We start from the raw sequence: 226,266 nt of genomic DNA on the forward strand, positions 1-226,266 counted from the left end.
ATTCCGGCTCGAATGTCGCAGACGACGTCACCTATTCCGGAACGATCGCCGGGGCGATCGAGGGGACGCTGCAGGGTGTGCGTTCTTTCGCCCTCAGCCAAGCCTATGTCCATCAGAACGGTGCGCGCGTCGTGCCTTGGGAAGTAGCCGAGACGCATGCTCCGGCCTTGCTCGGCAAGCTCATCGATATCGATCTGCCCGACGGCACCTTCCTGAATCTGAATTTCCCGAATTGCCGCCCCGACGAGATCGCAGGGACGGAAGTGACGGCGCAGGGCAATCTCGCCTTCAACATACAGGTGGAGGAGCGCGCCGATGGCCGCGGCTTCCCGTATTATTGGCTGAGATTCGGCGAACGCAGCGGTGTCTTCCGTCCGGGTACCGATATTCAGGCGTTGAAACAAAATCGTATTTCGGTAACTCCTTTGAAACTCGATTTGACGGATTATTCGGCGCAGGACCGCGTGGCGCGGGCGCTCGGTATGGAGTAGCGGATTGACACCTCGTTTGGTCGAGAAGGAAGGCTTTGCAGCCGTTGTTCTGCGGCTGCGGGCGGAAGGTATATTGGATATCGATCTGATGACGGCGGTCGAGCAGACGCCACGCCTGCCTTTCGTGCCGCCGCAATTTGTCGATGATGCCTATTCCAGCCGGACGATCCCGATCGAATGCGGGGCCTTCATGGAAGGCATGGATCTTGTCGTACGGATTCTTCACGGCCTCAAGATCAAGCCTGGTCACCGCGTTCTCGAGATCGGAACCGGCAGCGGATTTACCGCCGCCGTCATGGGGCGAATCGTGGAGCGGGTCCTCACGGTCGATCGTTACAAGACGCTGACAACGGCTGCGCAACAGCGTGTGGATACGCTCGGGCTACGCAATGTCATCATTCGGCAGGCCGACGGCAGCGCCGGGCTGCAGGGCGAGGGCACCTTCGACCGCATCCTTGTGACCGCCGCGTTCACGACCATGCCGCGCTTCTATGCCGAGCAACTGGTGTCTGGCGGATCCATGATCGCGCCGCTGATCGTGTCCGATGATGTCTGCCGTCTGGTACGCCTGACCAAAACCGGCAGCCGCTTCGAGCGCGAGGAACTCTTCGACGTTCCCTATCAGCCCATCGTGCCGATGCTCGCCTCCTATCTTTGAGGCCCAATTTTGATCGATGAGGATGGAGAGCGGGCCGCTGGCCCGCTGTTTCATTTTCTATGGTTAGCAATTCCTCAAAAAAACACATGCCGCACCAGTGCTTTAACCGCATGGTAAGATTAACGCGCTTTAATCGACCCATAATCGGTTGCGTCTTAAGTGGGTTGAGTCATGGGTTTCAGTCTTTCTTCAAACTTCGGTAAATCGGCAGGGAAAGTCCTGGTGGCAATCCTCCTGGCGAGCACTGCAACGGCTTGTAGTTCAGACACGACCCGCTTCAGCGGGCTCTTCTCCAAGAACACGGATAACGTGACGACCGGTTCTATCAACCGGCGCAGTCTGAACGGTCCGGATGGCGATCCGGTGCCGCGAGCCGATGTCGCCCAGGCGGTTGGCTATGGCCAACAGGATTATTCGCAGTCGAGCACACCGGTAACGCAACCCTACCCGAATTCGCCGGCTCGCTATAACCCATCCTATTCCAGTGCTCGCGTGTCCACGGCACCCGTCGCGATCCAGCGTTCCGATCTGGCGCCTCCCGGTGCATCTGCCGACATGACGCGCCCGCATGCGGCACCCAGAGCGGAAAACGAAGCGCTCGCCCAGCCGTTCCCGTCATCGCGCAGGAATGATGGCTCTCGCGCCGGGCCGGCTCTCGCTCCGGACACATTGTCGACAGGCACGATCAAGACCGCTTCGGCTCCTCAGCCGTCCTCGGGTTGGACTGCTGTCAATGCTCCGAGCGTGACGTTGCATCCGGGTGAGAACATTGCGCTGCTGTCCCGCCGCTATGGCGTCCCGGAAAAGGAAATCCTGCGCGCCAATGGCTTGCGTAATGGCGCCGGCGCTCAGCCCGGCCAGCAGATCATCATACCGACCATGAATGGCGCCGGCGCCTCGAGCCCCGCCAAGATGGCCTCGGAGGCGACCGATCTTTCCAAGGGTGGCAAGATGCCGGGTCCGGCGAAGGCGCCGCAGCAGGAGGCCCTTGCGCTGCCGTCCAACGGCCAGATGCGCGGCAAGTCTCAGGCAGGCCTTGCCGATCCCAACAAGCTCGCTGCCGGCAACGGCAAGGGACCGACGCCGAAGGGCACCTATGTCGTCAAGCCGGGTGATTCGCTGGCCAGGATTGCGAAGGAGAGCGGCGTTACCGTCGCCGAGCTCAAGCGGGCAAATGGCATGCAGGCCGGCGATGGTATTCGCATCGGCCAGGCATTGACGCTGCCGCATGGAGCGCTTGCTGCCGACCCCGTTAAGACTGCGTCGATCGAGCCGCAGAAGGTTTCGGCAAAGCCGACCGCGATCCCGACGGCCGAGCCGAAGCAGGCCGCAGCGGAGCCGGTGGCAAAGCAGGCGCCGAAGGCCGTCGCCCACGCCGATGCGGCACCCGATGCCGCCAAGCCGCAGGTGGTTGCTTCCGCGCCTCCGAGCCAGGCAATCAACGACGCCGCCAAGTCCGATGCACAGGCCGACGCGCCGGAAGCAAGCGGCATCGGCAAATATCGCTGGCCGGTTCGCGGTGCGGTCATTGCCGGCTACGGCGCCAACGTCAACGGCAGCCGTAACGACGGTATCGACATCTCCGTTCCTGAGGGAACGCCGATCAAAGCGGCCGAGAATGGCGTCGTCATCTATGCCGGCAACGGCCTGAAGGAGCTCGGCAATACGGTTCTCATCCGCCACGACGACGGTACGGTGACTGTCTATGGCCACGCCGACGCGCTCAGCGTCACGCGCGGGCAGAAGGTCCAGCGCGGCCAGACGCTCGCAACGTCGGGCATGAGCGGCAACGTCACCCAGCCGCAAATGCACTTCGAAGTTCGCAAGAATTCGGCTCCGGTCAACCCAATGACGTTCCTTGAGTAGGTAGTGCGTCTCAAGGAGTCTGCAAAAAGCCCGGCTATCACCGGGCTTTTTGTCGTTCGAGGGCCTTAATATCTCGGATCAGTCCCGCTTGAGCACGATGCGCAACCGTCCGGCCAGATCCTGGATATATTGCCAGGCGACGCGACCGGACCGCGCGCCGCGCGTCGTCGCCCATTCCAAAGCCTCGTGGTGCATCTGGGAACGATCCAGGTCGAACTTGAAGTGATCGGCATAGGCGTCGATCATCTGCAGATAATCTTCCTGGCTGCACTTGTGGAAGCCGAGCCAGAGACCGAAGCGATCGGAAAGCGAAACCTTTTCCTCCACGGCTTCGGATGGATTGATCGCCGTCGACTGTTCGTTCTCCATCATGTGACGCGGCAGCAGATGGCGTCGGTTTGATGTGGCATAGAACAGCACATTGTCGGGCCGCCCTTCAACACCGCCGTCAAGTGCGGCCTTCAGCGACTTGTAGGCAGTATCGTCATGATCGAAGGACAGGTCGTCGCAGAAGAGGATGATGCGATGCGGCGTCGCCTTCAGAATGTCCAGCAGCACCGGTAGCGACGAAATATCCTCACGATGCACTTCGATCAGCTTCAGCGAGATGCCGGTGGCGCGGCGCACATCCTCGTGCACTGCCTTGACGAGCGAGGACTTGCCCATGCCGCGCGCGCCCCAGAGCAGGACGTTGTTGGCAGCAAAGCCGTCCGCGAAGCGCAATGTGTTCTCGTGAAGAATATCGCGCACGTGATCGACGCCGCGAATGAGGCTAAGCGCCACGCGGTTCGGCCGCGCAACGGGTTGCAGATGCAGCCGGGCAGGAGCCCAGACGAAGCAGTCGGCAGCATTCCAGTCGTTGATTGCCGGAGCCGGCCCGGCCAGACGTTCGAGCGCGTCGGCAAGGCGGCGGACTTCCGCAAGGATCAGGGCGTTTTGGTCTTCACTCACCGTTTTCCTCCTGAATATTGGTCAAGAAAGTCGTAAAATGCGCGCGCTGTATTGCCGGGTATCATGCTCCTTCCGGGGCTGAAAGGCTAAGAGACCGGGAAAACGGTACGGTTCGTGGCTGTTTTTGTTGCAATCGCCATGCGCCTAACTATATTCCGGCCACCTGACGCGGGCCCCGTCCCCGCAAGGAGTTCAAGGGAGTTTTTGATGTTTATCACCAACGCATATGCGCAGAGCGCGACAGATTCGGTCGCGAGTGCCTTCGGCGGTTCCGGCTTTGAAATGATCATCCTGTTTGTACCACTGATGGTCGTTTGGTATTTCCTTCTCATTCGTCCGCAGCGTGCCCAGGCAAAGAAGCGCGACGAGATCCTGAAGAACATTCGCCGCGGCGATCAGATCGTCACCAGCGGCATTGTCGGCAAGGTTACCAAGGTCATCGACGACAAGGAACTCGAAGTCGAGATTGCCGAAGGCGTGCGCATCCGCGTCGTCCGCAGCGCCATTTCGGAAGTTCGCGTCAAGGGTGAGCCCGTCAAGGCCGACGCGGCGTAAGCTTCTCGTGTGCAGGCAGCTCGCCTGGCCGGTGCGCGTCCTCGAAAATCGGGATCGACTTTCTTGAAGGACTGTGCACAAATTCAAGGTGTTACTGCGCCCTTAGCAATCCCTATGGAAAGCGGGGCGCAGTAGAGAAGCCCAAACTCGAGAGAGCGATGCTGCACGTCTCCTGGTGGAAGACCACCCTGATCTGGTTCGCCGTCCTCGCGAGCGTTCTTCTTGCCGCGCCGAACCTGCTCGGTGAGCGTGCGCTTTCCTCTCTTCCGGCCTGGCTGGCGCATAGAAAGATCGAGCTGGGGCTCGATCTTCGCGGCGGTTCCCATCTCCTGCTGAAGATCGAGCGGGACGATGTCGAAAGGGATCGCCTGGAAACGATCGTCGGCGACATTGCCACCCGGCTCCGCACGATGAACATTGCCTATTCCGGCCTCACCGGAACCGGCCGCAAGATTCAGCTCCGCATCAACGATCCCGCGCAGATTCAGCCCGCGGTCAATGCATTGAAACCGCTCACCTCTGGTTCGGACAGGCCGGCTGTCGTGCTTTCCCAGGGCGACAACGGAGCGATGACGCTTAATATTACCGATGCCGATATCGATAATCATGTGTCTTCGGCAGTCGCGCGGGCGCTCAGGATCATTCGCAGCCGCATCGCGCAGCTCGGTGTGGGCGAACCCCTGATCCGCAGGCAGGGTGCCGATCGCATTCTCGTGCAGGTGCCTGATCTTGCTGATCCGCAACGGTTGAAGAACCTTCTGAGCCAGCCTGCCAAGCTCAGTTTCCGCCTTATCGATCAATCGATGTCGGTTCAGGACGCCATGAATGGTCGCCCGCCCGCCGGGTCGGACGTGCTGTTTTCCGAAGACGATCCGCCGGTCGGCTATCTCGTGCAAAGGCAGCCTTTGCTCTCGAATGTCGACTTCGCCGACGCCTTATCCGCCGTCAACAGCCAGAACAATGACGGTACGATCTCGGTCAAGCTGACGCAGGAGGCGACCAGCCGCTTCGCGCAATCGACCGCAAGCAATCTCGGCAAGATCATCGTCGTCGTGTTCGACGATCAGGTCATCTCCGCTGCCACCTTGAAGACGGTGATCGCCACCGGGGAAATCGATATCCCCGGGGATTTTACCGCTCAAGGGGCGCAGGATCTGGCCGTCATGCTCAAGAGCGGACCGCTGCCGGCAACAATGACGCCGGTCGAGGAGCGGACGATCCAGCCCGGCCTCGGCAACGACACGACGCGCTACGGCATCCTGGCCTGCATCGCCGCCGCAATCTTCGTCGCCGTGCTCATGATCGGCTTCTATCGTATCCTCGGTATTGTGGCGACGATCGCGCTTGTCATCAACATCATCATGGTGGTGGCGATCATGGGATTGTTCGGCATCACGCTGACATTGCCGGGCGTTGCCGCCATCGTGCTTACCATCGGTATCGGATTGGATGCGGTGGTGCTGATCTATGAGCGCGTGCGCGAGGAGGAAAAGAAAACGCATCTTCTCGTCGATGCGCTGCGCCACGGCTTCAATAGGGCCGCCGCCACCGTGGCCGACGCCAACCTGACCGTGCTCATCGTTGCGGCCATTCTTTTCTATGCGAGCAGCGGCGCCGTACGCGGCTTTGCCGCGACCCTGATTGTCGGCGTTTTCACCACCTTCTTCACGTCCTGCTTCGTAACGCGTTCCCTCATCACCATGTGGATATCGCGCCGCAAGCCGCGCACCTTGCTGGTCGGCGTGCGAAGCGGCATTTTCGATAACGCCAATATCCGTTTCATGGGCATTCGCCGCTACACGTTCACGGTATCGGCGGCCCTGTCGGTGGTCACGCTTCTGGCTTTTGCGACGGTCGGCATGCATCTCGGCGTCGATTTTGCCGGCGGCTCGATCGTCGAGGTTCGCGCCAAGCAGGGTGTCGCCGATCTGGCGAATATTCAATCGCGCCTGCAGGACGCGATTCCGGGCGACGTGCGGGTCGAGCGGCTTGACGATCGGCTGAGTGCGTTGATCCGCGTGCACGCGCAGGAGGGCGGCGAAAATGCGGAGCAGTCCGCCGTGACACTTGTCCGGGATGAACTGGGCAAGGATTACGACTTCTCCCGCGTCGAAGTGGTCGGCCCTGCCGTGTCCGGTGAAATCACCATGACGGCCTCGCTTGCCGTACTGGCGGCGCTGATTGCCATTCTCGTCTATATATGGCTGCGCTTCGAGTGGCAGTTTGCAGTCGGCGCGATCATCGCGACGTTGCATGACGTCATCCTGACGCTCGGCCTGTTCGTCCTCACCGGCATGGAATTCAACATGACGGGGATCGCCGCGATTTTGACCATTGTCGGCTATTCGCTGAACGATACCGTGGTCGTCTATGACCGCATGCGCGAGAATCTCAGGCGCTATCCGCAAATGCCCTTGCCGATCCTGATCGATGCCTCCATCAATCAGACATTATCGCGGACCATTCTGACATCGGCGACGACGCTTGTGGCGCTGCTCGCGCTTTATATATTCGGCGGGGAGGTGATCCGTGCCTTCACCTTCGTGCTGCTTTTCGGCGTCGCGGTCGGAACTTTCTCGTCGATTTATATTGCGGCGCCCGTGCTGATCCTGTTCAAGCTGCGTCCGGACAAGTTCCAGACCGGCAGCGAAAGCAATGGGCCTGCGGCCGGCGACATCCAGTCAGGCAAACCAGCGGTGTGATACATTGGCAAAAGGTATAGAAATCCGTAGCGCGCATTTTCCGGGGCGCGCACCGATCGACGCATACGGCAACGGCGGCTTCCGCTTTGCCGACATGTCGCATCGCGGCTCGCTGCTTTGCCTGCCCTCGGGCATCTATGGCTGGGACATGCTGCTGGGGGACGCGCTGACGCCGGACCGTTTCCAGAAGGTGCTGGACGAGGCCGCGCAGATCGAAGTGCTGCTTGTCGGCACCGGCATGGAATTGCGGCCGTTGCCGGCCGATCTGAAGGCAGCCCTGCGCGCCAGGCAGATTTCTTCCGACCCGATGAGCACGGGGGCGGCGGTTCGCACCTTCAATATCATGCTGTCCGAGTCGCGTGCGGTGGCCGCGGCGCTGATCGCCGTTTGACGTCCGGATCGTGAGCATGACGACATCAGCTGCGCCCCGTGGCAATCGGGATATCTGCCTCGCGACGCTTCGCGATACCGATCGCGATCGCTACCTTGCCTGCCTGCTGGCACCGGAAGAGAAACGCCCAGCACTTGCCGCGCTCTATGCCTTCAATGCCGAGCTGGCGCGGGTGCGCGATCTCGTGCACGAGCCGCTGCCCGGCGAAGTGCGCATGCAGTATTGGCGCGATCTTCTCGAAGGGCAGGCTCACGGATCGAGCGAGGCCAATCCGATCGCCTCGGAGCTTTTGATTGCGATCGAGCAGCACCGCCTGCCGCGCCAGACGCTGATCGACATGGTCGATGCGCGCATCTTCGACCTTTATGACGATCCGATGGAGACGCGCGCCACTTTGGAGGGCTATGCCGGCGAGACCGCCTCGGCCCTCATCCAGCTCGCAAGCCTGGTCTTGTCGCCCGAGGAGGCGAAGCGTTCGGCCGATGCGGCCGGTCATGCCGGCGTCGCGCAGGCGATTGCCGGGCTGCTGTTGTTGATGCCGCTGCACTGCCATCGCGGTCAGCTTTACCTGCCGCTCGAAATCCTGACCGCGACGGGCCTTGATCGCAACACTTTCCTCGCAGGCGAGGACAAAGCGCGTATTTCAGCCGCGATCGAAGCATTTGCCGGCCTTGGTCGCGAGCATCTGGCCAAGGCGAGGGCGGCGGGCGCCATACCGCCAGCAGTGTTTCCGGCCTTTCTGCCGGCAACCCTCGCGGAGCCGGTCTTGAAGAAGGCACAGAGGTTCGGATCCGGCCTGTTTGATCGCTCCCTGGTGCTGCCGCAATGGCGCCGGCAGATGCGCATGGCGCTGGCATCAATCACAAAGAAAATCTAAAATACATCACGCTCGCGCAAGTCTCGGCGTTTATGGAGATGGGCGGGCACTTGATTTATATTTCAGGGGGAGCTGCCGTGGGCATTGTCGTCTGGTGCATACTTTTCGCGATCGTCGTCTTTTTTGCCTACTTCGCCACGCGTATGGCATCGCAGAACAAGGAAGACGGTCTGCACGATACCGGCCTTGCCATCCTCGAATTCGGTCGTGCCTTTCCGACCGAGGCAATCCGACAATTGCAGACCACAGCGAATGGCCAGGCGATGTTCGTTCGCCTGCATGACGACAAGGCCGGCTTCATGCGCAGCCTGCACAATCATTTCAGCGTCCACCTGATCGAGCCCGGTCGCGCGCGTGCCAAGGATTCGGGCACCGGTCGCGGCCTGACGGTCGATTTCCTCGATGCTCCCCATCACAACGGCACGTTCGAGTTTGCAACGCCAGCCGAAGCGGCGGAAGTCTCTCTCTGGCTGCTCGGCAACTATGTCGCCGGCGACGAGGCTAGGCCGGCCCAATTGAAACCGCCGGCAAGGGCCTGAGACATCTCAGGCACTTTCGGCGAGCATCGGCGCCTGCACGCCCAGCCATCCCGCGCAATCGGCAAGCGCGCGTCTGGCGATAAGCTGGCGCTTCATGATGGTCTTGTCCTTGCCGCGAAAGCGCTTGATGCCCTCCGGCTTGACGATCGAACCCGGCTCCAGTTCCGGGAAGAGCCCGAAATTGATGTTCATCGGCTGGAATGACCGCTTGCCCGGCTCCTCGTCGGACACGATGTGCCCGCCCGTGATGTGGCTGAGCAGCGATCCGAGAGCCGTCGTAGCCGGCGGCAGGGACGGTGCTTCCCCCTTGCGTTCCGCGGCAGCGAAACGGCCGGCGAGCAGCCCGATGCTGGCGCTTTCGACATAGCCTTCGCAGCCGGTAATCTGGCCGGCGAAGCGCAGGCCTGGCCGAGACTTCAGCGTCAATGAGCGGTCGAGCAGGGTCGGCGAATTGATATAGGTGTTGCGGTGCAGGCCGCCGAGCCTTGCAAATTCAGCATTCTCCAGGCCCGGGATCAGGCGGAAGATCTCCGCCTGTGCGCCGTATTTCAGCTTCGTCTGGAAGCCGACCATATTGTAGAGCGTGCCGAGCGCATTGTCCTGGCGCAGCTGCACCACCGCATAGGCCTTAACGGTCGGGTTATGGGCGTTGGTCAGCCCCATCGGCTTCATCGGCCCGTGACGCAGCGTTTCACGTCCGCGCTCGGCCATCACCTCGATCGGCAGGCAGCCGTCGAAATAAGGGGTGCCTTCCCATTCCTTGAAGCCGACGGCGTCGCCGGCGATCAGCGCATCAAGGAAGGCATTGTACTGGGCTAGGTCCATCGGGCAGTTGATATAGTCCTTGCCCGTGCCGCCCGGCCCGACCTTGTCGTAGCGCGACTGGTACCAGCAAATATCCATGTCGATGCTGTCGCGATAGACGATCGGGGCGATGGCGTCGAAAAAGGCCAGCGCATCTGCCCCGGTTTCGGCCTGGATGGCGCTGGCAAGCCCGGGGGCGGTCAGCGGGCCGGTGGCGATGATCGCCTGACCCCATTCCTTCGGCGGCAAGCCCCGGATTTCCTCGCGGACGACCGTAATCAACGGATGGCTTTGGACCGCCTGTGTGACTGCTGCCGAAAATCCGTCGCGGTCCACCGCCAGCGCGCCGCCGGCTGGAACCTGATGCTTGTCGGCACAGGCCATGATCAACGAACCGGCCAGGCGCATTTCCGCATGGATGACGCCGACAGCATTGCTGGTCGCGTCATCGGAGCGGAAGGAGTTGGAACAGACGAGTTCCGCCAGATCATCGGTCTTGTGCGCTTCGGTGCCGCGCACGCCGCGCATCTCATGCAGGATGACGGGCACGCCGGCATTGGCGATCTGCCATGCGGCTTCCGAGCCGGCCAGGCCGCCGCCGATGACGTGGATGGGGGAGTGGGAATTGGTCTGTGTCATGCGCGTCATTATCACGGGGCGGGCGGCGATCCAATTGCTTTGCGCAAATGCCGAAATCAAAAACAGTGCGGGAATCAAAAACGGCGCCGAAGGCGCCGTCTTGAAGCAGTCTACTCGGTCCGTATCGATTAACGGAAGGAGCGGGAAGCGATGTCGCGGATCTCGTAGCGGCTGACGCCGATGTCCGACAGGGTCTGGCTGGAAAGGTTGCCGAGTTCGTTCAGAGTGCGGCGGTAGCTGATCCAGTTCTTGGCAATGCGAAGCGGGTTCATGATCTTGTCCTCAGTGTCTTGGTTGCGAGCGGTACGATTACCGCCTCAGCGCTTGCACTCTATATAGGCGCGACGACGTGCTTTGTGCAGTGCAAATAAAAGGCGTCTGCCATGCATTTGTGCAATGTGACGCCCAAAAAGCCATCAATGCCTAAATTTTATATGCTGTGCACAGGGCGAATAGCTTCAGACGGGCGGGTCGATGCTGCAATGCGAAGCGGGCACAAAAAGAACGCCCGTCGCGGTGTCCGCAACGGGCGTTGAGAAGGCTCTCGCTATTGGGCGAAGCCTATCCGGCGATTAGCGGCCGGTGGCTTCGCGGGCAACGCGATGAATGTCGGCGCGGTCGATGCCGAGGTCGTGCAGTTCACGCGAGCTCATGCGGCCGAGTTCGGTAACGGTCTGACGATACTTGCGCCAGTTGTTGAAAGAGCGGGTCAGGTTCATTTTAAGTCCCTTTCGAGGATTTGAAGATCTCGCGGCCCCGTAATTGGTTCCGTCCTTGATCTGATGCTTCCCAATATATGCTGCACCGCAAGAACTAAAAGAGCGAATGCTTCATGCCACCTATGCGGTTTATGCAAGTCTTGCAGGCGATCTGCCTAGGATGATGGCTGCTTTATGTGCATATCGCGGCAAAGTGGAGAATGGCTTGGGAGGTCGGATTTCGAATAAAGCCGAGGTTTCCGTGGGGAATTCCGCCGACTGCCCGCATTCGGCCATGTTTCCGCCAGCCCTGCTCTTTTGGAGGGGATCAAGAGGGATCAAGAGGGATCAAGAGGGATCAAGAGGGATCTTGCGGGATGGCGAAGAGCGATCTTCATATCGGCGATTGCCGTGTTTCCGGCACTCCGCGATTTGGCGGTCGATAACTCGCCCAGGGCCGCGAACGCCGTTTTAGCAGTGACTAAACGATTTAATCGGGGAGAAAAAATAACGCCCACCGCGGGAGGAGGTGCGGTGGGCGTCATTTGTGATGATTGACGACTGGGAGGAGGAGTGTCGTCAATCTATCGGAGCGCACTGGGAGGAGGAGTGTGCGGCTCCGAATTCCGTGTCAGGATCTAGATCCTCAGGCTGTTCCGATTTGCATCGGCCCGGCACGCCATTGCCGTGTTTGTTGACTTATAAATAGTATGATTTTTCGATTTTGTGCAGCGCAATAATTTCATGGGAGGTATGTATTCTGCGCATGCCTTTCATTGGTACCAAGATACCGCTCCACATAATACTAAAGGATCGCTTAATGCTGTATTAACGAGAGACATATTCGCGTGGAGAGTGTCGATCGCAAATGCATACGCGCCGGCATCGATTGCATGCCGATTTGTGGTAACTCTTCTTTTTGCGGGGAGTCGCAGTTGGGGAGCAGGGATGTACAGAGGCAGGCTGGAGCGGGATCTGAAGATCTGGGTCGACAAAGGTCTTGTCGATGTGGCGGCGGCACAGGCTGTGCTGCGCGAATATGATGGCCGCCAGACGAGTTTCAGCGCGGGGCGGGTGCTGACCATCATAGCAGCCGTGCTTCTTGGCTCGGCCATACTGCTTTTCGTTTCGGCGAATTGGGAAGCGATTCCGAGGATCGTGCGTCTCGCGGCGCTCGTGGCAATGATATGGGGCTTCTATCTCGGTGCCGCCTATCTGCTGGCCCAGAAGCGTTCGATACTGGCCTCGGGGTTGCTGATCCTCGGTACGCTGAGTTTCGGCGGCGCCATGGCGCTCGTCGGCCAGATGTACAATATGTCCGGCGATGAACTGACGATGATGATCGTCTGGTTCGCCGCGGCCTGCATCGCGGCGGCGTTGTTTCGATCGAGCGCACAGGTCGCGCTTGCCGGCTTCCTCGCCTGGGCATTTTGCGGCGTCTATCTATGGGACAATTTCGATCAGTGGCACGGCGTCATGCCATGGGTGCCGCCTCTGATGGCCGCTGTTCTGATTGCGCTCGTCAGGTATGTTGATGCGCCGAGCGCGCGGCATTTCGCCTATCTCATGCTTGTTGGGTGGCTGACCTGGCTTTTTGGCCTGCATGAGAGCCTGAATGCCGCAATCCTTTTCGCCGCCCTCGGAATGGCGGCCTTTCTTGTCGTCAGCATCTCGGCCTCACCGTTCATGCCTCTTGCGCGGACGGCCGGTGCCGCACCGGCCTTCTACGCCTTTCTTGTCGCCGCGATCGGCTTCTTTCTGGTCCATGCGGAAATCAGCAACGGATCCTTCGACAATAATGTCTGGGTGGAAGACAAGCTTCCGCTCATCATTGTGGCTGCCGCGACGCTGGCGAGCTCGGTGATCGCGATCGCCCTTGGCGGCCGGGATAATGGCGCGGTGCGCTATCTCGCCTATTTCGTCTTCGCCTGCGAGATTCTCTATCTTGCCAGCGAGACCATCGGCTCGATCATCGGTACCGCGGGCTTCTTCCTGGTCGCCGGTTTGCTGGTGGCATTTGCCGCCTGGCTGGTCATCCGGCTGGAACGACGATTTTCCGATGATGGCGGGCAGGGGACGCGGGCATGACTTATCTGGCTGACAAGGGCCTCGTTGCAAACGGGAATGCCCGCCGAGTGTGGATCGCTGCTATCGTCGTCGCAGCCCTGCAGACGGCCGTTCTGGGTTACATGGTCGGCGAGCGGGCCTGGGGACTGCGAAGCGGCGTCGAGGTTACCCTGAAGACAGCGCCGGTCGATCCGCGCGATCTTCTGCGCGGCGACTATGTCATCCTGAACTATGACATTTCGCGGGTTCCAGTCTCGACGCTGGTCGGCGGCCCGCCGAAGGAGAGCCTGAACAACCAGGTCCTGTCCGTTCGCCTGAAGAAGCAGGACGACGGCTACTGGGGCATTGTCGAATCGTCTTTCGCAACGCTGGACGCCAAGCCCGATACGGTCGTGCTGAAAAGCCTCCCCTTCGATTATGTGTCCTATGGCGATTTGGCCGACACATCTCAGGCGACGATCGCAGTTACATACGGCATCGAGCGCTATTACGTGCCCGAAGGCGAGGGGCACGACATCGAGAAGGCGCGCAACGACAGTCGCGTCGCCATCGCGGCCCGCGTCTCGTACGATGGCGCCGCCCATATCAGAAGCCTGCTTCTCGACGGCAAATCCGCCTACGAAGAGCCGCTTTATTGATGATGTTTATCTGTGGAAGTCGGATAAGCTCGCGCATGGTCGTGGAACCGTCATTTTTCCTTTGCGTGGTTTGAAACGGGTGATATAGAGACGCCGCGCTCCGGAAGGCCCCATGGGCAGGCATCGCCATGCGGTTTTGGGAACGCGGGTATGGTGAAATTGGTAGACACGCCAGATTTAGGTTCTGGTGCCGCAAGGCGTGGGAGTTCAAGTCTCTCTACCCGCACCAGGACTGTCTTGTGGACAGGGGGAGGCTGAACAGCTCTGTCTTCCGATATGCCGCAGGACGCGCCATTTTGCCCAGAGCATCCCGCTTTCGGATAGGGAGTGGATAAGATGCTTTGGCTCGTAACGAGATAGGGCGGCCTTTTGCGCGTTCATTCGAAGGCGCGGCGCTCTTGGCAAAGTGATAGGGAATTGCATCCAAGCCACGCTCGGGATTTTCCGGCGTCGTGCTCATCGAAACGAACGGCTGTCTGGGCACGGCCGCCATGAATGAAGGTAGGACAATGCAGGTTATCGAAACGCTCGCTGAAGGGCTGAAGCGCGAAATCAAAGTAGTCATCCCGGCCAAGGACATGGAAGTGCGCATGAATGAGCGCCTGGCCGAGGTCAAGGACAAGGTCCGCATCAACGGCTTCCGTCCGGGCAAGGTGCCGGTCGCGCATCTGAAGAAGGTCTACGGCAAGTCGATCATGGCCGATCTCGTCAACGAGATCGTTCGCGACCAGCCGCCGGCGATCCTGACCGAGCGCGGCGAAAAGTCGGCAACCCAGCCGGAAGTCGCCATGACCGAGGACAAGGATGAAGCCGAGAAGATCCTCGCTGCCGAGGCTGATTTCGAATTCACGCTGTCCTACGAAGTCATCCCGGCAATCGAACTGAAGTCCGTCAAGGGCATCAAGATCACGCGCGAAGTTGCTGAGATCGGCGAAGACGAAGTCACCGAGCAGATCCTCAAGATCGCCGAAAGCGCTCGCAGCTACGAAGCCAAGAAGGGCAAGGCCGCCGACGGCGACCGCGTCACCATCGATTACCTCGGCAAGGTTGACGGCGTAGCCTTCGACGGCGGCAAGGACGAAGACGCACAGCTCGTTCTCGGTTCCAACCGCTTCATCCCGGGCTTCGAAGAGCAGCTCGTCGGCGTCAAGGCTGGCGACGAGAAGACCATCAACGTGACCTTCCCGGCTGACTACCCGGCCAAGAACCTCGCGGGCAAGGAAGCAACCTTCGACATCAACGTCAAGGAAGTCGCAGCTGCCGGCGAAATCGAGATCAACGACGAACTCGCCTCCAAGCTCGGCCTCGAATCGGCCGATCGTCTGAAGGAAATCGTTCGCGGCCAGATCGAAAGCCAGTACGGCTCGGTTACCCGTCAGAAGGTCAAGCGTCAGATCCTTGACCAGCTTGACGAAATGTACCAGTTCGACACGCCGCAGAAGCTGGTCGAAGCTGAATTCGCCAGCATCTGGCGCCAGATCCAGACCGACCTCAGTGAATCGGGCAAGACCTTCGAAGACGAAGACACGACCGAGGAGAAGGCTCGCGAAGAATATCGCAAGCTTGCCGAGCGTCGCGTCCGTCTCGGCCTCGTTCTCTCCGAAATCGGCGAGAAGGCCGGCGTCGAAGTCAGCGAAGACGAGCTGCAGCGTGCACTTTACTCGCAGCTCCAGCAGTTCCCGGGCCAGGAAAAGGAAATCCTGGAATTCTTCCGCAACACGCCCGGCGCCTCCGCCAACCTGCGCGCGCCGATCTTCGAAGAGAAGGTCATCGATCACCTGCTGACCGAAGTCGACGTCACGGACAAGACCGTTTCCAAGGAAGCGCTGCTGGCCGACGACGAAGCCGAAGACAAGCCGGCCGCCAAGAAGGCTGCTCCGAAGAAGAAGGCTGCCGCCAAGGCTGAAGCGACCGAAGCTGCCGCCGAAGGCGAAGAAGCTGCCGCTCCGAAGAAGAAGGCCGCTCCGAAGAAGAAGGCTGCTGAAGACAGCGCCGAATAATTGGATTTTCTTCCTGAATGAAATTGAGCCCTGCCGTTCGCGGCGGGGCTTTTTTGTTGCTGAGAGTGTGGGGCGGCCATCGCCCTTCGAGGCTCCAGCCCCTTCGACAAGCTCCGGAGCCTTCCGCTCCTCAGGGTGAGGACGGAGTGCACGTCGTGGCACAAAGCCGGTTCAAGGTGCAGTCTTGCACAGGAGCTTAGCCCTCATGGTGAGGTGCGTAGGCCGGTGAGGCCGAAGCCTCGAACCACGAGGGCGGATGTGAATTGCCACATACCACTTCAATCTCCGACTTGATATCGGCCATGCGGTTCCAGACTTCACGCCGCAGCACCGGGCAGCTATCGATTGCGATGGCTATTTCTTAGCTGCGTCATACACTTTATCTAAAAACGCGGTGCGATGAGGTGACGAAGGATGCCGGACTTGATTGAAGCGGCGATGTTTGACCTTGATGAAACCCTCATCGACCGGCGTGCGGCGCTAAAGGCGTTCCTGCCGGATCAATTCAAGCGGTTCGGGGATCAACTGCAGGACGTAACGTTTCAGACTTTCGAGGCAACGTTCTTTGCGTTGGAGAAAGAAGGTCTCGTCGACAAACACAGACTCTACCCGAGATTGGCGGCAACGCTCGGTGCGGGCAGTCGTTGCGGGGCTCGTTTGCTTTCCGATTTTCAAACGCGATATCCTCATTTCGCAAGGCTGTCGGTTGGTGCCCTTGAAATGCTCATTGTGCTACGGGCACGTGGTTTGAAGACAGCCATCATCAGCAACGGTCACGCCGGGGTCCAATCAGCAAAAATTGAGATCACCGGGCTCAAAGATGCCGTCGATCTTGTTGTCATTTCGGAGGATGTCGGGCTGCGGAAGCCAGATCCGCGAATTTTTCAGCACGCCGCTGAACGGCTGGGCGTAACCCCGGCGCACTGTATCTTCGTCGGTGACAACCCACAGGCGGATGTCCTGGGTGCGGAAGCATCCGGAATGACAGGCATATTTTACAGTGCGGGGAGTTCTTGGCCGGACACATTGCCATTCCCGAAATACAGCATCGAAACTCTCGTCGAAGTCCTACCCGTTATCGAAGCTCTTGCATGAACTCCGGCGCCTGCACCTGACGCCAGCCTATAGCAATTCAAATCTCCGACTTGATATCGCCCATGCGGTTCCAGGCATCGAGGCCAGCGATCTTGTAGGCTTCTGCGAGCGTCGGATAGTTGAAGGTGTTCTCGACGAAATATTCGACGGTACCCTTGAGGTTCAACACCGCCTGGCCGATATGGACGAGCTCGGTAGCCCCTTCGCCGACGATATGAACACCGAGAAGACGGCGTGTCTTCAGCGAGAAGATCATCTTCAGAAGACCGGTGTCGAGGCCCATGATGTGGCCGCGCGACGTCTCGCGGAAGCGTGCGATGCCGCATTCGTAGGGAATGTGCCGCTCCTTGACCTCTTCCTCGGTGAGGCCGCAGGTGGAGATCTCAGGCACGGCATAGATGCCGTAGGGGAAATACTTCGGCGGCTCCTTGGCGATCGCGCCTACGGCGACGCGGGCGGCGATGCGGCCTTGTTCCATGGAGGTGGAGGCAAGGCTCGGGAAGCCGACGACGTCGCCAGCGGCAAAAATATGCGGAACTTTCGTGGCAAAGGTTTCCGGATTGACGCTCAGGCGGCCGCGGGCGTCGGCTTCGAGCCCTGCGGCAGGAAGATTAAGGGTGTCTGTCGCCCCCATGCGACCGGCGGCGAACAAGACCATATCGGTGAGGAGGCGGCGGCCGTTGTCGAGCGTCAGCTCGACTTTGCCGTTCTGCCGGATGACCTTTTCGGCTTTCTGGCCGAGGAACAGCTTCATGTTGCGATCCCGAAGCTGGTAGATGAAATCCTCGACGATCTCCTTGTCGATGAAGTCGAGCATGGTGGACTTCGGATCGATCAGCGTCACCTGCGTATCGAGAGCGCTGAAGATGGTCGCATATTCGATGCCGATGACGCCTGCGCCGATGACGACCATCGAACGCGGCAGCTCCTCGATCTCCAGCAGCTCGTCGCTATCGAGAACTGTCTTGCCGTCGAAGGGCATGTAATCGGGACGAAACGGCTTGGTGCCGACCGCCAGCAGGATACTGGTTGCGCATACGGTGACGACCTCGCCGTCGTCCTTGGCGACCTGCATGGTCTGCGGATCGACGAAGCTCGCCTTGCCGCGCATGTGCTGCACGCGATTGCGCGCAAACTGATGTTCCAGCACCTCGACTTCATGATCGAGGGTGATCAGCAGGCGGCGGCGCAGGTCCTCCGCGCTGATTTCCTGCTTGACGCGATAGGCGCGTCCGTAGAAGCCGCGCTCGCGCCAGCCGGAGAGATTGAGCGCGGTCTCGCGCAATGTCTTGGAGGGGATGGTGCCGGTGTGGACCGAAACGCCACCGACGCGTTTGCCCTGTTCGATCACCAGCACCTTCTTGCCGAGTTTGGCGGCCTGAATGGCGCCTCTGCGGCCGGCAGGGCCGCTACCCACGACTAGGAGATCGAATTGGTCCATTGGGAAGCCTCGGATGATTGGATCGGGAATCAATGTCGCAACGCAACATGCTGTCCGTCAACCGGTAGCTGCTCAATGTTACAGATTATCTAACAGGAAACACCGGTCCTCAGGAGGATGCGAGGCCAAGCCAGGGTTCCAGCTTTTCGAACGTCCGGTCCATGGCATAGGCACGCGTGAAGGACAGCGACAAATGCCCGTAGATGATCGACATCTGGCCCACCGCCGTTGCCTCGTTGGTCTTGGCAATGGCGGCGAGGTAAAGTGCTGACGCAAGCCCGGTGCGATCTGCTCCGGCCTGACAGTGAATGAGAAGCGGTTTCGGCGCGTCGCGCATGATCTCGACGAGCTGCGCGGCTTGCGCCTGCGTCAATTCCCGGTTTGAGGACATGCGGAAATCGATATGGTTGATATTGAGCTGCTTTGCCTCGGCGACTTCTCGGTCGTACCAATGACGGCCGCTGTTTTTGCCGCGCAGGTTGATGATGGTCTTGATGCCGTATTGCTTCTGAAGTTCCGCGATCGTTGCGGCCGTCGGCTGGGAGGAGCGATAGAGTTCGCCTGCGATGACTGGATGGAAGTTCGTCGTCCAGAGCATATGGGCATAGAAACCGATTGCGACTGCTCCGAAAGCGCCCAAAGCGACGAGCGCGCCGCGACCGACACGGAGGAGGCGTTGGGCAAGCATCGACGGCATCTTCTGCATATGATCTCCGCACAGGCCGAACGCTCAAGCGGATCGGCCAAATCAAAACACCAGCTTCCGACGGCAGACTCGCCGATTTGGATGCGGCGATTCTTCTGCCAGATCATCCTGATGCAGAGCTGAAAACGGAAATCGAGGTTGCAAAGACGCAACGGAGCGATTGTGGAGAGGCCGGCAATGAGGCAAGGTCAAAATATATATTTGAAATTAAGTTGATATGCTTTTTTTCTAAACTAATACTTCATCGCGCGCGCAACAGTTTTAGATCAAGCGCAACGCTCTGAAGCTGACATGGCCGTTCTTGCCGATGATAACATGATCGTGAACGGTGATGCCGAGAGGCTTGGCCGTGTCCATAATCGTCTTGGTCATGTCGATATCGGCGCGGGAAGGCGTCGGATCTCCTGACGGATGGTTGTGGACGAGAATCACCGCCGTGGCGGAAAGTTCCAGCGCACGCTTGACGACTTCGCGCGGATAGACCGGGGTGTGATCGACCGTGCCAAGGCCCTGCACTTCGTCCGCGATCAAGGCATTGCGCTTGTCGAGAAACAGCAGGCGAAACTGTTCCCGCGCCTCGTGCGCCATGGCGGTATGACAATAGTCGATCAGCGATTTCCAGGAGGAAAGCACCGGCTTGCCCGTCAGCTCGCTTTTCAGCATGCGCTGTGCAACGCTTGCGACGAGCTTCAGCTCGAGAGCCACTGCGTCGCCGACGCCCTTGACCTCTTTCAGTAGGCTAACCGGCGCGCCGAAGACGCCGCCGAGTGTCCCGAAACGGGCGAGAAGGGCTTTGGCGATCGGTTTCGTGTCGCGACGCGGGATTAGCCGGAAGAGCAGCAGCTCGAGCATTTCATAGTCGGCCAGCGCTGCATCGCCACCATCCCGGTAGCGGTCGCGCAGCCGTTCGCGGTGGCCGTGATAATCGGCTTCGGCGTTGGCTGGGGCTGATTTGGCCGCAGTTGGCGCTGATTTGGCGGCTTGCGTCGGGAAAAACAGTCGCTCGTCGAAAAGCGGCGCCTCCTCCAAAGCATCCGCCGTCCCGCCGCCATCGAGGGGCATGTCACCATGTCCGGTGGAGGAAGCGGGACGTTTCGCCATGATTTACCCCTGCAGCGGCGGCAGGCCCGGGCGGTCGAGACCGCCGGGGGACAGGGTGAATATCTCGCAGCCCGTCGCGGTAACGCCAACGGTGTGCTCGTATTGCGCCGACAGCGAACGGTCGCGGGTGACCGCCGTCCAGCCGTCGCCAAGCACTTTCACATGCGGCTTGCCGAGATTGATCATCGGCTCGATGGTGAAGATCATGCCCTCGCGCAATTCCGGCCCGTCGCTGGCGCGGCCATAGTGCAGAATATTGGGCGAGTCATGGAAGAGGCTGCCGACGCCATGGCCGCAGAAGTCGCGCACGACAGAGCAGCGTTCTGCCTCGGCATAGGTCTGGATCGCTTCGCCGATGGCGCCTGTCCGGGAGCCGGGGCGCACGGCGGCGATGCCGCGCATCAGGGATTCGTAAGTGACTTCCAGAAGCCGCTCGGCCGAGCGCTTGATTTCACCGACCGGATACATGCGGCTGGAATCGCCATGCCAGCCGCCAAGCACGTAGGTCACGTCGATATTGACGATATCGCCTTCGCGCAGCGGCTTGTCGTTGGGAATGCCGTGGCAGACGACATGGTTGATCGACGTGCAGGAGGATTTCATGTAGCCGCGATAGTTCAGCGTCGCCGGAAAGGCGCCGTGATCCATGCCGAATTCGAAAACGAAACGGTCGATGACATCGGTCGGCACGCCTGGCTCGACGATCGCGGCCAGCTCATCGAGGCAACGTGCGGTCAGCTGGCATGCCTTGCGCATTCCAGCAAAGGCATCCTGCCCATAGAGGCGGATCGCGCCTGTATTCTTCGCCGGCGCCGTTGCCGCTTCGATGTAGTTCACCATGGTTAGCCTTCAGCAGAAATCTTTATACTGGTATCTAATGCAGCTATGCCGGGTTCGTCTATCGGGATCAACCCGGCAGCCGTTATTTCCGTCGCCGAAACCCTGCATTTGAGAGCGTATACTTCAACGCCGCGTCCCAACGCCCGCTTGAAAGCCTTGAGGTAGACGGGATCGAGATCGCCGCAAATCCGGAAGCGGTGGCAATCATGCCGCTGGATCACGAAAAGCATGACCGCGCGGTAGCCCGCTTGCGCCATGTCACCCAATTCTTCCAGATGCTTGGCGCCGCGCGCTGTTGCCGTATCGGGAAACTCCGCAAGGCCCGGCTGCCGCATGAAATGGACGTTCTTCACCTCGACATAGGTTGATATCCTCAAAGGGTCGGTCAAGAGCAGGTCGATGCGGGAATTACGGCCGTAATTCTGCTCGCGCCTTACCGTCGTGTAGTCGCCGAGATCGGCGATCTGGCCGAGAGCGATCGCCTCCGCGGCGATGCGGTTGGGCATGGCAGTATTGACGCCGACCGTTGTGCCATCGGCCTCGATCAGCTCGAAGACATGGCGATATTTTCGCTTGGCGCCCTCATGCTCGGAGAGCCAGATGCGCGAACCGGGTGTCGTCAGCCCCAGCATCGAGCCGGTATTCGGGCAGGAGCCGGTGATGAATGTGCCGTCTTCTAACTCGGCATCGAAAAGGAAGCGTTTATAGCGGGCGATCAGCCGGGCAGGGACGAGAGGCGGATTGAAGAGCATGAGTGATTGATCGCCTAGGCACGTTCCATGACGAAGCTGCCCGGTGCCTCCTCAAGCGCGTTCAGGGCTTTGCCGCCGGGTTGGCGGGCGGCTGTCATGCGATGGTCCTGGGATAGGATCCACGCATGCCAGTGCGTCCACCAGGAGCCGGGCGTCTCATTTGCTTCCTCCAGCCAATGCTCGTAATCGCCCTTCACCGTGCCGCCGGTCCAGAACTGGTATTTGTGCTTGTCCGGCGGGTTGACGACGCCGGCGATATGGCCGGACCCTGTCAGGACGAATTCCACCGGTCCGCCAAAGCATTGGCTGCCGGTGAAGACGGACTTGGCGGGGGCAATATGATCTTCGCGCGTCGCCAGATTGTAGACCGGGATGCGCACGTCCTTCAGCGACAATGTCTTGCCGTCGAGCACCATCTTGCCCTGGCTCAGCGTATTGTTGAGATAGCAATTGCGCAGATAGAACGAGTGATTGGCGGCCGCCATTCGCGTGGAATCGGCGTTCCAGAACAGAAGATCGAAGGGCATGGGTTCCTGGCCCTTCAGGTAGCTGTTGACGAAGTAGGGCCAGATGAGCTCGGAGGCGCGAAGCATGTTGAAGGCCGCGGCCATCTTCGAGCCTTCCAGATAGCCTACTGCTTTCATCTGCTGTTCGAGCGATGCGATCTGCTCCTCGTCGACGAAAACCTTGAGATCGCCGGCAAAGGTGAAATCGACCTGCGTCGTCAGGAAGGTCACGGTGCGGATGCGCTTGTTCTTTTCCTTGGCGTGGAGGGCGAGCGTCGCGGCCAGCAGCGTGCCGCCAACGCAATAGCCAACGGCATTGACCTCCTGCTCGCCGGTCGCCTTCTCGATCGTATCAACCGCAAAATCGATGCCCTCGCGCGCATAGGAGGTCCAGTCCTTTGCCGCATGGCGCTGATCGGGGTTCACCCAGGAGATGACGAAGACGGTGTGCCCCTGTTCCACGCACCATTTTATGAAGGATTTCTGCGGGTTGAGATCGAGAATGTAGAATTTGTTGATCCAGGGCGGGCAGATCAGCAAAGGCCGTTTCAGCACTTTTTCCGTTGCCGGTTCGTATTGGATGACCTGGCAGACATCGCTTTGCGCGATCACCTTGCCGGGTGTCAGCGCCATGTCCCGGCCGACGGCGAACTTCGTCATGTCAGTCTGTCGCAGCCGCAGTTCACCGTGGCCGAGGCTGATATCCTCGGCGAGCATCTTCATGCCGCGCACCAGGTTCTCGGCATTGGAGGCAACTGTTTCGCGATAGAGCTGCGGATTGGTCGCGATGAAATTGCTCGGCGAAAAGGCGGCTGTGATCTGCTTCGTATAGAATACCGCCTTGTGGCGCGTGTGCTCGTCCAATCCTTCGGCCTCGCCGACCAGCTTCTCGGCCCAGCCGGCTGTCAGAAGATAGGTCTGCTTCAGAAAGTCGAAGAAGGGGTTCCTCTGCCAGTCTTCATCGGCGAAGCGCTTGTCCTTGACCGGCTCGGGTGCAGTGGGTGAATCGCCGCCGCCGAGGCGCTGCAGGGTTTGCGTCCACAGGCCGAAATAGCCCGTCAGCAGATGGGTCTGCGCCTCCAGCGTCCGGCGCGGATCGGAAAGCCAATATTCGCCGACCTTGGATAGCGTCTTGACCATGTCGGTCATCGGATCGGCGCCAGTGTCTACCTTCTCGCCGCGTTCGCGCGGCGCAAGCCAGGCCGATGCCGCCTTGCCGAGATTTTCCAGCGCGCGGGCGAAGTTGACGGCCATCGCCTCGGGATCCCTGACAATGTAAGGCTCGACCGACTTCGGATCGAAGCCGGGAAAGCCGCCATTTCCTTCATTTTTATCCCGCTTGCTGTCGGTCACGCATCATCCTCCCGGCGGCAGCTCTGTTCTGTTTTCCATTTGTACATCTTGCGGGAAAAGGAATACAAGTCGAATGAAACGCAACCCTGCTCTTGCTTTGCTGCTGCGACAAATTTAACAGTCGCAACCCAAGGCAAGGAATTGGGCAGGAAGACAATTATGGGCGGCGGCATGGTGGCAAGACTGAACCGGTATTCCGTACTCTGCGGCGTGATGTGCGGCATTTTCGCATTGACGCTCGCGGGCTGCTCGACCCCAGAGGAAAAAGCGGCCTTCGCCAAGCGCAAGCAGCCGCCGCAGGCGGTCATCGTCAAGTCCGCCAGCGGCAGCCCGGTCGATGAAGGCAGCACGCAGCAGCATTACAAGGATGGCTATCCATCCTTCAACGCGCCGCCGACAGCCGCGAATGTGCAGATCAACGACCAGCAGGCGGGTGATTTGGTCAAGCAGCTAACCGCTCTCGGATCACAGCGCAAGGCCGGCACGATTTCCGAGGCCGAATATCAGAAGCGCGTGGCCGACATGCGCAAGCTTGCCGCCGAACACGGCCAGGATACGCTCTCGGAAATTCAGCAGCAGAGCGCTCAGCCCAGCCAGACGCCGGCGCAGACACAGAATTAGCCTTGCGTTTCAGGCGATTTGGACGCAAAGCGTTCGGATGGGCCGAATTTGGATGTGTCTTTATCGGTTAAGTGTGCTTTGCGCGCGCGACCGCCCAAGATTCACCTTATCTTTCGAGTCAGCATAGTTGCGGCGCCGCGATTCCGGAGTTCGTATCGCGGCTCACCGGGAGATAGACGAACTTCATTGCGGTTTTGAGGGCCGCATGTCCCATGGGGAAAGAAATGGAAGAGTTTCATAAAGTCCGGCGTTTGCCGCCCTACGTTTTCGAACAGGTCAACCGTTTGAAGGCAAGCGCGCGAGCGGGCGGGGCGGACATTATCGACCTCGGCATGGGCAATCCCGACCTTCCGACCCCGAAGGCGATCGTCGACAAGCTGTGCGAAGTGGTGCAGGACCCGCGCACGCATCGCTATTCCTCCTCCAAGGGCATCCCCGGCCTGCGCCGGGCGCAGGCGGCCTATTATGCCCGTCGTTTCGGCGTCAAGCTCAACCCGGATACGCAGGTGGTCGCCACCCTCGGCTCCAAGGAAGGCTTCGCCAACATGGCGCAGGCGATCACGGCGCCGGGCGACGTCATCCTCTGCCCGAACCCGACCTATCCGATCCATGCCTTCGGCTTCCTGATGGCCGGCGGCGTCATCCGTTCGATGTCGGTCGAGCCGGACGACAGTTTCTTTCCGCCGCTGGAACGGGCCGTGCGTCATTCGATCCCGAAGCCGCTGGCCCTGATCCTGAACTATCCGTCGAACCCGACGGCCTATGTCGCGACGCTGGATTTCTACAAGGAAGTCATCGCCTTTGCGAAGAAGCACGACATCATCGTGCTGTCGGACCTCGCTTATTCGGAAATCTACTTCAACGATGCACCGCCGCCGTCGGTGCTCGAAGTTCCCGGTGCGATGGATGTGACCGTCGAGTTCACCTCGATGTCGAAGACCTTCTCCATGCCCGGCTGGCGCATGGGTTTTGCCGTCGGCAACGAGCGGCTGATCGCGGCATTGACGCGCGTGAAGTCCTATCTAGACTACGGTGCCTTCACGCCGATCCAGGTGGCAGCGACGCATGCGCTCAACGGCGACGGTTCCGACATCGCCGAAGTGCGCAGCATCTACAAGCGCCGCCGCGACGTCCTGGTCGACAGCTTCGGCAAGGCCGGCTTCGAGATACCGCCGCCGGAAGCGACCATGTTTGCCTGGGCGAAGATCCCGGAGAAGTTCCGTCATCTCGGCTCGCTGGAGTTTTCCAAGCTTCTGGTCGAGAAGGCCGACATCGCAGTCGCCCCCGGCATCGGCTTCGGTGAGCAGGGCGACGATTATGTCCGCATCGCGCTCGTCGAAAACGAGCATCGCATCCGACAGGCAGCGCGCAATCTGAAGCGCTTCCTCTCCACGGCGGATGAGACGATGCACAATGTGATTTCGCTGAACGCCCATCGTTAGTAATGTTACACGACAGCCGTTCCCGCGGCTGCCGTCCCAAGATACTGATCAGGAATTTTCCATGGCAGATGCCCTCAAAATCGGCATTGCGGGCTTGGGCACCGTTGGTGCCTCGCTCGTCCGCATCATCCAGAGCCGCGCCAACGAGCTTGCCGTCACCTGCGGCCGTCCCGTCAAGATCGTCGCCGTCACCGCGCGCGATCGCACGAAGGATCGCGGCATCGACCTGACCGATATCGAATGGTTCGGCGGTCCGGTCGATCTGGCTCAGAAGGCCGATATCGATGTGTTCGTCGAGCTGATCGGCGGCTCCGAGGGTGCCGCCAATGCGGCCGTGCGGGCCGCTCTTGCTCGCGGCCTGCATGTCGTTACCGCCAACAAGGCGCTCCTTGCCTATCACGGCGTCGAACTGGCTGAGATCGCCGAGGAGAAGGGCGCCCTGCTCAACTTCGAAGCGGCCGTCGCCGGTGGCATTCCAGTCATCAAGGCCCTGCGTGAATCCCTGACGGGCAATACGATCTCGCGCGTCTACGGGATCATGAACGGCACCTGCAATTACATCCTGACCCGGATGGAAAAGGAAGGCCTGTCCTTTGCAGATTGCCTCAAGGAAGCACAGCGTCTCGGTTATGCCGAAGCCGATCCGGCCTTCGATATCGAAGGCAATGATACGGCGCACAAGCTCGCCATCCTGACGACGCTCGCCTTCGGCAACCGCATCGCGGCCGATGATATCTATCTCGAGGGGATCACCAATGTCTCCATCGAGGACATCCGTGCCGCCGCCGATCTCGGCTATCGCATCAAGCTGCTCGGTGTTGCCCAGCGCACCGACAGCGGTATCGAACAGCGCGTGCATCCGACCATGGTGCCGCTCGATTCGGTCATCGCCCAGGTCGATGGCGTCACCAATGCCGTGGCGATCGAATCCGATATTCTCGGCGAATTGCTGATGGTCGGCCCGGGCGCCGGCGGCAACGCCACGGCCTCGTCCGTGCTGGGCGACATCGCCGATATCGCCAAGAGCCGGCCGGGCGAACAGCGCGTGCCAGTGCTCGGTCACCCGGCCAAGGCGCTCGAGCCCTATCGCAAGGCGCAGATGCGAAGCCACGAAGGCGGCTATTTCATCCGGCTGACGGTTCTCGACCGCACCGGCGTCTTCGCAAGCGTCGCGACCCGCATGGCGGAGAACCACATTTCGCTCGAATCGATCGTGCAGCGGTCGACGCAGCACCTGTCTCCCTCGGCACACCAGACGATCATTCTCGTCACCCATGCGACCACTGAGGATTCGGTGCGCAAGGCGGTTGCGGCGATCAAGACCGAAGGCTACCTCGTCGGCGAACCGCAGGTCATCCGTATCGAACGGCCGAAAGAATAGGCTGACGCGACGGCGCGTCTCGAAGGAGCGTTGCCGCCTGCAAATTTTGGGAGAGATGGTGGAGCAACCGGTTGATCCAGTTCAACGGGCCTTTCTGGGCGTGGAGCGCTCGGTTTCCGGCAATCGCTGGGTTTCCCGGCTCGACCAGGCCGGTCAGAACAGGGCGCTGGCCATCGCGCAGGTGCATGGCCTGCCGGAGCTGATCGCCCGCGTGCTTGCCGGCCGTGGCGTCGGTATCGACGAGGCCATGGCCTTCCTCGACCCGACGATCCGTACCCTGATGCCGGATCCGTATCTGCTGACCGACTGCGAAAAAGCGGCTCAGCGCCTCCTGCATGCGATCAAGGCGGGCGAGACCGTCGCGATCTTCGGAGACTATGATGTCGATGGCGCCGCCTCGTCAGCGCTGCTCTATCGCTTTCTGACCCATTTCGGCGTGCCTGCCAGCATCTACATCCCCGATCGCATCTTCGAAGGCTACGGCCCCAATCCCAACGCCATCAATCAACTCATCGACAACGGCGCGACGCTGATCGCGACAGTCGATTGCGGCTCCACCAGTTTTGATGCGCTGGAGGCGGCAAGCGCGCGCAATATCGATGTCGTCGTCATCGATCACCACCAGGTCGCGCACGAATTGCCGCCATGCCATGCGCTGGTCAATCCGAACCGTGAGGATGATCTGTCCGGGCAGGGGCACCTCTGCGCTGCCGGCGTCGTCTTCCTGGTTCTGGTTGCTGCCTTGCGTCAGCTGCGTGAAGCAGGCGATTCCCGGGTTCGTTCCGTGGATCTGCTCGCCTGGCTCGATATCGTCGCGCTGGCGACGGTCTGCGATGTCGTGCCGCTGAAGGGCCTCAACCGCGCCTATGTCGTCAAGGGCCTGATCGCTGCCCGTCATCAGGGCAATCCCGGGCTTGCCGCTCTGTTTCGCAAGGCAGGGCTTGGTGGCCCGGTGACGCCCTATCATTTCGGCTTCCTGATCGGCCCGCGCATCAATGCCGGCGGCCGCATCGGTGACGCAGCACTCGGCGCACGTTTGCTGACGCTTGACGATACCGCAGAAGCCGAGACGATCGCCGCCAAGCTCGACGAGCTCAACCGCGAACGGCAGGCCATGGAGGCCGCCATGCTGCAGGAGGCGGAGGGCGAAACCCTGGCGGAATACGGCAATGGTGACGGCGCTTCCGTCATCATCACGGCGCGGGAGAACTGGCACCCGGGAATCGTCGGTCTAATCGCGTCGCGCCTGAAGGACAAGTTTCGCCGGCCTGCCTTCGCGATTGCCTTTGATTCGTCCGGCAAGGGCACCGGTTCCGGCCGGTCGATCAACGGCTTCGACATGGGTCGCATGGTCCGCGCCGCCGTCGACGCCGGCCTGCTGGTCAAGGGCGGTGGCCATGCGATGGCAGCCGGCTTGACGGTGGAGCGTAGCAATCTGGGAAAACTGCGCGCCTTCTTCACCGAGAAGGCGGAAAAGCAGGTTGCCGGGCTGGTGGCCAACGAAACGCTGAAGATCGACGGCGCGCTCGGCGCAAGCGGTGCGACCGTGGACCTGATAGACAGGCTCGAAACCGCCGGTCCTTACGGCTCTGGCCATCCGCAGCCCGTCTTTGCCCTGCCGAGCCACCGGCTGCGCGATTCGCGCCTTGTCGGCCAATCGCATATCAAGGTCACGCTGGAAGCGCAGGATGGCGGCCGGGTGGAGGGCATAGCCTTTCGCGCGGCAGAGACGCCTCTAGGCGAGTTGCTGCTGTCTTCCCGTGGCGCGCAGATCCATGTTGCCGGCACGCTCGGCGCCGATCATTGGCAAGGGAGCCGGCGCGTGCAGCTTCGCGTCACAGACGCGGCCAAGGCACCCTGATCAATGGAAGAGATCGCGTTGGCGGGGAACGCCAGCGAAAATAGCGACATAAATTCAAAGATTTCGGGGGAGAGACAGTGGCACGCCCTAGGGGAGTCGAACCCCTCTTTACAGAATGAAAATCTGTCGTCCTAACCGATAGACGAAGGGCGCGTGCTGTGGCGCCCTTATAGTCAGCACCTTTTGTTCCCGCAAGCGGAAAATCGAGAAAAATCCACGACTAGACGCAGATTTTTCGAGGCGATTGTGGAAAACGTCGGGACATCGCGATCTGGTACGCCCTAGGGGAGTCGAACCCCTCTTTACAGAATGAGAATCTGTCGTCCTAACCGATAGACGAAGGGCGCAGGCCATGTGAGCTACATAGGAATAGCGCATTGCGTCCGCAAGCGGAAGCTCGATTAACTCATTGCTGGTCGGGAGAACAACAGTGGCACGCCCTAGGGGAGTCGAACCCCTCTTTACAGAATGAAAATCTGTCGTCCTAACCGATAGACGAAGGGCGCGTGCTGTTGTGTGGCGCGCTTATAGCGGGGTGATTTCATTCCCGCAAGCGGCAATTTTGCTTTTTTGTGGAAAAAATGACAGATGAGTGAAACCGCCGCCGTGCTCGAATAAGCGAGATTTAACAGGATGTTACCGGCGGTAGCCGAGGTTGCCTGGAAACGGCCGCCTTTACTGGCCGCTTCCGTTTTGTATCGGCTGCACCATCAGTTTGCCGTCCTTGCCCTGGTTCTTCGATGCAATGAAGTTCGCCAGCATCGCTGCTTCCTTGCTGTCCAGCTTGCGAATGTTGGAGCCGGGTAGGGGCATGATTTTCGAAGGCGTCGCATCGGCCGTCGGCTTCATGGGGTTCGGAGAAGTGGAGGCGGCGGCATTGCGGATGACGGGCGGAGGCAGAATGGCCTCCGAGGTCCTGTCGGTCGGCGCGCCCATGTTGCCCGCTTGCGGCGCAATGGTCTGCACAGCGCTCGGCGGCATGCTGTAGACGCTGCGCATCATCGGCGTGATTCCTTGGCCGCCTGCGCCAGGCTGGGTCGTTGCCAAGGTCCCGTCTGGATTGACGGCGATCGGCGGCGGGGTCGAATAGATGCTGCTCCTGTTCGCATTGACGGCGGTCGGTTGCGTGACCAGGCCGGCAATGCTTGCGGGCGCATCCGAAGGCGTGGGCGTTGGTGCAGCGGGGTAGAGGGCCTGGTTCTGTTCGGCGATCACCTGCTGCCGCGTGCCGCTGACGCTGTGGACCAGCGGGTCGCGATAGGCGACATCGCCCTTCTGCCGTCGCGCTTCAGCCTTGCTGTTCAAGGTGGCTGCGAGCTGTTCAGCCGTTGTCGGCGGCTGCGGAGCGGCCTCCGATGTCTCTTTCGGCTTCGTATCGGTGGTCGCGCAGCCGGCAATCATCACAAATGACATGACGACCGCAATAGTGCTTGCTAGCTTCTTCCCGCCGTATAAAATCTGTTGATCGCACAAAGGACGTTCCCCGCAAAAAAGGTTTGCATCGGAACGGCCTCCTGCGAGGGACGACGATATCGCACGCGCTGACTGAGAACGATGGCGGCGCGATATCCGATGCATGATGCTTCGAGTCGTCCAAGCATGCCGGAGGATGGGCATGGGCGGCAAGCGCGAAACGGATGGCTCCGCGCGTGCCGTAAGCCTCGCGAAAGCTTGCGCCTTACCAGGAGCCGGTGTTGGGCAACGAAGCCCATGGCTCGGACGAGGGAAGATTGGCGCCCTTCTGCAGGATCTCGATGGATATGCCGTCCGGAGAACGCACGAACGCCATGTGGCCGTCACGCGGTGGCCGGTTGATCGTGATGCCGCTGTCCATGAGCTTCTGGCAGGTCGCGTAGATATCGTCGACCTCATAGGCAAGGTGGCCGAAGTTGCGTCCTCCGGTATATTCCTCCGGATCCCAGTTGTAGGTCAGTTCCAGGCTGGGGGCGCCGTTGCTCCGGGATGATTCGGCATCCTCGCCGGCAGCAAGGAATACGAGTGTGTAGCGACCCTTCTCGTTCTCATAACGGCGGGTTTCGGTGAGGCCGAACAGGGTGCTATAAAAATGCAGCGAGGCGTCCAGATCGGTCACGCGGACCATTGTGTGGAGATAACGCATTCTATTTCCTCTCTTAATGTTGGGCTGGGCCGATCTTGGATCGCGACACCAGCTTCGCGCAAGTCTTTGCGGGATAATCTAAGGGTGGGAATAAAGAAAACTAGGACTTGCGCTTTTCCGTTACCAAGATGTTAATCTTGATATCAGGGAATCAGTTAACCGTAACAGTGTGACGCGTAATCGAGGGCTGGCTAGGATGGGTGACAGAATTTCATCGAAGGGAGTTGACGACTTCGAGGAGATGTCGGGCGATACCGTCGAGCTCATCGAGATCTCGGGCGTTGTCAAGTGGTTCGATGTCGCCAAAGGGTTCGGTTTTATCGTGCCTGACAACGGCATGCAGGATGTGCTGCTGCACGTGACGTGCCTGCGGCGGGACGGTTATCAGACGATTCTCGAAGGAACCCGCATCGTGGCGCTGATCCAGCGCAGGGAGCGGGGCTATCAGGCCTTCAAGATCCTCTCCATGGATCAATCGACTGCCGTGCATCCGTCGCAGATGCCGCCGGTGCGCACGCATGTGCAGGTAACGGCAACCAGTGGCCTGGAACGTGCCCTGGTCAAGTGGTTCAACCGCACCAAGGGCTTCGGCTTCCTGACGCGGGGCGAGGGCACGGAGGATATCTTCGTGCATATGGAAACGCTGCGTCGGTTCGGCCTGGCGGAGCTGCGGCCGGGGCAGGTGGTGCTTGTCCGCTTCGGACCCGGCGAGAAGGGTCTGATGGCAGCGGAAATTCACCCGGATGCACCGAGCCCGGCAACACGGCCGCACTAATATGACCGGAGATTTGTTTCTCAGAGTTTTGAAAAGCGCCGTCGTGGCGCTTTTTCTCGTTGGAGCTACCGCTCCGTATTCCTTCGCGGCGCAGACGGCAAGCCAGCAGTCGATGGCATTCGATTCGGAACCGCTGACGATCGCATCGGCCAGTGGCGCGACGCATAAACTCACCGTGGAACTGGCCCTGACGCCGCCGCAGCTGGAATTCGGCCTCATGTATCGTGACAGGATGCCCGCCGATCACGGCATGCTGTTCGATTTCGGCACGTCGCGGCCCGTCATGATGTGGATGAAGAACACCAAGCTGGCGCTCGACATGCTCTTCCTGGACAAGACCGGCGTGGTTACCCACATTCAGGAGAACGCCGTGCCCTATTCCGAAGCGATCATCAATTCCAATGGGCCGGTTGCCTACGTCATCGAGCTGAATGGTGGAATTGTCAAAAAGCTCGGCCTTGCCGTCGGCGATAAGGCAACGAGCGCCACCATTTCGGCAAAACTGAACAAATAGGTTTTCACCAGGAAGAACTGCCCGGCACGATTTTAGCTGTTGCAGCGTGCAGATGAACCGTGTATCTCCGCACTCGTTCCGCTAGACGAGTGTCAGGCGGTGCAACGTGATCCCCGCGGAAATGCAATGTTCCACGGGATCATGCTTGAGGTACGGAGTGTAGCGCAGTCTGGTAGCGCATCTGGTTTGGGACCAGAGGGTCGGGAGTTCGAATCTCTCCACTCCGACCACTTTAAAATCCCCCATCAATATCGATGAATTCGCGCTGATACCGGCCGCGTTTTCGCTTGAAAACAAAGGGATTCGCGGCTAAGCAAAGGTCGTGTTCGCTCGATCTTCAAGGATCGAGCCAAGGCAAGAGAAGCAAAGAAGCGGGTTGCTCCCGCTTTATTCGGAGGCGCTGCAGCAATGCCTGCCAAGATTTATCGTCCCGCAAAGACCGCCATGCAGTCCGGCAAGGCCAAGACCAATGTTTGGGTTCTCGAATTCGATCAGGAGATCCCGCGCAAGATCGATCCGATCATGGGCTACACGTCTTCGGCCGACACGCGCCAGCAGCTCAAGCTGACTTTCGATACGCAGGAGCTGGCCGAGGCCTATGCTCAGCGCGAAGGCATAGAATACCGCGTCATCGCCCCCAAGGATCCCACGCGCCAGACGGTTTCCTATTCCGATAATTTCCGTTACTCGCGCATCCAGCCCTGGACACACTGAAACAGGCGCTTATTGAAACCGCTGCCCATTGAGTTTGACGGCGGTTTCAGGCATGTGTTGTCCGCCGCAAACAACTTGCGGCTCGGCTCAAGGCCCCTTAGCTCAGCTGGATAGAGCACCTGCCTTCTAAGCAGGTGGTCGCAGGTTCGAATCCTGCAGGGGTCGCCAATCCTCTCCGATTTTTTTCTGGACGCCGTTTGCGCTGCGCTACCCTCATTTCGTGGCCGCCAGCCAGCCGCCGGCATCTTTCGGCCTCGTCGCGTCGACTGCCATCTGGAAGAGATCGTAGCCGGTCATTACCCCGGCCAGTTTTATGACGACGATGGCCGCGCTTAACAGCGCGAGCGCACCGATGATCCTGTCGCTTTTCTTCACGGCCCGCTTCCCTGACGCCTCGTGAATGCCGCGTGTTTTTCGCGGTGGTCAACAGTATATCGCGTTCTGCGTGAAGCGCTACGTGGCTTGTTTACGTCGCCAGTCGCCCGGCGGCGATCAGCAGAAGGCCGCCGGCGATGCCTTCGGTCCATCTTCGACCGCGATCGGTGAGGCTTCTCCGAGAACCGACTGCCGCGATGGCGATGCTAAGGAGCGCATAGAAGAGCCCGCACAGCCCAATGAAGAGTGCGGATAGGATGCTCGCCTGCAGGGCGACGCTCCCATCGTGTTTTATGAACTGCGGCAGGATGGCGAAATAGATCATCATGCCCTTGGGATTGAGAACGGCCGTCAGGAAGGCGCGCCGAAACGTGTGCGTTGCCGAAGCCGACGGCCGCGCGGCTTTCCCGGCTTTGAGCGAGGATGCGATCAGTCGAGACGCGAGGTAGGCGAGATATGCGATACCCAGCCAACGCAGGAGCATGAAGAGGGCGGGAGAGGCGGCGATGATGGCCGCCAGGCCGAGGGCCGTGAGCGTCGAATGGACGACATAGCCGATGCAGATGCCCGCCGTCGAGCGCAGCCCGGCCGCCACGCCGCCGGACATGGTTTGCGATGCCACGAACAGCATGTCCGGCCTCGGCGTGCAGATGAGGGGCAGGACAGTGCCCGCAAAGAGAAGAAGCTCGATGTTTTCCATGAATGGCAGCCTAAAGGCCTGGCGAGGCAATCGGCTTGCGAAGATGTCAATTCTGATTGATTAATTGGCATTCAAATCCACAATTGCGCCCCTGTTGATAGAGAGTGCCAATGCGACTGGACGAGATCGATAGACGTATTTTGCGCGCGCTGCAGCGCGACGGGCGAATTCAGAATGTGGAATTGGCAAAGGAGGTGGGGCTGTCTCCATCGCCCTGCCTGCGGCGCGTGAAGCTTCTCGAGGATGCCGGCATGATCGACCGCTATGTGGCCGTTCTCAATCCGGCCAAGGTCGGGCTGCCGCTATCCATGTTTGCCCGCGTCTGGCTGACGGCCCAGGATGCAGAAACGATCGATCGCTTCATAGCGGCAATGAAGAAGCTGCCTGAGGTGATGGAATGCTACATCATGCTTGGCGAAAGCGACGCGCTGCTGCGTGTCGCCGTGTCCGATCTCGACGATTACAGACAGTTTCAATCCACGCATCTGACGAAGGTCAACGGCATCCAGAACGTCAAGACCGATGTGCCAAGCCAAATCGTCAAGCAGACCTACGCCTTGCCTTTGCGCTGACAGGCTCGGTCTTGCCGCAATTTTCTCTAGGTGCAGATATTTATGAAAAACCCGCCGGCTGGGATACAGCCGACGGGTTTTCGTTTTGAACAACAATGTCAGCTTAGTGCAGGATCTGGCTGAGGAAGAGCTTGGTGCGCTCATGCTGCGGATTGTCGAAGAACTCCTTCGGCGAGTTCTGTTCGACGATCTGGCCCTGGTCCATGAAGATGACGCGGTTGGCGACCTGGCGTGCAAAGCCCATTTCATGGGTGACGCAAAGCATGGTCATGCCTTCCTCGGCAAGACCCACCATGGTGTCGAGCACTTCCTTGATCATTTCCGGATCGAGCGCCGAGGTCGGTTCATCGAACAACATGATCTTCGGGTTCATGCAGAGCGAGCGGGCGATGGCCACGCGCTGTTGCTGGCCGCCCGAAAGCTGGCCCGGATATTTCTTCGCCTGCTCCGGGATCTTGACGCGCTTCAGGAAGTGCATTGCGACTTCTTCCGCCTGCTTCTTCGGCATCTTGCGCACCCAGATCGGCGCCAGCGTGCAGTTTTCCAGGATCGTCAGGTGCGGGAAGAGGTTGAAGTGCTGGAACACCATGCCGACTTCGCGGCGCACTTCGTCGATCTTCTTCAGATCGTTGGTGAGCTCTGTGCCGTCGACGAAGATATTACCCTTCTGGTGTTCTTCCAGCCGGTTGATACAGCGGATCATCGTCGATTTGCCCGAGCCCGACGGGCCGGCGATGACGATGCGCTCGCCGCGCATGACCTTGAGGTTGATATCGCGCAGTACGTGGAAATCGCCGTACCACTTGTTCATGTTGATCATTTCAACCGCGACTTCCGTATCGGAAATGGTCAGTTTTTTAGGTTGGGCGTCAGCCATAGTATTTTCCCTCAGTTTTTATCGTTTGTGGCCAGTGTCGAGATGGCGTTCCATGAAGCCTGAATAGCGCGACATGCCGAAGCAGAACAGCCAGAAAAGGAAACCGGCGAAGACCAGGCCCGTGATCGGTGTCACGGGGCTCGCCCAGTTCGCGTCGGAGAAATTCTGGCGGACGATGCCGAGCAGATCGAACATGCTGATGATCGACACCAGCGACGTGTCCTTGAACATGCCGATGAAGGTGTTGACGATGCCGGGGATGACCAGCTTGATCGCCTGCGGCAACACGATCAGCCGCATCTTCTGCCAATAGCCGAGGCCGAGCGAATCGGCGCCTTCGAACTGGCCTTTCGGCACTGCCTGCAGGCCGCCGCGGAAGACTTCAGCCATATAGGCCGAGGTGAAGATCGAAACGCCGATCACGGCGCGTAGCAGCTTGTCCACCGTCCAGCCGTGCGGCAGGAAGAGCGGCAGCATGACGCTGGCCATGAACAGCACTGTGATCAGCGGAATGCCGCGGATGACTTCGATGAAGAGGACGCACAGCATGCGGATGACCGGCATTTTCGAACGCCGACCGAGCGCAAGCAGGATGCCCAAAGGAAACGACACCACGATCGCGACAAAGCAAAGCACCAGATTCACCATCAGGCCGCCCCACTTCTGCGTTTCCACCACCTCGAGGCCGAAGCCGCCATAAAGCAGGAAAAACGATACGATGGGGAGCACGATGAAGGCCAGGATGGCATTCAGTCCCTTCCTCGGAAAGGACGGTATCATCATCGGCGCGATGGTGAGAATGGCGAGAACGGCGACGAGCGCCGGTCGCCAACGTTCCTCCGGCGTGTAGAGGCCGACCATGAAGATCGTGAATTTCGAGTAGACGAATGCCCAGCAAGCGCCGCTCCAGCCGTCCGGCTGCGTTCCGCCCTGCACGGTCGTCGCGCAGACGGTGCGACCGGTTCCGGTCCAGGCAGCCTGAATGAACAGCCAGTTGACGATATGCGGAATGGCCCAGGCAAGGAGGGCAATGGCAAGGATGGTCAGGACCACATCCTTCGGTGTCGCCATTAGATTTTTCCGGATCCAGTGAGCGGCGCCCTTTTCGCCCGCCGGAGCCGGCTGCGGCGGAAGAATGGTTTTGCTGACAAAGTTTTGGCTTGCGTTGGACATCTTATCTCTCCACCAAAGCCATCTTGGCATTGAACCAGTTCATAAACAGCGAGGTCGCGATGCTCAGCGTAAGGTAGACAACCATCCAGATGATGAACGTTTCGATCGCGCGGCCGGACTGATTGAGAATAACGCCGCCAACGGCGACCAGATCGGCATAGCCGATGGCAATCGCGAGCGAAGAGTTTTTCGTCAGGTTCAGATACTGGCTGCTCAACGGCGGGATGATGATGCGCATTGCCTGTGGGATGACGACAAGTCGGGTGATGGCGGAAGGGCGAAGACCAAGCGCGCCAGCGGCTTCCGATTGGCCCTTGGCTACGGCGCGAATACCGCCGCGGACGATCTCGGCGATGTAGGAAGCCGTGTAGAAGGAAAGCGCCAGGAACAGGGACATGAATTCCGGCCCGACGACGAAACCGCCCGTCAGGTTGAATTTGCCGGCGATGGGATAGTCAAAGGTAAGCGGCATGCCGGACGCAAGGAAGGTCAGAAGCGGCAAGCCAACGAGCAGAGCGATCGACACCCAGATGGTGTGAAATTGCTGGCCGGTGGCTTCCTGGCGCTTGTGCGCCCAGCGCGCCAGGAAAAATACGGCGACGATGGCAATGATGAACGCCAAGCCGACCGCCCACATGCCGGCGCCGAAAATCGGGCTCGGAAAGGCGAGGCCGCGATTGCTGAGATAGCTGGAAAACGGCAGGTGCAGGGCATCACGAGCCTGCGGCAGCAGCACCAGCACGCCGCTATACCAGAAGAAGATGACGAGCAGCGGCGGAATATTGCGGAAGATCTCGACATAGGCCTGGCAGAGCTTCGCGATCAGCCAATTCCGCGAAAGCCGGCCTATACCGATGATGAAGCCGATGATCGTCGCCGCGATGATGCCCGTTATCGCGATGAGAAGCGTATTGAGCAGGCCGACAATGAGCGCGGTGGTATTGGTGGAGTCGCCCGAAAAAGGAATCAGGGCCTGTCCGAGATTGAAACCGGCGCGTCCTTGGAGGAAGCTGAACCCAAAGGGTTGGTTTGTCGCGCGCAGATTATCGACGGTGTTGTAGAGGATGAACGCACCGCCGGCCAACAAAATCAGGATGGTAATGACCTGATAAAACAGACCCCGGACCTTGGGATTGTATATCGCAGATGCGAATGAGCGTTCGCCTTCAGGCGAATTTGTAGCAATTGCCATGCGGAATTTTTTCCCCAGTACGCCCGTTTCGGGCTTGTTTTCTTAAAAGAGAAAGGCGGAGGCCGCCTTTCTCATAAAGCATGCGGTGCGCGGCTTAGCGGACCGGCGGTGCGTACTGGATGCCGCCCTTGTTCCACAGCGCGTTCAGGCCGCGAGCGATCTTCAGCGGGCTGCCTGCGCCGATGTTGCGGTCGAAGACTTCGCCGTAGTTGCCGACGCCCTTGATGACGTTGTAGGCCCAGTCGTTGGCTAGGCCGATGTCGGTGCCGATCGTCGAACCCTGCTCAGCGCCGAGGAAGCGCTTGATATCCGGGTTTGCCGAACCCTTCATCTCGTCGACGTTCTTCTGCGTGATGCCGAATTCTTCGGCGTTGATCAGCGCGTAAGCGGTCCAGCTGATGATGTCGAACCACTGCTCATCGCCCTGGCGAACGGCCGGTCCGAGCGGCTCCTTCGAGATGATCTCCGGCAGAACAACGTTGTCGTCGGGGTTCTTCAGCGTCAGACGCAGCGAATAGAGGCCGGACTGGTCGGTGGTGTAGACGTCGCAACGACCGGAATCATAGGCAGCGTTGACTTCTTCGAGTTTGTCGAAGACCACCGGATTGTACTGAAGGTTATTGGCCTTGAAGTAGTCGGCGAGGTTGAGTTCCGTCGTCGTGCCGGACTGGACGCAGACAGCGGCGCCGGAGAGTTCCAGAGCCGACTTGACGTTCAGTTCCTTGCGGACCATGAAGCCTTGGCCGTCATAGTAGGTGATCGGGCGGAAGTTAAGACCGAGCGCCGTATCACGGTTGATGGTCCAGGTCGTGTTGCGCGACAGCAGATCGACTTCGCCGGACTGCAGCGCGGTGAAGCGATCCTTGGAGCTGAGGGGGGTGTACTTGACCTTGGTCGCGTCTCCGAAGACAGCCGAAGCGACAGCCTTGCAGAAGTCGACGTCGAAACCGGCCCAGTTACCGGATGCGTCTGGCTGTGCGAAGCCAAGAAGACCCGTATTCACGCCGCATTGAATGAAGCCCTTCGCCTTCACGTCGCTCAGCGTCGATGCCGACGCGCCGGAAGCGGTGTATGCCAATGCCGCGGCTCCGAGGAGTACGGACAGCGCAAACTTTTTCATCTTTCCCTACCTTTGACTATTGTTTTATAGTTAAAATGTATCGCTCCCGAAGCAGGTTCCCGGAGAACCACGTTCCCTCACTCTCCCGGTGCGAGTGGTCCTATCACAGTCGTAAATGGTTTTGCGGTCAAGACATTGCCCCGATTATTGCGGATTTATTCGGCATTTTCGCCCGGGGCGGTCGAAAAATGAGCGTTTGGCGTCAAAATAGGCGGCATTTTGCCAAAAAACTGCGCGAAAATGGAGGTTGTCGGCTGTTTTCGTTACTTTAGCCTTCTAATAATATGAGGGACTTAAACGGATCGGGGTTGACCCAACTGGACTTGCTCGCCACAAATCGAGGCTCCTACAGCGCCAAGGGCATATCCGGACATGAAAGACAAAGACACATTCCTGCAGAACGCCGGCATCAACACGCGTTTATCCCACATCGGTAATTCGCCGTCCGATTTCCACGGATTCGTCAATCCGCCGGTGGTTCATGCGTCCACGGTGTTGTTTCCGAATGCGCGGACCATGGAAACGCACGACCAGAAATATACCTACGGCACGCGCGGCACGCCGACGACGGATGCGCTTTGCGAGGCGATCGACGCACTGGAGGGATCGGCAGGAACGGTCATCGTGCCGTCGGGGCTTGCGGCTGTCACCATACCTTTTCTTGCGTTTTTATCCGCCGGTGACCATGCGCTGGTCGTTGATTCGGTCTACGGTCCCACGCGCTTCTTCTGCGATACCATGCTGAAGCGCCTCGGCGTCGAGATTGAATACTACGAACCGCTGATCGGCCCCGGCATCGAGCAGCTGATCAGGCCGAACACTAAACTGGTGCATACCGAGGCGCCGGGTTCCAACACCTTCGAAATGCAGGATATTTCTGCAATTTCCACTGCGGCTCACAGGCACGGCTGCGTCGTCACAATGGACAATACCTGGGCGACGCCGCTCTATTTCAGGCCGCTTGATCATGGCGTCGACATCTCGATCCATGCGGTGACCAAATATCCGGCCGGCCACTCCGATATTCTGATGGGAACCGTTTCCGCCAATGCGGCGCATTGGAAGCGGCTGCTGGACGCTCACGGTCAACTCGGCATCTGCGGCGCACCGGATGATGCTTACCAGGTGCTGAAGGGCTTGCGCACCATGGGTGTGCGGCTCCAGCGCCATCAGGAGAGCGCGCTTGCGATCGCCCGATGGCTGGAGGGACGGGAGGAGGTTGCACGCGTATTGCATCCTGCGCTGCCGAGCTTTCCAGGTCATGCAATTTGGAAGCGCGACTTCAAGGGTGCGAGCGGTATCTTCTCTTTCGTCCTGGCTGTCGACAACCCCGAGAAGTTCAAGGCCAAGGCGCATGCCTTCCTCGATGCGCTGCGGATTTTCGGTCTCGGCTATTCCTGGGGCGGCTTCGAAAGCTTGGCATTGCACGTCAACCTCAACGACCGCCGCGTCGCCAGGGCGCCGACGGAGGGGCCGGTATTGCGCCTGCAGATCGGTCTGGAAGATGTCGCCGATCTCAAGGCGGATATCGAAAAGGGCCTGGCGGCAGCCAAGGAGGCTTGATCAGCCGATGGCGCGATAGCCGTAGATCCAGTCCATGTCCGCCGCAAGGCTTTGCGGCGGGCGCAGGGAGAGAACGAGGTCGCGTGCCATCCGTATAGGCCCGCGGGCATGGTAGGCGAATTGATTGAAGGCGGCGCGCTGGCGCAGGCGGGCGATGCGCGGCGCACGATGCTTCTCATAAAGATCGAGTGCTTCAGAGACAGGGCGTGTCGCGAGCATGCCGGCAAGCTCGAACGCATCCTCGATGGCCATGGCCGCGCCTTGGGCGGCGAATGGCATCATCGCATGAGCCGCATCGCCGATCAGGATCGTGTCGCTGCCGTTGTGCCAACGGCCAGGCCCCATCTCATAAAGGGGCCAGAAGCTTGCCTGCTCCTGCGTTTCCAGCATCCGCAGAATTGCGTTGTTCCAGCCGGAAAAGCCGCGCAGCATATTGTCTCTTTGAGCCTTGCTGCCGGTGGCGCTCCAGTCATGGCTCGCACCATTCCCGGAGACGATGGCGACGATGTTGAAGGCGGCGTTTTCCCGGATCGGATAGCAAACGAGGTGGCTGGACGGACCGAGAAACGCCGTGACGCTCGTCTTGTTCAGGATGGCTGGTGCGGAAGCTTCCGGAAGAGTGAAACGCCATGCGATGTTGCCGGAAAAGAGCGGCGAGGGGGCGCCGGGCACCAAGGCTCGCATCTTTGACCAGACGCCGTCGGCGCCGATGACGAGATCGATGTCCCGACCGGCGATCCCATCCAATTCTTGTCTGTCCTTGATATCGATGTGTCGGCCGAGATGCAGCGTGCAAAGCGCGTTGGCCGTCACGGCATCGAGAAGCGCCCTTTGCAGGGTAGCGCGATGCGCCGTGCCGTAGGGAGACCCCCATCGCTGCTTGGCAAAATCGCCGCATGGAACGGATGCGACCGGCCGCAGCGAAGAGCCGGACACCAGCTGCACGTCTTGCGGTTCGAGCCAGATGGGCAGAAGCGCGTCGAGCACGCCGAGCGTATCGAGGATGCGGGAGGCGTTCGGGGAAATCTGCAGGCCGGCGCCAACTTCGGTCAATACGTCCGCTTGTTCGAAAATCTCCGAGCGGATGCCATGCCTTGCCAGCGCCAGCGCCGCCGTCAACCCGGCTATTCCGGCGCCGATGATGGCGGCTGTTTTGATCGGCATTCGGCTATGTCCGATCGCGATCCAGGAGGGTCACGCGGCCTTGAAGTGGAAGACGCAGCCGGGCGGGTTGGTCTGGTCGGCCTTCAGCGACGGATTGTAGCGGTACAGCGTCGAACAGTAGGAGCAGACCTTCTCGCTCTCGTCGCCCAGATCGATGAAGATATGCGGATGATCGTAGGGGACCGAGGCGCCGGTGCACATGAATTCCTTCACGCCGATTTCGATAACGCGGTGTCCGCCATCGTTCTGGAAATGGGGAATATTGTGGCCGGCCATGATGATCTCCAAATGCGTCTTGCCTTGAGCGGCATGAATGTTGCGCCAGACTTGGTAGCCCCTCTTTATAATCCTTCTTGCCGATTGTGTAGTGCGAAAGTCCGGCTCAGCGCAGAGATTTTCGCGAAAGCGGGGTTCACCTGATATCGCCGATAAAATATGGTCCGGCGCCAATAAGACCCCTGTTTGCGAAGATACAGCCATGAATTTGAATGTTCCTCCGATTTCCTATTTTGTCAGAGACGGGTTGAAGCTCGCCTATTTCGACGAGGGCAATCCGAATGGCGAGCCGGTCTTGCTGATTCACGGATTTGCCTCGACCGCGGTTGCCAATTGGGTCAATCCGGGCTGGCTCAAGGTGCTTGATGAGGCAGGTTACCGTGTGATTGCCATCGACAATCGCGGCCACGGCATGAGCGACAAGCCCTATGATGCCGATGTCTATCATCCCTGGATCATGGCCGAAGACGCCGTCGCTCTGCTCGATCACCTCGGCATCCCCGAGGCGCATGTCATGGGCTATTCGATGGGCGCGCGCGTTTCGACATTCATGGCGATAGCGCATCCTGACCGTGTTCGTTCGCTGGTGCTCGGCGGCCTCGGCATCGGCATGGTCGAGGGAGTCGGCGATTGGGATCCGATTGCGGACGCCCTGCTTGCGCCGTCGCTGGACGATGTCACGCATCTGCGCGGCCGCATGTTCCGCGTTTTTGCCGAGCAGACCAGGAGCGACCGGCAGGCGCTTGCCGCCTGCATCCAGGGGTCGCGCGATCTGGCCGCAAAGGAGGATGTGGCGAGGATCGAGGCGCCGACCCTGATCGCCGTCGGCACCAAGGACGATATTGCCGGCTCGGCGCAGGAGCTCGCTGATCTGATGCCGCATGCCGAGGTCGTCGACATCCCCAACCGCGATCACATGCTGGCTGTCGGCGACAAAGTCTTCAAGACAGCGGTTCTGGCGTTCTACAAGCGGCTGGAGAACTGACAGGCTGGATCGATCAAGTCACTTGCCGGTGAATAGTGGCTTCCGTCGCGCGGCAAAGGCGGCGCGCCCTTCGGCGTAGTCGGCGCTGTCGAAAGTCTCGGCGCCGATCACTTCAGCCTCGCGCAGCAGATCGCCATCCTGTTCGATGACGGCGCGGATTGCGAGTTTCGAGGCATGCAGCGCGATCGGCGCATTGGCGGCGATCGCATGGGCGAGGGCGGACACCTCAGCGTCGAACGCGTCGGCCTCTATCTCTTCCAGCAGAAATCCGGCAGCAGCCATCTTCTCGCTCGACATCGGCGCGCCAGTAAACAACGCGACCTTGGCCATCTGCGATCCTAGCGCGTTGATGATGTCCTGCACGGCGTCGGCGGGATAGGCGATGCCGAGGCGGACGGCGGGTATCGAGAAACGCGCGCCTTGCTCCGCGATTCGCAGGTCGCAAGCGGCTGCCAGCCCAAAGCCGCCGCCGTAACAGATGCCGCGGATCGCCGCGATCGTCGGCACGCGGCAATGACGAATGGCCGTGAAGGCCTGGCTGTTCAAAGCCTCGTAGGCGACGGCCGTTTCGGCATCTTTACGCACGCTATCGAATTCGCGGATGTCGGCGCCTGCGGAAAAATCCGCGCCGGCGCCACGAAGAATGATCACATGGGCGTGCGCCTCGTCGGTCAAAATGCGCACGGCCTGGGGAAGTGCCCGCCACATGGCCGCCGTCACGGCATTCTTGCTGCCGGGGTTGTTGATGGTGATCGTGCCTATGGCATCGCTGCTGGTTGCACGAAGGAGACCGCCGGCAAAATCATGCTCGAAATTCATGCGCGCCTGACCCATTTGTCTTGTGTGGCATTTATTCTATATAATGCACCTCTGGCAGCAAATCGGGAGACCGCCAATGGTCGCAGTAACGGACATTCGCCCTCTGGAGGGCCTAGGCGCGGTTAAGGTCGTGGATCCCATCTGGGATAGCATGCGTGAGGAAGCTCGCGCCGCCGCAGAGCGGGACCCGCTTCTGGCCGCCTTCCTTTATTCGACGATCATCAATCACCGTTCGCTGGAGGAATGCGTCATCTATCGCATTTGCGAGCGCCTCGACCATCCGGATATGCAGGCCGTTCTCCTGCGGCAGACTTTCGAGGAAATGCTGAGCGATTGGCCGGAATGGGGATCGATCCTGCGTGTCGATATTCAGGCCGTCTACGATCGCGATCCCGCCTGTCTCCGTTTCCTCGAGCCGGTTCTCTATTTCAAGGGCTTTCATGCCTTGCAGACCCATCGTCTCGCGCACTGGCTGTACAATCGCGGCCGCCGTGATTTTGCTCTTTATCTGCAAAGCCGATCCTCGAGCGTCTTCCAGACCGACATCAACCCGGCTGCGCGTATCGGCAAGGGTATCTTCCTCGATCACGCGACCGGGCTGGTCGTGGGCGAAACGGCCGTTATAGGCGACAACGTGTCGATCCTGCATGGCGTCACCCTTGGCGGCACCGGCAAGGAAGGCAGCGACCGCCATCCGAAAATCGCCCATGGCGTGTTGATCGGCGCCGGAGCGAAGATCCTTGGCAATATCCAGATCGGCCATTGCTCGCGTATCGCCGCCGGCTCGGTCGTTCTGAAGGAAGTGCCGCCGAAGACGACGGTAGCCGGCGTTCCAGCCAAGGTTGTCGGCGAGGCAGGCTGCTCGGAGCCATCCCGCTCCATGGATCAGCTGCTGGCCGAACGCATGGTTGTCGACCAGATCATGGGCGCCGGAATCTAGGCAAAGTCCAACCTGAATTTCGGGATTTAGCGCCATTGCCTAGGGTATTTGGCGCGGTTCCGGTCTTTACACCGCCGCTTTTCCCATGCAAGAAGCGGCCAAACAGAGATCCTCACGGAGAATGCATTGTGAAGCCTGACGAAATCAAGAAACTCGACGCCTACTTCAAACGCATGTTCAATCCGCAGATGGTGGTGAAGGCCCGGCCGCGCAAGAATGATTCGGCGGAAGTCTATCTCGGCGAAGAGTTCCTGGGTGTTGTCTATATCGATGATGAAGACGGCGACCGTTCCTACAATTTCTCGATGGCTATCCTGGACGTCGATCTCTAAGTCGCTGTAAGTGTCCAATATTTCAGTGCGATTTCGGAGCCGCATTTCATCGAAATGCGGCTCTTTTCTTGGATGCCGACTGAAAATGGTCTGATTCGTCGTTCTGAACAGGTGATTGAACTTTCCATCTGCCCAGATACGATTTTCCGCCAAGTCGCAATATTTCTGCCAAAGCCTGTAGTTGCAGGGACATTGATATATATTAGAGAAAACAAACGGATGCGTCTGCGCTCTTGTCGATGACATTGTGCCGTCATCGGAAATGCAATCTCCGGGTGATATTGCGACGCACAAGACTACTTGACTAATTGTGCATCGCATTTAAGTCTTGTCTGCGTAAACCGGCCGCGGGCCGGCCAACAAGGGACGGAGAAACATGTTCAATTTCGATGAAGCGAACAAGAAGGGCAAGGAAGCCATGGACACGGCGCTGAAGAGCTACTCCGATGTCAGCAAGGGTTTCCAGGCTATTGCCGCCGAAACTGCTGAATATTCAAAGAAGTCGTTCCAGGATGGTGTTACGCACTTTGAAACGCTCGCCGGCGTCAAGAGCTTCGAAGCTGTTTTCGAACTCCAGAGCAGCTACGTGAAGTCGGCCTACGAAAACTTCGTCGCCGAAGCCACCAAGCTCGGTGAAATGTATGCCGATCTCGCCAAGAACGCTTACAAGCCTTACGAAGCGCCTGTCGCCGCAGCGACGAAGGCTGCTAGCAAGGCGGCAGCGACAGCCACGGCCGCTTAAGAACTCGCCCCAAGGCGACAATTTCCGGAAGGGCCGACTGCGCGACGCGCAGTCGGCCCTTTGCGTTTTCGATAGTCGCGCCTGGCGCGGCAATATGCTGCGACTTTTTTGGCCACAGCCCGCTTTGTCAGCGAATTGTGATTGCAGTGTCCAGCAAGGGGCTTAAAATCACGCCAATATGAACTAAGTTATAGGTTCGGATATTCGGCCCGACCGAGTCAATAAACCAACCCAGTTGCCAAGTCGGAATGCGATAGCTTCTGCCGGATGATTTGAGGAAAGAACGAAATGATCGCTGAGCCGATCCGGATGCAAAACAATGGCGAAAGGAACGGGGACAACGGAAATCGCGGGACCTCGGTGATTACACGCACCAAGCCCAAAACCAAGAAGCCCAATCTATACCGCGTGCTGCTTCTGAATGACGACTATACGCCCATGGATTTTGTGATCCACATCCTGGAGCGTTTCTTTCAAAAGGATCTTGAGAGTGCCACTCGCATCATGCTCCATGTCCATAACCACGGCGTGGGCGAATGCGGGATATATACATATGAAGTAGCCGAAACGAAGGTGAGCCAGGTGATGGATTTTGCCCGGCAGCACCAGCATCCGCTGCAATGTGTTATGGAAAAGAAGTGAGGATCTGAACGTGCCAACATTTTCGCCTAGTCTTGAGAAGGCGCTGCACCAGGCACTGACTTACGCGAACGAGCGGCATCACGAGTATGCCACGCTGGAACATCTGCTTTTGGCGTTGGTTGACGACGCCGACGCCGCAGCTGTCATGGGCGCGTGCAATGTTGATCTCGACGCGCTCCGTAAGACTCTGACTGAATACGTCGATAATGAACTTTCAAACCTGATCACGGGCTATGATGAGGACTCGAAGCCGACTTCCGGTTTCCAGCGTGTCATCCAGCGCGCCGTGATCCATGTACAGTCGTCCGGTCGCGAGGAAGTGACGGGCGCCAACGTTCTCGTCGCTATTTTCGCGGAACGGGAAAGCCATGCTGCATTCTTCCTGCAGGAGCAGGAAATGACCCGCTACGACGCGGTCAACTATATATCTCATGGCATCGGCAAGCGTCCGGGCTCCTCCCAGGCCCGCACGCCGCGCGGCGCCGAGGAAAGCGAATCCGAGAGCAAGCCGACCTCCCGCGGCGAGCAGGAGGAGGGTAATGGCAAGAAGCAGCAGGATGCGCTGAAGGCCTATTGCGTCAACCTCAACGAGAAGGCCAAGAACGGTAAGATCGATCCGTTGATCGGCCGTCATTCTGAGGTCAACCGCACGATCCAGGTGCTTTGCCGCCGGTCGAAGAACAACCCGCTTTATGTCGGCGACCCAGGCGTCGGCAAGACGGCGATTGCCGAAGGTCTTGCCAAGCGCATCGTCGAAGGCAAGGTTCCCGAGGCGCTCGCAGATGCCACGATCTTTTCGCTCGATATGGGTACGCTGCTTGCCGGCACTCGCTATCGCGGCGATTTCGAAGAGCGGCTGAAGCAGGTCGTCAAGGAACTCGAGGAATATCCGGGCGCCGTGCTGTTCATCGATGAGATCCACACCGTCATCGGTGCTGGCGCCACCTCAGGCGGTGCGATGGATGCATCGAACCTGCTGAAGCCGGCTCTGTCCTCGGGTGCCATCCGTTGCATCGGTTCGACCACCTACAAGGAATACCGTCAGTTCTTCGAGAAGGACCGGGCGCTTGTCCGCCGCTTCCAGAAGATCGACGTCAACGAGCCGAGCATCGAGGATGCCATCGAAATCATGAAGGGCCTGAAGCCCTATTTCGAAGAGTATCATCATCTGCGCTACTCGAACGACGCCATCAAGTCGGCGGTCGAGTTGTCGGCCCGCTACATCTCCGACCGCAAGCTGCCGGACAAGGCGATCGACGTCATCGACGAAACCGGTGCGGCACAGATGCTGCTGCCGCCGTCCAAGCGTCGCAAGCTGATCACCGAGAAGGAGATCGAGATCACGATCGCCACCATGGCCCGTATTCCGCCGAAGACGGTTTCCAAGGATGACGAGATGGTTCTCGCCAACCTCGAACAGGAGCTGCGTTCGGTCGTCTACGGCCAGGATACGGCGATCGAGGCTCTGTCGACGGCGATCAAGCTTGCTCGTGCCGGCCTGCGCGAACCGAACAAGCCGATCGGCTGCTACATCTTCTCCGGCCCCACGGGCGTCGGCAAGACGGAAGTCGCCAAGCAGCTTGCTTCGTCGCTCGGCGTCGAACTGCTGCGCTTCGACATGTCGGAATATATGGAGCGTCACACGGTTTCCCGTCTGCTCGGCGCACCTCCCGGCTATGTCGGCTTCGATCAGGGCGGCCTGCTGACCGACGGTGTCGACCAGCATCCGCACAGCGTTGTCCTGCTCGACGAAATCGAGAAGGCGCATCCGGATATCTTCAATATCCTGCTGCAGGTCATGGACCATGGCGCACTGACCGACCATAACGGCAAGAAGATCGACTTCCGCAACGTCATCCTGATCATGACGACCAATGCGGGCGCATCGGAAATGGCCAAGGCCGCCATCGGCTTCGGCTCGGCCAAGCGTACGGGCGAGGATGAAGAGGCTCTCAACCGGCTCTTCACCCCGGAATTCCGCAACCGTCTGGATGCGACCATTCCGTTCGCGCCCCTGCCGACTACGGTCATCCACAAGGTCGTGCAGAAGTTCATCATGCAGTTGGAGGCACAGCTTTCCGAACGGAATGTTACCTTCGATCTGCACGAGGACGCCATCGCCTGGCTGTCCGAGAAGGGCTACGACGAAAAGATGGGCGCCCGTCCGCTGGCGCGCGTCATCCAGGAAAACATCAAGAAGCCGCTGGCGAACGAAATCCTCTTCGGCAAGCTGAAGAAGGGTGGCGTCGTCATCGTCACGGTCGGCACGAAGGAAGACGGCACCACCGGCATCGTGCTCGAAGCAACCGCCGATACGGCACCGATCCGGCCGAAGCCGGAAGCCGAGGTCGGCGATGCGCCGGTCGAGGTGGAAGAGGATGACGGTGACACCACCGTTAAGGCCAGAAGCCGCGTCGGCAAGGCCGGTGCGGCCGCGGATGCCCGCCGTTCGGCCAAGGCCGCAGCGGCCAGCGAGAACGATGAGCCGGAAGGCAAGTCGCCGCGCAAGGGCGGCACGGTGCCGAAGGTTCCGCGCAAGTAACAGCCGAATCTTCGCTTGAAAAAGAAAGGCTGCATTGGCAACAATGCAGCCTTTTCATATTTTTATATAAAATAGCTAATGTAAGGAACTAAGAGGCTGCGCCGCGTCCCGTTCAGCGCAAGGCTTCGATGATCTTCTTGGCATTGTCAGCCAGCACCGCGCCGTCTTCCATCTTGCCCGAATGCGGCTTCAGCGCCACGCCTTCGTGACGCGGAATGACGTGGAAATGGAGATGGAACACGGTCTGTCCCGCGGCAGGCTCGTTGAACTGGGCGATGTAGACACCGTCGGCATCGAAGGCTTCCTGGACGGCGATGGCGACCTTCTGGACGATTGTGATCGTGTGCTGGAGTGCGGCTGGATCGGCATCGAAGATGTTGCGGGACGGAGATTTCGGCAAAACTAGCGTATGGCCAGGCGATTGCGGCATGACGTCCATGAAGGCGACCGTGTGCTCATCCTCGTAGATACGGTAGGAAGGGATCTCGCCCTTCAGGATCTTCGCGAAGATATTGTTGGTGTCGTAGGCCGAGCTGGTCATCCGGGTCTCCTCGTCTTCCGTTTATGATTGTCCAGAGCGGCTAGATATCTTGCCGTTCGCCTTTGCGGAAGGGGCTGTGTTCAGTGAGGACTTCGCTCATTTCCTCCACCTGCTCCCTCTCGTGCTGCAGATAGTCGGCAACGGCGCGTCGCAAGCCCTGGTGGCCGATATAATGCGCCGAATGCGTGATGACAGGAAGATAGCCGCGCGCCAGCTTATGCTCGCCCTGCGCGCCAGCTTCTACCCGCTTCAATCCCTTGCTGAGCGCGAAATCGATCGCCTGATGATAGCAGACCTCGAAATGCAGGAAGGGATGATCCTCGATGCAGCCCCAATGCCGGCCGTAGAGCGTTTCTCCGCCGATGAAATTGATGGCGCCGGCGATATAGCGTCCCTCGCGTTTCGCCATGACGAGCAGGACATCCTCAGGCATGCGCTCGCCGATCAGCGAATAGAATTTTCGCGTCAGGTAGGGCCGGCCCCATTTGCGGCTGCCCGTATCCATGTAGAAGGCGAAGAACTGATCCCATATGCCTTCGGTGAGATCGCTGCCGGTCAGCCAATCGATGCTAATGCCGTGCTCGAGTGCGGCGCGGCGTTCCTTCTTCAGTGCCTTGCGCTTGCGCGACGCGAGGGTTTCGAGGAATGCATCGTGGTCGGCATAGCCTTCGTTGATGAAATGGAACTGCTGGTCGGTCCGATGCAGATAGCCATCTGTTTCGAAGACCGAGACCTCGTCTTTAGGCAGGAAGGTGATGTGCGCGGAGGAGACGCCAAGCTGTCGTGTCACTTCCTTCAGGCTCTCGGCAAGCGCCGGCTGGATCACCGTCCGGTCTTGGCCTTCGGCGACGAGCAACCGCGGCCCTGTGGCCGGCGTGAAGGGCACGGAGCATTGCAGCTTGGGATAATAACGGCCACCGGCACGCTCGAAGGCGTCGGCCCAGCCATGATCGAAGACATATTCGCCCTGGCTGTGGCTCTTCAGATAGCCCGCGACGGCGCCGATCAAGTCGCCGCCATCGGTTTCGAGCAGCAAATGGTTGCCAAGCCATCCCGTCTTGTCGTTCGCGGAGCCCGACTCCTCAAGCGAGGACAGGAAGGCATGCGAGACAAACGGGTTATATGGCAGCAGCTTGCTTGTCTTGGACGCTCCGGCGAGCTTGGACCAGCTTTCCGGGGCGATGTTCTTGAAGGATCGTTCGACTCGAATGGATAATTCGTCTGTCATCAAATTCTTGCGCTAGGAAGGAAGGATGGATGGGACTCTCAACCGCTGCGCCACGCGTCCAATCGAATATGCAAAGGACGCAGCGGAATTTCAAGTTTGCGCATAAGTCCCTCCTTCAATCGATCCCGATTTATGAGGCTATGCGCGGGTCAAAACCTTCGAAGGTCATCTGGTCTGCATTGGCAAATGTATGTTTGCGGGCCGCTTCGTCGCGCACGGTCCAGGTGATGACCGGAATGCCGCGCTGGCGCTGCGCCGTGATGAAGGGGTTCGGCAGATGGCCGTAGAAGTACGAGATGAAGTCTAGCCCAAGCTGCATGGCTTCGTCATGCTTAAAAAACGTCTCGGGCTCATTTCCGTCGGCCGTGAGACCGACCGGGTAGGGTGTTTCCAGCGCCTTGAGGTCCTTGAGCAGCCAATGGTCGAAGCTCATCAGGGCCACATGTCCCTTGTAGCCCTCCAGCACCTCGAGCACGGATTCCGCAAAGCCCTCGTCGTCGCCTTCTCGGCCCTTGAGCTCCAGCACCAGCGGCACCTTGCCGTCGCAAAGCCGCAGGAGCTGCTTCAATGTCGGGATCTTGTCCTTGGTGCCGCCGACCGAAAGCAGGCCGAGTTCGGCCGAGGTGCGATCGCGCAGCTGAGCGGGCAGATTGCAGACGCGCTGCAGATCGTCATCGTGGAAGACGACGGGGACGGCGTCCGAGGCATAATGCAGGTCGCATTCGATGGCAAAACCTGCCTCGATGGCGCGGCTGAAAGCCGAGAGCGTATTCTCCCAGACTTCCTTATTCATGTCATGATAGCCGCGATGGGCGACGGGACGTTCGGTCAACCAGGCATGCTTGCTCATCAGGCGATTTCCAGAATGGCATCGATTTCAACGGCGGCGTTCAGCGGCAGGGCCGCCATGCCGACGGCGGCGCGGGCATGCTTGCCGGCGTCTCCCAACACATTTGCCAGAAGATTGGAAGCGCCGTTGATCACAAGGTGTTGTTCGACGAAATCCGGTGTCGAGGCGACGAAGCCATTCAGCTTGATGAGGCGCTTGATGCGGCCGAGATCGCCGCCGAGCGCTGCCTTTGCCTGCGCAAGAATATTGATGGCGCAAAGTTCGGCGGCGCGCTGGCCGCCGGCAACGTCGACATCAGCGCCGAGATGGCCTGTCACGCCGACCTTGCCGTTTTCCATCGGCAGCTGCCCGGACAGATAGAGAAGATTGCCGCTGATGACATAGGGAACGTAATTCGCGGCCGGTGCGGCGGCCTGCGGTAGAACGATGCCAAGTTCCTTCAGACGACCCTCTATAGCGTCGGACATTTTCATCTCCCGTTTTGTTGTAAAAACTTCAAAAATCCGGCATCAAGACTAAATTCCGTCAATTAGGACCGGCAGCCTCGTTTTAGCCGAAAGCGTTCTTATAACATCGCGTGCGAGTCCAACAGGAGATAATGAATGATCCGCTCGAGTCTTGCTGCCGCTGTCGTTTCGGGTCTGGGCGTTCTATCTCTGGGAACTCCGGCAGCCCATGCGGCCGTTCCGAGTGGCCTCATTGCACATCGCGCCGTCTATGATCTCGAACTGAAGGACGCTTCCGATCGTTCCGGCATCGCCGGCATGTTCGGTCGCATGGTCTATGAATTCGAAGGCTCCGATTGCACCGGGTTCACCACCAATTTCCGCTTCGTCACGCAGATCGACACGGGCGATTCCACGCGCGTCAGCGACCAGCAGACGACGACGTTCGAGGATCTGGCCAAGCGGGTGTTCCGCTTCGAAACCAAGTCCTATACCGACAGCCAGCTCGACAAGGACGTGCGCGGTGCCGCGGCCGACGACCAGAAGGGCATCAAGGTCGATCTGACCCAGCCGCACAGCAAGCAGGTAGAGCTCATCCAGAGCCGTTTTCCGACGGAGCATATGCTCGACATCATCCACAACGCCAAGCTCGGCAAGAATTTCTTCGAGGCTCAAGTCTTCGACGGCTCCGATGATGGCGACAAGCCATTGATCGCGACCACCGTCGTCGGCAAGCAGGAGACGCCCGCCACGGATGATCCCGACGCCGACAAGGCCGGCGCCTTTGCCAAGACTGCCTTCTGGCCGGTGACCGTCGCCTATTTCAATGAGAAATCCACGGGCGACGCCATACCGGTCTACCGCATGTCGTTCAAGCTTTACGAGAACGGCATAACGCGCGATCTCACCATGGATTACGGCGACTTCGTCCTCACCGGCAAGCTCACCAAGCTCGAGGTTCTCGATACGAAGGCCTGCCAATAGCTCTCGCCGGACCGCGGCGCAAAGGGCAAAATTTTCGTCATAAAACTGTGATCCAAGTTTCACTATTGTGTGAAACGATCGGCACGCTTGGGTGAGTCTCACTTTTGCCCGTGCTGATCTGGAATTGTATTGGGCCGCGCGGGGGGATTGATCGTCTTGGGGCGATCGACAATGTTTTGCGGTCGGCTCTGTGTTTTATGGACGAGAAAGCACAATCTATGAGCAATACCGATATCTCCGCCGGTTCCAACGAGACTCTGCCTGTGGTCGCCGCTGATCCGGGTGAGATCGCCCGCATCGGCGATAGCATCGACATCACCGACCGCGCCGGGATTTCCGTCTACGGCGACCGCGCCCAGCAGTCGGTCTCCGATTATTCCGACCGGATTCTTCGGGAGGTCCGCAATCGGGACCTCGGTGAAGTGGGCAAGCTGCTGACCGATATCATCATCAAGTCGAAGAAGCTCGATCCGGCTTCCTTGAAGGACGAGACCTTCCTGTCACGGATGTTTTCCTCGTTCAGGGCGAGGGTGGAGCGCTTTAAGGAAGAGTTCGAGGATGTGGCGGGCCAGATCGACCGCATCGGGCTCGAGCTTGATCGTCACAAGGATATCCTGCGCCGGGACATCGCCCTTCTCGATGACCTGCACGAGGAGACGAAGCAGTCCATCCTGCAGCTCGATGCCTATGTGCAGGCCGGCAAGAATTTCGCCGCGCGCTTTCGCGCAACCGAACTTCCGCGGCTGAAGAGTGCCGCCGATGCTGCCTCCGCCAATCCCGGCGACGGCATGCTGGAGGCGCAGATCTATCAGGACAGCCTGCAGGCCGTCGATCGTCTCGAGAAGCGGGTTTTCTACCTGCAGCAGGCGCGCCAGCTCGGCATTCAGCAATTGCCGCAGATCCGCATCGTCCAGTCGGGCGACGAAACGCTGATCGAGAACCTGCAGGCAACCTCGGCGCTGACGGTGTCGGCCTGGAAGCAGAAGATGGTCATCCTGCTCGGCTTGACCCAGCAGAAATCGGCGCTCGAGCTGCAGAAGACGGTGACGGACGCCACCAACGACATGATCCGCGAGGCATCGAAAATGATGAAGGATCAGGCGATTGCCATCGAACAGCAATCGCAGCACGGTATCGTCGATATCGATACGCTGGCGGCCGCCAATCGCGACCTGATCGATACGATCAGCGGCGTGCTGAAGGTGCAGGAGGATGGCCGCGCCAAGCGGGCCGAGGCCGAGCAGCGGATGCAGAAGATGACCATTGAGCTCAAGAAGGCGATGATCGAGGCGCGGTGAACTGCATGAAGATCCGCACATTCGTTACCGGCCTGACGCTCGCCGCAGCTCTTGCGCTGAGCGGCTGCAATGTCGGCGGTGATGGCCCGAAGTTCTCGATCGTTTCCGGCTCGGAAAACACGGTCATTCAGCCGATCGTTGAGGAATTCTGCAAGGAGAAGAAAGCGACTTGCAGCTTCACCTATGAGGGAACGCTGGATATCGGGCTTGCCTTGCAGAGCGAACAAGGCGTCGAACAGGATGCCGTCTGGCCGGCATCGAGCGTTTGGGTCGATATGTTCGACGTCAAGCGCCGGGTAAAGTCGCTGACGTCGGTGGCGCAGATGCCGGTCATTCTCGGCGTGCGCAAATCCAAGGCCGAGGCGCTCGGCTGGATCGGCAAGCCCGTCTACATGAAGGACATATTGGCGGCGGTGAAGAACGGCTCGCTGAAGTTTCTCATGACGTCTGCCACGCAGTCCAACTCGGGCGCGAGTGCCTATATCGGCATGCTGTCGAGTGCGCTCGGCAACAAGCCCGTCATCGAGCCGGGCGATCTCGACAAGCCGGATGTCCAGGGTGCCGTCCGGTCCCTGCTTGCCGGTGTGGAGCGTTCGTCGGGCTCCTCTGGCTGGCTTGCGGATCTCTATACCGGCTCGGCTGCGAAAGGCGTGCTTTATGACGCCATGTGGAATTACGAAGCCGTGCTGAAGGAGACCAACGACAAGCTGGCCGGCATGGGCAAGGAGCCGCTTTATGCCCTCTATCCGGCCGATGGCGTCGTGGTTGCCGATTCGCCGATCGGTTTTGTCGATCATGGGCGCGGGCAGGAGGTAGAGACCTTCTTCAACCAACTCCTTGATTACTTGCGTTCCGCACCGGTGCAGAAGCGCATCGCCGATACCGGCCGTCGCATTCCGCTCGCGGATGTCACCGCCAAGGCGGACCCGTCATGGAATTTCGATCCGACGCGCCTCGTGACGGCAATTCGCATGCCCGAGCCCGCCGTGATCCGCCAGGCGCTCGATCTCTATCAGGTCGCCTTGCGCAAGCCATCGCTGACGGCTCTCTGCCTCGATTTCTCGGGTTCGATGGAAGGCAAGGGCGAGAACCAGTTGCAGGCGGCCATGCAGTTCCTGTTCAATCCTGATGAGACCGGTAAGGTATTGGCGCAGTGGACGCTGGCGGACCGCATCATGGTCATCCCCTTCGACGCCGATGTGCGCACGACCTTTGAGGCGACAGGAAATCCTGCGCAACAGAAGAGCCTGGTCGATAAGGTCTCCCAGCAGCATGCTGGCGGCGGCACGGATATGTATGCCTGCGCGAGCAGGGCGCTTGACTGGATGAAAGCGACGCGGGATCTATCCTCCTATCTGCCGGCGATCGTCATCATGACCGACGGAAAGTCCGATGATGCCAACGGCGATTTCATGAGCCGGTGGAGATCGCTCAACCCGCATGTGCCGGTGTTCGGCATCACCTTCGGCGATGCGGACAAGCGGCAGCTGGATGCCTTGGCGCAGGAGACCTCGGCGCGGGTGTTCGATGGCCGCGGCGATCTCGTCAGCGCATTCCGGGCGGTGCGCGGCTATAACTAGGACGATAATGCGCAATTGGTTCGGCAATGACTGGAATTGGATCGTGGCGGGGCTTGCCGCCGCGATCGTCGTTCCTGTGCTGAGCTTCTTTGCCGGCATGCCGATATGGATCGCGGCCGTCATCGGCCTGCTCGTTTTCGTCGGCCTTATCTTTGTGCTGGCGCCACGCGGTCTTTTCGAGGGGCTGGACGCCAAGGCCATCGGCAGGGGGCGGATCGAATTTGCCCGTGACCTGCTGAATTCGGCGGCACCCGCTGCGCGAAGGCTGGAGGCTTCGGCTGCCCAGATTGCCAGCAAGGAGACGGCAAGGCGGGTGCGGCACCTGGCTGAGATCGCCGGCGATGTCTTCGCCAAAGTGGAGGCCAATCCGGAAAGCGCCGGCACGGTCAGGCGGTTCCTCAGCTACTACCTGCCGCGCGCGGCCGAAGTGGCGGAGGGTTTCGCCGTGATCGAGGCGAAGCGCCAGCCGGATGCGACACGTCTTCAGGAGGTCGATCTGGTCCTGACCAAACTGGAGGATGCCTTCGTCCATTATTCGGACAGCCTGGTCGACGACAGGCTCGATACGCTTGATACGGAGCTGCGCCTGATACAGGCCTCGCTCAAAGAGGACATAGGACGCTGATGGCCATTTCCCGCCGCGCTTTTGGAGTAGGGCTGCTCGCCGCCGGGGTTGCCGGCAGCGGTGGTTATTTTGCCGTCAAGGACAGGCCGGAGCTACAGGGGCTGCTCGGCAACCGCACCAAGCTCTTCGGCTTCATCGGTGGCGAAAAAGAGGCATTTCTGGCCGACAGCGATGTGATCGGCGCACTCCACAGCCACGGGCTGGAAATCAACAGCCGTGTCGCGGGCTCCGTCGAGATGGTGCGCGAGCAGGCGCTCCTGTCGCAGAACCCCGCGTTCCTCTGGCCTTCTTCCTCGATCATGGTCGACATAGCCCGGCAGAGCGGCATCAAGATCCGCAACGATCGCGTCATCCTCAACACACCCGTCGTCATCTATTCCTGGCAGCCTGTCGTCGATGGATTGACCAAGGCCGGGCTTGTCACCACGACATCGGAAGGACAGCATCAGCTCGATCTGAAAGCGCTGCTGGATGCAGTGCTTTCCGGAACGACCTGGTCGAAGCTCGGCGTCAACGCGCTTTACGGACAGGCGCGGATCGTCTCCACGGATCCCAATCGCTCCAATTCCGGCTTCATGTTCTCCGGCCTCGTGCTCAGCCTCTTGAGCGGTAATGTCGCAAGCGCGGACAACCTCGCGCAGTTTGGCGACAAGACGCAGTCCATCTTCCGCAACATGGGCTTCAAGTCGTCGTCATCAGGCAAGCTTTTCGAACAATATCTCGCGGGCGGCATTGGTGGCGAGCCGATGATCGTCGGCTATGAGAATCAGTTGGTGGAATGGATTCTCGCCGATCCGCAGCGGTGGCACCGGGTCCAGGCCAGCAATGGAGCAAAGCCCGTGGTGCTCTATCCGCATCCGACCGTCTATTCCGCCCATCCGCTCATCGCCATCGACGAACAGGTCGACCGCATGATCGAGGCGCTGATCAGCCCGCGATTGCAGGAGCTTGCCTGGACCAAGCATGGTTTCCGCGGGCCGCTCGGAACGGCGACCGGAGATGCCGACAGCGCCATTGCCGGCTTGCTGCCGGCGGAAATCGACGCCGTCTTGCCGATGCCGGACGCTAATGTCATGCTGGCGCTGCTCGATAAACTGGCGGCTTGAGGGCAGGGCGCGCAGCTATTTTTCGTTCCAAGCCTTGCATTCCCGGCAAATCGAATGTATGGCCAGCCGCATTCCACACGTAAGGCATGGGATTGTCCGGGAGAAATCCGGATCGTTCCGCCCGGTGGCATTCTCGAAGAGGATGCTGTTCGCCTTGCGGAGGTTCAACCGGAAAAGGATACAAAGGCATGGCATTGCCCGATTTTTCTATGCGCCAGCTTCTCGAAGCAGGTGTTCACTTCGGCCACCAGACACATCGCTGGAACCCGAAGATGAAGCCGTACATTTTCGGCGATCGTAACAACATCCACATCATCGACCTCGCCCAGACGGTTCCGATGCTGAGCCGCGCTTTGCAGGTCGTCAGCGACACCGTTGCCCGTGGCGGCCGCGTTCTGTTCGTCGGCACCAAGCGTCAGGCGTCCGAACTGATCGCCGACAGCGCCAAGCGTTCGGCCCAGTACTACGTCAACGCCCGCTGGCTCGGCGGCATGATGACCAACTGGAAGACGATCTCCAACTCGATCCAGCGTCTGCGCAAGCTCGACGAAATCCTCTCCGGCGATGCCCAGGGCTTCACCAAGAAGGAACGTCTGAACCTTGAGCGCGAGCGCGAAAAGCTCGACAAGGCCCTCGGTGGTATCAAGGACATGGGCGGCACGCCGGACCTGATGTTCATCATCGACACCAACAAGGAAAAGATCGCGATCGACGAAGCCAAGCGCCTCGGCATCCCGGTCGTCGCCATCATCGACTCGAACTGCGATCCGGACCTGATCGACTATCCGATCCCGGGCAACGACGACGCTTCGCGCGCCATCGCTCTTTACTGCGACCTGATCGCGCGTGCTGCCATCGACGGCATCGCTCGCCAGCAGAGCGCATCGGGCCGTGACCTCGGCGCTGCCGAGGAAACTCCGGTTGAGCCGACCCTGGCGGACGGCGCCGAAGCCTGATCGCGCCTCGAGGCGGGCAGGAGACTGTCCGCCCAAGCGCATTGACATCCGGGATAGGGCCGTTTGCGACTTCAAGAAGTTCGAGCGGCCTTATCGCGTTTTGGGTAACGCTTTGCCTGGGCGGTAAATCCAGGCATGTTCCAATCAAGAATTCCAGAGTGTGACGCGGCTTCATAACGCTGTCATACTTACGGGTACATTTCGTCCCTCAAATCGGTGCCGCCTCGGTTCAAAGCCGCTTGCCGCACCGTATGAACCGACAAAGAGGAAGCTTATGACCGAGATTACGGCTGCACTGGTGAAGGAACTGCGCGAAAAGTCTGGCGCAGGCATGATGGACTGCAAGAAGGCGCTGATCGAAACCAACGGCGATATCGAAGCTGCGATCGACTGGCTGCGCGCCAAGGGCATCTCCAAGGCCGACAAGAAGTCCGGCCGTACCGCCGCTGAAGGCTTGGTCGCCATTGCCGGCGCCGGTCACAAGGCCGTTGTCGTCGAGCTCAATTCCGAAACCGACTTCGTTGCCCGTAACGATGCCTTCCAGGACCTCGCTCGCGGCATCGCCGAAGTTGCGCTGTCCACCGACGGCACGGTCGAAGCCATTTCGGCTGCGACCTATCCCGCATCCGGCAAGCCGGTCGCGGACACTATCAAGGACGCAATCGCGACCATCGGCGAGAACATGACGCTTCGTCGTGCGGCCAAGCTGGAAGTCGAGCACGGCGTCGTGGCGACCTACATCCACAACGCTGCTGGCGACGGTATCGGCAAGCTCGGCGTTCTGGTCGCCCTGAAGTCGCTCGGTGACAAGGCCGTTCTGACGTCGATCGGCCGCCAGGTTGCCATGCACATTGCTGCTACCAACCCGCTGGCTATCCGCGCCGAAGAAGTCGATGCCGCAGTCGCCGAGCGCGAACGCAACGTCTTCATCGAGCAGTCCCGCGAATCCGGTAAGCCGGAAGCCATCATTGAAAAGATGGTGGAAGGCCGCATGCGCAAGTTCTTCGAGGAAGTCGCTCTTCTCTCGCAGGCCTTCGTCATCAACCCGGACCTGACGGTCGCTGCTGCCATCAAGGAAGCTGAAAAGACCGCCGGCGCCGCGATCGAAGTTGTCGGCATGGCCCGTCTGCTCCTTGGCGAAGGCGTCGAGAAGGAAGAAACCGACTTCGCCGCCGAAGTCGCTGCTGTCGCCAAGGGCTGATCAGCGAAAAGAAATCATATCCCGGATTGGTGAAACCATATCAGGGAAAACGTCAGGGCATCGCGTGACAACGCGGTGCCCTTCGTGTATCCGGCTTTCACAATCATCCCCCGCGATCACTTCAAGGAGCCACGATGTCTCAGCCGATCTACAAGCGCGTACTGCTCAAGGCCTCCGGCGAAGCCCTCATGGGTAGCCAGGGGTTCGGTATCGACGTTACCGTCTCCGACCGGATTGCATCCGACATCGCCGAAGCGCGCGCAATGGGCGTTGAAGTCGGCGTGGTCGTCGGCGGCGGCAATATATTCCGCGGTGTCGCCGTGGCCTCCAAGGGCGGCGACCGCGTGACCGGCGACCATATGGGCATGCTCGGAACCGTCATCAATGCGCTGGCGCTGGCAACCTCGCTGCGCAAGCTCGACATCGAGACCGTCGTGCTCTCGGCCATTTCCATGCCGGAGATCTGCGAGAGCTTCTCGCAGCGCGCCACGCTTTATCATCTCTCGCTAGGCCGTGTGGTGATCTTTGCGGGTGGCACCGGAAATCCGTTCTTCACCACTGATTCTGCAGCCGCATTGCGCGCCGCCGAAATGGGCGCGCAGGCCATCTTCAAGGGCACGCAGGTCGACGGCATCTATTCCGCCGATCCGAAGAAGTTTCCGGATGCCGAGCGTTTCGATCATCTGACCCACAGCCAGGTGCTGGAAAAGGGGCTGGCGGTCATGGATGTGGCCGCTGTGGCGCTTGCGCGGGAAAATTCAATTCCGATCATCGTTTTCTCTATTCACGAGAAGGGCGGCTTCGCGGAAATCTTGACCGGCGGCGGCCGCAAGACCATCGTATCAGACAACTGACGTTCCTGTGGCGCTAGGCCCGCCCGGCGTCGCCTTATTACAGGGGAGTATAGACATGAGTGAAGGCACTGACCTAAAGGAACTGAAGCGCCGCATGGACGGCGCAATCGCGGCATTCAAGAGCGACATCGCCTCGCTGCGTACCGGCCGCGCATCCGCAAACATTCTGGATCCGGTCACGATCGAAGCCTATGGTTCGCGCATGCCGCTGAACCAGGTGTCCAACATCACCGTGCCGGAAGCGCGCATGTTGACCGTATCGGTATGGGACAAGGCGATGGTCGGTGCCGTCGAGCGCGCGATCCGCGAATCCAATCTCGGCCTCAATCCCATCATCGACGGCCAGAATCTGCGCATTCCGTTGCCGGAGCTCAACGAGGAGCGCCGCCGCTCGCTGGTCAAGGTCGCACACGAATATGCCGAGAAGGCCAAGGTAGCGATTCGCCACGTCCGCCGTGACGGCATGGATGGCCTCAAAAAGGCCGAAAAGGATGGTGTAATCGGTCAAGATGAGAGCCGCTCCCTCTCCGAGCGTGTGCAGAAGATGACGGATGAGACGATTTCGGATGTCGACCGCTTGCTAGCCGACAAAGAAAAGGAAATCATGCAGGTCTGATCGTGCGCTGGGGTGTCGTGCTTTCGATTTGGAAACATTGAAAGCGGTGACGGCGCCCTAGATTACGAGATCAGAGCATTCTTCCCGCCGAACGAAACCGGACCCATATGTCAGATCCTACGTTCTCTGCCGTACCCGAACACGTTGCCATCATCATGGACGGTAACGGGCGATGGGCCAACGCGCGCGGCCTGCCGCGCACCATGGGTCACCGCAAGGGCGTGGAGGCAGTTCGGGAAACGGTTCGAGCAGCGGGTGATATCGGTGTGAAATATCTCACGCTTTTCGCCTTTTCCTCCGAAAACTGGCGCCGCCCCGAGACCGAGGTGAGCGACCTGCTGGGGCTCCTCAAGGCGTTCATCCGGCGGGATCTCGCCGAGCTTCATCGTCAGAATGTGCGGATCCGCGTCATCGGCGACCGCAGCAATCTGCGCGGCGACATTCTGCCGCTGCTGATCGAGGCCGAGGAGACCACCCGGGACAATACGGCCCTGACGCTGGTCATCGCCTTCAACTACGGCTCTCGCGACGAGATTGCCCGCGCCGTCGTGAGCCTCGCGAAGGATGTCGAGGCAGGGCGGCTGCGTCCGCAGGACATCAGCCCGGAGCTTGTGGACGCCCGCCTGGATACCGCCGGAATTCCCGATCCCGACCTCATTATCCGCACGAGCGGCGAGGAGCGGCTATCGAACTTCCTTTTGTGGCAGGCCGCCTATTCGGAATTCATGTTCGTGCCGGAATACTGGCCCGATTTCAGCCGTGACCTGTTCTTCGCCGCGCTGGAGAAATATGCCGCGCGCGACCGGCGCTTTGGCGGCCTCTCCGGCAAGCAGGCGGCGGCCGTGGGGTCTTGATGAGCCGTGAACTCAGGCTGCGCATCATCTCCGGCATCGTCCTTGCCGTCATTGTTCTTGCGGCTACCTGGTATGGCGGCCTGAGTTTTCGCCTTCTGGCGGCGGCAATCGGCCTGCTCGTCTACTATGAATGGTCGACGATAACTGACTTGCACGGACGCGATCCCCAGGGAAATGCGCTTGGCTGGCTCGGTCTCGTGCTGATCGCCGGCGCAACGCTGAGGAGCGAATCGGTCTATTCCATCGAGGTTCTGGTTGCTTTTGTCGCGGCGACCGCGATCATGGTTGCCGTTCGGCGGACAACCTGGTGGCTGCCGGGCGGCATATTCTATTCCGGATTGACGGCGATCGCCCTTGCCGAGATTCGCGACGACGATCTGCGCGGTTTCGTGTTAATGCTGTTCATCTTCGCGACGGTATGGGCTACCGATATATTTGCCTATTTCGTCGGCCGGGCGATCGGCGGTCCGAAACTTGCGCCGCGCATATCGCCGGGCAAGACCTGGTCGGGCGCAATCGGCGGTGCCGTTGCTGCCATCATCGCGGGAACCGCTGTTGTCTGGAGCTTCTTTTCCGCCGATGATTTGAGGATCCCGATGCTTGCGCTGGTGCTGTCTGTTTGCAGCCAGATCGGCGATTTATTCGAGTCTTTCATCAAGCGCCGTTTCGGTGTGAAGGATTCCAGCCATCTGATTCCAGGCCATGGCGGCGTCATGGATCGAGTCGATGGACTAATTTTTGCTTGTTTTGCAGCGTTTTTGTTGGCTATCGTAATATCGCTGACAATGAGCGGCGAGACCTTGTCATTGGGCGGCGTTCTGCTCGGGGTCTAAAATTAACGCGAACAGGATCGTTGCATGGGTGGCGCGGCTAGCTTCATTGGTTTCTTGACGAACAACGTCATCACGTTTGTTTTCGTCTTGTCGCTGCTCGTTTTTGTGCACGAGATGGGTCACTATCTGGTCGGGCGCTGGTCCGGTATCCGGATCATGGCATTTTCGATCGGTTTCGGCCCCGAAATCCTGGGATATACCGATCGGCACGGCACGCGCTGGAAGCTTTCAATCATACCGCTCGGCGGCTATGTGCGCTTCTTTGGCGACGAGGATGCCTCGAGCAAGACCGATACGGATCAACTGGCGGCCATGACGGAGGAAGAGCGCGCGCAATCCTTCGCCGGCGCCAAGCTCTGGAAGCGGGCGGCAACCGTTGCCGCCGGTCCGATCGCAAACTTCATTCTCGCCATTGCAATCTTTGCCGTTCTTTTCAGTGTCTACGGTCGTACCGTCGCCGATCCGGTCGTCGCCATGGTGACGCGTGATGGCGCCGCTGCAGAAGCCGGTATCGAGCCCGGCGATCGGCTGATGGCCATCGACGGTGTCAAGGTGAAGACCTTTGACGAAGTGCAGCGCTATGTCGGTCTGCGTCCGGGCCGCACGATCGTTCTGTCGGTCGAGCGTGACGGCCAGATGCGCGATTTCCGCATTATGCCGAAGCTGGTGGAGGACACCGATCAGTTCGGCAACAAGATGGAGATGGGCCGCATAGGCATTGCGCTCGTCGATCCACTGGTCACAGGCGTAGAGCCGAATGGACCGGCGGCAAAGGCCGGCGTGGTGGCCGGAGATCGCCTGATCGCCGTGGATGGCAACACTGTAGCGACCTATTACGATATCGGCCGCTATATCGGTGATCGACCCGGCAAGAGCCTCGTACTGACGATACAGCGCAACGGCGAGATACGCGATTTTCCGATTGTAGCGGAAACGCTGGCGGAAACGGATGCCTCCGGCAACAAGAAGGATGTCGGCAGCATCGGCATTGCGCCGATCGATCCGTTGGTGGCGTCGATCGCGCCGGATAGCCCCGCTGAAGCTGCCGGTCTCGAACTCGGCGACCGCATCCTTTCCGTGGATGGACAGGCCGTAGGCTCCATCAGCGAAGTGCAGCGTTACGCCGCCTCTCACGCGGACAAGCCCGTGGCACTGTCCGTCGAGCGCGGCGGCCAGACACGCGATGTGACGGTTACGCCGAAGAAATCCGAGGAGACCGATATTTTCGGCGCACAGATCGAAATAGCCACCATCGGCATTACCGACGGTCAGAAGCCGATCAGGCTGCGCTACGAAACGTATGGACCGTTCCAGGCGCTTGGCGAAGGGGTCAAGCAAACGGGCAGCATCGTCTCCGGCACATTCGAATATATCGCCAATGTCATTGGCGGCTACATGAAGGCCGACCAGCTCGGCGGGCCTATTCGGGTTGCGCAACTGTCTGGACAAATGGCAACCTTAGGTTTCTCCGCGGTGCTCCAGTTCGCCGCCATACTTTCTGTTTCAATAGGGTTATTAAATTTGATGCCGGTGCCGGTACTTGATGGCGGCCATCTGATGTTCTATGCGATTGAAGCCGTAAGGGGAAAACCCTTGGGTGCACGGGCGCAGGATATCGCTTTCCGGATCGGATTTGCGATGGTGCTGTCACTCATGGTGTTTGCGACATGGAACGATATTAGTTCCAGAATAGGCTGATGGGGCAAGCGAGAGGAAAATTACGATTTATTTACGATGTTTCAAAGCTGTAGTGGCGAATGGGTCACGCTTTGAAATGAAGTAAACGGAAATTAACTTGCTCCCTTGCTTGTATGTCAAAAGCGGGTAAAACGACACACGTGGCCGGAATCGGGTTCGCCCGGGGCTGGGGACGACTGAAAAAAAGGTAAGAAGTGAAAATGAAGGCTGGTTCAAGATTATTGAACGCAGTGTCGGCGGTAGCGCTGTCTGCTGGTGTTGTTGCGTCGGGCGCTGGTGTTATCACCCTTGCCTCTACCTCAGTCGCGGAAGCCGCTGTTATCCAGCGGATTGATGTTCAGGGAGCTGGGCGCGTCGGCGCGCAAGCTGTTCGAGACAACATCACGATCAAGCCTGGCAAAAGTTTCTCGCCAAGCGACATCGACGCATCGGTGAAGCAGCTTTACTCCACCGGGTATTTCTCCGATGTCCATATGACCGTTTCGGGCAGTGCCCTGGTCATATCGGTCAAGGAGAATCAGCTCATCAACGCTGTGGTCTTCAACGGCAACCGTAAGATCAAGGACGACAAGCTGCAGGGGATCGTTCAGACCCACGCGGCCGGCCCCTACAACGAGGCCACCGTCCAGGCTGACGTCAAGACCATCAAGGATGCCTATGCCGCCATCGGCCGCAACGATGTGCAGGTAACGACGCAGACCGCCGAGGTCGCTCAGGGCCGTCTCAACGTCGCCTTCGTCATCAACGAAGGTGATCGTACGAAGATCGACAAGATCAATTTCTCGGGCAATCAGGCTTACAACAGCGGCCGTCTCGCTTCGGTGATCAGCACCAAGAAGAGCAACTTCCTGTCGTTCCTGACCCGCAAGGACGTTTACAGCCCGGATCGCCAGCAGGCCGACCAGGATGCGCTGCGTCAGTTCTACTACAACCATGGTTATGCCGACTTCCGCGTCGTCAGCGCCGATGCGACGCTGAACGAGCAGAACAACGAATACACGCTGAACTTCAATGTCGATGAAGGTCCGCGTTACACCTACGGCGACATCAATGTCATCTCGACGGTCGACGGCATCAATGCCGAGGATCTGAAGAGCCTGGTCATCACCCACAAGGGCGATGTCTACAGCGCCAAGGACATCCAGACCTCGATCGAGAACATTTCCAAGCGGGTGGCTTCTGCCGGCTATCCGTTCGCCCGCATCACGCCGCGCGGCAACCGCGATCTGACCGGTCATACGATCGGCATCGAATATCTGGTCGATCAGGGCGAGCGCGCCTATGTCGAGCGTATCGAAATCCGCGGCAACACCCGTACACGCGACTATGTTATCCGCCGCGAGTTCGACCTGAACGAAGGCGATGCCTTCAACCAGGAAATGATCACGCGCGCCAAGCGCCGCCTCGACGCACTCGGCTATTTCACCAAGGTTGACATCACCACGGCACAGGGCAGTGCCCCGGATCGTGTGGTTGTCATCGTCAACGTCGAAGATCAGCCGACCGGTTCGTTCGGTATCGGTGCCGGTTACGCCGTCGGCAACAACGGTGGTCTGCTGCTGGAAGCTTCGGTTGAAGAAAAGAACTTCCTTGGCCGCGGCCAGTACATCCGCATCGCAGCGGGTGCCGGCACGGAAGGCAATCGTACCTATAACATCTCGTTCACCGAGCCCTACTTCCTCGGTTATCGTCTCGCTGCAGGTTTCGATATCTTTAAGAACCAGACGTCGAGCGACGACTTCTACGACTATTCGGAGGAAGGCTTCTCGCTGCGCGTGACCGCGCCGATCACCGAGAACTTCGCGACGACCCTGCGCTACAACTACAAGCGCCTGACCTACGACGGCACGAACGATTGGCAGGACAACCTCTCGGCTCCGTATCTCAATCTCGTCGAGAACGGCCCTTGGGTGCAGTCGACGGTTTCGCAGACCTTTACCTACAACACGCTGGATGACCAGAATCTGCCGCGTGAAGGTATCATTGCCAAGTTCACGCATGAATATGCGGGTCTGGGCGGCGACTCCGACTTCTACAAGCTGAGCGGCAAGGCCCGTTACTACAAGATGATCAGCGACGAAGCCGATATCATCGGCTCGCTGACCGTCGGTGCCGGTTATGTCCTGCCGACTGACAAGACCCTCAACGTCTTCGATCAGTTCACGCTCGGTGGCCGTGAAATCCGTGGCTTCGAAAATGCTGGTATCGGTCCGCGTTCGTCGAATGGCGATCCGTTGGGCGGCACGACCTACTTCACGGCTTCGGCTGAAGCCAGCATGCCGATGCCGGGCGTTCCCCAGGATATCGGTCTGCGCGTCGCAGCCTTTGCCGATGCGGGTACGCTCTACGGCAACAAGGCCAATCTGTTTGGTGACATCCTGCACAACGACAACTCGATCCGAGCTTCGCTTGGTGCAGGTCTGATCTGGTCTTCGCCGTTCGGCGTCATCCGTGTTGACTATGCCGTGCCGGTTCTCAAGGAAGATTACGACAAGACTGAGAATTTCCGGTTTGGCATCGCCAACCAGTTCTGATATCGGCAGCCTAGAACAACGGGCTTGAACACCGTTCTGGAGCTGGTGCTTATGGAACATATTGGTTTCTTCCCGCCCCATGGTGGCGTCAGCTTACGAGAGTTGGCTGAACATCTTGGGGCGGACCTTATTGATGCGACCTTCGCGGAGGTCGTCATCAAGTCGATTGCTCCTGTCTATAGGGCAGGCGAAGGCGACATTTGTTATATCCTTTCCCGGAAGAATCGCGCCGAGCTTGAGACGTGCAAGGCTTCGGCGATCATTTGCCTGCCGGCGCTGAAATCTTTCGTCCCCGCGCACATTCCGGTTCTTCTCTCCAAGAAGCCGCATACGGACTTTGCGCTTGCCGGAGCGTTGTTGCATCCTGAAGCCATGCGTCCGATCGCGTTCACGTCGAACCCCGGCGTGATCTCTCCCGGCGCCGTCATTGACGCGACAGCCAAGCTCGAAGCCAATATCGGTGTGGAGCCGGGCGCGGTCATTGGACCTGGCGCCGAGATCGGCGAGGGCACGTGGATCGGTGCCAATGCGCTTATTGGACCGGGTGTGAGGATCGGACGAAATTGCACTATTGGCGGTGGCGCAAGCGTACTCTGCTCGTACCTCGGTAATGGCGTCATCATTCACAATGGAGCGCGTATCGGCCAGGATGGTTTCGGTTATGCGCCAGGGCCTCGCGGCATGGTGAAGATCGTGCAGATCGGCCGCGTCATCATCCAGGATAATGTCGAGATCGGCGCCAATACCACGATCGATCGCGGCACAATGGATGATACCGTGATCGGCGAGGGCACCAAGATCGACAATCAGGTCCAGATCGGACATAACGTTCGCATTGGCCGCCATTGCGCCGTCGTCAGCCAGGTCGGCATAGCCGGCAGCACGCTGATTGGTGACGGTGTGCAAATCGGCGGTCAGGCGGGGCTGAACGGCCATATTCATATTGGCGACGGTGTACAGATCGGCGCCAAGAGCGGTGTTATGAACAGCATTCCGGCGGGCGAGCGTTATGCCGGTCATCCGGCGCGGCCCCTGTGGGATTTTCTGAGGGAATCGGCGGAGATCGCGAAGCGGTCCGGAGCCAGAGAAAAGAAGGACGGGAGTGCGGAGCATGACTGAGGAAGCCAAGACATCGTTGTCGTCGGCTGACGTTCTGGAAATTATGAAGCTTTTGCCGCATCGCTACCCCTTCCTGATGGTCGATAAGATCATCGAGATCGATAGCGATAATTCCGCAATCGGCATCAAGAACGTGACGGCCAACGAGCCGCAATTCACCGGGCATTTTCCAGGTTCCCCGATCATGCCGGGCGTACTGCTCATCGAAGGCATGGCTCAGACGGCAGGTGCGATCTGCGCCCGCAAGGATGGCATCGGCGGCAATCTCGTCTACTTCATGACGATCGACAATGCCCGTTTCCGCAAGCCGGTAGTTCCCGGTGACCGCGTCGAATTCCATGTCGTCAAGCAGAAACAGCGCGGTACGATCTGGAAGTTCCATTGTGATGCCAAGGTCGATGGCATCCTGGTTGCCGAAGCCGATATCGGCGCGATGATTGTGAGGAAGGATCAGGACGAGGCATGAGCAGCATCGCAAAAAGCGCGAACATTCATAAGTTCGCGGTCGTTGAGGATGGTGCCATCGTCGGCGAAAACGTCGAGATCGGGCCTTTCTGCCACGTGGGCCCCAAGGTCGTGCTGCATGATAATGTCCATCTGCTGACGCATGCTGTCGTTACCGGTCGCACGACGATCGGCAAGGGAACGAAGATCTTTCCGATGGCCGTTGTCGGTGGCGACCCGCAGAGCGTTCATCACGGCGGCGAAGAGACGACGCTGGATGTTGGTGAGAACTGCACGATCCGTGAAGGTGTGACGATCAATACCGGCACGGCTGACTACGGCGGCAAGACGATTGTCGGCAACAACAATCTGTTCCTCGCCAATTCCCATGTCGCGCATGATTGTCGCGTCGGCAACAATGTCATCATGTCCAACAATGTCATGCTGGCGGGGCATGTGACCATCGAAGATCGCGCTATCCTGGGCGGTGGCTGCGCCGTGCACCAGTTCACCCGCATCGGTCGGCAGGCTTTCGTCGGGGGACTTTCCGCTGCAAGCTACGATGTCATTCCCTACGGCATGCTGAACGGAAATCCGGGCGTGCTGTCCGGCCTCAACATCGTCGGTATGACGCGCGCAGGCATAGACCGCGCGATTATTCACAGGGTTCGACGCGCCTACAAGAGCATCTTCGAAGGCGAAGGTTCGATCCGCGACAATGCCGCGGCGATCCGTGACGAATATGCCGATTGCAAGGAAGCGATTGAGATCCTCGATTTCATCGCAGCCGATAGCGATCGCGCGCTATCGTCGCCCAATCGCGGCAAGAGCTGACGGTGGTCTCGGCCGGCCAAAACGGCAAGGGCAGGTTGGCGATCATCGCAGGCAGTGGTTTTTTGCCCGTTTATGTCGCTGAAGCTGCCCGTCAGGCCGGCGAAAATCCTGTCGTCATTGCGCTGACGAACGAGGCGGATCGGGATTGGTCCGCTTTCGATCACGCCAATCTCGGTGTCGGCAATTTCGCCGGCCTTGAAGTCACGTTCCGCCGCTATGGCGTTGACCGGGTCGTCATGTCCGGCGGCGTCGCGCGTCGTCCGCCTTGGCGGGAGGTGCATCCGACGTGGCGCGTGATCAAAGAATTACCCTCGACTATCCGCACGCTTCTTTCCGGCGGCGACAATGCCGTGCTGCAGATGGTCATCCGCCTGATCGAGGCCGGCGGCGTCCGCGTCGTCGGTGCGCATGAGATTGCGCCCGACCTGCTGGCGACCACCGGGCCGCTCGGCCAGCACTCGCCATCGCAAGAGGATTTGCGCGATATCGCCCAGGGTGCGAAGGCTGCCGATGCGCTGGGGTTGCTGGATGTCGGCCAGGGTGCCGTCAGCGTCGGTGGCCGCGTCGTGGCGCTGGAGGGTGCCGAGGGCACGGACAAGATGATCGAGCGTGTTGCCGGCTTGCGCGCCGAGGGCCGTATATCGGCGCGCCGTCGCGGCGTGCTGGTCAAGCTCTGCAAACCGCAACAGGATGTGCGAGCCGATCTGCCGTCGATCGGCGTCTCGACCGTGCTGAACGCCAAGAAGGCCGGCCTTGCCGGCGTTGCGGTGGAAGCGGGCAGGGCGCTGGTTCTCGACCGTGAGGCGGTGATTGCCGCGGCCGATGAAGCCGGCATCTTCGTCTGCGGTATTGATCGTGGTCTCAGCGCGGAGGGCTTCATGTGAGCGGCGCTCCCTTGAAGCTCGCTGTCGTTGCGGGAGAGGTTTCCGGCGATCTGCTGGGTGGTGATCTCGTCGCGGCGTTGAAGCGGCGCCATGGCGGTCCCGTGGAGCTGATCGGTGTCGGCGGCGAGGCGCTGGAAGCGCAAGGCCTGCGCTCGCTTTTCGACTATTCCGAACTGTCGATCATGGGCTACATCCAGGTGATCAAGAGATTGCCGAAGCTGCTTGCCCGCATTCGGCAGACGGCCGAAGCCATTATTTCAGCCAAGCCCGATGTGCTTCTGATCATTGATAGCCCGGATTTCACCCACCGCGTGGCGAGAAGGGTGCGCAAGGCATTGCCCGGCCTTCCGATCGTCAACTATGTCTGCCCCAGCGTCTGGGCGTGGAAGGAATACCGCGCGCGGGAGATGCTCGCTTATGTCGATCATGTGCTGGCCGTGCTGCCGTTCGAGCCGAAAGCCATGCAGCGCCTGGGCGGGCCGGCCACGACCTATGTCGGCCATCGCCTGACGGTGGATGCCGATCTGCTGGAGACGCGCCAACAGCGCGCTGTGCGCGGCACGAGTGCCGCCGACGCCCCAATGACGGTCCTTCTTCTTCCGGGGTCGCGCGCTTCGGAAATTCGCCAGCTCCTGCCGGTTTTTGAGCGGGCTACCGATGAACTTAGCCGGCGAAACGATGGCGTCCGGTATCTGCTGCCGACGGTGCCGAGGCAGGAGGCTTTGGTGCGGTCGCTTCTCGAAAATTGGAGCGTCAAGCCGGATATCCTCGTTGGTCAGGATGCGAAGTGGAAGGCCTTTGCGCAGGCGGATGCCGCCATGGCAGCGTCTGGCACCGTGATTCTGGAGTTGGGGCTTGCCGGCGTTCCCGTAGTCTCGACCTACAAGACGGAATGGCTGGCCAGATTCGTGATGTCGCGCATCAAGGTATGGACGGCGGCCTTGCCGAACCTGATTGCCGACTACGCCGTCGTGCCCGAGCTCATCAACGACATTTTGCGGCCCGTCCTGCTGGCCCGCTACATGGAGCGTCTGTCGAACGACACGCCTGAGCTATCGGCAATGCTCGCAGGTTATGATCTCGTCTGGCAGCGCATGCAGACGGAGGAGCCGCCTGGTGACAAGGCGGCCGCCGTGCTCCTGGAGGTCTTGTCCAATAAAAAAACCGGTCATTTCTGACCGGTTTTTTTGTTTTAGGTCCGGAGCTTAGCGCTTGGAGACCGGAACGTATTCACGCGGCGGTTCGCCCGTATAGAGCTGGCGTGGACGGCCGATGCGCTGATGCGGATCCTCGATCATCTCGTTCCACTGAGCGATCCAGCCGACGGTGCGGGCAAGCGCGAACAGCACGGTGAACATGGTGGTGGGGAAGCCGAGGGCCTTCAGCGTGATGCCTGAGTAGAAGTCAACGTTCGGATAGAGCTTCTTCTCGATGAAGTATTCATCGGTCAGCGCGATGCGTTCCAGCTCGATCGCGATGTCGAGCAGCGGATCGTCCTTGATGCCGAGTTCGCCGAGAACCTCGTGCGCCGTCTTCTGCATGATCTTGGCGCGCGGATCGTAGTTCTTGTAAACGCGGTGGCCGAAGCCCATCAGGCGGAACGGATCGTTCTTGTCCTTGGCGCGGGCGATGTATTCCGGAATGTGGTCGACAGAGCCGATTTCCGTCAGCATGTTCAGCGCGGCTTCGTTGGCGCCGCCATGAGCGGGGCCCCAGAGGCAGGCGATGCCTGCAGCGATACAGGCAAACGGATTGGCGCCCGAGGAGCCTGCAAGGCGAACCGTCGAGGTCGAAGCGTTCTGCTCGTGGTCGGCATGCAGGATGAAGATACGGTCCATGGCGCGTGCCAGCACCGGATTGACGACATACTCTTCGCAGGGAACGGCAAAGCACATACGCAGGAAGTTCGATGCGTAGTCGAGATCGTTTTTCGGATAAACGAAGGGCTGGCCGATATGGTACTTGTAGGCCATGGCGGCAAGCGTCGGCATCTTGGCGATCATGCGCAGGCTCGCGACCATGCGCTGATGCGGATCGGTGATGTCGGTCGAGTCGTGGTAGAAGGCCGACAGAGCGCCGACGCAGCCGCACATGACGGCCATCGGATGCGCATCGCGGCGGAAACCGGTGAAGAAGCGCGACATCTGCTCATGCACCATGGTGTGGTGCACGACGCGATAGTCGAAGTCCTTCTTCTGCGCAGCCGTCGGCAGTTCGCCGTAGAGCAGCAGGTAGCATACTTCGAGGAAATCGCCGTGTTCGGCCAGCTGTTCGATCGGATAGCCGCGATGCAGCAGAACGCCTTCGTCGCCATCAATATAGGTGATGCTGGACTCGCACGACGCGGTCGAGGTGAAGCCAGGATCGTAGGTGAAAGTGGAGGTGTTCTTATAAAGGGCACCAATATCAATGACACTCGGGCCGATGGTTCCGGTTTTGACCGGCAGGTCCACCGTCTTCTCACCCCAAGTTAGTTTCGCGCTTTGTTCCGTCATGCTGATCCTCCAAGATTTGGCGGGATTGACGCCATAAAAAGCGCCAAAAGGTTAAGCGACTACCGACTAGCTATATGATCCAGAGCCTAATGCCAAGTTATCCTAATGCCGAATTGTGCATTGCGGTATCAACTTTTGGGCACTGCAGTAGGGCATTTGGTCCCTCCGTTCCGGTAAATAGCGCAATTTGGCAATGGGTGTGCTGATTTTGGTTGAATTCACCGAATGGTGACGGCAAAAATCGCGTCATAGCTGTAGTTTTGCGTGGGGCAGGCAGTGAATGCCTAATTTAAAGGCACCGGAGCAGCAGGAGGATGGCAGGAATCTTCCTGGGCCTGCCGAGCTTCACTATGCCGCCACGCCTCTTGTTTCACGTGCCAAAGCGGGGCAGCGCGAGCGAACGCAGGATCAGGCGTCTCGGGTAGCGCGCTTCTACCTTGCTGTCGTCCGTATTCGCTCGGTTGTTTGGCGCTTGATCGAAGAGGAGGCCGCGCATGGTCGTGCCATCCTGTTTGCGCCGATCTATATGGGCCTCGGCGCGATCTTCTGGTTCAGAGCCGATATAGATCCACCTCCGCAGGCGGTGCTCGCTGCGCTCCTGATCCTGGCCGGCAGCTTTCTTTTCAGGCGCGAAGCGGGGCGCGTCTTCCGGCATGTCCTCTTCGCCGGCATGCTGATTTGTCTGGGCATGGCTCTGGCGCAATGGGAAAGCTGGCGGGCATCAACCATCATGCTCGACTCGGCTGTGACCACGACCGTCACAGGTCGGGTCGAAAGGCGCGAATCCTACGATAACGGAGGTTGGCGCTACGTCGTCAAAGTCGACAAGACAGAAAAACCTGCCATTCGCAGACCGCCGGAACGCGTCACCATTTTCGTGCGCAAGCAGGCAGAACCATTCAACCTCGGCGACCGCATCCAGGGCAAGGCGCGACTGACGCCCCCGGCCGGACCTGCTCTGCCGGGCCTCAACGATTTCGCGTTCAGCTCCTATTTCAACGGCATCGGTGCAAACGGCTTTGCCTTTGGAACGCCGAGTCTGTTGTCTCCGGCCAGTGATGTCTCGGCGGATTCGGTGCTGGCTAAAGCGGACATCTGGCTTGCCGGCCTGCGCAACAGCATAGGCGACAGGATTAGAAGAACCTTGCCCGGTGACACCGGCGCTTTCGCGGCTTCACTTGTCACCGATGAGAGACGCGCGCTTTCGGACGAGACGACCGAAGCGCTGCGAATGGCCGGGCTCACGCATATCATCGCCATTTCCGGCCTGAACATGGCGCTTTCGGCCGGCATCTTCTATATCGGCTTACGCTATCTGTTCAGCCTGTTTCCCGGCATGGCGCAGGCGTGGCCGACCAAGAAGATAGCCGCTTTCGGTGCGCTGGTAACCGTGACGGCTTACTATCTCATTTCCGGCTTTGGCGTGTCGGCCGAACGCGCCTTCATCATGATGGCGATCATGCTGGTTGCCGTACTCTTCGACCGGCCGTCGATCAGTCTGCGCAACGTCGCGCTCTCGGCAATCGTCATTCTCAGCCTGTCGCCGTCGCAGGTGCTCGGGCCGAGCTTCCAGATGTCCTATGCCGCGACACTGGCGCTGGTATCCGGCTACACGCTTTGGAAACGGCGCCAGCATCGGGAAAATATCCTGTCGCGCTCCAGGCTCCTGAGCCCGCTGCTGTTCGTTACGCGCTTCTTCGGCGGCATATTGTCGACCTCCTTCATTGGCGGTGCATCGACGGCGATCTTCTCGATCGAGCATTTTCACCGGTTGGCGACATACGGCCTTGCAGCCAATCTCGCTGCCATGCCGATCGTCTCCTTCATCGTCATGCCGTTCGGTATGGTGGCCATGCTGCTTATGCCATTCGGCCTCGACGGGCCCTTTTGGCAAATCACCGGCGAGGGGCTGGAGCTGGTCATCGTTATAGCCAAAACGGTGGCGGGATGGGGCGGCGATATTACCTTCGGCCGCCAGCCCGCCTGGCTTATGCCGACATTCATCACGGGCTTTCTGCTCATGACGATGTTGCGGACGAGGGTGCGCCATGTGGGCCTGCTGTTGCTACTCTCTTCCCTCGGCGTGGCAGCATTCGGCTCCGGCGTGCCCAGACCGGATCTCATGATTTCCGAGGACGGTGTTCTGGTTGCCTTGCGACAGGACGACATACTGGCAACAAATCGCGAAAGACCGCAGGCTTTCATTTTCGAACAGTGGCAGAGGGCGCTGGTTGCGACCGAGCATCAACCTCCGACTATCCTTCCTGTCGACAGCCGCCTTTCTCAGATCAGCAAGACGGATCATCGCCGGCGATTGAGCGTCGAAGAGCAGGGCGCTGTTCGCAAGGCAATGGATGAAGCACTCGACCAGACAATGCAGGGCAGCTTTGCCTGCCAAAAGGGCGCATGGTGCGTCGCGATGCTTGAAAATGGCGCGATGCTGGTCACCATCGAGGACGCCGCTTACCTGTCGCCGGCCTGCGATACGGCCAACATCGTCGTCACGCCTGTACGACTGCGCCTGGATCGCTGCCGCTCCGGCGCCATGCTTTTTACTGGCGCAACATTGCGGCGGACAGGGTCCATTGAGATGGACTTCAGCACCGACAAGCCAAATGTGGCGACTGCATTCGAAAATCCGCAGCGTCCATGGGCTCGGCACAGAACCTACGATTGGCGCACAGGCACATTCGGCGCGCCGATCGTCCCGGTATCACCGGTCAGTGATAACGGCGAATGAGGCCAACGAGCTTGCCTTGCACCTTGACGCGATCCGGTCCGAAGATGCGGGTTTCATAGGCAGGATTGGCTGCCTCGAGCGCGATGGAGGCCCCCTTGCGGCGGAAGCGCTTCAGCGTCGCTTCCTCGTCGTCGACGAGAGCGACGACGATATCGCCCGGATTGGCAGTCGTTGCATTGCGAATGATGACCGTATCGCCGTCAAAAATGCCGGCATCGATCATCGAGTCGCCTCTTACTTCCAGCGCATAATGCTCGCCTGAGCCGAGCATGTCGGCGGGAACAGTTATGTCGTGGGTATTGTTCTGGATGGCCGAGATCGGAACGCCTGCTGCGATGCGGCCCATGACCGGCACCGAAACAGAACCGTTCTGGTCGTCGTTCGCCACCTTTGGCGGGGCGGGCGGCGCAACCAGCTGAGGTTTGCCGAGGCTGCCTTCGATGACGCTCGGCGAAAAGCCGCGGCGCGGCTGCAGGCTTGGATTATAGGCCTCCGGCAGCTTGATGACCTCAAGCGCTCTGGCTCTGTTCGGGAGACGGCGGATGAACCCTCGTTCCTCCAAAGCCGTAATCAGACGGTGAATACCGGATTTGGATGCGAGATCCAGCGCGTCCTTCATCTCGTCGAAAGATGGTGGCACGCCGGACTCCTTCATCCGTTCGTGAATGAAGAGAAGCAGTTCCTGCTGCTTGCGCGTCAACATCGTCTTGGAACCCCAGAATCGAGAAAAGCGTGAAACAAATCCAGAACGGACACTATATGTTCCATATGTGTTCCGCAAGTACTTAAATTTCGGTAAAGCTTTGCGCGGACAGTTAAATATTCGACATCACTGGATGGACCCAATAAAAGTCTCACGCGGTCATATCCGCGCTAACCTAGCGGAAAACATGAGGAAATGCTGTCTGGTCCCTCATGGAGGCGGGTGCAGTCTACCTTGAGTAGCTGATGCGTGGATGAAAGCCATTTTCACGACATGCGAATCCGGTACGGGTCAAGGAATCAGCCGCTAGCTCCGGCGCCTTACGACAGGCTACGCGGTCGCCCTGCGCGTCTATCGTCTTGCTTTCGTCTTGAATTGGACGATGGATGGGCGCAAACCTGCGAGCGCAGGAAAACAGGAGACATCATGACCTTGTCGCCGCATCCGCTGGATCATCTCGTCTTGCCGACCGTCAATCTCGCTTCGGCGCGCGAGCGGCTCGGCAAGCTCGGTTTTACCGTCGCTCCCGACGCCCGTCATCCGTTCGGCACCGAGAATGCCTGCGTCTTCTTTGCGGACAAGACCTATCTTGAACCGTTGGCAGTCGCTTCTCACGAGCAATGTGAGGAGAGCGTCGGCGAGGGGAATGTCTTCGTTGCGCGCGATCAGGCCTATCGCTTCCGGCTCGGTGAAGACGGCTTTTCAGCCGTGGTGTTCGGCACGGAGGACGCTGTCGCCGATGACGAGCGCTTTCAGGCAAGCGCCATCTCGGCGGGACGCATGCTCGATTTCTCGCGTCCCATGAAAATGCCGGATGGAACAGAAACCGTCGCCGGTTTTCGTCTCGCTTTCGCCGCCGATCTGCGTGCGCCGGATTTTCTGGCCTTCTGCTGCCAGCGCATCAATCCTCTGCCGGCCGACCGCAGCGTGCTGGAGCACCATGAAAACGGCGTCACCGGCATTGCGCGGGTGGCGATATCGACACCCGCACCTGCCACATTCCGCACCTTTTTCGAAGAGATCGTCGGTGAACCTTGGATATCGGAGCATTCTTTCGGCCTGACGATCAGGGCGGCCAATGCCGATCTTGAGCTCCTGACGCCGGCTGGAATGGAAGCGTTTTACGATTTGCAGGTCCACACGGACGATCCCGGCCTGCGGGCGCGCGCAATCCTTTTCAAAACACGCGATCTTTCCGTGACATCGTCGCATTTCGCTGCTAACGGCGTCACCTACACGCGTAAGAACAATCGTATATTGACAAGGCTGGCCCCCGGACCGGGCGCCCTGTTCGCCTTCGAGGAGATAGCATGAGCACGAATTCTGAAGTGATCGTCGGCGAGGGAGCCTCCAAGGTTCTGTTTTCCAACACCGCCAAGCTGTCGCTTATTGCCGGTCCCTGTCAGATGGAAAGCCGCGAGCACGCCTTCATGGTTGCCGGTGTCCTGAAGGAACTCTGCGGCAAGCTCGGCATCGGTCTTGTCTACAAGTCCTCGTATGACAAGGCGAACCGTACCTCGCTCTCCGGCAAGCGTGGCATTGGCCTGGAGAAGGCCATGGAAGTCTTTGCCGATCTGAAAAAAGAATATGGCTTTCCGGTCCTGTCCGACATCCATACGGAAGAACAATGCGCTGTCGTCGCCAAGACGGTAGACATCTTGCAGATCCCGGCCTTTCTCTCGCGCCAGACTGACCTGCTGGTCGCTGCTGCCAAGACCGGCCGCGTCGTCAACGTCAAGAAGGGACAGTTTCTGGCTCCCTGGGACATGAAGAACGTGCTTGCCAAGCTGAACGACAGCGGTAACCCGAACATTCTTCTGTGCGAGCGCGGCGCCTCCTTCGGCTACAATACGCTGGTCTCCGACATGCGCTCGCTGCCGATCATGGCGGCGATGGGCGCGCCGGTGATTTTCGATGCGACCCATTCCGTGCAGCAGCCCGGCGGGCAAGGTGGTTCGACGGGCGGCGATCGCCGATTCGTCGAGACGCTGGCGCGCGCCGCCGTCGCCGTTGGTGTTGCCGGCGTTTTCGTCGAGACGCATGAGGATCCGGACAATGCGCCGTCGGACGGCCCGAACATGGTCTATCTGAAGGATATGCCGCGGCTTCTGGAGAAGCTGCTTGCCTTCGACGCCATCGCCAAGGCCTGAGAAATATCAGGCATTCAACAGGCTGACATGAATTTGCGTTACGGGCCTAGAGGAGTGTCAAATCGGGGTGCGGAGCGGCATTGTAATTTCCGCGTCTTCGATTAAGACCATTTCAATCGATTTATAAACCAGCGAGCAGGAAGCTATCATGACCGCAATCACCGACATTATCGCCCGCGAAATTCTCGACAGCCGTGGCAATCCGACCGTCGAAGTCGATGTCTACCTCGAAGATGGCAGCATGGGCCGCGCGGCGGTTCCGTCGGGTGCGTCGACCGGCGCGCATGAAGCCGTCGAGCTTCGCGACGGCGGCACGCGTTATCATGGCAAGGGCGTCGAGAAGGCTGTCGAAGCCGTCAACTCGGAAATCTTCGACGCGATCGGCGGCATGGACGCTGAAAACCAGATCCAGCTCGACGACATCATGATCGAGCTTGACGGCACGCCGAACAAGTCCCGCATCGGCGCCAACGCCATCCTCGGCGTGTCGCTGGCCGTCGCCAAGGCTGCCGCCCAGAGCGCCAACCTGCCGCTTTACCGTTATGTCGGCGGCGCTCACGCTCGCCTGCTGCCGGTTCCGATGATGAACATCATCAACGGCGGTGCACATGCAGACAATCCGATCGATTTCCAGGAATTCATGATCCTGCCGATCGGCGCTGACACCTTCCGCGACGCGGTGCGCATGGGCTCGGAAGTTTTCCACGTCCTTAAGAAGGAGCTGGCTTCCCAGGGTCACAACACCAATGTCGGTGACGAAGGCGGCTTTGCGCCGGGCCTCTCCAGCGCCCCTGCTGCCCTCGACTTCATCATGAAGTCGATCGAAAAGGCCGGTTACAAGCCGGGCGAAGAGATCGCTCTTGGCCTCGATTGCGCTTCGACCGAGTTCTTCAAGGACGGCAAGTACGTGCTTGAAGGCGAAGGCCGCACGCTGGAATCCGGCGCCATGGCTGAATACCTTGCCGAACTTGCCGCCAACTACCCGATCGTTTCGATCGAAGACGGCATGGCCGAGGACGACTGGGAAGGCTGGAAGACGCTCACCGACCTGATCGGCAAGAAGACGCAGCTCGTTGGCGACGACCTCTTCGTCACCAACTCTGCTCGTCTGCGCGACGGCATCCGCATGGGCGTCGCCAACTCGATCCTCGTCAAGGTCAACCAAATCGGCACGCTGACGGAAACGCTCGACGCCGTCGAAACCGCGCACAAGGCCAACTACACGGCCGTCATGTCGCACCGCTCGGGCGAAACCGAAGACTCGACCATCGCCGATCTCGCAGTTGCCACCAACTGCGGCCAGATCAAGACCGGCTCGCTGTCGCGTTCCGATCGTCTTGCCAAGTACAACCAGCTGATCCGTATCGAAGAAGGTCTCGGCCCGCAGGCAAAATTTGCCGGCCGCTCCATTCTTCGCGGCTGATGCCTGAGCCGCAGGATCCGTCGGATTTGCGGCTTGCACGCTTCTCTGAGATTGAACCGCGCTTTCGGGCGCGGTTTTTTATTAGCTGCGTAGTTAGAGTCAACGGACGGTTAATCTCTCACGGCTAGAGTCGCTCTAGGTGTTTGATTTGACGTGATCTTATCCGCAGCCGCAATGCTTCCGTCGCATCGTCTGAGGTTTGGGATTGCCTACGGCAGAGCGTTTCGAGCGAGTATGTGGACAAAGTATCATAAGAAGAGAAGGTTCGGCCGTTTCGTCCTTCCCGCCGTCACTGTCGCCTTTGTGAGCTACTTCGGCTATCATTGCGTGCACGGCGACTACGGGCTGAAGGCGACCGAGGTTTTCGAGCAGCGTCGCATCGACCGCAGCAAGGAGCTTGCCGATCTCGTCGCGAAGCGCGAGCACCTCGAAAAGGAGGTCGCCCTGCTCAGCGATGGCTCTCTGGACAGGGATATGCTCGACCAATATGCGCGTTATCAGCTGACCTATTCCAAGGCGAACGAGATCGTCATTTTCAACAAATAACCACAATTAACCAGATTTCGGTTAATCATTCTTTTCGTAGTTATAACAACAACTTACGAAGAATATGAGCCATGCAATTATAGCATTGCTGTGGCGAACAATCTTGCCTATGTTACGCCTCAACATAAAACGAGGCTACTCACACAGGGAGGGTTGAATGGCGCCGCGAAAAACCGCGTCCGTTTCCAGCCGCAAGACAGTATCCAAGCCCGCCAAGGACACCAATGGTGGTCCGATCGCGGATTTCGACCGTGATGCTGAGCTCAAGGCTTATCGTGAGATGCTCCTGATCCGCCGTTTTGAAGAGAAGGCCGGCCAGCTTTATGGCATGGGCTTCATCGGCGGCTTCTGTCACCTTTACATTGGTCAGGAAGCTGTCGTCGTCGGCATGCAGATGGCTTTGAAGGACGGCGACCAGGTCATTACCGGTTATCGCGACCACGGGCACATGCTGGCAACCGGCATGGAAGCACGCGGCGTCATGGCCGAGCTCACTGGGCGCCAGGGCGGCTATTCCCGAGGGAAGGGCGGCTCAATGCACATGTTCTCCAAGGAAAAGAATTTCTACGGCGGCCACGGCATCGTCGGTGCGCAGGTCTCGCTCGGCACCGGTCTCGGCTTTGCCAACTGGTATCGTGGCAATGACAATGTCAGCGTCGCCTATTTCGGCGATGGCGCCGCCAACCAGGGCCAGGTCTACGAAAGCTTCAACATGGCGCAGCTCTGGAAGCTGCCTGTCATTTTCGTGATCGAGAACAACCGTTACGCCATGGGTACTTCGACGGCGCGCGCCACCGCGCAGGCCGATTTCTCCAAGCGCGGCGCATCCTTCGGCATCCCGGGCCTCCAGGTCGACGGCATGGACGTTCGCGCCGTCAAGGCTGCGGCTGACGAGGCTGTCGAGCATTGCCGTTCCGGCAAGGGTCCAATCATCCTGGAAATGCTGACCTACCGTTATCGCGGTCACTCCATGTCGGACCCGGCCAAGTATCGTTCCAAGGACGAAGTGCAGAAGATGCGCTCCGAACATGATCCGATCGAGCAGGTTCGTGTTCGCCTTCTCGAAAAGGGCTGGGCAACGGAAGACGATCTGAAGGGTATCGACAAGGATGTTCGCGACATCGTCGCCGACAGTGCCGATTTCGCCCAGAACGATCCTGAGCCGGATGCATCCGCGCTCTACACCGACATTCTGCTCTAAATCGGGGAGGGACGATCCATGCCCATCGATATCCTTATGCCCGCCCTTTCTCCGACGATGGAAGAGGGCACCCTTTCGAAATGGCTCAAGAAGGAAGGCGACAAAGTCGTTTCCGGTGACGTCATTGCCGAAATCGAAACCGACAAGGCCACCATGGAAGTTGAAGCCGTCGACGAAGGCACGATCGGCAAGCTGCTGATCGACGCCGGCACCGAAGGCGTCAAGGTCAACGCCAAGATCGCTATCCTGCTGCAGGACGGCGAATCCGCTGCCGATATTTCGACCGCCAAGGCAGCACCCGCCGCCGAGCCTGCCAAGGCCGAAGCACCTGCCGCCGCCGCTCCCGCGCCGGCACCTGTTCCCGCCCAGCCCAAGGCCGCTCCCGTCGATCCGGAAATCCCGGCCGGCACGGAAATGGTGTCGATGACGGTGCGTGAAGCGCTGCGCGATGCGATGGCCGAGGAAATGCGCGCCAATCCGGACGTTTTCGTCATGGGTGAGGAAGTCGCCGAGTACCAGGGCGCCTACAAGGTCACCCAGGGCCTGCTGCAGGAGTTCGGTCCCCGTCGCGTTGTCGATACCCCGATCACCGAGCATGGCTTTGCCGGTATCGGCGTCGGTGCCGCCATGGCCGGTCTTCGCCCGATCGTCGAGTTCATGACCTTCAATTTCGCCATGCAGGCGATCGATCACATCATCAACTCCGCCGCCAAGACGCTCTATATGTCCGGTGGCCAGATGGGCGCTCCGATCGTCTTCCGCGGCCCGAACGGCGCGGCAGCCCGCGTTGGTGCTCAGCATAGTCAGGACTATGCAGCCTGGTACAGCCAGATTCCCGGCCTCAAGGTCGTCATGCCCTATACGGCAGCCGACGCCAAGGGCCTGCTCAAGGCTGCGATCCGCGACCCGAACCCGGTAATCTTCCTTGAGAACGAAATTCTCTACGGCCAGCACTTCGACGTGCCGAAGCTCGATGATTTCGTGGTGCCGATCGGCAAGGCCCGCATCCATCGTCCGGGCAAGGACGTCACGGTCGTCTCCTTCGGGATCGGCATGACCTATGCCACCAAGGCCGTGGCCGAGCTGGAAGCCCAGGGCATCGATGTCGAGCTCATCGACCTGCGCACCATCCGTCCGATGGATCTTCCGACGGTCATCGAATCCGTCAAGAAGACCGGCCGCTTGGTCACGGTCGAGGAAGGCTATCCGCAGTCCTCCGTCGGCACGGAAATCGCCACCCGCGTCATGCAGCAGGCTTTCGACTATCTCGATGCGCCGATCCTGACGATTGCCGGCAAGGACGTGCCCATGCCTTACGCCGCCAACCTTGAAAAGCTGGCGTTGCCGAATGTCGGTGAAGTGGTCGATGCGGTGAAAGCCGTTTGCTACAAATAAGGGGAGGGCTCATCGATGCCTATCAACATCACCATGCCTGCCCTCTCGCCGACCATGGAAGAGGGCAACCTCTCTAAGTGGCTCGTCAAGGAAGGCGATAAGATCAAGTCCGGCGACGTCATCGCCGAGATCGAGACCGACAAGGCAACGATGGAAGTCGAAGCCGTCGATGAAGGCATCGTCGCCAAGATCGTCGTTCCCGCCGGCACCGAAGGCGTGAAGGTCAATGCGCTGATCGCCGTTCTCGCCGGCGAAGGCGAGGACGTTGCCGCTGCCGCCTCCGGTGCTGGTGCCGCTCCGGCTCCTACCGCGGCTCCCAAGGCAGAAGCCGCCCCGGCGCCATCAGCGCCCGCTGCGGCGCCTGCCCCGGCAAGCGTTGCGGCTGCGGCTGTATCCGCTCCGGCTGAAACGGATGGTCACCGCACCTTTGCTTCGCCGCTGGCGCGTCGCCTTGCCAAGGACGCTGGCATCGACGTGGCTGCGCTTGCCGGCTCCGGCCCGCATGGCCGCGTGATCAAGAAGGATATCGAGGCTGCGATTTCAGGCGGCACCGCCAAGGCTGCTCCATCAGCTGCGCCAGCTGCACAGCCTACCGCAGCTGCTCCGGCCGCGGCACCCAAGGGCATGTCGGAAGAGACCGTCCTCAAGCTGTTCGAGCCCGGTTCCTACGAGCTCGTGCCGCATGACGGCATGCGCAAGACCATCGCCAAGCGCCTGCAGGAATCCAAGCAGACGATCCCGCATTTCTACGTCTCGGTCGATTGCGAACTCGACGCGCTGCTGGCGCTTCGCACGCAGCTCAACGATGCCGCTCCGAAGTCGAAGGACGGTGCGCCGGCCTATAAGCTTTCGGTCAACGACATGGTCATCAAGGCCCTGGCTCTCGCGTTGCGTGACGTTCCGGATGCCAACGTCTCCTGGACCGACAGCAACATGGTCAAGCACAAGCATGCCGATGTCGGCGTTGCCGTCTCCATTCCGGGCGGTCTGATCACGCCGATCATCCGTAGCGCCGAACAGAAGACGCTCTCGACCATCTCCAACGAAATGAAGGACTACGGCAAGCGCGCCAAGGAGCGCAAGCTGAAGCCCGAGGAGTATCAGGGCGGCACCACCGCCGTGTCGAACATGGGCATGATGGGCGTCAAGAACTTCGCCGCCGTCGTCAACCCGCCACATGCGACCATTCTGGCCGTCGGCGCGGGCGAACAGCGGGTGATCGTCAGGAAGGGCGAGATGGCGATCGCCACCGTGATGAGCGTCACGCTGTCGACAGACCATCGTGCCGTCGACGGCGCGCTCGGTGCCGAACTCCTGGCGGCCTTCAAGGGCTACATCGAAAACCCGATGGGGATGCTCGTCTGAGCTTAGAGCCGGATGATTTTAGGTCGAATCGACCTAAAATCTGAATCCGCTCTAGAATCAAATAGGTAGAGCGTGATGTCGCCCGAAATCCCCTCACACTTTTCGGCATCACGCTCTAGTCACGACACGGAGGCATGAATGACCAAAACTGTTCTGTGTTACGGCGACTCGCTGACATGGGGCTATAGCGCCGAGACGATCGGCCGTCATGCCTACGAAGACCGGTGGCCGAGCGTGCTGCAAAAGGCGCTCGGCAATCAGGTCCGCGTCATTCCGGAAGGATTGAACGGTCGCACGACCGCCTTCGACGATCATCTCGCCGATTGCGACCGCAACGGCGCGAGGATTCTGCCGACCATCCTGCAGACCCACAACCCGCTCGATCTCGTCATCCTCCTGCTTGGCACCAACGACATGAAACCGGTGGTGGCGGGTGCCGCTTTCGCGGCCACGCAAGGTGTCCGGCGATTGATCCAGCTCGTGCGCAACCATACATGGGGTTTCGGTTATGACGTCCCGGATATTCTGATCGTGGCGCCGCCCGTCATCTCCGAAACGGCCAACCCGGTCTTTGCCGCCAATTATCGCGGCGCGATCGAGGAGTCGGCAATGCTTGCGACGCTTTACCGTGATCTTGCCGATGAGGAGAGCTGCGGCTTCTTCGATGCGGGCTCGGTTGCCATCACCACACCGCTCGATGGCGTGCATCTCGATGCGGAAAACACCCGGGCGCTCGGTCGCGGCCTGGAGCCGATCGTGCGGATGATGCTCGGTCTCTGATAAATTAAGGCGCCGGGGCTTCCGATCCGCCGCCACCTAATAAGGCAGGAAACATATGGCTGAGAATTACGACGTCATCATCATCGGCTCCGGTCCTGGCGGCTATGTCGCCGCCGTGCGTGCCGGCCAGCTTGGCCTGAAGACCGCAATCGTCGAGCGCGAGCATCTGGGCGGCATCTGCCTCAACTGGGGCTGCATACCGACAAAGGCGCTGCTGCGCTCCGCCGAAATTCTCGATCATTCCAATCATCTGAAGGATTACGGCCTTGTTCTCGAAGGCAAGGTGAGCGCGGATGTGAAGGCGGTCGTCGCCCGCTCGCGCGGCGTTTCGGCCCGCCTCAACCAAGGCGTCGGCTTCCTGATGAAGAAGAACAAGGTCGATGTCATCTGGGGCGAAGCCAAGATCACCAAGCCCGGCGAGATCGTCGTCGGCAAGTCGTCCAAGCCGGTCGTCGAGCCGCAGAACCCGGTGCCGAAGAACATCAAGGGCGAGGGCACCTACACCGCCAAGCACATCATCGTCGCAACGGGTGCCCGCCCGCGCGCTCTGCCGGGCATCGAGCCGGACGGCAAGCTGATCTGGACCTATTTCGAAGCGATGAAGCCGGCAGCCCTACCGAAGTCGCTGATCGTCATGGGCTCTGGCGCCATCGGCATCGAATTCGCGAGCTTCTATCGCTCGATGGGCGTCGATGTCACCGTCGTCGAAGTCATGCCGACCGTCATGCCGGTTGAAGACGTCGAAGTGACGGCGATTGCCCGCAAGCAGCTTGAAAAGCGCGGTATGAAGATCATCACCAGCGCCAAGATCACCAAGGTCGAGAAGGCCGCCGACAGCATCACTGCGCATGTCGAAACCGCTGAAGGCAAGGTCCAGCAGATCGTTGCTGACCGCATGATCTCTGCCGTCGGCGTGCAGGGCAACATCGAAAACCTCGGCCTTGAAGCGCTCGGCGTGAAGACCGATCGCGGCTGCGTCGTCATCGACGGCTACGGCAAGACCAACGTGCCGGGCATTTACGCGATCGGCGACGTCGCCGGCCCGCCGATGCTGGCGCACAAGGCCGAGCACGAGGGCGTGGTCTGCATCGAGAAGATCGCCGGCTTGCCGAATGTGCATCCGACGGACAAGGGCAAGGTTCCGGGCTGCACCTATTGCAATCCGCAGGTCGCCTCCGTCGGTCTGACCGAAGCCAAGGCCAAGGAGCTCGGCCACGATATTCGCGTCGGCCGCTTCTCCTTCGTCGCCAACGGCAAGGCGATCGCTCTCGGCGAGGACCAGGGTCTCTGCAAGGTCATCTTCGACAAGAAGACCGGCGAACTGCTGGGCGCGCATATGGTGGGCGCTGAGGTCACCGAGCTCATCCAGGGCTTCGTGGTCGCCATGAACCTGGAGACGACGGAAGAAGAGCTGATGCACACGATCTTCCCGCATCCGACCGTTTCGGAAACGATGAAGGAAGCGGTGCTCGACGCCTACGGCCGGGTGCTGAACGCTTGATAATTTCCTGCCTCGCCCTTTATCCGAAGGGTGGAAAACAGGAAAGGAAATCAACATGTCTATAGCTGCTCAAGGTTGGATCGTTTTTCTTCTCATCGGGCTGGTCGCGGGTTTTCTCGCGAGCCTGGTGGTGGGAGGCGGCGGGCTCATCGGTTGCCTGGTGAGCGGCGTGATCGGAGCCTTTGTCGGCGGCTTCCTGTTCCACTGGTTCGGGATTTCGCTGGGCATTGAAAATGCGCTCGTCGTGGAGATCATCCATGCCACGGTCGGCGCGATCGTCGTGGTGCTATTGGCGAGATTGATCGTCTAGGGCACTTCCAGTAAGGCGCAACGCGGCGTCCGGCAGGATTATCCTGAAGGGCGCCTTGAATGAGGGTTTGATGGAAAGCGTAGGTTGGCTGGGTCTGATCATCATCGGCGGTCTTGCGGGCTGGCTCGCGGGCAAGCTGATGGATGCGCGCTACGGCATCATCCTCAACATCATCCTCGGCATTGCCGGTTCGGTAGTGGCCGCGGCGTTGATGGTGGCCCTGCATGTCGGCGTGCCCGGCGGCCGGCTCGGCTTTTTCATCACCGGTTTCATTGGTGCATGCATTCTGATATTCCTCGCCAAATTCGCACGGCGATGAATGGGCCGCGGACAAGCGGCGGAAAGTAGACGTTTCATGGTCACGATTCTCGACAGGATCAATCCAGACGCAAAGCGCGTAAGACACCCGGAGAAGGCGCATCGGCCGGATACGGAAGTCCTGCGCAAGCCGGACTGGATCCGCGTCAAGGCGCCGACATCGAAGGGCTATGCCGAAACCCGTTCGATCGTGAAGGAGCACAAGCTCGTCACGGTCTGCGAGGAAGCCGGCTGCCCGAACATCGGCGAATGCTGGGACAAGAAGCACGCCACCTTCATGATCATGGGCGAGATCTGCACGCGCGCCTGCGCCTTCTGCAACGTCGCCACCGGCAAGCCGAATGCGCTCGACATGGCCGAGCCGGAAAACGTCGCCAAGGCCGTCAAGCAGATGGGCCTCAGCCACGTCGTCATCACGTCAGTCGACCGCGATGATCTTGCGGACGGCGGCGCCGAGCATTTCGAGAAGGTGATCTGGGCGATCCGCGCCGCTTCGCCCATGACGACGATCGAAATCCTGACGCCGGATTTCCTGAAGAAGCCGGGTGCGCTGGAGCGCGTCGTCGCCGCCAAGCCTGACGTCTTCAATCACAACATGGAAACCGTGGCCGGCAACTATCTGACGGTCCGTCCGGGCGCACGCTACTTCCATTCGATTCGTCTGCTGCAGCGGGTCAAGGAACTGGACCCGACCATGTTCACCAAGTCGGGAATCATGGTCGGCCTCGGCGAAGAGCGTAACGAAGTCCTGCAGCTGATGGACGACCTGCGCACCGCCGATGTCGATTTCCTGACCATCGGCCAGTATCTGCAGCCGACGCGCAAGCATCATCAGGTGATGAGTTTCGTCACGCCGGAAGAGTTCAAGTCTTATGAGACGGTCGCCTACACCAAGGGCTTCCTGATGGTCGCCTCCAGCCCGTTGACGCGCTCCTCCCACCATGCCGGCGACGATTTCGCCCGGCTGCGGGCGGCGCGCGAAAAGAAGCTGCTGCTGGCAGCCGAGTAAAAACCGGCTCTTGCCTTTTGAACGAACCGCGGCGATTGTGCCGCGGTTTTTGTTTGTGTCGTCATTTGCTTGTCATCTGTGCGGCCTAGGGAACACGCCGCCGTTTGTGACCGGTATCGGCGCTTTAGACTAGAATCGACTATGGAGCTGGACCGTGGAGCAGACCGTCGCGCCGCTGGCGCTGTCCCGTGCCGTCGATATCGACGAAGCCGCTGCGATTCTGCAAAAAGCGAACCGCATCCTCGTCATGGGCTGTTCCGGTGGGGGCAAATCGACGTTGTCGCTGAAGATCGCCGCCCGATTCGGCCTCGCCTATGTCTCGATCGATCGAGATGTGCTGTGGCTGCCGGGCTGGAAGCAGCGCGACAAGGCCGAGCAGCGCGCGATCATCCTTTCCAAGGTCGAGAGCGAGCGCTGGATCATGGACGGCACCAATCCCTCCACCTTCGACATACGCCTGCCGCGCACCGATTTCGTCATCTGGGTACGGATGCCACGGCTGCTTTGCATCTGGGGTGCCGTCTCCCGCTGGATCAAATGGATCGGTCGCACGCGCCCGGAAATGGCGCCCGGTTGCCGAGAGAAGGTCGACTGGGAATTTCTGCGCTTCATCTGGACGTTTGAGGAAAAATTTACGCCCCGCGTCGTCACTGGCCTTATCGAACATGGCCCCGATGTGCCTGTTTTACAGTTAAAATCCCGCGGCGAAATGCGTCAGCTTCTTGATCTTCTTGGCCGTCCTGCTTAATTGCCGATCATGCCTCAATTCGAAACCCATCGCCCCGTTCCGCATTCGCCTGACCAGATGTTCGACCTCGTCGCCGACGTCGAACGCTATCCGGAATTCCTGCCGCTTTGCGACGGGCTCGTTGTTCGCAGCCGCAAGGAACGCGACGGTAAGGTGTTGCTGATCGCCGACATGACCGTCGGCTACAAGGCGATCCGCGAAACCTTCACCACGCAGGTGTTGCTGAACAAGCTCGAGCACGCCATCGATGTGAAATATATCGACGGCCCTTTCAAATATCTCGACAATCGCTGGCGCTTCGCGCCGTTGGAAAACGGCGGCTGCAGCATCGATTTCTTCATCGATTACGAGTTCAAGAGCCGCATTCTCGGCGCCTTGATGGGATCGATGTTCGATCGTGCATTCCGCATGTTCACGGATGCCTTTGAGACGCGCGCGAACAAGATCTACGCGTGAGGCCGGATTTCGGCGTCAGCGGTCGAGAGCGATCAACATTTCCAGCGCCGTCTTCACGGTAGCAAGCCGCACCTTGTCACGGCCGATATCGCCATAGCGCATTTCGTGGTGGATCAGCGCGCCGTTGCGCGCCTTGGCGGCAAGGTGAACGAGTCCGACTGGCTTTTCCGCTGACCCGCCGCCGGGACCGGCTATACCGGTGACTGCGACTGCCAAATCCGCATGCGAGCGGAAGAGGGCGCCATGCACCATCTGCAGCGCCGTTTCCTTCGAGACGGCGCCGAAACGCACTAGCGTCTGCTCCTGAACGCCGAGCATCTCCATCTTCGCCGAGTTGGTGTAGGTGACGAAACCACGGTCGACGACAGACGACGAGCCGGGGATTTCCGTCAATGCGCCGGCGATCAATCCGCCGGTGCAGGATTCCGCCGTGGCGACCATTCGGACCTTTGCCGTGAAGTCCGTGACGATGGTTTGCGCGAGCGCAAGAATGTCCTCCGGGAAATGGGTCACGCCTTGCCTCCGCGATAGACCACGGTTGCCGTTGCGATGGCGGCGATGCCTTCGCGGCGACCGACGAAGCCGATCCCTTCGTTGGTGGTTGCCTTCACCGAACAGCGATCGAGGCTGATGCCCAGAAATTCGGAGAGTTTTGCGCGCATGGCGTCGCGATGCGGCCCGACCTTCGGCGCCTCGGCGATCAGCGAGACATCCGCATTCATGATAGTGCCGCCGTGCTCGCGCACGATCTTCGCCGCATGCTCGATGAAGATGCGGGATGCTGCGCCCTTCCATTGTGGATCGGAGGGCGGAAAGTGATCGCCGATATCACCTGCGCCGCAGGTCGCGAGCAAGGCGTCCGTCAATGCATGCAGCGCGACGTCGGCGTCGGAATGCCCCTTCAGCGTCTGATCGTGCGGAATGAAGACACCGCAGAGCGTGACGCCATCGCCCGGCTCGAGCTGGTGCACGTCATAACCGTTGCCGGTGCGTACGTCGGGCAGAAGAGCGGCAGAAAGCTTCTCATCGGCCATGGCGATATCCCTTTTGATGGTCAGCTTGATATTGTCAGCACTGCCGGTCACGAGCGTGACAGGTAAACCGTTCCATTCGGCGATAGCGGCATCGTCGGTAAAATCGGTCTTGCCGTCGGCAGTCGCCTTTTCATGTGCGGCCAGAATATCGGCAAACCGGAAGGATTGCGGCGTCTGCGCGGCATGAAGCCCGGCGCGAGGCACCGTTTCCACGACCAGCGCACGTCCATCCGCCCGCTTCAGCGTGTCCGTCACAGACATTGCGGGCAGAACTGCCGGCGCACCGGCCGCAAGGGCCTCGGCAACGCGATCCAGCAGATCGTGGTCGAAGAAGGGGCGCACGGCATCGTGGATCATGACATGCGTCACGCCGCTTCCCTGCAACTGCCGTAATCCCGCGAGCACCGATTGCTGCCGCGTCGCGCCGCCGAAAGCGATGTCGACTTCAGGCGAGTCGCCAACCTGCTTCAGCGCCGACCGCAGCAGGCTCTCATCGTCGTGGTGGATGACGACGACGATCTTCGCCGCCTGCGGCCATGTCACGAATCTTTCAAGCGTATGCGCAATAACCGCTCTGCCGCCGATCGCGCGATATTGCTTGGGACCTTCTTCCGGCGAGCCCGCCCGTTCGCCGCGTCCGGCGGCAACGATCACGATTCCCACCGACAGCGGTTGCGTTGAATGCATTTGCGTCATAAACCCCCAAGGAATAAAAGGCTCCGTCTCCAGCATGGCTCTGAAAAGCGCAGAGCTTTCTTTTGTGCAAGCACATGCTAAATAGATCGCCAAAGCGGGACCTTGCTCCAGCAGGGTCTATCGCCTTGAATGGGTATTTTCCAGCATTTGCCCAAAAAATATCGGGCCTCTCCGAAACCCCTTGGCAAACTTCTCAAGCCTGTCTAAAAATAGTGCAGATGTATGGTGTGCCCGAAAGATAATCATTTGCTTTCATCCGAGCTTGTAACCTCGTTTTCCATCGGCCCGGTGTCAATCCGCAATCGCGTCGTCCTTGCGCCGATGTCGGGCGTGACCGATCTGCCTTTCCGGCAGCTGGCTTTGCGCTATGGGGCGGGCCTGGTCGTGACCGAGATGGTGGCAAGCCGCGAGCTGGTGCAGGACACGGCCGAATCCTGGGCGCGCCTGAAGAGCGCCGGGCTGAAGCCGCATATGGTGCAGCTTGCCGGCCGCGAGGCTCACTGGATGGCGGAGGCGGCCAGGATCGCTGCCGGCAACGGTGCCGATATCATCGATATCAACATGGGCTGTCCGGCCAAGAAGGTCATCGGCGGCTATTCCGGTTCGGCGCTGATGCGCGATCCGGATCATGCGCTCAGTCTGATCGAGGCGACGGTCGGCGCGGTCGATATTCCCGTCACGTTGAAGATGCGGCTCGGCTGGGACGAGAATTCCATCAATGCGCCTGATATCGCGCGTCGTGCCGAAGAGGCGGGTGTCCAGCTCGTGACCATCCATGGCCGCACGCGCATGCAGTTCTACGAGGGCAGGGCGGATTGGGATGCGATCCGCGCCGTGCGCAATGTCGTCTCCATTCCGCTGGTCGCCAATGGCGATGTCGAGACGCCGGAGGATGCGCGGGAAATCCTGCGCCGATCCGGCGCCGATGCCGTCATGATCGGCCGTGGTTGCCAGGGCCGCCCTTGGCATGCCGGCGTTCTGGCTGGTCATCGCGAGCCGGACCGCCAGGAGATCGTCGATATCGCCCTTGAGCACTATCGGATGATGCTGGGTTTCTATGGCGAGGCCGTTGGCATCCGTCATGCCCGCAAGCATCTGGCCTGGTATCTGGATCGCCATGCTCCGGCGACCACTGGTGCCGACAAGGCAAAAATCATGACTTCGAAAGATAGCCGCGAGGTAGCCGCATCGTTCCATGCGGCATTGCAGGCCGGGGCGGATCTCGCCCCATGCGTCCAGGAGGCGGCATGACTTCAAAATCCAGCTCCGGGGCCGGGGAGAGCGCGGGCAATTCCGTGGCCATGGCCGTTCTCAACGCGATCCAGAACCCGGTCGTCATGGTCGACGAGGCGGGGCTCATCGCCTTTGCCAACTGGGAGGCAGAAGTCTTCTTCGGCGCCAGCGCCTCGCATCTGTCGCGCTACAAGATCTCGACTTTCATTCCATTCGGCAGCCCCCTGCTGGCGCTGATCGACCAGGTGCGCGAGCGCCGCGCGCCCGTCAACGAATATCGCGTCGATCTCAGCTCGCCGCGTCTCGGGCAAGACAAGCTGGTGGACCTCTATGTCGCGCCGATTTCCAGCGAGCCCGGCTCCGTGGTGGTGGTGTTCCAGGAACGTTCGATGGCCGACAAGATCGACCGGCAATTGACGCATCGCGCTGCCGCCCGCTCGGTCACCGGCCTCGCTTCCATGCTGGCGCATGAAATCAAGAACCCGCTGTCTGGTATTCGCGGCGCCGCGCAGCTGCTCGAGCAATCCGTCGAGGACGACGATCGCGCGCTGACGCGCCTCATCTGCGACGAAACCGACCGTATCGTATCCCTGGTCGACCGCATGGAGGTTTTCTCCGATGAGCGTCCGATCGATCGCGTGCCCGTCAATATCCATTCCGTCCTCGATCATGTGAAGGCGGTCGCCAGGGCCGGTTTTGCCCGCAATATCAAACTGTCAGAGAATTACGATCCGTCACTGCCGGCGGTTTTCGCAAACAGGGACCAGCTCGTGCAGGTCTTCCTCAATCTGGTGAAGAATGCCGCAGAGGCGGTCGGCGATCGGCAGGATGGCGAGATCATGCTGACGACGGCCTATCGCCCCGGCATTCGCCTTTCCGTCGCCGGCACGCGCGAAAAGATCTCGCTGCCGCTCGAATTCTGCGTGATCGACAATGGTCCCGGCGTGCCCGCCGATCTCGTGCCGCATCTTTTCGATCCGTTCATCACGACCAAAACCAACGGTACCGGCCTCGGTCTGGCGCTGGTCGCCAAGATCATCGGCGACCATGGCGGCATCGTCGAATGCGACAGCCAGAACCATCGCACCACTTTCCGCGTTTTGATGCCGGCCTCCAAAGGCATCACGCTTGAAGACGCCCCCTTTCCGAACTCTACAGGGACTACTCGATGACAGCCACGATCCTTGTCGCCGATGACGATGCGGCCATCCGTACCGTGCTCAACCAGGCTTTGAGCCGCGCGGGTTACGACGTACGCATCACGTCCAACGCCGCCACGCTCTGGCGCTGGGTTTCCGCCGGCGAAGGCGACCTCGTCGTAACCGACGTCGTCATGCCCGACGAAAACGCGTTCGACCTTTTGCCGCGCATCAAGAAGGCGAGACCGGATTTGCCTGTCCTGGTCATGAGCGCGCAGAACACCTTCATGACGGCGATCAAGGCGTCGGAGAAGGGCGCTTATGACTATCTGCCGAAGCCGTTCGACCTGACGGAGCTGATCGCGATCGTCGGCCGTGCCCTGTCCGAGCCCAAGCGCAAGCCGGCGAAACTCGATGACGACATGCAGGACGGCATGCCGCTTGTCGGCCGCTCGGCTGCCATGCAGGAAATCTATCGCGTGCTGGCGCGCCTGATGCAGACCGACCTGACGCTGATGATCACCGGCGAATCCGGCACCGGCAAGGAGCTGGTGGCGCGCGCCCTGCACGACTACGGCAAGCGTCGCAATGGCCCCTTCGTTGCCATCAACATGGCTGCGATCCCGCGTGACCTGATCGAGTCCGAACTGTTCGGCCATGAGAAGGGCGCCTTTACGGGCGCACAGACCCGCTCGACGGGGCGCTTCGAACAGGCCGAAGGCGGTACGCTGTTTCTCGATGAAATCGGCGATATGCCGATGGACGCGCAGACGCGTCTTCTGCGCGTATTGCAACAGGGCGAATATACGACCGTCGGCGGCCGCACGCCGATCCGCACAGACGTTCGCATCGTTGCCGCTACCAACAAGGATCTGAAGCAGGCGATCAATCAGGGCATGTTCCGCGAGGACCTCTATTATCGCCTCAACGTCGTGCCCTTGCGCCTGCCGCCGCTGCGCGATCGGGCGGAGGATATTCCCGATCTGGTGCGTCATTTCATTCAGCAGGCTGAGAAGGAGGGGCTCGGCTCCAAGCGTTTCGATCAGGAAGCGCTGGAACTGATGAAGGCCTATCCCTGGCCAGGCAACGTCCGCGAGCTAGAAAACCTCATCCGCCGGCTGATGGCGCTTTATCCGCAGGACGTCATCACCCGCGAGATCATCGATGCCGAATTGCGCGCCGACGTTCCCGACAGCCCGATCGAGAAGGGTCCTGTCCGTAGCGGCAGCATGACCATTGCCCAGGCGGTCGAGGAAAACATGCGGAGCTATTTCTCAAGCTTCGGCGATAATCTGCCACCTCCCGGCCTCTACGACCGCGTTCTGACCGAAATGGAGTACCCGCTGATCCTTGCGGCCTTGACCGCCACGCGTGGCAATCAGATCAAGGCGGCCGATCTTTTGGGCCTGAACCGCAATACGCTGCGCAAAAAGATCAGGGAACTGGGTGTTTCCGTTTACAGAAGCTCCCGCACGGCTTGACAACGTGATCGGATGCGTTGCATTTTCGCCACAATGCGTTGCTTAAAGGTCACGCAGTAGATTCGTCCTTTTTGCGATGGCGATTCGTCCGGCTTGCGGCCATAAAATGGCGGTTCGCCTGATTTTTCAGTCTATTGCAAAGATGACTTGAAGTAAGGGTTTCGCTTTTAGGCGAGACCGGACGACAGTTCCCGCCTCTGCCTGTCGCTCACGCTGATGCCGAAAACGGCGGCAGCGTGAATTGACCAGGGCGCCGACCGTCGCTTGGGCGTGGAGATGATGGGAATGATGCAGGACGAGGTGTCGCCGGCGGCGAGCGACGAGGCGGTTGTCAGAGTAACGGACCGTCGTGCCTCCTTCGCTCTACCTGGCCTGATCTTGGCCGGCGGCGCGCTGCTGTGTGCGATTGCGACCCTGTTGATGCTTCTCGGACTGACACCCGTAGCCCCAACCTCCTCCGTCGTCTTCACGTCGGTTGTAATCAACGGCATGTTTGTTCTGGGGTTGATTGCGCTGATCGCGCGGGAGGTTGCGCGTCTGGTAAAGGCACGCAGCCGCGGTCGTGCTGCGGCTCGCCTCCACATCCGTATCGTCGCCCTCTTTTCGATCGTGGCGATCACGCCGGCCATTCTCGTCGCCATCGTGGCCAGTTTGACGCTCAATGTCGGTCTTGACCGCTGGTTCGGGGTACGCACCCAGCAGATCATCAGCTCGTCGCAGAATGTGGCGCAAGCCTATCTGATGGAAAATGCGAGCTATTTGCAGGGGCAGACCGTCTCGATGGCGAATGACCTGGAGCGCAACCGTTCGCTCTACAGTCTGGATCGCACCGGCTTTGCCGATCTGATGACCCGTCAGGCTCGAGGCCGCGGCTTGCTCGGCGCCTTCCTCGTGCGTCGCGACGGCAGCGCCATCGTCCAGGCCGAAATCAAGACCGAGCGTCCGCTGCCGGCAATTCCGAAGGATGCGCTCGATTCCTCGGCTAACGGCCAGCCGACACTCATTCCGCCCGGTGTCACGAACCTCGTCGGCGCGGTCATCAAGCTCGATGAGATTCCCGGCTCGTTCCTTTATACCGTGCGGGCCGTCGATCCGCGCGTCATGAACGCGATGCGCATGGTGGAAGACAACACCGCCGAATACAAGGCGATGGAAGAGGGGCGTATGTCCCTGCAGGTCGCTTTTGCCGTTCTCTACATCGGCTTTGCTCTCATTGTGCTTTTGGCTGCCATCTGGACCGCCATTGCGATCGCCGACCGTATCGTGCGGCCGATCCGCCTCTTGATCAGCGCTGCTGATAACGTCGCTTCGGGCAATATGAACGTGCTGGTTCCAGTGCGTTCGGCCGATGGTGACGTCGGCAGCCTGTCGCGCACCTTCAACAAGATGATCTCTGAAATCCGCACCCAGCGCGACGAGATCCTCGAAGCCAAGGATGAGGTGGACGACCGCCGCCGCTTCATTGAGGCCGTATTGTCGGGCGTGACGGCGGCCGTGATCGGCGTCGAGCACGACCGTCGCATCACCATCGTCAACACCTCGGCTGAAGATCTGCTGACGCTGACGAGCGATGAATTGGTCGGCAGGAGCCTGGTAGAAATTGCCCCGGAGGTCGATCAGGTCGTGACCGAGGCAACGACGCGCCATCGCAGTGACTTCCGCAAGCAGATCAGCCTCGTGAGGGGTGGGACGGTGCGCACGCTGAGCGTCCAGGTGACGCGAGAGGAATCGCGCGACGCGAACGAATCCTATGTCATTACACTCGACGACATCACCGATCTGGTCATAGCGCAACGGTCGACCGCCTGGGCTGACGTGGCGCGTCGCATTGCCCACGAGATCAAGAATCCGCTGACGCCGATCCAGCTCTCCGCCGAGCGCATTCGCCGCCGTTTCGGAAAGAATATCGCCGAGGCCGATCGTCCGGTTTTCGATCAGTGCACGGATACGATCATCCGGCAGGTCGGCGATATCGGCCGCATGGTCGACGAGTTCTCTTCCTTTGCCCGCATGCCCAAACCGACGATGGAGCCGAGCGACCTGCGCGACGTTCTGCGCGATGCGGTGTTCCTGCGCGAAATGGGCAACAGCCACGTCAAATTCGAGCGTGAATTGGGCGATGAGCGGCTGGAAGGCATGTTCGATACGCGAATGCTCGGCCAGGCCTTCGGCAATCTTATCAAAAACGCCGTTGAGGCGATCGAGGGCGTGCCGAGCGACGAAGCGCGCGAGCAGCCGAAGATCCTGGTGCGTGCCTCTCTGGATCCGGAGCGCGATCGCTTTACCGTCGATGTCATCGACAATGGCCGTGGCCTGCCGGTGGAGAACCGGCACAGCATTCTCGAACCGTATATGACGATGCGTGAGAAGGGCACTGGCCTTGGGCTCGCGATCGTCAAGAAGATCATTGAAGACCATGGTGGGCAGATCGAACTCCACGACGCTCCCGCCGAATTCGACCAGGGCAAAGGGGCCATGATCCGCGTGCATCTGCCACGCCGTGAGCAGGCCGCCGTCGCCCAGACAGCAAGTGACAAGGAAAGTGTTTATGGCATCTGATATTCTCGTAGTCGACGACGAGGAAGATATTCGCGAAATCGTTTCGGGAATTCTTTCGGATGAGGGCCACGAAACCCGCACCGCGCATGACAGCGACAGTGCGCTCGCGGCGATCTCCGATCGAGCGCCGCGACTGATCTTCCTCGATATCTGGATGCAGGGCAGCAAGCTCGACGGTCTGGCATTGCTGGATGAGATCAAGGCGCGCCATCCCGATCTGCCCATCGTCATGATCTCCGGCCACGGCAATATCGAGACGGCCGTGTCCGCCATCAAGCGAGGCGCGTTCGACTTCATTGAAAAGCCGTTCAAGGCCGATCGCCTGATCCTGATCGCGGAACGCGCGCTGGAAAACTCCAAGCTGAAGCGCGAAGTCTCGGAGTTGAAGCGCCGCACGGGCGATGCTGTCGAGCTCATCGGCACCTCGGTCGCCGTCTCGCAGCTTCGCCAGACCATCGACAAGGTGGCGCCGACCAACAGCCGCGTGATGATCTTCGGCCCCTCCGGTTCCGGCAAGGAACTCGTGGCCCGCATGATCCACAAGAAGTCGGCACGCTCCGGCGGTCCTTTCGTGGCGTTGAACGCGGCGACGATCACGCCGGAGCGGATGGAAATCGCCCTCTTCGGCACGGAAGGCTCTCCGGGGCAGGCGCGCAAGATCGGCGCTCTGGAAGAGGCGCATCGCGGCATCCTCTATCTCGATGAAGTCGGCGAAATGCCGCGCGAGACGCAGAACAAGATCCTGCGCGTGCTGGTCGATCAACAGTTCGAGCGCGTCGGCGGCTCGAAGCGGGTGAAGGTGGATGTGCGCATCATCTCGTCCACGGCCTATAATCTCGAAAGCCGGATTGCCGAGGGCCTGTTCCGCGAAGACCTTTATCATCGCCTGGCTGTCGTGCCGGTGCGCGTTCCGGCGCTTGCCGAGCGGCGTGAGGATATAACCTTCCTCGTCGATCAGTTGATGCGGCAGATTTCCGAGCAGGCCGGTATCCGCCCGCGACGGATCGGCGATGACGCCATGGCGGTGCTGCAGGCGCACGACTGGCCCGGCAATATCCGCCAGCTGCGCAACAATATCGAGCGGCTGATGATTCTGGCGCGCACCGATGGAGCCGATACGCCGATCACCGCCGAAATGCTGCCGACCGATCTCGGCGACATGCTGCCGAAGGTATCCGCCAAGAATGACTATCACATCATGACGCTGCCGCTGCGCGAGGCCCGCGAGATGTTCGAGCGCGACTACCTGATCGCGCAGATCAACCGTTTCGGCGGCAATATCTCCCGCACGGCGGAATTCGTCGGCATGGAGCGCTCTGCGCTGCATCGCAAGCTGAAATCGCTGGGTGTCTGACCCCTGGCGCAACGCTCCCATAGTCCGGAATTCCTATGCCAAGAATAGCTTATGTGAACGGTCGGTACGTCCAGCATAGCGATGCCGTGGTGCATATCGAGGATCGCGGCTATCAGTTCGCCGATGGCGTCTATGAAGTTTGTGAGGTTCGTCATGGCCTGATCGTCGATCTGACGCGCCATCTCGATCGCCTCAACCGTTCGCTGAGCGAGCTGCGCATCGCCTGGCCCATGACGCGTGCGGCGCTGATCCTCGTGATTCGCGAGACCTTGCGCCGCAACCACGTCCGCAACGGCCTGTTCTACCTGCAGATCACACGCGGCGTTGCCCGGCGCGATCATGTTTTTCCGGCCGACGGCACGCCTTCTTCCATCGTCGTCACCGCCAAGAGTACCGATCAATCCCTCATCGCCAAGAAGAACGCCAACGGCATCAAGGCGATCACCGTCCGCGACAATCGCTGGGACCGGGTCGATATAAAGTCGGTCGGCCTCTTGCCGAACGCTCTGGCCCGCCAGCAGGCAAAGGAGGCAGGGGCGCAGGAGGCGATCTATATCGACCATAACGGCATGGTGAAGGAGGGGGCGGCTACCAACGTCTGGATCGTCGATCACGACGGAAATCTCGTCACGCGCCCAGCCGAGCACGGCATTCTGCGCGGCATTACGCGCACGACTCTGATGGATGTTGCAGCCAAGCTCGGAGTGACGATTATCGAGCGTTTCTTCTCGGTGGAGGAGATGATGGCGGCCCGCGAAGTGTTCATCACGGCGGCGACAAGCATATGTTTTCCGGTCGTTTCGATCGATGGGGAAACGATTGCCAACGGCCATCCGGGCAGCATGTCACAGAAAATTCGTGAAGCCTTTTTCGACGTTGCGGAAAAGACTGCGATTTGATACCAACATTCGCTGGGAGGAGAAAATGAGGGTATCTCCTGTCCGGGACCTCTCTATATCATGACATGTCACCGGCTTAGGTCGGCAAAAAAGAAAGAAGCGGCGCGATGGCGGAACGTTCTCAAAACTTGCAGGACTTATTTCTCAATACTGTTCGCAAGCAAAAGATCTCACTGACAATTTTCTTGATTAACGGCGTGAAGCTGACAGGTGTCGTTACCTCATTCGACAATTTCTGCGTCCTGCTCCGCCGTGATGGCCATTCGCAGCTCGTCTACAAGCATGCGATCTCGACGATCATGCCGGGTCAGCCGATGCAGATGTTCGAGAGCGAAGAAGCCGCATCCTAACTGGGATTTTCCACTATCACGACACGCGATACCAAAAACGATTCCCTCATTCCGGAGTCCGTAAAGCACCGGGATGACATGCGGGCTGTCGTGGTCGTGCCTGTGCTGAAGCAGGCTCGCGCGTCGCGCTCTGCTCAGGCTGACGGCGCCATCTCGATTTCGCGTCCGCCCGAGAGCCGGCTGGAAGAGGCCAAGGGTCTTGCCCTGGCAATCGATCTCGAGGTGGTCAACGGTTCCATCGTTCCGATCAACGATCCCAGGCCGGCGACTTTGCTTGGCACCGGCAAGATAGAGGAAATCCTCGCGCTGCTCGATGAATTCAATGCCGGGCTTGTCATCGTCGATCATCCGTTGACGCCAGTGCAGCAGCGCAATCTCGAAAGGGCATGGAACGCCAAGGTCATCGACCGTACCGGCCTCATCCTCGAAATCTTCGGCCGCCGCGCTTCCACCAAGGAAGGCACGCTGCAGGTCGAACTTGCGCATCTGAACTATCAGAAGGGCCGGTTGGTTCGAAGCTGGACCCACCTTGAACGCCAGCGCGGCGGTGCCGGCTTCATGGGCGGCCCCGGCGAAACCCAGATCGAAGCCGACCGGCGCCAGCTGCAGGAGCGGATTATCCGGCTGGAGCGCGAGCTTGAACAGGTGGTGCGCACCCGCCAGCTACATCGCGCTAAGCGCCGGAAGGTGCCGCATCCAATCGTCGCGCTGGTCGGTTACACCAACGCCGGCAAGTCGACGCTGTTCAACCGCATTACCGGTGCCGGCGTTTTGGCCGAGGACATGCTGTTTGCGACACTTGATCCGACGCTGCGCCGCATGAAGCTGCCGCATGGCCGCACTGTCATTCTCTCCGACACCGTCGGCTTTATCTCCGACCTGCCGACCCATCTGGTGGCCGCCTTCCGCGCGACGCTGGAAGAGGTTCTGGAAGCCGATTTAATCCTGCATGTGCGCGATCTCTCGGATGACGACAATCAGGTCCAGAGTGCGGATGTCATGCGCATCCTCGGGGATCTCGGCATCGGCGAGGCCGAAGGCGCCGAGCGCATCCTCGAAGTCTGGAACAAGATCGATCGCCTGGAGCCGGAGGCGCATGACGCCATCCTGCAGAAGGCATCGACTGCCGAAAACGTCATCGCCGTCTCGGCGAAAAACGGCGAGGGCGTCGATCGTCTGATGGACGAAATCAGCCGGCGCCTTTCCGGTGTGCTGACGGAGACGACGATCACGCTACCGGTGGAAAAGTTGGCGCTGCTGCCCTGGCTCTACAGTCACGCCATCGTCGATAGCCGCGCGGACAATGAGGACGGCACGGTGACGCTCGACGTTCGCCTTACGGAGTCCGAGTCGGTGGAATTGGAGCGGCGCGTCGGCAATGGACCGAAGCCGCAACGCGAGGATTGGGAATAGGCTAGGTTACGCCTGTTCCGCGCCGCCGAGCTGCCGTTCGATGGCCTTTGCCGCCTGCCAGATCTCTTCCATTCGCTCCAGCGACGCGCCTTCCAGTGTCTCGCCTTCGGCTGCAAGCGTCGTCTCGATATGATGGAAACGGCGGCGGAACTTGGTGTTCGTGCCGCGCAGTGCCTGTTCCGGATCGGTTTTCACGTGCCGGCCGATGTTGACGACGGCAAAGATCAGGTCGCCGAGTTCGTCGCTGACCTTGGCCTTGTCACCGCTTGCAAGTGCGGCACGCAACTCGCCGATCTCCTCCTCGATCTTGTCGAGTATCGGCTCCGGCGCCGACCAGTCGAAGCCGACATGGGCGGCGCGCTCCTGCAATTTCAGGGCTTCCGTCAGGGCTGGGAACGTCCGCTGTACCGAGCCCAGGAAACCTGCTTTGAAATCCTCAGTCATGCCGTTTCTGGCGCGGCGTTCGGCGCGCTCGCGCTTTTCTTCGGCCTTGATCCGATCCCATTGCAGCGTGACCGCATCCTCCGTATTGGCATCGGATACTGCGAAGACATGCGGATGGCGGCGGATCATTTTACGGGTGATGGCATGCACGACATCGCCGAAGGCAAATGCGCCGGCCTCCTCGGCCATGCGGGCATGGAAGACGACCTGCAGCAGCAGGTCGCCGAGCTCGTCGCAGAGATCGTCCATATCCTTGCGCTCGATCGCATCGGCAACCTCAAAGGCTTCCTCGATCGTGTAGGGCTTGATGGTTTCGAAGGTCTGGACGATATCCCAGGGGCAGCCGCTTTCGGGATTTCGCAGTGCCGCCATGATATCGATCAGGCTGCTTATGTCTCGCGACGCTTCCATCGTGGTCTCGGGTCCTGCAGGATTAATTGAGGGGAATGTCGTTGTCGCTCTTGGAAGCCTGATAATTGTCGGACAATCCAGCATAGGCTTGCTTGATGCGCGCCGTCTGCCCCTTCAGCTGCGCTTTTCGTGGATCCGCTTCCGTCTCAACCAGGTCGGCGATGGCAAAGCTGTTCCAGAAGGCGTTGTGCCGGCGATACCCGCCCGGCTCCAGACCGAAGACCTCCTTGAGGATCTTCAGGTCATGCGGGATCGCGAAGGCGTCCCGGGAATCCTCGTGGCTGAAGAAGTAGTAGTAGTTGTCGAAGCCGGCCCAGGTGATCGCCGACATGCACATGGTGCAGGGTTCATGAGTCGACAGGAAGATCAGCTCCTTGGTCGCAGGCTTCTCGCCGAGTTCGTAGAAGCGCGTAAGGGCATGAACTTCGCCATGCCAGAGCGGATTTTCCAGTTCGTTGTTCGTCTCGGCGATCACAAGCGAAAGGTCGGATTTGCGCAGGATGGCGGCGCCGAAGACCTTGTTGCCGGCAGCAACACCCTCTCGCGTCAGCGGCAGGATATCGTGCTCCACGACGTCGAGAAGGCGGGCTGCAATGGTGTTGTCCGACAAGGAGATGCTCCGAAAAATTTCGTCCAGTCTAGCGGGATTGCCGATCCGGCGGAATGCGCAAATGACGTATGGACAGGGTTTGCCACAGGCAATAAAACTGCCGTAGGCGCCGATCAATCATAAAAGTCTATAGATTTCCTGTATTTATCGCAAATTTCTCGTCTGGTGAGTTTTGCTCAAATCCCTGTCATGTCGAGCAAAAGAATACGGACTCGCCAAGGCATTAGAATTTCTGTTTCTTCAATCTCTTGGCCGTAGGGGCGATATTCGGCAAATCTCGAATTGGAATGACGATGCCTCCCAGGACTGAACAGCTTTCGGTGTTTCCCGCCTTCTTCCGCGTGGAAGGAAGGACTGCGGCTGTCTTCGGCAATGGTGACGATGCTTTCGCCAAGGTCCGGCTGCTGATGAACACCCAGGCGAAGATCGTCGCCTATGCGCAGACGCCCGAGGCCGACTATCATTCCTTCCTGATTGCCAACCGTATCGCGACCGTGCGCGACGAGTTTTCGGCCGATCAGGTGAAGGGTGCCACCCTGGTTTTTGCCGCGACCGGCGATGCTGAGGCCGATCGCGCCATCGTCGACGCTGCGCGTGCCGAGAGAATTCCGGCGAACGCTGTCGATCAGCCCGATTACTGCGATTTCTATACGCCGGCATTGGTCAACCGGGCTCCGGTCGCTGTGGCCATCGGCACGGAAGGTGCTGGCCCGGTGCTGGCGCAGATGATCCGCGCGCAGATCGATCAGATGCTATCACCCTCGCTCGGCAAGCTGGCGGAACTGGCGACGCGATATCGCAAGCCGGTCGATCGCCTCGTGCCGCGCGGCGTCGCACGCCGTGTCTTCTGGCGCCGCTTTTTTTCCGGCTCCGTTGCCGATGCCGTCAATGCCGGTCATGTCAAGCAGGCCGAGCAGGCAGCCGACAGCCTGCTGCAGTCGTCGTGCGAAGTCGAAGGTCGTGTCTGGCTGGTCGGCGCAGGCCCTGGCGCCGAGGACCTGCTGACGCTGCGCGCGCAGCGCGTGATGATGGAAGCCGACGTCATCGTCTACGATGCCCTCGTGCCGCAGGCGATCGTCGATATGGGCCGCCGCGATGCCGAGCGCCTGTCCGTCGGCAAGCGCAAGGGCTGCCACACCAAATCGCAGGAAGAGATCAACGATCTGCTGGTGCAGCTTGGCCGCGAAGGCAAGCGTGTCGTGCGGCTGAAATCCGGCGATCCCTTGGTTTATGGTCGCGCGGGCGAGGAAATGGCCGCGTTGCGCGGCGCCGGTATCGGCTACGAGATCGTTCCCGGCATCACCTCCGCCTTTGCCGCCGCCGCCGATTTCGAGCTGCCGCTCACGCTGCGCGGCGTTGCCTCGTCGCTGGTCTTCACGACAGGCCATGACCTTACTGGCGATGTCCTGCCGGACTGGGCGAGCCTCGCCATTTCCGGCGCGACCATCGCCGTTTATATGGGTCGTACGGTCGCCGCCTCCGTCGCTGGCCGCCTGATGGAGGCCGGGCTTCCGGCAGAAACCACCGTCGCCGTCATCGAGAATGCGAGCCGCCGCGATCGTCGCCTGATGCACGGCACCTTGAAGGATCTGCCTGACCTCGAGCATCGCGATGAGCTGAGCGGTCCGGTCATGGTCATCATCGGCGAAGCAGTCGCCGGTGCGAATTTCGAACAATCCGAACCGCTGGTCCGACGCGAGACCGCTGTTCAAGACTATGCAAGGAGCTGAGATATGGTCGACAAGGTTCTGACCGCAAACCGGCTCACCGATGGCGTCGCCGTTTGGCTGAACGCGAATGGTGAGTGGGTGACATCGCTGCAGGAGGCGCTGGTCGCGCGCCATGCCGAAGCGGAAGCGGCACTTGAAGCCATCGGCAAGCAGGCCTATGCCGACAACAAGGTCGTCGATGTCAACCTGATCGACGTTCAGGAAACCGGCGGCAAGCTCTGGCCGCTGCGTCTGCGCGAACGTATTCGCGCCGAAGGCCCCACCATGGAGTACGCGCCCGGCTATGCCGCCGCCGATCCGGAATTCATTGCAGTCTGAGGAAGTCCCGAGGAAATCATGTATCGTTACGACGAATTTGACCACGCCTTTGTCGCGGAGCGCGTTGCACAGTTCCGCGATCAGGTGGAGCGGCGCCTTGCGGGCGAGCTCTCGGAGGATGCCTTCAAGCCGTTGCGCCTGATGAACGGCGTCTATCTGCAGCTGCATGCCTATATGCTGCGCATCGCCATTCCCTATGGCACGCTGAGCTCGCGCCAGATGCGCATGCTCGCCCATATCGCGCGCACCTATGACCGTGGCTACGGCCACTTCACCACGCGCCAGAACCTGCAGTTCAACTGGCCGAAGCTCTCTGATATGCCTGATGTCCTCGCCGAACTGGCCTCCGTCGAGATGCATGCCATCCAGACTTCGGGTAATTGCATTCGCAACGTCACGGCGGATCATTTCGCCGGCGCTGCGGCCGACGAAGTCGCCGACCCGCGCCCCTATGCCGAAATCCTGCGTCAATGGTCATCCGTGCATCCGGAATTCTCCTTCCTGCCGCGCAAGTTCAAGATTGCCGTCACCGGCGCCGAGCGCGACCGAGCCGCAATCCAGGTGCATGACATCGGCTTGCACCTGAAGAAGAACGACAAGGGCGAGATCGGCTTTGCCGTCTATGTCGGCGGCGGTCAGGGGCGCACGCCGATGATTGCCAAGCTGATCCGCGACTTCCTGCCGGAAGAAGACCTGCTGTCCTACACGACCGCCATCATGCGTGTTTACAATCTGCATGGCCGCCGCGACAACAAGTACAAGGCGCGTATCAAGATCCTCGTGCATGAAACCGGTGCGGAAGAACTGGCGCGCCAGGTCGAGGTCGAATTCGACAAGCTCAAAGACACCGAGCTGAAGCTGCCGGAAGCCGACGTTCAGGCTATCTCCGCCTATTTCGCACCGCCGGCGCTGCCGGAACGGGCCGAAGGCTGGGAAAGCCTCGCCCGCTGGAAGAAGACCGATCCGGACTTTGCACGCTGGGTGCAGCAGAACGTGCAGCCGCACAAGAATCCCGATTACGGCATGGTAACGATCTCGCTGAAGCCGATCGGCGGCATTCCGGGCGATGCTTCGGATACGCAGATGGATGCGGTCGCCGATATCGCCGAGGACTACGCTTTCGACGAAATCCGCGTCAGCCATGAGCAGAACCTCATCCTGCCGCATGTGGCCTTGGCCGATCTCGAAGCTGTTTATCGCGGTCTCGTCGCTATCGGCCTGGAAACGGCAAATGCCGGCCTGATCACTGACATCATTGCCTGTCCCGGGCTCGATTATTGCGCGCTCGCCAATGCCCGCTCGATTCCGCTCGCGCAGGAAATCTCCACGCGTTTCGGTTCGGCCGAGCGCCAGGCCGAGATCGGTGAGCTGAAGATCAAGATCTCCGGCTGCATCAATGCTTGTGGTCATCACCATGTCGGCCATATCGGCTTGCTGGGTGTCGAGAAGAAGGGTGCGGAACTCTACCAGATCACGCTCGGCGGCTCCGGTGACGAACACACGTCGATCGGCGAAATCATTGGCCGTGGATTTGAGCCGAACAAGGTGACCGATGCCATCGAGACGATCGTCGACACCTATCTCGGCTTGCGCCTCGACCCCACAGAGATTTTCCTCGATGCCTACAGGCGCGTCGGACCGCAGCCCTTCAAGGTAGCGCTCTATGGCTCGTCCTCGGCTGCGGCCGAAGCGGCGTAAGGAGATATGAGCATGACGAAGATTTGGCGGGAAACCGGTTTTGTCGAAAACGATCCCTGGGTTATCGAAACCGAGGAGGTCAAGGCGACGGAGAGCCAGAAGCCGCTGCTTAGCCTCGATGCCCTGATCGCCAAGGCTGAAGAGAGCAACGATGTCGGCCTCGGCGTGGTGATCAAGCCGGCCGACGATGTGACGAAGCTGCAGCCCTATCTCGATCGCCTTGAGATCGTTGCAGTTGCCTTTCCGGCCTTCAACGATGGCCGCGCCTTCAGCCATGCCTCGCTGCTTCGCGAGCGCCTTGGCTATACCCGTGAACTGCGCGCCGTCGGCGACGTGCTGATCGACCAGATTCCGTTGATGTTGCGCGTCGGCATCGACAGTTTCGCCGTCACCAATGAAACCGCATTGAAGCGGCTGGCGGAAAACCGGCTGCCGGGCATTCCGCATTATTACCAGCCGACCGTCCGCCGTGCCGAAGCCGGGCAGGCCTATAGCTGGCGGCGGTTGCCGGCAAAGTCGGCCTGATTGGTCGCGACGCGCGGATCGCGGCAATTTGACAGCGTCGGATTGCCGTATTTGCGCCTATCGATGCATGTAATGTCGGCCGGAAGAAATCTTGACTGGAATATGCAAATTTTAGTCGCGTGCGGCCGGACGGAATGGAATACCTTTCAATTCGGGCTATATTATAATATCAGCCTCGCGCAATGAGCCTGCCAGGAATGACGTGTAAGACGAATACGGGATCCGAGACAGAATGAACGCCCCCGCCAAGACAGATGAATTTGTTTCCGCAGTACCGGCAGGCGTTTTCGCCGAGAAGGTGCTGAGCGTTACGCATTATACCGACCGGCTCTTCCGCTTTACGATGACCAGGCCGCAAGGCTTCCGCTTCCGCTCCGGCGAGTTCGCGATGATCGGCCTGATGGTTGACGGCAAACCGCTTTACCGTGCCTACTCGATCGCAAGCCCGGCCTGGGCCGACGAGCTCGAGTTCTTCTCGATCAAGGTGCCGGACGGCCCGCTGACGTCGCATCTGCAGAATATCAAGCCGGGCGACGAAGTGCTGATGCGCAAGAAGCCGACGGGCACGCTGGTTCTCGACGCGCTGACGCCGGGCAAGCGGCTCTATATGTTCTCGACCGGCACGGGCATCGCGCCGTTCGCGAGCCTGATCCGCGATCCCGAGACCTATGAAAAGTTCGAGGAAGTCATCCTCACCCATACGACCCGTGATGTCGCAGAACTGAAATATGGCTTCGATCTGGTCGAGGAAATCCGCAGCGACGAGCTCCTGAGCGAAGTCGTCGGTGACAAGCTGCGCCACTACGCGACCGTCACCCGCGAGGACTTCCCCTTCACGGGCCGTATCACCGATCTCATCGAGAACGGCAAGCTTTTTGCCGATCTGGGCGTACCCGCGCTCGATATCGCCATTGATCGCGGCATGATCTGCGGCTCATCCGCGATGCTGAAGGATACCAAGGACCTGCTGGAAAAGGCCGGTCTCACGGAAGGCGCCAACAGCAAGCCGGCCGAGTTCGTCATCGAGCGTGCCTTCGTCGGCTGAAGCATTTCCAGGAAAAGTGCGCAGCGGTTTTCCGTGCGGAATACGAAAAACGAAAAGATTGAGCGTTTTCGCGGTTCGAAGAAAAGCGCAAATGCTCTAGATCGATTGCCTTGCATGCAAAGATGGAAGAGCGGCCTCGGCGACGGGGCCGCTTTTTTCATAGGCTGCCGAGATAATCGATCAGCGATGCCATGGCCACGTGTGCCTCGTCGGCGTTGCCATCATGAATCGCCTTTATGACGCGAATATGTAGCGCAATCGAATGATCGGTGCGATCGGGCGTCGCGCCGGAGTACCAGAGCCGCCGCGAGTGCGTTTGCACCGGCCCGAGAGCGGCCATGATGAAATTGTTCGGGCAGGCGTTCTCCAGGATTTCATCGAATGTCTTGTCTGCCGCGAAGAAGCCGGGCACGTCGCCCGTCACCGCGCAATCGGCCATCAGGCGCGCGCATTCCTGCAGCTGCTCGCGCTGCTGCTCGTCTGCATGAACGGCGGCAAGTGTGGCGGCGATCGGCTCAAGCTCGCGCCTGACCTGCATGACGTGCTGATGGTCGTCGGCACGAATCTCCGCGATCTGCAGACCGACGCGCGGCCGCACATGGATCAGCCCCTGCCATGCAAGCTTCTGGATCGCCTCGCGCACCGGCGTCCGCCCGTGCCCCGCCATCTCGATCAACTGCTTCTCGGTGACGAGCGCTCCAGGCTTAAGCTCGAGCGTCACGATCTGGTACTCGAGCGCCAGATAGGCGAGGTGGCTAAGCGAATTCTGCATGCAAGGCGTCCGACCGAAACGATATGGTACACAGTGTCACCTCGCGTCGTCGAAGGCAACCAATTGTGATATATCAGGGTCGGCAGCTAGCGCAACAAGTCGCGCCGGCTCGCCGAATTCAGGCGGAGAGGCAGACGCAATCGCATCAGTGTTCGATGGCCGAGGACAAGGTTGGCGGCTTCCGCTTGGCGGCCATCAGCAGGTCCAGCTCGGTGGCCGATGGGCCGAACTTATAGAAGAGGCGTTTTGCCTCCTCGTCGTCGAGGCGATATTTTCGTGCAAATTCAGCGATGCTGTAGGGGCGACCGCGTATGACCTTGCGAGTTGGCGTCCGATTGGCGTCTTCGGTCATCCTTCCAACCTCCTTTTCGGTTCCACTTTGCTAGATAGCGTCGCGGATGGAGTTGGAAAGGTCTTTGGCGGGCGTTGCGCCAGCAGAATGCAACAAAAAAGGGAAGGCGGAATCCCGTCTTCCCTCTTCCTCTTCCCATTCGGGCGGGTTCCGCCCAGATGCGCCGCTATCTCCTGATCAATCGACCGATGAAGATCAGGATGCAGGCGCCGATGAAGCCCGTGATCAGGTAATTCAGCCATACATGGAAAGGCAGCTGGATACCGAGCACGCCAAATAACCAGCTGGCAACGAGTGCGCCGATGATGCCGAGGACGATGTTCATGATTATGCCTGTGTTGCTTTTCATGATCATCTCGGCGAACCAGCCCGCTAGGCCGCCAATGATAATTGCTGCAATCCAACCGACGTGTGCATCTTCCATAAAAGAACCTCCTGAGGACCCGACGGGTTGTTAACATTGTCTGATATACACGAAAAACGATTCGCCCCCCAACAATTGCGAACGGCAAACTGCTGGATCCCTTGAGCGCAACCCTGATTATTAAGGGTAATTGTTACGATTGTTCCGGTGTGTCGGAGCTGATTCTCCGACGTTACGGCCTCTTCATCGCTTCAAATCCAAGCTTTGACATGGCGTCCGGGTAATCCGAGCGGCGGAATGCAGCATTTTGACCGCCTGGAGATGAGGAAAAGCGCCTTGAGGGTGCCATAGCCTCGATTTTATGGGTTGACCGCAATAGGGCGTCTGCATATGTTCCGCGCACTTCCAGCCGGGGTGAAAAATCGCCCGCGGAGAGGGAGAGCGTAGCTCAGCTGGTAGAGCAACTGACTTTTAATCAGTAGGTCTCGGGTTCGAACCCCGACGCTCTCACCATCGGATTTTCAAACTTCAATTGAATGTCATCAATTAGAGACCGTAGCGCGATTGGCGCGAATGCGCGCTTGATTTTCGCGATGCCGCCGGTCTCTCCGCACAAAAAGCGCGTCCGACGACGGGCTTTGCGCTTCCGCGCCGCCGAACGCTGCGGAAACGGTGCAGAGGTGACCGTTTCCGCCGTCTCCGGTGCCGGGCGGGTCGCCGGGGACGGGTGAAGGTGTCCGGTTGTCTTTGCAGATTCCGGTCCCATGCTTTTGCGGATATACGTTGCGGTCTTGCGGATAGTTTCAGTGCGCCAGAATTATTTTTGTGCAGTCTAATTTAGTCTGGTTGCACTCATTCCTGAGCGCAACGCGCGTCGGCAGCGCCCCAGTTTTCTGGAACCTAATCGAGTCAGTCGTGTTTCCCACTGAGACAAGAGGAGAGACACGATGGCAGATGATGAATCCCACGATCCGCGTCGCGGAAAGGAAAATACGCAGGCTCTTGCGAAGATACAGCACAGCAAGGCGCATGGCGTAAAACAGGAGGCGGACACGGACGACAAGGCACCGTTGGTTGCCGATCCCCGTAACAGGCTTGCGGACGGCAAAATCGATCCGGTGACGAAAGAGCTCAAGCCCAAGGAGAAGTAGGCTCGAGGGGATGGGGAATTTAGTTCCGCATATTACGAATGCAGCGGCTTCGGCGGTATCGTCTCCTTGCCGTCATTCATGGCGATGGCGATGATCGCCAAGAGAACGTATTCGCGTTTCCAGCCGGATTTCAGGGCCGCTGCAAGAAGGCTCTCGATGGAAGGTTCAAGGGCGAAAAGACAGGCGGCCAGATATCTTGCCTGCGACGCTTCTTCCGAAGGGGGAGGATTTATGGCTGCTTTCAATTTCCTGCTCCGTCCATTTATTCGATCGAACGGGGATGAGTTGTAACTTCAGCAGGTTTCCCAGGTTTTGCTCGTTTATTGCGAAACGTTTCTGTCGCCGCGGGGAATGCGATCATTCGTAACGTGTCTGGCATGTCGCCGTCCACGACGATCCTGTCCGAGAGACCGCAAACGAATTGCCGTGGCAACGACGCTATGGACGATGGCCATGAGAAGGGCGCTACGCGCTACTCTTCCGGAACGAGCAGGCAATACCGAGCCGCGTTAAACGTACGGCTTTTCAAAGCCATACGCGCGCATTTTCATTCGGAATATTTGGCAGGAGCGACTGACGTGTCGCAGCGATCAACTTTACCATCATTTCAACGGTAAAGTTGACCGTTGAGAGAGAAGAACCTCGGATGCTACGCCGCCTTGCCGCCGTTCTTCTTGCAGTCGCTGCGGAACTTGGCGCGTGCCTTTCCGTGCAGGCCCTTGGCGTCGGCCTGAGTCGAACATGCCTTGGAAACGGCCGTTTGAGCGGGCTTCATCGCCTTTGGCTTGGTTGTGCTGGTCGTCGATTTCATGGCGGGTGTCGACGTCGTCGCACTGGGGGGTGTGGTCGTCGTGCTGGGGGTTGTCGTCGTTGTGCTGGGTGTCGCCGTTTGTGCCATGGCGCTTACGCTGAAGAGGGCGGCAAAGGCTGCAGTCGTGAACATAGTAGCAATTCGCATGGGGCTTTTCCTCCGCTAACTAAACTTGGGTGGAACGTACGTTGTTCGACGAACACCGACAGCTTGGACCAATATTTTTGCGAAAGCAATTTGTTCGTCGGGCTGCTCTGCGGCCATTGGTCGCGTCTGTTGTGGGCCTGTCTCGTGAGGCAAGATCGGTATTTCGGTTGCTTCGCGCGGGCGGTTTTGCAGCCGCCGCCCTCGAAAAGGTGATTGGCTTTCAGGCCTTCGCGAAGCTAGGAAGAGGGTGAAATGACATAGCCGGAGTCCATCGTGTCGCTTGCCGATATCTCGCTTTTCAGTGCCTTGATTGCCGGGGCGCTTTCGTTTCTTTCGCCTTGCGTGCTGCCGCTCGTGCCGCCCTATCTCTGCTACATGGCCGGTGTTTCGGTCGAGCAGTTTCGCGGCGGGGGATCGGCTGTCGCAGCAGGGCCGAGTGTTCGCGGCAATGTGCTGATGTCGGCGCTCTTCTTTACGCTGGGGTTCGCCACCGTATTCGTCGCACTCGGCGCCGGCGCTTCATCCATCGGCCTGCTGCTGCGTCAGCATCTCGATCTTCTCTCGAAGATCGGCGGTCTGATCATCGTCATCATGGGCTTGAATTTCCTCGGTGTTTTCCGCATCGGCCTTCTCGCCCGCGAGGCACGCTTCCAGGGCAGCGGCAAGCCGGCGACGTTGACGGGCGCCTATATCATGGGCCTTGCCTTCGCCTTCGGCTGGACGCCTTGCATCGGCCCGGTTCTCGGCGCCATCCTCGGCATTGCCGCCTCTCGCGAGACGGTTGGTGCGGGCGCCGGCCTGCTCGCGGTCTATTCGCTGGGGCTTGCCATTCCGTTCTGGATCGCAGCCGGCTTTTCCGGCGCCTTCATGAGCTTTCTGTCCCGCTTCCGGCGTCATCTCGGCACGGTCGAGAAAGTCATGGGCGGACTTCTGGTGCTGACCGGGCTCGCCTTCATATTCGGCTATATCAGCGACATGGCGATCTGGTTTCAGCAGACCTTTCCAATCCTGATGAAAATCGGCTAAGTCGGGCGATATCCTTCGCCTTCATTTTCCACGGCAAAATGGAATATGCCCGATGGCTGACGTTGTCGGTCTGCTGCTGCCATTCTTCGGCCTGATCCTGATCGGTTACATTGCCGCGCGCATCACGAAACAGCCGGCGGAGGCGCTCGGCTGGCTCAATACGTTCATCATCTATGCCGCATTGCCGGCTTTGTTCTTCAAGCTCGTTTCGCAGACACCGATCGAACAGCTGACGCGAATCGATTTCATCGCCACCGATATCGCCGCGACCTATTCGATCTTTCTCCTGCTGTTTCTCGTCGGGCGTTTTTTGCGGCGCAATTCACTCGCCGACAGCACGATCCAGGCCTTTGCCGGCGCTTACGGCAATATCGGCTATATGGGGCCGGGCCTAGCGCTTCTGGCGCTGGGTGAAAAGGCGGCCGTTCCCGTCGCGCTGATCGTGTGCTTCGAAAACGCGCTGCATTTCATCGTCGCGCCGGCCCTGATGGCTCTCGAAGGCGGAGACAAGCGCTCCGTCTGGCGCCTTGCTGGGGATATCGCCCGGAAAGTGCTGCTGCACCCCTTCATCCTGTCGACTGCCCTGGGTTTTGCCGTGGCAGCGCTTTCGCTCCATCAGCCAGTCGCCTTCGAGCGGTTTGTCAATTATCTGGCGCAAGCGGCTGCACCCTGTGCGCTATTTGCCATGGGCGTAACGCTTGCGTTGCGGCCGTTGAAGCGGGTTCCGGTCGAGATCGGCTATATCGTGCCTGCGAAACTCATCCTGCATCCGCTCGTCGTTTATGTCGTGCTGCAGGCCGTGGGTGGGTTCGATCCGATATGGATCGAATCAGCGATGCTACTTGCCGCCTTGCCGACGGCCACGAATGTCTTTGTCATCGGCCAGCAATATGGCGTCTGGCAGGAACGGGCTTCCGCCACCATCCTGATCACAACGGCCTGTTCCGTGGTGACGGTGTCGCTGGTGCTCTATCTGATAAAATCGGGCGCCTTACCGGCGCAGCTTTTCCCGTAGCATCAAGGGAAAATTGCGCAGGCTGCCGCCCGGTTCGATGCCTTCGCGCATGACGATGTTCCGGAGCGGCGCGATGGCGGAAAGTACATGCAGCCCCGCGGAGCGCAGCATCTGCACGGGCAGGAAATCCGACAGAAGCGAGCGATTGAGGAGATCGACGCTCGTCGTCCGGCTGATGATGTCGACGCGGCGCTTACGGTCGAAATTGTCGCCGGCTGATGCGGAGATCGGCTGATCCGCGCGGGTGCAAAGGATGTCCGACAGCGCCAGTATATCGCGCAGGCTCAGGTTCAGGCCCTGAGCCCCGATCGGCGGAAAGACATGGGCGGCTTCGCCGATCAAGGCGGCGCGGCCCTTGCCGAAACGATGGGCCGTCATGCCGGAGAGCGGCCAGACCTGGACATTGTCCTCGATCGTCACGCGGCCGAGCATCGATTGCATGCGCTCCTCGACCAGTCGCCCAAGTTCCTCGAGCGATTTTTCGGCATTGGCCGCAGCTTCCGCCGGCTTCTGCACCCAGACGAGGCTGGAGCGGTTGCCGGGCAGGGGCACCTGCGTGAAGGGACCGCTTTCGGTGTGGAATTCCGTCGAGATGTTCTGATGCGGCAGAGAGTGCGCAAGGTTCAGGACCATGGCGGATTGCGGATAGGACCAGCCCTTGACCTTGATGCCCAAGGTCTCGCGAACCATCGAGTTGCGTCCGTCGGCACCGACGACGAAAGCGGCATCGATCGAATCGCCATTGTCGAGCGCAATCGTCAAGCCATCGTTGCGAAAGGTGATGTCGGAGGCGCTGGCTTCGATGCGGTTGATGTTTGCTTCCGCCTCGATGGCGTCACCGAGGCTGCCGAGCAGCACGGCGTTCGGAATATTGTAGCCGAAGGCGTCGAGGCCGATTTCGGACGATCGGAACGAGACGGTCGGCGCCCGCAGCAGCCTCGTTGTGCCGTCGATGATCCGCATGGTCGTCAATGCAGCCGCCGAGGGCGCGATCTTGTCCCATAGCGTCAGGCGCTCGAGAAAGCGGATCGATTGATCCATCAGCGCCGTCGTCCGTCTGTCGGCCTTGTTGTGCGGCGCGGCCACCAAGGCGACGGATCTTCCGCCGCGCGCAAGCGCGTACGCCGTGATCATGCCGGCCAGACCTCCGCCGATGACGGCCACTTCAATCTGCTTCATATCGATGCCTCAATTGCCTCTCGTTCTGAAAATAGGCGCTTAGCCTGTTGAAATCCATGGGATGAAACATCGCAACGGGTGAAAATGACAGGAAGTCGCGCTAGCGTGACGGGGTAGACGCTTTTGCGCTGGCGGCAGAGACCAAAGGATGCATATTAGCGAGAAAAACCGCCTGCCGGGGCAGGCGCATAAGCAGACGAGTCACGGGGCGGATGAAAATCTTCAAATACAAGCGGGTGCCTTATGCGGAGATTCGTGCTTTCTCCGTCCATATATTGACGGCATCTGGATCTTTTCTCGCCTTTCTTGGCGTCGTTGCAGCCTCGGAGCATCGTTTTGTCGATATGTTCTGGTGGCTTGGTTTGGCGCTGCTGGTCGATGGCATCGACGGGCCGATCGCCCGCAAGGTCCGGGTCAAGGAAGTCCTTCCCAATTGGTCGGGCGATACGCTCGACAACATTATCGACTATGTGACCTATGTGCTGCTGCCGGCCTTCGCGCTCTACGAAAGCGGCATGATCGGCGAGCCCTGGTCGTTTGTCGCCGCCGGCATGATCGTGGTCTCCAGCGCCATCTATTACGCGGATACCGGCATGAAGACGGAAGAGTATTTCTTCTCCGGCTTCCCGGTCGTCTGGAACATGGTAATCTTCACGCTCTTCGTCATCGATGCCAGCGCCACGACCGCCATGATCCTGGTGGGGGTCTCCGTCGTCTTGACCTTCCTGCCGATCAATTTCCTGCATCCGGTGCGCGTCAAACGCTTGCGGCCGCTCAATCTCGGCATATTCCTCTTCTGGTCGGCGCTCGGCGTCTATTCGCTGCTGATGCATTTCGTCATGCCGCAATGGGCGGTCGCCCTCTTTATCATCAGCGGGATCTATCTTTACTGCATCGGTGCCGTATTGCAGTTTTTTCCGTCCCTCGGGCGTCAATAGGATTGCGCATCATGAAAAAGATCCAGGTCATTCGCATCCATGAAAACGGCGGTCCTGATGTCATGAAGCTGGAGGAGGTGGATCTCCCACCGCCCGCCGCCGGAGAAGTACAGATCCGCCATGCCGCGATCGGGCTGAATTTCATAGACGTCTATCTCCGGTCCGGGCTTTACAAGGCGCCATACTTTCCGCTGCCGCTCGGCAAGGAAGCCGCCGGTACGATCACCGCGGTTGGGGCCGGCGTCTCCGATTTCTCAGTCGGCGACCGCGTTGCCTATGCCGGCAGCGATGGCGCCTATAGCGTCGAGCGCAATATCGATACCCGCCATCTGGTCAAGGTGTCCGACGATATCCCGCTCGAAACGGCGGCAGCGATGATGCTGAAGGGCATGACGGCCGAATATCTGCTGAACCGCACCTTCAAGGTCGGCCCTGGCATCACGTTGCTGTTTCACGCAGCCGCCGGCGGCGTCGGCCTGATCGCCGGCCAATGGGCGAAGGCGCTGGGCGCCACTGTGATCGGCACGGCCGGTTCGCCGGAAAAGGTCGAGCTGGCACTGGCGCATGGTTACGACCACGTCATCGACTATAGCAGGGAGAATTTTGCCGACCGCGTTCGGGAGATCACCGGCGGCAAGGGGGTCGATGTCGTCTACGATTCGGTCGGCAAGGACACATACCCCTATTCGCTCGATTGCCTGAAGCCGCGCGGCATGTGGGTGACCTTCGGCCAATCCTCGAGCCCGATCGAGAATTTCAATCTCGCCACCCTCAATCAGAAAGGCTCGCTTTTCGCGACGCGCCCGAGCCTTTTCGCCTATGTCTCCACACCAGAAGAGTTGAGAGCCAGCGCCGGGGCGTTATTTGCTGTTGTGCAAAGCAACAAAGTGCGTATCAATATCCACCAGACCTATCCGCTTGTTGATGCTGGGCGCGCGCACTCGGATTTGGAGGCAAGAAGAACAAGTGGAACTACACTGCTGATCCCATAGATCCGTAAAGGGCAGGACGGTGGGAAGGAAATGAGGGGAACGTGTCGTCATCTGATGTGCCGGCAACCGGTGCGTTACTATCGGTTCGCAAACTGACGAAGCTGTTCGGTAGTTTTGCTGCCTGCAATGAAATCGATCTGGAAATCCAGCCGGGCGAAATTCACGCTCTGCTCGGCGAGAACGGCGCAGGCAAATCCACGCTGGTGAAGATGCTGTTCGGCGTGCTGGAGCCGACGCATGGGGAAATAGTGTGGCAGGGCCAATCCGTTGCGATCGACGCACCGGGCACGGCCCGCAAGCTCGGCATCGGCATGGTGTTCCAGCATTTCTCGCTGTTCGAGGCACTGACGGTTGCCGAAAATATCGCGCTGTCGCTCGACGGCAAGATCCCGATCGCGAAGATATCGGAGGAGGCCGCGAGGCTGTCGCGAGCCTATGGCTTGCCGCTCGATCCGAATGCGCATGTGGCCGATCTATCCGTCGGCGAGCGCCAGCGCATCGAAATCGTCCGTGCGCTGCTGCAGAATCCGAAGCTGATCATTCTCGACGAGCCGACCTCCGTGCTGACACCGCAGGAGGCCGATCGCCTGTTCGAGACGCTGTTCCAGCTGAGGGACGAAGGGCGTTCGGTGCTTTACATCAGCCATCGTCTGGAAGAAGTGCAGCGCATCTGTTCGCGCGCCACCGTGCTTCGCCACGGCAAGGTGACCGGCGCCTGCGACCCGCGGCAGGAAACGACGGGTTCGCTTGCGCGCATGATGGTCGGCAGTGACGTCGCCAGCGTGCAGCATGAGGGACTTGGGAAGACGGGTGAGATCCAATTGGAAGTCGCGGGCCTGTCGGTGCCATCACGGACTCCCTTTGCCATGTCGCTGAAGGATGTTTCGCTGCGCGTGCGGGCCGGCGAAATTCTCGCGATCGCCGGCGTTGCCGGAAACGGGCAGGGCGAGCTGTTCGACGTCATTTCCGGCGAATACACCGTCCCATCGGACGATCTGATCCATGTGCGCGGCCAGGCGGTCGGCACCAAGGGCATCAATGCACGCCGGTTGCTCGGTGCCGGTTTCGTGCCGGAGGAGCGCCATGGCCACGCGGCCGTCTCGGCGATGAAGCTGTCGGACAATCTCGTGCTGGCGCGCAACCAATCGGACCGCAAGGCATTTCTGCGTGGCCGTTTCCTCAAGATCATCCGGCACGGCGTCGTCAAGCAGGCTGCCAAGCGGATCTGCGAAGCGATGGATGTGCGCAAGAGCGGCGAGGATCCGGCGGCCGGCGCGTTGTCCGGCGGCAATCTGCAAAAGTTCATCGTCGGCCGCGAGCTGGATCGCCAGCCGAGCGTGCTGGTCGTCAACCAGCCGACCTGGGGAGTGGACGCTGGGGCCGCAAGCCGCATCCGTCAGGCGCTCGTCGATCTTGCCCGCGATGGCTCGGCCGTGCTGGTCATCAGCCAGGACCTGGACGAGATTTTCGAAGTGGCGACCGATATCGCCGTCATCTCGGAAGGCCGGCTTTCAGCTTCATACCCTGCCGGCGAACTCACCCGCGAAAAGATCGGCCTGCTGATGAGCGGCCTGCATGAATCCAGGACGCAATCGGAGCCCGCGCATGCGCATTGAACTTGAAAAGCGCCCGCAGGTCTCGAAACTGTTCGGTCTTCTATCGCCGCTGCTTGCTCTCGCGCTGGCGCTGATCGCCGGCACGATTATGTTCGCCGTCATGGGCAAGGATCCGGTGGAGGCGCTAAACGCCTTCTTCGTCGAGCCTCTGCTGGAGGTCTGGTCGCTGCACGAACTGGCGATCAAGGCCGGGCCGCTGATCCTGATCGCCGTAGGCCTCTGCGTCTGCTACCGCTCCAACAACTGGAACATCGGGGCGGAAGGCCAGTTCTCCATCGGCGCGGTCACGGGCTCCTTCATTCCGATCGTCTTCACCGATTGGCATTCGCCGATGGTCCTGCCCTTGATGCTGATCGCCGGTGCCATCGGCGGCGCGCTCTATGGCGCCATTCCGGCGCTGCTGAAGGCGCATTTCAACACCAATGAGATCCTGACGAGCCTGATGCTCGTCTATATCGCACAGCTCTTTCTGGATTGGCTGTCACGCGGACCGTGGCGTGATCCGCAGGGCCATAATTTTCCGCAGAGCATCGATTTTCCGCCGGAGGCGGTGCTGCCGGCGATCTGGGAGGATTCCGGCCGCGCCCATTGGGGTATCGTCTTTGCCGTCGTTGCGGCGATCCTTGCCTGGTTCATGATCAAATATACGCTGAAGGGCTTCGAGATAACCGTGCTCGGCCAATCGGCTCGGGCAGGGCGGTTCGCCGGCTTCTCCTCGCGGAAAATGGTCTGGTTCGCCTTCCTCTTTTCCGGCGCGCTCTCGGGCCTTGCCGGCATTTCCGAGGTCGCCGGCTCGATCGGCCATCTGCAGCCGGCGATCTCGCCGGGCTACGGCTTCACCGCCATCATCGTTGCGTTCCTGGCCCGTCTCAACCCGCTCGGTGCGATCCTTTCCGGCTTCGTGCTGGCGTTGACCTATCTCGGCGGCGAGGCGGCACAATTGTCGCCCGGTATTTCCGCCAAGGCGGCGAGCGTCTTCCAGGGGCTGCTGCTGTTTTTCGTGCTCTCCTGCGATACGCTGATCTACTATAAGATCCGGCTGATCTGGTCGCGGGTTCGGGGAGGTGCGGCATGAGTGTCTTCGAAGCGATCCTCCTGACCATTATCACGGCCTCGACACCGCTCGTCATCGCCGGCCTCGGCGAGCTGGTGGTGGAGCGCTCTGGCGTGCTCAATCTCGGCGTCGAAGGCATGATGATCATGGGCGCGGTCGCCGCCTTCGTCGGCGCGCAGATGACGGGCTCGCCCTATGTCGGCCTCGTCACCGGCATCATCGCCGGCGCGCTGTTTTCCCTGCTGTTCGGGTTCCTGACCCTGACGCTGGTGACCAACCAGGTCGCCACCGGCCTTGCGCTGACCATCCTCGGCCTCGGCCTCTCCGGCATGATCGGCGAAGGCTATGTCAGCGTGCCCGGGGTGCAATTGCAAGAAATCGTCTTTCCGCTGCTATCGGACATTCCGCTCATCGGGCCGGTGCTGTTCAAGCAGGACCTGACCTTTTATCTCTCGATCGCTCTGGTCGTCGGCGTCAATTGGTTCCTCTTCCGCAGCCGCGCCGGCCTGAAGCTGCGTGCCGTCGGCGACAGTCACGGCTCCGCGCATGCCCTCGGCATCGATGTCATCCGCACGCGCTATCTCGCCGTCATGTTCGGCGGCGGCTGCGCGGGGCTTGCCGGCGCGCAATTGTCGCTGGTCTATACGCCGCAATGGGTCGAGAACATGTCTGCCGGCCGCGGCTGGGTGACGCTGGCGCTCGTCGTCTTCGCGTCCTGGCGGCCGATGCGCGTCATGGCCGGCGGCTATCTCTTCGGCGCCGTGACGATCCTGCAGTTTCACGCACAGGGCTTCGGCGTCGGCATTCCCTCGCAGTTCCTGTCGATGCTGCCCTATGCATCGACTATTGTGGTTCTCGTTATCATCTCTCAAAATCGCCGCGCGACCCTGATCAACACGCCAGCGTCGCTCGGCAAGGCCTTCGTTCCGGAGCGCTGAGGACAAACAGCCGGACGGATTTTTGTAAAAACATGTCAAACCAACAGGGGTAACCATGAAAAAACTAGCACTCGCACTCGCCACGTCAGCCGCTGCCATCGTTGGCTTCGCTGCTGCGGCCGAAGCGGCGCCGACCAAGGTCTGCTTTGTCTATGTCGGCTCGCACACGGATGGCGGTTACTCGCAGGCGCACGATCTCGGCCGTCAGCAGATCCAGAAGGAGTTCGGCAACAAGATCGATACGCCCTATCTCGAAAACGTACCGGAAGGCCCCGATGCCGAGCGTGCTATCGAGCGTCTCGCTCGTTCCGGCTGCTCTCTGATCTTCTCCACCTCGTTCGGCTTCATGGATGCGACCGTCAAGGTTGCGGCCAAGTTCCCGAAGGTGAAGTTCGAGCATGCGACCGGCTTCAAGAGCGGCCCGAATCTCGCCACCTACAATTCGCGCTTCTATGAAGGCCGCTATATCCTGGGTCAGATCGCTGCCAAGACGTCGAAGAACCACGGCGCCGCCTACATCGCTTCCTTCCCGATCCCGGAAGTGGTCATGGGTATCAATTCCTTCGAGCAGGGCGCCCGCTCGATCGATCCGAGCTTCAAGCTCAAGGTCATCTGGGTCAACACCTGGTTCGATCCGGGCAAGGAAGCCGATGCGGCCAAGGCCATGGTCGACCAGGGCGTCGATATCCTGACCCAGCATACCGACACGACCGCACCGATGCAGGTGGCCGAAGAGCGCGGCATCCATGCCTTCGGTCAGGCTTCCGACATGATCGCCGCCGGCCCGAAGGCACAGCTGACCGCCGTCGTCGACACCTGGGGCAATTACTACTCCAAGCGCGTTCACGCGCTGCTCGACGGCACCTGGAAGTCCGAGCAGAACTGGGACGGCCTGAAGGACGGCATCCTCAAGATGGCGCCCTACACCAACATGCCCGACGACGTGAAGAAGATGGCCCAGGAGACCGAAGCCAAGATCAAGTCCGGTGAACTCGCACCCTTCACCGGCCCGATCAACAAGCAGGACGGCACGCCTTGGCTGAAGGCCGGCGAAAAGGCCGATGACGGCACCCTGCTCGGCATGAACTTCTACATCGAAGGCGTCGACGACAAGCTGCCTGCTTCGAAGTAAGGCAGACGAAATAGCTTAAGTTGAAAAGGGGCGCCTGTGGCGCCCCTTTTTGTTGCATCGCATCATCGAATACCGATTTACAAAAGTATTACTATATGATTTTTTGACTGCGGGCCTGAGGAGATGGGCCTTTGGGAGGATATCATCGTTGAGGTCAGGCTGCGCGTCCCCACAGGCGAGCTAACACTTGCGCACCAATTGCGCTCCGGCGACAAAGCCGAGAGTTGCGGCGTGAAGACGGCCGAGCTCATGGGTGTTCCGGTCGGCCGCACGACGATCCGGATATACGCCCTGTCGGGCTTTCTCGCCGGTCTATCCGGAATCGTTTTTTCCATCTATACATCAGCAGGATATTCGCTTGCCACGGTCGGCGTCGAGCTCGACGCTATCGCCGCCGTGGTCATAGGCGGAACACTGCTGACGGGAGGAGCGGGGTTCGTTGGAGGAACACTCATCGGAATTCTCATACAGGGCTTGATTCAGACCTACATCACCTTCGATGGAACGCTTTCCAGCTGGTGGACGAAGATATTGATCGGCTTATTGCTGTTTGCTTTTATTCTGATGCAGAAAGGCCTTCTGCTGCTTTCCCGTTTCAATCGACGTTACGTCTGAGGGAAGGACAGAGTGCTTGCGCAGCCGAATGCTTGATACGAGAAAACCCGAGGGAAAGTCGCGGACGAGCCACGCACAGGTCGTCGACGATCTCGGCAAGGCAATTGTCTCCGGCGCCTTCCCGATCGGCAGCATCCTTCCGGGCGACAGCGAACTTCTGCAGCGATTCAAGGTATCCCGCACTGTTCTGCGCGAAAGCATGAAGACCTTGGCGGCGAAGGGCATGGTCGTGCCGCGTGCGCGTGTCGGCACGCGTGTCACCGAGAAGATCTATTGGAACATGTTCGACAACGAAGTGCTCAACTGGCATTTCGAAAGCGGGGTCAACAAGGAGTTTCTTCTCCACCTCTACGATATACGCATGGCGTTCGAGCCTTTCGCCGCCAGCCTGGTGGCGGAACGGGCCAGTCGCGAGGACATCGATTTGCTGCGGCGGCTTGCGGCCTCCATGGCTGCCCCGCATCATACGTCCGACAGTCTTGCCGTTGCCGACCTGCATTTCCATCTGGCCATCACCGAGGCCTCGCAAAATCCTTTCATGCGCTCGCTCGGCGGGCTTATCGAGGCTGCGCTGGTCGGCATGTTCCGCATGAGTGCGCCACCCTCCAGCAACGGCTTTAGCAATATTGCCGACACGCATATGGCCATCGTCGAAGCCATTGCAGCGCATGATGCTCTGGCGGCGCACAAGGCCATGGAATTCGTCATCATCGACGGACGTCAACATGTCCTGGAAGCTTTCTCGGCTCTTGTCGAGGCGTAGGAGCTACTTCTAATTTCGCCGTAGTTCACCGCTCGACTAGTTGCTATGAGGGGACAGCGCCCGGTCACGGGCGGCGCCTGATGTTTATCTCGGAGCCTGAAATGGAACGCACCTGCCTCGCCATCATCCTCGCTGCCGGCGACAGTACCCGCATGAAGTCATCGATCTCGAAGGTTCTGCATCCGATCGCCGGCCGGCCGATGATCGCGCATGTGATGGAGTCGATCGCCAAGACCGATATTTCGGCAGCGGCACTGGTCGTGGGGCGCAATGCCGATGAGGTGAGCGCGGCAGCGGCGATCGGCGGCGTCAAGGTGGAATCCTATCTGCAGAAAGAGCGCCTTGGCACCGGCCATGCCGTGCTTGCGGCGCGCGAGGCGATCGCTCGAGGTTATGACGACATTCTCGTTGCCTATGGAGACGTGCCGCTGCTCACCGACGTGCCGCTGCGCGCCGCCCGCCAGGGGCTCGCCGAAGGCAACGATATCGTGGTCATCGGCTTTCACACCGATAATCCCAATGCCTATGGTCGGCTGCTGGTCAAGGATGGCGAGCTGATTGCCATACGCGAGGCGAAGGATGCGACGGATGCCGAACTGGCGGTCACCTGGTGCAACAGCGGCCTGATGGCGATCAACGGCCGCAAGGCGCTCGATCTGCTTGACCGCATCGACAACAACAATGCCAAGGGCGAATATTACCTCACCGATCTCGTTGAAATCGCTCGCTCGCTCGGCGGTCGCACCGTGGCTGTCGATGCGCCGGAAGTGGAGATGACCGGTTGCAACAACCGGGCCGAACTTGCCGTCATTGAGCGTCTTTGGCAGGAGCGGCGGCGTCACGAGCTGATGCTGTCGGGTGTCACCATGATTGCGCCGGAAACCGTGTTTCTCGCTTATGACACCGTGATCGGCCAGGATGCACTGATCGAACCGAACGTCGTGTTCGGCCCCGGCAGCGTCATCGAGGGAGGCGCGGTCGTTCATGCCTTCTCGCATATCGAGGGCGCGCATGTCAGCGCCGGAGCGACGGTCGGGCCGTTCGCGCGGTTGCGCCCCGGCGCAGATCTCGCCAGCGGCTCCAAGGTCGGCAATTTCTGCGAAGTGAAGAACGGCAAGATCGGCGAGGGCGCCAAGGTCAATCATCTGACCTATATCGGCGATGCGACTGTCGGTGCCGGCAGCAATATCGGTGCGGGCACGATCACCTGCAACTACGACGGGGTCAACAAGCACGAGACGCATATCGGCGCCAACGCCTTTGTCGGCTCCAATTCGTCGCTCGTGGCACCCGTGCGCATCGGCGACGGCGCCTACGTTGCCTCCGGCAGCGTCATCACCGATGACGTCCCGGCGGACGCACTGGCCTTCGGCCGGGCGCGGCAGGAGGTGAAGCCCGAGCGCGCCAAGCTCGTGCGCGAGAGGGCACTCGCCATCAAAGCCGCCAAGAAGGCCAGCCACTAAGCCTAAAGTAGATGGTCGCGTAACGGTTGGAAACCGAAAGTGACCATCGTGGCAATTGTGAAAACTGGTAGAATAGCTAGGACTTGCCTTCAAATTTGAGGCCAGACGGAGAGTTGTATGTGCGGCATTGTTGGGATCGTCGGGACGAAGCCTGTAGCGGGCCGTTTGGTGGATGCGCTGCGGCGCCTCGAATACCGCGGCTACGATTCGGCCGGCGTCGCCACCATCCACGAAGGCATGATGGATCGCCGCCGCGCGGAAGGAAAGCTGTTCAATCTGGAAAAGCGGCTGGAGGCCGAACCTCTGCCCGGCACGACCGGTATTGCCCATACGCGCTGGGCGACCCACGGCGTTCCGAATGAAACCAACGCCCATCCGCATTTCGTCGAGGGTGTCGCCGTCGTCCACAACGGCATCATCGAAAACTTCTCCGAATTGCGTGAGGAATTGAAGGCCGAGGGCAAGGTGTTCGCTTCGCAGACGGACACCGAAGTCATAGCTCATCTCCTGGCCAAGTATGTTCAGAGTGGCCTCGATCCGCGTACCGCTATGCTGAAGATGCTGAACCGCGTCACCGGCGCCTATGCGCTGGCCGTGATGTTCCAGAGCGATCCCGGCACGTTGCTGGCGGCGCGCTCCGGCCCGCCGCTCGCCGTGGGCTATGGCAGCGGGGAGATGTTCCTCGGCTCGGACGCTATTGCTCTCGCGCCGTTCACCAACGAGATTACCTATCTCGTCGACGGTGATTGCGCGATCGTCACGCGCGACGGCGCGACGATCATCGATTTCAGCGGCAACGAGGTGAGCAGGCCAAGGCAGATCTCGCAGGCAACCGCCTATGTGGTCGACAAGGGCAACCATCGCCACTTCATGGAAAAGGAAATCTACGAGCAGCCGGAGGTGATCTCGCATGCGCTCAGCCATTATGTCGATTTCGTCAGCCATCGCGTCCGTCAGACTGCCTCGGCGATCGACTTCGGCAGCGTTTCCGGCTTGGCGATCTCCGCTTGCGGCACTGCCTATCTCGCCGGTCTGATCGGCAAATACTGGTTCGAGCGCTATGCCCGGATTCCCGTCGAGATCGATGTTGCCTCCGAATTCCGCTATCGCGAAATGCCCTTGTCGCCCTCGCAGGCAGCGCTGTTCATCTCTCAATCCGGCGAGACGGCCGATACACTGGCCTCACTGCGCTATTGCAAGGATAACGGCCTGAAGATCGGCGCCATCGTCAATGTCAGGGAATCGACCATCGCGCGTGAATCCGATGCCGTGTTTCCGATCCTGGCCGGCCCGGAAATCGGCGTCGCCTCGACGAAGGCCTTTACCTGCCAGCTCGCCGTCCTTGCCTCTCTGGCGATCGGAGCGGGCGTTGCCCGCGGCACGGTGAGCGCCAAGGAGGAGGAGGAGATGGTGCGCCACCTGGTCGAGATGCCTCGCATCATGGCGCGCGTGCTGAACATCATCCAGCCGCAGATGGAAAGCCTCGCGCGCGAGATTTCGAAGTTCAAGGACGTGCTCTATCTCGGCCGCGGCACCAGCTTCCCGCTTGCCATGGAGGGAGCGCTGAAGCTGAAGGAGATCTCCTATATCCATGCCGAAGGCTATGCGGCCGGCGAACTGAAGCATGGGCCGATCGCGCTGATCGATGAGAACATGCCCGTCATCGTCATCGCGCCCTATGACCGCTTCTTCGACAAGACCGTTTCCAACATGCAGGAGGTGGCGGCGCGCGGCGGCCGGATCATCTTCATTACCGACGATGCCGGTGCCGCCGCATCGACGCTGCCGACCATGGCGACCATTAGCCTGCCTGTGGTTGACGAAATCATCGCCCCGATCATCTTCTCGCTGCCGATACAGCTGCTGGCCTACCATACCGCCGTCTTCATGGGCACGGACGTCGATCAGCCGCGCAACCTCGCCAAATCGGTGACGGTAGAGTAGGGCGCCACTTCCTTTCATCCTGCGGTCACGTCGTCGTGAGTCGGCCGTCTGTTCGGTGCGCCGGCGGGACTGGCGGGTTGTGTGCCGCGCTAATTTCTGGCACGCTTCTTGAAGGAGAGGGTGGGGGAGAATTGCCTGATAGCGGTAGGCGGCGGAACGGAGTTTTCGAACGGCGAATGACTGAAAAACTCATCAAAATGTCCGTGACGACGCGGATCAGAAACAACTTCCTGGCCGGCCTGATCATCTGCGCTCCTATCGCCATCACGCTCTGGCTCACGTGGTCTGTTGTGCATTGGGCGGATAGCTGGGTGCGGCCCTATATTCCCGCACGCTACGACCCTGAAAGCTATCTGAATTTCGCCGTCCCCGGCACTGGCCTCGTGATCGCGATGATCTTCATCACGGTTGTCGGTTTCCTGGCCAAGAACCTGATCGGGCAGAGCATCGTCCGCTTCGGAGAGTCGATCGTCAATCGCGTTCCGCTCGTGCGAAGCATCTACAAGAGCGTCAAGCAGATCTTCGAGACAGTGCTGAAGGAGCAGGGCACGTCGTTCAAGAAGGTGGGATTGATCGAATATCCAAGCCCGGGCCTCTGGTCCATGGTGTTCATATCGACCGACGCCAAGGGCGAGATTGCTTCGAAATTCAACGCCATGGGTCATGACATGGTGGCGGTTTTCCTGCCGCCGACACCGGTGCCGACAGCCGGATTCCTGGTTTTCGTGCCGCGCGAAAAGATCACGGTTCTCGACATGAGCCCCGAGGATGGCGCCAAGCTTCTGATTTCCGGCGGCCTGGTTTCGCCCGAATACAAGGAAGAGCTGGTCGCGATGAAGGGCCTGCGCGCGCCGGTTCCGATGAAGTCTCTGACCTAGAAATCGCTCTTTCCGCTATCGTCGACAGCCTATTCTCGCGCCATGCGCGAATTGTCACGTCTCTATCATGTTGACGTCTTAGATCGTCCTTGGGACAGGCAATGGGTATCTCATTATCGAATGTTCGGGACGCATGTGCCGGACGCTATCTTCGATACGGCTTCTATCAAGCCGCGTGTGGATACCGTTGTCTCCATTCGGTTTTTTATCAGGAGGATATTGTCTTGAGAGACTTGCGTTCAAAGACTTTGCCGCTGCTGTCAGCAGCGCTTGCCGCATTCGTTTTCACAGCGCCGCTCGCAGCGCATGCCGACAGTTCCGTAGCGGTCGGAGGTACCACGCTCGTCAACAAGGGACGTGTTGCCGTGGGCCGTATTCCGGCCAACCTACGCGACAAGTTCGGCGAGACCTTCGGCTCTGGCTCGGGCATGTCCATCGATGCCAAAAGCTGGACCCGCAATGCTGACGGCACCTACAAGGGATCGCTGTGGCTGCTGCCGGACCGCGGCTACAACGCCGTCGGCACGACGGACTATCGCCCGCGATTGAACACCATCGACGTCAATCTGAGCCCGGTCGCGCCCGGTGCGACGCCGGCAGCCGGTAAGGAACAGTCCGGTGTCGATGCAAAGCTTGCGGACACCACGCTGCTGAAGGACGACAAGGGCGCCGACACCACCGGTCTCGACCCCGCCGACGGTATCCGCCATCCGGAAGGGGCCATGCCGCAGCTGCCGGAAGCGCCGAATGGCAAGGTCTCGCTCGACACGGAAGCCATCGCGCGCCTGCCCGACGGCACGATGTTCATCAGCGATGAATACGGCCCCTATATCTACCGTTTCGCCGCTGACGGACGCATGATGTCCGCGACCCCTCCGCCGGATGCCTTGCTGCCGATGCGCCATGGCGCCGTCAACTTCGCCTCCAACAATCCAGGCCCTGGCGAATCCACGCCTGATCCGAAGGACCCGACCAGCGGCCGCCAGAACAACCAGGGTCTCGAAGGCATGTCCCTGACGCCTGACGGCAAGTTCCTGATCGCCGTTCTGCAGTCGGCGACGCGCCAGGATGGCGGCGATTCCAGCTCGACCCGACAGAATACGCGCGCACTGGTCTATGATGCCGCCGATCCCGCGCATCTGAAGCTGGTACACGAATATGTCGTGCCGTTGCCGGTCTTCACGGACGCCAAGGGCAAGACGGCCGTTGCAGCCCAGAGCGAGATTGTTGCGCTCTCGCCGCAGACCTTCCTGATGCTGGCACGCGACAGCAACAACGGCTACGGCTTGAAGGGCGACAAGTCGCTCTATCGCAGCGTTGTTGTCGTCGATATCTCCGCCGCCACTGACATTGCCGGCAGCAAGTTCGATGCCGACAAGCCCGTCGCTCCGAAGGGCGTTCTCGATGCGTCCGTGAAGTCTGCGACGGTCAGCCAGTTTATCGACATCAACGATGATGCCGATCTCTCCCGCTTCGGCCTTCACAATGGCGCTCCGAACGACCGCAATAACCTCTCGGAAAAATGGGAAGCCATGTCGCTCCTGAGCGTCATGGATCCGAAGCTGCCCGATGACTACTTCCTGTTCGTCGCCAATGACAACGACTTTCTGACCCAGGATGGCTTCCAGGTCGGTGCTGCCTACAAGGGCGATGGCGGAGCCGATGTCGACACCATGTTCCAGGTGTTCCAGGTGACCATTCCTGGTCTTGCCGCCAAGTAAGCCTTTTGAAAGAGTGATGGACGCGGCTTGCGCGTCCATCCGTTCATCCCGCTCGCAGGAACCGGATCGCCTCGTCGCGGCGGAAGAGATAGAGCAGGGTGCGTACCGCCATGCCGCGTTCCCCGGTCAGCTCCGGATCGCGCTCGATGATATAGGCGGCATCCTTGCGGGCGATTTCCAGAAGATCGGCATGGGCTTCGAGACTGGCGATGCGAAAGCCCGGCGTACCCGACTGGCGTGTGCCCAGAAGCTCGCCTTCGCCGCGTAGCTTCAGATCCTCCTCGGCAATGCGGAAGCCGTCCTCGGTGTCGCGCATGATCGACAGCCGGGCATGGCCGGTTTCGCCCAATGGCCCCTTGTAAAGCAGGATGCAGGTGGAGGCTTCGTCGCCGCGTCCTACGCGGCCGCGCAGCTGGTGTAGTTGCGCCAGACCGAAGCGCTCGGCATGTTCGATAACCATGATCGTCGCATCGGGCACGTCGACGCCGACTTCGACAACAGTCGTTGCCACGAGCAGCCGGATCTCGCCATTCTTGAAGGCCATCATGACAGCGTCCTTATCAGGACCACTCATCCGGCCGTGGATGAGGCCGACGCTAGCGCCGAGCGCGCTCGTCAATGTCGCGTGCCGCTCCTCCACGGACATTAAATCAGATTCTTCGGATTCCTCCACAAGTGGGCATATCCAATAGGCTTTTTTGCCTTCCGAGAGCGCGCTCTGCAGCCGCGAGACGATCTCTCCCGTTCGTTCCGTCGGGATGGTGATCGTCTGGATTGGTTTACGTCCCGCCGGCTTCTCGGTGAGCTTGGAAACATCCATGTCGCCGAAAGCGGCAAGCACCAACGTGCGCGGGATGGGCGTCGCGGTCATGACAAGCATATGCGGCGAGATGCCTTTCGCTGTAAGCCGCAGGCGCTGGTGGACGCCGAAGCGATGCTGCTCGTCGACCACAGCCAGCATTAGATTGGCGTAGGCGACACTGTCCTGGAACAGCGCATGCGTGCCGATGATGATCTGCGCCTCGCCGGAGGCGATGCGCTCCAGGATGGCGTCGCGCTCGCGACCTTTGGTTCGGCCCGTGAGAACCTCGACGGAAAGATTTGCATTGGCTGCGAATTTTGAGATCGTTGCGTGATGCTGTCGCGCGAGGATTTCGGTCGGTGCCATGAACACGGCCTGGCCGCCGCTCTCGATCACGGCAGCGATCGCCATCAGCGCCACGAGCGTCTTGCCCGCGCCGACATCCCCCTGCAGCAGCCGCAGCATGCGCTCCGTACCGGCCATGTCCTTGAGAATATCTGCGACGGCCTCGCGCTGGCTGTTGGTCATCGAGAAGGGCAGGGATTCCAATATCTTGCTACTGATTTCCCCGGTCGCATGCACCGGCTGTCCCGCGACCTTGCGCAGCCGCTGGCGTACGAGGGAGAGCGACAGCTGCCCAGCCAGAAATTCGTCATAGGCGAGCCTGCGGCGTGCAGTTGCCTGCGGATCGATATCGGTCGCGTCTCGCGGCGCATGCAGCATGTGGAAGCTGTCTGAGATCGAGGGAAAGCCCTGCTTCTGCGCAAGCGCAAGATCGTCCCACTCCGGCAGTTCAGGCATGCGCGGCAGCGCGGCTTCGATGGTCTTGCGCAGGAATTTTGGCGAGAGGCCGGCAGTCAGGGGATAGACCGGCTCGACCAGCGGCAGATTTTCCGCTTCGCTCTCGCGCATGATGTAGTCCGGATGCACCATCGACGGCCGGCCGTTGAACCAATCGACCTTGCCGCTGACGGTCACCGTCTCATCGATCGGCAGCTGTTTTTCGAGCCATTGCGCCTTGCCCCGGAAGAACACCAGCGCCAGTTCCCCTGTCTGGTCATGCAGGAAGACACGATAGGGCACATTGCTGCGCGCGTTCGGCGGCGGCTGGTGGCGGTCGACCCGGCCGGTAATGGTGACGATCGCGCCTTGCGGCGCTCTGGCAATGCCTGGCTGCTCGCGCCGGTCAATGATGGAGTGCGGCGCGTGGAACAGCAGGTCGATGACACGGCAATCGTCGATCGTTTCGCGGTCGAGCAGCTTGACCAGCAGTTCGGATACCTTCGGCCCAACGCCGGGCAGCGAAGATATGGAGGCGAACAAGGGATCGAGGATGGCGGGACGCATGGCGGGCAAAATGCGACGGGCAGGGTGGATTTGGCAAGGGGCGGCCGCGAACTCGACCCGATTGAGCCGAACACTCCCCGGAAAATTACGCTCGAGATGCTTTTTTTAGAAAAATCGGTTCCCACCTTTCAACGCTGGTTTTATAGAGACGCATCAACATGAAGGTGTTTTTGATGACTGGGCTGACCCTCAGCAGTGCCGATCTCGATCCTCGCCGCCGGCGCATCCTTTTCCGCTGCTGGCATCGTGGCATCCGCGAGATGGATCTGGTCTTCGGCCAGTTCGCCGATAACGAGCTGCCGGGATTGGCCGAAGCCGATCTCGATGAGCTCGAAAGCATCATGAACGAGGAAGACAACGATCTCGTCAAGTGGATACTCGGAACCGAGCCGACACCACAACATTTGCAGACCCCCCTGTTCCAGCGCCTGGCGTCCTACAAGCCCGATTTCGAAGAGATCGCTGAAAGGTTCGGCATAACCAGATGATTCCCGGTTTCGATGCGAAGAAACTGCTCGCCGCAAGCGAGCCGCTGACGGTCGGTCATGTCCCGGCCGGCATGGAACCGTTCCTGCTTGCGGAGCTGGCAAGAGCCGGTCAGCCGATCGCCTATGTCATGTCTGATGGGCAGCACATGGCCGATGTCGAGCAGATGCTCGGCTTTCTCGCGCCCGAGATTCCGGTACTGACCTTGCCCGCCTGGGATTGCCTTCCCTATGACCGCGTTTCGCCGAGTTCCGACACGTCAGCCCGCCGCCTGGCCGCGTTCTCCGGCCTGATTGCCTATCATCACAAGCCGCATGCCGCGATCGTGCTGGTGACCGTCAACGCCATGCTGCAGAAGGTTGCGCCGCAGGACATCATCGAAAGCCTGGCGTTTTCGGCGAGGTCAGGCAATCAACTCCGCATGGACGACATTGCCGGCCGTCTGGAGCGCAATGGTTTCGAACGCGTCGCGACCGTGCGCGAGGTCGGCGAATATGCCGTGCGCGGCGGTATCCTCGATGTCTTCGTTCCGGGCACGGAAGAGCCGGTGCGTCTCGATTTCTTCGGCGATACGCTGGAAAGCATCCGCAGCTTCGATCCGGCCAGCCAGCGCACGACAGGGCAGGTCCGCTCCCTCGATCTCAATCCGATGAGCGAGGTCACGCTGACGCCGGATACGATCAGCCGTTTCCGCAAGAACTATCTCTCCGCCTTCGGCGCCGCGACGCGCGACGATGCGCTCTATGTCGCCGTTTCCGAAGGGCGCCGCTATGCCGGCATGGAACATTGGCTGCCGCTGTTCTACGAGAAGCTGGAGACGGTCTTCGACTATCTGAGGGGCTTCCGGCTGGTGACGGATCACACGGTGCGCGAAGCGGCCGAGGAGCGTTCCAAGCTCGTTTTTGACTATTATGACGCGCGCCTCAATTCCGGACAGCCGGCCAAGAGCCAGATGTCGCAGGGCACGCCCTACAAGCCGGTAACGCCTAGTCAGCTCTATCTCGATGCCAGCACCTTCGGCAAGGCACTGGATGCCTTCAGCGCCATCCGCATATCGCCTTTCAACGAGCACGAGGGCGAGGCTCGCCGTGTCGTCAGCATCGACGCCCGGCAAGGGCCTCGCTGGGCACGCTCGGCGACCGAGAGCGCCGATAGCGAACGCGTCAACGTCTTCGATGCCGTCGTCAAGCACATCGCTGACAAACGCGCCTCCGGCGGCAAGGTGCTGATTACGGCCTGGACCGAGGGTTCGCTCGACCGCCTGCTGCAAGTGCTCGCCGAGCATGGGCTGGCACGCGTCAAGACGATCGAGGCTTTCAAGGACCTCGGTGGTTTGGCGAAAGGCGAGGCGGCGGCTGCAGTCCTAAGTCTGGAAGCAGGCTTCGAGGCCGGCGATCTCATCATCATCGGCGAGCAGGACATCCTCGGCGACCGCATGGTTCGCCGCTCCAAGCGGCGCAAGCGCGCCGCCGATTTCATCTCGGAAGTGGCCGGCCTCGACGAAGGCTCGATCGTCGTCCATGCCGAACACGGCATCGGCCGTTTCGTCGGCCTCAAGACCATCGAGGCAGCCGGCGCTCCGCATGCCTGTCTCGAGCTGCGCTATGCCGACGACGCCAAGCTGTTCCTGCCCGTCGAAAACATCGATCTCCTGTCGCGCTACGGCGGTGAGGGCACGGAGGCTCAGCTCGACAAGCTCGGCGGCGGCGCCTGGCAGATGCGCAAGGCCAAGCTCAAGAAGCGCTTGCTTGACATGGCCGGCGCCTTGATCCGCGTCGCGGCCGAACGCCTGACGCGGCATGCGCCGGTGCTCAGCGCCCCGGACGGCCTCTATGACGAGTTCGCCGCCCGCTTCCCCTATGATGAAACCGAAGACCAGATGAACGCCATCGAGGCGGTGCGCGACGATCTTGGCGCCGGCCGGCCGATGGATCGCCTCGTCTGCGGCGACGTCGGCTTCGGCAAGACGGAAGTGGCGTTGCGCGCCGCCTTCGTCGCCGCCATGAACGGCGCGCAGGTCGCCGTGGTCGTGCCGACGACGCTGCTTGCCCGCCAGCATTTCAAGACCTTCTCCGAGCGTTTCCGTGGGCTACCGATCCGCGTGCAGCAGGCATCCCGTCTTGTCGGTGCCAAGGAGCTGGCGCTGACAAAGAAGGAAGTCGCCGAAGGCAAGACGGATATCGTCGTCGGCACGCATGCGCTGCTCGGCGCCGGCATCAAGTTCGCCAATCTCGGCCTGCTTGTTATCGACGAGGAGCAGCATTTCGGCGTCAAGCACAAGGAGCGGCTGAAGGATCTGAAAAGCGACGTGCATGTGTTGACGCTGTCGGCGACGCCGATCCCACGGACGCTGCAGCTGGCCATGACGGGCGTGCGTGAATTGTCGCTCATCACCACGCCGCCGGTCGACCGCATGGCGGTGCGCACCTTCATCTCTCCCTTCGATTCGCTCGTCATCCGCGAGACGCTGATGCGCGAGCATTATCGCGGCGGCCAGAGCTTCTATGTCTGCCCGCGCTTGGCCGATATCGCCGATATCCATGCCTTCCTGCAATCGGATGTACCGGAGCTGAAGGTGGCGGTTGCGCACGGCCAGATGCCGGCCGGCGAGCTGGAGGACATCATGAATGCCTTCTACGAAGGCCGCTATGACGTGCTGCTCTCCACGACCATCGTCGAATCCGGTCTCGACGTGCCGACGGCCAACACACTGATCGTCCATCGCGCCGACATGTTCGGCCTTGCGCAGCTCTATCAGCTTCGCGGCCGTGTCGGCCGCTCCAAGGTGCGCGCCTTCTCGCTCTTCACCCTGCCGGTCAACAAGGTCCTGACGACGACGGCCGAGCGCCGCCTGAAGGTGCTACAATCGCTGGATACGCTCGGCGCCGGCTTCCAGCTTGCGAGCCACGATCTGGATATCCGCGGCGCCGGTAATCTGCTCGGCGAGGAACAATCAGGCCATATCAAGGAAGTCGGTTTCGAGCTTTACCAGCAGATGCTCGAGGAGGCCGTCGCCGAGGTCAAGGGCGTCGACGAGATCCAGGACACCGGCTGGTCACCGCAGATTTCCGTCGGTACGCCGGTCATGATCCCGGACGATTACGTGCCGGATCTGCATCTGCGCATGGCGCTCTACCGCCGTCTGGGCGAAATCACCGAAATCAAGGAGATCGACGGTTTCGGTGCCGAAATGATCGACCGTTTCGGACAAATGCCGATCGAGGTGCAGCATCTCCTCAAGATCGTCTACATCAAGTCGCTCTGCCGCATCGCCAATGTCGAGAAGCTGGATGCCGGCCCGAAGGGCGTCGTCGTGCAATTCCGCAACAAGGAATTCCCGAACCCGGCCAACCTCGTCGGCTATATCGCCAAGCAGGGCACCATGGCAAAGATCCGCCCCGACCATAGCGTATTCCTCACCCGCGATCTGCCGACGCCGGAAAAGCGGCTGCAGGGGGCGGCTGTGGTGATGACGCAGCTGGCGGAACTGGCGAAGTAGAATTGTGGGCGTATCTGGGCCGAGTGCTGCCGGCGCTTAAAAGCCATTAGGATTTTGCGGAAATCGCGCTCAGTTCTTCCAAATCAAGGTCTCGTTCCAGTTCGTGGAGCGTTTCATCGTCGATATCGCCAGCCCGGTGAAGCCGTATGAGTTCACGGCGGCCAGTCGCGACCGCCTGCAGAACAACATCGAAATGGGCTTGGAGCATCGGCGTGTAGTGGTCCGTGCGCTCGGCATAATCGGCAATCTTCTCGGCTCTGACCTGATAGCGCTGCAGCAACTGTGGGTGAATAAGATTACCCTCGCTGTCATAAGCCAGCGTTTGGATGGTCGCCCATTGCGCCTGGGCCATGGCGGCTTCGGCCTGGCTCATGGTGAAGCGAACTTTGGCCGACTCTGGCTCCGTCAACCGCGACCACTTGATCACGTACCCTAGCGTGGTGCCTTGCAAAAGCACGGTCCCAAGAATGATGGCAAACGACGTCACCAGAATGAAGTCGCGGCCCGGGAAGCTTTCAGGCACGCTTAGCGCCAGGGCAAGCGTGACCACGCCGCGGACGCCCGCCCAACTCAGCACGGTTGCGCCGCGGAACCCAAGCGGCGTGTATCGCTCAACTCCCAGCAGATTGCACAGCCTGATGACGAAGTCGGATCCGAACGCCCACGCAAAGCGCGCGAGAGCGAGTGCGATCAGGATCACGAGTATCGGCAATCCCATCGTTGCGAGCACAACCTCGAATCCGCCACCGCGTTCAACGACCCCTCGCAGGGATAAACCAATCAATATGAAAACCGTGGCTTCCATCAGAAAGACGATGACGGTCCAGAATGACGAACCGCGCATGCGTGTCGAAGCCGACAGGACGGTATGCTGGTGCCAGCTCATGATCAGACCGGTGGTTACGGTCGCGATGACACCCGAAACATGGATCAATTCGCCGAGTAGATAAGAGATCCACGCCAGGAGAACGGTGGCGGCGATAATCAGATATTCGTCACCTAACCGGCGCACGAACATGACCCATGTTGTGCCGACGGCGATGCCGACGACGGCACCGCCGATTGCCAACAGGAAGAAGCTCCCCACCGCATCCACTGCGCTGAAGGCACCGGTAACTCCAGCAGCGATGGCGAAGCGGAAGAGCACCAGACCGCTCGCGTCGTTGAGCAGGCTTTCACCCTCCAGCAGGATTTGAAGACGTCGGGGCAGCTTTACACGCTCGAGGATCGCCCGAGCGGAAACTGCATCCGGTGGCGAAACGATCGCTCCGAGTGCCGCGCAAGCTGCCCAGGGAAGCGACGGGAACAGAAGGTGGGTCACCACGGCCACGATGGCGCAAGTGAAGAAAACCGCACCGACGGCGAGCGAGGCTATCCCGATCATATGGCGGCGCAGGCGGCCAAGGGAGATGGACCACGCGCCGTCCATAAGCAGAGGCGGCAGGAAGATGACCAGCACCAGAGCCGGATCAATTTCGATCGTCGGCAGGCCCGGCAAGAAGGCAAGCAGCCCGCCACCCGCAAGCAGCGCCACGGAGGGCGGCATTCCGAACCGGTGAGCGGCGTAGTGAAGCGCGATGATCGCTACAAACATCGCGATCACCAACTCGAATAAATGCGTTGGTTCCATGCGCTCGCCCCGAGTGCAGTCTCTTGATCGAGCCTATTTAAGAGTTTGTCTTGTCGGAATGCAATCGCGCAAGCTGCCGCTTCATATTCGGGGAAGGCGCCGTGCCGAAATCACGCGACGACTGCAGGTGGCGCTTTGGGGTACCTAACCCTCAAGAAGCGGCGATAACACTTGCCGCCTGATGTTGAAGGTGAGCCTCGATCAATTCATCCCAGCCCGCGCCTGGGCCTTCATCTTGGCGATATCCCTCAACGCCTCGACCAGCACATCCGGCGTCTGGGCGCCGCTGACGGCGTATTGTTGGTCGAAGATGAAGAAGGGCACGCCGTTAACGCCGATCTTCTGGGCGGCGTCGATTTCGCCGATGATGAGGTCGCGGTCGGCGTCGGAGGCGAGCAGCGCTGCGATGACGGAGCTGTCGAGCCCGGCCTTTTCGGCGATCTCGAGCAGAACCGCGTGGTCGCCGACGTTGCGACCCTCCTCGAAATTGGCCTTGAAGAGGGCGTTGACCACCTTTTCCTGCGTCTCGCGGTTTTCGGTGCCGGCCCAGTGGATGAGGCGGTGTGCGTCGAGCGTGTTCGGACCGATTTTGATGGCGTCGAAATCGAACTTGATGCCCACTTCGCGGCCGAGATCGCTGAGCATCTTGTGGGCTTGAGCGACGCGCTCCTCGCCGCCGAGCTTCTTTGCCAATTCCTTCTTCTGGTCGACGCCTTCGGACGGATAGTCGGGATTCAGTCGATAGGGCCGCCAGTTGAGATCGACGCCCACCTCATCCTGTACTTCGGCGATGGCCAGCTCCAACCGGGCCTTGCCGAGATAGCACCACGGACAAACGACGTCCGAGACGATATCGATCGTGATGCGTTCCATGGCTCTGTCCTTTCGCTTTTCGGCTTGTCCCCACCATCTAGGTCTTTGCGCCGATGGCTTCAACCGGTTACCGAAAGGGAACCGGCGTCAACGCAGCGCACTTATTGTGCGGATGCGTCCCACCAGACGGGCAGCTGATAGCCATAGAGCGGCAGTGCCGCGGGATGGGCGATATGGCTTCGCCGCGCCACCCATTGCTGCGCGATATGGTAGAGCGGCACGACGTAGTAGCCGGAGATCAGGATGCGATCGAAGGAACGCACGGCGTCGCGGAAATCTTCCGCTGACTTCGCCGTCAGGAAATGATTGATCAGCGTATCGACGTCCGGGTCAGCGACACCGGCGAAGTTCAGGCTGCCCGGCGTTTTCGCGGCTCCCGAGCTCCATCGGCCTACCTGTTCGATACCAGGCGACAGCGACGACGGGTAGGATTTGATGATCACGTCGTAGTCGTAGTTGGTCGTTCGCAGCTGATACTGCGAATCGTCGACGGTGCGGATGGTGACGGCTATGCCAAGCAAGGCCAGCGAGCGGCGGTAGGCGATGGCGATGCGTTCCTGGTCCGCATTCTGCGTCATGATCTCGAAGCTGAGCTGCCGGCCGGCGCTGTCGACCATGCGCTCCCCCTTGATCGCATAGCCGCCCTGCTTGAGGAAATTGACGGCCTTGCGCAGGATCGAACGATCACGGCCGGAACCGTCGCTGACGGGCAGCTTATAGGTGCCGTCGAGGACGTCTGCATCGATATGGTCCTTGATCGGCCCGAGCAGGGCGAGCTCGTTGGCATCGGCCGGGACGCCGAAGGACGAAAGATCGGAATTCTGCCAGTAGCTTTCGGTGCGGGTATAGGCATCGGAAGCAAGGTTGCGATTGAACCATTCGAAATCGAAGGCGAGCGCCAGGCCCTTGCGGACATTCTTGTTTGCAAAGATCGGCCGGCGCGCATTGAAGACGAAGCCCAGCATGCCGCTCGGCAGCTTGGGGGTGAAGACCTCCTTGACGACGGCTCTGGAAGTAACAGCCGGAAAATCGTAGGCCTGCTGCCAGTGGGCCGGGCTGCCGTCCTGATAGATATCGATATCGCCCTTCTTGAAGGACTCGAACACGGTCGTGTCCTGCAAAAAGTAGTTCACCACGATCTGGTCGAAGTTGTCGACGCCGACCTTCGCCGGAATATCCTTGCCCCAGTAGTCGGGATTACGCTCGAAAATGATTCGCTGGCCGGGATCGACGCTCTTCACCCGGTATGGGCCGGAGCCGATCGGGATGCTGAGCGTGGTGCGTTCAAAACTGTCAGGATCGGTGGCGTGTTTCGGCAGGATGGGCAGCGATGAGGCGATGATCAGCGGCGTTTCGCGATTGGCCTTGTCGTTGAAGCGGATCAGCACGCCATGATCGCCGACCTTCTCGATCGTGCCGATCGTGTCGAGCCAAGACGACATTGGTATGCGCCCCTTGTCGCGCAGCAGCTGGAAGGTAAAGATCACGTCTTCGGGCGTGACCGGCTGGCCGTCCGACCATTTTGCATCGGGATTGAGATTGAACTGGATGTAGCTCCGGCTCTCGTCCCATTCGACAGTCTGGGCGAGCAGCCCGTAGAGCGTGAACGGTTCGTCGCGGGAGCGCTGCATCAGCGGCTCATAGATGAGATTGCCGAATTCCGGATCCCACATGCCGCGCGCCGTCGTGCGCATGCTCTTCAGGATGAACGGATTGAGATTGTCGAAGGTGCCGACGACACCGTAGCTGATGCGGCCGCCCTTTTTGACGTTCGGATTGACGTAGGGAAAATGCTTGAAATCCGCCGGCAGAACCGGATCTCCATGCATGGCGATACCGTAGAGTGGTTGCGCCGCGGCGGCGTTGCATAATGCTGCGAAAAATACAAAGACAGCGATCCGGAGCGCTCGCATGGCATCCTTTCCGGTAAGGGCTACGATTCGGCCGAACCTTATCACGAGCGTGCCGAATTCAACACGCGACCGCGGAATTCTTGGGTCTCGGCAGAAAAGGCCAAAGAAAAGCTGGATATCCGCGTCGGTGCGATGTAACAGGGGGGCCGGGTTTCCCGGGTCATGCATTTGCCTTATTCATTCGACAGGTGGACGACGGTTTGACCCGAATGGCATGGGACGGCGCGCTGTCGTCCCGCAGCGGATTTCAGGAGGCGGTTTCGCTATGATGTTCAAGACTGACAACAAAATGAGGGCAGGTCTTTCTGCTCTGGCTCTCATGATCGGTGCGGCGCTCCCGGCAGCTGCCTTCGCTCAGGATGCGTCCAACGCTGCTCCCGCTGATGGCGGTGGCGATCCCAATCAACCACGTCTGGGCTGGTACAAAACCTGCGCCAAGCAGGATGATGCCGATATCTGCATCGTGCAGAACCTCATCATGGCCAATAACGGCCAGCTGGTGACGGCAGTCGGCCTCATCTCCGTCGATGGCAAGGTCACTCGCAAGATCCTGCAGATTTCCGTTCCGACGGCTCGCCTGATCCCGCCCGGCATTACCATGCAGATTGACGGCGGCAAGGGCCAGAAGCTCGATTACGCCGTCTGCCTTCCGGACAAGTGCACCGCGGAAGTGCCTGTGACCGACGCTATGGTCGCTTCGCTGAAGAAGGGGACCGATGTGACCTTCACCTCGATCAACTTCCGCCGCGCACCAAACCCGATCAAGATTTCGCTGACCGGCTTTGGCGCCGCCTTTGACGGCCCGGCGATCTCCGACTCCAAGCTTGCCGAAAGCCAGAAGAGCCTGCAGGACAGCATGCAGAAGAAGGCTGAGGAAGCACGCAAGAAGCTGGAAGACGCCCAGAAGGCCGCCAAAGCGCAGTAAGCTTGCGGAAATTCATCATCTCATAAAAGAAAAAGCCCGGAGCAATCCGGGCTTTTTCTTTGCGGTTGCTCCCATGAGCCACGCCGCACAAATGAAAAGGGAAGGCCTTGGGATGCCTTCCCTTCGGAAATAAGATTGGTTTGACTGGCGCTTAGTGGGCAAAGCTCATCTTGGGCTTGAGCTGTCCGGTCGGCGCCTTGTCGAAGATCTGATCGACTTGTGGATTGCGGAGCGGAACGCCGCTCTCGTCACTGATCAGATTCTGTTCCGACACGTATGCGACGTACTCAGTCTCGTCGTTTTCGGCGAGAAGGTGATAGAAGGGCTGATCCTTGCTGGGCCGCACTTCCGCCGGAATGGAATTCCACCATTCGTCGGTGTTTGCGAATTCCGGATCGACATCGAAGATGACACCGCGGAAGGGGAACATCCGGTGTCGAACCACGTCGCCAATATTGAATTTTGCGTCTCGTTGTTTCATGGCACGACTTCCTTTCAAGCAATCATGTGGTGACTTTCACCGCTGATATCAAGGATTTTGCCCCCACTCCTTCATTGAACTGTCACATTCCGCCGGCCGTTCTCGCCCCGCATCGGGTGACAGTGCTATGCACGAGTTCCGCGTTCCAACGGAAGGATCGCGATCAGGAGAAGGGGCCGCCGCATCTTCGCCTGCATGAAGAAAGCCCCGGCCAGCCGGGGCTTTCGCTTTGGGTATCAGACCGAATAGTACATGTCGTATTCGACCGGATGCGGGGTCATTTCGAAGCGCATGACTTCCTGCATCTTCAGTTCGATGAACGCGTCGATCTGGTCGTCGTCGAAGACGCCGCCGGCGGTCAGGAACTTGCGGTCCTTGTCGAGGCTTTCGAGCGCTTCGCGCAGCGAGCCGCAAACCGTCGGGATCTTCTTCAGTTCCTTCGGCGGCAGATCGTAGAGGTCCTTGTCCATGGCCTTGCCGGGATGGATCTTGTTCTTGATACCATCAAGGCCTGCCATCAGCATGGCTGCGAAGCCGAGATAGGGGTTTGCTGCCGGATCCGGGAAGCGGACTTCGACGCGCTTTGCCTTCGGGTTCGAGCCGAACGGAATACGGCAGGAGGCGGAACGGTTGCGAGCAGAATAGGCAAGCAGAACCGGAGCTTCGTAACCTGGGACGAGACGCTTGTAGGAGTTCGTCGACGGGTTGGTGAAGGCATTGATCGCCTTGGCATGCTTGATGATGCCGCCGATGTAGTAGAGGCAGCTCTCGGAGAGGCCAGCATATTCGTCGCCGGCGAAGGTCGGCTTGCCGCCCTTCCAGATCGACTGGTGAACGTGCATGCCCGAGCCGTTATCGCCGAAGATTGGCTTCGGCATGAAGGTTGCCGTCTTGCCGTAGGCGTTGGCGACCTGGTGGACGACATACTTGTAGATCTGCATCTTGTCGGCGTTGCGCACCAGCGTGTCGAACTTGATGCCGAGCTCGTGCTGGGCGGCAGCAACTTCGTGGTGATGCTTTTCGACGACGACGCCCATTTCCGAGAGAACGGTCAGCATCTCCGAGCGCATGTCCTGCGCGCTGTCGACAGGCGGAACCGGGAAGTAGCCGCCCTTGATGCGCGGACGGTGACCGAGGTTGCCGGTTTCGTAATCCGTGTCGTCGTTGGAGGGCAATTCGCTGGAGTCGAGCTTGAAGCCGGTGTTGTAAGGATCGGCCTTGTACTTGACGTCATCGAAGACGAAGAATTCGGCTTCCGGACCGAAGAAGGCGGTATCACCGATACCGGAGGCCTTCAGGTAGGCTTCCGCCTTCTTGGCGGTGCCGCGCGGGTCGCGGTTGTAAGCTTCGCCGGAGACCGGGTCCAGAATGTCGCAGAGGATGACCATGGTGGACTGCGCGAAGAACGGATCCATGTGGACCGTGTCCGTGTCAGGCATCAGCACCATGTCGGATTCGTTGATGGCCTTCCAGCCTGCAATCGAGGAGCCGTCGAACATGACGCCATCGGCGAACATGTCTTCATCGACACAGACGATGTCCATCGTGACATGCTGCAGCTTGCCCTTGGGGTCGGTGAAGCGCAGGTCAACGAACTTGACGTCGTTATCCTTGATCTGTTTGAGAATTTCGCTTGCCGTCGTCATTAAATTTCTCTTCCCTTGACTTAGATGACGATTTTTAGCCGCGGCCGAAAAGGCCGGGCGGGTTAAATGGCGTCTATGCCAGTTTCACCGGTGCGGATTCGAATGACCTCTTCGATGTTGGAGACGAAAATCTTTCCGTCGCCGATACGGCCGGTTTGCGCAGCCTTGCGGATAGCGTCGATCACCGCTTCCGCATTTTCATCCGCCAATACGACTTCGACCTTCACCTTCGGCAGGAAGTCGACGACGTACTCGGCGCCACGGTAAAGTTCCGTGTGGCCCTTCTGACGGCCGAAGCCCTTCGCTTCCGTCACGGTGATACCCTGCAAACCGACTTCCTGAAGGGCTTCCTTCACTTCATCGAGCTTGAAGGGCTTAATGATCGCTTCGATCTTTTTCATGAGAAAATGTCTCTCCGCTTCCCCTGTTACAGCAGGACTACTCCCCGCTCGGCCAACGTGATGCACGTATCATGCCAGATGCGGATGGGCCGCCGTAAAAAAATCCCGGCGAATTTACGCCGAGATGATGGATTGATGAGGATTTTTCAGAAAAATGGAAGCGATTTCGCGCTGAAATGCGTTGGATAAGTAAAATTTCGCAAAAAAATGCCGTGCACGTCATATTCGTACTCCAGCAAGGTCTTGTATGCATTCGCATAATTATTATGCAAATGCATACTAATTGACCTAATTGAGTGATTTAAACGCGGTTGTTTTTGAGGCAGATTTCGCATCTATAATGTTCGCCATGATAGTGCCGCTCGCCGATTTGTTGCTCGCTCCCGATGACATGGCCGCCGTCGATCGCGATGCCGCCGTCTCCGGCATTGATTCCTATCAGCTTATGGAAAAAGCGGGGCAGGCGGTTGCTGCAAGCGCGCTTCGGCATTTCCCCGAGGCGCTGCGACATGTCGTCCTGTGTGGCCCCGGCAACAACGGCGGCGATGGCTACGTGGCGGCTCGCGCGCTGAGGCAAAGCGGAGTGGAGGTAGGGTTGTTCCATGTGGGCGATCCGCGGCGGCTGAAGGGCGATGCCGCACGCGCCTTTGCCGATTGTCCGATCGAGGGAGAGGCGATCCGAAGCTACGCGCCACGCCCGGGCGACGTAGCTATCGACGCCATCTTCGGTGCGGGGCTGTCGCGTCCGGTTCCGGATGAGGTTGCCGCTGTCGTCGCGCGGATCGCGGAGGCGGATGTTCCCGTCATTGCCGTTGATTTGCCGTCCGGGGTCGACGGACGCAGCGGCCAGGTCCTCGGCGCCGCCTTTCATGCCGAGCGCACGGTGACCTTCATGACTCGCAAGCCCGGTCATCTGTTGCTGCCCGGACGCGATCTTTGCGGCGCGCTGGAGGTTTTCGATATCGGCATTCCCGCACGCATCGTTTGCGCCCATTCCGATGGCATGATCGCTGAGAATACGCCGGCCCAATGGCAGGAGAAGATACCGTCAGCAGGCGCGGACACGCACAAATATAAGCGCGGGCATCTCGTCGTCTTCTCGGGAGGGCCAAATGCAACCGGTGCGGCGCGCATGTCGGCCATGGCGGGTTTGAAGGCGGGGGCGGGGCTTGTCACCATCGCCTCACCGGAAGGGGCGATGGCTGTCAATGCAGGCATGCTCACGGCGATCATGCTGCATGCTGTCGAGGACGATGCGTCGCTGCGAGAATGGCTTGCCGATCGGCGGCTCTCGACCTTCGTGCTCGGCCCCGGCTTCGGTGCCGGCGAGAAGGCACGGCGGTTCTGCCTCGCACTCGCGGATCGTCATCTGGTACTTGATGCCGATGGCATCACCTCGTTTCGCGACGATCCGCAAGTTCTGTTCGATGCTTTTGCGGAAGGGCCGACGCGATTGGTGCTGACGCCACACGAAGGCGAGTTCGCGCGACTTTTTCCCGATATTGCCGCCGATGGTGCATTGAGCAAGGTCGACAAGGCGAGGGCGGCTGCGGCGAGGGCCCACGCCGCCATCATCTACAAGGGCGCCGACAGCGTGATTGCCGCTCCGGACGGCAGGGCACTGATCAATGCCAATGCGCCGCCCTGGCTTGCCACCGCCGGCTCCGGTGACGTGCTTGCCGGTATTGTCGGCGGATTGATGGCGCAGGGCGCGCCTGCTTTCGAAGCAGCCGCCGCCGGTGTCTGGCTGCATGGCCTGGCGGGCCAGCGCGCGGGAAAAGGGCTGACGGCCGAAGATCTCGTCGCCAGCGTCACCCCTCTCTGAAAGCAAGCAGCTATTTTGCCACTTCTTCCTGCAGGGCAATGGCGCCCGGTGGCGCGTTTACCTTGCCCTCATGGATCATGAAGGCGAAGACATCGCGCGGTTCCGCCTTCACCTTGCGGTTCTGATCGATCAGCGGCAGATCATCCGGCACCTTGCCTTCGGCCCAGATTTTCAGGCGATCGGCCCAGGCCTTCAGATCCTTCGGCGGGTAGCAGGTCTTGATGTCGTCCGATCCCTTCTGCAGCCGGGCATAAACGAAATCGGCGGTGACATCCGCGATCATCGGATATTCGAAATGCTCGGCGCAAACGGGCGCGATGTTGTATTTTGCCAGCAGCGCTACGAATTCCGGCACCTTAAAGGAATCGTGCCGGACCTCGACCACGTGCTTAAGCGCCAAGCCGTCCTGTTTGGCCGGCAGCAGCTTCAGGAATCCCTCGAAATCGTCCGGATCGAATTTCTTCGTCGGCGCAAACTGCCAAAGCAGCGGACCAAGGTGATCGTCGAGTTCGCTGATGCCGGAACCCAGAAATTTCTGCATCGATTCGCCCGATTCGGAAAGGACCCGGCGGTTGGTGACGAAGCGTGTGGCCTTGAGCGAGAAGATAAAGCCGTCCGGCACATCCGCAGCCCATTTGGCGAAGACCTCGGGCTTCTGCGTGCTGTAATAGGTGCCGTTGACCTCGATCACCTTCAGCTTGCGGCTGGCGTAATTGAGCTCGTCCTTTTGCTTCAGCGTGTCGGGATAGAAGGTCCCGCGCCAAGGCTCAAAAGTCCAGCCGCCGATGCCTGTGCGGATTTCGCCCGCTTTGGTCATTCTCTCCTCCATGGACGTTCATCGGGTGAAACCTCACTCCGCCGCTGCAACCTTCTTCATCGGCCGCCGCTCCAGCAATTCCTTGAGGAAGTGGCCCGTATAGGAACGCTTCTCCTTGACGATGGTCTCCGGCGTACCCACTGCGACGATTTCGCCGCCGCCATCACCGCCTTCGGGACCGAAATCGAGGATCCAGTCGGCTGTTTTGATGACCTCGAGATTGTGCTCGATGACAACGACCGAATTGCCCTGATTGACCAGCTCGTGCAGCATTTCCAGCAGCTTGGCGACATCGTGGAAGTGCAGCCCTGTGGTCGGTTCGTCGAGGATATAGAGCGTGCGGCCCGTCGATCGCTTCGACAGTTCCTTGGCTAGCTTGACGCGCTGCGCCTCGCCACCCGAAAGCGTATTGGCCTGCTGGCCGACCTTGATATAGCCGAGACCGACATCCTTCAGGCTCTGCAGCTTGTCTCGCACTGCGGGAACGGCCGCGAAGAAATCGACGCCTTCCTCGACAGTCATGTCGAGCACATCGGCGATCGACTTGGTCTTGAAAGTGACGTTCAGCGTCTCTCTGTTGTAGCGCTTGCCGTGGCAGACGTCGCAGGTGACGTAGACATCCGGCAGGAAATGCATCTCGATCTTGATGACGCCGTCGCCCTGGCAGGCCTCGCAACGGCCTCCCTTGACGTTAAAGGAGAAGCGGCCCGGCTGATAGCCGCGCGCCTTCGCCTCCGGCAGCCCGGCGAACCAGTCGCGGATCGGCGTGAAGGCGCCGGTATAGGTCGCCGGGTTCGAACGCGGCGTGCGGCCGATCGGCGACTGATCGATGTCGATCACCTTGTCGATATGCTCGAAGCCGTCGATGCGGTCGTGATCGGCAGGGATCTCGCGCGCGCCCATCACACGCCGCGCCGCTGACTTGTAAAGCGTCTCGATCAGGAAGGTGGACTTGCCGCCGCCGGAAACGCCGGTCACTGCGGTGAAGACGCCGAGCGGGATGGAGGCCGTGACATCCTTGAGGTTGTTGCCTCTTGCGCCGACGACCTTGATCTCCTTGCCCTTCTTGATCTTGCGTCGCTCGTCGGGAACCGGCACGCCGAGTTCACCGGAGAGATATTTGCCGGTCAGCGACTTCGGGTTCGCCATGATGTCCTGCGGCGTGCCATGCGCGATCACCTGGCCGCCATGCACGCCGGCCGCGGGGCCGATATCGACCACGTCATCAGCCGACAGGATCGCATCCTCGTCATGCTCGACGACGATGACCGTGTTGCCGATATCGCGCAGATGTTTCAGCGTCTCCAGAAGGCGGGCATTGTCGCGCTGATGCAGGCCGATCGACGGCTCGTCGAGCACATAGAGCACACCCGTCAAGCCAGAGCCGATTTGCGACGCCAGCCGGATACGCTGGCTCTCGCCGCCCGAAAGCGTGCCGGAATTGCGCGACAGGCTCAGATATTCGAGACCGACATCATTCAGGAAGCGCAGGCGATCGCGGATCTCCTTGAGGATGCGCACGGCAATTTCGTTCTGCTTGTCGGTGAAAGTCTCGGGCAGCACGTCGAACCAGTCGCGGGCGACGCGGATCGACATTTCCGCAACCTGGCTGATGTGCAGCTTGTTGATCTTGACCGCCAAAGCCTCCGGCTTCAGGCGATAGCCGTTGCAGGCCGGGCAGGGTGCGGCCGACATGAAGCGCTCGATCTCCTCGCGCGCCCAAGCGGAATCCGTTTCCTTCCAGCGCCGTTGGAGGTTCGGCACGATGCCTTCGAAGTTCTTGTGCGTCGTATAAGAGCGCGCACCGTCGGCATAATGGAATTCGATCTTGTCTTCCGTACCGTTGAGGATGACGTCCTTCGCCTCGTCCGACAGCTCGTTCCACCGATTGCCAAGCTTGAAACCATAATGCTTGCCGAGGGCTTCGAGCGTCTGATTGTAATAGGGCGATGTCGATTTGGCCCATGGCGCAATGGCGCCGTCCCGCAAGGTGCGCTCCGGCTCCGGCACGATCAGATCGGGATCGATCTTCTGCTGTGACCCCAGCCCGTCGCAAGAGGGGCAGGCACCGAAGGGATTGTTGAAGGAGAACAGGCGCGGTTCGATCTCAGGAATGGTGAAGCCGGACACCGGGCAAGCGAACTTCTCAGAAAACAGCACGCGCTCATGCGTCTCGTTCAACGATTTGTTGGCCGAGCCGCCGGCAGCGGTTTCCTCTGGCGGCAGCGGCTTGTCAGCGAACTCAGCAACGGCAAGGCCGTCGGCAAGACGCAGCGAGGTTTCGAAGCTGTCGGCCAGGCGAGACGCCATATCGGGCCTGACGACGATACGGTCGACCACCACGTCGATGTCGTGCTTGTATTTCTTGTCGAGCGCCGGCACATCGGCGATCTCGTAGAACTGTCCGTCGACCTTGACGCGCTGGAAGCCCTTTTTCATGAGCTCCGCCAGCTCCTTCTTGTATTCGCCCTTACGTCCCCGCACCAGCGGCGCCAGAATGTAGAGCCTGGTGCCTTCCTCGTAGGCGAGAACGCGGTCCACCATCTGGCTGACCGTCTGGCTCTCGATCGGCAGGCCGGTAACCGGCGAATAGGGCACGCCGACGCGCGCAAACAGCAGGCGCATGTAGTCGTAGATCTCGGTGACCGTGCCGACCGTCGAGCGCGGATTGCGCGAGGTCGTCTTCTGCTCGATCGAAATGGCCGGCGAGAGACCGTCGATCTGGTCGACATCCGGCTTCTGCATCATTTCTAGAAACTGGCGGGCATAGGCCGACAGGCTCTCGACATAGCGGCGCTGTCCTTCGGCATAGATCGTGTCGAAGGCGAGCGACGACTTGCCGGAGCCGGAAAGCCCAGTCATGACGATCAGCTTGTTGCGCGGCAGGTCGAGATCGATGCCCTTGAGATTGTGCTCACGCGCACCACGTATGGAAATAGTCTTCAGTTCGCTCATCGTCTTATGCTGGTCCCTTGGAGTCTGCCTTTATTTAGTGATGCCTGCCCGCGAGTCGAGGCTGAAATGATGGCCGGAGCCAGGTTTTCGATTCAGTTGACACGATCATAGAGACAAACTAGAACAAATAAAGAACAAAATCGCCGTTGGATATTTCTTTGTGGATGAAGATGCCTTGGGCGGTGCTTGGATAACACCTGATGGCGGCAATGGTCTAAGGTGTGCTGGTGAAATTTAAGAGCCGTCGATGGGCGGCAAGCAGGGTGATGTCATGGCCGGTAGTGTGAACAAGGTAATTCTGGTTGGAAATCTCGGGGCGGACCCGGAAATCCGCCGCACGCAGGATGGCCGCCCGATCGCCAACCTCAATATTGCAACGTCTGAAACCTGGCGCGACCGTAATTCCGGCGAGCGCAAGGAAAAGACCGAATGGCACCGCGTTGTCATTTTCAATGAAGGTCTCTGCAAGGTCGCCGAGCAATATCTGAAGAAAGGCGCCAAGGTTTATATCGAGGGCGCGCTTCAGACCCGCAAGTGGCAGGATCAGAACGGCCAGGATAAGTATTCGACCGAAATCGTGCTGCAGGGCTTCAACTCGACGCTGACCATGCTGGATGGTCGCGGCGAGGGCGGTGGCTCCGTTGAGGGCGGCGGTCGTGGTGGACGCGGCGGCGGCGACTTTGGTGGCGGCGATTACGGCGGCGGTGACGACTATGGTCAGCCTTCGCCGCCATCTGGTGGCCGCGGCGCAGCAAGCGGTAGCCGTGGCGGCGCGCCAAGCGGCGGCGGCGGTGGCAATTTCTCGCGTGATCTGGACGACGATATTCCGTTTTGAGCTTGGTGGTACGTGCAGCCGGATTTTCGAAGGCCTGCCTTGTTGGCAGGCCTTTTTCATGGAAGCTTCAACGCTGCCCGCGCACCATCCACGACAAACTGGGCGGCGAGCGCGGCGAGGATCACGCCGAGCAATCGCGTGAGGATGGCTCTGCCAGTCGCGCCGAGCATGCGGTCGAGCCTGTCCGAAATGGCAAGGGCTGCGAAGACGAGCCCAAGATTGACGGCGATGACGCCGATCAGCTGCGCCCGATCGAACGTGGTCTGCAGCGAACCGGCCAGAAGGATCGTCGCCGAGATCGCGCCCGGTCCGGCAATCAGGGGCAGGGCGAGGGGGAAGACCGCGATGTTACGGATATGATCCCGCGTGATCGCGACTTCAGTCGTCTTTTCCTTTCTGTCCTGCCGCCGCTCGAACACCATCTCGAAGGCGATCCAGAACAGCAGCAGACCGCCGGCGATGCGGAAGGCTCCGATGGAAATGCCGAGAACGCCGAGGACGCTCGCGCCGAACAGGGCGAAGGCCGCCAGGATGAAGAAGGCTATCAGCGAACCCCGCAGCGCCACCTGCTTGCGCTCGGTACGGTTCATGCCGGCGGTGAGGCCGATGAACAACGGGGCCAGGCCAGGCGGATCGACGGTGACGAGCAGCGTTGTGAAGGCATTGATCAGCGTGTCTGCGCTCGCCATATGTTCCCCGGCAACGGTTCTTTGTCGTTGTTATGACCCATTGTTATGCGAGGAATAAGCTTTCGCAAAGCGCAATGCGCCGCTATAGGCAGGTTGCGCCACGGAAATGTTCGATTTCACGGCTTAAAGGGCAAAAGCCTGTTCAAAAACATCGGGCTAAATTGGCGCTCGCCAGGCCTTTCGGCTATAAATTTCGCAGTGATTCTAAAAGAGATCGTGATCTGTTTTGACTGAGCAAACACCACCCGGCGGCGGGAAGCTCCCGCCAGGCATCGAGCCGATTTCCATCATGGAGGAAATGCAGCGATCGTATCTCGATTACGCCATGAGCGTGATCGTCAGCCGCGCGCTTCCCGATGTCCGTGATGGTCTCAAGCCCGTTCATCGGCGTATCCTCTATGCTGCGCATGAAAGCGGCTATCACTGGAACCGCAAATACGTGAAGTCGGCTCGTCCCGTCGCCGACGTCATGGGTAAATACCATCCGCATGGCGACGCCTCGATCTACGACGCCTTGGTCCGCATGGCGCAGCACTGGTCGCTGCGCGTGCCGCTCATCGACGGGCAGGGGAATTTTGGTTCGATCGATGGCGATCCGCCGGCAGCGATGCGTTACACGGAATCGCGCCTGACGAAGGTCGCCCATGAGCTTCTTGAGGATATCGATAAGGAAACGGTCGATTTCCAGGAAAACTACGATGCGACGACGGAAGAACCCAAGGTTCTGCCGGCCCGCTTCCCCAACCTGCTCGTCAACGGCTCCGGCGGCATTGCCGTCGGCATGGCGACGAATATTCCGCCGCACAATCTCTCTGAAGTGGTCAACGGCTGTATTGCCCTGATCGACAATCCGGCGATCGAACTGCCTGAGATCATGGAGATCATCCCCGGCCCGGATTTCCCGACCGGCGCCAAGATTCTTGGCCGTGCAGGCATCCGTTCCGCTTATGAGACGGGCCGTGGTTCCGTCGTCATGCGCGGCGTCGCCGTCATCGAGCCGATGCGTGGTGATCGCGAGCACATCATCATCACCGAAATTCCCTATCAGGTGAACAAGGCGTCGATGATCGAGAAGATGGCCGAACTGGTGCGCGATAAGCGCATCGAGGGCATCTCGGATCTGCGCGACGAATCCGACCGTCAGGGCTATCGCGTCGTCGTCGAGCTGAAGCGCGATGCCAATGCCGAGGTCATCCTCAACCAGCTTTATCGCTATACGCCGCTGCAGACCTCCTTCGGCTGCAACATGGTGGCGCTGAACGGCGGTAAGCCCGAGCAGATGAACCTCTTGGACATGCTGCGCGCCTTCGTGGCCTTCCGCGAGGATGTGATCAGCCGTCGCACCAAGTACCTGCTGCGCAAGGCGCGCGATCGTGCGCATGTCTTGGTCGGCCTCGCGATCGCCGTCGCCAATATCGATGAAGTTATTCGCGTCATTCGCGGCGCTCCGGATCCGCAGTCGGCGCGTGAAGAACTGATGACGCGCCGTTGGCCGGCGGCGGATGTTGAATCCCTTATCCAGCTAATTGATGATCCGCGCCATCGCATAAACGAGGACGGCACCTACAACCTTTCGGAAGAACAGGCGCGTGCCATTCTCGAACTGCGCCTAGCACGTCTGACTGCTCTCGGCCGCGACGAAATTGACGAAGAGCTCAATCAGATCGGCGTCGAGATCAAGGATTATCTCGATATCCTGTCGTCACGTGTCCGCATCCAAACCATTGTAAAAGAAGAGCTTATCGCTGTTCGTGACGAGTTCGGCACGCCGCGCCGCACCGAGATCGTCGATGGCGGTCTGGAGATGGACGACGAGGACCTGATTGCCCGCGAGGACATGGTCGTCACCGTGTCGCATCTCGGCTACATCAAGCGCGTGCCGCTGACGACCTATCGCGCGCAGCGCCGCGGCGGCAAGGGCCGTTCGGGAATGACCACGCGCGACGAGGATTTCGTTACCCGGCTATTCGTTCTCAACACGCATACGCCGGTTCTGTTCTTCTCCTCGCGCGGCATCGTCTATAAGGAAAAGGTCTGGCGCCTGCCGATCGGCACGCCGACCTCGCGCGGCAAGGCGCTGATCAACATGCTGCCGCTGGAGCATGGTGAGCGCATCACCACGATCATGCCCCTGCCGGAAGACGAGACCACATGGGACAATCTCGACGTGATGTTCACGACGACGCGCGGAACCGTGCGCCGCAACAAGCTGTCCGATTTCGTCCAGGTCAACCGCAACGGCAAGATCGCCATGAAGCTGGAGGAGGCGGGCGATGAAATCCTCTCCGTCGAGACCTGCACCGAGCATGACGATGTGCTGATGACGACGGCGCTCGGCCAGTGCATCCGCTTCTCGGTTTCGGATGTGCGCGTCTTTGCCGGCCGCAATTCCGTCGGCGTTCGGGGCATCAGCCTGGCGTCGGGCGACAGCATCATCTCGATGACGATCGTCCGCCATGTCGATGCGGAACCCTGGGAGCGTGCGGCTTATCTGAAGCGCTCGGTCATCGACCGCCGGTCGACGACGGGCGACGACGAGGAAATTGCGCTGGTCGGCGAGGACGTCACCGAAGAGGGACAGCTGAACGACGAGCGCTACGAGGAGCTGAAGGCGCTGGAGCAATTCGTCCTGACGGTTTCGGAAAAGGGCTTCGGCAAGCGGTCCTCCTCTTACGATTTCCGTATCTCCGGCCGTGGCGGCAAGGGTATCCGCGCCACCGACACATCGAAGACCGGTGAGATCGGCAAGCTCGTTGCCGCCTTCCCGGTCGAGGATAGCGATCAGATCATGCTTGTCTCGGACGGTGGTCAGTTGATCCGTGTGCCCGTTGGCGGCATCCGCATCGCCAGCCGCGCTACCAAGGGCGTGACCATCTTCTCGACCGCCAAGGACGAGAATGTCGTCTCGGTGGAACGCATCAGCGAGCCCGAGGGCGAAGACGATGCAGTGATCGAGGATGACGACACGGCCACTGGCGAGCCTGGAGAAGCTGCCGGCGACATCGAGGGCGCAAGCGAGGAATAAGTTCGCTGCGTCCGGCGACCGAAGCGGGATTCAACTCCGTCCGTGGTCAAAAGTAGAGTATCTACAAACGCATAAGCCTGCCTTGAAAAGCAGGCTTATGCGTTTGCTTTTGGGCGATACGCACGAGCGGTGGATGAGCCGATCGCTATTCCGGCCGTCTGCTGCTCGAGGAAAAGGGCGGCAGCACTTCCAGGCTGCCCCGGTCCAGTTGTGCCAGAACCTCGCCATAGCCGAAGCGGGAATGCCATCCAAGGACGGTGCCCGCCGAAGTCGAGGCATAGATGCGATCGATCGTTCGCGGCAAAGGCCACTGTCGGCGTTCGAACTCGGCGGCAAGTGCGGGCGCGCGTAACCTGATGACGGAAGCCGCATCGATCGCGAGATCCTCGCAGTCTTCACGCTCGAAAAGCGTTCCGGCAGAAACGATATGTCGTTGAAAATGATCGCCGCCATTCGTCAAGGCGGCCGCGTGGGCGTCGGCCACGTCCCGGATGTCAACGCCGCGATGCAATCGATAGGCGGCCATCACATTGCCCGGTTCGGGGAAACTCCGAGACATGCGCAAAATGCGCACCTGCAAATCCGGGCCTGCCATGTTCTCCAGGATTTTCTCGGCTGCCAATTTCGTGCGATGGTAGATGCTTCTGGGCAGCGGTTCGGTGGTCTCGTCGATCCATATGCAGTGGCCTGGAACGACCGCGTGACCATAGAGTGCCGTGGTGCTGGTGAATACCAGTCGCTTGACGCCGGCGGCTAAAGCCGCCTCGCACAAAAGGCGTGTCCCCTCGACATTAACGCGCCGAAATTTGTCATCGGAGACATTTCCGACATGAGGAGCATGGAGCGCCGCGCTATGGATAATTGCATCCGCACCCGCCAAGGCATCTCGCAGAAACGATGTATCGGCAAAATCCCCGACAAGATGCGTTGTCGAGAATGGAGAGCGATCGATCCCCAGGATCTCGTTATCTCTGGCCAGGGCATTGAAAATCGCGCGGCCAAGCCGCCCCGAGCTGCCTGTTAGGATAATGCGCATATCGATCCCTTAGCGAAATGGGCAACATCCAGATTGCAGAGATTGCCCTGTCCAAGGTCGCAAAATCAGGATCTCGCCGCAACGGCAATCTGGCAACAAGATCAGTGAATTGATGGCGATATTTCATGGCAATAAAAAAACCGGACGCTGAGAGAGCGTCCGGTTCAAATCCATCCGAGCACCTGGTGGGGAAAGTGTGCCCGGTACGCGGAGATCAGAGCGTCTTGTGACGCTTATGCAGCCTCTTGCTCTCTTCGCTTTCACGATGGAGCGCCGAAATGGTGGATGCGATAGAGACGACAAACATGATGCTGATAAAAATTGTAAGCACCGTCAAAATCGTGAACATGATCGCTCCCTCCTTTGGTGGGACTAGCGTTCAGATCCCTTAGTATTGGCTCGAGGCAACAAAGGGGCGAGCCGAAGCAAAGGGACCATAAATCTTCGACTGGTCTGGTTTTTGATCGTAAAGCGCGATGGTAGCTGCAAGCATTCCCGAAATCATGGCCATCCAAACAACGTTAATAAGGGTGATCTTGTCGGGCATACTCATCTTCCTTCTTGCCGCAATGTGCAAATCTGTGTTTCGGACTTTAAACGCGGCGGTTCGTAAATGGTTCCGCCGATGTTGAGAGGGGTATTTAGCAATGCGTGCCTGAAGCGACCTTGAATGCCTTGTTCATCTGGCGTTCAGATTCGCGATGCGTCTTGCGCATGGCAATGGCGATTTCTTGGGCAGAACTGATGCCATTGGCGCTTTCCGAGGCCGAATCCCATTCGATCGTGTAGTTATCGGCGAAAAGATGAACGAGGTATTCGACGATAAATGAACCGATGATAGCGCCTGCAATAATGAAGACGAGCATGGCGTGATGTTCCTTGAGCCGGGGAGGCGAGCCGTTGAACCAGGCCCGTTTCGATGTTGGTGCCATTAAGGCATTGTCGAGCTGAAACAGGCTTGAACATCGCATTCATCTGCGGTTCAGAGGCGGCCCTGAGGTTGCAAATGACTTGCGATACGGCCCCATCCGTGACAAAAGGCGTCGAAACAACGAGCCGGCTTGGTATGACGACAGCCTTTTATCCCGGATCCTTCGACCCGATGACCAACGGACATTTGGATGTCCTCGTGCAGGCGCTGAATGTCGCCTCGAAGGTTATTGTCGGGATCGGTATTCATCCCGGCAAGAAGCCGCTCTTCTCATTCGAGGAGCGGGCGGAGCTGATCCGCAGATCGCTCGCGGAGGCCGTGCCGCAAAAGGCGGGTGATATTTCCGTCGTCGCCTTCGACAATCTGGTGGTCGATGCTGCCCGCGCGCAGGGTGCCACCCTGCTGGTGCGTGGTCTGCGCGATGGCACCGATCTCGATTATGAAATGCAGATGGCCGGCATGAACAGGCAGATGGCGCCGGATATCCAGACGCTGTTTCTGCCCGCCGGCACGGCGTCGCGGCCCATAACTGCCACATTGGTGCGGCAAATCGCATCCATGGGCGGCGATGTCAGCGCCTTCGTGCCGTCAGCGGTTCTGGAAGCCCTGACTGGCAAACTCAAAGATGCGGCCAGCGCCAAAAGCTGAGCTGAAATCCATTTCCGAACGGAGCACCCATGAAACTTTTCCATATCTCATTGGCAGGCTTCCTGAGCCTTGCCGCCTTCGCGGGCAGCGCATTCTCGGCAGCGGCCGAGGATCTTCTGACGATCCAGCTCAAGGATGGTCCCGTTGTCATCCAACTGTTGCCTGAGGTTGCTCCCAAGCACGTCGCGCAGATCGAAGCGCTGGCGAAGAAGGGCGCATACGACAATGTCGTCTTCCACCGCGTTATCGACGGCTTCATGGCTCAGACCGGCGACGTCAAGTTCGGCAACATGACAAAGGGTTACAACGCACAAAAGGCCGGCACCGGCGGCTCCGATTTGCCGAACCTTCCGGCCGAATTCTCCAAGGTTCCTTTCACGCGCGGCACGGTCGGCATGGCCCGCGCCCAGGACCCGAATTCCGCCAATTCACAGTTCTTCATCATGTTCGCCGATGGCGATTCCCTGAACGGCCAGTACACGGTCGTCGGCAAGGTCATCTCCGGCATGGAGCTCGTCGACAAGATCAAGCGCGGCGAGGGGCAGAACGGCGAAGTGAGCAACCCGGACAAGATGGTCAAAGTCACCGTCACCAAGAAATAAGTGTAGAACATATAGAACGAGGAAACGAACATGGCTGAGATCAAGGATCCCGAAAACACCCTCATCCTGGAAACCACCAAGGGCGAAGTTGTCATTCAGCTTCTGCCGCAGGTCGCTCCTGAGCATGTCGCTCGCATCAAGGAACTTGCTCGCGAAAAGGCTTATGACGGCGTCGTCTTCCATCGCGTCATCGACGGCTTCATGGCCCAGACAGGCGACGTGGAACATGGCAAGGTCGGCGGCAATACCGCCCGCGCCGGTACCGGCGGCTCGTCCAAGCCGGACCTGAAGGCTGAATTTTCCGCCACCACGCACACTCGCGGCACCTGCTCGATGGCGCGTTCGCAGAACCCGAACTCCGCCAACTCGCAGTTCTTCATCTGCTTCACCGATGCACCCTGGCTGAACAAGCAGTATTCGGTCTGGGGCCAGGTGATCAGCGGTATGAACAATGTCGACAAGATCAAGCGCGGCGAGCCGGTGAAGGATCCGGACTCGATCGTCTCCGCGCGGGTTGCCGCCGACGTCTGATCGTGATTATTCCTGAAACCCGCCTCTTGCGCCTTGGGCGTGGGGGGCGGGTTTCGCTTTGCCTGGATAAGCTGAATGCGTGTTGACCTTTTCGATTTCGATCTGCCGGATGAGCGCATAGCGCTCAGGCCCGCCGAGCCGCGCGATAGTGCGCGCCTGCTCGTCGTCGATCCGAATGACCGCGGCAACGCGCTGAGCGACCATCTGGTCCGGGATCTACCATCCTTCCTGCGCCCAGGCGACGCCGTGGTCTTCAACGATACGAGGGTGATACCGGCGCAATTGGAAGGCATTCGCCATCGCGAGGGTGCCCCCGGCCAGCAGGTCTCGGCGACCTTGCACATGCGCACCGCGCCCGATCGCTGGAAGGCTTTCGCCAAGCCCGGCAAGCGCATCAAGATCGACGATCGTATCCAGTTTGGTCACGGCGAGAATGTCTGCGCGCTCGGCACGCTGGACGCCACGGTCGAGGAAAAGGGCGAGGGCGGCGAGATCACTCTGCGGTTCGATCTGTCCGGCCCGGCGCTGGACGAGGCGGTCGCCACGGTCGGCCATATTCCGCTGCCGCCTTACATTGCAGCCAAGCGTGCGGAAGACGAGCGTGATCGCGCCGATTATCAGACAATCTATGCCCGGGAAGAGGGCGCCGTCGCAGCGCCCACAGCCGGCCTGCATTTCACCCCGGCGCTGTTTGCAGCACTCGATGCCATGGGTGTCGAACGACATTTCGTGACGCTGCATGTCGGCGCCGGCACGTTTCTGCCTGTTAAGGCTGACGATACCGACGATCACAAGATGCATTTCGAGATCGGCCATGTCGACGCCGGGACAGCGGTCAAGCTCAATGCCGTGAAGGCGAGGGGCGGACGCATCGTCTGCGTCGGGACGACGTCGCTGCGACTGATCGAAAGTGCTGCCGATGACGACGGCATCATTCAGCCCTGGCAGGGTGCCACCGGCATTTTCATAACGCCCGGCTATCGCTTCAAGACCGTCGACATGCTGATGACCAATTTTCACCTGCCGCGCTCGACGCTGTTCATGCTCGTATCGGCCTTCGCCGGCCTCGATACGATGCGCGCGGCCTATACCCATGCTATCGAGACGGGCTATCGCTTCTATTCCTATGGCGATGGCAGCCTGCTCTACCGGAAAGACTAGGACGAGATGAGCGAGAGCTTTCAATTCCAATTGAAAAAGACCGATGGCGGCGCCCGCCTCGGCGAAGTGTCCATGCCGCGCGGCACGATCCGCACGCCGGCCTTCATGCCTGTTGGTACGGTCGGCACGGTCAAGGCCATGTATCTAGACCAGGTGCGAGAAACCGGCGCCGACATCATCCTCGGCAATACCTATCACCTGATGCTGCGTCCGACCGCGGAACGCGTCGCGCGTCTCGGTGGTCTGCACGAGCTGATCCGGTGGAAACATCCGATCCTGACCGATTCCGGTGGCTTTCAGGTGATGTCGCTGTCGGGCTTGCGCAAGCTCGACGAGAAGGGCGTCACCTTCAAGTCGCATGTCGATGGCAGCCTGCATCATATGTCGCCCGAGCGCTCGATCGAGATTCAGGGACTGCTCGGTTCCGATATCCAGATGCAGCTCGACGAATGCGTGGCATTGCCTTCGACTCCGAAGGAGATCGAGCGCGCCATGGAAATGTCCTTGCGCTGGGCGGATCGCTGTAAGGTGGCCTTCGGCGACCAGCCGGGCAAGGCGATGTTCGGCATCGTGCAGGGCGGCGATATCCCCGATCTGCGTGTCCGTTCCGCGCAGGCGTTGAGCGGTTTGGATCTGAAAGGCTACGCCGTCGGCGGCCTTGCCGTCGGCGAGCCGCAGGAGGTCATGCTGCGCATGCTCGAGATCACGCTGCCCGAGCTGCCGACCGAAAAGCCGCGCTATCTGATGGGCGTCGGCACGCCGGACGACATCCTGAAATCGGTTACGCGTGGTATCGACATGTTCGATTGCGTGATGCCGACCCGCTCCGGCCGCCATGGTCTCGCCTTCACCCGCCGCGGCAAGGTCAATATCCGCAATGCACGCCACGCCGAGGACATGCGCCCGCTCGACGAACAGTCCAACTGCCCGGCCTCGCGCGACTACTCCCGAGCCTATCTGCATCATCTCGTCCGCGCGAACGAAGCGCTCGGCGGCATGCTGCTCTCCTGGCACAATCTCGCCTATTACCAAGAGCTGATGCAGGGCATCCGCCAGGCAATCGCCGAAGACCGCTTTGCCGATTTCATGGCGGAGACGCAGGAAAATTGGGCGAGGGGCGATCTCGAGCCCGTTTGACGTCGGAAAAATGAAGGCGTCGATGCACATTCTTGTGCGCATCTGTCTTTCGCGCTAAATGGGAACCGTCGAAAAAGGCAGGGTCGGTTTCGGTAAGCCCGACCCCTTCCACTCGGAAGCTCTGCTCCACGCCATCGGCGTGAGAACCCGCGACGCGGAACTTGGCCATTGTGGCCGAGCACCCTGCGTTGGCGTGGTCCATTTCGACCGATAAGCCTCCGTGGGGGAACCTTTGGAGCTGTCATGCGACTGAATCATCTAGATCTGCACGTTCCCGATGTCGCCGCGACCAGGAATGTTTTTGTTTCCGCCTTTGGCCTGACTGAGGTCGAAACACGTGGCGCAAATGGTCTCGCGATCCTGCGCGACGATGCCGGGCTTGAGCTGGTCATCAGCCGACCAATCGAGAAATTCGGTGGAGCCGACACCGTATCGGTTGGCCGCAACACCTATCATATCGGCTTCATGCTGCCGTCTCGCGAGGCTGTCGATGCACAGTACCAGCGGGCGAAAGCGGCAGGCTGCGAGATGGGGCAGCCGCCTGCCGCGGTGCGTGGCGGTTGGTCGTTCTATTGCTTCGCGCCCGGACAAATTCTCATCGAGGTCGGCTGGCGCAGCGAGTGAACCTGCATGGTAAATCATTTATTATCAATTGATTGCTAGCATTAACTGATATCGTTTCGAGCCGGCCGTGGCATGGCGCCAGGGATGCGCCCGGAGCTCCCGCAGAGCTCGTGACGGCTTTGTGACAGGAAAGCATTGGGAAAAAATAGCGAATCGGAATAAACGGTCCTTCCGCCAATGATAAGCATCACTGGCTAATTTGATTGCGTAACGCTTGGAATTTTGAAGAAATCCGGCTACAACGCATTCTCTTTGTCGATAAGGGCTGTTCTACTGAAACTAGGAGGCACTTGCCGTTGAGGGCGCAACGCAAATTGGGGGCATGTCTTTCGGGATTGTTGCTTGTCGGTCTGGCAGCCACGAGCTGCACGACGACGCAGAAGGCAGCACCGAGCCCCCGCAGTTCGACGAAACCCATTCGTCCAGCGAAAGTTACATACAACTACACCGCAAAGGACAGAGACTGTCTCGAGCGCGCAATGTATTTCGAGTCGGAACATTCCGACCATGATGGATATATGGCAGTCGGGACAGTCGTGATGAACAGGCTGACGTCCGGTGCCTATCCGGATACGATCTGCGGGGTCGTAGCTCAGGAAAGACAGTTTGCGCCCGGAGTGATGGTCAAGGAAGTCAAATCCCAAGCACAACCGGATCTCGATCTCGCAGCCGCTGCAATTCTGCGGGGAGAGCGGCATCCTGGCGTCAAGGACGCGATGTTCTTCCACACTCAGGGCCTGAGGTTCCCTTATGACAACATGCACTATGTTGCCATAGCCGGTGGGAACGCGTTCTACGAGAAGCGCGGTCGGGATGGGGAACTGCAAACCCCTGCGCCGCTTCCAGGCTATGAAGTTGCGATGAACTACGTGTCGGCGCGAGGCATGTCGGTGACGCAATCTCCGTTCGTATTGCCGGAAACGCAACCGGCACTACAAACGCCTTCCGTCGCCACCTTTACGCCGGTCTCAAATCCGAGCGTCGCTATGCCGACAACGACTACGCTAGTTCCGGCTGAAGTTCCCATTCCGACACCGGCTCCGACCTCCATGTCGATTTCATCGCCTCTCACGGATGCAAATGCGGTCGCCAATCCGGTGCCGACCTCCACCATAGCCATTCCGCAGCCACGCCCGAATTTCGAGGGCGGCAGCTTTTCCGGCAACTCGCTGAGAATTCGAGGCTAGCAACGCTAGCCAATGCCTTTTAGCGGCGCGTACTGTCTTCAGTGATGGACGCGCCGCCCTCCACGGCACCATTTTCCTTCAAATACCTTCGCTCGTCGTATTCGGCAGGATTTGCACGCCATTGATCTTGTAGGCACCATCAGGCTGTCGGGTTATCTGGTAGATCGCCGTCCAGTCTTTGCCGTCTCTGCCGGTGATCAGCACTTCCTGATAGACGACGGCGCCGTTATCGATCGCGCGGCTTTTCCCGAATGCGTAATTGCCGGGGTGATAGACCGGCTGGTAGGCCTTCTTCACCATGGCAAAAAACGTATCCTTGTCGGGAAACAGCGCCTTGATGCCTGGCGCTGCGAAGGAATAGGCGGTGGCCGCATCGTTATGCAGGAAAGCGCCTATCTGCTCCTGGATCAAGCTCTGGGCCGTCTGCACCGGGTCTTCCGCGCGCGCTGTCGACGCGAGGATGAGGCAGAACATGACGGCTACGGGAAATGCACGCATGGGCGATCTCCGGCTATATCACAGCCAGAATAGCGCGCTTCCCGTCTTCGCGAAAGCGGCTACTGCCAGCGGCGGAACAGCGCGCTGGCGTTGACGCCGCCGAAGCCAAAGCCATTGGAGATCGCATAGTCCATGGCCATCGGTCGGGCGGCCGCACCGACCAAATCGATGCCCTCGGCCGCAGCATCCGGTTCCTGCAGGTTGCGGGTCGGAGGGGCGATCTGGTCGCGTAGCGCCATGATGGTGAAGATTGCCTCCATCCCGCCGGCAGCGCCTAGCAGATGGCCGGTCGCCGCTTTCGTCCCGCTGACCGCGATCGCACCGTTGCGCCCGAAGACGGTCTTGATGGCCTCCATCTCGCCATGGTCGCCCACCGGCGTCGATGTCGCGTGCGCGTTGAGATGCTTGACCTCGCCAGGCGAGATCCGAGCCTGCGAAAGAGCCGCCAGCATCGCCCGGCGCGCACCATCGCCGTCTTCCGGTCCCGCGGTCATGTGGTAGGCGTCAGCGGCCGTGCCATAGCCGACAAGTTCGGCAAGCGGCGTGGCGCCGCGGGCAAGCGCATGTTCCAGCGTCTCGATGACGAGCATACCGGCGCCTTCGCCCATGATGAAACCGTCGCGCGCGCTGTCGAACGGGCGGGAGGCTTCCTCGGGCCGGTTGCTGAAGCCGGTGGAAAGGGCTCTTGCCGCAGCGAAGCCGCCGAGGCTGACTTTGTCTATGCAGGCTTCCGCGCCGCCGCAAATGGCAACATCGGCCTCGCCGGAGCGGATCAGCCGTGCCGCATCGCCGATTGCCTGGACACTGGCGGCGCAGGCCGTGACCGGTGCGCCGAGCGGCCCCTTGAATCCGTAACGGATGCTGACCTGGCCGGCGGCGAGATTGACGAGGAAGGACGGGATGGTGAAGGGCGACAGCCGCCGCACACCGCGCGTTTCGGCCGTGCGCACTGCGTCGGCGATGGCCGGAAAACCGCCGACCCCGGACGCTATGATGGTGGCGGTACGCTCCAGATCGAGAAGCTCCGTCGGCTGCCAGCCGGCCTGAAGGATCGCTTCCTCGGCGGCCGCCATGGCAAAGAGGATGAAGCGGTCCATCTTCTTCTGGTCCTTGATGGGCACGTAGCGGTCGACATCGAAGCCGGCTTCCTCATCCTCATCAATGCTCGGAACGATGCCGCCGACCTTGGCGGCGAGATCGCCGACCATCTCCTCGGGCAGCAGCCTGAGGCCGGAGTGGCCCGCAATCAGCCGCATCCAGCTTGCATTGACACCGACGCCAAGAGGGGAAACCAGGCCCATGCCGGTTACGACGATACGATCCATGTCTTGCTCCTATTCGATCAGGCGTCGAAGCCCAAAAACCATGCTTTCATCTGGGCGATGCGCTCATGAACGGCGTCATCGGCGGCCGGCCCGGGTACCAATATCGTGTCTTCGGGATGAAACGCGCGGCCGGTTACCCTGTCGATGAGAAGGGGATCCCGATCCTCGCCCGTGTCGGCATCGGCCAGCCGCATGGCGACCTCGTCTGACGGCAGATGCTGATTGCCCCAGGTGAAAAGCGCCATCAAGACAGGGAAGAAATCGCTGCCTTTCGCGGTCAGCACATATTCGTAGCGCGGCGGCCGCTCGTTGTAGAGACGCCGCTCGAACAGGCCTTCATCGGTCAAGTGCTTGAGCCGCCGCGTCAGGATGTTCGGCGCGATACCGAGATTCCTCTGAAATTCGTCGAACCGGCTCAGCCCCTGAAACGCATCCCGCAGGATGAGGATGCTCCACCAGTCGCCGACGCTTTCAAGCGCACGCGCGGCCGGACATTTGAAGGTGCTGAAGCTTGTTCTCTGCATGGCAACGCGAATAGCATGAGTAGATAGCATCATGCAAGTTACTGCGAGTGACATGCGTCCGCCGGAATTTGTGTCAGGGTATTGAGAAATGAAATGAGGCGAACCGGAATCCGTTTGCGGTCGTTTCAACAAGGCGCCTCTGCAGCAAAGCGTCGGCGATGAAGGTGAAATACTCCGCGTGCTACCTACAAACGGGACCCCGAGCTCTCAGTACGGAGGCGTCTTGCGGGCATGCTGTCGTTTGACTGCCTCGGTCCACCAGGAGAGGTCGTCGGCAAAGCGGGGAAAAGCTCTCGCAAGGGCATCGCCTCCGCTCCCGAAAGGTTTATTGTCAGCGTCCAATGCAGTCGAGATACTGGCGACGGCGAGGGTGCTTGAGATGACGACCATTCCCATCTCAGAAAGCGTGCCATGCCAGGGGACCGCCGCATGCGCGCCGGAAAAGCGGCCACCGGAGTAGCTGGCAATTGCGGCCGGCCGCCAAAACCATTCCTCAAGGTAATGATCAGTCAGGTTTTTTAGACCGGGTTGCATGCCCCAGTTGTATTCGCCTGTGACGAAAATAAATGCATCGGCTCCGCGAATTTTTGAGGCAAGCCTCTCCATTTCCGGGGGAGCCGAACCTTTGGGGTATTCCTTATACATTCGATCGAGCATCGGCAGTCCAACATCCTTCGCGTCGATCAGTTCCGCATCGTTTCCGCGCTGACGAAGGCTGGTTACGATATAATTCGCGAGACGGATGCCGAGGCGATCCGACCGGTAGGAGCCATAGAGAACCAGGATATTGTCGGTCATTGTTGATTATGTCCTCCATAGCCAACTCCGAAATGAAGCAGATGCGAGCCGTGACCACATTCATAGCGGGAAGGCAATGCGCAACGTCGGATGAAAAGTGATATAGGTCCAATTCTGGAACTTTGACAGGCGCTCCAACAAAATGGCGCGGCCTTTCAATTCCAATTGACATCGCGACACCGATCGATCCGGAAGTGGCGGGAGCGCTACGAATTGGAACGTCAATCAGAACCACACTGTGATCCAAGTCCACTTTCGAAATTGCCAGGTCTCACAAGACAATCGCAGTACACCGTTTCCGGGCTTCAAGGATCGGCAATCTGGGGTAGCAAAGATGGATGAGAATGAGATTCGAACGGCGCTCGATCGGCACTGGGCCGCCTCGGACGCAAATGAGTTCGATGTCGAGCACGATATATATCAGGAGAATGCACTGCTCGAGTACCCGCAATCGGGCGAACGCATCAGGGGGCGGAACAACATTCAAGCCTCTCGCATCGCGCAACCCAACTCCAAGCACTTCAGCGTGCGGCGTATCATTGGTGCGGGGGACCTCTGGATTACGGAATTCATCCTTAGCTATGACAACAGTCCATCCTACTCGGTGAGCATAATGGAATTCCGGGATGGTAAAGTGGCCCGCGAGACCCAGTACTTCGGCGACCCGTTTGCGCCGGGACCGTCGCGAGCGCAATGGGTTGAATGAACGAGATGAGGCGGACTACTAGGTTTGCGACTCCGACGGTACGGAGGCACTCATTTCCTCGCCCGGAATATCGTCGAAGGAGGCGTAGTTGAGGTTATAGAGCTTCGAATAGAGCTTGCCGTTCGCCATGAGCTGGTTGTGGTTGCCACTTTCGATCAGCTGTCCATTTTGCAGCACGATGATGCGGTCGGCCTCGCGGATGGTGGCGAGCCGGTGGGCGATGACGAGGCCGGTGCGGCCTTCGAGCAGTTTCACCAGCGCCTTCTGGATCAGCATCTCCGTATAGCTGTCGATATTCGCCGTCGCTTCGTCGAGCACCAGGATCTTGGCATCCGCGACAAGGGCGCGCGCGAAGCTGACGAGCTGGCGCTGCCCGAGCGAAAGTCCGCCGCCGCGTTCGCCGAGAATGGTGTCGTATCCATCAGGCAGCCGCACGATGAATTCATGTGCGCCGACAGCCTTTGCAGCCTCGATGGCCTCCTCGCGCGTTGCCTCCGCCTTGTTGTAGCGAATGTTCTCCAGCACCGAACCGGTAAAGAGGAAGGGTTCCTGCAGCACCATGGCGACCTGACGGCCAAGCGAATCCTGGGTGAGGGACCGCACGTCATGACCGCCAACCAGCACCTGGCCCTGCTGCACATCATAGAAACGATGAATGAGGGCCATGGAGCTCGATTTGCCCGACCCGGTCGGTCCGATCAGCGCCACGGTCTCACCGGGATTGACCTTGAAGCTGACGTTCTTCAGCACGGGATGCTGGGGATTGTAGCCGAAGACGACGTCGCGGAACTCGACCGAGCCATCCATGTCACGCGAAAGCTCCTTGGCATCGGGAGCATCCTTGATGTCGATCGGAACATCGAGCACCTCGGTCAACCGCTGGCCAGAAGCCATGGCGCGCTGCATGACCGAATATTGCATGGTCAGCGAGCGGATCGGGTCGAAGAAGCGCTGGATGTAGAACAGGAAGGCGACCATGATGCCGACATCGAGCTTGTGGTTCAGAACCATCGAGCCGCCGACGATGATGACGATCGCCATCGCCATGCCGGTCAGCGTGTCGACGATCGGCACCATGACCTGGGCATAGCGTGCCGCGGTCAGATGTGTCTCGAGATTGGCATGCGCCTTGTCGTCGAAGAGGCCGAAATTGACGCCTTGCCGATGCATGCCCTGCACGGCGCGCACGCCATGGATCGCCTCCGCCAGCGCGCCACTGGTGACGGAGTTGGTCTCATGTGCGTTCATGAAGGCGACGCGTGCCTTCGGCAGCCAGAACAGCCGCACGATAAAGAGGATCGGCATGACGGACAGCGTCAGCAGGCCGAGCCGGAAATCGAGCGATAGCATGACGATGACGATACCGAAGAGCAGGGCGATGTCACCGACTGAGAGCACGGAAGTTTCAAGGAATTCCTGCATGGAGTTGACGTCGCCTTGCAGGCGCGACATCAGCCGGCCGGCCTCGGTCTTGTCCATGAAAGAGAGCGATACGTGCTGCAGGTGTGCGAACATCGCGCGGCGTATATCGAACAGCACCTCTTCAGCGACCTGGCCGACATATGTCTCCTGTACGTAGCTCGCACCATAATTGATGACAATCGCCACCGCAAAGATCGCCAGCGCCAGCCACAGCGCCGAATAATCGATGGCACCCGGCGCCATCGCATTGTCGATCGCATGGCGTATGACGAGCGGTATGACGATCTGCGACGCTGTGAACAGCAGCACGGCGACCACTGAAATATAGATCTGGCGGCGATAGGGGCTGACAAAGGCCCAGATGCGGCGAATGATCTTGGTGTCGAAGACCTTACCGAAGATTTCCTCTTCGACGCGATGCGAACCGACGACTGCACGGGGAGGGCGACGCCCATCCTCGCGCACGTCGTTGCGCTCGGTTTCGATAGTTTCCGACATTGTCAGACCTCCCCTTTCGCTCTTGCGAGCCTGCCGCCGGATGTCTTGGCGACATCGTCCTCCGGGCGAACCTGCAGATCGTAAAGCGCCTTGTACCGCCCTCCCGCGGCCAACAGCTGCTCATGGGTCCCGCGCTCGACGATCTCGCCATCCTCGATGAACAGGATCTGGTCGGCATGCATCAGCGAGCTCAGCCTGTGAGCGACAACCAGCGTCACCCTGTCGCGGGCAAAGCGCTTCATGGCGCTGCGGATGCGCTGTTCCGTCGCCGCATCGATCGCGGCCGTGGAATCGTCGAACACCATGACAGCCGGTTTCAGCATCAGCGTGCGTGCGATCGTCAGGCGCTGGCGCTGGCCGCCGGAAAGCGACACGCCGCGCTCGCCGACGACAGTGGTGTAGCCGGCCGGCAGGCCGAGAATGTAGTTGTGCAGCTGCGCCGACTCGGCCGCACGCTCGATGCGGACCTCCTTGGCCCAGGGGTCGCCATAGGCAATGTTGTTCTCGATACTCGTCGTGAACAGAAAGGAATCTTGCTGCACGACGGCAACATTCTGTCGCAAGGATTGCAGCGTCGCCTTGCGGATATCCTGGCCGTCGATGGTGATCCGGCCAGAGGTGATGTCGTAGAAGCGCGGGATGAGATGCGCGATGGTGGATTTGCCGCTGCCAGGCGGGCCGACGATGCCGATCGTTTCGCCGCGTCTTGCCTCGAAACTGATATTCTTCAGCACCGGCCGCTTTTCCGGACCCGGATAGCTGAAGCCGACATTCTCGAAGCGCAGCACACCCTCCATTACCGCAAGCGGCTTTGCGTCCGGCGCGTCCTTGATGGCGATATCGAGATCGAGCAGCGCAAAGAGGCGCGAGCCGCAGGTCGAGGCGCGGGCGAAGGCATTGACCATCAGCCCGAGCTGGCGCACCGGCATCTGCAGGATGGTCATGAAGGTCAGGAAGGAGGCGAGGGTGCCGACGCTGATCTCACCCGCGATCACCTTCAGACCGCCCATCCAGAGCACGAGACCCATGGCGATGAAAAAGGAGAGGTTCATCGCGCTGGTATTGATGACGCGGATGCCGACACGCTTGTGGGCGAGGGACAAAGCGCTATGCGACGCCCGGTCGAACTTCGCAATTTCGTGCATCTGGGCTGCGAAAGCGCGGACAACGCGGATGCCGCCGAGATTCTCTTCCATCACGCGTGTGAGTACCGAGAGGCGTTCCTGCAGGTCGAGCCATGTCGAGCGCAATCTCAGCTGGGTGACAGAGGAGCGCCACGCCACGAAGGGCACGAAGCTCAAGGCCAGCAGGCCGAGCACCACATCCGTCGACAGCAGCATGTAGGCGCCGACGCCGATCAGCATGCTCAGCAGCAGCATGCGCACCAGCGCGGTGGAGAAATACATGCGCACCCCTTCCAGATCGAGCAGCCCGACGGTGATGAGATCGCCAGAATGCATCTTGTCGTGGAAGCTGAAGGAGAGCTGCTGGATCTTTTCGTAGCAGGCGAGCCTGAGCTCGTAGCCCATATGATGACCGACGGCCTCGCTGTAGTAGTTCTGCACCATCGTGAACAGGCCGCGCAGGATGCTGACCGTGAGCAGGAGCAGGGCGGTCGTCATCAAAGCATTCTCGGCGATCTGGCCCGCAGCGCCACCGGCGATCGCCGTCTGCGTCTGGTCGACTGCGTGGCCGAGCAGGCGCGGTATCATCAACTGCAACGTTGCAGCTACAAAAGTTGCCCCAATGGCGAAGCTTGTCTGCCATGGATGGCGCAGCGTCATATGGGTGATCCGCACGATCGTCGAGAGACCTTGCCCCCAACCGGCCGCATTGACATGCGCACGCGAAGCCAAGGACTTCGCGGCGCTTCTTGATGAATCGCTGCTCACGCTTTTATCCAGGTATTTTCGAACGAGGCGGGCCCGGAGTCGGGTTCGTATCTCAGGGGAAATATTGATAGGATGAATTTCGCCGATTCCGTGGCGACGTTCAAGAGTCAATTGGTCACAAGTACCGCGCGAACGTTAGATTGCGTGTTCGAAAAATTTTCGAGGCGATGTCGGAGCGATAATCGGCGAGACGTCCTTTGGGCACGACCCCAGAAGCACGGAGGACATCATGCGCAAGGTCATAGCAGCGACATTCATCAGCCTTGACGGCGTCATGCAGGCACCCGGCGGCCCGCAAGAGGATCCGACCGGCGGTTTCAAGCATGGCGGCTGGACATTTCATTATTTCGACGAAGCCACGGGCAAGGCGCTTTTCGAGGTTTTCGACAAGCCGTTCGACCTGCTGCTCGGACGCAAGACTTACGATATTTTCGCCGCCCATTGGCCGCATGTCGGCGACGACGATCCCATCGCCAAGCAGTTCAACAAGATCACCAAATATGTCGCGACGCGCGGAAGCGGCAAACTGGATTGGAACAACAGCCGATCGCTCGGTAGCGATGTCGTTGCAGCGATCAAGCAATTGAAGGCGGGCGAGGGGCCGGACCTGCTGATCCAGGGCAGCAGCAACCTCATCCAGACCTTGCTTCGCAACGGGCTTATCGACGAATTCAGCCTGCTGACCTTTCCGCTTGTGCTTGGCGGCGGCAAGAAGCTCTTCGGTGACGGTGCCGTGCCTGCGGCAATGAAGCTCCTGCGCACCCAAATCTCTCCGACCGGGGTCATCATGGCGACCTATCAGCCGGCCGGCTCGGTGAAGACGGGCTCGTTCGCCTTGCCGGATCCGTCCGACGAGGAGATCGAGCGGCGTAACAGGCTGAAATGACCGTAGAGGCGGGGAGCTCGAAGAGGTGTCTCCGATCGAGACTAGGCTTCGTGCTCCCGACCGCTTCGGAGTTCGCGAAGGGATTTCATGATTTCGCGAAGACCCTTTGTGAGATGCTTGTCCCGACGCAACACTATGCCGAGTTGCCGAACGAGCCTCGGCTTGAGCGGCGAGGTGACCAGCAGGTCCGACTTGTCCCGCCTCAGCGCCATATCCGGAAGGATGGACCATCCGAGGCCGGCGGCGACCAGCTCCTTGATGGCCTCGACGCTTCCGAACTCCATGGCCGGCTCAGGGCGAACCCCAGCCGCCGCGAACCATTCGTTCGTGGCGCGACGCGTGTTTCCGCCTTCGTAAAGCAGTAGCGTCTTGTCTTTCATGAATTCCACATCCGGCCCGCCTTCCGGTATGACGCTTCCCTTTGGCCCCACAGCCAAAAGCTCGTCATCATCGAACGGTTCGACCTCGAGCGAACGGCCGGTCGCGGGCAGGGCTACCACTGCCAGGTCCAACGCATTGGTTTCGAGATCGCGCAGAATCTCGTCAATATTGCCGATACGGACGATGATTTCGAGATCAGGCATGCGCTTCTTGGCTATGGCGATGGCCCGCGGTAGCAGATGGATCGATGCCGTGCCGCCGCTGCCGATCCGCACGCGGCCGACCGATCCCTCGCGAAAAGGCGTCATCGCCTCTTCTGCCATGGAGCAGGCTTCGATGATACGGCGCGCTTGGGGAAGGAGCTCAAGTCCGGCGGGAGACGGCTGTGCCCGCCGTCCCACACGCTCGATCAGCCGCACGCCGAGGCGCTGTTCCAGAAGCTTCACCTGCAAGCTGACGGCGGGCTGCGTCAGCCCGACCTTGTCGGCAGCAGCCGTGAAGCTGCCGAGATCGACGACGCTGACAAAGGCGGCGAGTTGATCCAGATTGAGCATCAGAAGGATTCCTTATGGATTGCATTAAGACCATAAGCTTCCTTCGCGGCATGTGCCAGTGCATCCTAAGCCATGTCCGATGAGATGAGCTTGGGAAATATGCAGATGACAATTGATATCGAAAGATCGACGGCAGCGATGCCGAACGTGGACAAGGACAGACGAAAGCCGGGATTCCTGCGGCCTGCACTGGCAGCGCTTTTGTCCTATCTCGAAAAGCGAGAGACAAGAAGCAATCTGCGCGATCTGACCGATGACCAGCTTCGGGACATCGGCGTGACACCCGCGGAAGCGCGCGCCGAAGTCAACAAGTCGTGGTTCTGGGGTTAGACGGTCGAAGAGGCCCGAGCCGATGGCCGGAAACTTTGAACAGCAGTACGTTGCAGGTTGTTCGACGGAGGAGGGGCCTACCAGCGATATCTGAGCGAGGCGGATAACCCGTTTTTTGTGGCACCGTTCTTTTTTCCGCCACAGATTTGCCCGATCTATCGCCTTCGAAAACCGACAGTTCCCCCGGTTGCCCGCCAGCCCGTCAATCACAGAGACTGCAGACATTCATGTTCAAGACGTCCTCCTTGCTCCTCGCCACGGCGATCTCATCCGCATTCCTTCTCGGCACCATTTCGACGGCAGAGGCCGGGCAGGCGAGCTACCTCGTGGATGTGAAGAGTGGCCAGACGCTGGAGGCATCGAACCAGGATGAGCTGAACTATCCGGCTTCGCTCACGAAGATGATGACGCTCTATCTTGCCTTCGAAGCGCTGCATGACGGCCGCCTGAAGTGGGATCAAAATTTGACCATGTCGGAGAATGCCGAAAGCAAGGAGCCCTTCAAACTGGCAGTCGGCGTCGGCCACAAGGTCACCGTGCGCGAAGCGGTCGAGGGTATCGTCGTCCTCTCGGCCAATGACGCAGCCGTTGCGATCGGGGAGCAGCTCGGCGGCTCCGAGGATAGTTTCGGCAAGATGATGACCGGAAAGGCGCATCAGCTCGGCATGAGCAACACCGTCTTCAAGAATGCCTCCGGCCTGCCGGATCCGGAGCAGGTGACGACAGCTCGCGACCTGGCAACGCTCGGCGTTGCGCTGATGCGGGACTTTCCGGAGGAGTTCAAGCTCTTCTCGATGCGCGGCATAAAATTCCGCGGCATGAAACTGCGCGGCCATAACAATCTGATGTATCGCTATGCCGGCGCCGATGGCATCAAGACCGGCTATACCGATGCTTCCGGCTACAATCTCGTGACATCTGCGACGAAGAACGGCCGCCGCGTCGTCGGTGTCGTGATGGGCGAAAAGACCGCGCGGATTCGCGATGACAAGATGGCAAGCCTTTTGGACACCTATCCGCCGGTGGCTCCCACAGCCACGGTATCTGTTGGTACCGCCAAGCAGACCTTGGCGAACTGATCTTCGCGTCTAAAGTCGAACTCAGACCGGTTTCTGCCCCCGATGATCATTTCGTCGTCGGCGGCGGATTGAGGTGGCTTGTTCGTTCGGTGAAACCGGACACGGGTACGGGAGGATGAGCGGCAAGCACGATCTGTGCTGGAGCGGCCGCCTTTGTCTTCCACTGTTTACTTGGCCTCCGGCATGGAGAACATCGGATTGCCGCTCGCGGTGGCAGAGGCGGGCACTTCTTCCTGCATTACGTCCCAATGCTCGGCCACCTTGCCATCGGCCAGGCGGAAGATATCGACTGCAACCATCGGCTTTGGACCCCACCCCACATAGCGTCCATGCACCATCACAAGATCGCCTTCGGTGACGACCATGCCGGGTTCATAGGAAAAGTCCTTGCCAAGGCTGGCGATGAGACCAGGAATAGCTGCCGGGCCGTCCGGGATCGAGGGATTATGCTGGATATAGTTGGGCGCGAAATATTGCGCGACGATGCTAGGGTCGCGATCGATGAAGGCGCCAGTCAAGACACGCAGTGCGATCTGCCTGTTGGTTTCCATGGACTTATCTCCTTGCGTAATTGCCTGCCTGCCGACAGGTAGACAAACTAGCGGACTGTCATTGATTGAGTCAAGCACCTACCTTATGACAGGGAAGGAAACAGGTACGGAGCAATAGAATGGACGTTCGCGAGGCTATCCTGAAGTCCGCGGAGGCTCGCATGAGAGTGGGCGGCTACCATGGCTGCAGTTTTCGAGAGATAGCCAGCGATGTCGGGATCAAGAGCGCGAGTGTATACTATCATTTTGCGACCAAAGCGGAATTAGGTGCAGCGATGGTCGCCCGCTACGAAGCGAGAGTGCTCGCGGCGATCGGCAACCCCGAGGACGACCGGGAATTGACAGTCAAGCTTGACGGCATGCGGGCAACTTTCCGCGCAGGGTTGGCCCGCGGGGACGGCATGTGCCTTTGTGGTGTTTTGGCGACCGAAATACATAGTCTGCCGTCTCTCGTCGTTGCTGCAACACGGCATTACTTTCTGGCTTGCAATGAATGGCTATGCCAAGCTCTCGTCTGCGCCGATGTCGGAGAACCTTCTCGCAAGGCATTTCGTCTTACTGCACTCCTGCAAGGAGCGATGATGCAGGCGATTGCCCTCGACGATCTCGCGGTCTACGACGCCGCCCTGGAGGGATTTCATCGCGAGGGGCCATGATCCGAAATCTCCAAAGCGAAACCATTGAAATCGTTGGCATATCGCACTTGGAAATAGAACGTACACGGGCGCAAACAAACATCAGATAAGATAGATTATGGAACTAAATCTCGTATAGGCTTATGACGGGAACCGATATATATCTTAGCTATTCCAAATACTTGGCAAGGTTTCCGAGAGTCGATTTCAGTCCCTCGTCGTGGTCTTCCTTGCTGATGCCGTGCGGCACGTCTTCGCAAATTATGGTTACCTTCGTACCGGATGGAACGACGTCCAAGGACCAGGTCATGACCATCGTTCCCGCAAATGCCGGATCGTCTGATTGAAAATCCACCGCCTGGACGATGCGGACGTCAGGAATGATTTCCAGGAACCGGCCGGAAACGATGTCGGTATGCTCGGATGTCTTGCCGTATGTCGCATGATCCGGCGCATCATATGTGAGCGCCAGCCGATAGCTTCCGCCTTCACGAGGCTCGAATGCATGGATCTGTCCCGTCATGCCTTGCGGCGGAAGCCAGGAGACCAAGGCGGTTGGATCGACGAACGCCTGAAAGATCGCGTGCGGCGAAGCGTGGATCACTCTCGAGCCCGTATCGGTTCTCTTCTTGCCCGAAGCCTCGCTCATTGCGTCCTCCTCGCTGTGCAGCGCCAAAGCGATCCGCACGCCTTGACGATGACGATCGCATCACACTCAGCTTGCCTTGATGCGGATCACCTTTGCCGCGATCTTCTCGGCGAGCAGCTTCGGATTGCAGGCAAATATGCTGTCCGGCCGTCCGGCTGCACACCAGACCTGATCATAAGCCAAAAGGCTCTCGTCGATGTAGACAGGCAGCTCGACGAGATGACCGATGGGACCGACGCCGCCGATGGCAAAGCCGGTTTCGTCGCGAACGCGGTCGATATCGGCCCGTTTCAGGCGAATCCCGTAGGATGCCGCGATATAGGCCGTATCGGCATTGTGTGCGCCGGAGACGAGAAGCAGCGTCAGCTCGTGCGTATCGGCATTGACGAAGACCAGCGACTTGACGATCTGACCGACGGCGCATCCGGCCGCCTTGGCGGCCTCTTCTGCCGTCCGTGTCGAATGGTCCATGCGCTTGATCGAAATATCCAGACCTAGATTGCGCGCCGCAAGCTCGACGCGTTCCAGGCTTGAAAGCTTTCTGCTGTCTTCGCTCATAGATCGTCATCCTCCACGTCGAGCTCGATCTGCATCTGATCGTAAGCCGGCTCGACATGATCGGGCGTTTCCGCCAGCACGGTTTCATAATCGAGCGGCGTATGCATATGGGTCAAGATAGCATGCTTCGGCCGCAGCCGTTCGATCCAGGCGAGCGATTGCTCCAACGACAGATGGCTCGGATGAAACCGATATTGCAGGGCATCGATGATGAGGACGTCCAGATCCTGAACTCTTTCGACAGATTCCGCCGGAAAGTCACTGATATCGCTGCAATAAGCAAGCTTGCCGATGCGAAAGCCGAGCGAGTGGATATCGCCGTGCAGCTGCTTGTGCGGCCAGAAGCGGATCGGACCGCCCGCCCCTTCGATCGTGAAGCTCCTGTCGAGGCTTTCTATCAGGATCGGCCGGACGATCGGCGGATAGCTGCTGCCGGGCGGCGTTTCCAGGCAATAGCGGAAGCCTTCGCGAATGCGATCCATGGTCGGCGGGTCGGCATAGATCGGGATACGCTCGTGGGAATTATGGAAGAAGCCGCGCAGATCGTCGATGCCGTGAATGTGGTCGGCATGGGCGTGCGTATAAAGCACGGCATCAACGGAGCTGACGCCGGCGTGGATCATCTGCTCGCGGAAATCCGGACCCGTATCGATGACGACGGTCGTGATGCCGCCATCCGGTGCGATCTGTTCGACGAGAAAAGCCGCGCGCGTGCGGCGGTTCTTTGCATTCCTCGGATCGCAGGCACCCCAGTCGCCGGTGATGCGCGGTACACCCGGCGACGATGAACAGCCCAATATGGTGAAGCGCCGCCGGTATGTCACGCTTGTCAGACCCTTGTCATCTTCGAGAAGCAGCGGAAGGCGTTCGCCGTGGTGATTTCGGCGATCTCGTCCATGCTGACGCCGATCGTCTCCGCCAATACCTCGGCCGTGTTGACGACATAAGACGGCTCGTTGCGCTTGCCGCGCCAGCGCTTCGGCGCGAGATACGGCGCGTCGGTCTCGACGAGCAGCCGATCATGCGGGATCGTCTTGGCGATGTCGCGCAGCTCTTCCGACTTCGGGAAGGTCAGAATGCCGGAAAAGGAGATATAGCCGCCAAGCTCGACGCCCGTGCGGGCGAGGGCGAGGCCTGCCGAGAAGCAATGCAGAATGAAGGGGAAGGCCCCCTTCCCTGTTTCCTCCGTCAGGATCGCGGCCATGTCGTCGTCGGCGCTGCGGCTGTGAATGACAAGCGGCAGCTGAGTTTCGCGGGCAGCCGCGATATGGCGCAGGAAGCCGGTCTTCTGGTCGTCCGGCTTGACGGTGTCGTAGAAATAGTCGAGCCCCGCCTCGCCGATCGCGACGATCTTCTCGTGCTGGTTTGCCAGCCGCACGAGATCCTCGGTCTGGATATCAAGTTCCTGATCGGCGCTGTTCGGATGCGTACCGACCGAACAGAAAACGGACGGATAGCGCTCGGTGAGCGCTATCAGCCCATCAAGCTTCCGAACCCTGGTCGAGATCGTGACCATCTGCTTCACGCCGACTTCATGGGCGCGCGCGACGATCGCGTCACGTTCCTCGGCGAAGTCGGCGAAATCCAGGTGACAATGCGTATCGATCAGCATGGAAAACCTTATTCGACGGTCGGTGCGATGTAGCGCGGGAAGACCGGCTTAGGGGCTTCCAGCGGCGTTCCGGCAACGAGGCGGCCTGCCGCGCCGAGTGCTGCGAAATCACGCTTGTCTGAGGGAATGGCGATCAGTTCCAGCAGCTTGGCCGCCGATTCCGGCATGAACGGCTGCAACAGAATGCCGATCTGGCGCACGACATCCGCCGTGACATAGAGCACGGTCGCCATGCGGGCCGGGTCGGTCTTCTTCAGAGCCCAGGGCTCCTGGCTCGCGAAATAGCGGTCCGTCTCAGAAACGACTGCGATGATGGAGGCCAATGCGCGGTGGATGAGCTGCTTGCCCATATCCTCGCGCGTGGAGGCCAGCAGCGCGTCGGCCTGTGCCAGCAGCGCTTTGTCCTCTTCGGTCAGCGGGCCGCATTCGGGGATCTCCCCGTCGCAGTTCTTGACGATCATCGACAGCGAGCGGCTGGCGAGATTGCCGATGCCGTTGGCGAGATCGGAATTGATGCGCGTGCCGATGGCTTCTTCGCTGTAGCTTCCGTCCTGGCCGAAGGAGACTTCGCGCAGGAAGAAATAGCGCACCTGGTCGAGACCGAAATGGTTCACGAGGTTGACCGGATCGACGACGTTGCCGAGCGATTTCGACATCTTCTCGCCCTTGTTGAGCAGGAAGCCATGGGCATAGACGCGCTTCGGCAGCGGCAGCTTCGCCGACATCAGGAAAGCCGGCCAGTAGACGGCGTGGAAGCGGATGATGTCCTTGCCGATGATATGCACGTCGGCCGGCCAGTATTTCGCCCGCGGATTGTTGCGGTCCTCGATGTAGCCGGTCGCGGTGATGTAGTTCGTCAGCGCATCGACCCAGACATACATGACGTGCGCCGGATCGTTCGGCACCTTGATGCCCCAGTCGAACGTCGTGCGTGAGACCGATAGATCCTTGAGGCCCGATTTAACGAAGGAAATCACCTCGTTGCGGCGCTCTGCCGGACCGATGAAGTCGGGGTTTTCCTCATAGAGCTTCAGCAATCGGTCCTGGTATTCGGAGAGCTTGAAGAAATAGCTTTCCTCCTGAACCCATTCGACCGGCGTGCCCTGAGGCCCGTAGCGCACGCCGTCGGCGCGCAGCTCGGTTTCGTTTTCCTGATAGTAGGCCTCGTCGCGAACCGAATACCAGCCGGCGTAGGAATCCTTGTAGATGTCGCCGGCATCGGCCATCAGGTTCCAGATGTTCTGCGATGTCTCGTGGTGCCGCGGCTGGGTCGTGCGGATGAAATCATCGTTGGACGCGTTCAGCAGCTTGCCCATCGCCTGGAATTCATCGGAATTGCGGTTGGCGAGCGCCTGCGGCGTCAGGCCCTCGGCGCGCGCCGTCTGCTGCATCTTCTGGCCATGCTCATCCGTACCCGTCAGGAAGAACACGTCGAGCCCATCCAGGCGCTGGAATCGCGCCAGGGCATCGGTGGCAATCAGCTCATAGGCATGGCCGATATGCGGCTTGCCGTTGGGATAGGCGATTGCGGTGGTGATGTAGAACGGGGTCTTTTCGGTCATGTCAGGCAGGGATCCGCTTTTACGGTTGCGTCTCTGTTATTCTTGGCTCCGCTCGCTTTAGCGCATGTTTGCCGGGAGCGAAACACCAAGTTTCGCGCGCGCAGCATTCGGGACTCAAGGAGCGTGCCTTGATTGACAGGGTCCCGCCCCGGCTTTACCCCTTCGAGGAACCAAAGCGCAGGACAGAGATCATCGTGAATTTCATTGATTTTTTTAGCAACCTATCCAACGGCTTCAAAGGGCCGTGGTTTTGAGTTTGGTCACTTCCTTTCAACCGCTCTATTCCTTTTCCGGCTTCTTCGTCGGCATGCTGGTCGGCATTACCGGTGTTGGCGGCGGATCGCTGATGACACCGTTGCTGGTGCTGCTATTTGGCGTGCATCCGGCTACCGCCGTTGGCACTGACCTGCTCTATGCCGCAATTACCAAGACGGCGGGAACCGCCGTCCACGGCATGCATGGACGCGTCAATTGGAGAGTGGTTGGCCTGCTGGCCTCGGGCAGCGTCCCGGCAGCACTGGCCATGCTCTGGATCATGGCCGGCGTCAATCGCGAGAGCCCCGCCGTGGCCCATACCATCACCCTGTCTCTCGGCTGTCTTCTTCTGCTGACGGCGCTCATGCTGATCTTCCGCGGCCAGATACTGGACGCCATACGGAAGTGGCGAGGCGAGCGCGGCACGCTCACGCCGCGTACCATAGCCTTGCTGACCGTCACTCTCGGCCTCATGCTCGGAATACTCGTCACCATGACATCGGTCGGTGCCGGCGCGCTTGGTGTCACCGTGCTGCTGGTGCTCTATCCCCAAACGGATGTCCGCGAGATCGTCGGCTCTGACATCGTGCATGCGGTACCGCTGACCCTGATCGGCGGCATGGGATACTGGTTCATCGGCGAGATCAACTGGACCATGCTGTTCGCGCTGCTCGTCGGATCGATCCCCGGCATCGTCGCCGGCAGCCTGCTGGCGCCGCGCCTGCACGAGCGCTCCGTGCGCATCATCCTCGCCGTCACGCTGACCGTCGTCGCCTGGAAGCTGATCTTTCCCTAAGGCAATTCCAAGATAAGTGCGGAACTATGTAGTAGATGCCACCGAACTAGGTTCGGTTGCCGGATAGGCCGCATTGCGCCGGCGCGGACGTTGCGGTCGTTAGCCGATATCGTCGGTATCGAGAACATCGTCATTTAAATTATTCATGAAAGCTTTTGCGTAGCGCGATGGATTTCATTGCTCTGCGGAAGTAGCCTCACCCATGTGAAATCACGCTGGCGAACTCATAGAAAAGGTTTCTCGTGCCGCTTCTCGACGCCGATGCAATCCATCCAATTACTTTGCCCGATGGCACCCTCTATCGTGATACGGTCTACCTGAAGAACGTTATTGACCATCCTCGCATGGAAATAGGCGAGTTCAGTTATTACACCCATTCTGGAAGACCAGAAGATACTGCCCAGATACTGGCACCCTACCTTGGCCGCGGCGTTCGCGAGCGGTTGATAATTGGCAAATTTGTGCAGATCGCTCGGGGAAGTTACTTTATCACCAGTTCGGCCAATCATCCCATGACCGGCTTCACCGTTTATCCTTTCCGCATATTCAAGCCTGAGACCTTCGGCTACAAAGACTTGCCGGTGAAGGACACAATCGTCGGCCACGACGTCTGGATCGGCCATAACGCAGCTATCATGCCGGGTGTGCAGATTGGCGCAGGCGCGATCGTCGCCGCGGCTTCGGTCGTTGCTAGCCACGTTCCACCTTACGCGGTCGTTGGAGGAAACCCGGCAACCATCATTCGAATGCGTTATCCCAGCGAGGTCATCAACGAACTTCTTGATATTGCTTGGTGGGATTGGCCGATAGACAAAATTGAAGCCAACCTGTCGTCCCTGAGTGATGGTGACCTGGCTGCCCTCAGGATGGCTTGAGTGCCGAGCAACCTCGGGTGTTTACGGCGTCCGCTTCGGGCCGCAGGCGGTTTTCCGTCCGGAATTGCGTAATCGATCTATGCCGAAAGCTGCTGCTTAAGCTCGCCGAGCACGGTGATGAGCGTCTGCTTGCGATCGAGATTGTAGGCTTGCGACACGTTGAGCCGTTCGGTCGTTTCCGAATGGAGACGGGCCAGCCTCTCCGCCGTGCCAATATATCCGCCAAGTGCGGCGGCCCTTGCACGTTCGGCGATATCGTCGCCGATATGGGATACGAAGAAGCCGAAGATCGTGTCGCTGTCCTTGCCCGAAAGCGCATCGGCGAGGCGGTGCATCGCCTTGCGTGCTGCCGGTCCTTCCGTGGAGAGAACCTGCCGATAGGCGTCGATGATGTCTCCGCCGCCGTAATTCAGAAGCTTCAGCGCCTCGCTGACGCTGCCCTTGGCTGCCGGGAGCAATTCACTCCCCTTCCCGGCTGGCACGCCGAGATTTTTCAGCGCCAGGCGCAAAGCCTCGTCTCCGAGCGGCGCGAGCTTCAATGGCAGGCAGCGCGAACGGATCGTCGGTAGAAGCCTGCCCGGCGCATGCGACAAGACGAGGAACAGCGCACGCTTCGGCGGCTCCTCGAGAATTTTCAGGATGGCGTTGGCGGCGTTGCGGTTGAGATCGTCGGCCGGATCGATGATGACGATCCGCCAGTTGCCGGTGCCGGAGGTCTGCGAGAAGAACTTTCCAGCGCGACGCACCTCGTCCACCGTGATCGCGGATTTCACCTTGCCGGTCTTGTCGTCGATAGGACGGGAAAGATGCAGCAGATTGTGGGATGCGCCGCCGGAAATCTGCCGGCTGATGGCGGAGGACAGATCGGGATCTGCGATCGTCTCAGGCGCGGATGCCGGGTCGGGGTGGGACAGGACATGGTTGGCGAAACGGAAGGCCAGCGTCGCCTTGCCGATCCCCTCAGGTCCTTCGATCAGCACGGCATGATGACCCTTGCCGGAGCGATAGGATTGCGCCAGGAAGGCTTCCGCCTCCTCATGGCCGAAGAGCCTGGGATTGTCCTGTGGAGGGATCGCGCCGTCGAGAACGCCGGGCCGTTCCTCGCTCATTGCGCCGCTTCCGATGTTGCGGCAGCGATACTGGCGGCAGGCCTGAGCCGCCTGTCCACGATCGCGGCGATGTCCTCGGCGATCTCGTCTTCCGAGCGTTGCGCGTCGACGACGTGGCAGCGATCCGGTTCGCGCGCGGCGATATCGAGAAAGGCCTCCCGGCGTTTCTCATGGGTCTGCATCTCTTCCTTTTCGAAGCGATCCGGCGCTGTGACGGCAGAGGCGCGCTTGCGCGCACGCTCAAGCCCGATCTCGGCGGGAATGTCGAGGATCAGCGTGCAATCGGGAATGACGCCATTGACGGCAACCCTTTGCAACGCCTCGATATAGTCGGCTTCGAGATTGCCGGTCACGCCCTGATAGACGCGCGACGAGTCCATGAAACGATCGCAAAGGACGACGGTGCCGCGTGCCAGCGCCGGGCGAATGACTTCCTCGACGTGATCGTTGCGCGCAGCGGCAAAGAGGATGGCCTCCATGCGCGTGCCGAACATCTCGGCGGCTCCGGAGAGCAGCACATGGCGGACGGCTTCGGCACCTGGGGAGCCGCCCGGCTCGCGCGTGACCAGCACGTCATGGCCGAGCTCGCGCAACCGTTCGGCCAACCGGCGGATCTGGGTGGATTTCCCGGCCCCTTCCCCGCCTTCGAAGCTTACGAATAATCCGTTTGCATCAACCAATGATCATGTCCTGCACTTTTCGCCTGCCGTCCGCTCGGCATGCGATACGTATCTTGTTTAACCCAAGACATGCCGGGGTGGAACCGTGCATGTATCGGCGCCTGCCATTCTATATGGGGTGTGAACAGGGATTTCGCGAGCCGAGCAACCCGTCAGGTCGGCAAAGGCTTGTCCCAGAGCCAGGAGAATAGCAGGGATTCGGTCAATTCCATGAAGGCATCGAAGGCGCGGCGGCTGAGCGTGCCTTGAGCGACTGATTCCTTTGTGTAAAGCGGCAATTCGCGCACCAACCGCGCGCCTAGGAACACACGAAGCGTCCCGGCTTCATAGTCCCCGGCCACGGGTGCCGTCAGCGGCCAGCGATAGACGATTCGCGCGGACAGACGGTCAGGCGTGTCGACCGGCACGTAGACATCGACAGGCGTCTTCGCCAGCAGTCCCACCGTCGATTGCGCGCCGCCATAGACGCTGGCATCGCCGATCACTTCGCCGTCGGCGAAAATGCGCTGGCTTTTGAAATTGCTGAGGCCCCATTCGAGCACGCGGCGGGTCTCTTCGGTCCGCTCCTTGTCGTTCTTCAGGCCGCCAAGCGCCAGGAACAGCCGGCGGCCGTCGCGCTGCACCGAGGCGACGATCGAAAAGCCCTCGCCTTCGGTAAAGCCCAGCCCAAGGCCGTCGACGCCGATATTGAGCAGCAGCAACGGGTTCTTGTTGCGCTGGTAGATCTTGTTCCAGGTGAAATCCGCCTGGCCGAAATATTTGTAGAGATCCTGATGCTTCTGCTGGAGATCCTGCGCCAGGGCCACCAGTTCCCGCAGCGAGACCTTGCCGCCGCCGTTGGGGTCGTTCGCATCAGGCAAACCGGTGGAGTTGGTGAAGACTGCCCGCGTCATGCCGAGCTCACGCGCACGCGCCGTCATGCGCCGGGCAAACTCGCGCTCGCTGACCGAAATCCCTTCCGCCAGAACGATGCAGCCGTCATTGGCCTGCTGCACAGCGACGCCCTGGATGAGGTCGCCGACCCGCACGCGCGACTTCAGCGCGGCGAACATCGTCGACGCACGCGATGGCGCGCCGCCCGTTCGCCAGGCGTTTTCCGAGACGGGATATTCCGTATCGAGCGAGATCTCCCCTCGCCCAATGGCATCGAAGACGACGTCCAGCGTCATGAGCTTCGCAAGCGAAGCCGGCGAAATCGGCTGATCCTCGTTTTTCGCAAGGAGAATGGTGCCTGTAGAGGCCTCGATCATGAATGCCTGGGCGGCTTTCGTATCGAAAGCGCCCGGAACGGCCGGCTGCGCCATGGCTGCCACATTGCCGATGCCCAGGAGAAAAAGGAACAAAAGAATCAAGCGCTTTGGCATACCGTCCCCTCAATCCGACCACCGGCACCATTATTTTAGTGATGGGTGAAGATTCAGGCAATGACGCTGATCAATCAACCTGCGTCGTGCCTTGATGCTGGCGGCGATAGGCCGAGAGGATCGACTCCTGCGTCAGTCCGTCGTTGCGAACCATGACGGCGTCGAAGGCAAGATCGACATAGACAATCTTGACCGGGGCATTCTGATAGGCGGCGACTATCGAACCGATCGACGGATCGTTGATGCTTGCCATGCCCGGAGCGAAATCCGGCCGTTCGTAAGGGATAGGTCCGATCAGCGGCAGAACGACCATAACCGGCTCAGAAGGCTCGGCAGACGGCATCGCGCCGCCGTTCCAGGTCATCGGCGGCGGATTGTTGCGTTTGTTGCCGTTATAAGCCGTGTTCGGCGTCGAGCCGGCGAAAGCCGTGGCCGAATAGGGAGACTGGCGCGGAATGGGGGCGATCGCCGGCGCGGGATCGAAGCTGCGCTGCTGGCGGCCGGCGCGGACGGCATTATCCGAATCCGGCAGTTGGTCGGCAGTCATCCTGCCGTTCGAGGCAACCATCACGCCCGTTGCGATCTGGCCGCCGGGATTGATGCTTGGCAGGCGCGAACCCTTGGGGATGTAAGAGGCCATCAGATAGGGGTCGTCGTGGCCGTCCATGCGGGCGCGGCCGACATATTGCACGCGCACATCGCCGGTGCCGCTGTGCTGGAGATCGAGCAACTGCGCCGTCTTGTTGGAAAGATCGATGATGCGGCCGGGATGATAGGGGCCGCGATCGTTGACGCGAACGATGATGGAGGAGCCGGTTTCGACATTGGTGACGCGCGCATAGCTGGGCAGCGGGAAAGTCGGATGCGCAGCGGTCAGCGACTGTTGGTCGTAAACTTCGCCATTGGCGGTCAAGCGGCCGTGAAACGCAGAGCCATACCAGGAAGCGATACCGACCTTGTTATAGCCGTAGTCTTCCTTGGGATAATACCACTTGCCCTTAACCTGATACGGATTGCCGACCATGAAGCGGCCGCCGCCCTTGGGAACGGGCCCGTTGGCGACAACCCGCGGGCTGGCCTTTACGCCATATTCCTTCTCGGAGAAATATTCCTTGCCGTGCTGGCGCGTCGAGGCAACCTTCTGAGATGTTCCGCAGGCAGTGATGGTTGCGCACATCAGTGAGAGAGCAAACCAACGCATACCCGTTGCGTATGTCACCGCACGATTTTCGAATTTCATCTGTCCCACGCCGCTACTCAACAACTCTGACGGAGGTCTGCTATAACCGATACATCCCTCATTCCGGTATCCAGCTACGCCTCAATCACCTAACGGTACTTTAATCATGATTAGAGTTTGTCGTTTTTGCGATGCAAATTGAGCGCACTGGGGAAATTCCGAAAATCATGGTTAATGCGCGGTAAAATGGGATTTGCCTGAAGTGCAATGCGAGGGGGCAAACCGCTCGAACAGCTGGTCTTCCCTCTGTCTTCATCAGCGGTCCCGGATCGGGACAGATCAGAGCAAATAGTGGCCGTCAACGATATGCCTTTGATAAGAAGCGAAGGCCCAGTTCAGGAAACTGTATCGAGGCGCATCAGTGTTTCATCGTGATAGACATCGCCGACCTTCAGCGCCTCGGTATCGATGGCCCACGCTTTGAAACCAAAAGATTCGTAAAGGCGAATGGCTGCCCTATTGGACGACACGACGCTGAGCCGTATGGAGCGGCATGTGGTTCTCGCTTCGTCGACGGCGGCAGCCATCAACAGGCGTGACAGGCCGGTTCCCCGTGCTTCTAGCCGAACATACATTCCCCAGATCGAGGCGATGTGACGCATCTTCGCCCCTCGCGATCTGGCAACGGCGATGACACCCGCGAGCGTCCCGTCATCCGCGAAGCCGCCGAACACGGCGTTGCTTTCAATTCTGTCGCCGAGCTGCGCTTCCGAGTATTCCAGCTCCTCCTCATAGGAGGCGCCGAAGGCCTCTGGATGGCTCGCCAGCCCTTCCAGCCGAATGTCCCTGAAAATGGATGCATCGTCGCGATCCAGGCGACGGATGTGGAAACGATGCATGGGCATTCCTCTCGATAGTCAGCACATCCCCGGCAAGTTGGGCACGCGAGGTTTCGCATCCATCTCGTTGTTTCGTCAACAATCGGCGGGCAGCTCCGTCCATGATGTTACGCAGCTTGTCCGGATTTGCCGTGCGGACGATCGTACGCCTGACGGCTCGGTGTGCGGGTGGAACGGGAACGGCCATTCGACAGCATCGACCTAAGGGTGCGGCATGTTCAAGGCGGTAGAAATGAAGTGGCCTAGCCGCTGGAGACGGCTAGGCCACATTTGCCAGGTCAGGGGTCAAGTCTGACTGAAGCACCCTAGTAATAAGTGAAGCTTAGTTTTTGTCAATGATGAGTGTCGAGCCACGAACAACGAAGATGGGCACTATGTCTGCGCTATAGCCACCGAAGGCGCTCCATAGCTTTCTGACGCTTGTGGATTGCTCTGCTGTTCCCTACCCTACCGCGGATAACGACGGTGTTCGTACTGCGGAGATCGACTCACCAGCAGTCGCCTGATTTCCTTGCCGAAGAAGCGGATGGCGCTGACTTTCATGAAAGTAGTGGCGCTGCCCTCCGGCACACTCCTATCACCATATTGCGGAACCAGCGATGGGCTGGATCGGCATCCATGCGGGGATGCCACATCGCCGATATTAGGATCTCTGGCGTAGAGACGGGAAGCTCGAAGCTCACCAAGCCCTGGCTGAACGGCTCGGCGCCGACCAGGCCATGTCCGAGACACGAGCGCGGCACAAGCGCGACCAGGTCAGATTGGCGTGCGACGCGCAAGGCATCGGGGAATCCGGGCACGACAGCGATGACCTCCCGGCTGAGACCGAGTTCCTCCAGGGCATCATCGACTGGTCCCGTAAAACTCCCCTTTCGCGACGCCACGATATGCCTGGACGCCGCATAGCGCTCAGGTGTCACGGGACCCTTCAGCAAAGGATGTCCGTCCCTAACCACACCCAGGAATTTGTCGCGGAAGAGGAATTGGGTGCGCACCTCTGGCGCAAACTCTCCGAGAACGCCAATTTCAAGATCGATCTGCCCTTCCCGGAGCGGCTCGGCATCCTTGACAGGTTTAGGCGCGAACCGCAGGCGGACCCGTGGCGCCGCGTCTGCAACGGCGGCCACCAGGGGAGCAGAGAACAGCTCGACAAAGCCCTCGTTGGCGCGAATGGCGAAGGTCCGCTCCAGCGTGGCGATTTCGAGTTGGCCAGTCTGCGGGCTGAGAACAGCTCGAGCTTCGCGAGCAAGCTCGTGAACCCGATCGCGCAACTCGATGGCGCGGGGAGTTGGGACAAGTCTGCGCCCGGCGCGCACCAGCAGCGGGTCGCCCGTGGCGGACCGGAGCCGCGCGAGGGTCCGGCTCATCGCCGAAGAACTGAGGCCGCGCCGGTCACGCTACCCTCGGTCAGCAGCGCATCGAGCGCCGGAAGCAGGTTCAGGTCGAGATTGTCCACAACCGCAATCTACATCACGTGACGCCCGCAACATAGCGTCTCACGCAACAATAATGTGCATCCTGTGCGTCTGGCGTCAATCCAATCGGGTGGTCATATTCGTTGCCGATACAGCGCAACGAAAGATAACCCTCATGTCCTCAGCCATTTTGCACCACACCGCAGGCACGATTCTTCTCATCGGCGCGTCGCGTGGCCTCGGACACGCCATGGCCGCCGAGCTCCTGAAAACGGGGTGGAACGTCGTCGGCACGACGCGCCCGGTCGAAGGCCGAACTGAGCTGCATGACCTGGCCGACGAGAACCTGGACCGCGTCGAGGTCGAGACTGTCGACATTTGCGAACCGGAGCAGATCGCGGCACTTCGTGCTCGCTTGTCGGGCCGGGTGTTCGACATCCTGTTCGTGAACGCCGGCACCGCCAATGCGAATCCGAATGAGACCATCGGTGAGGTATCCACCGAGGAGTTCGTCCGCGTGATGGTCACGAATGCACTTGGCCCCATGCGGACCGTCGAGGCGCTGCAGGATCTTGTCCCCGCAGATGGCCTCATCGGCGTCATGTCATCGGGACAGGGCAGCATCGCCAACAATACGAATGGTGGGTTTGAAGTCTATCGCGGCAGCAAGTCGGCTCTGAATCAGTATATGCGAAGCTACGCTGCTCGCCATGCAAGTGAGCCGCGCGCCTTGGTGCTGATGGCTCCGGGCTGGATCCGCACGGCACTGGGCGGCCCGAACGCGCCACTCAGCATGGAAGAGGCTATTCCCAGTGTCGCGGAGGTGCTTCTCGCGAAGCGGGGCAGACCCGGTCTCGAATACCTCGATCGTATGGGGAAAGCCGTTCCTTGGTGAACGTCACCTGAGCAGTATTTCTGAACATAGCGCGTCGGCTCGCCCTGATGGACGAAACCGGGCTGGACGTGCAGGTTCTATCGCTGACGACGCCAGGGCTGCACGATCTGGAATTACGGTGACAGTGCGTTCAATCGCGACCCGAGGCCGTAGATTTGGCGGAAGAGGTGTCCGCTTTCCATGTTAAGATATTGAAATTATTACAGCATTGGCCTTGATATTCTTCTTATTTAGTGAAAAAGCCGGCCGACGAGCCGGCTTTTTTGCCTTGAATGTCACGCTCACTCGGCAGCCGCCCCAAAGGGAAACTAATTCGCGTTACACCAACGAGGTAAAGGTATAGGATGAAATGCCGGCAACCATCGAAATGGGCGTTGCCGCTTGGGAGCGAACAGCTCTTGCCCCAGTAAGGGGATGATATGCCATGACAAATCAAAGGCTCGATCACAACGGGAAATTTGCGCCATTCGATCTGGGTGGCCTGCGAAACCAATTCGACGAATTATGTGGAAGCACCGTTATTCACACCAGCCCGGCCTCTCGCTCGTCCAGCGCCAACATGCTGCCGGATAACAGAGGTGTGACCTCTAGGATCGCGCTTCTGTCATCCCGGCCAAAGAGGGCGAATCGGAAAAATTTGGAACCCTTGAAGGTTCCCACAGTCATGTTTCAACAACCGATCGAAGTGAGCGTCACTGAAGGCGTTAGTGATCCAGTTTTGCCGTGCCAAAGCTAACGCCGATCTGCGCCAAAGGTCGACCACGCCTAAACAGATGCCGGGCTGAGTCCCGGCTTTTTTTGTCGTTTTGCCAGATTCTTCGACATTGTTGCGCTGAGAGCAGAATTTTTGAAGTTATGTCAGCAGGTGATTTTTACGTCTAAACTATTGATTTTATTGATAGATGGCGGAAGAGGTGGGATTCGAACCCACGGTACGGTTTCCCGCACGCCGGTTTTCAAGACCGGTTCCTTAAACCACTCGGACACTCTTCCTGTCGCTACGGCACGGGCCTTGTAAAAAGTGGTTGGCTGGCTTTACAGCTATTCGGGCCGAAGCGTCAACTGGGCCGCTGTGCATCCGCGGCCACTGGCTGCGCGAAAAAGATTCCATGACGCCGTCGCTTGTGCGAAAGATTGGGCGTCGACTATCCGGAAGGACATCGCCCTCGCTCATGACATTTGATGATCCATCTCTGTCGCTCGGTCCCAAGCCTCTGGCCGGCCCTGCCCTCGCAGCCTTCTTTGGCCGCGATGCCGTAGCCGTCGCATCCGATCTGATCGGGACGCGGTTTACGGTTGCTGGCATCGGAGGCCGCATCGTCGAGACCGAGGCCTATCGGCCCGATGACGAGGCTTCCCACGCCTATCGCGGCCCGACGCCGCGCAATGCGGCGATGTTCGGCCCGGCCGGCCATGTCTATATCTACCGCTCCTATGGCATTCACTGGTGCCTGAACTTCGTCTGCCTTACTGGAAGCGCCGTGCTCATTCGGGCGCTGGAGCCGGAGAGCGGCATCGAGGAGATGATACGGCGGCGCGGCATTGCCGATATCGTCTCGCTGTGCAACGGGCCGGGAAAGCTCTCGCAGGCGATGGCCATCGACATCGGCCTGAATGGCATGTCGCTGGATGCGGCGCCTTTCGTTATTTCCTTGGCGGAACCCGTTACCGTCGCTTCCGGCAAACGCATTGGAATCGCTAGGAATGTCGATGCGCCCTGGCGGTTCGGCGCGGCAGGTTCGCGCTTCGTCAGTCGTCGTTTTCCCTGATGTTGCAATAAAAAGGCCGCCGGGGTGGTGCCCGGCGGCCCATGCGGCCACGCAGCGAACTGGAAAGACTGCGCGGCTATTCTTATTCCATGGCAACGCTATGATCGACGGCTGGAGGCGCCTTTGGCTTGCGTAGGAGCACCAGCAGCGGTATGGCGCAGATCGACATCAGCATCAGCAGCTTGAAGTCATCGATGTAGGCGATGATCGTCGCCTGCGTGGTGATCATGCCGTCGAGCGTGGCGCGTCCCACAGCTGTCAAGGGACTGATTCCCTGGGCCGCCGTCGCATCGAAATGGCGGTTGAACGGCGTCACATAGGCGGCGATGTTCGCGTGGTTGACCTGCGTATTCTCCGTGATCAGCATCGAGACGACTGAAATGCCGACGCTGGAGCCGATATTGCGCGAGAGGTTGTAGAGACCTGTGCCCTCGCCGCGCATCTGTGCCGGCAGCGTCGCGAAGGCGATCGTCGTCAGCGGCACGAACAAGAAGCCGAGGCCGGCGCCCTGGACGAAGCCGACGGAGATGATGGTTTCCTGCGAGACATCCGGTGTCCAGCCGGTCATCTCGTACATGGCCCATGCGGTCAAAGCGAGACCGATGAACAGCAAGAGGCGCGTATCCACCTTGCCGATCAGCCGTCCCACAAGGAACATGCAGAACATCGTGCCGAGGCCGCGCGGTCCCATGACGATGCCGGCGGTGACGACCGGATAGCCCATCAGCGTCTGCAGATAGGGTGTCATCAGGGCGAGCGAGGCCAGATAGGTCACGCCCACGATGAAGATGAACAGCATGCTGACGGCAAAGTTCTGGTCGAGGAAGAGCCTCGGGTTTACGAAACTTCGTTCGGCCGTGAACGTATGCACGACGAAGAGATAGAAGGCACCGGCGCAGAAGAGCGCCTCGACGATGATCTCGCTCGAATAGAACCAGTCGAGCTGCTCGCCGCGATCGAGAAACAACTGCAGCGCGGCAATGCCGAGCGAGAGCATGCCGAATCCGAACCAATCGAGCTTGGCGAGCGCGTCCAGCTTGGTCTCGGTGACGTAGACGACGATGCCGAAGAAGGCGAGCGCGCCGATCGGCACGTTGATGTAGAACACCCAGCGCCAGCTGATATTGTCGGTCAGCCAGCCGCCGATCACGGGACCGAGCACGGGGCCGACCATCACCGAGACGCCGAACAGCGCCATGGCGCGGCCACGCTCCTCGACATTGTAGATATCTAGGAGAATGCCCTGCGACAGCGGCACCAGCGCCGCGCCGAACAGGCCCTGCAACAGGCGGAAGCCGACGATCTGCACCAGGGATTCCGACAGGCCGCAGAGGATCGAGGCGGCGACGAACCCGGCGATCGCCACCAGCAGGACGCGCTTGCGGCCGAACTTGGCAGACAGGAAGCCGGAGGGCGGCGTCATGATCGCTGCCGCAACGATATAGGACGTCAGCACCCAGTTGATCTGGTCGGCGCTGGCGGAGACATCGCCCTGGATATGTGGCAGGGCGACGTTGGCGATGGTGGTGTCCAGCGCCTGCATGATGACCGACAGGATGACGCAGGCGGTGATCGCGCCGCGATTGGCGATAGGCCCCGATGACGAGGCGGTGGTGGCGTTACTCATGGTCCTGACCGCGGGAATGGCCCAGCAGATTGTTGACGAAGTCCGGCAGGCCGCGGGCATGGCCAGTGTCGACACCAGCGACGACGCTCATTCCGACGCGCAGCGGAGGCTTGCCCTCCGTGTCGTCGATGCTGATGATCATCGGTATGCGCTGTACGACCTTGACCCAGTTGCCTGTCGTGTTCTGTGCGGGCAGAAGCGAGAAGCTGGAGCCGGAGGCCGGCGCAATGCTGGCGACCGTACCCTTCCAGGTCACGCCGGGATAGGCATCGACGGAGATGTCAACCTTCTGGCCGGTCCGTACATAGGTGAGCTCGGTTTCCTTCGGGCTGGCATTGATCCACATATGCGTGGTTGAGACCAGCGAGAAGCCCTGCTGTGCGGCCGTCAGATAGGCGCCGACCTGCAGCGAGGGAACGTTGGCGGTGACGCCATCGAACGGGGCCCGGACGACGGTGTCGTCGAGCTCGCGCTGCGCATTGTCGACTGCGGCCTTGGCCTGCAGGTAGAGCGGGTTCTGTTCGGGAGGCAGATCGGCAGTGCCATCGCCACCCAATTGTGCGAGGGTCGCGGCAGCTTGTGCCTGGGCAACCGAGACCTTCTGCTGGGCAGCTTCGAGATTGTGCTTGGCCTGGTCATAGGCAGCCTTCGAGGCAGCCGAACTGTTGATGAGGTTCTGCTGACGCTCGAGTTCCGTCTGGTAGTAGGGAATGTCGGCCTGCGCCTGAGCGATCTCAGCCACGGATTGCTTGTAGCTTGCCTGCAGGTTCAGGATCTGGTTTTTGGCATTGCCGAGCTGCGCCTGCGCGCCTTCGAGCGCGATGCGGAACGAATCGGGCTTGAGGCGGAAAAGCACCTGCCCCTTCTTCACGACCTCGTTCTCATGCACATCGACCGAGATCACCGTGCCGGAGACATCGGTGGAAACGCCGACCATGTCGGCCTGGATATAGGCATTGTCCGTGGACATGATCTGTCCGCCGGTGACGTAATAATAGCCACCGATGACAAGGGCGATGGGAAGCAGCGCAAACAGGATCGGCCGCGTCGGGCTGCGGCGCTTGCGCGGCGTTTCCGGAGGGACGACTGGGCTTGGCGCCGCAGCCACTGCGGGCGACGGTGTCGGGTTTGAAGATGGTGCCTCGGCCACTGGGGCTTGAGTCTGTTCTGTGGAATTTGCGTTTGCGGGTACGCGAAGCGAAGAGGATGCGTCAGCCATGTTGTATCTCTTTGTCGGCTGCCTTCGAGCGGCAGACGTGAAGCAGGTTCGATTTCATGAGGGTAAGCAATTCATAGAGGCGCTCGTTATCCTCCTGGGAGGTTCCGTCGAGCGCTTCCTTGCGTGTTTGGTCGCCTATGTTGCGCATGGTATCGATCAGTGGCCGGGCCTCTTCGCGCATGTAAAGGAGCCAGCTGCGCCGATCGCTCGGATGCTGCCGACGCTCCACGAGACCGCGCTCGCTCAGCTTGTCGAGAATGCGAACCAGAGTGATCGGTTCGATCTCCAGCATCTCGGCCAGTCCGGCCTGATGGATACCTTCATTGTTCGCGAGATAGGCAAGCGTTTGCCATTGCGATCGTGTCAGTCCCAAATCCTTCGCGCGCTGCTCGAACCGCTTCCGAAGAAGCCGCGCAACGTCATGGAGGAGAAAGCCGAGGGTGGGTATTGCGTTCATGGTATAAGAAGCCTGCTACTCATAAGCAACCTTATAATTACCGATACCTATAGTAAGCGTCCATGCGATACAAGAGGGAGAGCGATCAAGAAATAGCGATGGTCGAAGATGTCGCAGGGGTGTCGCAAAGATGTCGCAGTCACTCCGCGAGCCCGGCAAGAGACGGTGAAAGTTGAGGTTCACATGCCGATCGATGCCTGAAATTGAAAAGGCGCGGACGAATCGTCCGCGCCTTTTCGACAGTTTCGCAAGCTGGATGGGCACGTGGGGCTCGTCCCACCCGTCAAGGGTTCGGCATAAGCTAGCGGCGACTGAGAAGACCGATGAGATAGCCGATGCCAGCTGCGGCAGCGACCATGAAAATCGGGTCCTCGCGAACTCTTTCGCGCAACTGATCTGTGATCTCCTGGGCTTCCTCCGCGACGACAGACTTCGCTCCTTGCCCGACGGCAGCCAGGCTCTGCGACAGCCTCGATAAATCTTCACGGAGAGCGGCGACTTGTGCCGCCAAATCTTCCACTGCCGTTTCAGTCTGCGCTCGTGCTGAAGAGGACTGGGCGGAAGCTGATTTGGTCTCTGCCATCGTGTGCTCCTTGTGTTTCCTTGTTGATTGAAACGTCACGGCTCGTCAAAGGTTCCGGCACCTTGGCGCCTCGTCCGGTGATTTCCCCTCTGGCTCTTCAATTCCGGTTCGGATTGTTCTAAGGAACTTCGATTGTTTCGCCTGCGGGCGAAGACGTATTGATGACGAGGTTTGCTTTCCAATGTTCGACGTGCTGAGAAAAATCGCCCAGACCTGGCTTGCCAAGGGTTTGTTGCTTCTTCTGGCGGCAGCCTTCGGTGTATGGGGCGTCGAACGTTCGCTCATCACCGGCGGCAACAGTAATACCGTGGTGACCGTCGGCGACCAGCACATCGATACCAACGAATTCCGCCTCGCCTATCGTCGCCAGATTCAGGCCATCAGCCAGCAATTGCGCATGCAGATCACGCCGGAACAGGCGCGCGCCTTCGGTATCGGACAGCAAACCGTGGCACAGCTCGTTGCTGGCGCTTCGCTCGATCAGCTTGCCGCCGATATGAGCCTCGGCCTTTCCCAGGACAGGCTCGCGCAGCTGATCGGCGACGATCCGGCCTTCAAGGCGCCGAACGGCGCTTTCGACCGGCAGAAATTCGAGATGCTTCTGCGCAACAGCAACATCTCGCCCGATGACTACATCAAGGAGCGCAGCAAGGTTGCGGTCCGCGGCCAGATCGTCGAAGCGGTGTCGAACGGCTTTGTCGCCCCGAAGGCCCTGGTCGACGCCGTCAAGCAGTATCACGACGAGAACCGCAGCATCGACTACCTGCTGCTCACCAACGCCAACATCGACCCTGTCAAGGCACCGGCCGACGACGTGTTGTCCAAATGGTTTGAGGGTGTGAAGTCGAAGTACCGTGCTCCCGAATATCGGAAGTTCGCCTATGTGAAATTGCAGGCCGAGGATCTTGCCGATCCCGCAAGCGTGTCGGACGATGAGGTGCGCACCCAGTTCGACAAACGCAAGGACAGCTACACGACGCCGGCAACGCGCACGATCGAACAGCTGACCTTCGCCAACAAGGATCTGGCCAATGCGGCCGCCGACGCGCTGAAGACCGGCACGACATTCGATCAGCTGGTTTCCGATCAGGGCAAGAAGCCTTCGGACGTGCTACTCGGTACGTTCACCAAGGATCAGGTTCCGGACAAGACGATTGCCGAAGCTGCCTTCGCCGTCGCCAAGGATGGCGGCACGACGCCCGTCGTCGACGGTTCGTTCGGCCCGGTCATCTTGCGTGTCACGAACGTGAAGGCCGAAACCGCGAAGAACTTCGACGATGTCAAGGAAGACATCCGCAAGCAGATCGCGCTCAGCAATGCCGCCAATGAAATCACCAGCGTCCATGACAAGTTCGAGGACCTGCGCGGATCCGGCATCTCGCTGCAGGAGGCTGCAACGCAGCTGAAGCTGAAGACGGTCACGATCGATTCGATCGACGCGACCGGCCTCGATCAGACCGGCAACGAGGTCAAGGATCTGCCCGCAAAGCAGCAACTGCTTTCGGAGGTCTTCAAGGCTGAACAGGGCGGCAATCCCGCGCCGTTGACGGTCGGCAACGATGGCTATGTCTGGTACGACATACTGGGCGTCACGCCCGATCACGATCGTTCGCTTGCCGATGTTCGGGAGAAGGCCGTTGCCGACTGGACCGCAGCGCAGCAGAAGATTGCGCTTGCCGCCAAGGCCACCGAGCTGAAGCAGGAGGCGCAGAAGGGCAAGTCGCTTGCCGATATCGCCGCGCCGCTCGGGATCGCCGTCGAAAGCAAGGCCAACGTCATGCGCTCGACGGATGATCCGGTTCTCGGTCGTGGCGGCATCGCCGCCGCCTTCTCCGGCCCTGTCGATACGGCCGCCAGTGCCGTCGGCGCCGATGACACGACGCAGATCCTGCTCAAGGTCACCGACGTCAACGACAACCCGACGACCGATGCCCTGAGCAATGACGATCAGCAGATCGCTCAGATCGCCAATGCCGCCGGCGACGACATCCTCGACCAGATGGTCGGCCAGCTGCAGTCCAAATACGCCGTCACGGTCAATCAGAGCCTCGCCGAACAGGCGATGTCCCGCTAGGCCCGGTCGGGAGGATGGATAACCAATGGCCGAACTGAAACCTTTCCTCGCCAAGGTCGCCAATCGCGAGGCGCTGACGCGGGACGAAGCCCGGCAGGCATTCGAGATCCTGATGTCGGGCGAAGCGACACCGTCGCAGATCGGCGCTTTCCTGATGGCGCTGCGCGTGCGCGGCGAAACGGTCGACGAAATCGTCGGCGCCGTCACCACGATGCGCGCCAAGATGCTGTCGGTGGAAGCGCCAGCTGACGCCATCGATATCGTCGGCACGGGCGGCGACGGCGTCGGCACCTACAACATCTCGACGCTGGCGGCATTCATCGTTGCCGGCGCAGGCGTGCCGGTAGCAAAGCACGGCAACCGTGCCCAGAGCTCCAAGGCCGGCACAGCCGACACGCAGTCCGTGCTCGGCATTAAGCTCGATATCGGTCCCGAGGTGATTGCCCGCTGCATTCGCGAAGCCGGCATAGGCTTCATGTTCGCGCAATTACATCATTCGTCGATGCGCCATGTCGGCCCTTCCCGGGTCGAGCTGGGCACGCGCACGATCTTCAATCTGTTGGGGCCGTTGTCGAACCCGGCCGGTGCGCGCCGTCAGCTGCTCGGCGTCTTCGCGCCGCAATGGGTCGTACCGCTTGCCGAAGTGCTGAAGGACCTGAATGCCGAAAGCGTTTGGGTCGTGCACGGCAATGGCTTGGACGAGATCACCACGACCGGCACGACCTCGGTCGCTGCACTTGAAGACGGCAAGATCCGTACCTTCGAACTGACGCCTGGTGACTTTGGCCTGCAGCATGCCGATCTTGCCGACCTCAAGGGCGGCGATGGCATCGCCAACGCCGCAGCGCTCCGAGATGTGCTCAGTGGTGCGAAGAACGCCTATCGCGACATTGCTCTTGCCAATGCAGCCGCATCGCTTGTCATTGCCGGCAAGGCGGAAACGCTTCATGATGGCATGAAGCTCGCGGCCCAGTCGCTCGACAGCGGCGCGACCGCCGTTGCACTGGAAAAGCTGATCGCCGTCTCCAACGAGGAAGAATAGGTTCAGGACATCATGACCGATATCCTTCAGAAGATCGAAGCCTACAAGCGCGAGGAAATCGCAGCGGCCAAGGCCAAGGTTCCCCTTGCCGATCTCAAGGCTATGCAGGCAGGTCAGTCCGCGCCGCGTGGCTTCCACAAGGCACTTCTCGCCAAGCAGAGCGCAGGCGTTTTCGGTCTGATTGCCGAAATCAAGAAGGCAAGTCCGTCGAAGGGACTGATCCGCCCAGACTTCGACCCGCCTGCCCTCGCCAAAGCCTATGAGGCCGGTGGTGCAGCCTGCCTTTCGGTACTGACGGATACCCCAAGCTTCCAGGGCGCTCCCGAATTCCTGACGGCAGCGCGCGCCGCCTGCTCCTTGCCGGCACTGCGCAAGGATTTCATGTTCGACACCTACCAGGTGCAGGAAGCCCGCGCCTGGGGCGCCGACTGCATCCTGCTGATCATGGCCTCGCTCTCGGATGACGACGCGCAGCGACTGCAGGACGAAGCCTTCGGCCTCGGCATGGACGTGCTGGTCGAGGTTCATGATCCCGAGGAGATGGAACGGGCGCTGAAACTGTCCTCGCCGCTGATCGGCATCAACAACCGCAATCTGCGTACCTTCGAGGTCAGCCTCACGGTCAGCGAAACCTTGGCGACCATGGTGCCTGAGGGCCGATTGATGGTCGGCGAGAGCGGTGTCTTCACCCATGCCGATTGCAAGCGCCTTGAAGCCGTCGGTATCACCACCTTCCTCGTCGGCGAAAGCCTGATGCGCAAGGATGATGTGACGGCGGCGACGCGACTGTTGCTGAACGGTGAAACCGGCGTTCTGGCGGCCGAGTGAGATGAGCACCGAGAAGTCCGGCCTCACCCATATCGACGCCTCAGGCGAAGCGCATATGGTCGATGTCGGCGACAAGGCCGAAACGGCGCGCAGCGCCACCGCCACAGGCTACGTCCGGATGAAGACGGAAACGCTGGCGCTGATCCGCGATGGCAATGCCAAGAAGGGCGATGTCATCGGCACGGCGCGGCTCGCTGGCATCATGGCAGCCAAACAGACATCCAATCTCATTCCCCTATGCCATCCGCTGATGCTGACCAAGGTCGCGGTCGATATCGTCGAAGATGCCGCCCTGCCCGGCCTGCGCGTGACCGCGACGGCAAAGCTCACCGGCCGCACCGGCGTCGAGATGGAGGCGCTGACGGCGGTCTCCGTCGCTTGCTTGACGATCTATGATATGGCCAAGGCCGCTGACCGAATGATGGAAATCGGCGGCATAATGCTATTGGAGAAATCCGGCGGCAAATCCGGGGATTTCCGCCATCCGGGGGCCTGACGCATGAGCCTGTTACCCGTTGCCGAAGCACAAGCGCGCCTGCTGAACAGTGCGACGCCGCTTCATCGTTTCGAAAGCGTTCCGCTCGATATGGCTGAAGGTAGGGTGTTGGCCAGGGATCTGGCAGCGCGCCTGACGCAGCCGCCCTTCGATGCCTCTGCTATGGATGGCTATGCCCTGCGTTTCGAGGATGCGGCAACGCCCGGCTCGGAACTGCAGGTTATCGGTGTGTCCGCCGCAGGCCGCGCCTTCGAAGGAACCGTCGGCAAGGGCGAGGCTGTGCGCATCTTCACCGGTGCACCGGTTCCGGCGGGTGCCGATTCGGTGCTCCTGCAGGAGGATGCGGGGCGGCTGGAAGGCGATCGCATTCGCACCACCTACCCCATCCGCCAGGGACAACATATACGCCCACGTGGCCAGGATTTCCTCGAGGATGAAGTCGTGCTGCAGGCCGGCACGGTGATGGATTTCTCCCGGCTCACCGTTGCCGCCGCCATGAATCATCCGGCGCTGGATGTCTATCGCCGACCTCTGGTTGCTATCCTTGCGACTGGCGATGAGCTGGTGGTGCCGGGCAGCGAGCCGGGTCCTTCGCAGATCGTTGCATCGAATACGTTCGGCATTGCCGCGCTGGCGCGCAATGCAGGAGCCCATGTGCTGGATCTTGGCATTGTCCCTGACAATAGCGATGAAATCACCGCCGCGATCGGCCGCGCACGGGTGGCAAAGGCCGATATCATCGTCACGCTTGGCGGCGCCTCCGTCGGCGATCACGATCTGGTGCAGGCAACCATGATTGCCGCCGGCATGCAGCTCGATTTCTGGCGCATCGCCATGCGCCCCGGCAAGCCGCTGATGGTCGGCAGTCTTGGCGAAGTTCATGTCCTGGGCCTGCCCGGCAATCCCGTCTCCAGCCTCGTTTGCGGGCTGCTGTTTCTCGAACCCTTGATCCGCAAGCTCGCATCCCTGCCGCCGGTAAAGCGCGACGGCGTCGCGAAGGCGGCCGCTCTTTTTGCGGCGAACGATCAGCGCCAGGATTATATGCGCGCCACCCTGACGAAGGCTACCGAGGGCGGCTGGCTCGTCGAGCCTTTCTCCAAGCAGGATTCTTCGATGATGAAGGTCTTTTCGCGCGCCGATTGCCTTGTCGTGCGGCCGCCGCACGCGCCGGAACTTGCCGTTGGCTCTCCCTGCCCGGTCATAGTCTTGCGGCCGGACCTACTGGGTTAAGCCGGACAAGGAAAAGCCGGGAGGTTTGACCCACCCGGCTCATATTTCATTAAATCCCAGAAAGGATTACTTGACGGGCTTCTCGTGATGGCCGCCGAAGCCGGCGCGCATCGCGGAGAGAACCTTGTTGGCGTAATCGTCGTTGCCGCGCGACGCGAAGCGGCCATAGAGCGCGGCACTGAGCACCGGCGTCGGCACGCCTTCGTCGATCGCGGCGGAGATCGTCCAGCGACCTTCGCCGGAGTCCGAAACGCGGCCGGCATATTGCGACAGGGCAGCATCGCCATGCAGCGCATCGGCAGTGAGGTCGAGCAGCCAGGAGGTGATCACGCTGCCACGGCGCCAGACTTCGCTGATTTCGGCGATGTCAAGATCGTACTGATAATATTGCGGATGGGCGATCGGCGCCGTTTCGGCATCTTTCTCGGCGTCCAACTTGCCGACATTGGCGTGGCGCAATACGTTCAGGCCTTCGGCATAGGCAGCCATCAGGCCGTATTCGATGCCGTTGTGGACCATCTTGACGAAGTGGCCGGCGCCGGACGGGCCGCAATGCAGATAGCCCTGCTCCGCAGTACTGTTCCTGGAGGCTTCCTCGGAGCGTTGCTTCGAGGGAAGTACGTCGCCGACACCAGGCGCAAGCGTCGCGAAGATCGGCGAGAGATGTTCGATCGTTTCCTTCTCGCCGCCGATCATCAGGCAATAGCCGCGCTGCAGGCCGAAAACGCCGCCGCTCGTGCCAACGTCGGCATAATGAATGCCCTTGGACTTCAGCTCTTCGGCGCGGCGAATGTCGTCATGATAGTAGGAATTGCCGCCGTCAATGACGATGTCGCCTTCTTCCAGCAACGGAACGATCGACGCCAGTTCCTGATCGACGATCGCGGCCGGCAGCATCAGCCAGACGACGCGCGGTTTCGCGAGCTTCGATACGAAATCTTCGAGCGACTTGCTGCCGGTGGCGCCGAGCTGCTCGAGCGCCGCGATGCTTTCCGCACGCGCATCGAAAACAACCGCGCTGTGGCCGCCCTTCATCAGGCGCTGCACCATGTTGTTGCCCATGCGGCCAAGGCCAATCATTCCGATTTGCATATGTCAGTCTCCTAGGACGGTTTTAATCGTTTTGAATACTCAATAGAGACATTTCGCAGGATTTTCCAATGAACAAATGACGGGCGAGCTATGCGTGGGCCAGACAGCGGAGAAAATTTACTGTCCTCACGCATCTGTGATATCGCACATTGAAACCTCCCACCTTTTGGCATGATCGCGCTTTGCCGTCTCCAATGGAAGCTGTATTTTACGCTCCGCCCACGTTGATGAATCAAGGGATTCTGCCTGCCCAAATTGCTCTCATACAGCGCCGGAATTTGATGTAGGATTGCCGTAACCGATAATCGTTCCCGGGTTCTGTGTTGCGTAATTCCCTGTAGCCGGCGCTCAACGTAAAGCGCCAAAGGAGAGGCATATGGCTGCGTCGCTGAAACTGCCGCTCGTTCCCGCCTCGTTCTTTAGTATTGTTTTGGGGCTTTCCGGGCTTGCCAATGCCTGGCGCGTTGGTGCGCGCATCTGGCAACTGCCGGTGGTGGTCGGCGAGGTGCTGACCTTTGTCAGTTTCGCCGTGTGGCTGCTGCTTATCGTGCTTTTTCTGTTGAAATGGATGATGGCTCGTGAGGAAGCCTTCAAGGAGGTGGCACATCCTGTCCAGTGCTGCTTTATCGGTCTCGTCGGGGTGACCACCATGCTCGTGGCCGGCGGGCTGTTGCCTTATTCCCGCATCGGCGCGGAAACCATATTTCTTGTCGGTGCCGCCTACACGCTTGCCTTCTCGTTTTGGCGTACCGGCGGCCTGTGGCATGGCGAGCGCGATATTGCTGCAACAACCGCCGTGCTTTATCTGCCGAGTGGTGCGGGATGTTTCGTTACCGCCATCGTCGGCGCGGCTCTCGGATTTCCTGGATGGGCGCAGCTTTTCTTCGGCGCCGGATTCTTCAGCTGGCTCGCGATCGAATCCGCTTTGTTGCATCGTCTGTTGACGGGACCGGCACTGTCCCCGCCGCTGCGGCCGACACTCGGCATCCAGCTGGCGCCGCCCACCGTCGGTGCCCTTGCTTATATCAGCGTGACGCAGGGACCGGCCGACACTCTCGTGCATGCTATGATTGGCTATGGCCTGCTGCAGGCTCTGATCCTGCTTCGCCTCCTGCCCTGGATCACGAAGGAACCCTTCAGCCTGGCCTATTGGGCCTTCACCTTCGGTGCAACGGCGCTGGCGACGGCTCCGATGCGGTTGATCGAGCGCGGAGATACCGGTCCCGTTGTGCAACTTGCTCCCATCCTCTTCATCGCAGCCAACATCGTCGTCGTTTTGGTCGCCGCAGCAACGATCTGGCTGATTGTCAGCCGCAAGCTGGTTATCGGTTGGATGGATCTCCCGCATCGCGATGCCGGCGCCGTCGGCCAGGGTTGATAGTGTCTGTGTCTACCAGTCAGGAGCTAATATGCTGGATCATGTGACGATCGGTGTACGGGATTTGGAAAGATCGAGGATCTTCTATGATGCCATCCTACACCCTCTCGGCATCGAACGTCTTTATGCCGAAGGCGAGACCTTTGCGGGCTACGGGATCAGACCGAAGGCATTCTTCTGGATCGGCCAGCGTGCAGTGCTTCAATCCGGCGCACACGTCGCCTTTACTGCCGAAAACAGGGAGATCGTCGATCGATTTCACCAAGCCGCGCTTGCAGCCGGCGGCGTGGATAACGGCGCGCCGGGTGTCCGCGCTCACTATCATCCCAATTACTATGGCGCTTTCATCCTCGATCCGGACGGCCACAATATCGAAGCGGTTTGTCACCTGGCGGTGAGTTAAGCGTCGCGGTCCCATGCCGCGCGCTATTGCACTGGCGGGCCGACATAGCGCGCACGCGGCCGAATGAGCCGCCCGCTCGTCACCTGCTCGATCGCATGCGCAAGCCAGCCGACAGTGCGGGCGAGCGCGAAGATGATCAATGGCGCATCCTGTGGCAGGTGATAGGCGTGGGCCATCGCCGTCAGGGCAAAGTCAACATTGACGCGTTCGCCGACCAGCTGCTCGCCGGCATCGCGAACCCTAGCAAACAAGGGCGGCAGCGTGAAGCAACGAAGCAAGGCTTCGGCGCGGGCATCGACATCCGGATAGAGCGGATGACCGAAGGCCGGCAGCGGCCGCCCTTCCGACAGGTAGCTGCGCACCGCCTCCTCCGCGCCGATCGCAGCCGCTCTGGCGATCAATGAGCGCACGCTTTGCCACGCACCGCCGTGCAGCGGACCGGTCAGCGTCGAAAGGCCGGACAGGGTGGCCGCGGATAATGTCGCGCCGGCGGAAGCCGTGATTCGCGCCGTGAAGGTCGAGGCATTCAACTCGTGATCCGCAAGCAGCACGAAACAGCGGCGTATGAGATCCGCTGCGTCGGGACGATCCCACGCAACGGCAAGACGCTGATGCAGAGGCAGGCCCGACGCGCCCGGTGCCAGGGCCTGGGCGACAGTGCTGAAGACACTTTCGGCCTCGCGCTGCAAGGCCGGCAGCGAGCGCCCGAGCGATGGCAGGTCGCTTGTCGCGCGTTCGGCAAGCGCCGAGAATGCGGCATTCAGGGACGGAGGCGTGCGTGGGGTCTCACCCTCCTCCAGCCGCAATGGACGTTTCATGTCCCAGAGCAGCAGCGCGATCTCTTCAAGGGCTGCGCTCTCGGCAAGCATCGTCGCATCCTGCCCGCGATAGAAAAGCCGCCCGCTCGAAACCGTCGACAGCGCCGAGGGCAGCACCGGATTACCCCATTGGATGGCCTCGGCGGCGACCGCCTCCGTCTTGCGCCGGCCGGCATGGCGGGTCGCCAATCGCTTCACATCGTCAGCGAAATAGAGGCTGCGCCGTGTGTCCGCAGGATCCGGCTTCGCACGAATGCGGCCGCGGCTGACATTGGCGTAGAGTGTCTGTGATTTCGTTCCCAGCAGGTGCAGCGCCTGCTCCGCCGTCAGCCAGCTCATCATTCTCTCATATTGATCAATTGCATCAAGATTGACGTCAATAAAAATAGGCCCGATCTAAACGGATAGTCAAAGGAGAACAGTGATGAAAAGTGGTCTTGAAGATGTCATTGCCGCAGAAACCAAGCTATCCGACGTCGATGGCGCGGCCGGCCGGCTGATCATACGCGGCGTGTCGCTCGATGATCTGGTGGCGACCAGCCGCTTCGAGGATGTCGCGGCGCTGCTGCTCGATGGCCTGTTCGACGAACACATCGATGCAACGTCCATCAGAACGCAGCTTGGAGCGGCGCGCGTTGCGCTCTTCTCCCATGTGGAGGCGGCAGCAGATGCCACCCTGCTCGCTCTGCCGCCGGTGGACGCTGTGCGGGCGCTACTGGCGCGCATCGAGGATGGCGAGGATTTCGCCAGCGCCATCCGCCTGATGGCAGCGCCGGCCGTCTTCCTGCCGGCCGTATTGCGGCTGCAGAAGGGCGATGCGCCGATCAAGCCGGATGCTTCATTGTCCCAATCCGCGGACATCCTGCGCATGCTGACGGGCCGTGTGCCGACGGCCGAGCAGACCGCCGGGCTGGACGCCTATCTCGTGACGATTTCCGACCATGGCCTCAACGCATCGACATTCGCTTCGCGTGTCATCGCCTCCACCCATGCTGGCCTGACCTCTTCCGTGCTGGCGGCGATCAGCGCCCTCAAGGGACCGTTGCATGGCGGTGCGCCTGGCCCTGTGCTCGATATGCTTGATGGCGTGGGTAAGCCTGAAAACGCGCGTGAATGGCTGTCGCACGCGCTCGATCACGGCGAGCGGTTGATGGGTTTCGGCCATCGCATCTATCGTGTCCGCGACCCGCGCGCCGATGCACTGAAGACCGCGCTGAAACCGATCTTCGCGAGCGGCCAGGCGGATGCCGGACGCATCGCACTGGCAGAGGCGATCGAGGCGGCGGCACTCGCACTCCTCAAGGAGCGCAAGCCGGATCGCCCGTTGGAAACCAATGTCGAATATTATACCGCGCTGCTGCTTGATGCTCTCGGCTTCCCACGCAATGCCTTCACCGGTGTCTTCGCGATCGGTCGTACCGTCGGCTGGATTGCCCATGCGCGTGAACAGACGCTCGACGGACGTCTCATCCGCCCGCAGTCTCGCTATGTCGGCCCTCTGCCAAAGGCAGCATAAGAGGCCTATCAGGATCGACGCTCAGGCGGCCACGGAGTGACGCGGCCGCATCAGTCCCTCACGGATGTGGCGGGCAAGCTCCAATGCCTGCGGAGTCACATCGCCTTTGGGCAAATGCAGGTTGATCGCGAAAACCGGCAGCTCGGGCAGGCCCTCCTCGACGGAAAGAATGTCGAGATCGGCTGGAACGGTGGAAGCCAGCCATGCGGTAACAGCCAGATCCGTGCGCACCGTCGCGGTGGTCGCCTCGATATTGCCATTCTCGAACACCGTCCGCCAGCGTCGCGCCAGTGTGGCGGCCGCCGGACTTGGCAGCGTCTTGATGGCTCTGCCCGTCTTGCAGATCGCAATGAAGACGCTCGGTTCGCTCTATCTGATCTGGCTCGCCACGCGGATCGGCAGAAGCGGGCAGCCACATGGCGCCGGTCGGATAGCGAAGCCCACGAGCTTTGTCGCCGGTGTCTGGATGTTGTGGCACAATCCGAAGGGTTGGGCGATGACGGTCGGCGCGGCCGCCTCATTCGCCGCCCTGGCGAGTAGTCCTGCCACTCTCGCGCTCCTGCTTGGCCTGCCCTTCTGTCTCGTCGCCGCATTCTCGCTGGCGGTCTGGTGCGTTCTCGGACAGATGCTCGGGCGTTTTCTGAAAACGGCGTGGCAATGGCGCGTGCTCAATATCTCGCTCGCCTGCCTGCTCGTGATATCAATTATCCCCATGTGGCGCGGATGAAGCCTGAAATCTTAAGGACGTTCCGGATCATGCCTGCCGCGCCAGAGCCATATGGCCAAGGACCCGGCGCGGCCACGCAAGCTTGTTTCGATCGGGCCGTCGAGCTTGCCTTCCATAAAGGGCGCACTGTCGCGGCCGGCGGAATGCAGCAGGTCATCGCTGATGGCGATCTCGGCGCGATTGCGGGCGGCCACCTCCATCAGGCGGCTTGCAATGTTGACCGTGTCGCCGGTCGCCGTAATCTGTTGGCGGCCACCACCGCCGAGCCTGGAGGCGACGATGGTGCCGAAATGCGCGCCGATCTTGAAGCCGATGCGGGATGCGGTTGCCTTCGGCATCGCTGCGAGCCAGCCTCTCATCCGGTCGGCAAGGCGAATGCAACAGCGCGCCGCATTGGCCGGGTCGGTTCGCTTCGGCTGCGGTAGGCCGAAGAGGATCATGGCGCCATCGCCCATGAAGCTGGTGATGGCGCCGCCACTGGCAGTCACTTCCTCGTCGACGAGATAGTAGAAGCCGTTCAGCAAGTCCCGTACGGCCGCGGGGCCGATCGTCTCGCTGAGACCCGTGAAGCCGTTGATGTCGATGAAGACCACTGCCGCTTCCTGATGCACCGGCTCTGCAAGAAAGCCGGGATCGCGGGCAAGATGTTCGGCAAGACCGGGCGCCTGGATGCGCTGCAGCAGTTCGCTCTGCTCGGCGAAGCGCCCGGCCTGCCTGCGGCCGAGCCAAAGCTGGGCTGCGCCGAAGAGCAGCGCTGGCGGCACCGTCGCGGCGATCGGCAGGGCGCCGCTCAGCCAGATCCCATGTTTGAAGACGTTGACGTTGATCGCCAGCCAGGCAAGGACGACGCAGAGTGCCATGATAAGGCCGATGGTGTTGCGCCGCCAGGAGAGCAGGCTGACAACGAGGACCGGCAGACCGACGGCAAAATAGAGGTCGATGAAACGAACGCCGCGATCGCGCACCAAGCCATCCCCGGCGATCAGATGCGTGATCGAGGTGGAGATGACTTCGACGCCCGGCAGCACCGGATCGAAGGGTGTCGGAAAGACATCGCCGCCGCCGGTAACGGTAGCACCGATGACGACGATATGATCTCTGATCGCCTCCTCCGGCAACTGCCCGTTCAGCGCCGCGCTGGCGCTGATAGTGCGGATCGTGCCGCGCGGTCCATAGAACGAGAGCGGCATGAGATAGCCGCTATCGGTATGGACGGAACGGTCACCGAGCTTGATATGGTCGGAGATGACAGTTGGGTGTTCGCCGGTCGCCGCGGAAACGACGCGCAGCGAGAAGGACGGTTCGATCCGCTCGCCGCTGCGAAACAGCATGGGCACGAAGCGCGGCGTTCCCGTCTTGTCGGTCTGTACATTGACGACGCCATAACTTGCTGCATCCGCGAACCGCTGCTGCGGCTCCAGGAATTGTAGTGCGCTCGGCACGCGGGCGAGAGGTTCCTTGCTGTCATCGACAACGCGCTGGCGGCTTTCGGGAAAGATGCCGGCGGCGGCGAGCACGGCATTGGTCCGCTTGAGGGATTGCTCCAGTGCCGCATCGCCGGCCTCATCGCCGGGATCGAGCAAAAGCATGTCGAGCGCGACAGTTTTCGGCCCTAGCGCGGCGATGGCATCGACGATTTTGGCGAGCGTGACGCGGGGCAGCGGGTAATGTCCCGCCACCCGCGACGTCTCATCGTCAATGGCGACGATAGTGACGACATCGGGCGGTTTGCGGCTGCCGCCAACCGCATTCCTGAGATTCGTCAGCGTCGCCTCCGCGCTGTCGATAAAGGGAATGTCGCCGTGCAGATGCATGACGCCGAGGCCCAGACCCCAGAGAGCAGTCAAGATGAGCGCAATCAGCGTCTGCGGCGGCGGTCTGCGCATGGGCGTCAGAATCTCACTGGCTGAGGCGAGCCATCAACGCGTTTATGCGCGGCTGTCCCCAGGCCGTGACACGCAAAGGGGAGCGGCTGCGGTCGGCATCGACGCCCTGCCCTTGCCCGAGCGTGACGCCTTCCCCGGTCGAAACCTTGTTGACCGCGACGCGGCCGCGCAACACCAGCACGGAGGTCTTACCACGCTGCGCGTCGACCGCCCATCGCGTGCCGCGGACGGCAGCAATGGCCTGCGGCGTCACCACCTCGAACCCGCCTTGAACACGGCTGCCGTCGACATCGATCAGCGCCGCCTTGCTGTTGAGCACGATAGCATCCACCCGACCATCGTGATTCCGGTCCGCAAGCCGGTAGCGCGCGCCGCGCTCGACGGTAATGCTAAGCCCCGGTTCGCAACTCAGTGTCTGGCGCTCGGTGCTGACGGCCGGCCGCAGCGAGCAGTTCGCGGCGGCCTGCGCGGAGACCTGGTCGGCGCTGATGATGCATAGAACACCTGCCGCCAGCGCAACGCCGAGAATATCGCTTGTCTGGATCATGATCGTGGCCCCTCCTGCATGTAACTGGGGCCGCGCACGACGATTTCCAGTCACGGCATTCTCGATCCTTGGGATCGATGATGCGTCAGGAGCGGTTGATCTGCAAGCTGTCATACCCTCTGGCCTTATAGAGCACGGTCGAAACCAGCCAGCTCAGCAGGAAAATACCGACGACCGCGAAGCCGAAATTGGCAAGATTGTCGTTGAGCTCGCCGATGAAGCGCCAGAAACCGCCCTCGAGGCCGAGCTTGTCCGAAATAAGCCCCAGCGCCTCGATGCCGCCGATGAAGATGGCAACCACGACGGAAGCGGCTGTTATCGTCAGATTGTACCAGAGCTTGCGCACGGGCTTGACGAAGGCCCAGCCATAGGCGCCGGTCATCAGCGTGCTATCAAGCGTATCCATCAGCGACATGCCGGCAGTGAAGAGCGCCGGGAAAACCACGATCGTCCAGAACGATGTGCCCTGCGCCGCTTGTGCGGCGGAGATGCCGAGAAGTCCGATTTCCGTCGCCGTGTCGAAGCCGAGGCCGAAGAGAAAGCCGATCGGATACATATGCCAAGAGCGGGTGACGACCCTGAACATGGGGCGGAAGATGCGCGCCAGAAGGCCGCCGCCGGCGAGCAGCGCATCCAGATCTTCCTCGGCGATCCTCTCGCCCTTCTGCGCCCGCTTGAAGGCGGACCATACACCCTTGAGCACGAAGAGATTGGCGATACCGATGAGGAGCAGGAAGACCGCCGGGACGGTCGTGCCGATGACGCCGCCGACATCGTGGAAGGAATCGAGCTGGCTCTGCATGGCAGCCGCCGTCGCAGCAATCAGGATCGAGGCGATCACGACGATCGACGAGTGGCCGAGGGAAAAGAAGAAGCCGACTGCATAGGGCTGCTTCTTTTCCTGAATGAGCTTGCGCACGACATTGTCGATCGCAGCGATATGATCGGCATCGAAGGCATGGCGAAGGCCGAACATATAGGCGAGAAACGCAATGCCGAGCAGCGACGGCCTGTCTGAAAAAGCGACCCAGGCCCAGGTCCAGGCGGCAATGTTGAAGGCGATCAGAAGCGCAAAGGTAAAGGCAATCTTGGTTTTCGGCCTTTCGGCACGATCGTCAAATGGATTGAGGATCATACTTTTGTTCCCGTTATGCTTACTCGCACAGTGCCACGGAAACGGAAAAGGCGCGACAGTCAAATGACGTAGCTGCCGAAGTTTTTCGCAGTGTCGCAAAAATGGGCAGACCCGGCTTGATCGGGCCTTACCTTTCTGCTTGCTACTCTCCCTCGAGGGAATAACCCTCATCTGCCCAGCCGATCATGCCGCCGATCATGACCTTCACGCGCTTGCCGAGCGTGCCCAAGCGGAGAGCCGCCTTGTCGGTGCCGTTGCAATGCGGCCCGGCGCAATAGACGACGAACAGCGTGTTCTCGGGCCATTCGTCCATCTTGCGTGCCGTCATCTTGCCGTGTGGCAGGTTGATCGCACCGGGGATATGCCGCTCTTGAAACAAGGCCGGCCCGCGAACGTCGATCAGAACGAAATCCACATTGCCTGAGGTCATGGCCTGGCGCACATCTGAACAATCGGTCTCGAAGGCGAGTCTCCGGGCATAGTGCTCAGCGACGAGGTTCGGGTCTGCGGCGGGGATTTCACTGACTAAGGACATGGAACGCTCCTTCTTTTGTTCGGAGCATTCATGCCTCAACGACCTGGCGGTTGAAATTGGCCGGAATGCCATATAGCGTCAACATCATGCCAAACGCTCCTGCATCGTCGCTTCGCGGACCGCATGTCGTCACCCTCGTCTATGACGGGCTTTGCACCTTCGAATTCGGCGTCGCCTATGAAATCTTCGGCCTGCCGCGACCGGAGATGGGGGACGATTGGTATCGCTTCTCCGCCTGTGCCATCGAGGATGGCCCTTTGCGTGCCGCGGGCGGCCTTACGGTCCAGGTCGATCGCGGGCTTGATGTTCTGGCGGACGCTGATCTGATCATCGTGCCAGGCTGGCGCGGGATCGGGACCCCTGTCCCCGCTCCTCTGATCGCCGAGCTGCAGGCGGCCAGCAGTCGCGGCACACGCGTCATGTCGCTCTGCTCGGGCGTCGCAGTCCTTGCCGCCGCCGGGCTGCTCGCTGGACGCAAGGCAACGACGCATTGGCGTTATGTCGATTCGATCGCCGCGCGCTATCCGGACATCACCGTCGATGCCGATGTGCTTTACGTCGATGAGGATACCGTGCTGACCGCAGCTGGAAGCGCTGCCGCGATCGATCTTTGCCTGCATGTCGTGCGCAGGGATTTCGGACCAGATGTCGCCAACAGCGTCGCCCGTCGGCTGGTGGTGCCTCCACATCGCGAAGGCGGACAAGCGCAGTATATCGAGACCCCTGTGTTGAAGCAGCGCGAAGGCGCGCGGCTGGGGCCGCTGCTCGAATGGATGCGCGAGCGTCTGCACGATGAGCAGCCCATCGCCACGCTCGCCGAGCGGGCCGGCATGAGCGTGCGGACCTTCCAGCGCCGCTTCGAGGCGACCACCGGCATGTCGCCGGGCGAATGGTTGTTGGGAGAGAGGTTGCGTCGCGCGCGCGATCTGCTGGAAAAGCAGACCGCCATTTCGCTTGATGACGTGGCCGTGGCAAGCGGGTTCGGATCGCTCGCCACCATGCGCCATCATTTTCGGGAGAGGCTTGCGGTCAGCCCGAGCGACTACCGCAAGCGATTTGCCGCCCTTAAACCAGCCGGCTCTGTTCCGTCGCCGCTTCGATGAAGCTGGAGAACAGCGGATGCGGTTCCAGCGGCCGGGATTTCAGTTCCGGGTGATACTGGACGCCGATGAACCAGGGATGGTCCGAGTATTCGACCGTTTCCGGCAGGACGCCGTCCGGTGACATGCCGGAAAAGACGAGGCCGCAGTCTTCCAGCCTGTCCTTGTAGTCGACGTTGACTTCGTAGCGGTGGCGATGGCGCTCCGAGATGTCGTTCGAGCCGTAGATCTCCGAAATCTTCGTGCCCTTCTTGAGCGCCGCCTTGTAGGCGCCGAGGCGCATGGTGCCGCCGAGATCGCCGGATTTGGTGCGCTTCTGCAGTTCGTTGCCCTTCAGCCATTCGGTCATCAGGCCGACGACCGGCTCTGGCGTCGGTCCGAATTCCGTCGACGAGGCATGTTCAACGCCGGCAAGATTGCGGGCCGCTTCGATGACAGCCATCTGCATGCCGAAGCAGATGCCGAAATACGGCACCTTGCGCTCACGTGCGAAACGGGCCGCAAGAATCTTGCCTTCCGAGCCGCGCTCGCCGAAACCGCCAGGCACAAGAATCCCGTGAACCTTCTCGAGATAGGGCGCCGGGTCTTCCTTTTCGAAGACCTCGGATTCGATCCACTCGAGATTGACCTTGACGCGGTTGGCGATGCCGCCGTGATGCAACGCTTCGATCAGCGACTTATAGGCATCCTTGAGGCCGGTATACTTGCCGACGATGGCGATGGTCACCTCGCCTTCGGGCGTGCGGATGCGGTTGCAGACCTCTTCCCACTGGTCCAGGCGCGGCTTCGGCGCCGGCTCGATGCCGAAGGCATCAAGCACTTCGTTGTCGAGGCCTTCCTTGTGATAGGCCATAGGCACGTCGTAGATGTTGGCGACATCGAGCGCCTGGATCACGGCGGACTGACGGACGTTGCAGAACAGCGAAAGCTTGCGGCGCTCGGCCTCCGGGATTTCCCGGTCGGCACGCACCAGCAGGATATCGGGATGAATGCCGAGCGCCTGCAACTCCTTGACGGAATGCTGCGTCGGTTTGGTCTTCAGCTCGCCCGCGGCCGGAATATAGGGCATCAGCGTCAGGTGGACGTAGATCGCCGTCCCGCGCGGCAGGTCGTTGCCGAGCTGGCGGATCGCTTCCATGAACGGCATGGCTTCGATGTCGCCGACGGTGCCGCCGATCTCGCAGATGACGAAATCATACTCGTCATTGCCTTCGGTGACGAAATCCTTGATCTCGTTGGTGACATGCGGAATGACCTGAACGGTGGCACCCAGATAGTCGCCGCGACGTTCCTTGTCGATGATGTTCTTGTAGATGCGACCGGTGGTGATGTTGTCGGTCTTGGTGGCCGAGCGACCGGTAAAGCGCTCGTAGTGGCCGAGATCGAGGTCGGTTTCCGCGCCGTCGTCGGTCACGAACACCTCGCCGTGCTGGGTCGGGCTCATCGTGCCCGGATCCACATTCAAATAGGGGTCGAGTTTGCGCAGGCGGACTCGATAACCACGAGCCTGCAACAACGCTCCGAGAGCCGCGGCCGCAATTCCTTTTCCGAGGGAAGAAACCACGCCGCCAGTGATGAATACATATCGCGCCATGGGAGTCACCGGATACCTTTTCACAAATGATTCCGCTAGCCCTAAAATTCGTTTCCGGAATTTTGGACACAGAAGACGGAATATCGACAAAACAAAACCGGCAGATCCGAAGACCTGCCGGGGATGATCTTGGGCCGACCGGGCTTACTTGCCAGTCGGAACGTCGCCGCCGCTTTGGGCGGGCGCAGGCGCCGTGGCCGCCGGCGCAGTCTGCTGACCGGTGGCGGCTGGAGCCGGTTGCGTGGACGTTGCGGCTGCCGGCTGGTTCGTCGTTGCAGGCGGCGTCGCCTGCGACTGGGGAGCAACAGCGCCGTTGTTCGGAACGCCGCTATTGTCGGCCGGCTTCGGCTGAGTCGTTGCCGGTGCGGAACCCTTCTGGCCGCCGAGTGAATCGAGAATGCCGTTGCCCTGGCCCGCCGTGCTCGGGATACGGTTGAGAATGTCGGTCGGTCGCGATTCGAAGCGCGACAGCACGTTCATGCCGAGCGCCAGTGCGAAGAAGAGCGCGGCCAGGATGGCGGTGGTGCGCGTCAGCGCATTGGCCGTACCGCGCGCGGACATGAAGCCCGATCCGCCGCCGATACCAAGGCCACCACCCTCGGAGCGCTGAATCAGCACCACGCCGATAAGGGCGATAACAACCATGAGATAGATGACAAGCAGTACGGTTTGCATAGGTCCAGTCCTGCCCGCAAGCGGGCATCAAAAAGAAAAGCTCGCGGCTCTTTACATGAGGCTCTCGCCTAATCCAAGCCCTTTTGACACCGGAAGTCCGGGCAATTGGGTCCTTCAGGCGAACTGCCGTTCGAATGCGGCATAAATGGCGAGGAAGTCAACCGCTTTCAAGCTTTGACCACCCACAAGCAAACCGTTGACGTGGGGAATATCGAGAAGGTCCCGGGCATTGGCGCCGCTGACCGATCCGCCATAGAGGATGCGCATGCCCGCGCCGCCCTTGCCGAAGCGTTCGACCAGTTCGGAACGGATAAAACCATGGGCTTCCTCGATATTTTCGCGGGTCGGAATCTGGCCGCTGCCGATCGCCCACACGGGCTCGTAGGCGATCACGGTCGATTCCGGCGTCGAATCATCCGGAACGGAGCCCGCCAATTCCCGCTTCAGCACATCTAGCGTCTGGCCGCTATTGCGCTCATAGGCGGTTTCGCCGAGGCAGATGATGGCCGTCAGCCCGGCCTCGTGGGCCGCATGCGCCTTGGCGCGCACCAGCATATCGCTTTCCGCGTGGTTCCTGCGCCGCTCGGAGTGACCGACGATGACATGGGTGCCGAAGCAATCAGCGATCATCTCGGCTGAGATATCGCCGGTATGCGGGCCGCTGACCTGCTGGTGGCAGTCCTGGGCGCCGATCGCCAGCGGACTGTCGTCGCAGAGCGCCGTCGCGACGTAGAGCAAGGTGGCCGGGGGGCAGAGCAGCGTATCGATTTTCTCCGACAGCGGCGTCTTGACGCCGTCCGCGATCGCCTTGATCTGATCCAGGCTCGCACGCGTGCCGTTCATCTTCCAGTTTCCGGCCAGAAGCGGCCGTATGGTCTTCGTCATTCCGATCTTCTCCCCCTTGATCCACCTGTCGGACTAACAAAACTGTGGAGGAAAGGAAAGTTATCGTGTGGGGCCGGGACGGGTTAAAATCGTTTGAAAAATTGCTTATCCGGAAAATAGATCGAATTGCCCGATGCGTTTCAGGATGCTTGCGGATCGACGATCCAGTTCAGCACCTTCCGCCAATCGGTCATGCGCACCGGCGTTCCGTGATTTCCGGTGGCAAAAAGCGTGAACCGTGTCGGATAGTGCGCCTTGTAGAGCTTCTCGAACAAGGCCTGTTGATCGGCCGCTGCATAGACCGGATCTCTGCTGCCATGGGTGAACCACAGCGGTAGCTTTGCCTTGTAGAAGGCGCTTTTCGTGAAATCCGGATCCGTCACACCGCTCAAAATCGCCATGCCCTTCAAGCGCCTGACGCTTTCGGCATCGCGGGTGATGCCCCAGCAGACGAAGCTGCCCATGGAGGCGCAGGTCAGGATGACGGGCTTGCCGTCGGATTGTTCATAGGAATAGCGGATCAGCGCCGCGATATCGGCGACACCGTTGCTGTCGAAGCTTTTGACGCTCGGCGCATAATATGTGCCGCCATTCCTGTAGGCGAGGTTCTTCAGCCGGTTGAAGTTGCCACCGAAGGTGTAGTCGTTGGAGCCGAGCCGACGGTCGCCACCGCGACCGTGAATGAAGATGACGGTGAAGGCCTGGCCCGATGCCGGGCCGATCCGCGTGACATCAAGCTTGCGGTCGCCGAGCTGCAGGGTCTCGTCCTGCTGTGCTTTCCAGCGGACGCCGGTATCGACATAGGCCGGCTTGACGCGCTTCTCGGGGATCTGATCACGGCTGTTGATATCCCGCATTTCCTGATAATCGATCGTCTGGAACGCGCCATTATCGTGACTTTCAAGAACCGCCGGATTGGAAAACAGCTCATCCTTGAAGGGTTTCAGCATGTCCGCAGTGGCGCCGGGCGCTGTCGCCAGAAGTAGAATGCTTGATATCGCGGTCAGGATCGACAAATGAGCTGTGGACATTCGCATGCGGACACTTCCTCCGATCGGCCATCGGGCTTGCCATTCATCACCCGGCAACGCAAATCTTTTTTGAATCTGCCCCGTCATGGGGCGCCATCGCGCTTGTGTGCCGTTTCTGTCAGAATGGCGATGATTCGCGAATAACGAGCGCAAATGCGATAATAAAGGGGTCTGGCCCCCACCAGGACAAATCTGAGCAGCTTAAAGTTCCATGGATAACAGCAACGATCTCTTCTCCGGACTACCCCGCGCGCCGAAGCCGGAAGCGGCAGAAAAGCCCGACATCAAGGCAGAAAAACCTGCGGCCGCTCCGCCACCGCGCGCTGCGCCGACGACATCTTCGGCCGAGGAATATGGCGCAAGCTCCATTCGCGTTCTCGAAGGGCTCGAGCCGGTGCGCATGCGTCCCGGCATGTATATCGGCGGCACGGATGAAAAGGCGCTGCATCACCTCTTCGCCGAAGTCATCGACAATTCCATGGACGAAGCCGTCGCCGGCCATGCCGATTTCATCGAAGTCTATCTCGATCGGCAGGGATATTTGACCGTCACCGATAACGGTCGTGGCATTCCGGTGGAAAACCATCCGCAGGTGCCCGGCAAGTCGACGCTCGAAGTCATCATGACGAAGCTGCATGCGGGCGGCAAGTTCGACGGCAAGGCTTACGAGACGTCGGGCGGCCTGCACGGCGTGGGCGTTTCCGTCGTCAACGCGCTGTCGGACGATCTGGAAGTCGAGGTCGCCCGTAATCGCAAGCTCTATCGTCAGCGCTTTTCGCGTGGCCTGCCGACCGGCGGCCTGGAAGAACTGGGTGATATCCACAACCGTCGCGGCACTCGGGTCCGCTTCCATCCCGATCCGCAAATCTTCGGCGATCACGCCCGATTCGATCCGGCACGCGTCTTCCGTATGGCCCGCTCCAAGGCCTACCTGTTCGGCGGCGTCGAGATCCGCTGGAGCTGTGATCCGGAACTGGCGCCTGAAGGGACTGACGTCCCCGAAAAGGCCGTCTTCCACTTCCCGGGCGGCCTGAAGGATTATCTCAAGGCAACGATGGGCAACGAGTTCACCGTGACCCGTGAGATCTTCGCCGGCAAATCGGAGAAGGAAAGCGGTCACGGCTCACTGGAATGGGCGATCACCTGGTATGGCGGCGATCCGCAGGTCCATTCCTATTGCAATACGATTCCGACCCCTGAAGGCGGCACGCACGAGGCCGGATTCCGTATCGCGCTGACCAAGGGCTTGAAGAACTACGCCGAGCTGACGCAGAACAAGCGTGCGGCCAATATCAGCACCGAAGACGTGATGATTTCCGGCGTCGGCATGCTGTCGATCTTCATCCGCGAACCGGAATTCGTCGGCCAGACCAAGGACAGGCTCGCATCCGTCGAAGCCCAGCGTATCGTCGAAAACGCCTTGCGCGATCCTTTCGATCACTATCTCACCGACAATCCTACCGAAGCCGAAAAGCTGCTGGATTGGGTGATCGAGCGCTCCGAGGAGCGCATGCGCCGCCGCAAGGAAAAGGAAGTCAACCGCAAGACCGCCGTGCGCAAGCTGCGCCTGCCGGGCAAGCTTGCCGATTGCTCGCAGAACACCGCCGAAGGCGCAGAACTTTTCCTGGTCGAGGGTGATTCGGCCGGTGGCTCCGCCAAGCAGGCGCGCAACCGTATGAATCAGGCCATCCTGCCGTTGCGCGGCAAGATCCTCAACGTCGCCAGCGCCGGCCGCGAGAAGCTTTCCGCCAACCAGCAGATCGCTGACCTGGTCCAGGCTCTCGGCTGCGGCACGCGCTCGAAATATCGCGAGGAGGATCTTCGCTATCAGCGCATCGTCGTCATGACCGATGCCGACGTCGACGGTGCGCACATCGCCTCGCTGCTGATTACCTTCTTTTATCAGGAGATGCCCGAGCTGGTCCGCGGTGGCCACCTTTTCCTGGCCGTCCCGCCGCTCTACAAGATCACGCAGGGTTCGAAATCCATCTATGCCCGCGACGACGTACACCGGCTGGAGCTGATGGAGAGCGAATTCAAGGGCAAAGGCAAGGTCGAAATCAGCCGATTCAAAGGCTTGGGCGAAATGCTTCCTGCCCAGCTCAAGGAAACGACGATGGACCCCTCGAAACGCACGCTATTGCGTGTCGTGATCGACGAGGTCGATTTCGAAGGCACGCGCGACGCCGTCGACAATCTGATGGGCACCAAGGCCGACGCTCGCTTCCGCTTCATCCAGGAACGCGCGGCATTCGCGGAGAATCTCGATATTTGACCGCAGCAGCAGATTGCCGCGGCCAATAACTCCCGGCGATATTTTATTGAACTGACGGATATTCGTTACGAAGCCGTCACGGACGGATGCATAGATGGCGGCATTGCCTTGAATGTCGCCATCTCAATCATCCGGATTTGTTCATATCGCTATGCTGAAGCCCTTTTTGACGACTGTCGCCGCCGTTTTGTTTTTCGGCCACGCCGCTCATGCCGCCGATATCGGCGCTACCATCGACGTGCCCTGCCCCTTCGGCGACTGCAAGGCCGGCATCAGCCTTTCCTATCTCGGCAACTACGATATCCCGACGGGCTTCATGGAAAATGGAGTAGAGGTCGGCGGCCTTTCCGGCATCGATTTCGATCCGTCCACCGGCCGTTACATCTCGATCAGCGACGACCGCTCCGAGAAGGCCCCGGCGCGCTTCTACGATCTCGATATCGATGTCAGCGCCAGCGGCCTGAAAGGGGTAACGGTTGTCGATCACGTCACATTGAAAGATAGGGATGGCCAGCCTTTCGCGTTGCGAAAGGTGGATGCCGAATCCATCCGCTTCGGCAAGGACGGCATCTATTGGAGCAGCGAAGGCGACGGCAAGGCGTTGTTGCCGCCCTTCGTGCGCGTTGCCAACCGTGACGGCAGCTTCGTGCGCGAGCTTCCGCTACCGGCAGGGTTTGCTCCCACCGCCGACAAGAGCACCGGCATCCGCGACAACCTCGCATTCGAAGGCCTGGCTCTTCTCTCCGGCGGCGATCTGCTGGTCGGCACGGAATCGGCGCTTTACCAGGATGGACCGATCACGACGCTGACCGGCGGCGCGCTCGCCCGCCTCATCCGTTACGATGCGGTAAGCGGCGAGCAGAAGGCGCAATATGTCTACCCGATCTCACCCATACCGCAGGCACCATCCACGGCGAGCGGCTGGAATGACTTCGGCATGTCCGAGATCATGGCGCTCGACGATCGCCACCTGCTGTCGATCGAGCGCGGCTATGCGCAGGGTATCGGCAATTCGGTCGTGATCAACATGTTCGATCTCGACGGTGCCACCGATGTTTCGAACATCCCTTCCCTTGCCAAGACCGATCAGCGGATCGTGCCGGTGCGCAAGGTGCAGATCATGGATCTGCGCGCGCTCGGCCTGGCGCCCGACAACATCGAAGGTATTACTTTCGGCAAGGCGAAGGATGGCACGGACGTATTGATCCTCGTCGCCGACAACAATTTCAACCCGACGCAGAAGACCCAGTTTTTCGCCTTCAAAGTGATTCGCCGCCCCTCGTGACGCCTTTTCTTATTCGCTGCCAGTCGTGTTAATGTCACGGCGACGGAATAAAGAGGCTTTCAGGCCGTTGCTCTTGAAACAGCCTAGATCATACCCCATAACCGGGTGATCTAATAAAGAGGGGCGAAGTAAGTCGGGTGGGTGTATTTGAACGTCATAAGCCGAAGGAGCATCGGTGGATGGGGCCGAGCGCACATGCACGCATGCCGCTCATTCCATCCATTTCCGCGGCGCGCTGGCTGCTTATTCTGATCGCCCTTGCCGGCATCTATTTTTTCTACGGCTTTCTCGTTCCGGTTATGGCCGCTGGCGTCATCGGCTTCGCCACATGGCCGCTCTATAGTGATCTGGTGCGCCGCACCGGCGGAAACACGACGCTTGCGGCTACCATCGCCATTATCTTCATCGTCACCTTTCTGGTGCTGCCGATCATTCTGTCGGCCATCTATATGGCCGGCGAAGTGCGCGAATGGTTCGGCTGGGCCGTGCATGTCAACCGCGACGGTGCGCCGACGCCGCAATGGATTTTGGCGCTGCCGCTCGTTGGCCCATGGCTTGGCGATCAGTGGACGCAATATATCGGTAGTCCGGGGTCCATCGGTGAACTGGCGCAACTCGTCAGCGGCGCGCACATCGGCAACATCTACAGGGCCGTTCTTGCGGCCGGCGGCAGTGCGTTCCACGTCGTGCTGACCCTGCTGTTCATGCTGATCGCCCTGTTCTTCATCTATCGCGACGGTTCGACATTCGTTCGTCAGGTCGATCTGCTCGGCGAACGAATCCTTCCGAACCGCTGGGAACGAATCTCCCGTGTCGTGCCGGCAACGATCAGCTCGACCGTCATGGGCATGACGCTGATCGCCATCGGCGAAGGGATCGTGCTTGGCGTGGCCTATTGGATAGCCGGCGCTCCCTCGGCGATCACTCTCGGCGTTCTCACGGGTGTCATGGCCCTTGTGCCGGGCGGTGCGCCTCTCTCGATGTCGCTCGTCTCGCTCTATCTCGTCGCCAGCGGCTCGTTTTGGGCGGGCATCGCGTTGTTTCTTTGGGGGACGATCGAGCTCTTCATCGTCGATAAGACGATTCGCCCGAAGCTTGTCGGCGGCCCGATCAAGCTGCCCTTCCTGCCGACTTTCTTCGGCCTGGTCGGCGGTGTGAAGACCATGGGTTTCCTCGGCCTCTTCATCGGTCCGGTGCTGATGGCGATCATCGTTGCCATCTGGCGCGAATGGATTCGCGAGGCTGAATTGACCGAAGAGCAGCATGCGCAGGAGCCGGAACTGCAGCTGCATGTCCGAGACGGTTCTGACGGCTGAGCCCCACCCTCACTCTTGTGTCAGTCGTTTTTCCATGAACAGGCTGAGCGGATCTGGTTGGTAGCTGCCAAAGGCCGCAATCTCGACGTAGCCGAACCTTCGGTAAAGGCCGATCGCTTCCGGCTGATATATGCCGGTTTCGAGCCGAATTGCCGTAAGGTCTCTTTCGGCCGCCGCCGCTTCGAGCGTCTTCATCAGCTTGCGAGCAACGCTACGACCCCTGGCGATGGGGTCGATGAACATGCGCTTGATTTCCGCCGTGCCATCGCCCGCTTCCACCAGGGCGCAGCACCCGACGATGTCTCCCGCGATCCTGGCAACCCAGAAGGTCACGCCTGGCTTTTCCAGTGACGTCAGGTCGAGCATATGATTGCTTTCAGCGGGATAGAGCGATTCCGCGTAGGCGTTCGACATGTCGAGAAGACGGACGACACCATCCTGGCGCGGGGATTCGATAGCAATGGTCAGCGGCAAGATGCACCTCAAAGATAGGATGCGCGCCGAATATCACGCCGCTGCGAGGGTCGCCAGCGCAGCGAAACTGCGCGCCGTCTGCCGCCTTTCGGCGTTTGCGAGCTTTTCCACCATATCGAGCAGTTGCGTGGTCGCGGCGGGCGGCTGCTCGGCAAGGCGGAATTTGCGCATCAATCGGGCAGAGACGTTTTCCAGCATGGCTGCGCCGTTCTCGCGTGACGCCTCGCGCCAGATCAGCGTCGCTTCCACGAAGACGGTGCTGATGTCGCGGGATAGTCCCGCGCTCTCGTAAAGCGCGCGGATGGCGTAGACGCGACCTCTTGACAGAATGGAGCGCACACGGCGTTCGTCGCAGCCGGAAAGATTGGTGATGGCACCGGCGAAGAAATCGACCTTGCCGGAGCACAGGGCATGCATGAGGAAGGCTGGCGTCAGCCAGCCGCATTTCCTGAGATGCTCCACCAGGTCAGACCGATGCTCATGTTGAGCCGAGCCGGCAATAGTGACGGTTGCCGATTCGGTGGCCTCACGCGTCACCTGCTGCAGCCTGCCGCTGCCGACCGTGGCCTGTATGAGGCTTGAGCCAGACAGGGCCTCGCTGACCCGATGCATCAGCAGGTGCCGAATGTCGGACGACAGGGTATCGCGGGACAAAAGCAGGCCGCGTATATCGGCACAGTCGCCGAGCCGCTCCGCTATCCGCTTCAGCGAAGCGTGCGGAAGCAATGCGCCGTCATTCTCCAGAAGACACAGGATTTCGGCTTCTCCGCCAATTTCGGAGAGTGCTGCACAGACCGTCCGCGGCACATGCCCGCGCGAGGCGATCAGAACGCGTGTCACGCCACTGCCGTGCAGCGCGAGGTCGACGAGATCGGCATCGGTGAAGACGGGCGAGAAGAGGATGACCTGCCCGGCAATTTCGGGCTGATCCTCGGCAAGGGACAAAATCACGTTACGCGGCGCTTTCGCCGAAGCCGCTATCGCCTCCGCAAGCGAAAGCCGCACGCGCGGCGACGGATCATCAAGCAGATAGGTCATGGCCATTTCTGCGGCGTCGCGTTCTCCCTTCGGCATTTCCGATTGCAGATAGGCCCGACCGAGAGCATTGGCTGCTCTCGCTCTGTTCTCTGCTTTGGCGGTTTCGGCCCAGCGAAGAAATGCTTCTATGATCACGTAACGCCCCGATATCAGCGAGACGATTCCCGCCGCGCAAACTCATATTCTCCAACCTATCGGGGAAAGGTTTACGGCGCGTTTACCTTATTTATTAACCACTAATGCATGTGGATACATCACGGTGCCTTGGGCCGTATCAGCTCGAAGACATCGCTGCCTTCGCTGTAATCCATGTAGCCCATGCGCGCGACCGGCCGTGCCAGCGCCATATCAAGCCTTCCATCGCGGATGATCGTCTCGTCGATATGGATGCCGACCACTTGGCCGATGACCATGATATTTTCCGAAACCTCCCCATCGAGACCTTTGGGCTGAAGGATTTCGGTTACCCGGCACTCGAGTACGGCAAAGGCTTCCCCGATGTAAGGCGCATCGACCAGCGTGCCGGGCTTCGCCGTCAGCCCGGCCAGCTCGAACTCGTTGGTGCCGTAGGGTACGGCAATCGATGAATGGTTCATCTTCTCCACGAGATGTCGGCTGACGAGGTTGGCGGTGAAGACACCCGTTTCCTCGACGTTGCGCACGCTATCCTTGCGGCCGGCAGAGGAAAACATCACCAGCTTCGGCCGGTCGCTGATCGCGTTGAAAAAGGAATAGGGCGACAGGTTCAGCGAGCCGTCCCTGCCCTTGCTGCCGATCCAGCCGATCGGCCTCGGCGCGACGATGGCCTTGAAGGGATCATGCGACAGGCCGTGCTGGTTCGTATCCGTCGTATAGAACATCACGCGCCCTCGCCGCCGACCCAGGTGACCGTTTCGGTCAATTCCGGACGCGGGCGTTCGACGGGCGGGAACGCAGAAGAGCCGACATGGATGAAGCCGGCCACCTTCTCACCCGGCTCGACGCCGAGCAGCGGATAGGCGCGCTCGTCATAGGCGAACCATTCGGTCAGCCAATTGGATACCCAGCCATGGGCGTTCGCCGCTATCAGCAGGTTCAGGCAAAGCGCCCCTGCCGACATCAACTGCTCCCATTCAGGAATCTTGAAATGCGGCGCCGCCTTGCTGACGACAGCGATGACAACCGGCGCACGGGTGAAACGGGTACGCTCAACCTGGATCATCTCCTCGGACAGATCCGGCTTGGCCTCCAGTGCGAGCTTCAGCAGCTCCTCGCCGATGCGTGCACGCTCCTCGCCGCGATAGACGATGAAACGCCACGGCGCGAGCTTGCCATGATCGGGCACGCGCGAGGCCAGCCGGAGAATCTCCTCGATCTCAGCCTTGTCCGGACCCGGCTCCGCCATTTGAAACGCAGGAATGGATCGGCGCACTGCGAGATAATCGACCAGCTTGATATCGGTTTTCATTGAGTGATTGCTTTCATTTTGGCGCATGGGAGGATGTGGGTCTTGAATTTGCCATTGCATTGGTTTTGAAGTGGCTTGTGTTTTACCGGAAGTCAATCGGTTGGGAACCCATGTCAGGCATTTCATCCGCCCGCCGATTGAGCGCGGTTTTCGCGATATTCGCCAGCCTGAGCACGGTTGCCTCCGCGCAGGACGCCTTCAAGGAATTCAAGCAGCTTGACGGCAGCGTGAAGATGCCGAAGCTCAATGCTTTCGTGGCGCCGAACGGCGAGAATTCGGCCTCCCGCACATTGCGCGACGTTTGGCTGGAGGCAAAGCTGACGCCTGAGAGCGGTCCGCAGCAGCAGGGCCTGTCCTGGTATGTCTTCAGCCCCAATGCCGGCGCCGACGGCAAGCTGCCGCTGGTCGCCAGCTCCAAGGGCGGCTCGGCGGCCTTCCATCTTCTGCCCGGCGATTACTTCGTCAATGTCTCCTTTGGCCGCGCCGGCGTCACCAAAAAGCTGAGCGTGCCGGAAACGGGCGACACGCAAAAGCAGACCATGATCCTCGATGCCGGCGGCATGGTGCTGAACGCCGTTTCCGGCTCCGACGTTCGTATTCCGCCCAAAGAGCTGAGTTTCTCGATCTATTCCAGCGAGGCCAAGGAAGATGGGGAACGCGGCCTTGTCATGGCCGATGTGAAGCCGAATACGCTGGTGGGCTTGAGCGCCGGCACGTATCACATCGTTTCCGAATATGGCGCCGTCAATGCCGTCATTCGCGCCGATATCCAGGTGGAGGCCGGCAAGATAACGGAAGCGACCATCCAGCACCGCGCCGCAAAGATCACGCTCAAGCTGGTGTCGGACGCCGGGGGGGAAGCGATTGCCGACACCGCATGGTCTATCCTGACGTCTGCCGGCGATATCGTCGGCGAAAGCCTCAGCGCCTTTCCGACCATGGTGCTCGCCGAAGGTCGCTATACCGCCGTCGCCCGCAACAAGGACAAGATCTACCAGCGTGATTTTACTGTCGTGGCCGGCACGAACACGGATGTGGAAGTGTTGATGAAGGAGCAGCAGCCCCAGGATGCCGACGACCAGCAGCCGGCACAGCAATTGCCCATCCAGATGCCGCAGATGCGGCAAAGCCAGACCCCGCAGACGCAACCGGCCACATCCACTCAACAACCGTTGCCGACCTACGAACAGTTGGTGCCGGCGGGCGGCGACGGCGAAAGCATGGATTGACGGCAGGAGCGGCTTTTCCCGCGGCTGAAGGCTAAAGGCCCTCGTGCCTCACCCGGCTTTTCGCCGCGGTATTTTCCTGGGCGGCGCCATCGAAAACACCGCGCCATAGAGTTTCGAGAGCAGATCCTTGCGGTCGCTTCCCTCGCTCAGCGCTTCCCAGCTCATCAGCGCACCGATATGGGCGGTGATCGTGCTGCCGGACAGGCGCCGGAACTCGCGGATCAACAGCGAGATACGCAGCGTCATCGACAGCCGGCTCGCCAGATGAAACAGCCGGCCGTTCTGCCCTTCGAAATAGATGGGAATGACGCTGGCGCGTGCCGCCTGGATCAGCTTTGCCGGAAATATCTTCCACGGCAGATCCTCGGCACGGCCGAAGCCTTTCTTGGCTGTCGCGACACCGCCGGCCGGAAAGACGATGATCGTCGTGCCTTCCTTGAGCAGGCGAACGGCCTCGTGGCGCGTCTTCATGTTGATCGCCATCGCCTCCTTCGTTTCCTCGAAGGAAACCGGCAGCGAATAGTCATTCATTTCAGGCACTTTCAACAGCTCGTTGTTGATCAGCACCTTGAACGGGCGGCCGAGCTCTTCGGCAAGCGCCAACACGGCGATCCCATCCCCGATACCGAAGGGATGGTTGGCGACGATGACGATCGGTGCATCGGGAATGTCGCGCGGCGGCCATTCACCCTTGGCGACCAGCCGGATGTCGATGAGATCGAGCATCTTTCCGAAGACACGCTCGCCTTTGCCGACGATATCGCTCCGCCATATGTCATAGAGCCGGGCATAGCGGTCGCGCCCGGACAGGCCTTCGATCGAACGGATAAACCAGCGCTTGATGCGCGTATCCCGTTCATTGGCGTAGGATAGTTCTTTGAAATCCAAATCCGCGACGGGCTGCCCCGCTCCTTGTGCTCCAGGCGCATATATTACAGGTCTATGTCAGTTGCCTGACGGCACCATGAAGGTGTCGTCAGGCAGGACCTGAGATCAAGCGGCCCTGGCGCGTTTGGCTTCCCGCTTGCGCAGAATATCGGGCGCCGTCGCTTCGAGAGAAAGCGATGCAATCGCCTCCTCAAGCGACATCGACGTCTGTGCCTGGCTGCCGAGGCGGCGGATATTGACCGAGCGTTCCTCGGCTTCCTTCTTGCCGCAAACGATGATGACAGGAACCTTCGTCACCGAATGCTCGCGGATCTTGTAGTTGATCTTCTCGTTGCGGAAGTCCGTCTCGACGTTGAGGCCGGCATCGCGCAGCGCTTCCGCAACCTCTTCGCCATAAGCATCGGCTTCCGAGGTAATCGTCGCCACGACGACCTGCAGCGGCGAGACCCACAGCGGCATATGGCCGGCGAAGTTCTCGATCAGGATGCCGAGGAAGCGCTCCATCGAGCCGCAGATGGCGCGATGGATCATGACCGGCTGCGTCTTTTCGGAATGCTGGTCGATATAGAACGCGCCGAAGCGTTCCGGCAGGTTGAAGTCGACCTGCGTCGTGCCGCACTGCCATTCGCGGCCGATGGCATCCTTCAGCGTATATTCGAACTTAGGCCCGTAGAACGCGCCTTCGCCCGGCAGGATACCGGTCTTGATGCGTCCTTCGGACTGGGCCTCGATGGTCTTCAAAACGTCCAACATCACGCTTTCGGCGCGATCCCAGAGGTCGTCGGAGCCGACGCGCTTTTCAGGACGGGTCGAGAGCTTGACGACGATCTCCTTGAAGCCGAAGTCCTCATAGACCGACAGGATCAGGTCGTTGATCTTCAGGCATTCGGCGGCCATCTGTTCGTCGGTGCAGAAGATGTGAGCGTCGTCCTGCGTGAACCCGCGCACGCGCATCAGCCCATGCAGTGCGCCCGAGGGTTCGTAGCGATGCACGGCACCGAATTCCGCAAGGCGGATCGGCAGTTCGCGGTAGGACTTCAAGCCATGCTTGAAGATCTGGATATGGCCCGGGCAGTTCATCGGCTTCAGCGCGAAGACGCGATCGTCATCCGTATCGTCGCCGGCAACGGTGACCTTGAACATGTTGTCGCGATACCAGCCCCAGTGACCGGAAGTCTCCCAAAGCGATTTGTCGAGCACCTGCGGCGCGTTGACTTCCTGATAGTCGCCCTCAAGCCGCCGGCGCATGTAGGACACCAGCGTCTGGAAGATGCGCCAGCCCTTGCCGTGCCAGAAGACGACGCCCGGGCCCTCTTCCTGGAAATGGAACAGGTCCATTTCGCGACCGAGGCGGCGATGGTCGCGCTTCTCGGCCTCGGCAAGGATGTGCAGATAATTGTCGAGATCGGCCTGCTCGGCAAAGGCCGTGCCGTAGATGCGGGTCAGCATCGGATTGTTGCTGTCGCCGCGCCAATAGGCGCCGGCCACCTTCATGAGCTTGAAGGCCGTGCCGATCTGGCCGGTCGAGGCCATGTGCGGACCGCGGCAAAGGTCGAACCAATCGCCCTGATAATAGATCTTCAGGTCCTGACCTTCAGGAATCGCATCGACCAACTCCACCTTGTAGCGCTCACCCTTCGCGGCGAAGACTTCCTTTGCCTTCTCGCGCGACCAGATCTGCTTCGTGAACGGCGCATTGCGCTGGATGATCTCGCGCATCTTCTTCTCGATGACGGGCAGGTCGTCGGGCGTGAAGGGCTCATTCTTGGCGAAGTCGTAGTAGAAGCCGTTCTCGATGACCGGGCCGATAGTGACCTGCGTTCCCGGCCAGAGTTCCTGCACCGCTTCCGCCATCACATGCGCCGCGTCATGCCGGATGAGCTCCAGCGCGCGGTCGTCCGTGCGGGTGACGATCTCGATCTTGCCGTCGGTTACCGGGTCGGAGAGATCGCGCACGGTGGCGTCGATGGCAATGGCAACTGACTTCTTGGCCAGCGATTTGGAAATGGATTCGGCGACATCGCGACCAGTCGTGCCGGCAGCAAAGCTGCGCACGGAACCATCGGGAAATGTCAGGGAAACGGATTGGGACATCGATATTCTCCTTGTCCAGTCCCGCCAACGAATGCGGGTGGTTTTAAAGATGAAGACCCAAGCAGATGCAGCTTGGATCCGCGCGCCTGATAG

Annotated in this window: 212 protein-coding genes, 8 tRNA genes and 3 pseudogenes (1 of these 223 running past the window's edge); 128 read left to right on the top strand and 95 right to left on the bottom strand. The window is 60.1% G+C overall.

Annotation, left to right across the window (positions count from 1 at the left end; all coding sequences use genetic code 11):
• The 3 genes from surE to JTP94_RS21075 form a co-directional block, all read left to right on the top strand.
• Positions 1–491, top strand: partial view of a 5'/3'-nucleotidase SurE gene (surE, locus tag JTP94_RS21065; protein ID WP_204852434.1) — the 3' portion only. The gene continues 274 nt to the left of window position 1, outside the view; only the last 491 of its 765 coding nucleotides appear in the window; its start codon lies beyond the left edge, outside the window; its stop codon occupies positions 489–491.
• Positions 492–495: 4 nt separating this feature from the next.
• Complete coding sequence (locus JTP94_RS21070; protein ID WP_204852435.1) at positions 496–1,149, top strand: protein-L-isoaspartate(D-aspartate) O-methyltransferase; 654 nt, start codon at positions 496–498, stop codon at positions 1,147–1,149.
• Between the two features lie 171 nt (positions 1,150–1,320).
• Positions 1,321–3,015: a LysM peptidoglycan-binding domain-containing M23 family metallopeptidase gene (locus JTP94_RS21075; protein WP_204852436.1), complete on the top strand. Its 1,695-nt coding sequence runs from the start codon at positions 1,321–1,323 to the stop codon at positions 3,013–3,015.
• Between the two features lie 78 nt (positions 3,016–3,093).
• Here the strand turns inward: JTP94_RS21075 and JTP94_RS21080 are convergent, their stop codons facing one another.
• Positions 3,094–3,966, bottom strand: a complete 873-nt coding sequence (locus tag JTP94_RS21080; RefSeq protein ID WP_204852437.1) for an ATP-binding protein — start codon at positions 3,964–3,966, stop codon at positions 3,094–3,096.
• Positions 3,967–4,173: 207 nt separating this feature from the next.
• Between JTP94_RS21080 and yajC the strand changes: the two genes are divergently transcribed.
• The 5 genes from yajC (at position 4,174) to JTP94_RS21105 (ending at position 9,030) form a co-directional block, all read left to right on the top strand.
• The gene (yajC, locus tag JTP94_RS21085) at positions 4,174–4,521 is read left to right on the top strand and encodes a preprotein translocase subunit YajC (RefSeq protein ID WP_034505224.1); all 348 of its coding nucleotides are present in this window, start codon (positions 4,174–4,176) and stop codon (positions 4,519–4,521) included.
• A gap of 158 nt (positions 4,522–4,679) precedes the next feature.
• Complete coding sequence (gene secDF, locus JTP94_RS21090) at positions 4,680–7,223, top strand: protein translocase subunit SecDF (protein ID WP_204852438.1); 2,544 nt, start codon at positions 4,680–4,682, stop codon at positions 7,221–7,223.
• A 4-nt stretch (positions 7,224–7,227) separates the two neighbouring features.
• Positions 7,228–7,614, top strand: coding sequence for an Mth938-like domain-containing protein (locus JTP94_RS21095; protein ID WP_204852439.1), 387 nt, complete (start codon positions 7,228–7,230; stop codon positions 7,612–7,614).
• 16 nt (positions 7,615–7,630) lie between these two features.
• Complete coding sequence (locus JTP94_RS21100; protein WP_204852440.1) at positions 7,631–8,491, top strand: phytoene/squalene synthase family protein; 861 nt, start codon at positions 7,631–7,633, stop codon at positions 8,489–8,491.
• Positions 8,492–8,568: 77 nt separating this feature from the next.
• Positions 8,569–9,030: a hypothetical protein gene (locus JTP94_RS21105; RefSeq protein ID WP_204852441.1), complete on the top strand. Its 462-nt coding sequence runs from the start codon at positions 8,569–8,571 to the stop codon at positions 9,028–9,030.
• 6 nt (positions 9,031–9,036) lie between these two features.
• Here JTP94_RS21105 and trmFO read toward each other — a convergent pair whose 3' ends face one another.
• The 3 genes from trmFO to JTP94_RS21120 all read right to left on the bottom strand — a co-directional run bounded on the left by trmFO (position 9,037) and on the right by JTP94_RS21120 (position 11,192).
• Positions 9,037–10,473, bottom strand: coding sequence for a methylenetetrahydrofolate--tRNA-(uracil(54)-C(5))-methyltransferase (FADH(2)-oxidizing) TrmFO (trmFO, locus tag JTP94_RS21110; RefSeq protein WP_204852442.1), 1,437 nt, complete (start codon positions 10,471–10,473; stop codon positions 9,037–9,039).
• A 128-nt stretch (positions 10,474–10,601) separates the two neighbouring features.
• On the bottom strand, positions 10,602–10,745 hold the full coding sequence (locus JTP94_RS36065; protein ID WP_080739470.1) for a DUF1127 domain-containing protein: 144 nt from the start codon (positions 10,743–10,745) through the stop codon (positions 10,602–10,604).
• 300 nt (positions 10,746–11,045) lie between these two features.
• Positions 11,046–11,192: a DUF1127 domain-containing protein gene (locus JTP94_RS21120; protein WP_080739469.1), complete on the bottom strand. Its 147-nt coding sequence runs from the start codon at positions 11,190–11,192 to the stop codon at positions 11,046–11,048.
• A 927-nt stretch (positions 11,193–12,119) separates the two neighbouring features.
• Here JTP94_RS21120 and JTP94_RS21125 point away from each other — a divergent pair.
• The 5 genes from JTP94_RS21125 to JTP94_RS21145 all read left to right on the top strand — a co-directional run bounded on the left by JTP94_RS21125 (position 12,120) and on the right by JTP94_RS21145 (position 16,971).
• Positions 12,120–13,259 (top strand): DUF2157 domain-containing protein, encoded by a 1,140-nt coding sequence (locus JTP94_RS21125; RefSeq protein ID WP_204852443.1) that lies wholly within the window; start codon positions 12,120–12,122, stop codon positions 13,257–13,259.
• The gene (locus JTP94_RS21130) at positions 13,256–13,876 is read left to right on the top strand and encodes a GDYXXLXY domain-containing protein (protein ID WP_204852444.1); all 621 of its coding nucleotides are present in this window, start codon (positions 13,256–13,258) and stop codon (positions 13,874–13,876) included. Before JTP94_RS21125 ends, JTP94_RS21130 begins: the two co-directional genes overlap by 4 nt.
• Positions 13,877–14,020: 144 nt before the next feature.
• Positions 14,021–14,105 (top strand) — tRNA-Leu (locus JTP94_RS21135).
• Between the two features lie 280 nt (positions 14,106–14,385).
• Positions 14,386–15,876, top strand: coding sequence for a trigger factor (tig, locus tag JTP94_RS21140; protein ID WP_204852445.1), 1,491 nt, complete (start codon positions 14,386–14,388; stop codon positions 15,874–15,876).
• A gap of 414 nt (positions 15,877–16,290) precedes the next feature.
• On the top strand, positions 16,291–16,971 hold the full coding sequence (locus tag JTP94_RS21145) for an HAD family hydrolase (protein ID WP_204852446.1): 681 nt from the start codon (positions 16,291–16,293) through the stop codon (positions 16,969–16,971).
• A 37-nt stretch (positions 16,972–17,008) separates the two neighbouring features.
• Here JTP94_RS21145 and sthA read toward each other — a convergent pair whose 3' ends face one another.
• The 6 genes from sthA to JTP94_RS21175 all read right to left on the bottom strand — a co-directional run bounded on the left by sthA (position 17,009) and on the right by JTP94_RS21175 (position 23,670).
• A complete protein-coding gene (gene sthA, locus JTP94_RS21150) occupies positions 17,009–18,412 on the bottom strand; it encodes a Si-specific NAD(P)(+) transhydrogenase (RefSeq protein ID WP_204852447.1) in 1,404 nt (467 codons plus the stop codon).
• Positions 18,413–18,521: 109 nt separating this feature from the next.
• Entirely contained in the window at positions 18,522–19,118 is a 597-nt protein-coding gene (locus JTP94_RS21155; RefSeq protein WP_204852448.1) for a dual specificity protein phosphatase family protein, read from the bottom strand.
• Between the two features lie 261 nt (positions 19,119–19,379).
• Positions 19,380–20,180: a RadC family protein gene (radC, locus tag JTP94_RS21160; RefSeq protein ID WP_409456627.1), complete on the bottom strand. Its 801-nt coding sequence runs from the start codon at positions 20,178–20,180 to the stop codon at positions 19,380–19,382.
• A gap of 42 nt (positions 20,181–20,222) precedes the next feature.
• Positions 20,223–21,059 carry a type I methionyl aminopeptidase gene (gene map / locus JTP94_RS21165; RefSeq protein WP_034505209.1) on the bottom strand — a complete coding sequence of 279 codons (837 nt, stop codon included), beginning with the start codon at positions 21,057–21,059 and terminating at the stop codon, positions 20,223–20,225.
• A 2-nt stretch (positions 21,060–21,061) separates the two neighbouring features.
• Complete coding sequence (gene sfsA, locus JTP94_RS21170; protein ID WP_204852450.1) at positions 21,062–21,811, bottom strand: DNA/RNA nuclease SfsA; 750 nt, start codon at positions 21,809–21,811, stop codon at positions 21,062–21,064.
• A 14-nt stretch (positions 21,812–21,825) separates the two neighbouring features.
• Positions 21,826–23,670: a class I poly(R)-hydroxyalkanoic acid synthase gene (locus JTP94_RS21175; protein WP_204852451.1), complete on the bottom strand. Its 1,845-nt coding sequence runs from the start codon at positions 23,668–23,670 to the stop codon at positions 21,826–21,828.
• A 159-nt stretch (positions 23,671–23,829) separates the two neighbouring features.
• Here JTP94_RS21175 and JTP94_RS21180 point away from each other — a divergent pair, with 159 nt between their 5' ends.
• From JTP94_RS21180 to recJ, 4 genes are all read left to right on the top strand, one after another.
• Positions 23,830–24,291 (top strand): hypothetical protein, encoded by a 462-nt coding sequence (locus JTP94_RS21180; protein WP_204852452.1) that lies wholly within the window; start codon positions 23,830–23,832, stop codon positions 24,289–24,291.
• A gap of 224 nt (positions 24,292–24,515) precedes the next feature.
• Positions 24,516–25,733: an LL-diaminopimelate aminotransferase gene (locus JTP94_RS21185; protein WP_034505203.1), complete on the top strand. Its 1,218-nt coding sequence runs from the start codon at positions 24,516–24,518 to the stop codon at positions 25,731–25,733.
• A 61-nt stretch (positions 25,734–25,794) separates the two neighbouring features.
• Positions 25,795–27,114, top strand: coding sequence for a homoserine dehydrogenase (locus JTP94_RS21190; protein WP_204852453.1), 1,320 nt, complete (start codon positions 25,795–25,797; stop codon positions 27,112–27,114).
• 55 nt (positions 27,115–27,169) lie between these two features.
• Positions 27,170–28,975, top strand: a complete 1,806-nt coding sequence (recJ, locus tag JTP94_RS21195) for a single-stranded-DNA-specific exonuclease RecJ (protein ID WP_210384225.1) — start codon at positions 27,170–27,172, stop codon at positions 28,973–28,975.
• A gap of 78 nt (positions 28,976–29,053) precedes the next feature.
• Here the strand turns inward: recJ and JTP94_RS21200 are convergent.
• From JTP94_RS21200 to JTP94_RS21220, 5 genes are all read right to left on the bottom strand, one after another.
• Positions 29,054–29,128: transfer RNA gene (locus JTP94_RS21200), tRNA-Glu, on the bottom strand.
• Positions 29,129–29,247: 119 nt separating this feature from the next.
• Positions 29,248–29,322: transfer RNA gene (locus JTP94_RS21205), tRNA-Glu, on the bottom strand.
• Positions 29,323–29,406: 84 nt separating this feature from the next.
• Positions 29,407–29,481 (bottom strand) — tRNA-Glu (locus tag JTP94_RS21210).
• 169 nt (positions 29,482–29,650) lie between these two features.
• Positions 29,651–30,388 carry a hypothetical protein gene (locus JTP94_RS21215; RefSeq protein ID WP_246755157.1) on the bottom strand — a complete coding sequence of 246 codons (738 nt, stop codon included), beginning with the start codon at positions 30,386–30,388 and terminating at the stop codon, positions 29,651–29,653.
• 265 nt (positions 30,389–30,653) lie between these two features.
• Positions 30,654–31,094, bottom strand: a complete 441-nt coding sequence (locus JTP94_RS21220) for a VOC family protein (RefSeq protein ID WP_204852456.1) — start codon at positions 31,092–31,094, stop codon at positions 30,654–30,656.
• 196 nt (positions 31,095–31,290) lie between these two features.
• Between JTP94_RS21220 and JTP94_RS21225 the strand changes: the two genes are divergently transcribed.
• The 5 genes from JTP94_RS21225 (at position 31,291) to JTP94_RS21245 (ending at position 33,265) form a co-directional block, all read left to right on the top strand.
• Entirely contained in the window at positions 31,291–31,869 is a 579-nt protein-coding gene (locus JTP94_RS21225) for a cold-shock protein (RefSeq protein WP_204852457.1), read from the top strand.
• Between the two features lies 1 nt (position 31,870).
• Positions 31,871–32,383, top strand: coding sequence for a DUF192 domain-containing protein (locus tag JTP94_RS21230; protein WP_204852458.1), 513 nt, complete (start codon positions 31,871–31,873; stop codon positions 32,381–32,383).
• Between the two features lie 153 nt (positions 32,384–32,536).
• A tRNA-Pro gene (locus JTP94_RS21235) sits at positions 32,537–32,613 on the top strand.
• A gap of 178 nt (positions 32,614–32,791) precedes the next feature.
• Positions 32,792–33,097 carry an ETC complex I subunit gene (locus JTP94_RS21240; protein WP_092573687.1) on the top strand — a complete coding sequence of 102 codons (306 nt, stop codon included), beginning with the start codon at positions 32,792–32,794 and terminating at the stop codon, positions 33,095–33,097.
• Positions 33,098–33,188: 91 nt separating this feature from the next.
• Positions 33,189–33,265, top strand: a tRNA-Arg gene (locus JTP94_RS21245).
• Between the two features lie 45 nt (positions 33,266–33,310).
• Here JTP94_RS21245 and JTP94_RS21250 read toward each other — a convergent pair.
• Positions 33,311–33,472: a hypothetical protein gene (locus tag JTP94_RS21250; protein ID WP_204852459.1), complete on the bottom strand. Its 162-nt coding sequence runs from the start codon at positions 33,470–33,472 to the stop codon at positions 33,311–33,313.
• 91 nt (positions 33,473–33,563) lie between these two features.
• A complete protein-coding gene (locus tag JTP94_RS21255) occupies positions 33,564–34,172 on the bottom strand; it encodes a LysE family translocator (protein ID WP_204852460.1) in 609 nt (202 codons plus the stop codon).
• Positions 34,173–34,276: 104 nt separating this feature from the next.
• On the opposite strand from JTP94_RS21255, the gene JTP94_RS21260 reads away from it, so the two are divergent.
• Positions 34,277–34,744, top strand: a complete 468-nt coding sequence (locus JTP94_RS21260) for an Lrp/AsnC family transcriptional regulator (RefSeq protein WP_204852461.1) — start codon at positions 34,277–34,279, stop codon at positions 34,742–34,744.
• Between the two features lie 103 nt (positions 34,745–34,847).
• Here the strand turns inward: JTP94_RS21260 and JTP94_RS21265 are convergent, their stop codons facing one another.
• From JTP94_RS21265 to JTP94_RS21280, 4 genes are all read right to left on the bottom strand, one after another.
• Positions 34,848–35,621 (bottom strand): amino acid ABC transporter ATP-binding protein, encoded by a 774-nt coding sequence (locus JTP94_RS21265; protein WP_204852462.1) that lies wholly within the window; start codon positions 35,619–35,621, stop codon positions 34,848–34,850.
• 18 nt (positions 35,622–35,639) lie between these two features.
• Positions 35,640–36,794 (bottom strand): amino acid ABC transporter permease, encoded by a 1,155-nt coding sequence (locus tag JTP94_RS21270; protein ID WP_204852463.1) that lies wholly within the window; start codon positions 36,792–36,794, stop codon positions 35,640–35,642.
• A gap of 1 nt (position 36,795) precedes the next feature.
• Positions 36,796–37,986: an amino acid ABC transporter permease gene (locus tag JTP94_RS21275; RefSeq protein ID WP_204852464.1), complete on the bottom strand. Its 1,191-nt coding sequence runs from the start codon at positions 37,984–37,986 to the stop codon at positions 36,796–36,798.
• A 94-nt stretch (positions 37,987–38,080) separates the two neighbouring features.
• Positions 38,081–39,106, bottom strand: coding sequence for an amino acid ABC transporter substrate-binding protein (locus JTP94_RS21280; protein WP_204852465.1), 1,026 nt, complete (start codon positions 39,104–39,106; stop codon positions 38,081–38,083).
• 372 nt (positions 39,107–39,478) lie between these two features.
• On the opposite strand from JTP94_RS21280, the gene JTP94_RS21285 reads away from it, so the two are divergent.
• Positions 39,479–40,669 (top strand): cystathionine beta-lyase, encoded by a 1,191-nt coding sequence (locus JTP94_RS21285; protein WP_204852466.1) that lies wholly within the window; start codon positions 39,479–39,481, stop codon positions 40,667–40,669.
• Here JTP94_RS21285 and JTP94_RS21290 read toward each other — a convergent pair whose 3' ends face one another.
• Positions 40,670–41,833 carry an FAD-dependent monooxygenase gene (locus tag JTP94_RS21290; RefSeq protein WP_204852467.1) on the bottom strand — a complete coding sequence of 388 codons (1,164 nt, stop codon included), beginning with the start codon at positions 41,831–41,833 and terminating at the stop codon, positions 40,670–40,672.
• Positions 41,834–41,863: 30 nt separating this feature from the next.
• A complete protein-coding gene (locus JTP94_RS21295) occupies positions 41,864–42,109 on the bottom strand; it encodes a zinc-finger domain-containing protein (RefSeq protein ID WP_204852468.1) in 246 nt (81 codons plus the stop codon).
• Positions 42,110–42,311: 202 nt separating this feature from the next.
• Between JTP94_RS21295 and JTP94_RS21300 the strand changes: the two genes are divergently transcribed.
• Positions 42,312–43,094: an alpha/beta fold hydrolase gene (locus JTP94_RS21300; RefSeq protein ID WP_204852469.1), complete on the top strand. Its 783-nt coding sequence runs from the start codon at positions 42,312–42,314 to the stop codon at positions 43,092–43,094.
• An 18-nt stretch (positions 43,095–43,112) separates the two neighbouring features.
• Here JTP94_RS21300 and JTP94_RS21305 read toward each other — a convergent pair whose 3' ends face one another.
• Positions 43,113–43,913 carry an enoyl-CoA hydratase-related protein gene (locus tag JTP94_RS21305; protein ID WP_204852470.1) on the bottom strand — a complete coding sequence of 267 codons (801 nt, stop codon included), beginning with the start codon at positions 43,911–43,913 and terminating at the stop codon, positions 43,113–43,115.
• Positions 43,914–43,989: 76 nt separating this feature from the next.
• On the opposite strand from JTP94_RS21305, the gene cysE reads away from it, so the two are divergent.
• The 5 genes from cysE to clpA all read left to right on the top strand — a co-directional run bounded on the left by cysE (position 43,990) and on the right by clpA (position 49,111).
• On the top strand, positions 43,990–44,853 hold the full coding sequence (cysE, locus tag JTP94_RS21310; protein ID WP_204852471.1) for a serine O-acetyltransferase: 864 nt from the start codon (positions 43,990–43,992) through the stop codon (positions 44,851–44,853).
• A 128-nt stretch (positions 44,854–44,981) separates the two neighbouring features.
• Positions 44,982–45,185 (top strand): DUF3126 family protein, encoded by a 204-nt coding sequence (locus JTP94_RS35620; protein ID WP_034505173.1) that lies wholly within the window; start codon positions 44,982–44,984, stop codon positions 45,183–45,185.
• A gap of 376 nt (positions 45,186–45,561) precedes the next feature.
• Complete coding sequence (locus tag JTP94_RS21320; protein WP_204852472.1) at positions 45,562–45,927, top strand: phasin family protein; 366 nt, start codon at positions 45,562–45,564, stop codon at positions 45,925–45,927.
• Positions 45,928–46,215: 288 nt separating this feature from the next.
• Positions 46,216–46,569, top strand: coding sequence for an ATP-dependent Clp protease adapter ClpS (gene clpS, locus JTP94_RS21325; protein WP_034505170.1), 354 nt, complete (start codon positions 46,216–46,218; stop codon positions 46,567–46,569).
• 10 nt (positions 46,570–46,579) lie between these two features.
• Positions 46,580–49,111: an ATP-dependent Clp protease ATP-binding subunit ClpA gene (clpA, locus tag JTP94_RS21330; RefSeq protein ID WP_204852473.1), complete on the top strand. Its 2,532-nt coding sequence runs from the start codon at positions 46,580–46,582 to the stop codon at positions 49,109–49,111.
• A gap of 112 nt (positions 49,112–49,223) precedes the next feature.
• Here the strand turns inward: clpA and JTP94_RS21335 are convergent, their stop codons facing one another.
• From JTP94_RS21335 to JTP94_RS21350, 4 genes are all read right to left on the bottom strand, one after another.
• Positions 49,224–49,652 carry an HIT family protein gene (locus tag JTP94_RS21335; RefSeq protein ID WP_204852474.1) on the bottom strand — a complete coding sequence of 143 codons (429 nt, stop codon included), beginning with the start codon at positions 49,650–49,652 and terminating at the stop codon, positions 49,224–49,226.
• A 40-nt stretch (positions 49,653–49,692) separates the two neighbouring features.
• A complete protein-coding gene (locus tag JTP94_RS21340) occupies positions 49,693–50,880 on the bottom strand; it encodes a GNAT family N-acetyltransferase (RefSeq protein WP_204852475.1) in 1,188 nt (395 codons plus the stop codon).
• A gap of 130 nt (positions 50,881–51,010) precedes the next feature.
• On the bottom strand, positions 51,011–51,730 hold the full coding sequence (locus JTP94_RS21345) for a glycerophosphodiester phosphodiesterase (RefSeq protein WP_204852476.1): 720 nt from the start codon (positions 51,728–51,730) through the stop codon (positions 51,011–51,013).
• Entirely contained in the window at positions 51,730–52,197 is a 468-nt protein-coding gene (locus tag JTP94_RS21350) for a RidA family protein (protein WP_204852477.1), read from the bottom strand. The genes JTP94_RS21345 and JTP94_RS21350 overlap by 1 nt, the downstream gene beginning before the upstream one ends.
• A gap of 135 nt (positions 52,198–52,332) precedes the next feature.
• On the opposite strand from JTP94_RS21350, the gene JTP94_RS21355 reads away from it, so the two are divergent.
• From JTP94_RS21355 to lpxB, 18 genes are all read left to right on the top strand, one after another.
• Positions 52,333–53,160, top strand: a complete 828-nt coding sequence (locus tag JTP94_RS21355) for a cell envelope integrity EipB family protein (RefSeq protein ID WP_204852478.1) — start codon at positions 52,333–52,335, stop codon at positions 53,158–53,160.
• A gap of 218 nt (positions 53,161–53,378) precedes the next feature.
• On the top strand, positions 53,379–54,458 hold the full coding sequence (locus JTP94_RS21360; RefSeq protein ID WP_204852479.1) for a toxic anion resistance protein: 1,080 nt from the start codon (positions 53,379–53,381) through the stop codon (positions 54,456–54,458).
• Positions 54,459–54,463: 5 nt separating this feature from the next.
• Complete coding sequence (locus JTP94_RS21365) at positions 54,464–56,038, top strand: VWA domain-containing protein (RefSeq protein ID WP_204852480.1); 1,575 nt, start codon at positions 54,464–54,466, stop codon at positions 56,036–56,038.
• 7 nt (positions 56,039–56,045) lie between these two features.
• Positions 56,046–56,663 carry a 5-bromo-4-chloroindolyl phosphate hydrolysis family protein gene (locus JTP94_RS21370; RefSeq protein WP_204852481.1) on the top strand — a complete coding sequence of 206 codons (618 nt, stop codon included), beginning with the start codon at positions 56,046–56,048 and terminating at the stop codon, positions 56,661–56,663.
• Positions 56,663–57,769 (top strand): substrate-binding domain-containing protein, encoded by a 1,107-nt coding sequence (locus tag JTP94_RS21375; protein ID WP_204852482.1) that lies wholly within the window; start codon positions 56,663–56,665, stop codon positions 57,767–57,769. Before JTP94_RS21370 ends, JTP94_RS21375 begins: the two co-directional genes overlap by 1 nt.
• A gap of 188 nt (positions 57,770–57,957) precedes the next feature.
• Positions 57,958–58,725 (top strand): 30S ribosomal protein S2, encoded by a 768-nt coding sequence (gene rpsB, locus JTP94_RS21380; protein WP_204852483.1) that lies wholly within the window; start codon positions 57,958–57,960, stop codon positions 58,723–58,725.
• A 274-nt stretch (positions 58,726–58,999) separates the two neighbouring features.
• On the top strand, positions 59,000–59,926 hold the full coding sequence (gene tsf / locus JTP94_RS21385; RefSeq protein ID WP_204852484.1) for a translation elongation factor Ts: 927 nt from the start codon (positions 59,000–59,002) through the stop codon (positions 59,924–59,926).
• Positions 59,927–60,060: 134 nt separating this feature from the next.
• A complete protein-coding gene (pyrH, locus tag JTP94_RS21390; protein WP_034505151.1) occupies positions 60,061–60,780 on the top strand; it encodes a UMP kinase in 720 nt (239 codons plus the stop codon).
• 55 nt (positions 60,781–60,835) lie between these two features.
• The gene (gene frr / locus JTP94_RS21395) at positions 60,836–61,396 is read left to right on the top strand and encodes a ribosome recycling factor (protein ID WP_034505150.1); all 561 of its coding nucleotides are present in this window, start codon (positions 60,836–60,838) and stop codon (positions 61,394–61,396) included.
• A 107-nt stretch (positions 61,397–61,503) separates the two neighbouring features.
• Positions 61,504–62,250 (top strand): isoprenyl transferase, encoded by a 747-nt coding sequence (locus JTP94_RS21400; RefSeq protein WP_034505148.1) that lies wholly within the window; start codon positions 61,504–61,506, stop codon positions 62,248–62,250.
• On the top strand, positions 62,250–63,083 hold the full coding sequence (locus JTP94_RS21405; protein ID WP_204852485.1) for a phosphatidate cytidylyltransferase: 834 nt from the start codon (positions 62,250–62,252) through the stop codon (positions 63,081–63,083). The genes JTP94_RS21400 and JTP94_RS21405 overlap by 1 nt, the downstream gene beginning before the upstream one ends.
• Before the next feature lie 24 nt (positions 63,084–63,107).
• Positions 63,108–64,781: an RIP metalloprotease RseP gene (gene rseP / locus JTP94_RS36070; RefSeq protein WP_204852486.1), complete on the top strand. Its 1,674-nt coding sequence runs from the start codon at positions 63,108–63,110 to the stop codon at positions 64,779–64,781.
• A 200-nt stretch (positions 64,782–64,981) separates the two neighbouring features.
• Positions 64,982–67,315, top strand: coding sequence for an outer membrane protein assembly factor BamA (gene bamA / locus JTP94_RS21415; RefSeq protein WP_204852487.1), 2,334 nt, complete (start codon positions 64,982–64,984; stop codon positions 67,313–67,315).
• 51 nt (positions 67,316–67,366) lie between these two features.
• Positions 67,367–68,434 carry a UDP-3-O-(3-hydroxymyristoyl)glucosamine N-acyltransferase gene (gene lpxD, locus JTP94_RS21420; protein WP_204852488.1) on the top strand — a complete coding sequence of 356 codons (1,068 nt, stop codon included), beginning with the start codon at positions 67,367–67,369 and terminating at the stop codon, positions 68,432–68,434.
• A complete protein-coding gene (gene fabZ / locus JTP94_RS21425; RefSeq protein WP_034505141.1) occupies positions 68,427–68,900 on the top strand; it encodes a 3-hydroxyacyl-ACP dehydratase FabZ in 474 nt (157 codons plus the stop codon). Before lpxD ends, fabZ begins: the two co-directional genes overlap by 8 nt.
• Positions 68,897–69,712, top strand: coding sequence for an acyl-ACP--UDP-N-acetylglucosamine O-acyltransferase (gene lpxA, locus JTP94_RS21430; protein WP_204852489.1), 816 nt, complete (start codon positions 68,897–68,899; stop codon positions 69,710–69,712). The genes fabZ and lpxA overlap by 4 nt, the downstream gene beginning before the upstream one ends.
• A gap of 2 nt (positions 69,713–69,714) precedes the next feature.
• Positions 69,715–70,596, top strand: coding sequence for an LpxI family protein (locus JTP94_RS21435; protein WP_204852490.1), 882 nt, complete (start codon positions 69,715–69,717; stop codon positions 70,594–70,596).
• Positions 70,593–71,774, top strand: a complete 1,182-nt coding sequence (gene lpxB, locus JTP94_RS21440) for a lipid-A-disaccharide synthase (protein WP_204852491.1) — start codon at positions 70,593–70,595, stop codon at positions 71,772–71,774. Before JTP94_RS21435 ends, lpxB begins: the two co-directional genes overlap by 4 nt.
• A 27-nt stretch (positions 71,775–71,801) precedes the next feature.
• Here lpxB and gltA read toward each other — a convergent pair whose 3' ends face one another.
• Positions 71,802–73,091 carry a citrate synthase gene (gene gltA / locus JTP94_RS21445; protein WP_034505135.1) on the bottom strand — a complete coding sequence of 430 codons (1,290 nt, stop codon included), beginning with the start codon at positions 73,089–73,091 and terminating at the stop codon, positions 71,802–71,804.
• A gap of 280 nt (positions 73,092–73,371) precedes the next feature.
• On the opposite strand from gltA, the gene JTP94_RS21450 reads away from it, so the two are divergent.
• A complete protein-coding gene (locus tag JTP94_RS21450) occupies positions 73,372–75,831 on the top strand; it encodes a ComEC/Rec2 family competence protein (protein WP_204852492.1) in 2,460 nt (819 codons plus the stop codon).
• Here the strand turns inward: JTP94_RS21450 and lexA are convergent.
• Positions 75,812–76,534, bottom strand: coding sequence for a transcriptional repressor LexA (lexA, locus tag JTP94_RS21455; protein WP_204852493.1), 723 nt, complete (start codon positions 76,532–76,534; stop codon positions 75,812–75,814). The two genes, JTP94_RS21450 and lexA, sit on opposite strands and share 20 nt — an antisense overlap.
• Before the next feature lie 426 nt (positions 76,535–76,960).
• Here lexA and JTP94_RS21460 point away from each other — a divergent pair, with 426 nt between their 5' ends.
• The 14 genes from JTP94_RS21460 (at position 76,961) to JTP94_RS21525 (ending at position 89,736) form a co-directional block, all read left to right on the top strand.
• Positions 76,961–77,848, top strand: a complete 888-nt coding sequence (locus tag JTP94_RS21460) for a VOC family protein (protein ID WP_204852494.1) — start codon at positions 76,961–76,963, stop codon at positions 77,846–77,848.
• On the top strand, positions 77,845–78,684 hold the full coding sequence (gene kdsA / locus JTP94_RS21465; protein ID WP_204852495.1) for a 3-deoxy-8-phosphooctulonate synthase: 840 nt from the start codon (positions 77,845–77,847) through the stop codon (positions 78,682–78,684). Before JTP94_RS21460 ends, kdsA begins: the two co-directional genes overlap by 4 nt.
• A gap of 148 nt (positions 78,685–78,832) precedes the next feature.
• Positions 78,833–80,107 (top strand): phosphopyruvate hydratase, encoded by a 1,275-nt coding sequence (gene eno, locus JTP94_RS21470; RefSeq protein ID WP_204852496.1) that lies wholly within the window; start codon positions 78,833–78,835, stop codon positions 80,105–80,107.
• A 234-nt stretch (positions 80,108–80,341) separates the two neighbouring features.
• Positions 80,342–80,653, top strand: coding sequence for a septum formation initiator family protein (locus JTP94_RS21475; protein ID WP_034505127.1), 312 nt, complete (start codon positions 80,342–80,344; stop codon positions 80,651–80,653).
• A gap of 157 nt (positions 80,654–80,810) precedes the next feature.
• Positions 80,811–81,854 (top strand): pyruvate dehydrogenase (acetyl-transferring) E1 component subunit alpha, encoded by a 1,044-nt coding sequence (pdhA, locus tag JTP94_RS21480; RefSeq protein ID WP_204852497.1) that lies wholly within the window; start codon positions 80,811–80,813, stop codon positions 81,852–81,854.
• An 18-nt stretch (positions 81,855–81,872) separates the two neighbouring features.
• A complete protein-coding gene (locus JTP94_RS21485) occupies positions 81,873–83,249 on the top strand; it encodes a pyruvate dehydrogenase complex E1 component subunit beta (protein WP_204852498.1) in 1,377 nt (458 codons plus the stop codon).
• Between the two features lie 15 nt (positions 83,250–83,264).
• Positions 83,265–84,614: a pyruvate dehydrogenase complex dihydrolipoamide acetyltransferase gene (locus tag JTP94_RS21490; protein WP_204852499.1), complete on the top strand. Its 1,350-nt coding sequence runs from the start codon at positions 83,265–83,267 to the stop codon at positions 84,612–84,614.
• A gap of 138 nt (positions 84,615–84,752) precedes the next feature.
• Positions 84,753–85,394, top strand: a complete 642-nt coding sequence (locus JTP94_RS21495) for an SGNH/GDSL hydrolase family protein (RefSeq protein ID WP_034505122.1) — start codon at positions 84,753–84,755, stop codon at positions 85,392–85,394.
• Positions 85,395–85,449: 55 nt separating this feature from the next.
• Entirely contained in the window at positions 85,450–86,895 is a 1,446-nt protein-coding gene (gene lpdA, locus JTP94_RS21500) for a dihydrolipoyl dehydrogenase (RefSeq protein ID WP_204852500.1), read from the top strand.
• A gap of 55 nt (positions 86,896–86,950) precedes the next feature.
• Entirely contained in the window at positions 86,951–87,205 is a 255-nt protein-coding gene (locus tag JTP94_RS21505; RefSeq protein WP_034505119.1) for a GlsB/YeaQ/YmgE family stress response membrane protein, read from the top strand.
• A gap of 70 nt (positions 87,206–87,275) precedes the next feature.
• Positions 87,276–87,524: a GlsB/YeaQ/YmgE family stress response membrane protein gene (locus JTP94_RS21510; RefSeq protein WP_037201967.1), complete on the top strand. Its 249-nt coding sequence runs from the start codon at positions 87,276–87,278 to the stop codon at positions 87,522–87,524.
• 36 nt (positions 87,525–87,560) lie between these two features.
• Positions 87,561–88,532: a lipoyl synthase gene (gene lipA, locus JTP94_RS21515; protein WP_034505117.1), complete on the top strand. Its 972-nt coding sequence runs from the start codon at positions 87,561–87,563 to the stop codon at positions 88,530–88,532.
• A gap of 175 nt (positions 88,533–88,707) precedes the next feature.
• On the top strand, positions 88,708–89,280 hold the full coding sequence (locus JTP94_RS21520; RefSeq protein ID WP_210384242.1) for an AAA family ATPase: 573 nt from the start codon (positions 88,708–88,710) through the stop codon (positions 89,278–89,280).
• A 9-nt stretch (positions 89,281–89,289) separates the two neighbouring features.
• Complete coding sequence (locus tag JTP94_RS21525) at positions 89,290–89,736, top strand: type II toxin-antitoxin system RatA family toxin (protein ID WP_204852502.1); 447 nt, start codon at positions 89,290–89,292, stop codon at positions 89,734–89,736.
• Positions 89,737–89,751: 15 nt separating this feature from the next.
• Here JTP94_RS21525 and JTP94_RS21530 read toward each other — a convergent pair whose 3' ends face one another.
• Positions 89,752–90,249 (bottom strand): CinA family protein, encoded by a 498-nt coding sequence (locus tag JTP94_RS21530; RefSeq protein WP_204852503.1) that lies wholly within the window; start codon positions 90,247–90,249, stop codon positions 89,752–89,754.
• Entirely contained in the window at positions 90,246–91,466 is a 1,221-nt protein-coding gene (locus tag JTP94_RS21535) for a bifunctional 2-C-methyl-D-erythritol 4-phosphate cytidylyltransferase/2-C-methyl-D-erythritol 2,4-cyclodiphosphate synthase (RefSeq protein ID WP_204852504.1), read from the bottom strand. The genes JTP94_RS21530 and JTP94_RS21535 overlap by 4 nt, the downstream gene beginning before the upstream one ends.
• Before the next feature lie 222 nt (positions 91,467–91,688).
• Here JTP94_RS21535 and dusB point away from each other — a divergent pair, with 222 nt between their 5' ends.
• The 8 genes from dusB (at position 91,689) to hflX (ending at position 101,894) form a co-directional block, all read left to right on the top strand.
• The gene (gene dusB / locus JTP94_RS21540; RefSeq protein WP_204852505.1) at positions 91,689–92,717 is read left to right on the top strand and encodes a tRNA dihydrouridine synthase DusB; all 1,029 of its coding nucleotides are present in this window, start codon (positions 91,689–91,691) and stop codon (positions 92,715–92,717) included.
• On the top strand, positions 92,714–93,871 hold the full coding sequence (locus JTP94_RS21545; protein ID WP_204852506.1) for a nitrogen regulation protein NR(II): 1,158 nt from the start codon (positions 92,714–92,716) through the stop codon (positions 93,869–93,871). Before dusB ends, JTP94_RS21545 begins: the two co-directional genes overlap by 4 nt.
• Positions 93,868–95,319, top strand: a complete 1,452-nt coding sequence (gene ntrC / locus JTP94_RS21550; protein ID WP_204852507.1) for a nitrogen regulation protein NR(I) — start codon at positions 93,868–93,870, stop codon at positions 95,317–95,319. The genes JTP94_RS21545 and ntrC overlap by 4 nt, the downstream gene beginning before the upstream one ends.
• Before the next feature lie 285 nt (positions 95,320–95,604).
• Entirely contained in the window at positions 95,605–97,878 is a 2,274-nt protein-coding gene (locus tag JTP94_RS21555) for a PAS domain-containing sensor histidine kinase (protein ID WP_204852508.1), read from the top strand.
• Positions 97,868–99,232: a sigma-54 dependent transcriptional regulator gene (locus JTP94_RS21560; protein ID WP_204852509.1), complete on the top strand. Its 1,365-nt coding sequence runs from the start codon at positions 97,868–97,870 to the stop codon at positions 99,230–99,232. The genes JTP94_RS21555 and JTP94_RS21560 overlap by 11 nt, the downstream gene beginning before the upstream one ends.
• A 35-nt stretch (positions 99,233–99,267) precedes the next feature.
• Positions 99,268–100,131 (top strand): D-amino-acid transaminase, encoded by an 864-nt coding sequence (locus JTP94_RS21565; protein WP_204852510.1) that lies wholly within the window; start codon positions 99,268–99,270, stop codon positions 100,129–100,131.
• A gap of 107 nt (positions 100,132–100,238) precedes the next feature.
• The gene (gene hfq / locus JTP94_RS21570) at positions 100,239–100,481 is read left to right on the top strand and encodes an RNA chaperone Hfq (protein ID WP_003539403.1); all 243 of its coding nucleotides are present in this window, start codon (positions 100,239–100,241) and stop codon (positions 100,479–100,481) included.
• A gap of 78 nt (positions 100,482–100,559) precedes the next feature.
• Positions 100,560–101,894 (top strand): GTPase HflX, encoded by a 1,335-nt coding sequence (gene hflX / locus JTP94_RS21575; RefSeq protein ID WP_204852511.1) that lies wholly within the window; start codon positions 100,560–100,562, stop codon positions 101,892–101,894.
• 6 nt (positions 101,895–101,900) lie between these two features.
• Here hflX and mazG read toward each other — a convergent pair whose 3' ends face one another.
• On the bottom strand, positions 101,901–102,749 hold the full coding sequence (gene mazG / locus JTP94_RS21580) for a nucleoside triphosphate pyrophosphohydrolase (protein WP_204852512.1): 849 nt from the start codon (positions 102,747–102,749) through the stop codon (positions 101,901–101,903).
• 22 nt (positions 102,750–102,771) lie between these two features.
• Positions 102,772–103,359 (bottom strand): deaminase, encoded by a 588-nt coding sequence (locus JTP94_RS21585; RefSeq protein ID WP_204852513.1) that lies wholly within the window; start codon positions 103,357–103,359, stop codon positions 102,772–102,774.
• A gap of 287 nt (positions 103,360–103,646) precedes the next feature.
• Here JTP94_RS21585 and cysG point away from each other — a divergent pair, with 287 nt between their 5' ends.
• The 5 genes from cysG (at position 103,647) to JTP94_RS21610 (ending at position 108,675) form a co-directional block, all read left to right on the top strand.
• The gene (gene cysG / locus JTP94_RS21590; protein WP_246755164.1) at positions 103,647–105,089 is read left to right on the top strand and encodes a siroheme synthase CysG; all 1,443 of its coding nucleotides are present in this window, start codon (positions 103,647–103,649) and stop codon (positions 105,087–105,089) included.
• A 3-nt stretch (positions 105,090–105,092) separates the two neighbouring features.
• Positions 105,093–105,407 (top strand): DUF2849 domain-containing protein, encoded by a 315-nt coding sequence (locus JTP94_RS21595; RefSeq protein ID WP_034505099.1) that lies wholly within the window; start codon positions 105,093–105,095, stop codon positions 105,405–105,407.
• Positions 105,408–105,425: 18 nt separating this feature from the next.
• Positions 105,426–107,105, top strand: coding sequence for a nitrite/sulfite reductase (locus JTP94_RS21600; RefSeq protein WP_204852515.1), 1,680 nt, complete (start codon positions 105,426–105,428; stop codon positions 107,103–107,105).
• Between the two features lie 12 nt (positions 107,106–107,117).
• Positions 107,118–107,630: a DUF934 domain-containing protein gene (locus JTP94_RS21605; RefSeq protein ID WP_204852516.1), complete on the top strand. Its 513-nt coding sequence runs from the start codon at positions 107,118–107,120 to the stop codon at positions 107,628–107,630.
• A 232-nt stretch (positions 107,631–107,862) separates the two neighbouring features.
• Positions 107,863–108,675 carry a ferredoxin--NADP reductase gene (locus tag JTP94_RS21610; protein WP_204852517.1) on the top strand — a complete coding sequence of 271 codons (813 nt, stop codon included), beginning with the start codon at positions 107,863–107,865 and terminating at the stop codon, positions 108,673–108,675.
• Between the two features lie 157 nt (positions 108,676–108,832).
• Here JTP94_RS21610 and JTP94_RS21615 read toward each other — a convergent pair whose 3' ends face one another.
• The 3 genes from JTP94_RS21615 to JTP94_RS21625 all read right to left on the bottom strand — a co-directional run bounded on the left by JTP94_RS21615 (position 108,833) and on the right by JTP94_RS21625 (position 110,223).
• On the bottom strand, positions 108,833–109,447 hold the full coding sequence (locus tag JTP94_RS21615) for a GntR family transcriptional regulator (RefSeq protein WP_204852518.1): 615 nt from the start codon (positions 109,445–109,447) through the stop codon (positions 108,833–108,835).
• Between the two features lie 145 nt (positions 109,448–109,592).
• Positions 109,593–109,799, bottom strand: a complete 207-nt coding sequence (locus JTP94_RS21620) for a hypothetical protein (protein WP_204852519.1) — start codon at positions 109,797–109,799, stop codon at positions 109,593–109,595.
• A gap of 166 nt (positions 109,800–109,965) precedes the next feature.
• Positions 109,966–110,223, bottom strand: a complete 258-nt coding sequence (locus JTP94_RS21625) for a GlsB/YeaQ/YmgE family stress response membrane protein (RefSeq protein WP_204852520.1) — start codon at positions 110,221–110,223, stop codon at positions 109,966–109,968.
• A 377-nt stretch (positions 110,224–110,600) separates the two neighbouring features.
• Between JTP94_RS21625 and JTP94_RS21630 the strand changes: the two genes are divergently transcribed.
• Both JTP94_RS21630 and JTP94_RS21635 read left to right on the top strand, forming a co-directional pair.
• Positions 110,601–110,676, top strand: a tRNA-Lys gene (locus tag JTP94_RS21630).
• Between the two features lie 434 nt (positions 110,677–111,110).
• Entirely contained in the window at positions 111,111–111,314 is a 204-nt protein-coding gene (locus JTP94_RS21635) for a hypothetical protein (protein WP_204852521.1), read from the top strand.
• Between the two features lie 32 nt (positions 111,315–111,346).
• On the opposite strand, the gene JTP94_RS21640 is transcribed toward JTP94_RS21635, so the two are convergent.
• Complete coding sequence (locus JTP94_RS21640) at positions 111,347–111,559, bottom strand: hypothetical protein (RefSeq protein WP_204852522.1); 213 nt, start codon at positions 111,557–111,559, stop codon at positions 111,347–111,349.
• Positions 111,560–111,963: 404 nt separating this feature from the next.
• Positions 111,964–112,272: a PsiF family protein gene (locus JTP94_RS21645; RefSeq protein WP_246755174.1), complete on the bottom strand. Its 309-nt coding sequence runs from the start codon at positions 112,270–112,272 to the stop codon at positions 111,964–111,966.
• A gap of 273 nt (positions 112,273–112,545) precedes the next feature.
• Here JTP94_RS21645 and JTP94_RS21650 point away from each other — a divergent pair, with 273 nt between their 5' ends.
• Both JTP94_RS21650 and JTP94_RS21655 read left to right on the top strand, forming a co-directional pair.
• Positions 112,546–113,298 carry a cytochrome c biogenesis CcdA family protein gene (locus JTP94_RS21650; RefSeq protein ID WP_204852523.1) on the top strand — a complete coding sequence of 251 codons (753 nt, stop codon included), beginning with the start codon at positions 112,546–112,548 and terminating at the stop codon, positions 113,296–113,298.
• Between the two features lie 52 nt (positions 113,299–113,350).
• Positions 113,351–114,313 carry an AEC family transporter gene (locus JTP94_RS21655; RefSeq protein WP_204852524.1) on the top strand — a complete coding sequence of 321 codons (963 nt, stop codon included), beginning with the start codon at positions 113,351–113,353 and terminating at the stop codon, positions 114,311–114,313.
• On the opposite strand, the gene JTP94_RS21660 is transcribed toward JTP94_RS21655, so the two are convergent.
• Positions 114,290–115,492 carry a UbiH/UbiF family hydroxylase gene (locus JTP94_RS21660; protein ID WP_204852525.1) on the bottom strand — a complete coding sequence of 401 codons (1,203 nt, stop codon included), beginning with the start codon at positions 115,490–115,492 and terminating at the stop codon, positions 114,290–114,292. The two genes, JTP94_RS21655 and JTP94_RS21660, sit on opposite strands and share 24 nt — an antisense overlap.
• 212 nt (positions 115,493–115,704) lie before the next feature.
• On the opposite strand from JTP94_RS21660, the gene pcsA reads away from it, so the two are divergent.
• The 12 genes and pseudogenes from pcsA to JTP94_RS21720 all read left to right on the top strand — a co-directional run bounded on the left by pcsA (position 115,705) and on the right by JTP94_RS21720 (position 129,546).
• On the top strand, positions 115,705–116,430 hold the full coding sequence (gene pcsA, locus JTP94_RS21665; protein ID WP_204852526.1) for a phosphatidylcholine synthase: 726 nt from the start codon (positions 115,705–115,707) through the stop codon (positions 116,428–116,430).
• Between the two features lie 11 nt (positions 116,431–116,441).
• Positions 116,442–117,422 carry a quinone oxidoreductase gene (locus tag JTP94_RS21670; protein ID WP_204852527.1) on the top strand — a complete coding sequence of 327 codons (981 nt, stop codon included), beginning with the start codon at positions 116,442–116,444 and terminating at the stop codon, positions 117,420–117,422.
• Positions 117,423–117,463: 41 nt separating this feature from the next.
• The gene (locus JTP94_RS21675) at positions 117,464–119,038 is read left to right on the top strand and encodes an ABC transporter ATP-binding protein (protein WP_204852528.1); all 1,575 of its coding nucleotides are present in this window, start codon (positions 117,464–117,466) and stop codon (positions 119,036–119,038) included.
• Positions 119,028–120,113: an ABC transporter permease gene (locus JTP94_RS21680; RefSeq protein WP_204852529.1), complete on the top strand. Its 1,086-nt coding sequence runs from the start codon at positions 119,028–119,030 to the stop codon at positions 120,111–120,113. The genes JTP94_RS21675 and JTP94_RS21680 overlap by 11 nt, the downstream gene beginning before the upstream one ends.
• Positions 120,110–121,030 (top strand): ABC transporter permease, encoded by a 921-nt coding sequence (locus JTP94_RS21685; protein ID WP_204852530.1) that lies wholly within the window; start codon positions 120,110–120,112, stop codon positions 121,028–121,030. The genes JTP94_RS21680 and JTP94_RS21685 overlap by 4 nt, the downstream gene beginning before the upstream one ends.
• A gap of 55 nt (positions 121,031–121,085) precedes the next feature.
• On the top strand, positions 121,086–122,162 hold the full coding sequence (locus JTP94_RS21690) for a BMP family ABC transporter substrate-binding protein (RefSeq protein ID WP_204852531.1): 1,077 nt from the start codon (positions 121,086–121,088) through the stop codon (positions 122,160–122,162).
• Between the two features lie 228 nt (positions 122,163–122,390).
• Positions 122,391–122,777: pseudogene (locus tag JTP94_RS21695) on the top strand (ABC transporter permease subunit); the annotation flags it as partial.
• Between the two features lie 28 nt (positions 122,778–122,805).
• A complete protein-coding gene (locus JTP94_RS21700) occupies positions 122,806–123,540 on the top strand; it encodes a FadR/GntR family transcriptional regulator (RefSeq protein ID WP_246755176.1) in 735 nt (244 codons plus the stop codon).
• A 101-nt stretch (positions 123,541–123,641) separates the two neighbouring features.
• Complete coding sequence (gene glmU / locus JTP94_RS21705; protein WP_204852533.1) at positions 123,642–125,003, top strand: bifunctional UDP-N-acetylglucosamine diphosphorylase/glucosamine-1-phosphate N-acetyltransferase GlmU; 1,362 nt, start codon at positions 123,642–123,644, stop codon at positions 125,001–125,003.
• A 117-nt stretch (positions 125,004–125,120) separates the two neighbouring features.
• The gene (gene glmS, locus JTP94_RS21710) at positions 125,121–126,947 is read left to right on the top strand and encodes a glutamine--fructose-6-phosphate transaminase (isomerizing) (protein ID WP_204852534.1); all 1,827 of its coding nucleotides are present in this window, start codon (positions 125,121–125,123) and stop codon (positions 126,945–126,947) included.
• A gap of 176 nt (positions 126,948–127,123) precedes the next feature.
• Positions 127,124–127,825, top strand: a complete 702-nt coding sequence (locus JTP94_RS21715; RefSeq protein WP_204852535.1) for a DUF502 domain-containing protein — start codon at positions 127,124–127,126, stop codon at positions 127,823–127,825.
• A 224-nt stretch (positions 127,826–128,049) separates the two neighbouring features.
• A complete protein-coding gene (locus JTP94_RS21720; protein ID WP_204852536.1) occupies positions 128,050–129,546 on the top strand; it encodes an esterase-like activity of phytase family protein in 1,497 nt (498 codons plus the stop codon).
• Between the two features lie 43 nt (positions 129,547–129,589).
• Here JTP94_RS21720 and recG read toward each other — a convergent pair whose 3' ends face one another.
• Positions 129,590–131,695, bottom strand: coding sequence for an ATP-dependent DNA helicase RecG (recG, locus tag JTP94_RS21725; protein WP_204852537.1), 2,106 nt, complete (start codon positions 131,693–131,695; stop codon positions 129,590–129,592).
• 173 nt (positions 131,696–131,868) lie between these two features.
• On the opposite strand from recG, the gene JTP94_RS21730 reads away from it, so the two are divergent.
• Both JTP94_RS21730 and mfd read left to right on the top strand, forming a co-directional pair.
• Complete coding sequence (locus JTP94_RS21730) at positions 131,869–132,183, top strand: succinate dehydrogenase assembly factor 2 (RefSeq protein ID WP_204852538.1); 315 nt, start codon at positions 131,869–131,871, stop codon at positions 132,181–132,183.
• Positions 132,180–135,680, top strand: coding sequence for a transcription-repair coupling factor (mfd, locus tag JTP94_RS21735; protein ID WP_204852539.1), 3,501 nt, complete (start codon positions 132,180–132,182; stop codon positions 135,678–135,680). Before JTP94_RS21730 ends, mfd begins: the two co-directional genes overlap by 4 nt.
• 46 nt (positions 135,681–135,726) lie before the next feature.
• Here mfd and JTP94_RS21740 read toward each other — a convergent pair whose 3' ends face one another.
• The 3 genes from JTP94_RS21740 to JTP94_RS21750 form a co-directional block, all read right to left on the bottom strand.
• Positions 135,727–137,310 carry a Na+/H+ antiporter gene (locus tag JTP94_RS21740; RefSeq protein WP_204852540.1) on the bottom strand — a complete coding sequence of 528 codons (1,584 nt, stop codon included), beginning with the start codon at positions 137,308–137,310 and terminating at the stop codon, positions 135,727–135,729.
• 201 nt (positions 137,311–137,511) lie between these two features.
• Entirely contained in the window at positions 137,512–138,183 is a 672-nt protein-coding gene (locus JTP94_RS21745) for a DsbA family oxidoreductase (RefSeq protein ID WP_204852541.1), read from the bottom strand.
• A gap of 101 nt (positions 138,184–138,284) precedes the next feature.
• Complete coding sequence (locus JTP94_RS21750) at positions 138,285–140,096, bottom strand: extracellular solute-binding protein (protein WP_204852542.1); 1,812 nt, start codon at positions 140,094–140,096, stop codon at positions 138,285–138,287.
• A 265-nt stretch (positions 140,097–140,361) separates the two neighbouring features.
• Between JTP94_RS21750 and JTP94_RS21755 the strand changes: the two genes are divergently transcribed.
• Positions 140,362–141,021 carry an invasion associated locus B family protein gene (locus tag JTP94_RS21755; protein WP_204852543.1) on the top strand — a complete coding sequence of 220 codons (660 nt, stop codon included), beginning with the start codon at positions 140,362–140,364 and terminating at the stop codon, positions 141,019–141,021.
• 151 nt (positions 141,022–141,172) lie between these two features.
• Here the strand turns inward: JTP94_RS21755 and hspQ are convergent, their stop codons facing one another.
• From hspQ to JTP94_RS21770, 3 genes are all read right to left on the bottom strand, one after another.
• Complete coding sequence (gene hspQ, locus JTP94_RS21760) at positions 141,173–141,502, bottom strand: heat shock protein HspQ (RefSeq protein ID WP_034505053.1); 330 nt, start codon at positions 141,500–141,502, stop codon at positions 141,173–141,175.
• A 236-nt stretch (positions 141,503–141,738) separates the two neighbouring features.
• Complete coding sequence (gene glnA, locus JTP94_RS21765; RefSeq protein WP_204852544.1) at positions 141,739–143,148, bottom strand: type I glutamate--ammonia ligase; 1,410 nt, start codon at positions 143,146–143,148, stop codon at positions 141,739–141,741.
• A gap of 62 nt (positions 143,149–143,210) precedes the next feature.
• Positions 143,211–143,549, bottom strand: a complete 339-nt coding sequence (locus JTP94_RS21770; RefSeq protein WP_003579240.1) for a P-II family nitrogen regulator — start codon at positions 143,547–143,549, stop codon at positions 143,211–143,213.
• Between the two features lie 349 nt (positions 143,550–143,898).
• On the opposite strand from JTP94_RS21770, the gene JTP94_RS21775 reads away from it, so the two are divergent.
• Entirely contained in the window at positions 143,899–145,374 is a 1,476-nt protein-coding gene (locus tag JTP94_RS21775; protein WP_204853066.1) for an NAD(P)H-hydrate dehydratase, read from the top strand.
• A gap of 10 nt (positions 145,375–145,384) precedes the next feature.
• Here JTP94_RS21775 and JTP94_RS21780 read toward each other — a convergent pair whose 3' ends face one another.
• Together JTP94_RS21780 and uvrA are read right to left on the bottom strand one after the other, a co-directional pair.
• Positions 145,385–146,191 (bottom strand): DUF72 domain-containing protein, encoded by an 807-nt coding sequence (locus JTP94_RS21780; RefSeq protein ID WP_204852545.1) that lies wholly within the window; start codon positions 146,189–146,191, stop codon positions 145,385–145,387.
• A gap of 33 nt (positions 146,192–146,224) precedes the next feature.
• The gene (uvrA, locus tag JTP94_RS21785; RefSeq protein WP_034505047.1) at positions 146,225–149,146 is read right to left on the bottom strand and encodes an excinuclease ABC subunit UvrA; all 2,922 of its coding nucleotides are present in this window, start codon (positions 149,144–149,146) and stop codon (positions 146,225–146,227) included.
• A gap of 271 nt (positions 149,147–149,417) precedes the next feature.
• Between uvrA and JTP94_RS21790 the strand changes: the two genes are divergently transcribed.
• Positions 149,418–149,981, top strand: a complete 564-nt coding sequence (locus JTP94_RS21790) for a single-stranded DNA-binding protein (RefSeq protein WP_204853067.1) — start codon at positions 149,418–149,420, stop codon at positions 149,979–149,981.
• A gap of 56 nt (positions 149,982–150,037) precedes the next feature.
• Here the strand turns inward: JTP94_RS21790 and JTP94_RS21795 are convergent, their stop codons facing one another.
• Positions 150,038–150,670 (bottom strand): MarC family protein, encoded by a 633-nt coding sequence (locus tag JTP94_RS21795; protein WP_204852546.1) that lies wholly within the window; start codon positions 150,668–150,670, stop codon positions 150,038–150,040.
• A 226-nt stretch (positions 150,671–150,896) separates the two neighbouring features.
• Here JTP94_RS21795 and gyrA point away from each other — a divergent pair, with 226 nt between their 5' ends.
• Complete coding sequence (gene gyrA, locus JTP94_RS21800) at positions 150,897–153,695, top strand: DNA gyrase subunit A (RefSeq protein ID WP_204852547.1); 2,799 nt, start codon at positions 150,897–150,899, stop codon at positions 153,693–153,695.
• Between the two features lie 145 nt (positions 153,696–153,840).
• Here gyrA and JTP94_RS21805 read toward each other — a convergent pair whose 3' ends face one another.
• The 4 genes from JTP94_RS21805 to JTP94_RS21815 all read right to left on the bottom strand — a co-directional run bounded on the left by JTP94_RS21805 (position 153,841) and on the right by JTP94_RS21815 (position 155,663).
• The gene (locus JTP94_RS21805) at positions 153,841–154,731 is read right to left on the bottom strand and encodes an NAD(P)-dependent oxidoreductase (RefSeq protein ID WP_204852548.1); all 891 of its coding nucleotides are present in this window, start codon (positions 154,729–154,731) and stop codon (positions 153,841–153,843) included.
• A gap of 214 nt (positions 154,732–154,945) precedes the next feature.
• Positions 154,946–155,080 carry a hypothetical protein gene (locus JTP94_RS35825; protein WP_271025163.1) on the bottom strand — a complete coding sequence of 45 codons (135 nt, stop codon included), beginning with the start codon at positions 155,078–155,080 and terminating at the stop codon, positions 154,946–154,948.
• 39 nt (positions 155,081–155,119) lie between these two features.
• Positions 155,120–155,278 (bottom strand): hypothetical protein, encoded by a 159-nt coding sequence (locus tag JTP94_RS21810; RefSeq protein ID WP_167669546.1) that lies wholly within the window; start codon positions 155,276–155,278, stop codon positions 155,120–155,122.
• Positions 155,279–155,372: 94 nt separating this feature from the next.
• Positions 155,373–155,663: a hypothetical protein gene (locus JTP94_RS21815; RefSeq protein WP_246755177.1), complete on the bottom strand. Its 291-nt coding sequence runs from the start codon at positions 155,661–155,663 to the stop codon at positions 155,373–155,375.
• 134 nt (positions 155,664–155,797) lie between these two features.
• Between JTP94_RS21815 and coaD the strand changes: the two genes are divergently transcribed.
• The 7 genes from coaD to JTP94_RS21850 all read left to right on the top strand — a co-directional run bounded on the left by coaD (position 155,798) and on the right by JTP94_RS21850 (position 161,552).
• On the top strand, positions 155,798–156,310 hold the full coding sequence (gene coaD / locus JTP94_RS21820) for a pantetheine-phosphate adenylyltransferase (RefSeq protein WP_204852549.1): 513 nt from the start codon (positions 155,798–155,800) through the stop codon (positions 156,308–156,310).
• A gap of 29 nt (positions 156,311–156,339) precedes the next feature.
• Positions 156,340–156,912, top strand: coding sequence for a peptidylprolyl isomerase (locus JTP94_RS21825; protein ID WP_204852550.1), 573 nt, complete (start codon positions 156,340–156,342; stop codon positions 156,910–156,912).
• 30 nt (positions 156,913–156,942) lie between these two features.
• Positions 156,943–157,443 carry a peptidylprolyl isomerase gene (locus JTP94_RS21830; RefSeq protein WP_204852551.1) on the top strand — a complete coding sequence of 167 codons (501 nt, stop codon included), beginning with the start codon at positions 156,943–156,945 and terminating at the stop codon, positions 157,441–157,443.
• A gap of 75 nt (positions 157,444–157,518) precedes the next feature.
• Positions 157,519–158,604 carry a tRNA preQ1(34) S-adenosylmethionine ribosyltransferase-isomerase QueA gene (gene queA / locus JTP94_RS21835; RefSeq protein ID WP_204852552.1) on the top strand — a complete coding sequence of 362 codons (1,086 nt, stop codon included), beginning with the start codon at positions 157,519–157,521 and terminating at the stop codon, positions 158,602–158,604.
• Between the two features lie 6 nt (positions 158,605–158,610).
• The gene (gene tgt / locus JTP94_RS21840) at positions 158,611–159,741 is read left to right on the top strand and encodes a tRNA guanosine(34) transglycosylase Tgt (protein WP_204852553.1); all 1,131 of its coding nucleotides are present in this window, start codon (positions 158,611–158,613) and stop codon (positions 159,739–159,741) included.
• 243 nt (positions 159,742–159,984) lie between these two features.
• Positions 159,985–160,365, top strand: coding sequence for a VOC family protein (locus JTP94_RS21845; protein WP_204852554.1), 381 nt, complete (start codon positions 159,985–159,987; stop codon positions 160,363–160,365).
• 296 nt (positions 160,366–160,661) lie between these two features.
• Positions 160,662–161,552 (top strand): cell wall hydrolase, encoded by an 891-nt coding sequence (locus JTP94_RS21850; protein ID WP_204852555.1) that lies wholly within the window; start codon positions 160,662–160,664, stop codon positions 161,550–161,552.
• Between the two features lie 78 nt (positions 161,553–161,630).
• Here the strand turns inward: JTP94_RS21850 and JTP94_RS21855 are convergent, their stop codons facing one another.
• From JTP94_RS21855 to JTP94_RS21870, 4 genes are all read right to left on the bottom strand, one after another.
• On the bottom strand, positions 161,631–162,050 hold the full coding sequence (locus JTP94_RS21855) for a DUF4864 domain-containing protein (RefSeq protein WP_204852556.1): 420 nt from the start codon (positions 162,048–162,050) through the stop codon (positions 161,631–161,633).
• Positions 162,051–162,109: 59 nt separating this feature from the next.
• On the bottom strand, positions 162,110–163,375 hold the full coding sequence (fabF, locus tag JTP94_RS21860) for a beta-ketoacyl-ACP synthase II (RefSeq protein WP_204852557.1): 1,266 nt from the start codon (positions 163,373–163,375) through the stop codon (positions 162,110–162,112).
• Between the two features lie 17 nt (positions 163,376–163,392).
• Complete coding sequence (locus JTP94_RS21865) at positions 163,393–163,899, bottom strand: helix-turn-helix domain-containing protein (protein ID WP_204853069.1); 507 nt, start codon at positions 163,897–163,899, stop codon at positions 163,393–163,395.
• Between the two features lie 207 nt (positions 163,900–164,106).
• The gene (locus JTP94_RS21870) at positions 164,107–164,697 is read right to left on the bottom strand and encodes an NADPH-dependent FMN reductase (RefSeq protein ID WP_204852558.1); all 591 of its coding nucleotides are present in this window, start codon (positions 164,695–164,697) and stop codon (positions 164,107–164,109) included.
• 334 nt (positions 164,698–165,031) lie between these two features.
• Here JTP94_RS21870 and JTP94_RS21875 point away from each other — a divergent pair, with 334 nt between their 5' ends.
• Positions 165,032–165,403 (top strand): nuclear transport factor 2 family protein, encoded by a 372-nt coding sequence (locus JTP94_RS21875; protein ID WP_204852559.1) that lies wholly within the window; start codon positions 165,032–165,034, stop codon positions 165,401–165,403.
• An 18-nt stretch (positions 165,404–165,421) separates the two neighbouring features.
• Here JTP94_RS21875 and JTP94_RS21880 read toward each other — a convergent pair whose 3' ends face one another.
• Positions 165,422–167,323 (bottom strand): ABC transporter ATP-binding protein, encoded by a 1,902-nt coding sequence (locus JTP94_RS21880; protein ID WP_204852560.1) that lies wholly within the window; start codon positions 167,321–167,323, stop codon positions 165,422–165,424.
• A gap of 2 nt (positions 167,324–167,325) precedes the next feature.
• A complete protein-coding gene (locus JTP94_RS21885) occupies positions 167,326–169,215 on the bottom strand; it encodes an ABC transporter ATP-binding protein (protein ID WP_204852561.1) in 1,890 nt (629 codons plus the stop codon).
• Between the two features lie 229 nt (positions 169,216–169,444).
• Between JTP94_RS21885 and JTP94_RS21890 the strand changes: the two genes are divergently transcribed.
• On the top strand, positions 169,445–170,101 hold the full coding sequence (locus JTP94_RS21890) for a dihydrofolate reductase family protein (RefSeq protein ID WP_204852562.1): 657 nt from the start codon (positions 169,445–169,447) through the stop codon (positions 170,099–170,101).
• Between the two features lie 41 nt (positions 170,102–170,142).
• Here JTP94_RS21890 and JTP94_RS21895 read toward each other — a convergent pair whose 3' ends face one another.
• Complete coding sequence (locus tag JTP94_RS21895) at positions 170,143–171,036, bottom strand: LysR family transcriptional regulator (protein WP_204852563.1); 894 nt, start codon at positions 171,034–171,036, stop codon at positions 170,143–170,145.
• 138 nt (positions 171,037–171,174) lie between these two features.
• On the opposite strand from JTP94_RS21895, the gene JTP94_RS21900 reads away from it, so the two are divergent.
• Both JTP94_RS21900 and JTP94_RS21905 read left to right on the top strand, forming a co-directional pair.
• Positions 171,175–171,366, top strand: a complete 192-nt coding sequence (locus JTP94_RS21900) for a DUF1127 domain-containing protein (protein WP_246755246.1) — start codon at positions 171,175–171,177, stop codon at positions 171,364–171,366.
• A 227-nt stretch (positions 171,367–171,593) separates the two neighbouring features.
• A complete protein-coding gene (locus JTP94_RS21905) occupies positions 171,594–172,445 on the top strand; it encodes a D-alanyl-D-alanine carboxypeptidase family protein (protein ID WP_204852565.1) in 852 nt (283 codons plus the stop codon).
• Positions 172,446–172,612: 167 nt separating this feature from the next.
• On the opposite strand, the gene JTP94_RS21910 is transcribed toward JTP94_RS21905, so the two are convergent.
• Entirely contained in the window at positions 172,613–172,996 is a 384-nt protein-coding gene (locus JTP94_RS21910; protein ID WP_204852566.1) for a nuclear transport factor 2 family protein, read from the bottom strand.
• 119 nt (positions 172,997–173,115) lie between these two features.
• Between JTP94_RS21910 and JTP94_RS21915 the strand changes: the two genes are divergently transcribed.
• Complete coding sequence (locus JTP94_RS21915) at positions 173,116–173,652, top strand: TetR/AcrR family transcriptional regulator (protein WP_204852567.1); 537 nt, start codon at positions 173,116–173,118, stop codon at positions 173,650–173,652.
• 148 nt (positions 173,653–173,800) lie between these two features.
• On the opposite strand, the gene JTP94_RS21920 is transcribed toward JTP94_RS21915, so the two are convergent.
• The 5 genes from JTP94_RS21920 to metG all read right to left on the bottom strand — a co-directional run bounded on the left by JTP94_RS21920 (position 173,801) and on the right by metG (position 178,012).
• Positions 173,801–174,280, bottom strand: coding sequence for an SRPBCC family protein (locus JTP94_RS21920; RefSeq protein WP_204852568.1), 480 nt, complete (start codon positions 174,278–174,280; stop codon positions 173,801–173,803).
• A 66-nt stretch (positions 174,281–174,346) separates the two neighbouring features.
• A complete protein-coding gene (locus tag JTP94_RS21925; RefSeq protein WP_204852569.1) occupies positions 174,347–174,838 on the bottom strand; it encodes a YbaK/EbsC family protein in 492 nt (163 codons plus the stop codon).
• Positions 174,835–175,662, bottom strand: coding sequence for an MBL fold metallo-hydrolase (locus tag JTP94_RS21930; RefSeq protein ID WP_204852570.1), 828 nt, complete (start codon positions 175,660–175,662; stop codon positions 174,835–174,837). Before JTP94_RS21930 ends, JTP94_RS21925 begins: the two co-directional genes overlap by 4 nt.
• 5 nt (positions 175,663–175,667) lie before the next feature.
• The gene (locus JTP94_RS21935) at positions 175,668–176,450 is read right to left on the bottom strand and encodes a TatD family hydrolase (RefSeq protein ID WP_204852571.1); all 783 of its coding nucleotides are present in this window, start codon (positions 176,448–176,450) and stop codon (positions 175,668–175,670) included.
• Between the two features lie 8 nt (positions 176,451–176,458).
• Positions 176,459–178,012, bottom strand: coding sequence for a methionine--tRNA ligase (gene metG / locus JTP94_RS21940; RefSeq protein WP_204852572.1), 1,554 nt, complete (start codon positions 178,010–178,012; stop codon positions 176,459–176,461).
• 244 nt (positions 178,013–178,256) lie between these two features.
• Here metG and JTP94_RS21945 point away from each other — a divergent pair, with 244 nt between their 5' ends.
• Both JTP94_RS21945 and JTP94_RS21950 read left to right on the top strand, forming a co-directional pair.
• Complete coding sequence (locus tag JTP94_RS21945; RefSeq protein WP_409456622.1) at positions 178,257–179,063, top strand: sulfite exporter TauE/SafE family protein; 807 nt, start codon at positions 178,257–178,259, stop codon at positions 179,061–179,063.
• A gap of 242 nt (positions 179,064–179,305) precedes the next feature.
• Positions 179,306–179,938, top strand: coding sequence for a CatB-related O-acetyltransferase (locus JTP94_RS21950; protein WP_204852574.1), 633 nt, complete (start codon positions 179,306–179,308; stop codon positions 179,936–179,938).
• Positions 179,939–180,015: 77 nt separating this feature from the next.
• Here JTP94_RS21950 and JTP94_RS21955 read toward each other — a convergent pair whose 3' ends face one another.
• The 6 genes and pseudogenes from JTP94_RS21955 to JTP94_RS21980 all read right to left on the bottom strand — a co-directional run bounded on the left by JTP94_RS21955 (position 180,016) and on the right by JTP94_RS21980 (position 186,626).
• The gene (locus JTP94_RS21955; RefSeq protein ID WP_204852575.1) at positions 180,016–181,047 is read right to left on the bottom strand and encodes a DNA polymerase III subunit delta'; all 1,032 of its coding nucleotides are present in this window, start codon (positions 181,045–181,047) and stop codon (positions 180,016–180,018) included.
• Positions 181,044–181,727: a dTMP kinase gene (gene tmk / locus JTP94_RS21960; RefSeq protein WP_204852576.1), complete on the bottom strand. Its 684-nt coding sequence runs from the start codon at positions 181,725–181,727 to the stop codon at positions 181,044–181,046. Before tmk ends, JTP94_RS21955 begins: the two co-directional genes overlap by 4 nt.
• Positions 181,728–181,879: 152 nt before the next feature.
• On the bottom strand, positions 181,880–183,091 hold the full coding sequence (locus JTP94_RS21965) for a D-alanyl-D-alanine carboxypeptidase family protein (RefSeq protein ID WP_204852577.1): 1,212 nt from the start codon (positions 183,089–183,091) through the stop codon (positions 181,880–181,882).
• Positions 183,092–183,161: 70 nt separating this feature from the next.
• Entirely contained in the window at positions 183,162–184,331 is a 1,170-nt protein-coding gene (locus tag JTP94_RS21970) for a septal ring lytic transglycosylase RlpA family protein (RefSeq protein WP_204852578.1), read from the bottom strand.
• A 335-nt stretch (positions 184,332–184,666) separates the two neighbouring features.
• The gene (locus JTP94_RS21975; protein ID WP_204852579.1) at positions 184,667–185,170 is read right to left on the bottom strand and encodes a GNAT family N-acetyltransferase; all 504 of its coding nucleotides are present in this window, start codon (positions 185,168–185,170) and stop codon (positions 184,667–184,669) included.
• A gap of 539 nt (positions 185,171–185,709) precedes the next feature.
• Positions 185,710–186,626: pseudogene (locus JTP94_RS21980) on the bottom strand (LysR family transcriptional regulator).
• A gap of 134 nt (positions 186,627–186,760) precedes the next feature.
• Here JTP94_RS21980 and JTP94_RS21985 point away from each other — a divergent pair.
• A complete protein-coding gene (locus tag JTP94_RS21985) occupies positions 186,761–187,480 on the top strand; it encodes an SDR family NAD(P)-dependent oxidoreductase (protein WP_204852580.1) in 720 nt (239 codons plus the stop codon).
• A gap of 903 nt (positions 187,481–188,383) precedes the next feature.
• Here the strand turns inward: JTP94_RS21985 and JTP94_RS21990 are convergent.
• Positions 188,384–188,473, bottom strand: a tRNA-Ser gene (locus JTP94_RS21990).
• Between the two features lie 179 nt (positions 188,474–188,652).
• Between JTP94_RS21990 and JTP94_RS21995 the strand changes: the two genes are divergently transcribed.
• On the top strand, positions 188,653–189,249 hold the full coding sequence (locus JTP94_RS21995) for a DNA-3-methyladenine glycosylase (protein WP_204852581.1): 597 nt from the start codon (positions 188,653–188,655) through the stop codon (positions 189,247–189,249).
• An 82-nt stretch (positions 189,250–189,331) separates the two neighbouring features.
• Here the strand turns inward: JTP94_RS21995 and JTP94_RS22000 are convergent, their stop codons facing one another.
• The 4 genes from JTP94_RS22000 to JTP94_RS22015 form a co-directional block, all read right to left on the bottom strand.
• Complete coding sequence (locus tag JTP94_RS22000; RefSeq protein WP_204852582.1) at positions 189,332–190,876, bottom strand: DHA2 family efflux MFS transporter permease subunit; 1,545 nt, start codon at positions 190,874–190,876, stop codon at positions 189,332–189,334.
• Positions 190,869–192,095, bottom strand: coding sequence for an HlyD family secretion protein (locus JTP94_RS22005; protein ID WP_204852583.1), 1,227 nt, complete (start codon positions 192,093–192,095; stop codon positions 190,869–190,871). Before JTP94_RS22005 ends, JTP94_RS22000 begins: the two co-directional genes overlap by 8 nt.
• Positions 192,088–192,552 carry a MarR family winged helix-turn-helix transcriptional regulator gene (locus JTP94_RS22010; RefSeq protein ID WP_204852584.1) on the bottom strand — a complete coding sequence of 155 codons (465 nt, stop codon included), beginning with the start codon at positions 192,550–192,552 and terminating at the stop codon, positions 192,088–192,090. Before JTP94_RS22010 ends, JTP94_RS22005 begins: the two co-directional genes overlap by 8 nt.
• A gap of 301 nt (positions 192,553–192,853) precedes the next feature.
• Positions 192,854–193,135 carry a hypothetical protein gene (locus tag JTP94_RS22015; RefSeq protein WP_204852585.1) on the bottom strand — a complete coding sequence of 94 codons (282 nt, stop codon included), beginning with the start codon at positions 193,133–193,135 and terminating at the stop codon, positions 192,854–192,856.
• Positions 193,136–193,316: 181 nt separating this feature from the next.
• Here JTP94_RS22015 and JTP94_RS22020 point away from each other — a divergent pair, with 181 nt between their 5' ends.
• The 5 genes from JTP94_RS22020 to glp are packed head-to-tail and all read left to right on the top strand — an operon-like array spanning position 193,317 to position 198,805.
• The gene (locus tag JTP94_RS22020) at positions 193,317–195,209 is read left to right on the top strand and encodes a peptidylprolyl isomerase (RefSeq protein WP_204852586.1); all 1,893 of its coding nucleotides are present in this window, start codon (positions 193,317–193,319) and stop codon (positions 195,207–195,209) included.
• Positions 195,210–195,234: 25 nt separating this feature from the next.
• The gene (trpD, locus tag JTP94_RS22025) at positions 195,235–196,251 is read left to right on the top strand and encodes an anthranilate phosphoribosyltransferase (RefSeq protein ID WP_204852587.1); all 1,017 of its coding nucleotides are present in this window, start codon (positions 195,235–195,237) and stop codon (positions 196,249–196,251) included.
• A gap of 12 nt (positions 196,252–196,263) precedes the next feature.
• Positions 196,264–197,079 (top strand): indole-3-glycerol phosphate synthase TrpC, encoded by an 816-nt coding sequence (trpC, locus tag JTP94_RS22030; protein ID WP_204852588.1) that lies wholly within the window; start codon positions 196,264–196,266, stop codon positions 197,077–197,079.
• Between the two features lies 1 nt (position 197,080).
• The gene (gene moaC, locus JTP94_RS22035) at positions 197,081–197,575 is read left to right on the top strand and encodes a cyclic pyranopterin monophosphate synthase MoaC (RefSeq protein WP_204852589.1); all 495 of its coding nucleotides are present in this window, start codon (positions 197,081–197,083) and stop codon (positions 197,573–197,575) included.
• A gap of 3 nt (positions 197,576–197,578) precedes the next feature.
• Complete coding sequence (gene glp / locus JTP94_RS22040; RefSeq protein WP_204852590.1) at positions 197,579–198,805, top strand: gephyrin-like molybdotransferase Glp; 1,227 nt, start codon at positions 197,579–197,581, stop codon at positions 198,803–198,805.
• Positions 198,806–198,871: 66 nt separating this feature from the next.
• Here the strand turns inward: glp and gnd are convergent, their stop codons facing one another.
• Complete coding sequence (gnd, locus tag JTP94_RS22045) at positions 198,872–199,897, bottom strand: phosphogluconate dehydrogenase (NAD(+)-dependent, decarboxylating) (RefSeq protein ID WP_204852591.1); 1,026 nt, start codon at positions 199,895–199,897, stop codon at positions 198,872–198,874.
• A 376-nt stretch (positions 199,898–200,273) separates the two neighbouring features.
• On the opposite strand from gnd, the gene tehA reads away from it, so the two are divergent.
• Entirely contained in the window at positions 200,274–201,275 is a 1,002-nt protein-coding gene (gene tehA / locus JTP94_RS22050) for a dicarboxylate transporter/tellurite-resistance protein TehA (RefSeq protein ID WP_204852592.1), read from the top strand.
• A gap of 31 nt (positions 201,276–201,306) precedes the next feature.
• Positions 201,307–201,678, top strand: coding sequence for a VOC family protein (locus JTP94_RS22055; RefSeq protein WP_204852593.1), 372 nt, complete (start codon positions 201,307–201,309; stop codon positions 201,676–201,678).
• A gap of 23 nt (positions 201,679–201,701) precedes the next feature.
• On the opposite strand, the gene JTP94_RS22060 is transcribed toward JTP94_RS22055, so the two are convergent.
• Positions 201,702–202,835 carry a citrate synthase gene (locus JTP94_RS22060; RefSeq protein ID WP_204852594.1) on the bottom strand — a complete coding sequence of 378 codons (1,134 nt, stop codon included), beginning with the start codon at positions 202,833–202,835 and terminating at the stop codon, positions 201,702–201,704.
• Positions 202,836–202,920: 85 nt separating this feature from the next.
• On the opposite strand from JTP94_RS22060, the gene JTP94_RS22065 reads away from it, so the two are divergent.
• Complete coding sequence (locus JTP94_RS22065) at positions 202,921–204,012, top strand: citrate synthase/methylcitrate synthase (RefSeq protein ID WP_204852595.1); 1,092 nt, start codon at positions 202,921–202,923, stop codon at positions 204,010–204,012.
• 21 nt (positions 204,013–204,033) lie between these two features.
• On the opposite strand, the pseudogene JTP94_RS22070 reads toward JTP94_RS22065, so the two are convergent.
• Positions 204,034–204,291 (bottom strand): annotated as a pseudogene (locus JTP94_RS22070) (LysR family transcriptional regulator); the annotation flags it as partial.
• Between JTP94_RS22070 and JTP94_RS22075 the strand changes: the two are divergent.
• The gene (locus JTP94_RS22075) at positions 204,182–204,739 is read left to right on the top strand and encodes a LysE family transporter (RefSeq protein WP_204852596.1); all 558 of its coding nucleotides are present in this window, start codon (positions 204,182–204,184) and stop codon (positions 204,737–204,739) included. The pseudogene JTP94_RS22070 and the gene JTP94_RS22075 sit on opposite strands and share 110 nt — an antisense overlap.
• Positions 204,740–204,750: 11 nt before the next feature.
• On the opposite strand, the gene JTP94_RS22080 is transcribed toward JTP94_RS22075, so the two are convergent.
• The 4 genes from JTP94_RS22080 to JTP94_RS22095 all read right to left on the bottom strand — a co-directional run bounded on the left by JTP94_RS22080 (position 204,751) and on the right by JTP94_RS22095 (position 208,842).
• Positions 204,751–206,625 carry a CHASE2 domain-containing protein gene (locus tag JTP94_RS22080; RefSeq protein ID WP_204852597.1) on the bottom strand — a complete coding sequence of 625 codons (1,875 nt, stop codon included), beginning with the start codon at positions 206,623–206,625 and terminating at the stop codon, positions 204,751–204,753.
• A gap of 13 nt (positions 206,626–206,638) precedes the next feature.
• Positions 206,639–207,172 carry a FecR domain-containing protein gene (locus JTP94_RS22085; RefSeq protein ID WP_204852598.1) on the bottom strand — a complete coding sequence of 178 codons (534 nt, stop codon included), beginning with the start codon at positions 207,170–207,172 and terminating at the stop codon, positions 206,639–206,641.
• 85 nt (positions 207,173–207,257) lie between these two features.
• On the bottom strand, positions 207,258–208,307 hold the full coding sequence (locus JTP94_RS22090; protein WP_204852599.1) for a HoxN/HupN/NixA family nickel/cobalt transporter: 1,050 nt from the start codon (positions 208,305–208,307) through the stop codon (positions 207,258–207,260).
• 142 nt (positions 208,308–208,449) lie between these two features.
• Positions 208,450–208,842, bottom strand: a complete 393-nt coding sequence (locus JTP94_RS22095) for a rhodanese-like domain-containing protein (protein ID WP_204852600.1) — start codon at positions 208,840–208,842, stop codon at positions 208,450–208,452.
• A 65-nt stretch (positions 208,843–208,907) separates the two neighbouring features.
• Between JTP94_RS22095 and ftrA the strand changes: the two genes are divergently transcribed.
• Positions 208,908–209,945 (top strand): transcriptional regulator FtrA, encoded by a 1,038-nt coding sequence (gene ftrA, locus JTP94_RS22100; protein WP_204852601.1) that lies wholly within the window; start codon positions 208,908–208,910, stop codon positions 209,943–209,945.
• Here the strand turns inward: ftrA and JTP94_RS22105 are convergent.
• From JTP94_RS22105 to JTP94_RS22120, 4 genes are all read right to left on the bottom strand, one after another.
• Positions 209,908–211,545: a CTP synthase gene (locus JTP94_RS22105; RefSeq protein ID WP_271025587.1), complete on the bottom strand. Its 1,638-nt coding sequence runs from the start codon at positions 211,543–211,545 to the stop codon at positions 209,908–209,910. The two genes, ftrA and JTP94_RS22105, sit on opposite strands and share 38 nt — an antisense overlap.
• Positions 211,546–211,680: 135 nt before the next feature.
• The gene (gene secG / locus JTP94_RS22110) at positions 211,681–212,211 is read right to left on the bottom strand and encodes a preprotein translocase subunit SecG (RefSeq protein WP_204852603.1); all 531 of its coding nucleotides are present in this window, start codon (positions 212,209–212,211) and stop codon (positions 211,681–211,683) included.
• A 114-nt stretch (positions 212,212–212,325) separates the two neighbouring features.
• Positions 212,326–213,096: a triose-phosphate isomerase gene (gene tpiA, locus JTP94_RS22115; RefSeq protein WP_204852604.1), complete on the bottom strand. Its 771-nt coding sequence runs from the start codon at positions 213,094–213,096 to the stop codon at positions 212,326–212,328.
• 140 nt (positions 213,097–213,236) lie between these two features.
• Positions 213,237–214,133: an alpha/beta hydrolase gene (locus tag JTP94_RS22120; protein ID WP_204852605.1), complete on the bottom strand. Its 897-nt coding sequence runs from the start codon at positions 214,131–214,133 to the stop codon at positions 213,237–213,239.
• A gap of 205 nt (positions 214,134–214,338) precedes the next feature.
• Here JTP94_RS22120 and parE point away from each other — a divergent pair, with 205 nt between their 5' ends.
• From parE to JTP94_RS22135, 3 genes are all read left to right on the top strand, one after another.
• On the top strand, positions 214,339–216,402 hold the full coding sequence (gene parE, locus JTP94_RS22125; RefSeq protein WP_204852606.1) for a DNA topoisomerase IV subunit B: 2,064 nt from the start codon (positions 214,339–214,341) through the stop codon (positions 216,400–216,402).
• A 151-nt stretch (positions 216,403–216,553) separates the two neighbouring features.
• Positions 216,554–217,687, top strand: coding sequence for an esterase-like activity of phytase family protein (locus tag JTP94_RS22130; protein ID WP_204852607.1), 1,134 nt, complete (start codon positions 216,554–216,556; stop codon positions 217,685–217,687).
• Between the two features lie 137 nt (positions 217,688–217,824).
• Entirely contained in the window at positions 217,825–219,003 is a 1,179-nt protein-coding gene (locus tag JTP94_RS22135) for an AI-2E family transporter (protein ID WP_204852608.1), read from the top strand.
• Positions 219,004–219,012: 9 nt separating this feature from the next.
• Here the strand turns inward: JTP94_RS22135 and JTP94_RS22140 are convergent, their stop codons facing one another.
• The 4 genes from JTP94_RS22140 to JTP94_RS22155 form a co-directional block, all read right to left on the bottom strand.
• Positions 219,013–219,477 (bottom strand): GNAT family N-acetyltransferase, encoded by a 465-nt coding sequence (locus JTP94_RS22140; protein ID WP_204852609.1) that lies wholly within the window; start codon positions 219,475–219,477, stop codon positions 219,013–219,015.
• Positions 219,478–219,510: 33 nt separating this feature from the next.
• On the bottom strand, positions 219,511–220,665 hold the full coding sequence (locus JTP94_RS22145; RefSeq protein WP_204853070.1) for a DUF2336 domain-containing protein: 1,155 nt from the start codon (positions 220,663–220,665) through the stop codon (positions 219,511–219,513).
• 104 nt (positions 220,666–220,769) lie between these two features.
• Complete coding sequence (locus JTP94_RS22150; RefSeq protein WP_204852610.1) at positions 220,770–221,375, bottom strand: flavin reductase family protein; 606 nt, start codon at positions 221,373–221,375, stop codon at positions 220,770–220,772.
• On the bottom strand, positions 221,375–221,962 hold the full coding sequence (locus JTP94_RS22155; protein ID WP_034504950.1) for a nitroreductase: 588 nt from the start codon (positions 221,960–221,962) through the stop codon (positions 221,375–221,377). The genes JTP94_RS22150 and JTP94_RS22155 overlap by 1 nt, the downstream gene beginning before the upstream one ends.
• A gap of 110 nt (positions 221,963–222,072) precedes the next feature.
• On the opposite strand from JTP94_RS22155, the gene JTP94_RS22160 reads away from it, so the two are divergent.
• A complete protein-coding gene (locus JTP94_RS22160) occupies positions 222,073–223,191 on the top strand; it encodes a hypothetical protein (RefSeq protein WP_210384230.1) in 1,119 nt (372 codons plus the stop codon).
• A gap of 48 nt (positions 223,192–223,239) precedes the next feature.
• Here JTP94_RS22160 and JTP94_RS22165 read toward each other — a convergent pair whose 3' ends face one another.
• Both JTP94_RS22165 and thrS read right to left on the bottom strand, forming a co-directional pair.
• Positions 223,240–224,079 carry a lysophospholipid acyltransferase family protein gene (locus JTP94_RS22165; RefSeq protein ID WP_204852611.1) on the bottom strand — a complete coding sequence of 280 codons (840 nt, stop codon included), beginning with the start codon at positions 224,077–224,079 and terminating at the stop codon, positions 223,240–223,242.
• A 105-nt stretch (positions 224,080–224,184) separates the two neighbouring features.
• Positions 224,185–226,173, bottom strand: coding sequence for a threonine--tRNA ligase (gene thrS, locus JTP94_RS22170; protein ID WP_204852612.1), 1,989 nt, complete (start codon positions 226,171–226,173; stop codon positions 224,185–224,187).
• Positions 226,174–226,266 lie beyond the last annotated feature (93 nt).

Origin of the sequence: Martinezella lusitana (assembly GCF_016901135.1) — a bacterium.
GTDB lineage: Bacteria > Pseudomonadota > Alphaproteobacteria > Rhizobiales > Rhizobiaceae > Rhizobium > Rhizobium lusitanum_D.

What these genes read in the sequence shown, in the direction of transcription:
- JTP94_RS21075 (WP_204852436.1), top strand. Translation starts at nt 1,321, where the DNA reads ATGGGTTTCAGTCTTTCTTCAAACTTCGGTAAATCGGCAGGGAAAGTC.
- yajC (WP_034505224.1), top strand. Translation starts at nt 4,174, where the DNA reads ATGTTTATCACCAACGCATATGCGCAGAGCGCGACAGATTCGGTCGCG.
- secDF (WP_204852438.1), top strand. Translation starts at nt 4,680, where the DNA reads ATGCTGCACGTCTCCTGGTGGAAGACCACCCTGATCTGGTTCGCCGTC.
- JTP94_RS21100 (WP_204852440.1), top strand. Translation starts at nt 7,631, where the DNA reads ATGACGACATCAGCTGCGCCCCGTGGCAATCGGGATATCTGCCTCGCG.
- trmFO (WP_204852442.1), bottom strand. Translation starts at nt 10,473, where the DNA reads ATGACACAGACCAATTCCCACTCCCCCATCCACGTCATCGGCGGCGGC.
- JTP94_RS36065 (WP_080739470.1), bottom strand. Translation starts at nt 10,745, where the DNA reads ATGAACCCGCTTCGCATTGCCAAGAACTGGATCAGCTACCGCCGCACT.
- JTP94_RS21120 (WP_080739469.1), bottom strand. Translation starts at nt 11,192, where the DNA reads ATGAACCTGACCCGCTCTTTCAACAACTGGCGCAAGTATCGTCAGACC.
- JTP94_RS21125 (WP_204852443.1), top strand. Translation starts at nt 12,120, where the DNA reads ATGTACAGAGGCAGGCTGGAGCGGGATCTGAAGATCTGGGTCGACAAA.
- JTP94_RS21130 (WP_204852444.1), top strand. Translation starts at nt 13,256, where the DNA reads ATGACTTATCTGGCTGACAAGGGCCTCGTTGCAAACGGGAATGCCCGC.
- tig (WP_204852445.1), top strand. Translation starts at nt 14,386, where the DNA reads ATGCAGGTTATCGAAACGCTCGCTGAAGGGCTGAAGCGCGAAATCAAA.
- JTP94_RS21145 (WP_204852446.1), top strand. Translation starts at nt 16,291, where the DNA reads ATGCCGGACTTGATTGAAGCGGCGATGTTTGACCTTGATGAAACCCTC.
- sthA (WP_204852447.1), bottom strand. Translation starts at nt 18,412, where the DNA reads ATGGACCAATTCGATCTCCTAGTCGTGGGTAGCGGCCCTGCCGGCCGC.
- JTP94_RS21155 (WP_204852448.1), bottom strand. Translation starts at nt 19,118, where the DNA reads ATGCAGAAGATGCCGTCGATGCTTGCCCAACGCCTCCTCCGTGTCGGT.
- radC (WP_409456627.1), bottom strand. Translation starts at nt 20,180, where the DNA reads ATGCCCCTCGATGGCGGCGGGACGGCGGATGCTTTGGAGGAGGCGCCG.
- map (WP_034505209.1), bottom strand. Translation starts at nt 21,059, where the DNA reads ATGGTGAACTACATCGAAGCGGCAACGGCGCCGGCGAAGAATACAGGC.
- sfsA (WP_204852450.1), bottom strand. Translation starts at nt 21,811, where the DNA reads ATGCTCTTCAATCCGCCTCTCGTCCCTGCCCGGCTGATCGCCCGCTAT.
- JTP94_RS21180 (WP_204852452.1), top strand. Translation starts at nt 23,830, where the DNA reads ATGGGCGGCGGCATGGTGGCAAGACTGAACCGGTATTCCGTACTCTGC.
- JTP94_RS21185 (WP_034505203.1), top strand. Translation starts at nt 24,516, where the DNA reads ATGGAAGAGTTTCATAAAGTCCGGCGTTTGCCGCCCTACGTTTTCGAA.
- JTP94_RS21190 (WP_204852453.1), top strand. Translation starts at nt 25,795, where the DNA reads ATGGCAGATGCCCTCAAAATCGGCATTGCGGGCTTGGGCACCGTTGGT.
- recJ (WP_210384225.1), top strand. Translation starts at nt 27,170, where the DNA reads ATGGTGGAGCAACCGGTTGATCCAGTTCAACGGGCCTTTCTGGGCGTG.
- JTP94_RS21215 (WP_246755157.1), bottom strand. Translation starts at nt 30,388, where the DNA reads ATGTCATTTGTGATGATTGCCGGCTGCGCGACCACCGATACGAAGCCG.
- JTP94_RS21220 (WP_204852456.1), bottom strand. Translation starts at nt 31,094, where the DNA reads ATGCGTTATCTCCACACAATGGTCCGCGTGACCGATCTGGACGCCTCG.
- JTP94_RS21225 (WP_204852457.1), top strand. Translation starts at nt 31,291, where the DNA reads ATGGGTGACAGAATTTCATCGAAGGGAGTTGACGACTTCGAGGAGATG.
- JTP94_RS21230 (WP_204852458.1), top strand. Translation starts at nt 31,871, where the DNA reads ATGACCGGAGATTTGTTTCTCAGAGTTTTGAAAAGCGCCGTCGTGGCG.
- JTP94_RS21240 (WP_092573687.1), top strand. Translation starts at nt 32,792, where the DNA reads ATGCCTGCCAAGATTTATCGTCCCGCAAAGACCGCCATGCAGTCCGGC.
- JTP94_RS21255 (WP_204852460.1), bottom strand. Translation starts at nt 34,172, where the DNA reads ATGGAAAACATCGAGCTTCTTCTCTTTGCGGGCACTGTCCTGCCCCTC.
- JTP94_RS21265 (WP_204852462.1), bottom strand. Translation starts at nt 35,621, where the DNA reads ATGGCTGACGCCCAACCTAAAAAACTGACCATTTCCGATACGGAAGTC.
- JTP94_RS21270 (WP_204852463.1), bottom strand. Translation starts at nt 36,794, where the DNA reads ATGTCCAACGCAAGCCAAAACTTTGTCAGCAAAACCATTCTTCCGCCG.
- JTP94_RS21275 (WP_204852464.1), bottom strand. Translation starts at nt 37,986, where the DNA reads ATGGCAATTGCTACAAATTCGCCTGAAGGCGAACGCTCATTCGCATCT.
- JTP94_RS21280 (WP_204852465.1), bottom strand. Translation starts at nt 39,106, where the DNA reads ATGAAAAAGTTTGCGCTGTCCGTACTCCTCGGAGCCGCGGCATTGGCA.
- JTP94_RS21285 (WP_204852466.1), top strand. Translation starts at nt 39,479, where the DNA reads ATGAAAGACAAAGACACATTCCTGCAGAACGCCGGCATCAACACGCGT.
- JTP94_RS21290 (WP_204852467.1), bottom strand. Translation starts at nt 41,833, where the DNA reads ATGCCGATCAAAACAGCCGCCATCATCGGCGCCGGAATAGCCGGGTTG.
- JTP94_RS21295 (WP_204852468.1), bottom strand. Translation starts at nt 42,109, where the DNA reads ATGGCCGGCCACAATATTCCCCATTTCCAGAACGATGGCGGACACCGC.
- JTP94_RS21300 (WP_204852469.1), top strand. Translation starts at nt 42,312, where the DNA reads ATGAATTTGAATGTTCCTCCGATTTCCTATTTTGTCAGAGACGGGTTG.
- JTP94_RS21305 (WP_204852470.1), bottom strand. Translation starts at nt 43,913, where the DNA reads ATGAATTTCGAGCATGATTTTGCCGGCGGTCTCCTTCGTGCAACCAGC.
- cysE (WP_204852471.1), top strand. Translation starts at nt 43,990, where the DNA reads ATGGTCGCAGTAACGGACATTCGCCCTCTGGAGGGCCTAGGCGCGGTT.
- JTP94_RS21320 (WP_204852472.1), top strand. Translation starts at nt 45,562, where the DNA reads ATGTTCAATTTCGATGAAGCGAACAAGAAGGGCAAGGAAGCCATGGAC.
- clpS (WP_034505170.1), top strand. Translation starts at nt 46,216, where the DNA reads ATGATCGCTGAGCCGATCCGGATGCAAAACAATGGCGAAAGGAACGGG.
- JTP94_RS21335 (WP_204852474.1), bottom strand. Translation starts at nt 49,652, where the DNA reads ATGACCAGCTCGGCCTACGACACCAACAATATCTTCGCGAAGATCCTG.
- JTP94_RS21340 (WP_204852475.1), bottom strand. Translation starts at nt 50,880, where the DNA reads ATGACAGACGAATTATCCATTCGAGTCGAACGATCCTTCAAGAACATC.
- JTP94_RS21345 (WP_204852476.1), bottom strand. Translation starts at nt 51,730, where the DNA reads ATGAGCAAGCATGCCTGGTTGACCGAACGTCCCGTCGCCCATCGCGGC.
- JTP94_RS21350 (WP_204852477.1), bottom strand. Translation starts at nt 52,197, where the DNA reads ATGTCCGACGCTATAGAGGGTCGTCTGAAGGAACTTGGCATCGTTCTA.
- JTP94_RS21355 (WP_204852478.1), top strand. Translation starts at nt 52,333, where the DNA reads ATGATCCGCTCGAGTCTTGCTGCCGCTGTCGTTTCGGGTCTGGGCGTT.
- JTP94_RS21360 (WP_204852479.1), top strand. Translation starts at nt 53,379, where the DNA reads ATGAGCAATACCGATATCTCCGCCGGTTCCAACGAGACTCTGCCTGTG.
- JTP94_RS21365 (WP_204852480.1), top strand. Translation starts at nt 54,464, where the DNA reads ATGAAGATCCGCACATTCGTTACCGGCCTGACGCTCGCCGCAGCTCTT.
- JTP94_RS21370 (WP_204852481.1), top strand. Translation starts at nt 56,046, where the DNA reads ATGCGCAATTGGTTCGGCAATGACTGGAATTGGATCGTGGCGGGGCTT.
- JTP94_RS21375 (WP_204852482.1), top strand. Translation starts at nt 56,663, where the DNA reads ATGGCCATTTCCCGCCGCGCTTTTGGAGTAGGGCTGCTCGCCGCCGGG.
- rpsB (WP_204852483.1), top strand. Translation starts at nt 57,958, where the DNA reads ATGGCATTGCCCGATTTTTCTATGCGCCAGCTTCTCGAAGCAGGTGTT.
- tsf (WP_204852484.1), top strand. Translation starts at nt 59,000, where the DNA reads ATGACCGAGATTACGGCTGCACTGGTGAAGGAACTGCGCGAAAAGTCT.
- pyrH (WP_034505151.1), top strand. Translation starts at nt 60,061, where the DNA reads ATGTCTCAGCCGATCTACAAGCGCGTACTGCTCAAGGCCTCCGGCGAA.
- frr (WP_034505150.1), top strand. Translation starts at nt 60,836, where the DNA reads ATGAGTGAAGGCACTGACCTAAAGGAACTGAAGCGCCGCATGGACGGC.
- JTP94_RS21400 (WP_034505148.1), top strand. Translation starts at nt 61,504, where the DNA reads ATGTCAGATCCTACGTTCTCTGCCGTACCCGAACACGTTGCCATCATC.
- JTP94_RS21405 (WP_204852485.1), top strand. Translation starts at nt 62,250, where the DNA reads ATGAGCCGTGAACTCAGGCTGCGCATCATCTCCGGCATCGTCCTTGCC.
- rseP (WP_204852486.1), top strand. Translation starts at nt 63,108, where the DNA reads ATGGGTGGCGCGGCTAGCTTCATTGGTTTCTTGACGAACAACGTCATC.
- bamA (WP_204852487.1), top strand. Translation starts at nt 64,982, where the DNA reads ATGAAGGCTGGTTCAAGATTATTGAACGCAGTGTCGGCGGTAGCGCTG.
- lpxD (WP_204852488.1), top strand. Translation starts at nt 67,367, where the DNA reads ATGGAACATATTGGTTTCTTCCCGCCCCATGGTGGCGTCAGCTTACGA.
- fabZ (WP_034505141.1), top strand. Translation starts at nt 68,427, where the DNA reads ATGACTGAGGAAGCCAAGACATCGTTGTCGTCGGCTGACGTTCTGGAA.
- lpxA (WP_204852489.1), top strand. Translation starts at nt 68,897, where the DNA reads ATGAGCAGCATCGCAAAAAGCGCGAACATTCATAAGTTCGCGGTCGTT.
- gltA (WP_034505135.1), bottom strand. Translation starts at nt 73,091, where the DNA reads ATGACGGAACAAAGCGCGAAACTAACTTGGGGTGAGAAGACGGTGGAC.
- JTP94_RS21450 (WP_204852492.1), top strand. Translation starts at nt 73,372, where the DNA reads ATGCCTAATTTAAAGGCACCGGAGCAGCAGGAGGATGGCAGGAATCTT.
- lexA (WP_204852493.1), bottom strand. Translation starts at nt 76,534, where the DNA reads ATGTTGACGCGCAAGCAGCAGGAACTGCTTCTCTTCATTCACGAACGG.
- JTP94_RS21460 (WP_204852494.1), top strand. Translation starts at nt 76,961, where the DNA reads ATGACCTTGTCGCCGCATCCGCTGGATCATCTCGTCTTGCCGACCGTC.
- kdsA (WP_204852495.1), top strand. Translation starts at nt 77,845, where the DNA reads ATGAGCACGAATTCTGAAGTGATCGTCGGCGAGGGAGCCTCCAAGGTT.
- eno (WP_204852496.1), top strand. Translation starts at nt 78,833, where the DNA reads ATGACCGCAATCACCGACATTATCGCCCGCGAAATTCTCGACAGCCGT.
- JTP94_RS21475 (WP_034505127.1), top strand. Translation starts at nt 80,342, where the DNA reads ATGTGGACAAAGTATCATAAGAAGAGAAGGTTCGGCCGTTTCGTCCTT.
- pdhA (WP_204852497.1), top strand. Translation starts at nt 80,811, where the DNA reads ATGGCGCCGCGAAAAACCGCGTCCGTTTCCAGCCGCAAGACAGTATCC.
- JTP94_RS21485 (WP_204852498.1), top strand. Translation starts at nt 81,873, where the DNA reads ATGCCCATCGATATCCTTATGCCCGCCCTTTCTCCGACGATGGAAGAG.
- JTP94_RS21490 (WP_204852499.1), top strand. Translation starts at nt 83,265, where the DNA reads ATGCCTATCAACATCACCATGCCTGCCCTCTCGCCGACCATGGAAGAG.
- JTP94_RS21495 (WP_034505122.1), top strand. Translation starts at nt 84,753, where the DNA reads ATGACCAAAACTGTTCTGTGTTACGGCGACTCGCTGACATGGGGCTAT.
- lpdA (WP_204852500.1), top strand. Translation starts at nt 85,450, where the DNA reads ATGGCTGAGAATTACGACGTCATCATCATCGGCTCCGGTCCTGGCGGC.
- JTP94_RS21505 (WP_034505119.1), top strand. Translation starts at nt 86,951, where the DNA reads ATGTCTATAGCTGCTCAAGGTTGGATCGTTTTTCTTCTCATCGGGCTG.
- JTP94_RS21510 (WP_037201967.1), top strand. Translation starts at nt 87,276, where the DNA reads ATGGAAAGCGTAGGTTGGCTGGGTCTGATCATCATCGGCGGTCTTGCG.
- lipA (WP_034505117.1), top strand. Translation starts at nt 87,561, where the DNA reads ATGGTCACGATTCTCGACAGGATCAATCCAGACGCAAAGCGCGTAAGA.
- JTP94_RS21525 (WP_204852502.1), top strand. Translation starts at nt 89,290, where the DNA reads ATGCCTCAATTCGAAACCCATCGCCCCGTTCCGCATTCGCCTGACCAG.
- JTP94_RS21535 (WP_204852504.1), bottom strand. Translation starts at nt 91,466, where the DNA reads ATGACGCAAATGCATTCAACGCAACCGCTGTCGGTGGGAATCGTGATC.
- dusB (WP_204852505.1), top strand. Translation starts at nt 91,689, where the DNA reads ATGGTGTGCCCGAAAGATAATCATTTGCTTTCATCCGAGCTTGTAACC.
- JTP94_RS21545 (WP_204852506.1), top strand. Translation starts at nt 92,714, where the DNA reads ATGACTTCAAAATCCAGCTCCGGGGCCGGGGAGAGCGCGGGCAATTCC.
- ntrC (WP_204852507.1), top strand. Translation starts at nt 93,868, where the DNA reads ATGACAGCCACGATCCTTGTCGCCGATGACGATGCGGCCATCCGTACC.
- JTP94_RS21555 (WP_204852508.1), top strand. Translation starts at nt 95,605, where the DNA reads ATGATGCAGGACGAGGTGTCGCCGGCGGCGAGCGACGAGGCGGTTGTC.
- JTP94_RS21560 (WP_204852509.1), top strand. Translation starts at nt 97,868, where the DNA reads ATGGCATCTGATATTCTCGTAGTCGACGACGAGGAAGATATTCGCGAA.
- JTP94_RS21565 (WP_204852510.1), top strand. Translation starts at nt 99,268, where the DNA reads ATGCCAAGAATAGCTTATGTGAACGGTCGGTACGTCCAGCATAGCGAT.
- hfq (WP_003539403.1), top strand. Translation starts at nt 100,239, where the DNA reads ATGGCGGAACGTTCTCAAAACTTGCAGGACTTATTTCTCAATACTGTT.
- hflX (WP_204852511.1), top strand. Translation starts at nt 100,560, where the DNA reads ATGCGGGCTGTCGTGGTCGTGCCTGTGCTGAAGCAGGCTCGCGCGTCG.
- mazG (WP_204852512.1), bottom strand. Translation starts at nt 102,749, where the DNA reads ATGGAAGCGTCGCGAGACATAAGCAGCCTGATCGATATCATGGCGGCA.
- cysG (WP_246755164.1), top strand. Translation starts at nt 103,647, where the DNA reads ATGACGATGCCTCCCAGGACTGAACAGCTTTCGGTGTTTCCCGCCTTC.
- JTP94_RS21595 (WP_034505099.1), top strand. Translation starts at nt 105,093, where the DNA reads ATGGTCGACAAGGTTCTGACCGCAAACCGGCTCACCGATGGCGTCGCC.
- JTP94_RS21600 (WP_204852515.1), top strand. Translation starts at nt 105,426, where the DNA reads ATGTATCGTTACGACGAATTTGACCACGCCTTTGTCGCGGAGCGCGTT.
- JTP94_RS21605 (WP_204852516.1), top strand. Translation starts at nt 107,118, where the DNA reads ATGACGAAGATTTGGCGGGAAACCGGTTTTGTCGAAAACGATCCCTGG.
- JTP94_RS21610 (WP_204852517.1), top strand. Translation starts at nt 107,863, where the DNA reads ATGAACGCCCCCGCCAAGACAGATGAATTTGTTTCCGCAGTACCGGCA.
- JTP94_RS21615 (WP_204852518.1), bottom strand. Translation starts at nt 109,447, where the DNA reads ATGCAGAATTCGCTTAGCCACCTCGCCTATCTGGCGCTCGAGTACCAG.
- JTP94_RS21620 (WP_204852519.1), bottom strand. Translation starts at nt 109,799, where the DNA reads ATGACCGAAGACGCCAATCGGACGCCAACTCGCAAGGTCATACGCGGT.
- JTP94_RS21625 (WP_204852520.1), bottom strand. Translation starts at nt 110,223, where the DNA reads ATGGAAGATGCACACGTCGGTTGGATTGCAGCAATTATCATTGGCGGC.
- JTP94_RS21635 (WP_204852521.1), top strand. Translation starts at nt 111,111, where the DNA reads ATGGCAGATGATGAATCCCACGATCCGCGTCGCGGAAAGGAAAATACG.
- JTP94_RS21645 (WP_246755174.1), bottom strand. Translation starts at nt 112,272, where the DNA reads ATGCGAATTGCTACTATGTTCACGACTGCAGCCTTTGCCGCCCTCTTC.
- JTP94_RS21655 (WP_204852524.1), top strand. Translation starts at nt 113,351, where the DNA reads ATGGCTGACGTTGTCGGTCTGCTGCTGCCATTCTTCGGCCTGATCCTG.
- JTP94_RS21660 (WP_204852525.1), bottom strand. Translation starts at nt 115,492, where the DNA reads ATGAAGCAGATTGAAGTGGCCGTCATCGGCGGAGGTCTGGCCGGCATG.
- pcsA (WP_204852526.1), top strand. Translation starts at nt 115,705, where the DNA reads ATGAAAATCTTCAAATACAAGCGGGTGCCTTATGCGGAGATTCGTGCT.
- JTP94_RS21670 (WP_204852527.1), top strand. Translation starts at nt 116,442, where the DNA reads ATGAAAAAGATCCAGGTCATTCGCATCCATGAAAACGGCGGTCCTGAT.
- JTP94_RS21680 (WP_204852529.1), top strand. Translation starts at nt 119,028, where the DNA reads ATGCGCATTGAACTTGAAAAGCGCCCGCAGGTCTCGAAACTGTTCGGT.
- JTP94_RS21685 (WP_204852530.1), top strand. Translation starts at nt 120,110, where the DNA reads ATGAGTGTCTTCGAAGCGATCCTCCTGACCATTATCACGGCCTCGACA.
- JTP94_RS21690 (WP_204852531.1), top strand. Translation starts at nt 121,086, where the DNA reads ATGAAAAAACTAGCACTCGCACTCGCCACGTCAGCCGCTGCCATCGTT.
- JTP94_RS21700 (WP_246755176.1), top strand. Translation starts at nt 122,806, where the DNA reads ATGCTTGATACGAGAAAACCCGAGGGAAAGTCGCGGACGAGCCACGCA.
- glmU (WP_204852533.1), top strand. Translation starts at nt 123,642, where the DNA reads ATGGAACGCACCTGCCTCGCCATCATCCTCGCTGCCGGCGACAGTACC.
- glmS (WP_204852534.1), top strand. Translation starts at nt 125,121, where the DNA reads ATGTGCGGCATTGTTGGGATCGTCGGGACGAAGCCTGTAGCGGGCCGT.
- JTP94_RS21715 (WP_204852535.1), top strand. Translation starts at nt 127,124, where the DNA reads ATGACTGAAAAACTCATCAAAATGTCCGTGACGACGCGGATCAGAAAC.
- recG (WP_204852537.1), bottom strand. Translation starts at nt 131,695, where the DNA reads ATGCGTCCCGCCATCCTCGATCCCTTGTTCGCCTCCATATCTTCGCTG.
- JTP94_RS21730 (WP_204852538.1), top strand. Translation starts at nt 131,869, where the DNA reads ATGACTGGGCTGACCCTCAGCAGTGCCGATCTCGATCCTCGCCGCCGG.
- mfd (WP_204852539.1), top strand. Translation starts at nt 132,180, where the DNA reads ATGATTCCCGGTTTCGATGCGAAGAAACTGCTCGCCGCAAGCGAGCCG.
- JTP94_RS21740 (WP_204852540.1), bottom strand. Translation starts at nt 137,310, where the DNA reads ATGGAACCAACGCATTTATTCGAGTTGGTGATCGCGATGTTTGTAGCG.
- JTP94_RS21745 (WP_204852541.1), bottom strand. Translation starts at nt 138,183, where the DNA reads ATGGAACGCATCACGATCGATATCGTCTCGGACGTCGTTTGTCCGTGG.
- JTP94_RS21750 (WP_204852542.1), bottom strand. Translation starts at nt 140,096, where the DNA reads ATGCGAGCGCTCCGGATCGCTGTCTTTGTATTTTTCGCAGCATTATGC.
- JTP94_RS21755 (WP_204852543.1), top strand. Translation starts at nt 140,362, where the DNA reads ATGATGTTCAAGACTGACAACAAAATGAGGGCAGGTCTTTCTGCTCTG.
- hspQ (WP_034505053.1), bottom strand. Translation starts at nt 141,502, where the DNA reads ATGAAACAACGAGACGCAAAATTCAATATTGGCGACGTGGTTCGACAC.
- glnA (WP_204852544.1), bottom strand. Translation starts at nt 143,148, where the DNA reads ATGACGACGGCAAGCGAAATTCTCAAACAGATCAAGGATAACGACGTC.
- JTP94_RS21770 (WP_003579240.1), bottom strand. Translation starts at nt 143,549, where the DNA reads ATGAAAAAGATCGAAGCGATCATTAAGCCCTTCAAGCTCGATGAAGTG.
- JTP94_RS21775 (WP_204853066.1), top strand. Translation starts at nt 143,899, where the DNA reads ATGATAGTGCCGCTCGCCGATTTGTTGCTCGCTCCCGATGACATGGCC.
- JTP94_RS21780 (WP_204852545.1), bottom strand. Translation starts at nt 146,191, where the DNA reads ATGACCAAAGCGGGCGAAATCCGCACAGGCATCGGCGGCTGGACTTTT.
- uvrA (WP_034505047.1), bottom strand. Translation starts at nt 149,146, where the DNA reads ATGAGCGAACTGAAGACTATTTCCATACGTGGTGCGCGTGAGCACAAT.
- JTP94_RS21790 (WP_204853067.1), top strand. Translation starts at nt 149,418, where the DNA reads ATGGCCGGTAGTGTGAACAAGGTAATTCTGGTTGGAAATCTCGGGGCG.
- JTP94_RS21795 (WP_204852546.1), bottom strand. Translation starts at nt 150,670, where the DNA reads ATGGCGAGCGCAGACACGCTGATCAATGCCTTCACAACGCTGCTCGTC.
- JTP94_RS21805 (WP_204852548.1), bottom strand. Translation starts at nt 154,731, where the DNA reads ATGCGCATTATCCTAACAGGCAGCTCGGGGCGGCTTGGCCGCGCGATT.
- JTP94_RS35825 (WP_271025163.1), bottom strand. Translation starts at nt 155,080, where the DNA reads ATGTTCACGATTTTGACGGTGCTTACAATTTTTATCAGCATCATGTTT.
- JTP94_RS21810 (WP_167669546.1), bottom strand. Translation starts at nt 155,278, where the DNA reads ATGCCCGACAAGATCACCCTTATTAACGTTGTTTGGATGGCCATGATT.
- JTP94_RS21815 (WP_246755177.1), bottom strand. Translation starts at nt 155,663, where the DNA reads ATGGCACCAACATCGAAACGGGCCTGGTTCAACGGCTCGCCTCCCCGG.
- coaD (WP_204852549.1), top strand. Translation starts at nt 155,798, where the DNA reads ATGACGACAGCCTTTTATCCCGGATCCTTCGACCCGATGACCAACGGA.
- JTP94_RS21825 (WP_204852550.1), top strand. Translation starts at nt 156,340, where the DNA reads ATGAAACTTTTCCATATCTCATTGGCAGGCTTCCTGAGCCTTGCCGCC.
- JTP94_RS21830 (WP_204852551.1), top strand. Translation starts at nt 156,943, where the DNA reads ATGGCTGAGATCAAGGATCCCGAAAACACCCTCATCCTGGAAACCACC.
- queA (WP_204852552.1), top strand. Translation starts at nt 157,519, where the DNA reads ATGCGTGTTGACCTTTTCGATTTCGATCTGCCGGATGAGCGCATAGCG.
- tgt (WP_204852553.1), top strand. Translation starts at nt 158,611, where the DNA reads ATGAGCGAGAGCTTTCAATTCCAATTGAAAAAGACCGATGGCGGCGCC.
- JTP94_RS21845 (WP_204852554.1), top strand. Translation starts at nt 159,985, where the DNA reads ATGCGACTGAATCATCTAGATCTGCACGTTCCCGATGTCGCCGCGACC.
- JTP94_RS21855 (WP_204852556.1), bottom strand. Translation starts at nt 162,050, where the DNA reads ATGCGTGCATTTCCCGTAGCCGTCATGTTCTGCCTCATCCTCGCGTCG.
- fabF (WP_204852557.1), bottom strand. Translation starts at nt 163,375, where the DNA reads ATGGATCGTATCGTCGTAACCGGCATGGGCCTGGTTTCCCCTCTTGGC.
- JTP94_RS21865 (WP_204853069.1), bottom strand. Translation starts at nt 163,899, where the DNA reads ATGCAGAGAACAAGCTTCAGCACCTTCAAATGTCCGGCCGCGCGTGCG.
- JTP94_RS21870 (WP_204852558.1), bottom strand. Translation starts at nt 164,697, where the DNA reads ATGACCGACAATATCCTGGTTCTCTATGGCTCCTACCGGTCGGATCGC.
- JTP94_RS21875 (WP_204852559.1), top strand. Translation starts at nt 165,032, where the DNA reads ATGGATGAGAATGAGATTCGAACGGCGCTCGATCGGCACTGGGCCGCC.
- JTP94_RS21880 (WP_204852560.1), bottom strand. Translation starts at nt 167,323, where the DNA reads ATGTCGGAAACTATCGAAACCGAGCGCAACGACGTGCGCGAGGATGGG.
- JTP94_RS21890 (WP_204852562.1), top strand. Translation starts at nt 169,445, where the DNA reads ATGCGCAAGGTCATAGCAGCGACATTCATCAGCCTTGACGGCGTCATG.
- JTP94_RS21895 (WP_204852563.1), bottom strand. Translation starts at nt 171,036, where the DNA reads ATGCTCAATCTGGATCAACTCGCCGCCTTTGTCAGCGTCGTCGATCTC.
- JTP94_RS21900 (WP_246755246.1), top strand. Translation starts at nt 171,175, where the DNA reads ATGCCGAACGTGGACAAGGACAGACGAAAGCCGGGATTCCTGCGGCCT.
- JTP94_RS21905 (WP_204852565.1), top strand. Translation starts at nt 171,594, where the DNA reads ATGTTCAAGACGTCCTCCTTGCTCCTCGCCACGGCGATCTCATCCGCA.
- JTP94_RS21910 (WP_204852566.1), bottom strand. Translation starts at nt 172,996, where the DNA reads ATGGAAACCAACAGGCAGATCGCACTGCGTGTCTTGACTGGCGCCTTC.
- JTP94_RS21915 (WP_204852567.1), top strand. Translation starts at nt 173,116, where the DNA reads ATGGACGTTCGCGAGGCTATCCTGAAGTCCGCGGAGGCTCGCATGAGA.
- JTP94_RS21920 (WP_204852568.1), bottom strand. Translation starts at nt 174,280, where the DNA reads ATGAGCGAGGCTTCGGGCAAGAAGAGAACCGATACGGGCTCGAGAGTG.
- JTP94_RS21925 (WP_204852569.1), bottom strand. Translation starts at nt 174,838, where the DNA reads ATGAGCGAAGACAGCAGAAAGCTTTCAAGCCTGGAACGCGTCGAGCTT.
- JTP94_RS21935 (WP_204852571.1), bottom strand. Translation starts at nt 176,450, where the DNA reads ATGCTGATCGATACGCATTGTCACCTGGATTTCGCCGACTTCGCCGAG.
- metG (WP_204852572.1), bottom strand. Translation starts at nt 178,012, where the DNA reads ATGACCGAAAAGACCCCGTTCTACATCACCACCGCAATCGCCTATCCC.
- JTP94_RS21955 (WP_204852575.1), bottom strand. Translation starts at nt 181,047, where the DNA reads ATGAGCGAGGAACGGCCCGGCGTTCTCGACGGCGCGATCCCTCCACAG.
- JTP94_RS21965 (WP_204852577.1), bottom strand. Translation starts at nt 183,091, where the DNA reads ATGCCAAAGCGCTTGATTCTTTTGTTCCTTTTTCTCCTGGGCATCGGC.
- JTP94_RS21970 (WP_204852578.1), bottom strand. Translation starts at nt 184,331, where the DNA reads ATGAAATTCGAAAATCGTGCGGTGACATACGCAACGGGTATGCGTTGG.
- JTP94_RS21975 (WP_204852579.1), bottom strand. Translation starts at nt 185,170, where the DNA reads ATGCATCGTTTCCACATCCGTCGCCTGGATCGCGACGATGCATCCATT.
- JTP94_RS21985 (WP_204852580.1), top strand. Translation starts at nt 186,761, where the DNA reads ATGTCCTCAGCCATTTTGCACCACACCGCAGGCACGATTCTTCTCATC.
- JTP94_RS21995 (WP_204852581.1), top strand. Translation starts at nt 188,653, where the DNA reads ATGACATTTGATGATCCATCTCTGTCGCTCGGTCCCAAGCCTCTGGCC.
- JTP94_RS22000 (WP_204852582.1), bottom strand. Translation starts at nt 190,876, where the DNA reads ATGAGTAACGCCACCACCGCCTCGTCATCGGGGCCTATCGCCAATCGC.
- JTP94_RS22005 (WP_204852583.1), bottom strand. Translation starts at nt 192,095, where the DNA reads ATGGCTGACGCATCCTCTTCGCTTCGCGTACCCGCAAACGCAAATTCC.
- JTP94_RS22010 (WP_204852584.1), bottom strand. Translation starts at nt 192,552, where the DNA reads ATGAACGCAATACCCACCCTCGGCTTTCTCCTCCATGACGTTGCGCGG.
- JTP94_RS22015 (WP_204852585.1), bottom strand. Translation starts at nt 193,135, where the DNA reads ATGGCAGAGACCAAATCAGCTTCCGCCCAGTCCTCTTCAGCACGAGCG.
- JTP94_RS22020 (WP_204852586.1), top strand. Translation starts at nt 193,317, where the DNA reads ATGTTCGACGTGCTGAGAAAAATCGCCCAGACCTGGCTTGCCAAGGGT.
- trpD (WP_204852587.1), top strand. Translation starts at nt 195,235, where the DNA reads ATGGCCGAACTGAAACCTTTCCTCGCCAAGGTCGCCAATCGCGAGGCG.
- trpC (WP_204852588.1), top strand. Translation starts at nt 196,264, where the DNA reads ATGACCGATATCCTTCAGAAGATCGAAGCCTACAAGCGCGAGGAAATC.
- moaC (WP_204852589.1), top strand. Translation starts at nt 197,081, where the DNA reads ATGAGCACCGAGAAGTCCGGCCTCACCCATATCGACGCCTCAGGCGAA.
- glp (WP_204852590.1), top strand. Translation starts at nt 197,579, where the DNA reads ATGAGCCTGTTACCCGTTGCCGAAGCACAAGCGCGCCTGCTGAACAGT.
- gnd (WP_204852591.1), bottom strand. Translation starts at nt 199,897, where the DNA reads ATGCAAATCGGAATGATTGGCCTTGGCCGCATGGGCAACAACATGGTG.
- tehA (WP_204852592.1), top strand. Translation starts at nt 200,274, where the DNA reads ATGGCTGCGTCGCTGAAACTGCCGCTCGTTCCCGCCTCGTTCTTTAGT.
- JTP94_RS22055 (WP_204852593.1), top strand. Translation starts at nt 201,307, where the DNA reads ATGCTGGATCATGTGACGATCGGTGTACGGGATTTGGAAAGATCGAGG.
- JTP94_RS22060 (WP_204852594.1), bottom strand. Translation starts at nt 202,835, where the DNA reads ATGAGCTGGCTGACGGCGGAGCAGGCGCTGCACCTGCTGGGAACGAAA.
- JTP94_RS22065 (WP_204852595.1), top strand. Translation starts at nt 202,921, where the DNA reads ATGAAAAGTGGTCTTGAAGATGTCATTGCCGCAGAAACCAAGCTATCC.
- JTP94_RS22075 (WP_204852596.1), top strand. Translation starts at nt 204,182, where the DNA reads ATGTCGAGATCGGCTGGAACGGTGGAAGCCAGCCATGCGGTAACAGCC.
- JTP94_RS22080 (WP_204852597.1), bottom strand. Translation starts at nt 206,625, where the DNA reads ATGCGCAGACCGCCGCCGCAGACGCTGATTGCGCTCATCTTGACTGCT.
- JTP94_RS22085 (WP_204852598.1), bottom strand. Translation starts at nt 207,172, where the DNA reads ATGATCCAGACAAGCGATATTCTCGGCGTTGCGCTGGCGGCAGGTGTT.
- JTP94_RS22090 (WP_204852599.1), bottom strand. Translation starts at nt 208,307, where the DNA reads ATGATCCTCAATCCATTTGACGATCGTGCCGAAAGGCCGAAAACCAAG.
- JTP94_RS22095 (WP_204852600.1), bottom strand. Translation starts at nt 208,842, where the DNA reads ATGTCCTTAGTCAGTGAAATCCCCGCCGCAGACCCGAACCTCGTCGCT.
- ftrA (WP_204852601.1), top strand. Translation starts at nt 208,908, where the DNA reads ATGCCATATAGCGTCAACATCATGCCAAACGCTCCTGCATCGTCGCTT.
- secG (WP_204852603.1), bottom strand. Translation starts at nt 212,211, where the DNA reads ATGCAAACCGTACTGCTTGTCATCTATCTCATGGTTGTTATCGCCCTT.
- tpiA (WP_204852604.1), bottom strand. Translation starts at nt 213,096, where the DNA reads ATGACGAAGACCATACGGCCGCTTCTGGCCGGAAACTGGAAGATGAAC.
- JTP94_RS22120 (WP_204852605.1), bottom strand. Translation starts at nt 214,133, where the DNA reads ATGCGAATGTCCACAGCTCATTTGTCGATCCTGACCGCGATATCAAGC.
- parE (WP_204852606.1), top strand. Translation starts at nt 214,339, where the DNA reads ATGGATAACAGCAACGATCTCTTCTCCGGACTACCCCGCGCGCCGAAG.
- JTP94_RS22130 (WP_204852607.1), top strand. Translation starts at nt 216,554, where the DNA reads ATGCTGAAGCCCTTTTTGACGACTGTCGCCGCCGTTTTGTTTTTCGGC.
- JTP94_RS22150 (WP_204852610.1), bottom strand. Translation starts at nt 221,375, where the DNA reads ATGTTCTATACGACGGATACGAACCAGCACGGCCTGTCGCATGATCCC.
- JTP94_RS22155 (WP_034504950.1), bottom strand. Translation starts at nt 221,962, where the DNA reads ATGAAAACCGATATCAAGCTGGTCGATTATCTCGCAGTGCGCCGATCC.
- JTP94_RS22160 (WP_210384230.1), top strand. Translation starts at nt 222,073, where the DNA reads ATGTCAGGCATTTCATCCGCCCGCCGATTGAGCGCGGTTTTCGCGATA.
- thrS (WP_204852612.1), bottom strand. Translation starts at nt 226,173, where the DNA reads ATGTCCCAATCCGTTTCCCTGACATTTCCCGATGGTTCCGTGCGCAGC.